At 64.7% G+C, this 225,051-nt stretch carries 206 protein-coding genes, 10 tRNA genes and 7 pseudogenes (2 of these 223 cut by a window edge); 77 read left to right on the top strand and 146 right to left on the bottom strand.

Annotated features, from left to right (window positions below; all coding sequences use genetic code 11):
* The 7 genes and pseudogenes from trbE to M5C96_RS09460 all read left to right on the top strand — a co-directional run.
* Nucleotides 1–1,921, top strand: partial view of a conjugal transfer protein TrbE gene (gene trbE, locus M5C96_RS09490; protein WP_272568747.1) — the 3' portion only. Its footprint begins 536 nt before the window's first position; only the last 1,921 of its 2,457 coding nucleotides appear in the window; its start codon lies off the left edge, out of view; its stop codon occupies nt 1,919–1,921.
* Nucleotides 1,918–2,646, top strand: a complete 729-nt coding sequence (gene trbJ, locus M5C96_RS09485) for a P-type conjugative transfer protein TrbJ (protein ID WP_272568746.1) — start codon at nt 1,918–1,920, stop codon at nt 2,644–2,646. The genes trbE and trbJ (M5C96_RS09485) overlap by 4 nt, the downstream gene beginning before the upstream one ends.
* A gap of 9 nt (nt 2,647–2,655) precedes the next feature.
* Nucleotides 2,656–4,044: a P-type conjugative transfer protein TrbL gene (trbL, locus tag M5C96_RS09480; protein ID WP_272568745.1), complete on the top strand. Its 1,389-nt coding sequence runs from the start codon at nt 2,656–2,658 to the stop codon at nt 4,042–4,044.
* Nucleotides 4,045–4,056: 12 nt separating this feature from the next.
* Nucleotides 4,057–4,760 (top strand): annotated as a pseudogene (trbF, locus tag M5C96_RS09475) (conjugal transfer protein TrbF).
* Nucleotides 4,757–5,767 carry a P-type conjugative transfer protein TrbG gene (trbG, locus tag M5C96_RS09470; protein ID WP_272568743.1) on the top strand — a complete coding sequence of 337 codons (1,011 nt, stop codon included), beginning with the start codon at nt 4,757–4,759 and terminating at the stop codon, nt 5,765–5,767. The pseudogene trbF and the gene trbG overlap by 4 nt, the downstream one beginning before the upstream one ends.
* Nucleotides 5,768–5,769: 2 nt before the next feature.
* The gene (locus M5C96_RS09465) at nt 5,770–7,062 is read left to right on the top strand and encodes a TrbI/VirB10 family protein (protein WP_272568742.1); all 1,293 of its coding nucleotides are present in this window, start codon (nt 5,770–5,772) and stop codon (nt 7,060–7,062) included.
* Nucleotides 7,059–7,349 carry a DUF2274 domain-containing protein gene (locus M5C96_RS09460; protein WP_272568741.1) on the top strand — a complete coding sequence of 97 codons (291 nt, stop codon included), beginning with the start codon at nt 7,059–7,061 and terminating at the stop codon, nt 7,347–7,349. Before M5C96_RS09465 ends, M5C96_RS09460 begins: the two co-directional genes overlap by 4 nt.
* Here the strand turns inward: M5C96_RS09460 and M5C96_RS09455 are convergent.
* The 5 genes from M5C96_RS09455 to M5C96_RS09435 all read right to left on the bottom strand — a co-directional run bounded on the left by M5C96_RS09455 (nt 7,261) and on the right by M5C96_RS09435 (nt 12,474).
* Nucleotides 7,261–7,833: a hypothetical protein gene (locus M5C96_RS09455; protein ID WP_272568740.1), complete on the bottom strand. Its 573-nt coding sequence runs from the start codon at nt 7,831–7,833 to the stop codon at nt 7,261–7,263. The genes M5C96_RS09460 and M5C96_RS09455 overlap by 89 nt on opposite strands.
* Nucleotides 7,834–7,969: 136 nt before the next feature.
* A complete protein-coding gene (locus M5C96_RS09450; RefSeq protein WP_272568738.1) occupies nt 7,970–9,178 on the bottom strand; it encodes a hypothetical protein in 1,209 nt (402 codons plus the stop codon).
* 56 nt (nt 9,179–9,234) lie between these two features.
* Entirely contained in the window at nt 9,235–9,630 is a 396-nt protein-coding gene (locus M5C96_RS09445; RefSeq protein WP_272568736.1) for a hypothetical protein, read from the bottom strand.
* Nucleotides 9,631–9,732: 102 nt separating this feature from the next.
* Entirely contained in the window at nt 9,733–10,668 is a 936-nt protein-coding gene (locus M5C96_RS09440; protein WP_272568734.1) for a DNA/RNA non-specific endonuclease, read from the bottom strand.
* A gap of 306 nt (nt 10,669–10,974) precedes the next feature.
* Nucleotides 10,975–12,474 carry a S8 family serine peptidase gene (locus tag M5C96_RS09435; RefSeq protein WP_272568733.1) on the bottom strand — a complete coding sequence of 500 codons (1,500 nt, stop codon included), beginning with the start codon at nt 12,472–12,474 and terminating at the stop codon, nt 10,975–10,977.
* Between the two features lie 335 nt (nt 12,475–12,809).
* Between M5C96_RS09435 and M5C96_RS09430 the strand changes: the two genes are divergently transcribed.
* On the top strand, nt 12,810–13,193 hold the full coding sequence (locus M5C96_RS09430; RefSeq protein ID WP_272568730.1) for a helix-turn-helix transcriptional regulator: 384 nt from the start codon (nt 12,810–12,812) through the stop codon (nt 13,191–13,193).
* On the opposite strand, the gene M5C96_RS09425 is transcribed toward M5C96_RS09430, so the two are convergent.
* From M5C96_RS09425 to guaB, 5 genes are all read right to left on the bottom strand, one after another.
* The gene (locus tag M5C96_RS09425; RefSeq protein WP_272568728.1) at nt 13,190–13,714 is read right to left on the bottom strand and encodes a helix-turn-helix transcriptional regulator; all 525 of its coding nucleotides are present in this window, start codon (nt 13,712–13,714) and stop codon (nt 13,190–13,192) included. The two genes, M5C96_RS09430 and M5C96_RS09425, sit on opposite strands and share 4 nt — an antisense overlap.
* A gap of 3 nt (nt 13,715–13,717) precedes the next feature.
* Nucleotides 13,718–13,993 (bottom strand): hypothetical protein, encoded by a 276-nt coding sequence (locus M5C96_RS09420; protein WP_272568726.1) that lies wholly within the window; start codon nt 13,991–13,993, stop codon nt 13,718–13,720.
* 61 nt (nt 13,994–14,054) lie between these two features.
* The gene (locus tag M5C96_RS09415) at nt 14,055–15,311 is read right to left on the bottom strand and encodes a tyrosine-type recombinase/integrase (RefSeq protein ID WP_272568725.1); all 1,257 of its coding nucleotides are present in this window, start codon (nt 15,309–15,311) and stop codon (nt 14,055–14,057) included.
* 299 nt (nt 15,312–15,610) lie between these two features.
* A complete protein-coding gene (gene guaA, locus M5C96_RS09410; protein WP_272568723.1) occupies nt 15,611–17,230 on the bottom strand; it encodes a glutamine-hydrolyzing GMP synthase in 1,620 nt (539 codons plus the stop codon).
* 75 nt (nt 17,231–17,305) lie between these two features.
* Nucleotides 17,306–18,781: an IMP dehydrogenase gene (guaB, locus tag M5C96_RS09405; RefSeq protein WP_272552260.1), complete on the bottom strand. Its 1,476-nt coding sequence runs from the start codon at nt 18,779–18,781 to the stop codon at nt 17,306–17,308.
* A gap of 105 nt (nt 18,782–18,886) precedes the next feature.
* On the opposite strand from guaB, the gene M5C96_RS09400 reads away from it, so the two are divergent.
* On the top strand, nt 18,887–19,402 hold the full coding sequence (locus M5C96_RS09400) for a DUF4124 domain-containing protein (RefSeq protein WP_272569670.1): 516 nt from the start codon (nt 18,887–18,889) through the stop codon (nt 19,400–19,402).
* A 72-nt stretch (nt 19,403–19,474) separates the two neighbouring features.
* Here the strand turns inward: M5C96_RS09400 and M5C96_RS09395 are convergent, their stop codons facing one another.
* Together M5C96_RS09395 and M5C96_RS09390 are read right to left on the bottom strand one after the other, a co-directional pair.
* Nucleotides 19,475–19,831 carry an RnfH family protein gene (locus M5C96_RS09395; RefSeq protein ID WP_272568722.1) on the bottom strand — a complete coding sequence of 119 codons (357 nt, stop codon included), beginning with the start codon at nt 19,829–19,831 and terminating at the stop codon, nt 19,475–19,477.
* Nucleotides 19,824–20,264 carry a type II toxin-antitoxin system RatA family toxin gene (locus tag M5C96_RS09390; protein ID WP_272568720.1) on the bottom strand — a complete coding sequence of 147 codons (441 nt, stop codon included), beginning with the start codon at nt 20,262–20,264 and terminating at the stop codon, nt 19,824–19,826. Before M5C96_RS09390 ends, M5C96_RS09395 begins: the two co-directional genes overlap by 8 nt.
* 140 nt (nt 20,265–20,404) lie before the next feature.
* On the opposite strand from M5C96_RS09390, the gene smpB reads away from it, so the two are divergent.
* From smpB to M5C96_RS09370, 4 genes are all read left to right on the top strand, one after another.
* Entirely contained in the window at nt 20,405–20,878 is a 474-nt protein-coding gene (gene smpB, locus M5C96_RS09385) for an SsrA-binding protein SmpB (protein ID WP_272568719.1), read from the top strand.
* A 100-nt stretch (nt 20,879–20,978) separates the two neighbouring features.
* A complete protein-coding gene (locus M5C96_RS09380; RefSeq protein ID WP_272568718.1) occupies nt 20,979–21,362 on the top strand; it encodes a COG4315 family predicted lipoprotein in 384 nt (127 codons plus the stop codon).
* Nucleotides 21,363–21,395: 33 nt separating this feature from the next.
* A complete protein-coding gene (locus M5C96_RS09375) occupies nt 21,396–21,911 on the top strand; it encodes a sigma-70 family RNA polymerase sigma factor (RefSeq protein WP_272569669.1) in 516 nt (171 codons plus the stop codon).
* A 7-nt stretch (nt 21,912–21,918) separates the two neighbouring features.
* The gene (locus M5C96_RS09370; RefSeq protein ID WP_272568717.1) at nt 21,919–22,743 is read left to right on the top strand and encodes an anti-sigma factor family protein; all 825 of its coding nucleotides are present in this window, start codon (nt 21,919–21,921) and stop codon (nt 22,741–22,743) included.
* Between the two features lie 9 nt (nt 22,744–22,752).
* Here the strand turns inward: M5C96_RS09370 and M5C96_RS09365 are convergent, their stop codons facing one another.
* Complete coding sequence (locus M5C96_RS09365) at nt 22,753–23,856, bottom strand: enoyl-CoA hydratase/isomerase family protein (protein WP_272568715.1); 1,104 nt, start codon at nt 23,854–23,856, stop codon at nt 22,753–22,755.
* Between the two features lie 239 nt (nt 23,857–24,095).
* Between M5C96_RS09365 and M5C96_RS09360 the strand changes: the two genes are divergently transcribed.
* Nucleotides 24,096–25,856, top strand: a complete 1,761-nt coding sequence (locus M5C96_RS09360; RefSeq protein WP_272568714.1) for an ABC transporter ATP-binding protein/permease — start codon at nt 24,096–24,098, stop codon at nt 25,854–25,856.
* Nucleotides 25,857–25,966: 110 nt separating this feature from the next.
* Here the strand turns inward: M5C96_RS09360 and typA are convergent, their stop codons facing one another.
* The 9 genes from typA to M5C96_RS09315 form a co-directional block, all read right to left on the bottom strand.
* A complete protein-coding gene (typA, locus tag M5C96_RS09355) occupies nt 25,967–27,787 on the bottom strand; it encodes a translational GTPase TypA (protein WP_272568713.1) in 1,821 nt (606 codons plus the stop codon).
* Nucleotides 27,784–28,773, bottom strand: a complete 990-nt coding sequence (truB, locus tag M5C96_RS09350; protein WP_272569668.1) for a tRNA pseudouridine(55) synthase TruB — start codon at nt 28,771–28,773, stop codon at nt 27,784–27,786. The genes typA and truB overlap by 4 nt, the downstream gene beginning before the upstream one ends.
* 89 nt (nt 28,774–28,862) lie before the next feature.
* Complete coding sequence (rbfA, locus tag M5C96_RS09345) at nt 28,863–29,234, bottom strand: 30S ribosome-binding factor RbfA (protein WP_272568711.1); 372 nt, start codon at nt 29,232–29,234, stop codon at nt 28,863–28,865.
* 15 nt (nt 29,235–29,249) lie between these two features.
* Complete coding sequence (gene infB / locus M5C96_RS09340; RefSeq protein ID WP_272568710.1) at nt 29,250–32,099, bottom strand: translation initiation factor IF-2; 2,850 nt, start codon at nt 32,097–32,099, stop codon at nt 29,250–29,252.
* A gap of 23 nt (nt 32,100–32,122) precedes the next feature.
* A complete protein-coding gene (gene nusA, locus M5C96_RS09335; RefSeq protein WP_272568708.1) occupies nt 32,123–33,607 on the bottom strand; it encodes a transcription termination factor NusA in 1,485 nt (494 codons plus the stop codon).
* A 76-nt stretch (nt 33,608–33,683) separates the two neighbouring features.
* Nucleotides 33,684–34,274 (bottom strand): ribosome maturation factor RimP, encoded by a 591-nt coding sequence (gene rimP, locus M5C96_RS09330; RefSeq protein WP_272568705.1) that lies wholly within the window; start codon nt 34,272–34,274, stop codon nt 33,684–33,686.
* Between the two features lie 252 nt (nt 34,275–34,526).
* A complete protein-coding gene (locus tag M5C96_RS09325; protein WP_272568703.1) occupies nt 34,527–34,907 on the bottom strand; it encodes a thioredoxin family protein in 381 nt (126 codons plus the stop codon).
* Nucleotides 34,908–34,924: 17 nt separating this feature from the next.
* Nucleotides 34,925–36,208, bottom strand: a complete 1,284-nt coding sequence (locus tag M5C96_RS09320; RefSeq protein WP_272568702.1) for a cytochrome c — start codon at nt 36,206–36,208, stop codon at nt 34,925–34,927.
* Nucleotides 36,205–36,972 (bottom strand): c-type cytochrome, encoded by a 768-nt coding sequence (locus M5C96_RS09315; protein ID WP_272568701.1) that lies wholly within the window; start codon nt 36,970–36,972, stop codon nt 36,205–36,207. The genes M5C96_RS09320 and M5C96_RS09315 overlap by 4 nt, the downstream gene beginning before the upstream one ends.
* Before the next feature lie 167 nt (nt 36,973–37,139).
* Here M5C96_RS09315 and M5C96_RS09310 point away from each other — a divergent pair, with 167 nt between their 5' ends.
* Nucleotides 37,140–38,600, top strand: coding sequence for an aminotransferase-like domain-containing protein (locus M5C96_RS09310; RefSeq protein WP_272568700.1), 1,461 nt, complete (start codon nt 37,140–37,142; stop codon nt 38,598–38,600).
* A 78-nt stretch (nt 38,601–38,678) separates the two neighbouring features.
* Here M5C96_RS09310 and M5C96_RS09305 read toward each other — a convergent pair.
* The 6 genes and pseudogenes from M5C96_RS09305 to M5C96_RS09280 all read right to left on the bottom strand — a co-directional run.
* Nucleotides 38,679–39,341, bottom strand: a pseudogene (locus M5C96_RS09305) (alpha/beta hydrolase domain-containing protein); the annotation flags it as partial.
* Between the two features lie 54 nt (nt 39,342–39,395).
* Nucleotides 39,396–40,346, bottom strand: a pseudogene (locus M5C96_RS09300) (IS5 family transposase).
* 49 nt (nt 40,347–40,395) lie between these two features.
* A pseudogene (locus M5C96_RS09295) lies at nt 40,396–41,832 on the bottom strand (alpha/beta hydrolase domain-containing protein); the annotation flags it as partial.
* 186 nt (nt 41,833–42,018) lie between these two features.
* On the bottom strand, nt 42,019–43,044 hold the full coding sequence (locus M5C96_RS09290) for a Bug family tripartite tricarboxylate transporter substrate binding protein (protein WP_272568699.1): 1,026 nt from the start codon (nt 43,042–43,044) through the stop codon (nt 42,019–42,021).
* An 80-nt stretch (nt 43,045–43,124) separates the two neighbouring features.
* Nucleotides 43,125–43,553 carry an AtuA-related protein gene (locus M5C96_RS09285; protein WP_272568698.1) on the bottom strand — a complete coding sequence of 143 codons (429 nt, stop codon included), beginning with the start codon at nt 43,551–43,553 and terminating at the stop codon, nt 43,125–43,127.
* A gap of 23 nt (nt 43,554–43,576) precedes the next feature.
* Nucleotides 43,577–44,929 (bottom strand): acyclic terpene utilization AtuA family protein, encoded by a 1,353-nt coding sequence (locus M5C96_RS09280; RefSeq protein WP_272568697.1) that lies wholly within the window; start codon nt 44,927–44,929, stop codon nt 43,577–43,579.
* Between the two features lie 81 nt (nt 44,930–45,010).
* Between M5C96_RS09280 and M5C96_RS09275 the strand changes: the two genes are divergently transcribed.
* On the top strand, nt 45,011–45,913 hold the full coding sequence (locus tag M5C96_RS09275) for a LysR family transcriptional regulator (protein ID WP_272568696.1): 903 nt from the start codon (nt 45,011–45,013) through the stop codon (nt 45,911–45,913).
* 106 nt (nt 45,914–46,019) lie between these two features.
* On the opposite strand, the gene M5C96_RS09270 is transcribed toward M5C96_RS09275, so the two are convergent.
* Together M5C96_RS09270 and M5C96_RS09265 are read right to left on the bottom strand one after the other, a co-directional pair.
* A complete protein-coding gene (locus M5C96_RS09270; protein ID WP_272568695.1) occupies nt 46,020–46,172 on the bottom strand; it encodes a hypothetical protein in 153 nt (50 codons plus the stop codon).
* 89 nt (nt 46,173–46,261) lie between these two features.
* Nucleotides 46,262–46,621 carry a hypothetical protein gene (locus M5C96_RS09265; protein ID WP_272568694.1) on the bottom strand — a complete coding sequence of 120 codons (360 nt, stop codon included), beginning with the start codon at nt 46,619–46,621 and terminating at the stop codon, nt 46,262–46,264.
* A 153-nt stretch (nt 46,622–46,774) separates the two neighbouring features.
* On the opposite strand from M5C96_RS09265, the gene M5C96_RS09260 reads away from it, so the two are divergent.
* The 3 genes from M5C96_RS09260 to M5C96_RS09250 all read left to right on the top strand — a co-directional run bounded on the left by M5C96_RS09260 (nt 46,775) and on the right by M5C96_RS09250 (nt 47,699).
* Entirely contained in the window at nt 46,775–47,086 is a 312-nt protein-coding gene (locus M5C96_RS09260) for a hypothetical protein (protein WP_272568691.1), read from the top strand.
* A gap of 43 nt (nt 47,087–47,129) precedes the next feature.
* On the top strand, nt 47,130–47,411 hold the full coding sequence (locus M5C96_RS09255) for a hypothetical protein (RefSeq protein ID WP_272568689.1): 282 nt from the start codon (nt 47,130–47,132) through the stop codon (nt 47,409–47,411).
* 111 nt (nt 47,412–47,522) lie between these two features.
* Complete coding sequence (locus M5C96_RS09250) at nt 47,523–47,699, top strand: DUF3606 domain-containing protein (RefSeq protein ID WP_272568688.1); 177 nt, start codon at nt 47,523–47,525, stop codon at nt 47,697–47,699.
* A gap of 150 nt (nt 47,700–47,849) precedes the next feature.
* Here the strand turns inward: M5C96_RS09250 and M5C96_RS09245 are convergent, their stop codons facing one another.
* The 11 genes from M5C96_RS09245 to tolB form a co-directional block, all read right to left on the bottom strand.
* The gene (locus M5C96_RS09245; RefSeq protein ID WP_272563685.1) at nt 47,850–48,095 is read right to left on the bottom strand and encodes a hypothetical protein; all 246 of its coding nucleotides are present in this window, start codon (nt 48,093–48,095) and stop codon (nt 47,850–47,852) included.
* Nucleotides 48,096–48,101: 6 nt separating this feature from the next.
* Complete coding sequence (locus M5C96_RS09240; RefSeq protein ID WP_272563684.1) at nt 48,102–48,683, bottom strand: plasmid pRiA4b ORF-3 family protein; 582 nt, start codon at nt 48,681–48,683, stop codon at nt 48,102–48,104.
* A 2-nt stretch (nt 48,684–48,685) separates the two neighbouring features.
* Entirely contained in the window at nt 48,686–50,251 is a 1,566-nt protein-coding gene (gene tnpC, locus M5C96_RS09235; protein WP_272564826.1) for an IS66 family transposase, read from the bottom strand.
* A 77-nt stretch (nt 50,252–50,328) separates the two neighbouring features.
* Nucleotides 50,329–50,676 carry an IS66 family insertion sequence element accessory protein TnpB gene (gene tnpB, locus M5C96_RS09230; protein ID WP_272563683.1) on the bottom strand — a complete coding sequence of 116 codons (348 nt, stop codon included), beginning with the start codon at nt 50,674–50,676 and terminating at the stop codon, nt 50,329–50,331.
* Nucleotides 50,673–51,074 (bottom strand): IS66-like element accessory protein TnpA, encoded by a 402-nt coding sequence (tnpA, locus tag M5C96_RS09225; protein ID WP_272563682.1) that lies wholly within the window; start codon nt 51,072–51,074, stop codon nt 50,673–50,675. The genes tnpB and tnpA overlap by 4 nt, the downstream gene beginning before the upstream one ends.
* A 629-nt stretch (nt 51,075–51,703) precedes the next feature.
* Nucleotides 51,704–52,321 (bottom strand): DUF4124 domain-containing protein, encoded by a 618-nt coding sequence (locus M5C96_RS09220; protein WP_272568687.1) that lies wholly within the window; start codon nt 52,319–52,321, stop codon nt 51,704–51,706.
* A gap of 221 nt (nt 52,322–52,542) precedes the next feature.
* A tRNA-Lys gene (locus M5C96_RS09215) sits at nt 52,543–52,618 on the bottom strand.
* 69 nt (nt 52,619–52,687) lie between these two features.
* A complete protein-coding gene (locus tag M5C96_RS09210; protein ID WP_272568685.1) occupies nt 52,688–53,467 on the bottom strand; it encodes a tRNA threonylcarbamoyladenosine dehydratase in 780 nt (259 codons plus the stop codon).
* Nucleotides 53,468–53,514: 47 nt separating this feature from the next.
* Nucleotides 53,515–54,309, bottom strand: a complete 795-nt coding sequence (gene ybgF / locus M5C96_RS09205; protein WP_284428093.1) for a tol-pal system protein YbgF — start codon at nt 54,307–54,309, stop codon at nt 53,515–53,517.
* On the bottom strand, nt 54,309–54,860 hold the full coding sequence (gene pal, locus M5C96_RS09200; RefSeq protein ID WP_272568683.1) for a peptidoglycan-associated lipoprotein Pal: 552 nt from the start codon (nt 54,858–54,860) through the stop codon (nt 54,309–54,311). The genes ybgF and pal overlap by 1 nt, the downstream gene beginning before the upstream one ends.
* 47 nt (nt 54,861–54,907) lie before the next feature.
* Nucleotides 54,908–56,227: a Tol-Pal system beta propeller repeat protein TolB gene (tolB, locus tag M5C96_RS09195; RefSeq protein ID WP_272569667.1), complete on the bottom strand. Its 1,320-nt coding sequence runs from the start codon at nt 56,225–56,227 to the stop codon at nt 54,908–54,910.
* 122 nt (nt 56,228–56,349) lie between these two features.
* Here tolB and msbA point away from each other — a divergent pair, with 122 nt between their 5' ends.
* A complete protein-coding gene (gene msbA / locus M5C96_RS09190; RefSeq protein ID WP_272568682.1) occupies nt 56,350–58,131 on the top strand; it encodes a lipid A export permease/ATP-binding protein MsbA in 1,782 nt (593 codons plus the stop codon).
* Nucleotides 58,132–58,179: 48 nt separating this feature from the next.
* Here the strand turns inward: msbA and M5C96_RS09185 are convergent, their stop codons facing one another.
* Genes M5C96_RS09185 through mltG form a run of 6 tightly spaced genes read right to left on the bottom strand, consistent with a single transcriptional unit; the run spans nt 58,180 to nt 62,824 of the window.
* Nucleotides 58,180–58,860 carry an ankyrin repeat domain-containing protein gene (locus tag M5C96_RS09185; protein WP_272568681.1) on the bottom strand — a complete coding sequence of 227 codons (681 nt, stop codon included), beginning with the start codon at nt 58,858–58,860 and terminating at the stop codon, nt 58,180–58,182.
* Nucleotides 58,857–59,669 carry a TatD family hydrolase gene (locus M5C96_RS09180; RefSeq protein WP_272568680.1) on the bottom strand — a complete coding sequence of 271 codons (813 nt, stop codon included), beginning with the start codon at nt 59,667–59,669 and terminating at the stop codon, nt 58,857–58,859. Before M5C96_RS09180 ends, M5C96_RS09185 begins: the two co-directional genes overlap by 4 nt.
* Nucleotides 59,670–59,729: 60 nt before the next feature.
* Nucleotides 59,730–60,089, bottom strand: a complete 360-nt coding sequence (locus M5C96_RS09175) for a PilZ domain-containing protein (protein WP_272568678.1) — start codon at nt 60,087–60,089, stop codon at nt 59,730–59,732.
* Nucleotides 60,090–60,108: 19 nt separating this feature from the next.
* The gene (locus M5C96_RS09170) at nt 60,109–61,116 is read right to left on the bottom strand and encodes a DNA polymerase III subunit delta' (RefSeq protein WP_272568677.1); all 1,008 of its coding nucleotides are present in this window, start codon (nt 61,114–61,116) and stop codon (nt 60,109–60,111) included.
* A complete protein-coding gene (gene tmk / locus M5C96_RS09165) occupies nt 61,113–61,793 on the bottom strand; it encodes a dTMP kinase (RefSeq protein ID WP_272569666.1) in 681 nt (226 codons plus the stop codon). Before tmk ends, M5C96_RS09170 begins: the two co-directional genes overlap by 4 nt.
* Nucleotides 61,794–61,822: 29 nt before the next feature.
* On the bottom strand, nt 61,823–62,824 hold the full coding sequence (mltG, locus tag M5C96_RS09160; protein WP_272568676.1) for an endolytic transglycosylase MltG: 1,002 nt from the start codon (nt 62,822–62,824) through the stop codon (nt 61,823–61,825).
* Between the two features lie 46 nt (nt 62,825–62,870).
* On the opposite strand from mltG, the gene ygfZ reads away from it, so the two are divergent.
* A complete protein-coding gene (gene ygfZ, locus M5C96_RS09155; protein ID WP_272568675.1) occupies nt 62,871–63,788 on the top strand; it encodes a CAF17-like 4Fe-4S cluster assembly/insertion protein YgfZ in 918 nt (305 codons plus the stop codon).
* 69 nt (nt 63,789–63,857) lie between these two features.
* Here ygfZ and M5C96_RS09150 read toward each other — a convergent pair whose 3' ends face one another.
* From M5C96_RS09150 to M5C96_RS09055, 20 genes are all read right to left on the bottom strand, one after another.
* On the bottom strand, nt 63,858–64,184 hold the full coding sequence (locus M5C96_RS09150; RefSeq protein WP_272568674.1) for a hypothetical protein: 327 nt from the start codon (nt 64,182–64,184) through the stop codon (nt 63,858–63,860).
* 95 nt (nt 64,185–64,279) lie between these two features.
* A tRNA-His gene (locus tag M5C96_RS09145) sits at nt 64,280–64,355 on the bottom strand.
* Between the two features lie 50 nt (nt 64,356–64,405).
* Nucleotides 64,406–66,328, bottom strand: a complete 1,923-nt coding sequence (locus M5C96_RS09140; protein WP_272568673.1) for a SurA N-terminal domain-containing protein — start codon at nt 66,326–66,328, stop codon at nt 64,406–64,408.
* Nucleotides 66,329–66,387: 59 nt separating this feature from the next.
* Nucleotides 66,388–66,463: transfer RNA gene (locus tag M5C96_RS09135), tRNA-Val, on the bottom strand.
* Nucleotides 66,464–66,481: 18 nt separating this feature from the next.
* Nucleotides 66,482–66,754: an HU family DNA-binding protein gene (locus tag M5C96_RS09130; protein ID WP_007858657.1), complete on the bottom strand. Its 273-nt coding sequence runs from the start codon at nt 66,752–66,754 to the stop codon at nt 66,482–66,484.
* Nucleotides 66,755–67,103: 349 nt separating this feature from the next.
* Complete coding sequence (gene pgsA, locus M5C96_RS09125; protein ID WP_272568672.1) at nt 67,104–67,673, bottom strand: CDP-diacylglycerol--glycerol-3-phosphate 3-phosphatidyltransferase; 570 nt, start codon at nt 67,671–67,673, stop codon at nt 67,104–67,106.
* A 54-nt stretch (nt 67,674–67,727) separates the two neighbouring features.
* A complete protein-coding gene (uvrC, locus tag M5C96_RS09120) occupies nt 67,728–69,776 on the bottom strand; it encodes an excinuclease ABC subunit UvrC (RefSeq protein WP_272568671.1) in 2,049 nt (682 codons plus the stop codon).
* Nucleotides 69,777–69,837: 61 nt separating this feature from the next.
* A complete protein-coding gene (locus M5C96_RS09115; RefSeq protein WP_272568669.1) occupies nt 69,838–70,605 on the bottom strand; it encodes an aspartate/glutamate racemase family protein in 768 nt (255 codons plus the stop codon).
* On the bottom strand, nt 70,602–71,420 hold the full coding sequence (locus tag M5C96_RS09110; RefSeq protein ID WP_272568668.1) for a M55 family metallopeptidase: 819 nt from the start codon (nt 71,418–71,420) through the stop codon (nt 70,602–70,604). The genes M5C96_RS09115 and M5C96_RS09110 overlap by 4 nt, the downstream gene beginning before the upstream one ends.
* 10 nt (nt 71,421–71,430) lie before the next feature.
* Nucleotides 71,431–72,519, bottom strand: a complete 1,089-nt coding sequence (locus M5C96_RS09105) for a P1 family peptidase (RefSeq protein ID WP_272568666.1) — start codon at nt 72,517–72,519, stop codon at nt 71,431–71,433.
* A complete protein-coding gene (gene gsiD / locus M5C96_RS09100) occupies nt 72,516–73,454 on the bottom strand; it encodes a glutathione ABC transporter permease GsiD (protein WP_272568665.1) in 939 nt (312 codons plus the stop codon). Before gsiD ends, M5C96_RS09105 begins: the two co-directional genes overlap by 4 nt.
* 43 nt (nt 73,455–73,497) lie before the next feature.
* Nucleotides 73,498–74,418, bottom strand: a complete 921-nt coding sequence (gene gsiC / locus M5C96_RS09095; RefSeq protein WP_272568664.1) for a glutathione ABC transporter permease GsiC — start codon at nt 74,416–74,418, stop codon at nt 73,498–73,500.
* Between the two features lie 91 nt (nt 74,419–74,509).
* Nucleotides 74,510–76,048: a glutathione ABC transporter substrate-binding protein GsiB gene (gsiB, locus tag M5C96_RS09090; protein WP_272568662.1), complete on the bottom strand. Its 1,539-nt coding sequence runs from the start codon at nt 76,046–76,048 to the stop codon at nt 74,510–74,512.
* A gap of 97 nt (nt 76,049–76,145) precedes the next feature.
* Entirely contained in the window at nt 76,146–78,029 is a 1,884-nt protein-coding gene (locus M5C96_RS09085) for a dipeptide ABC transporter ATP-binding protein (protein WP_272568660.1), read from the bottom strand.
* Between the two features lie 75 nt (nt 78,030–78,104).
* Nucleotides 78,105–79,112 (bottom strand): isoaspartyl peptidase/L-asparaginase family protein, encoded by a 1,008-nt coding sequence (locus M5C96_RS09080; RefSeq protein ID WP_272568657.1) that lies wholly within the window; start codon nt 79,110–79,112, stop codon nt 78,105–78,107.
* A gap of 93 nt (nt 79,113–79,205) precedes the next feature.
* The gene (locus M5C96_RS09075) at nt 79,206–80,162 is read right to left on the bottom strand and encodes a MurR/RpiR family transcriptional regulator (RefSeq protein WP_272568655.1); all 957 of its coding nucleotides are present in this window, start codon (nt 80,160–80,162) and stop codon (nt 79,206–79,208) included.
* A 241-nt stretch (nt 80,163–80,403) separates the two neighbouring features.
* The gene (locus M5C96_RS09070; protein ID WP_272568653.1) at nt 80,404–81,351 is read right to left on the bottom strand and encodes a Bug family tripartite tricarboxylate transporter substrate binding protein; all 948 of its coding nucleotides are present in this window, start codon (nt 81,349–81,351) and stop codon (nt 80,404–80,406) included.
* Nucleotides 81,352–81,530: 179 nt separating this feature from the next.
* Complete coding sequence (locus tag M5C96_RS09065) at nt 81,531–82,508, bottom strand: Bug family tripartite tricarboxylate transporter substrate binding protein (RefSeq protein ID WP_442867371.1); 978 nt, start codon at nt 82,506–82,508, stop codon at nt 81,531–81,533.
* Between the two features lie 87 nt (nt 82,509–82,595).
* Complete coding sequence (locus tag M5C96_RS09060) at nt 82,596–83,627, bottom strand: hydroxymethylglutaryl-CoA lyase (RefSeq protein ID WP_272568651.1); 1,032 nt, start codon at nt 83,625–83,627, stop codon at nt 82,596–82,598.
* Nucleotides 83,624–84,838 (bottom strand): CaiB/BaiF CoA transferase family protein, encoded by a 1,215-nt coding sequence (locus M5C96_RS09055; protein ID WP_272568649.1) that lies wholly within the window; start codon nt 84,836–84,838, stop codon nt 83,624–83,626. Before M5C96_RS09055 ends, M5C96_RS09060 begins: the two co-directional genes overlap by 4 nt.
* A 131-nt stretch (nt 84,839–84,969) precedes the next feature.
* Here M5C96_RS09055 and M5C96_RS09050 point away from each other — a divergent pair, with 131 nt between their 5' ends.
* From M5C96_RS09050 to efp, 3 genes are all read left to right on the top strand, one after another.
* Nucleotides 84,970–85,869 carry a LysR family transcriptional regulator gene (locus tag M5C96_RS09050; RefSeq protein ID WP_272568647.1) on the top strand — a complete coding sequence of 300 codons (900 nt, stop codon included), beginning with the start codon at nt 84,970–84,972 and terminating at the stop codon, nt 85,867–85,869.
* Between the two features lie 14 nt (nt 85,870–85,883).
* A complete protein-coding gene (gene earP, locus M5C96_RS09045) occupies nt 85,884–86,981 on the top strand; it encodes an elongation factor P maturation arginine rhamnosyltransferase EarP (RefSeq protein ID WP_272568645.1) in 1,098 nt (365 codons plus the stop codon).
* A gap of 170 nt (nt 86,982–87,151) precedes the next feature.
* Nucleotides 87,152–87,706, top strand: coding sequence for an elongation factor P (gene efp / locus M5C96_RS09040; protein ID WP_272552191.1), 555 nt, complete (start codon nt 87,152–87,154; stop codon nt 87,704–87,706).
* An 81-nt stretch (nt 87,707–87,787) separates the two neighbouring features.
* On the opposite strand, the gene M5C96_RS09035 is transcribed toward efp, so the two are convergent.
* Nucleotides 87,788–88,345 (bottom strand): helix-turn-helix domain-containing protein, encoded by a 558-nt coding sequence (locus M5C96_RS09035; RefSeq protein WP_272568643.1) that lies wholly within the window; start codon nt 88,343–88,345, stop codon nt 87,788–87,790.
* A 158-nt stretch (nt 88,346–88,503) separates the two neighbouring features.
* On the opposite strand from M5C96_RS09035, the gene M5C96_RS09030 reads away from it, so the two are divergent.
* A complete protein-coding gene (locus M5C96_RS09030) occupies nt 88,504–89,394 on the top strand; it encodes a DMT family transporter (protein ID WP_272568641.1) in 891 nt (296 codons plus the stop codon).
* A 224-nt stretch (nt 89,395–89,618) separates the two neighbouring features.
* Nucleotides 89,619–90,131 (top strand): hypothetical protein, encoded by a 513-nt coding sequence (locus tag M5C96_RS09025; RefSeq protein WP_272568639.1) that lies wholly within the window; start codon nt 89,619–89,621, stop codon nt 90,129–90,131.
* A 36-nt stretch (nt 90,132–90,167) separates the two neighbouring features.
* On the opposite strand, the gene M5C96_RS09020 is transcribed toward M5C96_RS09025, so the two are convergent.
* Nucleotides 90,168–91,484 carry an Nramp family divalent metal transporter gene (locus tag M5C96_RS09020; RefSeq protein ID WP_272569664.1) on the bottom strand — a complete coding sequence of 439 codons (1,317 nt, stop codon included), beginning with the start codon at nt 91,482–91,484 and terminating at the stop codon, nt 90,168–90,170.
* 227 nt (nt 91,485–91,711) lie between these two features.
* Complete coding sequence (gene rimO / locus M5C96_RS09015; RefSeq protein ID WP_272568636.1) at nt 91,712–93,124, bottom strand: 30S ribosomal protein S12 methylthiotransferase RimO; 1,413 nt, start codon at nt 93,122–93,124, stop codon at nt 91,712–91,714.
* A 20-nt stretch (nt 93,125–93,144) separates the two neighbouring features.
* Between rimO and M5C96_RS09010 the strand changes: the two genes are divergently transcribed.
* Nucleotides 93,145–94,779: a recombinase family protein gene (locus M5C96_RS09010; protein ID WP_272568634.1), complete on the top strand. Its 1,635-nt coding sequence runs from the start codon at nt 93,145–93,147 to the stop codon at nt 94,777–94,779.
* Nucleotides 94,780–94,813: 34 nt separating this feature from the next.
* Here the strand turns inward: M5C96_RS09010 and M5C96_RS09005 are convergent, their stop codons facing one another.
* The 16 genes and pseudogenes from M5C96_RS09005 to M5C96_RS08930 form a co-directional block, all read right to left on the bottom strand.
* Entirely contained in the window at nt 94,814–98,335 is a 3,522-nt protein-coding gene (locus tag M5C96_RS09005; RefSeq protein ID WP_272568631.1) for a DEAD/DEAH box helicase, read from the bottom strand.
* Nucleotides 98,336–98,347: 12 nt separating this feature from the next.
* Nucleotides 98,348–98,794 carry a hypothetical protein gene (locus M5C96_RS09000; protein WP_272568630.1) on the bottom strand — a complete coding sequence of 149 codons (447 nt, stop codon included), beginning with the start codon at nt 98,792–98,794 and terminating at the stop codon, nt 98,348–98,350.
* Between the two features lie 33 nt (nt 98,795–98,827).
* Nucleotides 98,828–99,370, bottom strand: coding sequence for a hypothetical protein (locus tag M5C96_RS08995; RefSeq protein ID WP_272568629.1), 543 nt, complete (start codon nt 99,368–99,370; stop codon nt 98,828–98,830).
* Nucleotides 99,367–100,449 carry a hypothetical protein gene (locus M5C96_RS08990; protein ID WP_272568627.1) on the bottom strand — a complete coding sequence of 361 codons (1,083 nt, stop codon included), beginning with the start codon at nt 100,447–100,449 and terminating at the stop codon, nt 99,367–99,369. The genes M5C96_RS08995 and M5C96_RS08990 overlap by 4 nt, the downstream gene beginning before the upstream one ends.
* 24 nt (nt 100,450–100,473) lie before the next feature.
* Complete coding sequence (locus tag M5C96_RS08985) at nt 100,474–102,570, bottom strand: DEAD/DEAH box helicase (RefSeq protein ID WP_272568625.1); 2,097 nt, start codon at nt 102,568–102,570, stop codon at nt 100,474–100,476.
* The gene (gene brxD, locus M5C96_RS08980) at nt 102,567–103,877 is read right to left on the bottom strand and encodes a BREX system ATP-binding protein BrxD (protein ID WP_272568624.1); all 1,311 of its coding nucleotides are present in this window, start codon (nt 103,875–103,877) and stop codon (nt 102,567–102,569) included. Before brxD ends, M5C96_RS08985 begins: the two co-directional genes overlap by 4 nt.
* On the bottom strand, nt 103,874–106,576 hold the full coding sequence (gene pglZ / locus M5C96_RS08975) for a BREX-2 system phosphatase PglZ (RefSeq protein WP_272568623.1): 2,703 nt from the start codon (nt 106,574–106,576) through the stop codon (nt 103,874–103,876). Before pglZ ends, brxD begins: the two co-directional genes overlap by 4 nt.
* On the bottom strand, nt 106,573–110,268 hold the full coding sequence (locus M5C96_RS08970; protein ID WP_272568621.1) for a phage resistance protein: 3,696 nt from the start codon (nt 110,266–110,268) through the stop codon (nt 106,573–106,575). Before M5C96_RS08970 ends, pglZ begins: the two co-directional genes overlap by 4 nt.
* 58 nt (nt 110,269–110,326) lie before the next feature.
* Nucleotides 110,327–111,070 (bottom strand): hypothetical protein, encoded by a 744-nt coding sequence (locus M5C96_RS08965; RefSeq protein WP_272568619.1) that lies wholly within the window; start codon nt 111,068–111,070, stop codon nt 110,327–110,329.
* Nucleotides 111,067–112,296 carry an AAA family ATPase gene (locus tag M5C96_RS08960; protein ID WP_272568618.1) on the bottom strand — a complete coding sequence of 410 codons (1,230 nt, stop codon included), beginning with the start codon at nt 112,294–112,296 and terminating at the stop codon, nt 111,067–111,069. Before M5C96_RS08960 ends, M5C96_RS08965 begins: the two co-directional genes overlap by 4 nt.
* Nucleotides 112,297–112,324: 28 nt before the next feature.
* Nucleotides 112,325–116,113: a BREX-2 system adenine-specific DNA-methyltransferase PglX gene (pglX, locus tag M5C96_RS08955; RefSeq protein ID WP_272568616.1), complete on the bottom strand. Its 3,789-nt coding sequence runs from the start codon at nt 116,111–116,113 to the stop codon at nt 112,325–112,327.
* 14 nt (nt 116,114–116,127) lie between these two features.
* The gene (gene pglW, locus M5C96_RS08950; protein ID WP_272568615.1) at nt 116,128–120,405 is read right to left on the bottom strand and encodes a BREX system serine/threonine kinase PglW; all 4,278 of its coding nucleotides are present in this window, start codon (nt 120,403–120,405) and stop codon (nt 116,128–116,130) included.
* Nucleotides 120,402–120,596, bottom strand: coding sequence for a helix-turn-helix domain-containing protein (locus M5C96_RS08945; RefSeq protein ID WP_272568612.1), 195 nt, complete (start codon nt 120,594–120,596; stop codon nt 120,402–120,404). Before M5C96_RS08945 ends, pglW begins: the two co-directional genes overlap by 4 nt.
* A 162-nt stretch (nt 120,597–120,758) precedes the next feature.
* A pseudogene (locus tag M5C96_RS08940) lies at nt 120,759–121,610 on the bottom strand (IS5 family transposase); the annotation flags it as partial.
* Entirely contained in the window at nt 121,607–122,701 is a 1,095-nt protein-coding gene (locus M5C96_RS08935) for an IS630 family transposase (RefSeq protein WP_272563777.1), read from the bottom strand. The pseudogene M5C96_RS08940 and the gene M5C96_RS08935, both read right to left, overlap by 4 nt.
* A gap of 67 nt (nt 122,702–122,768) precedes the next feature.
* Nucleotides 122,769–122,870, bottom strand: a pseudogene (locus M5C96_RS08930) (IS5/IS1182 family transposase); the annotation flags it as partial.
* A gap of 86 nt (nt 122,871–122,956) precedes the next feature.
* On the opposite strand from M5C96_RS08930, the gene M5C96_RS08925 reads away from it, so the two are divergent.
* Nucleotides 122,957–123,553 carry a hypothetical protein gene (locus tag M5C96_RS08925; RefSeq protein WP_272568611.1) on the top strand — a complete coding sequence of 199 codons (597 nt, stop codon included), beginning with the start codon at nt 122,957–122,959 and terminating at the stop codon, nt 123,551–123,553.
* On the opposite strand, the gene M5C96_RS08920 is transcribed toward M5C96_RS08925, so the two are convergent.
* Both M5C96_RS08920 and M5C96_RS08915 read right to left on the bottom strand, forming a co-directional pair.
* Nucleotides 123,521–124,615 carry an IS630 family transposase gene (locus tag M5C96_RS08920; protein WP_272563777.1) on the bottom strand — a complete coding sequence of 365 codons (1,095 nt, stop codon included), beginning with the start codon at nt 124,613–124,615 and terminating at the stop codon, nt 123,521–123,523. The two genes, M5C96_RS08925 and M5C96_RS08920, sit on opposite strands and share 33 nt — an antisense overlap.
* A gap of 67 nt (nt 124,616–124,682) precedes the next feature.
* Nucleotides 124,683–124,784: pseudogene (locus M5C96_RS08915) on the bottom strand (IS5/IS1182 family transposase); the annotation flags it as partial.
* Between the two features lie 86 nt (nt 124,785–124,870).
* Here M5C96_RS08915 and M5C96_RS08910 point away from each other — a divergent pair.
* A complete protein-coding gene (locus tag M5C96_RS08910; RefSeq protein ID WP_272568611.1) occupies nt 124,871–125,467 on the top strand; it encodes a hypothetical protein in 597 nt (198 codons plus the stop codon).
* Here M5C96_RS08910 and M5C96_RS08905 read toward each other — a convergent pair.
* Nucleotides 125,435–126,529: an IS630 family transposase gene (locus M5C96_RS08905; RefSeq protein WP_272563777.1), complete on the bottom strand. Its 1,095-nt coding sequence runs from the start codon at nt 126,527–126,529 to the stop codon at nt 125,435–125,437. The genes M5C96_RS08910 and M5C96_RS08905 overlap by 33 nt on opposite strands.
* A gap of 141 nt (nt 126,530–126,670) precedes the next feature.
* Between M5C96_RS08905 and M5C96_RS08900 the strand changes: the two genes are divergently transcribed.
* Nucleotides 126,671–127,165 (top strand): hypothetical protein, encoded by a 495-nt coding sequence (locus tag M5C96_RS08900; protein WP_272568610.1) that lies wholly within the window; start codon nt 126,671–126,673, stop codon nt 127,163–127,165.
* 68 nt (nt 127,166–127,233) lie between these two features.
* On the top strand, nt 127,234–127,902 hold the full coding sequence (locus M5C96_RS08895) for a hypothetical protein (RefSeq protein WP_272568608.1): 669 nt from the start codon (nt 127,234–127,236) through the stop codon (nt 127,900–127,902).
* Between the two features lie 30 nt (nt 127,903–127,932).
* Here the strand turns inward: M5C96_RS08895 and M5C96_RS08890 are convergent, their stop codons facing one another.
* Entirely contained in the window at nt 127,933–128,175 is a 243-nt protein-coding gene (locus M5C96_RS08890; protein ID WP_272568606.1) for a hypothetical protein, read from the bottom strand.
* A 60-nt stretch (nt 128,176–128,235) separates the two neighbouring features.
* Nucleotides 128,236–129,186 (bottom strand): IS5 family transposase, encoded by a 951-nt coding sequence (locus M5C96_RS08885; protein ID WP_272563652.1) that lies wholly within the window; start codon nt 129,184–129,186, stop codon nt 128,236–128,238.
* Nucleotides 129,187–129,426: 240 nt separating this feature from the next.
* On the opposite strand from M5C96_RS08885, the gene M5C96_RS08880 reads away from it, so the two are divergent.
* Nucleotides 129,427–129,756, top strand: a complete 330-nt coding sequence (locus M5C96_RS08880; RefSeq protein ID WP_272568604.1) for a hypothetical protein — start codon at nt 129,427–129,429, stop codon at nt 129,754–129,756.
* On the opposite strand, the gene tcmP is transcribed toward M5C96_RS08880, so the two are convergent.
* Genes tcmP through M5C96_RS08860 form a run of 4 tightly spaced genes read right to left on the bottom strand, consistent with a single transcriptional unit; the run spans nt 129,741 to nt 133,631 of the window.
* Nucleotides 129,741–130,934 (bottom strand): three-Cys-motif partner protein TcmP, encoded by a 1,194-nt coding sequence (tcmP, locus tag M5C96_RS08875; RefSeq protein ID WP_272568603.1) that lies wholly within the window; start codon nt 130,932–130,934, stop codon nt 129,741–129,743. The two genes, M5C96_RS08880 and tcmP, sit on opposite strands and share 16 nt — an antisense overlap.
* Nucleotides 130,935–130,972: 38 nt before the next feature.
* Nucleotides 130,973–132,247, bottom strand: a complete 1,275-nt coding sequence (locus M5C96_RS08870; protein WP_272568602.1) for a three-Cys-motif partner protein TcmP — start codon at nt 132,245–132,247, stop codon at nt 130,973–130,975.
* A gap of 8 nt (nt 132,248–132,255) precedes the next feature.
* Nucleotides 132,256–133,002: a DUF5131 family protein gene (locus M5C96_RS08865; protein ID WP_272568601.1), complete on the bottom strand. Its 747-nt coding sequence runs from the start codon at nt 133,000–133,002 to the stop codon at nt 132,256–132,258.
* A gap of 35 nt (nt 133,003–133,037) precedes the next feature.
* Entirely contained in the window at nt 133,038–133,631 is a 594-nt protein-coding gene (locus M5C96_RS08860) for a LexA family protein (RefSeq protein WP_272568600.1), read from the bottom strand.
* A 426-nt stretch (nt 133,632–134,057) separates the two neighbouring features.
* Between M5C96_RS08860 and M5C96_RS08855 the strand changes: the two genes are divergently transcribed.
* Nucleotides 134,058–134,765 carry a hypothetical protein gene (locus tag M5C96_RS08855; RefSeq protein WP_272568599.1) on the top strand — a complete coding sequence of 236 codons (708 nt, stop codon included), beginning with the start codon at nt 134,058–134,060 and terminating at the stop codon, nt 134,763–134,765.
* A 197-nt stretch (nt 134,766–134,962) separates the two neighbouring features.
* Complete coding sequence (locus M5C96_RS08850; RefSeq protein ID WP_272568598.1) at nt 134,963–135,937, top strand: restriction endonuclease; 975 nt, start codon at nt 134,963–134,965, stop codon at nt 135,935–135,937.
* Between the two features lie 720 nt (nt 135,938–136,657).
* Here the strand turns inward: M5C96_RS08850 and M5C96_RS08845 are convergent.
* From M5C96_RS08845 to M5C96_RS08820, 6 genes are all read right to left on the bottom strand, one after another.
* Nucleotides 136,658–137,362 carry an SDR family oxidoreductase gene (locus M5C96_RS08845; protein WP_272568597.1) on the bottom strand — a complete coding sequence of 235 codons (705 nt, stop codon included), beginning with the start codon at nt 137,360–137,362 and terminating at the stop codon, nt 136,658–136,660.
* A gap of 82 nt (nt 137,363–137,444) precedes the next feature.
* Entirely contained in the window at nt 137,445–138,245 is an 801-nt protein-coding gene (locus M5C96_RS08840) for an NADP-dependent oxidoreductase (protein WP_272568596.1), read from the bottom strand.
* 108 nt (nt 138,246–138,353) lie between these two features.
* Nucleotides 138,354–138,959, bottom strand: coding sequence for a TetR/AcrR family transcriptional regulator (locus M5C96_RS08835; protein ID WP_272568595.1), 606 nt, complete (start codon nt 138,957–138,959; stop codon nt 138,354–138,356).
* Nucleotides 138,960–139,013: 54 nt separating this feature from the next.
* Entirely contained in the window at nt 139,014–142,097 is a 3,084-nt protein-coding gene (gene ydiJ / locus M5C96_RS08830; protein ID WP_272569663.1) for a D-2-hydroxyglutarate dehydrogenase YdiJ, read from the bottom strand.
* Nucleotides 142,098–142,245: 148 nt separating this feature from the next.
* A complete protein-coding gene (locus tag M5C96_RS08825; protein ID WP_272568594.1) occupies nt 142,246–143,235 on the bottom strand; it encodes a Bug family tripartite tricarboxylate transporter substrate binding protein in 990 nt (329 codons plus the stop codon).
* Between the two features lie 23 nt (nt 143,236–143,258).
* Entirely contained in the window at nt 143,259–144,134 is an 876-nt protein-coding gene (locus M5C96_RS08820) for an amidohydrolase family protein (protein WP_272568593.1), read from the bottom strand.
* 86 nt (nt 144,135–144,220) lie between these two features.
* Between M5C96_RS08820 and M5C96_RS08815 the strand changes: the two genes are divergently transcribed.
* Nucleotides 144,221–145,186, top strand: a complete 966-nt coding sequence (locus M5C96_RS08815; RefSeq protein WP_272568592.1) for a LysR family transcriptional regulator — start codon at nt 144,221–144,223, stop codon at nt 145,184–145,186.
* A 102-nt stretch (nt 145,187–145,288) separates the two neighbouring features.
* Here M5C96_RS08815 and phaR read toward each other — a convergent pair whose 3' ends face one another.
* Nucleotides 145,289–145,828, bottom strand: coding sequence for a polyhydroxyalkanoate synthesis repressor PhaR (gene phaR / locus M5C96_RS08810; protein ID WP_272568591.1), 540 nt, complete (start codon nt 145,826–145,828; stop codon nt 145,289–145,291).
* Nucleotides 145,829–146,023: 195 nt separating this feature from the next.
* Between phaR and M5C96_RS08805 the strand changes: the two genes are divergently transcribed.
* A complete protein-coding gene (locus M5C96_RS08805) occupies nt 146,024–146,449 on the top strand; it encodes a surface-adhesin E family protein (RefSeq protein WP_272568590.1) in 426 nt (141 codons plus the stop codon).
* A gap of 20 nt (nt 146,450–146,469) precedes the next feature.
* On the opposite strand, the gene M5C96_RS08800 is transcribed toward M5C96_RS08805, so the two are convergent.
* Entirely contained in the window at nt 146,470–147,390 is a 921-nt protein-coding gene (locus M5C96_RS08800) for an alpha/beta hydrolase (RefSeq protein ID WP_272569662.1), read from the bottom strand.
* A 184-nt stretch (nt 147,391–147,574) separates the two neighbouring features.
* Nucleotides 147,575–148,444 (bottom strand): 2-keto-4-pentenoate hydratase, encoded by an 870-nt coding sequence (locus tag M5C96_RS08795; protein ID WP_272568589.1) that lies wholly within the window; start codon nt 148,442–148,444, stop codon nt 147,575–147,577.
* A gap of 77 nt (nt 148,445–148,521) precedes the next feature.
* Between M5C96_RS08795 and M5C96_RS08790 the strand changes: the two genes are divergently transcribed.
* Nucleotides 148,522–149,658 carry an iron-containing alcohol dehydrogenase gene (locus tag M5C96_RS08790; protein ID WP_272568587.1) on the top strand — a complete coding sequence of 379 codons (1,137 nt, stop codon included), beginning with the start codon at nt 148,522–148,524 and terminating at the stop codon, nt 149,656–149,658.
* 25 nt (nt 149,659–149,683) lie between these two features.
* Here the strand turns inward: M5C96_RS08790 and M5C96_RS08785 are convergent, their stop codons facing one another.
* The 3 genes from M5C96_RS08785 to M5C96_RS08775 are packed head-to-tail and all read right to left on the bottom strand — an operon-like array spanning nt 149,684 to nt 154,131.
* The gene (locus tag M5C96_RS08785) at nt 149,684–150,868 is read right to left on the bottom strand and encodes a phospholipase (protein ID WP_272569661.1); all 1,185 of its coding nucleotides are present in this window, start codon (nt 150,866–150,868) and stop codon (nt 149,684–149,686) included.
* Between the two features lie 28 nt (nt 150,869–150,896).
* Nucleotides 150,897–151,721, bottom strand: a complete 825-nt coding sequence (locus tag M5C96_RS08780) for an HDOD domain-containing protein (protein WP_272568586.1) — start codon at nt 151,719–151,721, stop codon at nt 150,897–150,899.
* A gap of 43 nt (nt 151,722–151,764) precedes the next feature.
* Nucleotides 151,765–154,131 carry a Tex family protein gene (locus tag M5C96_RS08775; RefSeq protein ID WP_272568585.1) on the bottom strand — a complete coding sequence of 789 codons (2,367 nt, stop codon included), beginning with the start codon at nt 154,129–154,131 and terminating at the stop codon, nt 151,765–151,767.
* Nucleotides 154,132–154,590: 459 nt separating this feature from the next.
* Between M5C96_RS08775 and M5C96_RS08770 the strand changes: the two genes are divergently transcribed.
* The 9 genes from M5C96_RS08770 to M5C96_RS08730 all read left to right on the top strand — a co-directional run bounded on the left by M5C96_RS08770 (nt 154,591) and on the right by M5C96_RS08730 (nt 163,541).
* The gene (locus tag M5C96_RS08770) at nt 154,591–155,802 is read left to right on the top strand and encodes an ABC transporter substrate-binding protein (protein ID WP_272568583.1); all 1,212 of its coding nucleotides are present in this window, start codon (nt 154,591–154,593) and stop codon (nt 155,800–155,802) included.
* Between the two features lie 184 nt (nt 155,803–155,986).
* Nucleotides 155,987–156,907, top strand: coding sequence for a branched-chain amino acid ABC transporter permease (locus M5C96_RS08765; protein ID WP_272568582.1), 921 nt, complete (start codon nt 155,987–155,989; stop codon nt 156,905–156,907).
* A 5-nt stretch (nt 156,908–156,912) separates the two neighbouring features.
* Entirely contained in the window at nt 156,913–157,908 is a 996-nt protein-coding gene (locus M5C96_RS08760; protein ID WP_272568581.1) for a branched-chain amino acid ABC transporter permease, read from the top strand.
* Entirely contained in the window at nt 157,905–158,663 is a 759-nt protein-coding gene (locus tag M5C96_RS08755) for an ABC transporter ATP-binding protein (protein ID WP_272568580.1), read from the top strand. Before M5C96_RS08760 ends, M5C96_RS08755 begins: the two co-directional genes overlap by 4 nt.
* Before the next feature lie 17 nt (nt 158,664–158,680).
* On the top strand, nt 158,681–159,415 hold the full coding sequence (locus M5C96_RS08750) for an ABC transporter ATP-binding protein (protein WP_442867386.1): 735 nt from the start codon (nt 158,681–158,683) through the stop codon (nt 159,413–159,415).
* A gap of 90 nt (nt 159,416–159,505) precedes the next feature.
* Nucleotides 159,506–160,648 (top strand): hypothetical protein, encoded by a 1,143-nt coding sequence (locus M5C96_RS08745; protein ID WP_272568578.1) that lies wholly within the window; start codon nt 159,506–159,508, stop codon nt 160,646–160,648.
* Between the two features lie 72 nt (nt 160,649–160,720).
* Complete coding sequence (locus tag M5C96_RS08740) at nt 160,721–161,125, top strand: hypothetical protein (protein WP_272568577.1); 405 nt, start codon at nt 160,721–160,723, stop codon at nt 161,123–161,125.
* Between the two features lie 163 nt (nt 161,126–161,288).
* Nucleotides 161,289–162,380 (top strand): DUF72 domain-containing protein, encoded by a 1,092-nt coding sequence (locus M5C96_RS08735; protein ID WP_272568576.1) that lies wholly within the window; start codon nt 161,289–161,291, stop codon nt 162,378–162,380.
* 66 nt (nt 162,381–162,446) lie between these two features.
* Nucleotides 162,447–163,541 (top strand): IS630 family transposase, encoded by a 1,095-nt coding sequence (locus M5C96_RS08730; protein ID WP_272563777.1) that lies wholly within the window; start codon nt 162,447–162,449, stop codon nt 163,539–163,541.
* Between the two features lie 108 nt (nt 163,542–163,649).
* Here the strand turns inward: M5C96_RS08730 and M5C96_RS08725 are convergent, their stop codons facing one another.
* The 3 genes from M5C96_RS08725 to M5C96_RS08715 all read right to left on the bottom strand — a co-directional run bounded on the left by M5C96_RS08725 (nt 163,650) and on the right by M5C96_RS08715 (nt 166,661).
* Nucleotides 163,650–165,002: an MFS transporter gene (locus M5C96_RS08725; RefSeq protein WP_272569660.1), complete on the bottom strand. Its 1,353-nt coding sequence runs from the start codon at nt 165,000–165,002 to the stop codon at nt 163,650–163,652.
* An 83-nt stretch (nt 165,003–165,085) separates the two neighbouring features.
* The gene (locus M5C96_RS08720) at nt 165,086–166,297 is read right to left on the bottom strand and encodes a multidrug effflux MFS transporter (protein ID WP_272568575.1); all 1,212 of its coding nucleotides are present in this window, start codon (nt 166,295–166,297) and stop codon (nt 165,086–165,088) included.
* 88 nt (nt 166,298–166,385) lie between these two features.
* Entirely contained in the window at nt 166,386–166,661 is a 276-nt protein-coding gene (locus M5C96_RS08715; protein ID WP_272568573.1) for a metal/formaldehyde-sensitive transcriptional repressor, read from the bottom strand.
* Between the two features lie 61 nt (nt 166,662–166,722).
* Between M5C96_RS08715 and dmeF the strand changes: the two genes are divergently transcribed.
* On the top strand, nt 166,723–167,718 hold the full coding sequence (dmeF, locus tag M5C96_RS08710; RefSeq protein WP_272568572.1) for a CDF family Co(II)/Ni(II) efflux transporter DmeF: 996 nt from the start codon (nt 166,723–166,725) through the stop codon (nt 167,716–167,718).
* 46 nt (nt 167,719–167,764) lie between these two features.
* On the opposite strand, the gene M5C96_RS08705 is transcribed toward dmeF, so the two are convergent.
* The 13 genes from M5C96_RS08705 to folC form a co-directional block, all read right to left on the bottom strand.
* Nucleotides 167,765–168,946, bottom strand: a complete 1,182-nt coding sequence (locus tag M5C96_RS08705; RefSeq protein WP_272568570.1) for a DUF1624 domain-containing protein — start codon at nt 168,944–168,946, stop codon at nt 167,765–167,767.
* A gap of 397 nt (nt 168,947–169,343) precedes the next feature.
* A tRNA-Asp gene (locus M5C96_RS08700) sits at nt 169,344–169,420 on the bottom strand.
* A 50-nt stretch (nt 169,421–169,470) separates the two neighbouring features.
* Nucleotides 169,471–169,546, bottom strand: a tRNA-Glu gene (locus tag M5C96_RS08695).
* 34 nt (nt 169,547–169,580) lie between these two features.
* A tRNA-Ala gene (locus M5C96_RS08690) sits at nt 169,581–169,656 on the bottom strand.
* Nucleotides 169,657–169,718: 62 nt separating this feature from the next.
* Nucleotides 169,719–169,795: transfer RNA gene (locus M5C96_RS08685), tRNA-Asp, on the bottom strand.
* Nucleotides 169,796–169,845: 50 nt separating this feature from the next.
* Nucleotides 169,846–169,921: transfer RNA gene (locus tag M5C96_RS08680), tRNA-Glu, on the bottom strand.
* Between the two features lie 34 nt (nt 169,922–169,955).
* A tRNA-Ala gene (locus tag M5C96_RS08675) sits at nt 169,956–170,031 on the bottom strand.
* 65 nt (nt 170,032–170,096) lie between these two features.
* A complete protein-coding gene (gltX, locus tag M5C96_RS08670; protein ID WP_272568568.1) occupies nt 170,097–171,512 on the bottom strand; it encodes a glutamate--tRNA ligase in 1,416 nt (471 codons plus the stop codon).
* A complete protein-coding gene (locus M5C96_RS08665) occupies nt 171,509–172,741 on the bottom strand; it encodes an O-succinylhomoserine sulfhydrylase (RefSeq protein WP_272568567.1) in 1,233 nt (410 codons plus the stop codon). The genes gltX and M5C96_RS08665 overlap by 4 nt, the downstream gene beginning before the upstream one ends.
* A gap of 26 nt (nt 172,742–172,767) precedes the next feature.
* Nucleotides 172,768–174,276 carry an amidophosphoribosyltransferase gene (gene purF, locus M5C96_RS08660; RefSeq protein WP_272568565.1) on the bottom strand — a complete coding sequence of 503 codons (1,509 nt, stop codon included), beginning with the start codon at nt 174,274–174,276 and terminating at the stop codon, nt 172,768–172,770.
* 78 nt (nt 174,277–174,354) lie between these two features.
* Nucleotides 174,355–174,843: a CvpA family protein gene (locus M5C96_RS08655; protein WP_272568564.1), complete on the bottom strand. Its 489-nt coding sequence runs from the start codon at nt 174,841–174,843 to the stop codon at nt 174,355–174,357.
* A gap of 24 nt (nt 174,844–174,867) precedes the next feature.
* Nucleotides 174,868–175,716, bottom strand: coding sequence for an SPOR domain-containing protein (locus tag M5C96_RS08650; RefSeq protein ID WP_272568563.1), 849 nt, complete (start codon nt 175,714–175,716; stop codon nt 174,868–174,870).
* A gap of 22 nt (nt 175,717–175,738) precedes the next feature.
* Nucleotides 175,739–177,064 carry a bifunctional tetrahydrofolate synthase/dihydrofolate synthase gene (gene folC / locus M5C96_RS08645; RefSeq protein WP_272568562.1) on the bottom strand — a complete coding sequence of 442 codons (1,326 nt, stop codon included), beginning with the start codon at nt 177,062–177,064 and terminating at the stop codon, nt 175,739–175,741.
* A gap of 47 nt (nt 177,065–177,111) precedes the next feature.
* Between folC and M5C96_RS08640 the strand changes: the two genes are divergently transcribed.
* The 8 genes from M5C96_RS08640 (at nt 177,112) to M5C96_RS08605 (ending at nt 182,936) form a co-directional block, all read left to right on the top strand.
* Nucleotides 177,112–177,525 carry an ArsC family reductase gene (locus M5C96_RS08640; RefSeq protein ID WP_272568548.1) on the top strand — a complete coding sequence of 138 codons (414 nt, stop codon included), beginning with the start codon at nt 177,112–177,114 and terminating at the stop codon, nt 177,523–177,525.
* Between the two features lie 112 nt (nt 177,526–177,637).
* On the top strand, nt 177,638–178,273 hold the full coding sequence (locus M5C96_RS08635) for a glycine zipper 2TM domain-containing protein (RefSeq protein WP_272568547.1): 636 nt from the start codon (nt 177,638–177,640) through the stop codon (nt 178,271–178,273).
* Between the two features lie 180 nt (nt 178,274–178,453).
* Complete coding sequence (gene ppnP, locus M5C96_RS08630; RefSeq protein WP_272568545.1) at nt 178,454–178,771, top strand: pyrimidine/purine nucleoside phosphorylase; 318 nt, start codon at nt 178,454–178,456, stop codon at nt 178,769–178,771.
* A gap of 17 nt (nt 178,772–178,788) precedes the next feature.
* Entirely contained in the window at nt 178,789–180,132 is a 1,344-nt protein-coding gene (gene argG, locus M5C96_RS08625) for an argininosuccinate synthase (protein ID WP_272568543.1), read from the top strand.
* Nucleotides 180,133–180,289: 157 nt separating this feature from the next.
* Complete coding sequence (gene sigJ, locus M5C96_RS08620) at nt 180,290–181,180, top strand: RNA polymerase sigma factor SigJ (protein WP_272568541.1); 891 nt, start codon at nt 180,290–180,292, stop codon at nt 181,178–181,180.
* Between the two features lie 136 nt (nt 181,181–181,316).
* Nucleotides 181,317–181,619 (top strand): carboxymuconolactone decarboxylase family protein, encoded by a 303-nt coding sequence (locus M5C96_RS08615; protein ID WP_336297887.1) that lies wholly within the window; start codon nt 181,317–181,319, stop codon nt 181,617–181,619.
* 34 nt (nt 181,620–181,653) lie between these two features.
* On the top strand, nt 181,654–182,748 hold the full coding sequence (locus M5C96_RS08610) for an IS630 family transposase (RefSeq protein ID WP_272563777.1): 1,095 nt from the start codon (nt 181,654–181,656) through the stop codon (nt 182,746–182,748).
* A 41-nt stretch (nt 182,749–182,789) separates the two neighbouring features.
* Nucleotides 182,790–182,936, top strand: a complete 147-nt coding sequence (locus M5C96_RS08605; RefSeq protein ID WP_272568539.1) for a hypothetical protein — start codon at nt 182,790–182,792, stop codon at nt 182,934–182,936.
* 148 nt (nt 182,937–183,084) lie between these two features.
* On the opposite strand, the gene murB is transcribed toward M5C96_RS08605, so the two are convergent.
* Nucleotides 183,085–184,167, bottom strand: a complete 1,083-nt coding sequence (gene murB, locus M5C96_RS08600) for a UDP-N-acetylmuramate dehydrogenase (protein WP_272568537.1) — start codon at nt 184,165–184,167, stop codon at nt 183,085–183,087.
* Nucleotides 184,168–184,234: 67 nt separating this feature from the next.
* Here murB and M5C96_RS08595 point away from each other — a divergent pair, with 67 nt between their 5' ends.
* Genes M5C96_RS08595 through M5C96_RS08585 form a run of 3 tightly spaced genes read left to right on the top strand, consistent with a single transcriptional unit; the run spans nt 184,235 to nt 186,454 of the window.
* On the top strand, nt 184,235–184,720 hold the full coding sequence (locus M5C96_RS08595; protein WP_272568536.1) for a YajQ family cyclic di-GMP-binding protein: 486 nt from the start codon (nt 184,235–184,237) through the stop codon (nt 184,718–184,720).
* A 56-nt stretch (nt 184,721–184,776) separates the two neighbouring features.
* On the top strand, nt 184,777–185,424 hold the full coding sequence (locus tag M5C96_RS08590; protein WP_272568535.1) for a retropepsin-like aspartic protease family protein: 648 nt from the start codon (nt 184,777–184,779) through the stop codon (nt 185,422–185,424).
* 10 nt (nt 185,425–185,434) lie between these two features.
* Nucleotides 185,435–186,454, top strand: a complete 1,020-nt coding sequence (locus tag M5C96_RS08585; RefSeq protein ID WP_272568533.1) for an HD-GYP domain-containing protein — start codon at nt 185,435–185,437, stop codon at nt 186,452–186,454.
* Between the two features lie 36 nt (nt 186,455–186,490).
* Here the strand turns inward: M5C96_RS08585 and plsY are convergent, their stop codons facing one another.
* The 3 genes from plsY to M5C96_RS08570 form a co-directional block, all read right to left on the bottom strand.
* On the bottom strand, nt 186,491–187,126 hold the full coding sequence (plsY, locus tag M5C96_RS08580; protein ID WP_272568532.1) for a glycerol-3-phosphate 1-O-acyltransferase PlsY: 636 nt from the start codon (nt 187,124–187,126) through the stop codon (nt 186,491–186,493).
* A gap of 84 nt (nt 187,127–187,210) precedes the next feature.
* Nucleotides 187,211–187,714 (bottom strand): aminoacyl-tRNA deacylase, encoded by a 504-nt coding sequence (locus M5C96_RS08575; protein ID WP_272568529.1) that lies wholly within the window; start codon nt 187,712–187,714, stop codon nt 187,211–187,213.
* Nucleotides 187,711–188,772: an aldo/keto reductase gene (locus M5C96_RS08570; RefSeq protein ID WP_272568528.1), complete on the bottom strand. Its 1,062-nt coding sequence runs from the start codon at nt 188,770–188,772 to the stop codon at nt 187,711–187,713. Before M5C96_RS08570 ends, M5C96_RS08575 begins: the two co-directional genes overlap by 4 nt.
* 174 nt (nt 188,773–188,946) lie before the next feature.
* On the opposite strand from M5C96_RS08570, the gene M5C96_RS08565 reads away from it, so the two are divergent.
* The 9 genes from M5C96_RS08565 (at nt 188,947) to M5C96_RS08525 (ending at nt 199,889) form a co-directional block, all read left to right on the top strand.
* Nucleotides 188,947–189,900 (top strand): alpha/beta fold hydrolase, encoded by a 954-nt coding sequence (locus tag M5C96_RS08565; RefSeq protein ID WP_272568526.1) that lies wholly within the window; start codon nt 188,947–188,949, stop codon nt 189,898–189,900.
* Between the two features lie 186 nt (nt 189,901–190,086).
* Nucleotides 190,087–191,191 (top strand): peptide chain release factor 2 gene (prfB, locus tag M5C96_RS08560; protein WP_272552141.1). Its coding sequence is split into 2 segments (ribosomal slippage): nt 190,087–190,167 and nt 190,169–191,191, totalling 1,104 coding nucleotides; the frame shifts between segments, so codons are not numbered across the junction.
* An 80-nt stretch (nt 191,192–191,271) separates the two neighbouring features.
* Entirely contained in the window at nt 191,272–192,414 is a 1,143-nt protein-coding gene (locus tag M5C96_RS08555) for an AAA family ATPase (protein ID WP_272568525.1), read from the top strand.
* The gene (locus M5C96_RS08550; RefSeq protein ID WP_272568524.1) at nt 192,411–193,001 is read left to right on the top strand and encodes a DUF4276 family protein; all 591 of its coding nucleotides are present in this window, start codon (nt 192,411–192,413) and stop codon (nt 192,999–193,001) included. Before M5C96_RS08555 ends, M5C96_RS08550 begins: the two co-directional genes overlap by 4 nt.
* A gap of 60 nt (nt 193,002–193,061) precedes the next feature.
* Nucleotides 193,062–195,782 carry an aminopeptidase N gene (gene pepN / locus M5C96_RS08545; protein WP_272568523.1) on the top strand — a complete coding sequence of 907 codons (2,721 nt, stop codon included), beginning with the start codon at nt 193,062–193,064 and terminating at the stop codon, nt 195,780–195,782.
* 29 nt (nt 195,783–195,811) lie between these two features.
* Entirely contained in the window at nt 195,812–196,819 is a 1,008-nt protein-coding gene (locus M5C96_RS08540) for a class 1 fructose-bisphosphatase (RefSeq protein ID WP_272568522.1), read from the top strand.
* Nucleotides 196,820–196,830: 11 nt separating this feature from the next.
* A tRNA-Thr gene (locus M5C96_RS08535) sits at nt 196,831–196,906 on the top strand.
* 883 nt (nt 196,907–197,789) lie between these two features.
* Nucleotides 197,790–199,028, top strand: a complete 1,239-nt coding sequence (locus tag M5C96_RS08530; protein ID WP_272568521.1) for a replication protein RepA — start codon at nt 197,790–197,792, stop codon at nt 199,026–199,028.
* 633 nt (nt 199,029–199,661) lie between these two features.
* Entirely contained in the window at nt 199,662–199,889 is a 228-nt protein-coding gene (locus M5C96_RS08525; protein WP_284428078.1) for a hypothetical protein, read from the top strand.
* Nucleotides 199,890–200,001: 112 nt separating this feature from the next.
* Here the strand turns inward: M5C96_RS08525 and M5C96_RS08520 are convergent, their stop codons facing one another.
* Nucleotides 200,002–200,766 (bottom strand): hypothetical protein, encoded by a 765-nt coding sequence (locus M5C96_RS08520; protein ID WP_272568519.1) that lies wholly within the window; start codon nt 200,764–200,766, stop codon nt 200,002–200,004.
* Between the two features lie 36 nt (nt 200,767–200,802).
* Between M5C96_RS08520 and M5C96_RS08515 the strand changes: the two genes are divergently transcribed.
* The 9 genes from M5C96_RS08515 (at nt 200,803) to M5C96_RS08475 (ending at nt 205,456) form a co-directional block, all read left to right on the top strand.
* Complete coding sequence (locus tag M5C96_RS08515; RefSeq protein WP_272568517.1) at nt 200,803–201,045, top strand: hypothetical protein; 243 nt, start codon at nt 200,803–200,805, stop codon at nt 201,043–201,045.
* Nucleotides 201,045–201,377 (top strand): TraK family protein, encoded by a 333-nt coding sequence (locus tag M5C96_RS08510; RefSeq protein ID WP_272568515.1) that lies wholly within the window; start codon nt 201,045–201,047, stop codon nt 201,375–201,377. The genes M5C96_RS08515 and M5C96_RS08510 overlap by 1 nt, the downstream gene beginning before the upstream one ends.
* Entirely contained in the window at nt 201,374–201,694 is a 321-nt protein-coding gene (locus M5C96_RS08505) for a hypothetical protein (protein WP_272568514.1), read from the top strand. Before M5C96_RS08510 ends, M5C96_RS08505 begins: the two co-directional genes overlap by 4 nt.
* Entirely contained in the window at nt 201,687–202,061 is a 375-nt protein-coding gene (traJ, locus tag M5C96_RS08500) for a conjugal transfer transcriptional regulator TraJ (protein ID WP_272552133.1), read from the top strand. Before M5C96_RS08505 ends, traJ begins: the two co-directional genes overlap by 8 nt.
* Nucleotides 202,062–202,091: 30 nt before the next feature.
* A complete protein-coding gene (trbJ, locus tag M5C96_RS08495) occupies nt 202,092–202,874 on the top strand; it encodes a P-type conjugative transfer protein TrbJ (protein WP_272552132.1) in 783 nt (260 codons plus the stop codon).
* 15 nt (nt 202,875–202,889) lie between these two features.
* On the top strand, nt 202,890–203,159 hold the full coding sequence (gene trbK, locus M5C96_RS08490; RefSeq protein WP_272568513.1) for an entry exclusion lipoprotein TrbK: 270 nt from the start codon (nt 202,890–202,892) through the stop codon (nt 203,157–203,159).
* On the top strand, nt 203,156–204,802 hold the full coding sequence (gene trbL, locus M5C96_RS08485; protein ID WP_272568512.1) for a P-type conjugative transfer protein TrbL: 1,647 nt from the start codon (nt 203,156–203,158) through the stop codon (nt 204,800–204,802). The genes trbK and trbL (M5C96_RS08485) overlap by 4 nt, the downstream gene beginning before the upstream one ends.
* 68 nt (nt 204,803–204,870) lie before the next feature.
* A complete protein-coding gene (locus M5C96_RS08480; RefSeq protein ID WP_272568511.1) occupies nt 204,871–205,107 on the top strand; it encodes a type I toxin-antitoxin system ptaRNA1 family toxin in 237 nt (78 codons plus the stop codon).
* Nucleotides 205,108–205,234: 127 nt separating this feature from the next.
* Nucleotides 205,235–205,456, top strand: coding sequence for a hypothetical protein (locus tag M5C96_RS08475; protein ID WP_272568510.1), 222 nt, complete (start codon nt 205,235–205,237; stop codon nt 205,454–205,456).
* A 140-nt stretch (nt 205,457–205,596) separates the two neighbouring features.
* Here M5C96_RS08475 and M5C96_RS08470 read toward each other — a convergent pair whose 3' ends face one another.
* From M5C96_RS08470 to M5C96_RS08455, 4 genes are all read right to left on the bottom strand, one after another.
* Nucleotides 205,597–206,331: a hypothetical protein gene (locus M5C96_RS08470; protein WP_272568509.1), complete on the bottom strand. Its 735-nt coding sequence runs from the start codon at nt 206,329–206,331 to the stop codon at nt 205,597–205,599.
* A complete protein-coding gene (locus tag M5C96_RS08465; RefSeq protein ID WP_272568508.1) occupies nt 206,331–209,420 on the bottom strand; it encodes an HsdM family class I SAM-dependent methyltransferase in 3,090 nt (1,029 codons plus the stop codon). The genes M5C96_RS08470 and M5C96_RS08465 overlap by 1 nt, the downstream gene beginning before the upstream one ends.
* Nucleotides 209,413–209,904, bottom strand: a complete 492-nt coding sequence (locus M5C96_RS08460; protein ID WP_272568507.1) for a hypothetical protein — start codon at nt 209,902–209,904, stop codon at nt 209,413–209,415. The genes M5C96_RS08465 and M5C96_RS08460 overlap by 8 nt, the downstream gene beginning before the upstream one ends.
* 144 nt (nt 209,905–210,048) lie before the next feature.
* A complete protein-coding gene (locus tag M5C96_RS08455) occupies nt 210,049–211,185 on the bottom strand; it encodes a site-specific integrase (protein ID WP_272568506.1) in 1,137 nt (378 codons plus the stop codon).
* Between the two features lie 429 nt (nt 211,186–211,614).
* Between M5C96_RS08455 and M5C96_RS08450 the strand changes: the two genes are divergently transcribed.
* Nucleotides 211,615–212,100: a hemerythrin domain-containing protein gene (locus M5C96_RS08450; RefSeq protein WP_272568505.1), complete on the top strand. Its 486-nt coding sequence runs from the start codon at nt 211,615–211,617 to the stop codon at nt 212,098–212,100.
* A gap of 140 nt (nt 212,101–212,240) precedes the next feature.
* Here M5C96_RS08450 and M5C96_RS08445 read toward each other — a convergent pair whose 3' ends face one another.
* The 14 genes in view from M5C96_RS08445 to pyrH are tightly spaced (at most 48 nt apart) and all read right to left on the bottom strand, a layout consistent with a single transcriptional unit that may run on beyond the window.
* Entirely contained in the window at nt 212,241–213,029 is a 789-nt protein-coding gene (locus tag M5C96_RS08445; protein ID WP_272568503.1) for a TrmH family RNA methyltransferase, read from the bottom strand.
* Nucleotides 213,026–213,748: a ribonuclease HII gene (gene rnhB, locus M5C96_RS08440; protein WP_272568502.1), complete on the bottom strand. Its 723-nt coding sequence runs from the start codon at nt 213,746–213,748 to the stop codon at nt 213,026–213,028. Before rnhB ends, M5C96_RS08445 begins: the two co-directional genes overlap by 4 nt.
* Nucleotides 213,720–214,889: a lipid-A-disaccharide synthase gene (gene lpxB, locus M5C96_RS08435; RefSeq protein ID WP_272568499.1), complete on the bottom strand. Its 1,170-nt coding sequence runs from the start codon at nt 214,887–214,889 to the stop codon at nt 213,720–213,722. Before lpxB ends, rnhB begins: the two co-directional genes overlap by 29 nt.
* Before the next feature lie 5 nt (nt 214,890–214,894).
* Nucleotides 214,895–215,686, bottom strand: coding sequence for an acyl-ACP--UDP-N-acetylglucosamine O-acyltransferase (gene lpxA / locus M5C96_RS08430; RefSeq protein ID WP_272568498.1), 792 nt, complete (start codon nt 215,684–215,686; stop codon nt 214,895–214,897).
* Nucleotides 215,687–215,708: 22 nt separating this feature from the next.
* Complete coding sequence (gene fabZ, locus M5C96_RS08425; protein ID WP_092744676.1) at nt 215,709–216,149, bottom strand: 3-hydroxyacyl-ACP dehydratase FabZ; 441 nt, start codon at nt 216,147–216,149, stop codon at nt 215,709–215,711.
* Nucleotides 216,150–216,162: 13 nt separating this feature from the next.
* A complete protein-coding gene (gene lpxD, locus M5C96_RS08420) occupies nt 216,163–217,143 on the bottom strand; it encodes a UDP-3-O-(3-hydroxymyristoyl)glucosamine N-acyltransferase (RefSeq protein ID WP_272568496.1) in 981 nt (326 codons plus the stop codon).
* Between the two features lie 27 nt (nt 217,144–217,170).
* The gene (locus M5C96_RS08415) at nt 217,171–217,698 is read right to left on the bottom strand and encodes an OmpH family outer membrane protein (RefSeq protein WP_272568495.1); all 528 of its coding nucleotides are present in this window, start codon (nt 217,696–217,698) and stop codon (nt 217,171–217,173) included.
* On the bottom strand, nt 217,698–219,995 hold the full coding sequence (gene bamA, locus M5C96_RS08410; RefSeq protein WP_272568493.1) for an outer membrane protein assembly factor BamA: 2,298 nt from the start codon (nt 219,993–219,995) through the stop codon (nt 217,698–217,700). Before bamA ends, M5C96_RS08415 begins: the two co-directional genes overlap by 1 nt.
* A 42-nt stretch (nt 219,996–220,037) precedes the next feature.
* On the bottom strand, nt 220,038–221,402 hold the full coding sequence (gene rseP, locus M5C96_RS08405) for an RIP metalloprotease RseP (protein WP_272568491.1): 1,365 nt from the start codon (nt 221,400–221,402) through the stop codon (nt 220,038–220,040).
* Between the two features lie 27 nt (nt 221,403–221,429).
* Nucleotides 221,430–222,608 carry a 1-deoxy-D-xylulose-5-phosphate reductoisomerase gene (gene ispC, locus M5C96_RS08400; protein WP_272568489.1) on the bottom strand — a complete coding sequence of 393 codons (1,179 nt, stop codon included), beginning with the start codon at nt 222,606–222,608 and terminating at the stop codon, nt 221,430–221,432.
* Nucleotides 222,605–223,459: a phosphatidate cytidylyltransferase gene (locus tag M5C96_RS08395; RefSeq protein WP_272568488.1), complete on the bottom strand. Its 855-nt coding sequence runs from the start codon at nt 223,457–223,459 to the stop codon at nt 222,605–222,607. Before M5C96_RS08395 ends, ispC begins: the two co-directional genes overlap by 4 nt.
* A gap of 12 nt (nt 223,460–223,471) precedes the next feature.
* Nucleotides 223,472–224,203, bottom strand: coding sequence for a polyprenyl diphosphate synthase (gene uppS / locus M5C96_RS08390; RefSeq protein ID WP_272568487.1), 732 nt, complete (start codon nt 224,201–224,203; stop codon nt 223,472–223,474).
* A gap of 32 nt (nt 224,204–224,235) precedes the next feature.
* Nucleotides 224,236–224,796 carry a ribosome recycling factor gene (gene frr / locus M5C96_RS08385; protein WP_272568485.1) on the bottom strand — a complete coding sequence of 187 codons (561 nt, stop codon included), beginning with the start codon at nt 224,794–224,796 and terminating at the stop codon, nt 224,236–224,238.
* A 48-nt stretch (nt 224,797–224,844) separates the two neighbouring features.
* Nucleotides 224,845–225,051, bottom strand: the 3' portion of a protein-coding gene (gene pyrH / locus M5C96_RS08380; RefSeq protein WP_272568484.1) for a UMP kinase. Its footprint extends 516 nt past the window's final position; only the last 207 of its 723 coding nucleotides appear in the window; its start codon lies off the right edge, out of view — the gene reads right to left on this strand; the stop codon is at nt 224,845–224,847.

The following is a 225,051-nucleotide window of genomic DNA, read 5'->3' as shown; positions in this document are numbered from 1 at the left end:
CGGCAGCCAGACCCTGACCTACCTGCACGCGACGGTCTCGACGCGGCGCTACTGCGTCAGGATGCCGGAGCACCCGTTCCACCTCGACGCCTTGCTGGTGGATTCGGCCTTGGTCGGCGGACTGGCACCCATGCTGGGCAACCAGCACCTGCGCGTGGTGTCGGTGCGCGGCTTCCCGACCTCTACCTGGCCGGGACTGCTGGACGATCTGAACCGGCTCGGTTTTGCGTATCGCTGGTCCACGCGCTTCATCTGCATGGACAAGGCCGAGGCCGAGAGAGAACTCGGCCGGCTGCGCCGCCAGTGGTTCGCCAAGCGCAAGAACGTGGTCGCGCTGCTGCGCGAAACCATCTTCCAGCAGGAGACTCCGCTTGTGGACACCGACGCCTCGAACAAAGCATCGGACGCCGATGCGGCGCTGCAGGAGTTGGGCAGCGACCAAGTGGCCTTCGGCTACGTCACCGCAACCGTGACGGTGCTCGACGCCGATGCCGGCGCGGCCGACGAGAAGCTGCGCCGGGTGGAGCGTGCGATCCAGGGACGTGGCTTCGTGACGATTCCGGAAACCCTCAATGCTGTGGATGCGTGGCTGTCGTCGATCCCCGGCAACGCCTACGCCAACCTGCGCCAGCCCATCATCTCGACGCTGAACCTGGCGCACCTGATGCCGGTGTCGGCTGTGTGGGCAGGCCCTGAGTGCAACGCCCATCTCGATGGCCCGCCGCTGATCGTGACGCGCACCGACGGTGCGACGCCGTTTCGGCTGGTGACGCACATCGGTGACGTGGGCCACACGCTGGTGGTCGGGCCGACCGGCATGGGCAAGTCGGTGTTGCTCGCAACGCTGGCGATGCAGTTCCGGCGCTACGCCGGCTCGCGTATCTTCGTCTTCGACATGGGGCGCTCGATGCGGGCCACGATCCTGGGGCTGGGCGGGGAGCACTACGACCTCGGTTCGGACGGAAGCATCGCTTTTCAACCACTCTCGCGCATCGACCAGGAGGGCGACCGCACCTGGGCCTCCGAATGGGTGGAAGGCCGGCTGCTGCAAGAAGGCATCACCGTCGGTCCCGACGAGAAGGCCGCGATCTGGTCGGCGCTGGGAAGCTTGGCCGGTGCCCCGGTGGAGCAGCGCACGCTGACCGGCCTGTCGGTGCTCTTGCAGAGCAACGCGCTGCGCCAGGCGCTCGCGCCTTACGTGCTCGGCGGTGCCCACGGCAAGCTGCTCGACGCGGATACGGACCGCCTGGGCACTGGCGCCATCCAATGCTTCGAGATGGAAGAGCTGATGCACAGCAAGGCCGCAGTGCTGGCCGTGCTGGGCTATCTGTTCGCGCGCTTCGACGAACGCTTCGATGGCGCACCGACGCTGTTGATCCTCGACGAGGCCTGGCTCTTCCTCGACGACCCGGTCTTCGCCGCGCGCATCCGCCAGTGGCTGAAGACGCTGCGCAAGAAGAACGTGAGCGTCATCTTCGCGACGCAGTCGCTGGCCGACATCCAGAACTCCAGCATTGCCCCGGCCATCGTGGAAAGCTGCGCGAGCCGCATCTTCCTGCCGAACCCGCAGGCGACGGAACCGCAGATCAAGGTGATCTACGAGGGTTTCGGCCTGAACCGCCGCCAGATCGACATCGTGGCGCAGGCCATCCCGAAGCGTGAGTACTACTACCAGTCGCGGTTGGGCAACCGGCTGTTCGATCTCGATCTGGGGCCGGTGACGCTGGCCTTTGCGGGGGCTTCGTCGCCGCAAGACCAGCGCGATATCGACGCCGTGTTGGCATCGGCGCCGTCGCACGACTTCTCTGCTGCCTGGCTGCGTCATCGCGGCCTCGACTGGGCGGCCGATCTCGTGTCGTCCTTCCTGCCCCCTCCGCCCCCTCCATCCACTTCACCCACTCCACAGGAGCACACGCCATGAAGAAGACCTTGCTCGCCCTTGCCGCCGCAGCGCTGATTGGCGGCATGCCAGTCGCGCACGCCCAATGGGTCGTGATCGACCCCACGAATCTCGCGCAGAACATCATGACTGCGGCCAACACGCTCGAGCAGATCAACAACCAGATCAAGCAGTTGCAGAACCAGTCGCAGTCGCTGATGAACCAGGCGAAGAATCTGACCAGCCTGGACTTCAGCGCCTTGAATGAACTGCGCGCCGCGCTGTCGGCCACCAACCAACTCATTCAGCAGGCGCAAGGCCTGGCCTTCAACGTCTCGCAGATGGAGGCCGAGTTCCAGCGGCTCTATCCTGAGTCGTACACGGCGGCGATCTCCGGCACGCAGATGGCGACCGATGCGCGCTCGCGCTGGCGCAACTCGCTCGAAGCACTGCGCACGGCCACCAAGGTGCAGTCGCAGGCGGTGCAGAACTTCGCCTCTGACGAATCCACGCTGACGGATCTGGTGAACCGCAGCCAGTCGGCTGTGGGTGCCTTGCAGGCCACGCAGGCGACGAACCAATTGCTGGCCCTGCAAGCCCGGCAGGCTATCCAGGCGCAGCAGCTGCAGATCACGCAGGACCGGGCCGCCGCGCTCGAACAGGCGCGCGTGATCGCGGTGCAGGAGCGTGCGCGAGAGGTGCGCCGCCGTTTCATCGGGACGGGCACTCCGTACACGCCGCAAGCCGTCGACTTCTACGGAAACTGAGGAACGGTCATGAACGACGTCGCCGTCATCGACCGCTTCCTCATCGTCTTCTCGACCTACATCGACTCCGGCTTCGGCCTGCTGCGGGGTGAGGTGGCGTTCCTCACAGCCACGCTGGTGGTGATCGACATGACGCTCGCCGGCCTATTCTGGGCCATGAACCATGCCAGTGGTGGCGGCGACGACGTCATGGGCAAGCTGATCAAGAAGGTGCTGTACGTGGGCGCCTTCGCCTACATCATCGGCAACTTCAACATGCTGGCCAGCATCGTGTTCCGGTCGTTCTCGGGACTGGGGCTGCTGGCCTCGGGTTCGGCCATTAACCAGGCCGAGTTCCTGCAGCCGGGCCGACTGGCCAAGGTCGGCATCGACGCCGGGGCGCCGATCCTGGCGCAGATCAGCGACATGGCGGGGTTTCCCGAGGTGTTAGCGAACATCGACGCCATCGTGGTGCTGTTCCTGGCCTGGCTGGTGTTGATCGTGAGTTTCTTCGTGCTGGCGGTGCAGCTCTTCGTCACGCTGATCGAGTTCAAGCTGACCACGCTCGCGGGCTTCGTGCTCGTTCCCTTCGCGCTGTGGAACAAGACCTCGTTCCTGGCAGAGAAGGTGCTGGGCAACGTCGTGTCTTCAGGCATCAAGGTGCTGGTGCTGGCCGTGATCGTGGGCATCGGTACAGGGCTCTTCGCAGAGTTCCGGGCGCCGCCCGGCACGGAACCTTCCATCGACCACGCGCTGGTCATCATGCTGGCGGCGCTGTCGATGCTGGGCCTGGGAATCTTCGGACCGGGGATCGCGACGGGGCTGGTGTCCGGTGCGCCACAACTCGGTGCCGGTGCGGTGGCGGGTACCGCCTTGGGTGCGGCCGGCTTGGCCGTTGCCGGCGGTGCGGCGGTGGCGGGTGCGGGCTCGGCCGTCGCGGCGGGTGCACGCATGGCACCCGGCGCTGCACGTGCGGCCATTGGCGGCGGCGCTGCTGCAGCGCGTTCGGCCAGTTCCATGGCGAGTGGTGCGAAGTCGGCCTACCAAGCAGGCGCTGCTGCCTCGGGCGAAAGCGGTGTCCGTGCAGCCGGGGCTGGCTTTGCCAACGTCGCCAAGAGCGGCGCCAATGCCGCCGGGAAACGCGTCACCTCGGGTGCCAAGGCAGTGAAGGACCGCGTGGCGAGTTTCGTGGGGGATGCGGCGGCGCCTTCGGGCGCCAGCAGTCCTTCTGCGGACGCCGCCTCGGCGGGTTCATCAGCTGCTCCCTCCAGCGCAACCGCCCAGCCCGGCTGGGCCAAACGGCTGCAGCGCAAACAGCAGATCAGCCACGCCGCGTCGACCGTCGCCCACACGCTGCGCGGCGGGGACGGCGGTGGCGCGGGCTCCGCGCCCAGCCTGCGCGATCCCGCGGATTCCTAAGGAGAACACTTCATGCGATTCAAACGACCTCAGGTGCGCTACGGGGACACGCCGCAGCCCGCCACCCCCTACCAATCCGCCGAACAGGTCTGGGACGACCGCATCGGCTCGTCCCGCGTGCAGGCGAAGAACTGGCGGCTGATGGCGTTCGGCTGCTTGGCGCTGGCCCTGCTGATGGCCGGCGGCCTGGTCTGGCGCTCGGCGCAGTCATCGTCACGCCCTACGTGGTGGAAGTGGACAACGCCGGCCAAGTGCGTGCGGTTGGCGAGGCCGCCACGCCGTACAAACCCACCGATGCGCAGACGGCCCATCAACTCGCGCGCTTCATCACGCTGGTGCGGTCCCTCTCCATCGACCCCATCGTCGTGCGGCAGAACTGGCTCGACGCCTACGACGTGACCACCGACCGCGGCGCGGCGGTGCTCAACGAGTACGCGCGCACCAACGACCCCTTCACCCGCGTCGGCAAGGAGTCGGTAACGGTGCAGGTCACCAGCGTCGTGCGGGCCAGCGACAACTCGTTCCAGGCGCGATGGACCGAGCGGCGCTACGTCAACGGCGCGGCCGCCGGGCTCGAGCGCTGGACGGCGGTGATCTCCATCGTCCTGCAGCCGCCGCGCACCGAAGAGAAGCTGCGCCGCAATCCCCTGGGCCTCTACGTCAACGGCTTGTCGTGGAGCCGTGAACTCGATTCTTCCGAAGGAACCAAGCCATGAAATCGTCTTTGTGCATTCACGTATGGCCATCTTTGATGATGGCTGCAGCCGTCACGCTCGCCGGCTGCGCCTCACAGGGCAAGCCACCTCCGACCATCACGCTGGACGAGCCGGTGGCGGCGCAGGCGATGCCTGAGCCGCCCACGCCCATCGAGGTGGTGGCCGTGCCGGAGCCGCTGGCACTGCCGGCGCAACTCAAGCCCGTGCCGCTGGAGCAGCAAGCCGTCGCCACGCCAGAGCCGGTGGATGAGAAAGTGCGTGTCTCCCGTGCCAACGAGGAGGCGCGCATGGCGCCGACGCGCGAGGGCTACGTCAATGCGATCCAGGTCTGGCCGTACACGGACGGTGCGCTGTACCAGGTCTATGCGAGCCCGGGCCGTGTGACGGTGGTGTCGCTCCAGCCCGGCGAGGAACTCGTGACGGTCGCCGCCGGAGATACGGTGCGCTGGATCGTTGGCGACACTTCCAGCGGCACGGGGGCCGATCTGCGCGTGAGCGTGCTGGTCAAACCCACGCGCAGCAACCTCAAGACCAATCTCGTCATCACCACCAGCCGGCGCACCTACCTGATCGAGCTGACCTCGACCGAGAAGGCGTGGATGGCGTCGGTGTCGTGGGACTATCCGAAGGATCGCATGCTGGCCTTGCAACGGCATGCGCAGGCGGCCAGCGCAGCCACGCCGGTCGATGCGGGCCTGTCGCTGGAGAAGATCCGCTTCCGCTACGCGATCTCGGGCAGCGAACCGTCGTGGAAGCCGCTGCGCGCCTTCGACGACGGCGAGAAGGTCTACATCCAGTTCCCCGGCGGCATCGCGCAGGGCGAGCTGCCGCCGCTGTTCGTGATCGGCGCGCAAGGGGATGGGCAGCTCGTGAACTACCGTTTCCGGTCGCCGTACTACATCGTGGACCGGCTGTTCGGCGCGGCCGAACTCCGCTTGGGCGCAGACAAGGGTGACGTGGTGCGCATCGAACGCACGGACGGGATCACCGGCGCGCGGAGGAACTGACCATGGACCAGGACATCACTGTAGAGGTTCCGGTGCCGGACACTCCGCCCAAGGTGGCGCCGGAGAACGTCACGCTGCGCGCCCAGCCGCGCGCGGTCACGCGCCTGAACCGACGCATGCTGGCGGCCCTGCTGGGTGGGCTGTCGGTGGCCGTGCTCGGGGCCTTGATGTGGTCGCTGCAGCCGCAGCGGCGCAATACAAGCGAACCGGCTGAGCTGTACAACGTGGACCGGGTGTCGCGCTCCGAAGGGCTGAATCAACTTCCGGCCGACTACTCGAAGCTGCCACCGGCGGTGCCGCAGTTGGGAGCACCGCTTCCGGGGGATCTGGGCGGGCCGATCCTAAGGGCCGAGCAGCAGGCCCAGGGGCCTGGCTACGCGCAGCCGGGGCACGATCCGGCCGAGGCAGCGCGTCTGGCGCGCTTGAAGGAGGCCGAAGAAGCAGCGGCTTCGTCGGTCTTCTTCCGTTCGTCGGGTGGGCCGAGGGTGGCTGCTGCGCCGTCGGTGCAGGCCGCGCCTATTGCGGGGCAAGCTGCGAACACCGCGTTCGATCCGATGGCAGCAGGCCCGGTCTCGACGGCTGCGCAGCCCACTGACCCGACGGTGGCGCAGAACCGGCAGGATCAGAAGGAGGCGTTTGTGTCCAAAGCCAGCTCCACACAAACGCGTAACTCCGGTTCTCTGAAGATGCCTGCTTCGCCGTACCAGGTGATGGCCGGAACGGTGATCGCGGCAGCGCTGGTCACCGGCATCAAGTCGGACCTGCCGGGCGACGTGATCGCCACGGTGACGGAGCCGGTCTACGACACGGCCACTGGCAAATTCCTGCTGATCCCGCAAGGTGCGCGGCTGATGGGTAGGTACAACAGCCAGGTGAGCTACGGGCAGAGCCGCACGCAAGTGGTGTGGAACCGGGTGATCCTGCCGGACACGTCTTCGTTCCAGCTCGACAACCTGGTGGGTTCAGACCCTGCCGGCTACGCCGGCTTGGAGGATGGAGTCGATTGGCACTGGGATCGCATCGTGGCCGGCGCTGCGCTGACGACGCTGCTGGGCGTTGGCGCCGAGTTGGCCGCCCCGGAGAACCGCACAGATGGCAACCGCATCCTCATAGCGGGGCGCGACAGCCTGCAGGACTCAGTCAACCAGACCGGGCAAGAGATGACCCGGCGCAACATGAACATCCAGCCGACGTTGACGAGCCGGCCTGGCTTGCCGGTGCGGATCATCGTGAATCGCGATTTGGTGTTGCGGGTTTACCAGCCGATGTTCTTCCAACTGAAAAGATCGCAATGAGCACGTCGACCAAGAAGTTGCGGCTAGGGCCGTTGCCGAAGACGGAGACCGTCAAGCTGGCCTTCGCGTGCGCCGTCAGTTTGAAGTCCGATCTCGACCGCTATGCGACGCTGTACACGCAGACCTATGGCGAGGCAGTAGATGTGGCGACGTTGATCCCGCACATGCTAGAGGCCTTCATGGCGGGGGATCGAGGGTTTAAGAAGGGGTCATCATCAACGACCGAATTGCCGCGTCATGCGCGCGCTTCAGCAGACGCCGCCGGATCAACCCGCTCGCCGGCCTGATCAACAACCAATAGGGCGTGAAGCTGCGCTTGGTCGCATCGTCGCCGCAGCAGACGCGGGTCCGGGTAGTCAGTCGGGTACCAGCCCCCTCAGCCTCCACCGTGAAGTTCATCACCAGCTTTGCGATGCCAGATGGGTTCAATGCAGAGAAGGCTGTCGCATCGGCCACCGCGACGAGTCCGTAGTCCGATTGCCAGAAGCGGCCAGCCAAGCAGTAGGCCAGTTCACGGTCGCCATCTCGCCCTAGGAAGGTGAAGTTGGCAAACCCGAACGATGGACGATGTTGGAGATTGGACGCAAAGCCCAGTCGACCAGCGAGGCGATTGGGCGCCTCGCGCAACGCAATCAGGCTGCGAGCGATCGGGTCGTCCACCACATCAGGCCGATCTACAACATCGAGTACACACGCTGGCGGGGCTGGAATGAATCGACTGTGTTCCTCTGCGAAGTGGTGGTCGGGCAGGTAGCGGTCGATCAGCTTCATGGAACTGATTCTAAGAATCCGTGGGCGTAATGGATGACTTGCAGAAAGTCTCCAGGCCCTGGTGGCCGTGCTCCATGCTTGTGACCTTCCGTTTTTCCGTTGGCATTGACTAGGGGCAGCGATATGACATGGGGAATTACAGGGGAATCGAGGCCTGGCGGACCGCAATGGGGACCACGATACGCCCGTAATCCAGCATCGCATTGCAATAGCGGACCATCCAGCGCATCAGCTTGTGCTGGGCCTGGACGCTGATCAGGGGCGTGTTGTCGCCGTGTTTCAAGGCGCTCGCGCAGATCGTCATGACGTGCTCCTGCCAAGCTCGCATCCTTAGCACGGTGCGTTGGTGCTGTGCGGCCGCCTGCGCGGTACGCGGGTCGTTGGCCCCGGCCGGCTCCCCGACGCAGCGTAGGAGGTTGCCGAACACCAGCAGACCGAAGTAGAAGGAAAGCCCACCCGCAAACCAGAGCGCTTCGAAACCCTGGCCGTGCCTCACCTCGCAATGGATGGCAAGACGGTGATTCCAAAGCGCCGACGCGGCCATGCTGTCGGCGTCTACTTCCGCATCTTCGATGCTCTGGAACACCATGCCCTGCCGCTTTCGGACGATGTGCGCAGCTTCATGCGCGATAGTGAAGACCTTGGCCAGGTGGGCCAACGTGTTGCCCAAATCTTGCCCCACCACCCCCTGCTGGTGCGCGATAAACGGCGACAAGACGGGAGCACTGGCGCACAGGGCTTCGACTTGGTTGGCTTCTTCGAGGTGGGGCACGCGCAGCCGCCCGAGCAGAGTGCGTGCAAACAGGCCATTCCACCTCGAATGTGCCCGGCTCCAGTCGGCGCCCTTCTCGTCGGCGCCCTCCAACGCTTGGCACAGTTCGCCCAGCGAGCGGCCACGGTCGAAACCCACGACATCCAGCAGACCTTCGAGGGACAATTGGAGCAGGTCGTCCCAGGCGAATGGAATCTGGATCCACCCGGTCTGGCTCTGCGCGATCTCCAGTGCCACCGGCTCGGCACGCCGGTTGCTGATGAGCCAGCCGTGGGGCTGGCGCACAACGATCCGCTCGAAGGCCTCCGGGCGGCGCAGGTTGTCCTCGCTGGCTTGCCACAGGCCGCACAACGTGCTGAGCAGCACATGCTGATAGAGCGATTCCGGAATAAAGTCGTAAGCCTGCCGGCACAGCGCCCATTCGTAGCGCACCAAAATCCCCAGCTCATGCAGGTCAGCCAGCCCCTGGCGGAGCCCCACAAGTTGGTCATCGAACGCCTTGTCGTCCCAACTGGCGCGCGCCAGGATTTCCCGCACGTCGGAATGCGCCACGTTGCCATCGAAGGAGTGCACGACGGCGTGCCATTGCGCACGCAGTTCCACAGCGAAAGCACAACCGTCGTGCGATCTCAAAGCTTGCCGGAGCAAATGGCGAACAGCCCCGCCTGGGCAATCAGTACGCCCAGTTGCACGACGTCCACGTCCTGGAACTTGGCACTGACCAGCTTGCCGGTGACCGCGAACGCCAAGCTCAGCGCAACACCGGTTGCGGGCGACGCCGCCACCTTAAGTAAACCGGCATCCGAGCACAGGTGGGCCTGAAGTTCAGAAAGCCGGTCTAGCACAGCATCCTTCACACGTGTAAGCGGGTCTCCGCCTGCGGCACCAGCACCATAGAGTTCGCCATAGAGAAGCCAGCGTTGCTCCAGCGTCAAACCCTCATCAACCAGCGTCTGGACACGACCGATTTGTTCGGGGGTCAGTGCATCAAAGTAAGGAATGTCAGCTTGCTTCATGTTCTGCATGGTGCAACACAACACCGATGCCGTCCAGCCTCCGCAATTGAGAACAGGATCTGACATCTTTCACAGCTGTCATATTGTCGACTTCAGCCGACCCGGCGGGCGTCATGCCAGCATGATGTCGCGAACATCGCGAAGCGATGCCGCAAAGGCCTCTCCTGCCTCAGCTAGGACGTCCCGCGCCGTAAGGGCGCCGAACGACAGTCCTGCCATCTTCTCAATGGCAGACAGTGGACGCTGCTGGTTCTCGAAGTCACCGAAGACGAACGTGGGTTTGAGCTCCGCCACGGCCTTGGCTTGCGAAGCCACATAGCCTGTGGCTGTGAGTTCGCCCGTCTCGTCGTGGAGAAAGGCCACGACCTTCCAAAACCGCACCGGAATCTTGATCCCCTTCACCACCGGATCGTTAGCGGCAAAGACCGGTCCCGTGAACACACTGACCCGCATCTTGTCGCTTTGCGTGTTGGCCAGAATGTAGTCTTCGATGCCACCCCATAGCCCCGCGTTGAAATGCTGCACTTGGGGCGCGGCATTCGTCGCGTGGAAGGTGTCGGCGTCCGCCAGCAAAGCCACAGCCTTGGAGCCCCAATCGGGATCCTTGCGCCGCGTCATGTGCCCACGGCTGAAGTAGCCATCACGCTCATTGCCGTACACCTCCTTGAGGATCTGGAATTCCTGGGGAATGCGTGGGTCGAATTTCCAGATATCACCCCGGTCCACCGTCTTGGCCTTGGCGCCATCGATGTTGCAGGCGCTGAAGATGGGCATGCGTCGCGATTTCGAGACCGCCGTGGAAAAGTGGGTGTAATCCAGTACGTGCGTCTTGGCCCCCTTCCACGTGAAGGACACCGCATCGCGTTTGGCTGCAGCGTCCAGGCGCGGCAGTTCGATGAGGATGGCCGGATCGATGAAATCCGGCGCGTAGCCGGTCCGGTCCTCGTAGCTCTCGACCGGATCCGGGGTCAGGCGCACCCGCTGTGCATCCAGCTCTTGGACCGGCGTGAACCGAAAACGGGGGGTGAGCTTCGCTTTTTTGACCATCTTGATGTCCTCCGCCCGTGAAAAAGCCCGGTTTCCCGGGCTTGTGGATCCAGCCTAAGCCGTCAATTTGACGCGTTTGTGCGGCGGGGAGACCCCTACGCTGCGCACCGGAGAGAATGTCCAGTTCTGACACTGTTGAACCACGGACGCCACTTCGGATTCGGGCCCCTCCACCAGAATAGAACCTGGCGTACGGTCAACTACTTTCGCCGTCTTCAGGGCGGACACGACCGAGCGCTCCTCCTGACGCGAAGGATCGCTGGTACCTTGGTAGAGAAGAACAAAACGGCTCATGGCAGAAACATACTACATCAAAAGGCCTGCGCCCTCAAATTTCGCACCGAAACCCATGAGTTGCGTGGCATTGAGCGCCAGTTTGACGATGGCATCCGAGCGCTTTTGATCACGATCCATCCCCAGTATCTTGGGGTTGCGCCCCAGGAGCCGGGCCAGCGCGCCGGACGTCACAGGACAGGCCATCGAAGTCCCATCCATGACAGCATAGCCACCAGGATAGGTCGACACCACGCCGACACCGGGTCCCACCAGGTCGACTTCGCTGCCGACGTTGCTGAACGACGCCACGAAATTCTTCTTGTCGGTTCCCAGGGGTTTAAGCACCTCGAGGTCCTGTGCCGCACCCGCCGGCCAGGTGCCCTTGCGGCCAAAGGCAGAGATGCCCATCACTGGGCTGTAGCGCGCAGGGTAGTTCACCGCGCTGCGGTAGTCGTTGCCGGCGGCGGCGATGCACAGCACTCCCATGGCTCGTGCCCGGTGGATTTCTCGGAGCACGTCCGGCACATCGGCCTCGCCACCCAACGACAGGTTGATGAGGTCGCAGCCGTCGTCCACGGCCTGCCGAATGCCTTTGGCGATGTTGAACGACAGCGCCTTCTCCTGCCCTTTGCCGAACACACGGTAGACGTGCAGATCGACCCCAGGTGCGACGCCGCGCACGCCCTTACCAGGCTGACCTCGCCCAGCAATGATCCCGGCCACATGAGTACCGTGGCCGAGAAGATCGGAGAAGTTCCTGGCAGGCTCGCCCTTGACGACATTGAGTCCCTTGGCAAAGCGCAGGTCCGGGTGCTTGCTAACGCCGGTATCGACCACACCGACCTTAACGCCCTGCCCGTCGGTATCCGCCCCTTCAAAGCCAAAATACCCACGCACATCCTGCACGGCCAGGTCGATGGGCGCACAGGACAAGGTGACGGCGCCATTCGACATCGCAACCCCCGTGGCTTGGCCGGGCCAGTAGCCCGAGGGCACAAAGGCCTCCACGGATTCCAGTACCGCGGTGCTGGCCGGGAACATGAGTTTGGCCACGCCCTTGCTGTTCGTCTTGTTGCTGGCGCCGATGCGGCCCGCGCGGTCGGTCAGCCCGACGACATCCACGTTAGGCAAGCCGGCACCGGTCGCCGCATCCGTCACCGTGACCTCCAAGACCACCTTGGGCCCTGCGGATACGCCCAGAACCGGGGCGAGCCTGAAGCGCTGAAGCCACAAAGGCTCCAGCTCTCCAACGGGCACGACACGCAATCCAGGGTGGGCACGCAGCAGATTCACCCGCTCGGGCTCCCCCATCGACACGAGCACCGTGTCGCTTGGAGCGACCTCATCGACCAGCGTGACATCCAGGTCGGTCTTACCAGGAGATAACGCGACAAAAGATCGCGTACTGGCGTGCAGTTGCCGACTGGCCGAGTGCAGAAATGTCTGCCCGTTCCCGGGGTTATCGGCGTTCCAGATATTCAGATTGGGAAGAATCACGAACAGTGATTTCCCCTGAGCCGCTTGTGCCATGGCTACCCCCTCTCTCAGGTTCGACATCATTTGAATGCTTGCACCATTGTCCGGCATGCTGCGTCACGAAACATGCACTTCTGCGATTGGGAGTCTTCTTCCGCGCAGGTACCCGAGTCGAAGCTGGCCGCTTTATCACTCTGACTCTGGTCTTCGGCATCATCAGTTCGACCTTCACCATCACACCCTGATGCTGGCCTCGGTCGCGGCGCAACGCCCGTTCAAAGGCGCGACGTGGATGGTGCCCTCCCCGCTTAGCCTCAGCGGGTTGTTTGGATCATTGTCAATAGCCACCATGGTTCCCTGTGGATATTGGGAAGCATCGATTGGACACTATGGAACACAGCTCTGAAAACAAGGTGCCGTCTCAGCCGGGGCACGCACCGCATCCAGGCACGGATGGCTACGAGCACCTGCCGCAGTTTGGTGCAAGGCTTCCATTGCCTTTCAGTCGAACAATCCGCCGCCAGGAACTGCACCAGATCGTTCCTCTGGCAGAGACGACGATCTACGAAATGGAGCAGCGCGGCGAATTTCCACGTCGGTTTAATCTCACCGCCCGCTGCGTCGTGTGGGATTTAGAGGAAGTCGAAGCCTGGATCGAGGCACGCAAGCAAGCCTCTCGATCCGGCGGCGTCGCCAAGTCGACCGGACCGGATGTCAGGCAGCGCAAGATCCGCCCGGTGCGCGACATGGCTGCTCGATCGCGAACTGCCTAGGCAATCAGCAGCTTCAGTTCGCGTGCCCCGGCGACAGGCAGTCGTTGCACTTCCTTGGTCAAATTCACCTCCAACGTCGCACGCGCCGTCTCCAGCATCGTCGGCTCAAGGGCGTAGCCGCCCTTCACTTCCAACCAGCCCAACACCTCGGCAAGATGCCAGATGGCGGCGCTGCCTTCATGCGCGGGCGCGGGGAAGGTGGCGGCATGGGAGAGCATCAGCTTACGCATCGCCTGGCGCGACACGCCGATCATTTCAGCGACATCGGTCAGACCGACGAAATCTGGTACCGCCTCCACCAGCTTCGCTGAGGGGACGGCACGCTTCACATCGGCAAGCGCACTGCGTACGGCGGCTTGCGCGCTTTCAGCTTTGCGGGTGAACTCCAACGCCAAGCGGCCCGGCTGCCCGAGGCCCACCAGGGCGTCGTCGCAACCGGCCTCCCCCAAACGCTCGACCAGTGCATCGGCATCGCTGTCCTGTTCGGCAAGCTGGTACTTCAAGGTGAATGTGTATTCCATGCGTCATTCCTCGGATGAAGAGCCAGCTTCGTCTTCTTGCTTGTGCCTCGTGCAGTTGTCCACGACTCGCCGCAGCGCTCGGGCATGGTTGCCGGGGTTCTTCGGCGTGCTCCACACGCTGGTGATGCAAAACTCGCCGCAGCGGCACTCGTCGTCGTTGTAGGGGCAGTAGATCCTGCCCCATGCGTGGCTGCCGCCAACCGTGACGCGCCAGCCTTGCGTTTCCGCATGCTTGAGCGCGTCTTCAACCTCCTTTTTCGGGTGAGAGGGACGGGCCATTCATGGTCTCCAGTATGGGGATCAATCGCGTGGTTGTCAACTGACAACCACGCAGACTTGCTCAAACCGATGCGCTCAGCATCGGCACGACCGTGTTGCTCGGTAACAGTGCCGGCGCATAGGCGCCGCCCTCCACCCAGGCATCGATCATGTTGGCCCACTCCTGCAGCATGTGGCGCCGCGGCTCGGCGTACTCGGCTTTGTTGTAGACCGCGCGCGAGGAGCGGCCGTCTTCATGGGCAAGGCATTTTTCGATCCAGTCGCCGTTGAAGCCGACTTCGTTCAGTAGCGTCGATCCCGTACGACGCAGGTCGTGGACGGTGAACGACTCCAGCGGCAGACCTGCAGCCTTGGCCCGCTGCGACACGATTTGGGTCACCCGATTGAGCGTCGCCTTCGACATGCAACGGTCCGGGTCGTAACGCGAAGGCAGGATGAACTTGGACCCCGCTGCGCAGGTGTGCAGCGCGACGAAGATATCCACGGCCTGGCGCGACAGATAGACGACGTGTGGATTGCGCCCCTTCATCCGCGACTTCGGGATCGTCCAGGTTGCGTTCTCGAAATCGATCTCGGCCCACGTCGCTTCGATGAGTTCGCTCTTGCGAACCAGCGTCAACAGAATCAGACGCAGCGCCAGCCGGATGGTCGGGTACGTGGCCACCGACTCCATCTGCCGACACATTAGCCGGATCTCCATCGGCGACAGCGAGCGATCCTTGGGCACGAAGGTCGCGATCGAAGCGGCCCCCACCCCATCGGACGGGTTGTCCACCTTTTCGCCGTGGAGGATAGCGAAGGCATAGACCTGCTTCACGATGTCGCGGACGTGGACGGCCGTAGCTGGTGCGCCGCGGGCCTTCACCTTGTTGCACAAGGCTCGCAGGTCGTCGGCACTGATTTCGACGAGAAGACGGTTCTTGAACGCCGGCAGGATGTCGCGATCAACGATGCTCTTGCGCATCGCGCGCGTGGTCTCGGCCATCCGCGCATCGACCAGCCATCGGCCTGTCATGTCGCCGAAGGTCTTCGCGGCGGTCAGGCGCCGCTTCTCGCGTTGTTTTTCGTGGGCGGGAGATTCGCCACGGGCGACGGCCCGTTTGGCGTCCAGCAGCTTTTCGCGCGCCATAGCGAGCGATATGCCGGCCGGGCCATACCGGCCCAGAGTGAGTGTCTCCCGGCGGCCATTGAGACGGTAGTCGTAACGGAAAGCGATGGTGCCTGCCGTCGATACCGTCACGTACATGCCGTCACGGTCAGAAGCCTTGTACGGCGCGGCTTTGGGCTTGAGGTTGCGTAGCGCAGTGTCGGTAAGCATCGAGGATTTACCTCCTGGTTATGACGGTTTTTACCGTCAGGGGTCAGGAGACCTGAAGATGCCTTGGAACCCGCATGAAACCTAGCTTTTCAGCGAGCTTTTTACCGTCCAGACCGAGAAAGACTGGATAGTAAACAAGCGGGTCTGAATCCGGGCTCGGTTCTTACCGTCAGCTTTACCGCCAAACCGTTTCGCTGGTCGGCGATAGCCACCGATAGCCTTCGAGACGTAAACCGTTTTAAATCAACGACTTACGAAGACTTTTCGATTGCTGGCGATAGTACCCGAAGGACCCGATTTCACTCCCACTCGATCGTCGCTGGCGGCTTGCTGGAGACGTCGTAGGTCACTCGATTGATCCCACGCACCTCATTGATGATCCGTCCGGACACTTTCTTGAGCAACGCGTAAGGCAGCTCTGCCCAATCCGCAGTCATGAAGTCACTGGTTTGCACGGCGCGCAGGGCCACCACGTAGTCGTACGTGCGCCCATCGCCCATGACACCTACGCTTTTCACGGGCAGAAATACCGTGAAAGCCTGGCTCGTCAGCTCGTACCAGCTTTTGCCAGTGCCTGGATCGATGAAATTGCGCAGTTCCTGAATGAAGATGTCGTCGGCGCGCCGCAGTAGATCGGCGTATTCCTTCTTCACTTCGCCAAGAATGCGCACGCCCAGGCCCGGCCCGGGGAATGGATGGCGGTACACCATTTCGGGCGGCAGCCCGAGGGCGACGCCCAGTTCGCGCACCTCATCCTTGAACAGATCGCGCAGCGGCTCCAGCAGCTTCAAGCCGAGTTGCTCAGGCAGACCGCCGACGTTGTGGTGGCTCTTGATGGTGACGGCCTTCTTGCTCTTCGCGCCACCTGACTCGATCACATCGGGATAGATCGTGCCTTGCGCGAGGAATGTGGCGCCCTTGTGGCCCTTGTCGCCCGCCTTCAGTTTGGCGGCCTCTTGCTTGAACACCGTCACGAACTCGCCGCCGATGATCTTGCGCTTGGCTTCCGGGTCGTTCACGCCTGCCAGCTTGCCCAAGAACAGATCGCTCGCATCGACGCGAATGACATTCGCATGCAGCTTGCCCTGGAACATCTCCATGACCAAGTCGCCTTCGTTCAGACGCAGCAGGCCGTGGTCCACGAAAACGCAGGTCAGCTGATCGCCGATGGAGCGGTGAATCAGCGCGGCGGCCACCGAGGAATCGACCCCGCCGGACAGCCCCAGGATGACTTCTTCGTCGCCCACCTGGTCTCGGATTTTCTGGACCGCTTCGGAGATGTAGTCCCCCATGATCCAGTCGGGACGCACGCCGCAGATGCCGAGCACGAAACGCTCCAGCAGCGCCTTGCCCTGCACGGTATGCGTGACTTCCGGGTGAAACTGCACCGCATAGAACTTGCGCTCTTCATCCGCCATCCCGGCGATGGGGCAGCTCTCGGTGCTGGCCATGAGCTTGAAGCCCGGGGGCAATTCCGTGACCTTGTCGCCATGGCTCATCCACACATTGAGCATGCCGTGGCCTTCTTCCGTGGTGAAGTCGGCAATGTCGCGCAGCAGCTCCGTGTGGCCCCGTGCGCGCACCGCCGCGAAACCGAACTCGCGCTTGTGCCCGCCCTCGACCTTGCCGCCCAGTTGATGGGCCATGGCCTGCATGCCGTAGCAGATGCCCAGGACGGGAACGCCCAGTTCGAACACGGCTTGCGGGGCCTTGTCGGTGGTGTCCTCGTACACGCTGGCATGGCTGCCGGAGAGGATCACCCCTTTGAGCGAGCCGTCCTTGGCATATTCGCGGATCCATTCATCCGTGACATCGCAGGGGTGCACTTCGCTGAGCACATGCGCCTCGCGCACTCGTCGCGCGATGAGTTGGGTGACCTGGGAGCCAAAATCGAGGATGAGGATTTTCTGGTGTTGCATGGCAGGCGGCAGGGAGAGGAAAAAACAAAGGCCCGAACACCGCAAGAAGGGTTCGGGCCTGTGGTGGCGACAAGATCAGTCGGCGCGGTAGTTGGGCGCTTCCTTCGTGATCTGCACATCGTGGACATGGCTTTCGCGGATGCCTGCGGTGGTGATCTCGACGAACTCGGCCTTGTTGTTCATTTCTTCGATCGTGGCGCAACCGCAGTAACCCATGGCGGCGCGTACGCCGCCCGCCATCTGGAACACGATGGAGACCATCGACCCCTTATAAGGCACACGGCCTTCGATGCCTTCCGGCACCAGTTTGTCCGCATTGGGGTTGCCCGTGCTGGATTCCTGGAAGTAACGGTCCGCACTGCCCTGCTGCATGGCGCCGATGCTGCCCATCCCGCGGTAGCTTTTATAACTGCGGCCCTGGAACAGGATGACCTCGCCCGGCGCTTCTTCGGTGCCGGCAAACATGCCGCCCATCATCACGGCGCTGGCGCCGGCCGCCAACGCCTTGGCGATATCGCCGGAGTAACGGATGCCGCCATCGGCGATGAGAGGAACGCCCGTGCCCCGGAGCGCCGTGGCCACGTTGTCGATGGCCATGATCTGCGGCACGCCCACACCCGCCACGATGCGGGTCGTACAGATGGAGCCTGGGCCGATACCGACCTTGACACCATCGGCGCCGGCTTCCACCAATGCCAGCGCAGCAGCGCCCGTGGCAATGTTGCCGCCGATCACGTCGATCTGCGGGTAGTTCTGCTTGACCCAGCGCACCCGGTCGATCACGCCCTTGCTGTGGCCGTGGGCCGTGTCCACCACGATGGCATCGACTCCGGCCTTCACCAGCGCTTCCACGCGCTCTTCCGTGCCCTCGCCCACGCCGACAGCCGCGCCGACGCGCAGGCGGCCAGCGGCATCCCGGGCGGCATTGGGAAAACTGGTTTGCTTGGTGATGTCCTTGACGGTGATCAGGCCCTTGAGCTCGAACGCGTCATTGACCACCAGCAGCCGCTCGAGCTTGTGCTTGTTGAGCAGGGCCTTGGCCGCAGCGGGAGAAGTGCCTTCCTTCTCGTTGACGGTGATGAGCTTGTCGCGCGGCGTCATGATTTCATGCACCTTGACGTCGTAGCGCGTTTCAAAGCGAAGGTCGCGCCCCGTCACGATGCCGACGACCTTGCCACCGTCGCAGACCGGAAAACCCGAGATGCCCAGTTGCTCCGACAGTTGCGACACCTGCAGCACGGTGTGCTCGGGCGTGATGACGACGGGATCGCGAACGACACCGGACTCGTACCGCTTGACCTTGGCCACGTGGGCGGCCTGCTCCTGCGGCGTGAGGTTTTTGTGCACGATCCCCATCCCGCCCTCTTGCGCGATGGCAATGGCCAGGCGCGCTTCGGTGACCGTGTCCATGGCGGCGGACACCAGCGGCAGGTTCAGGGAAATATTGCGGGAGAGTCGCGTCGCGAGGGACGTGTCCTTGGGGAGGACCTGGGAGTACGCTGGCACCAGCAACACATCGTCGAAGGTGAGCGCTTTTCCAAGAAGGCGCATGAGAAAGCTCCAAAAAAAGGATTGTACCTGCGGGCCGTGCGTGTGCTCGCGTTGTGGCTTGGCAACCATGGCGCCAAGGGGCTTCGGCCGCTAAACTTGCATCGCATGAAAACCCCCCAGCTTCTTTTGGCCGCCCTCGCCTGCACGTGGGCCATGGGCGCTGCGGCGCAATGGCAGTGGATCGACAAGGACGGCCGCAAGGTCTTCAGCGACCGGCCGCCGCCAACGGAGATTCCGCAAAAGAGCATTCTCAAGCAGCCCGGCGGCAATGCGATCTCGGCCCGCCCGGTTGCAGTGCCGCCTGCGGCGGATGGGGCGTCTGCCGCCATGGCGGCAGCCAGTGCGCCACGCCCCAGCGGGAAAGACAAGGAACTGGAAGAGCGCAAGGCCCAGGCCGACGCGGCAGAGGCCGCCAAGAAGAGGGCCGACGACGAGCGCCAAGCCAAGCTGCGGGCCGAAAACTGCGAGCGAGCGCGGCAATCCAAGGCAGCGATGACATCCGGCCAGTTGTTCAGCCAGACCAATGCACAGGGAGAGCGCGTGTTCATGGACGAATCCGCCAAGGCCGTGGAGGCCCGCCGCGCCGACAGTGTGATCGCGTCCGAGTGCGCGCCGCGCTGAGCCGGGCAAAACCCGGCACGGTCACTGGATGACCACCCGCAAGGGCCTCTCGCTCCGCGTGCCCGCCAGCCCTCAATAACCGGCCTTCGCACCCGGCCGGCGCTGCGCGAACAGGCCGGTGGACCGGGCCCCCTGGCGGGCGAAACGCTCGCGCCGCGCCACCTTGGGGTCCACCACCAAAGGCCGGTACAGCTCCACCCGGTCCCCGTCCTGCAAAACCTGATCGGGCGCCGCCGCCCTGCCCCATACGCCGCAGGCGCGGTCGCCCGCAGCCAGCCCGCAGGCCTTCAATGCATCGGCCAGGGTGGCCCCCCTGGGCAACGGCAAGACCCGCTCCACGGTCGATCGGGGTGCCGAGGAGTGCACCACCGTCACCGTCAGCCACTCCACCGCCGCCCCAGCAGCGGATGTGTCCGGCCTTTCAGCCATACACCTGCTCGGCACGCTGGATGAACGCGTCCACCATCGTGCCGGCAATGCGATCGAAAACCGGCCCGACCAAGGCCGCCAGCGCCACACTGTCGAAACCATAGTTCAGCGTCAGCTCGACCTTGCAGGCGCGCTGCGAGCCGTCTCCCACGGGATGGAAAACCCAGTCGCCGTCCAGTTGCGAAAATGGCCCCTTGACCAGGCGCATCTGAACGCGGCGCCCGGCCTCCTGCGTGTTGCGCGTGACGAATGTCTTGCGCAGCCCGCCCAGCGCGATGCCGACCTCGGCCGTCATGCCTTGCGCGTCCTGGTCCAGCACGGCCGCGTGGTCGCACCAGGGCAGAAACTCCGGGTACTTGGCCACATCGGTGACGAGGGCGAACATTTCCTCGGGGCTGTACCAGATCAGGACGGACTTGTTGACGTTTTTCATGGATGAAGCAAGGCGCCCAGGGCAAAGGGCCGGATGCCCTACGGAGGGCCTGGAGCGCGTGGGCCTAAAATCTTGGAAGCGAGACGACAACGATTGTAGGGAGGGCTTTCATCTCCCGGTTTGCGCCGCACCTATAACCCATGGCCAAAAAACCCGAAACACAGTCCCGCATCGCCGACAACAAAAAGGCAGCCTACAACTACTTCTTCGAGGAACGCTACGAAGCCGGCATGGTGCTGCACGGCTGGGAGGTCAAGGCACTGCGCGAAGGCAAGGTGCAACTGACCGACGGCTACGTCGTGATCCGCGAAGGCGAGCTGTTCCTGATCGGCTGCCAGATCAACGCACTCAAGACCGCCTCGACCCACGTCAGCCCCGAGGCGGCGCGCACCAAGAAACTGCTGCTGCACCGGCAGGAGATCGACCGCCTGATCAACAAGGTTGAGCAAAAGGGGTACACGCTGGTGCCGCTCAACCTGCATTGGAAGGATGGCCTGGTGAAGTGCGATTTCGCGCTGGCCAAGGGCAAGGCAGAGCACGACAAGCGCGACACCATCAAGGACCGTGAAGGCAAGCGCGAGGTCGAGCGCGCCATGAAAAGCCGCCACCGGTAATTTGTTCGGCGGCGCAGGGAATAAAAGCGCATCCTTCGGTGTTCATCCAGGTGCAGGGCCGCATTTCGCGTCGCCCGCACACGATCGACTGGAGACACCCATGATCCGTATCGCTTCCTCCGTGGCCACCGCCGCCTTTGCACTGGCGCTGGCCGGCTGCTCTTCCATGATGACGGCGCCGGCTGGCGTCCAGGCCAAGGACGGCGCACTGACCGGCCCCAACGGCATGACCCTCTACACCTTCGACCGCGATGCGACGGGCAGCGGCAAATCGGTCTGCAACGGCCCCTGCGCCACCAACTGGCCGCCGCTGATGGCCGGCAATGCCACCCCGACCGGCGACTACAGCGTGGTGCGCCGCGATGACGGCAGCAGCCAGCTGGCCTACAAGGGCAAGCCGCTGTACTACTGGGCCAAGGACGCCAAGCCAGGCGATCGCACCGGCGACGGCGTCAACCAGGTCTGGCACACCGCCAAGCCCTGATCCGGGACCGGCCCAGCGCCCGCCCCCATGGCCATGGACCGGATCGTCGAGCACCTGCCCAGCCTGCGCCGCTATGCGCGGGCCCTGACCGGCAATGCCTGGGCCGCGGACGATCTGGTGCAGGACACGCTGGAGCGCGCGTGCCGCAAGTGGCTGCTCTGGCGGTCGGGCAGCGATCTGCGGGCCTGGCTCTTCACCCTGATGCACCACCTGTACCTGAACCAGCAGCGCTCGGCTTCGGCCCTGCCGCTGCTGGACATCGAGGCCGTGCAGGACAGCCTCCAGGCCCCCGCACCCGCATCGGACGACGCCATCGACCTCGATCGCTGCCTGCAGCGCCTGCCCTCCGACCAGCGCGCGGTGCTGCTGCTGGTCACGCTCGAAGACATGGACTACGCGCAGACAGCCCGCGTGCTGCAGATCCCCGTCGGCACGGTGATGTCGCGCCTGTCCCGCGCCCGGGCACGGCTGCGCGAACTGATGCACGCGCCCGCCACAGCGCGCCCGGCGCCCGGTGACGCCCCGCCCGCGCTGCGCCGCATGAAGTGAGGACCCCATGGCCTCCCACGACGACACCCCCATTTCCGAGGACGCATTGCACGCCCTGACCGACGGGCGGCTTTCGGCCGCGCAGGCCGAGGCCTTGCGCGCCCGCCTCGCCCGCGATGCCGAGACCCAGGCCACCGCAGCGGCTTGGCAGGCCCAGCGCGCGCAATTGCAGGCCCTGCACGCTGCCTGGGATGCGGCCCCGGTGCCGGACAGCCTGCGGCGCGCGGCCGACCGCCTGGAGGCCGTGCGGGAGCGCGCTGCCCGCTGGTGGCGCCTGGGCGGCATGGCCGCCTCGCTGCTCCTCGCCTTCGGCCTGGGCTGGACCGTGCACGGGCAATGGCCCACCGACCACCGCGGCCAGGCCGCCGGCCGCATGGCCGATGCCGCACCCGCCGTCGCCCGCCGATTCGCACAACAGGCCTCCGTGGCGCACGCGGTGTACCAGCCGGAGCAGCGGCACCCCGTGGAGGTGGCCGCCGCCCAGCAGGAGCATCTGGTGCAGTGGCTGTCCAAGCGGCTCGGGCGGCCGCTCAGGATTCCCGTGCTGGCGGCCCAGGGGTACGAGCTGGTGGGCGGGCGGCTGCTGCCAGGTGACACGGGCGCACGGGCCCAGTTCATGTACCAGAACGCCGCCGGAGAGCGCGTCACCCTGTACCTCGGCGCCTTGGCGGCGGGCCAGCCCGGTGCGGCCGACACGGCCTTCCGCTTCGATGCGGACGGCCCGGTGCCCTGCTTTTACTGGACGGATGGTGGTTTCGGCTACGCGCTCAGCGGCGCCCTGCCGCGCGCCGCCCTGCTGGGGCTGGCGACGGCGGTGCATCCGCAGTTGTGATGGCCGCGCTCAGCGCAGCGCGGCCAGCGGGTGGGCATGGGCCGGCCACGGGCTCTGGAAGAACGGCGCCACCATCTCCGGCGTTACGTCCTCGATGCGCGCCGGGCTCCAGCGCGGCGTGTGGTCCTTGTCCACCGCCAGGGCCCGGATGCCTTCGACCGTTTCGCTCTGGCCGGGCCGCAGGAAAAAGCAGTGGCGCACCATGTCGCGCTCCATGCGCAGATCGGCCGCCAGATCCATGCCGCGGGCGCGGCGGATCTGCTCCAGCACCATGTGCAGCATGAGCGGCGAGCGCTTGCGCAAGGTGGCTGCCGTGGTGCGGGCCCAATCGGTGCCGGCGGCCTCCAGGGCCGCCATGATGGCCTGGACGCTGTCCAACGCGAAATATCGATCGATTTCGGCCGATGCCCTAGTACTCATTGCCTCTTGTGCTACAAATTTAGTAGCAATCGATGCCTGCACCGCCGCTGCGTCGGTGAAGGACTCCGTGCCCAGCGCATCCCAGACCGCCGCCTGCCGATCGGACGGCAGGCAGCCGTCGGCCAGGCCCAGCGCCACCGCATCGCCTGCGCCGATGGTGTCACCCGTCAGGCCCAGCCATTCGCCGGCGTGTCCCGGGCAACGCGACAGGAAATAGCCGCCCCCCACGTCCGGAAACAGGCCGATGGCCGTCTCGGGCATGGCCATCTTCGTGCGCTCGGTCACGATGCGCAGGCTGGCCCCCTGGCTGATGCCCATGCCGCCGCCCATCACGATGCCGTCCATGAACGCGATGTAGGGCTTGCCGTAGTGGTGGATCAGGTGGTTGAGCGCGTATTCCTCGGTGAAGAAATCCTCCAGCCTCGGATCGCCCTGGCTGCCCGCCTGGTGCAGAAAGCGGATGTCGCCGCCCGCGCAGAAGGCCCCGAACGGGCCTTCCTTGTTGCTGCCGCGAATGGCCACCGCCAGGATGCGCTCGTCGTCCTGCCATGCCAGCAGGGTCTCCATGAGCGCGCGCACCATGCCCAGCGACAGCGCATTCAGTGCCCGGGGGCGGTTGAGGGTGATGAACCCCACCTGCCCGCGCACCTGGGCCAAAACCTCTGCGGCCGCTGCCGTCGTCGTCTCCGTCATCGCTGTTCCTTTTTTCAATCGGTTCACTGCCTGAAAGACCCGCTCGCACGCTGGCGGCCGGCCTGGGCGGAATCTTAGGGCCTGTGGCGCTCAGCGAATGTCAGGCGGTGGACAGGTGCCGGCCCCACGCACGCCACAGCGCACGCAGCGATGCACGGGAGCGCGTTTAAGGCCCGGCTAAGCCAGCCGCCCGGCGCGCGCGGCACACTGGACATCCCCCCACGACGATCGCTCCCTCGATGCCCCATCCCCCGCTTGCCAAGACGTCCGCCTGGTCACTGATCCGCCCCTACTGGTTCTCGCAGGAGCGCTGGCCCGCGCGGGGCCTGCTGGCACTGATCGTGGCGATGAACCTGGGCATCGTGTACATCAACGTGCGCATCAACGCCTGGAGCGCGGACTTCTTCAACGCCCTGGAGGCGCGGGACACTGCCCGTTTCGGGCCCCTGCTGCTGCTGTTCACCGGGCTGGCGCTGGCCTACATCGTCCTGGCCGTGTATGCGCTGTACTTCAAGCAGATGCTCGGCTTTCGCTGGCGCCGGTGGCTCACGACCGACTACCTGCAGCGGTGGCTGCACGGCAACGCGTTCTACCGCATCGAGCGCGACCGGCTGGCCGACAACCCGGACCAGCGCATCGCCGATGACCTCAGCAGCCTGGCCACCACCACCCTCGCGCTGACGCTGGACCTGCTGTCCACGGTGGTCACCCTTGGTTCGTTCGTTGTGATCCTCTGGTCGGTGGGCGGGCCGCTGCTGGTGCATGTGGCAGGCTACAGCGCCACCATTCCAGGCTACATGGTCTGGGCCGCAGCGGCCTATGCCGTGGTGGGCTCGGTCGCCATGCAGGCCTTCGGCCACCGACTCGTGGCCGTGAACTACCGCCAGCAGCAGGTGGAGGCGCACTTCCGCTTCGGCCTGGTGCGGGTGCGCGAAAACGCGGAGCCCATTGCGCTGTACGACGGCGCACGGGCCGAAGCCGCCCACTCCGCCACCCTGTTCGGCCGCATCCAGGACAACTGGCGGATGGTGATGCGCTACACCAAGCGCCTCACGCTGGTGAACTCGCTGTACGCGCAGGTGGCCGTGGTGCTGCCGCTCGCGCTGGCAGCGCCACGCTACTTCGCGGGCGCCTACAGCTTCGGAGTGCTGATGCAGATCAGCCGGGCCTTCGACACGGTGAGCGGGGCGATGTCCTGGTTCATCAACAGCTACGGCACGCTGGCGGAATGGCGCGCCACGGTGAACCGGCTGGCCGAGCTGCGCGACGTGCTCGCCACCGTGCCTGCCACGCCGTCCGAAGGAATCCAGTGGCGAGCCGGGGACGGCTCCGTGCTGGCGACGCACGGCCTGCAACTGGCCCTGCCCAGCGGCGCCACGCTGCTTAGCGTGCCCGACCTGCGCATCGCGCCCGGCGAGCGCTGGCTGCTGCGGGGCCCCTCCGGAGCGGGAAAAAGCACCCTGCTGCGCGCGCTGGCCGGCCTGTGGGACTTCGGCAGCGGCACCATCGAGCGGCCGCGCGCGCGGATGCTCTTCGTGCCGCAGCGCAGCTACCTGCCGATGGGGAGCCTGGCCGATGCGCTCGCCTACCCGGACACGGCCGGCGAACACCCCGAAGCGCAGGTGCGCGAGGCACTGCAGGCGGTGGGGCTTGCGCCGTTCAGCGGCCTGCTCGGCGAGGTGGCGCCCTGGGCCCAGCGCCTGTCGCCCGGCGAGCAGCAGCGCCTGGCCTTCGCGCGCGTGCTGCTGCAGCAACCCGAATGGGTGCTGCTGGACGAGGCCACCAGCGCGCTGGACCCGGCGGCCGAGCGCATGCTCTACACGCTGCTGGCCGAGCGCCTGCCTGCCGCCACGGTCATCAGCGTGGGCCACCGGGACGCGCTGGCCGACTTCCATGCCCGCGAATGCGTGCTGGCACCGAGCCACGCACCGCAGGCGATCGCCACTTCCAACCTGCCCGGGCAGGGCGCCCCAGCCGGGGAGACCGCCCTGCCCGCCTGAGCGCCTGAACGCCGGAGCACCTCAGGAAGAGCACGGAAAAAGAAAAAGGCACCTCGCGGTGCCTTTCTCGAAGCCAGCGAAGGGGATCGAAACCCCCTCACACTCACCGATCAGCGGCCGGCGCGCTTGCGCTCGTTTTCCGTCAGGAAGCGCTTGCGCAGGCGCACGCTCTTGGGCGTGATCTCGACCAGTTCGTCGTCCTCGATGAACTCCACGCCGTATTCCAGCGTGAGGTCGATCGGGGGCGTGATCTTGATCGCGTCTTCCTTGCCGGAGACGCGGAAGTTGGTCAGCTGCTTGGTGCGCGTGGCGTTCACGATCAGGTCGTTGTCGCGGCTGTGGATGCCGACGATCATGCCTTCGTACACCGGGTCGTTCGCCTTCACGAACATGCGGCCGCGGTCGTCCAGCTTGCCCAGGGCGTAGGTGAAGATTTCACCGTCGTCCATGGAGATCAGCACGCCGTTCTTGCGGCCGCCGATGGCGCCCTTGTGCGGTTCGTAGCTGTCGAAGATGTTGGAGATCAGGCCCGAGCCGCGCGTCAGGTTCAGGAATTCGTTGGTGAAACCGATCAGGCCACGGGCCGGAATGCGGTACTCCAGGCGCACGCGGCCACGGCCGTCCGACTCCATGTTCACCAGTTCGCCCTTGCGCTCGCCCAGGGCCTGCATCACGCCGCCCTGGTGGGTTTCTTCGATGTCGGCCGTCACCAGCTCGATCGGCTCGTGCTTTTCGCCGTTGATGTCGCGGAACACCACGCGCGGCTTGGACACGGCCAGTTCATAGCCTTCGCGGCGCATGTTTTCCAGCAGGATGGTCAAGTGCAGTTCGCCACGACCCATCACCTCGAAGATGCCTTCTTCGTCGGTTTCCTTCACGCGCAGGGCCACGTTGTGCTGCAGTTCCTTTTGCAGGCGGTCCCAGATCTGGCGGCTGGTCACGAACTTGCCTTCGCGGCCGGCCAGGGGCGAGGTGTTCACGCAGAAGTTCATGGTCAGCGTGGGCTCGTCCACCTTGAGCATGGGCAGCGGTGCGGGGTTGGAGGGGTCGGTCACGGTCACGCCGATGCCGATGTCCTCGATGCCGTTGATCAGCACGATGTCGCCCGGGCCGGCCAGGGGCGTCTGCATGCGGTCCAGGCCCTGGAAGGTCAGCACCTGGTTGATGCGGCCCTTGACGCTCTTGCCCTCGGGGCCTTCCATCACCAGCACGTCCTGGCCGGGCTTCACAGTGCCCTGGCTGATGCGGCCCACGCCGATGCGGCCCACGAAGGTGGAGAAATCGAGCGCCGAGATCTGCAGTTGCAGCGGAGCGGTCGGATCACCCGAGTTCGGGGGCACGTGCTTGAGGATGGTGTTGAACAGGGCCGACATGTCGGGGCCCCACTGCTCGCCGGGAGCGCCTTCTTCCAGCGAGGACCAGCCATTGATGCCCGAGGCATACACCACGGGGAAGTCGAGCTGCTCGTCGGTCGCGCCCAGCTTGTCGAACAGGTCGAACGCGGCGTTCACCACCTTGTCGGGGTTGGCACCGGGCTTGTCCACCTTGTTCACGACCAGGATCGGGCGCAGGCCCAGGGCCAGGGCCTTCTTGGTCACGAAACGCGTCTGGGGCATGGGGCCCTCTTGCGCGTCGATCAGCAGCACCACGCTGTCCACCATGGACAGGGCACGTTCCACTTCGCCGCCGAAGTCCGCGTGGCCCGGGGTGTCGACGATGTTGATGTGCGTGCCTTCCCAGCTCACGGCGCAGTTCTTGGCCAGGATGGTGATGCCACGCTCTTTTTCGATGGCGTTGTTGTCCATCACGGTATCGACGACCTTTTCGTGGTCAGCGAAGGTGCCGGACTGGCGCAGCAGCTGGTCGACCATGGTGGTTTTGCCGTGGTCAACGTGCGCGATGATGGCGATATTGCGGATTTGTTTGCTCATAGTGCTTCCAATATGCCGCGCTCTACCTGCGGCGTGCTTTCTAGAATCTGTTGAATTTCCAAGGGGCTCAGGAGCCGGTCGGGCACCAGTTCACCCGCAGTGGTGTGGCCCACGCCCAGCAGGGCATGGGGATCGTCTCCGAAGACCGCGACCGCGGGCGCATCGGGCCAGGGGCCGCGGCGGCGCACGCCGGACAGGAACCGCCCGGCATTCTCGCTGTCCAGCGTGACACGCACATGCTGTGCCAGCAGGATCTCGGCGGGGTGCACGCAGGCCATGCGCTCACCCTCGTCCATCGCCTCCAGCGCGGCGAGCGTGACGCAGCGCTCCACGCCCAGCCCGCCGGTGTCGATGCGCCGCAGGAACGTGAGGTGCGCGCCGCAACCGAGCGCGGCACCGATGTCCTCGCCCAGCGTGCGGATGTAGGTGCCCTTGCTGCAGGTAACTATTATTTTGATAGCAGAACGCCCTAGTGTTTCTTGTACTGGAGCCAGTTTCAATGCATGGATGACCACGTCGCGCGCCTCGCGCTCCACGGCAATGCCGGCGCGTGCGTACTCGTACAGCGCCTTGCCGTCTTTCTTGAGCGCGCTGTGCATGGGCGGCACCTGGCGGATCGGTCCCGTGAACTGGCGTTGCACCTCGGCCAGGCGCTCGGGCGTGAGCTGCGCCGGATCGACCTCGCGCTGCGCCAGCACCTCGCCCTCCGCGTCGCCGGTGGTGGTCGTCGTCCCCAGCAGCGCGATGGCCTCGTAGGTCTTGGGGGCGTCCAGCTGCAACTGGCTGAACTTGGTCGCCGCGCCGAAGCACAGCGGGAGCACGCCCGTGGCGAGTGGATCGAGCGTGCCGGTGTGGCCCGCCTTCTCTGCCCGCAGCAGCCACTTGGCCTTCTGCAGGGCATCGTTGCTCGACAGGCCCAGTGGTTTGTCGAGCAGCAGCACGCCATGAACCGGACGCCGCTGGATGCGGGTGCGCGGCGCGCGCACCGCACCGCCACGCGGCCCGTTCGCTGCGTGCCAATCGCTGCCCCCCAAGGGGGCACTCGCTCCCTGGGGCGGCCCGTCGGTATGCATGCTCAGTCTTCTTGGGCGCGCGAAGAAACCGCCTTGGCGATCAAGGCGTTCATGTCGGCCGCACGCTCGGTGGTGCGGTCGAACACGAAGTGCAGCGTGGGCACGGTGTGGATGTGCAGGCGCTTGAACAGGCCGTTGCGCAGGAAGCCCGCGGCCTGGTTCAGCGCCACCTGCGTGGCTTCGGGGTCACCGATCAGCACGCTGAAGAAGACCTTGGCATGCGCGTAGTCGGGAGTCACCTCCACGGCCTGCAGCGTCACCATGCCCACGCGCGGATCTTTCAATTCGCGCGCGATCAACTCCGTCAGATCGCGCTGGATCTGATCGGCGACCTTGAAGCCGCGGTTGGGGGTGGAGGATTTCTTCGCAGCCATGTCGAGCCCCGGGCCTTACAGCGTCCGCGCGATTTCCTTGATGTCGAAGAACTCCAGCTGATCACCTTCTTTGATGTCGTTGTAGTTCTTGAGCTTGATACCGCACTCGAAGCCTTCCTTGACTTCCTTGACATCGTCCTTGAGGCGCTTGACCGAGTCGACTTCGCCCGTGTAGACCACCACGTTGTCGCGCAGCAGGCGGAAGCGTGCGTTGCGATGGACCATGCCCGAGGTGATGTACGAACCGGCAATCGTGCCGATCTTCGTGGCCACGAACACCGTGCGGATCTCGGCCGTGCCGATGACTTCCTCGCGCTGCTCGGGGGCCAGCATGCCGGACATGGCGACCTTCAACTCGTCCACGGCGTCATAGATGATGCTGTAGTAGTGCAGGTCGACACCGTTGCTCTCGGCCGTCTTGCGCGCGCCGGCATCGGCACGCACGTTGAAGCCGATCACGATGGCCTTGGAGGCGATCGCCAGGTTGATGTCGGACTCGCTGATACCGCCCACGCCCGCATACACGAGCTGGACCTTGATCTCGTCCGTGGACAGCTTGAGCAGCGACTGCGACAGCGCTTCCTGCGAACCCTGCACGTCGGCCTTGACGATGATGGGCAGGTACTTGACCTCGCCCGCCGTCATGTCGGCGAACATGTTTTCCAGCTTGGCGGCTTGCTGCTTGGCCAGCTTGGTGTTGCGGAACTTGCCGGCGCGGTAGGTGGCGATTTCGCGGGCCCGGCGTTCGTCGCCCAGCACCATGAATTCGTCGCCGGCCTGCGGCACTTCCGTCAGGCCCTGGATTTCCACCGGGATCGACGGACCGGCCGATTTGGCGACCTTGCCGTTTTCGTCCAGCATGGCGCGCACGCGGCCATAGGTCTGGCCTGCCAGCACCACATCGCCGACCTTCAGCGTACCGGACTGCACCAGCACCGTGGCCACGGGGCCGCGCCCCTTGTCCAGCTCGGCTTCGATCACGAGGCCCTTGGCCATCGCATCGACCGGGGCACGCAGTTCCAGCACTTCGGCCTGCAGCAGCACCTGCTCCAGCAGGTCGTCGATGCCCATGCCGGTCTTGGAGGACACGGGCACGAAAGGCGAATCGCCGCCGTACTCTTCGGGCACGACCTGCTCGGCCACCAGTTCCTGCTTGACGCGGTCGGGGTTGGCATCGGGCTTGTCGGACTTGGTGATCGCGACCACCATGGGCACACCGGCCGCCTTCGCGTGCTTGATGGCTTCCTTGGTCTGCGGCATGACGCCGTCGTCGGCCGCCACCACCAGGATGACGATGTCGGTGGCCTGCGCACCGCGGGCCCGCATGGCGGTGAATGCCTCGTGGCCCGGAGTGTCCAGGAACGAGATCATGCCGCGCGGCGTTTCCACGTGGTAGGCACCGATGTGCTGCGTGATGCCGCCGGCTTCGCCCGCGGCCACCTTGGCACGGCGGATGTAATCCAGCAGCGAGGTCTTGCCGTGGTCCACGTGGCCCATGACAGTGACCACCGGAGCGCGCCAGACCGATTCAGCCTGGGCACCCGCCACGTCGTCGTTGGTGAAGGCTTCCGGATCATCCAGCGCCGCCACCACGGCCTTGTGGCCCATTTCTTCCACCACGATCATGGCGGTGTCCTGGTCCAGCGGCTGGTTGATGGTGACCATCTGGCCCATCTTCATCAGCGCCTTGATGACTTCGGACGCCTTGATCGACATCTTGTGCGCGAGCTCGGACACCGTGATGGTTTCGGGCACGTGCACTTCGATGATGCGGGCTTCCACCGGAGCCGATTGCTGGTGATGGTGGTCATCGCGCTCGTTGCGGCGGCCACGGGGTCCCCCGCGCCAGTTGTTGCGACCCACGCCGCCACTGCTGTCGCCGCGCGTCTTGATTTCCTTCTTCTTGGCAGGATCGCCGGCCCAGCTGGACGACAGCTTGGCGGACTTGACCTCCTTGTTGCCTCCGGCGGGCGCGGCCGGTGCACGGGCACCCGGCGCAGCGGCAGGCTTGTGCAGCGTGCCCTTCTTGGCATCGGCACCGGCGGGCTTGGCGGCCGCGGGAGCCGGCTTGGGCTCCTCGGGCTTCTTGGCCACGAGCACCTTCTTGGGTGCGGCCATCATGGCGCGGATCGCCTCGGCTTCGGCCAGGGCCTTGCGGCGGCGTTCGTCCAGATCGACGGCGCGCGCGGTTTCCTCGGCCGCACGGGCCTTGGATTCCTCTTCGGCCTTGGCGCGGGCTTCAGCCTGGGCGGCCTGGCGTGCACTGGCTTCCGCCGCCTGCTCGCGTGAAGCCTCCTGCTTTTCCGCCTGCATCTGGGCCTTGCGGCTTTGCTCCTGCGCGGCGTAGGCAGCGGCACGCTCTTCGGCTTCGCGCTCGCGCTGTTCGCGGGCTTCCCGCTCGCGGCGCTTTTCGTTCAGCTCGGCTTCCTGGTGGCCGATCAGCTCGGCCTGGCGGCGCGCTTCCTCTTCGCGGCGCACGAGGTCCTGCGATTCCGGAGACATCACGGTTTCCGCGGCTTCGGCAGCCTCGTCGGAGCCGGCGTCGGAGGCGCCCTCGCCCCCTTCGTCGCGCTTGATGAAAGTGCGCTTCTTGCGCACTTCCACCTGGATCGTGCGCGCCTTGCCGGTGGCATCGGCCTGCTTGATCTCGCTGGTGGATTTTTTCGTCAAGGTGATCTTCTTGCGATCGGCCGAGGCGGTGCCGTGGCTGGCCTGCAGGAAGGCCAGCAGCTTTTGCTTGTCCGTTTCGGTCAAGGCATCGGTCGGGGCGGCCTTGGCCACCCCGGCAGACTTGAGCTGGTCGAGCAGGGTTTCTGGCGATTTCTTGAGTTCAGTGGCGAACTCGGCGACTGTGTTACTGGACATATTTGGTTCGTACCTCCCCTGACCTACTCTTGCCCCGCGAACCAATGTTCGCGCGCCTTCATGATCAAGGCTTTGGCATCTTCTTCAGACTGGCCGGTCAGGGCGGTCAGTTCGTCAAGGCCTAAGTCGGCCAGATCATCCCGGGTGTTCACGCCGCCTTCGGCGAGCTTGCCGATCAACTCGGGCGTGAGGCCCTCGAGATCGCGCAGGTTCTGCGAAACGCCGTCCACGCTTTCCTCTCGGGCAATTTCCATGGTGAGCAGCGCATCCTTGGCGCGGGCACGCAGCTCGTTCACGGTTTCTTCGTCGAAGCTTTCGATCTCCAGCATTTCCTGCAGCGGCACGTAGGCCACCTCTTCGAGGCTGGCGAAGCCTTCCTCGATCAGGATGTTGGCGATTTCCTCGTCCACATCGAGCTTTTCCATGAACAGCTTGCGGGCCGTGTCGGTCTCGTTGGCCTGCTTTTGCGCGCTTTCAGCCGCGTCCATGATGTTGATCTTCCAGCCCGTCAGGTCGGAAGCCAGGCGCACATTCTGGCCACCGCGGCCGATGGCGATGGCGAGATTTTCCTCGTCCACCACCACGTCCATGGCGTGTTTCTCTTCATCCACCACGATGGACGACACGTTGGCCGGCGCCAGCGCGCCGATCACGAACTGGGCGGGGTCCTCCGACCACAGCACGATGTCCACCCGCTCGCCAGCCAGCTCGTTGGTGACGGCGTTGACACGCGTGCCACGCACGCCCACGCAGGTGCCGATGGGATCGACGCGCTTGTCGTGCGACAGCACCGCGATCTTGGCGCGGCTGCCGGCATCGCGCGCGCAGCTCTTGATCTCCAGCAGGCCCTGCTCGATCTCGGGCACTTCGTTGCGAAACAGCTCGATCATGAACTCGGGCGCCGAGCGCGAGAGGATGATGGGCGCGCCGCGCAGCGTCAGGTCCACTTCCATGATCATGGCGCGCACGCGGTCGCCATTGCGAAGGTTTTCCTTGGGGATCATCTCGGAGCGGCGCAGGCGGCCTTCCACCCGGCCCGACTCGACGATGATGTCGCCCTTGTCCATGCGCTTGACGGTGCCGGTGAAGATCTTTTCGCCGCGCGACATGAAGTCGTTGAGCAGCATCTCGCGCTCGGCGTCGCGGATCTTCTGCAGGATGACCTGCTTGGCAGCCATGGCGCCGATGCGGCCGATCGGCACGGAATCGACGCCTTCTTCGATGAATTCACCCACTTCGATGTCGGCGATGCGCTCGCGGGCATCCATCAGCAGCTCTTCGGCTTCGGGGTTTTGCAGACCGGCGTCGTCGGGCACGACGAGCCAGCGACGGAAAGTCTCGTAGTTGCCGCTGTCACGGTCGATGGCGACACGGATGTCCACTTCGCCTTGGTACAGCTTCTTCGTGGCCTGGGCAAGGGCCAATTCGACGGCGCCAAAGACCACATCGCGTTCCACGTTCTTCTCACGCGAAATGGCTTCGACCAACATCAACAGTTCGCGATTCATGCGACGACTCTCCTATTTTTCAATCTCTTGAAGGCCGCCGCGCCGCGCGCGCCAACCTTTGTATTCGTTCGGTGTGTCAGGCCTGGACCGGCCCGTCTTTGGATCCCCGCCCCTTGAAATCGACGATGGACGCCAGGCGCGCATCGCGCAGTTCGTCCAGCGTGAAACCCAGCGCTTGCAGCGGCGCCGGTACCCGTTTCTTGCTGACCCGCTGGCCAGGCTTCACGGGCGGCTCCTCGCTCCAGACGACCTGCCATCCACCGGCTTCGGTACGCTCCAGCGTGCCGCGGAATTTCTTGCGGTTGGCATTGACCTGACCGCCGCCAGCCTCGCCGATGGGCGCCTTGAGCGTGAGGTCCACCATGTGCCCGGTGAAACGGATGAAATCCTGCTCGTGGCGCAGAGGGCGATCGATGCCGGGCGAGGAAATCTCCAGCCTCTTGTACTCGACGCCATCCACTTCCAGCGCGAACTGCAGTTGCCGCGTGACCTTTTCGCAGTCTTCCACGGTGACGAACTGCTCGGGCAGCACGGGCTCGCCCTCCACGGGCGCCTGCCAGGGCAAATCGATGGTGATGCGCAGCAGGCCGCCGGCGGAGCGCTCGATCTCCACCAGGTCATAGCCCAGCCCGGTCACGGTTTGTTCAACGATCTGCTGCAATGCCACGTGTTGTTCTGTTCAGTATCCAGAAGTACAAAAAACCCGATAACCACCTAGGACCTTCCAGGGCAGCTTCGAGCTCCAAAAGCGAACGGCCAAAAAAAACGGGCGGTAGGTACCCGCCCGTTTGGTCGTGAAGATGCAATTGTAGCCTGTCGCGCGCCGCTTTGCAAAGGCGGCGGCATGCAATTTGCATTGGCGCCACAGGCGTACCGGCCGCCCCTGCGGCGAGCGAGCGAAAAACCCGGCGGTTCTCCGCTATCCACGGGCTGCGCGCACCCGTTCGATCAGCGCCTGGGCCTGTGGATCCCGCCCTGCCGGAGGCTGGGATGCCAGGCTGTCGAGCAACCGCGAAAGCACCCCGGACTGGGGCAGCAGCGGACCGAGAAAGCGCGCGCCGGCCGGATCGGCGATGAGCAGGGTCGGGAAGGTTTCCACGTCCAGATCGCCGGCCAGGTCTTCCTCGTCTTCGATGTCCACCCACACGAAGCGGGCCTGTGGATGGGCTTGCGCCACGGTGTCGAACACCGCACGGTATTCGCGGCAGGCGCCGCACCAGCCGGCGCACAGGCAGACGACCCACCAGCCGGCGGTCGCGCTTGAGAGGGACATGTCGGGAGAGGCGGCCGGTGCGTGCATGGAAGAAAGGATGGGGCTCAGGGATGGCGCCCCTCGCGGGCGCGGTAGATGTCCATCGTACCCACACTGGCCGCCCGGTTGCCCCAGGCGTTGCGAACATAGGTCGATACCGCCGCCACGTCGTCGTCACCCAGCACGTGACGGAATGGCGGCATGCCGTAGGGACGCGGGTTGCCGGCCGTGGTGGGCGGGTAACCGCCCAGGAGCACCATGCGCACCAGATTGGTCGGATTTTCCATGGTCGCGGCGCGGTTTCCTGCCAGTGCGGGAAACGCCCCGGCCCGGCCCTCGCCGCGCTCTCCGTGGCATTGCGCGCATTGTTGCGAATACACGGCGGCACCCCGCTCCATGGCCGAAGCGAACGGGGGTGCCACCGCCGGTGCCGGGCGTTCGTGTGCGGGCAGCGCGCGCAGGTAGACCGCCATGGCGCCCAGGTCGGCATCGTTCAGGTACTGGGTGCTGCGGAACACCACCTCGGCCATGGGCCCGGTGACCGACCCGCGCGGTGCCACGCCGGTGCGCAGCAGCGCCACCACGTCTTCCTGCGGCCAGCCGGCCACACCCGCCTCGGCGGCGGCGTTGAGGGCCGGGGCATACCAGTTCTGTACCGGGATGAGCCCGCCGCGGAACGCCTGCGACTCGCTCGTCGCGCCGAAGGCGTTGCGCGGGCTGTGGCAGGCCGCGCAGTGGCCCAGGCCCTGCACGAGGTAGGCACCCCGGTTCCATTCGGCCGACTGCTGCGGATCGGGCGCCAGCGTGCCGGGCCGGAAGAACAGCGCGCGCCAGCCGGCCAGCGCGGCTTGCGTGCTGAACGGGAAAGCCAGCGCATGCGGCGTGTTGGTGCGCTGCACGGCCGGCAGGCTGCGCAGGTAGGCGTAGATCGCGTCGGAATCCTCGCGCGTGACGTGGGTGTAGTTGGGGTAGGGAAACGCGGGGTACAGCAGCCGGCCGTCCCGAGACCGGCCGTGGTGCATCGCGCGCCAGAACTCCGCCGCTGTCCAGCGCCCCAGGCCGGTTTCGGCGTCGGGCGTGAGGTTGCTGGCGAACACCACGCCGAACGGCGTCTCCACGCCCCGGCCTCCGGCAAACGGCGCCCCGCCCTGCGCGGTGTGGCACGACATGCAATTGCCCGCACGCGCCAGGTATTCGCCGCGCTGCACGGCCTGCGGCGCGGGCTGGGCCAGGGGCACGTCCTGCGGCGGCAAGGGCGCTTCGCCGCGCAGGTTCAGGTACACCACCACGGCGCACGCCAAGGCGCCCAGCAGCACCAGGCCGGCCAGCCCTTTCAGCGCGCGCTTCATCGCAAGCCCCCCAATGCGCCCGTGCCGGCAGCGGCCACGCCGCCGCAGGGCATCGGCAGCCGGCCGGGCAAGGCAGAAGCAGGCCGAGCATCGGCGGGCACGGCCTGTGCGGACAGCCAGGCAGTGACCGCGCTCACGTCTTCGGGTACGAGCTGGCGGGCCACATGGGCCATGCAATCGGGCGCCTGGGCGCGCCGCTGGCCGGTCTGCCAGGCGCCAATCTGGCTGTTGAGGTAGTCGCGCGGCAATCCGAGCAGGCCGGGAATGGCCGGTGCCACGCCGGTCATGGCGGCCCCATGGCACTGCACGCAGGCCGGAATGCCCAGCGCGGCATCCCCCTGGCGCACCAGCGTGCGCCCGCGCTCCAGGGCCGCAGGAGTCGCCTGGGTCGGCGGCGGCGGCGTGTAGGGCAGGTCCAGCGCGGCGAAATGCGCGGCGATCTCGCGCAGATAGTCGTCGGTCATGTGCTCCAGCAGGTAGGCCATTTGCGGATAGCTGCGGCGGCCGTCCCGGAAATTGAGCAGCTGGTGGTAGAGGTAGCCCGCCGGCTTGCCGGCGATGCGCGGAAAGTAGCCCTCCTGGGTGGCGCGCCCTTCCCGGCCGTGGCAGGCGGTGCAGGCCAGCACGCGGTCGCCCAGCCCGGGAGCAGCCGGCCCGTCGGCAGGGGCCGCCGCGGCGGCTGGCCCCGCAGTGGTCAGCAGCGCGAACAGCGACACAAGGGCCGACAAAGCCAGGCGCCCGGCCCGGCATGCGGTTTCATTCATGGGGGATCCGATCGGACGTGGGAATGCGGCAGGTCTGCCATGGTGCGACTCTACGCACCCCGGGCAAAACAGTACAGATTCAGTTTGCCGCTAAAAATACGGATCAGTTGCATGCCGTCCACGCCGCCACGGTCCATCCACCACCCCTCCCCGGTCCGCTCCCGTCCATGAAACGCTACGAACGCCACGCCGACGCCCTCGCCCAGTTGATCCACAGCGGCGCCCTGCGCGCGGGCGATCGCATGCCCTCGGTGCGGGAAACCAGCCGGGCCCGGGGCATCAGCCCATCGACCGTGTTCGCGGCCTACGACCTGCTGGAAGCGCAGGGACTGGTGCATGCGCGGCCGCGCTCGGGCTACTACGTGAGCCACCGGCAGCCGTCCGCCACGGACCGCGTCCCGGCCGAGCCCCAGCCTTCGGCGCCGCACGACGGCTCGCGCGGCGTGGAGATCAGCGACTTGGTGTTCGACGTGCTGGGATCGGCGCGCGACCCGCACCTGGTGCCGCTCGGGTCGGCGTTTCCGGGCCCTGAACTCTTTCCGCTGGCGCGGCTGGCGCGCTGCCTGTCCAGCGGCATGCGCCGGCTGGACCCGGCCGCCATCGTGCAGCACCTGGCGCCAGGCGATGAGCGGCTGCGCCAGCAGATCGCGCTGCGCTACGGCCTGCACGGCATGGCGGTGGATGCGGCCGAGATCGTGACCACCAACGGCGCGATGGAGGCGCTCAACCTGTGCCTGGAGGCCATCACGCAGCCGGGCGACATCGTGGTGCTGGAGTCGCCCACCTTCTACGCGGCGCTGCAGGCGCTGGAGCGGCTGCGGCTGCGCGCGGTGGAGATCACCACCCACCCGCGCGAAGGCATCGACCTGGGCGCCCTGGAACGCGCGCTGCACGCACACCCCGTCAAGGCCTGCTGGCTCATGCCCACGTTTCAGAACCCGCTGGGCAGCACCCTGCCCGAGGAGCGCAAGGAGGCGCTGGTGGCGCTGCTGGCCCGCCGCGGCGTGCCGCTGATCGAGGACGACGTGTATGGCGAACTGCACTTCGCCCCGCGCCGCCCACCGCCGGCCAAGGCCTTCGACACCGGGGGCCATGTGCTGCACTGCAGCTCGTTCAGCAAATGCCTGGCGCCCGGCTATCGCGTGGGCTGGGTGGCCGCGGGCCGCTTTGCCGGCGCGGTGCAGCGATTGAAGCTGATGACCACGCTCTCGACCGCCACGCCGTCGCAGCAGGCGCTGTCGGAATACCTGGACCAGGGCGGCTACGACCGGCACCTGCGCCAGCTGCGCGGCACGCTGGCGCGCCAGCAGGCGCGCGCACGGGCGCTGATCGCCGAGCACTTTCCGCCCGGCACGCGCGTGTCGCGGCCGGACGGCGGGTATTTCCTGTGGGTGGAGCTGCCCCAGTCCGTGGATGCCCTGGCTCTGCACCGCGCGGCGCTGGGCCAGGGCATCAGCCTGGCACCGGGGCACCTCTTTTCCACCGACCGGCGCTTCTCGCACCGCGTGCGCATCAACTGCGGCCACCCGGCCGCGGCGCGCTTCGACGAGGCCCTGCGCACCGTGGGCGCGCTGGCCGGCGGGCTGTGCCGGGGCGGGTCCTCGGACGCCGCCACCGATTGCTATTAAATTAATAGCAATGGAGGCAATGACGACTAGGGCATCGGCAGTTTTTCATTCAAACCACCGCCCCGCCACCCTTCCGCGTCAGGGAAGCACGGAAGACGCCCTGGCCTTGGCCACCAGCGCATCCGCATCGCGCCGCAGCAGCAGGCGCCCCGCCACCAGTGCATCGGCCGCCTGGGTGACCGCGGCCACGTACCCGGCCTGCGTGCCGTACAACTCCTCCAGCGAAGGCCGCGCATCGCCCGCCGCCAGCCGCGCGGCGCGCGTCTTGTGGAAGGGAATGAAGCTGCCGGTGAGGTTGGACAGATCGGTGATGCCCGGCGTGGCCACGTAGTTGAACTCGATGCTCGTGCCCAGCGGCGCACGCGCTTCCACGCTCTGGATGCCGGCGCGGGCCAGGCCGGTGGACGGGTCCACCTGCGGCACCAGGATGGCGTAGTCGCGGCCCACGTCGCGCGGCGGCTGCAGAGTGGCGATGCCGGACTCGTCCTGCGGCACGTACTGCGGCCCGAAGTCCAGCAGCGAGAAGCCGTTGTAGCGCGCCAGGTAGTCGAACGCCGGGATGGCGGTCGGCGTGCCGCCCACGCTCCAAGTCAATCCCCGCATGGCCGGATACACAAGCTTCGCGGGCGGCACCAGCGTGCCGTCGGCCACCTTGGGCACCTGGCTGGCTGGCGGCTCGGTGCCGCGCACCACCCAGTCTTCCAGCGCGATGAACAGCGCGCGGAAGGTGTCGGTGAAGTGGGCGCTGTTGCACAAATCGAATTGCAGACGGCATGACCCCAACCCCAGACGGACCTATGCCACAGCAGTCACCGACACGGTGTGAGGACGGCCGATCTGACTGAACCGATTGAGCAAGGCCACGCGGACATGCAGCTCCACAACCTGGCGGTCGAACGTGCGCGCGATCACCCGTTCGCCCAGTCGCTTGAAGCAGTGCATCTTCGTCTCCACAAGGCTGCGCCGGTGGTAGCCGCTCCACTTCTTCCAAATGCCGCGACCCAGGCGCTGGCACGCCCGAATGGCCTCATTACGATGCGCCGAGCCCGGACTCGACTTCTTCCAATGGCTGGCGTTCTTGCGGGGCGGGATCACCGCCATCGCGTGCCGCTCGGCAATGGCGTCCAGGCAGGCGCGCGTGTCGTAGGCGCCATCGGCACTGACGCTTTCGATGGATTCGTCAGTGGGAATCTGAGCCAGCAACCCGGGCAACATCGGCGCATCCCCAATGGCGTTGCTGGTCACCTCGATGGCGCGTATTTCCAGCGTCTGCGCGTCGATGCCCAGATGGACCTTGCGCCATTCGCGCCGGTATTCAGCACCATGCTTCTTGCGTTTTCACTCTCCTTCGCCCAGGAACTTGATGCCGGTGCTGTCCACCAGCAACTGCAGCGGCGAGTTGGTTCGCTGGTAGCTCAGTTCGACCTGCAAGGTCTTTTGGCGCCGGCAAACAGTGCTGAAGTCAGGTACCGGCCAGTCCAGCTTTGCCAGCCGCAGCAGGCTCTGCACCATGCCCAGCGCCTGTCGCAAGGGCTGGCCGAACAGGCACTTGATGCTCAGGCAGAACTGGATTGCTGCGTCCGAGAAGGTTCGGCTGCGTCCACGCCTGCCGGTCGGCGTGCCAAACCACTGCATGCCCTCATCTAGCCACATCGTCAACGAGCCTCGCGCTTTCAGCGCCGCGTTGTACGCCTTCCAGTTCGTCGTGCGGTACTTGCTCCGCTGCCTGTTCTTCGTCTCTGTCACGCAGTCAGTCTACGGGCATCAGCATCGCGATTTGTGCAACAAAGCCGGTGAAGTGCACCACCGTGCCGGCCGGATAGACATTGCGCGTGGGCGCGTAGCTGATGCTTTCGGTGCCGCCCGTGCCGCCGTGCTGCGTGCTGGCGTAGTAGTAGATGCGCGCATTGGCGGGCTGGGCGAGGTCGCGCAGGCCGTTGGCATCCGTCAGCACCGGCGAGCCCTGCAGCTGCCAGAACTCGGTGCCCGACAGGCCCAGGAAGAACTTCGGGCAGGTGTCGGTGGCCGCGCAGCGCTTCATCACGCCGCCCTGCCGGCCGCTCACCTCGTCGCTGTAGTCCTTGTCCAGCCCGCGCGGCGCCGTCTGGCCGAAGGCCGTGTGGTCGGTGCGCAGTCCACCTCCGCCGCCCGGCACGGCGAAGCGCGTGTTGATGTTGGTCTGGCGTGCGGCCACGTGGGCGAACATGCCGTCGAACACCTTGCCGCCGCGCAGCGACTGGTTGAAGCCCAGGTGCAGGAAGGTCTTCATCGCATTGCCCGACTGCGAGGTGCCCTGCCCCAGCGTGGACTGGATGCGGCCGGCGACCGGGTTGGCCCGGCCGTCGGCATCGGCGGCCGCGCTGCGGAAAAAGCTCACCGTGTCCCGCAGCGCCGCCAGGCCCACGCCCATGACCTTGGGGTCTTTCGCCACATAGACCAGCTCGTACAGGTACTGCGGATCGAAGCCGCCCTGCAGGCACACGCTGGCCGGGCTGGGCGTACCCGGGAACGGGTTGGCGGCCGCATCGCAGGTGGCGAACTTCCACTGGCCCGCGGGCACGGGCTCGCGCGCATCGGTTTCGTTGCGCCGGCGGGTGAGCGAATAGCCGGGCTGGGTGTTGTCCAGGCTGGCGGGCTCGTACGGGATCATGGTGCCGTTGAACACGCCGCCCGGCAGCGCCATGGCGGGCATGGCGGCCGTGGGCACGAGTTCGGTGCGGTACGGGCCGGTGATGGTGCTGCCGTCCTGGTTCCGGGCCACGGGCACCGTCACGGTCAGGCGTGCGGGCGTGCTCTTGGGCACGTCGCCCTGCCAGGCCGAATACAGCATCACGTAGCCCCGCTCGAAGTACACCGCATCGCCCGGCGTCGCGGCCGGGTTGGGCTGCGTGAGGATGTTGCCGCGGTTGGGCGCGTCGTAGCGCAGCACGCCGCTGGCGCGGGCCATGTCCTTGGGCTTGAGCATCACGAAGTCGGCGCTGTACTCCACCATGCCGCGCGCATTGACGGGGGCCAGCTGCAGGTCCTGGATCACCGCATTGCGCGGGTCGGCGGGATCGACCTCGCCGCGCAGGGTGCCGGTCAGTTTCTCGTAGGCGCCCACGCTGCCGTAGGTGCCCGCGACGTCCTCGGTGGCCGTGATGGACAGGCGCATCTGCGGGGCGGTGGCCGCGGGCGGGGAATCGCTGCCGCCGCAGGCGGCCAGCAGCGCCGCGGCCAGCACGGGCGCCATGGCGCGCAGCCGGGGGCGATCCAGCGGGGAAATCGCGAAGGACGGGAATGTCATGGTGTTGTCTCCGGAAGGTTCTTGGGTGTTGTCGTCGGTACAGGGCAAGGCTGCGCCCACCCCGCCGTGCGCTGCGGCGGGGACATGCGTGCCTTCAGGGCGCGGCCCGATGGGCCGTGAGGGGGCGAGAACCTATTCGGGCTGGATGCCCGCGGCCTTGATGACCTGGCCCCATTTCCGGGTTTCGGCGGCCTGGAACTTCGCGAGTTCGTCGGAGGTGGTGGTCCAGGCCTCGGAGCCCGCCATGTCGTAGAACGACTGGGCCGCCGCGCTCTTGGTGGCCTGCCCGAGCAGTTCGTTGAGCCGCGCCACCACGGGGGCCGGCGTGCCCGCCGGCACATAGGCGGCGAACCAGTAGCCCATGTCGTAGCCCTTCACGCCGGCCTCCTCGATGGTGGGCACGTCGGGCAGCTGCGCACCGCGCTTTTTCGTCGAATAGCCCAGCGCGCGCAGCTTGCCGGCCTTGATCTGCGGCACGCCCGTGGAGGTGTCGGTGATCATCAGATCGATCTGCCCGCCCAGCAGGTCGGTGATGGCCAGGGGGTTGCTCTTGTAGGGCACATGCAGGATGTCCACGCCGGCCAGTTGCTTGAGCATCTCCCCCGCGACGCGGCTGGACGAGCTGCCGCTGCCGAAGCTGAGCTTGCCCGGGCTCTTCTTGGCCGCCGCGATCAGCTCGCCCACGTTCTTGTAGGGTGCCGCGGCGTTCACCACCAGCACCTGGCCGCCCTTGCCCAGGCCGGTGACCGGCACGAAATCCTTCACCGGGTCATAGGACAGCTTTTTGTAGAGGTGTTCGTTGGCGGCGTGCGTGGTGTTGGTGGTGATGAGCACCGTGTAGCCGTCCGGCGCGGCCTTGGCCACGGCCTGCGCGGCGATCATGCCGCTGGCGCCGGCCTTGTTGTCCACCACCACCGCCTGCTTGGTGTCGGTGGTGACGGACTGGCCGATGGCGCGCGCGAGCTGGTCGGTGGCGCTGCCCGCCGCGAACGGCACGACGAAGGTGATGGGCTTGGACGGATAGGCCGGTGCCTGGGCAGCGGCCGGCCCGGCCACCGCCAGGCCCAGAACCGCCGCCACGGTGGCGGCGAGCGCATGGCGACGCGAGGCGCGCCGGTGCGGCTCGGGGCGAGGCTGGGGTTGGAAAAAGGGGTTCATGTCGTCTCCTGTGTGGTTATGGAAAAAGCGATGCAGGACCGCGGGCCCGACGCATGGCCGGGTGCGGCATTCGAAAGGTGTCACCCGGGCGGTCCCGCCAGGTGCGCGGCGAGCGCGGCGGGCACCTCGACGGGCAGGTCGAGCAGCAGGAACGACAGCGCCTTGCCATGGCTGTCGAGATTGAGCGCATCGTTCACGCCGCCGTCCAGCACGTCGTCGATGACGAAGTTCATGGCGTGCAGGTTCGGCAGCAGGTAGCGCGCGACGCGGCTGGGCCGGCGCAGCGCGAACTGGCGCGCCACAGCGGCCTCGGTGACCTGCGCGGTCAGCACCTCCCACAGCGCGGAATGCCAGGCGATCACGCTGATGTTGGAGCGGTTGCCTTTGTCGCCCGTGCGGCTGTGCGCGAGGCGGTACAGGGGCACGGTCAAGGGCGCGGCGGTGGCGGAGGTCGAAGCGGACGATGGCGCGGCAGCCGATGCGGGGATCGAAGGGGTGGCGGTGGTCATGGCGGGTTCCTGGGGGCTCGGCGTCAATCCAGCATCACGTGGCCCACGGCCACGGACTCGCGCGGCACCAGGCACGACACCGTGCCCAGGCGCGGTCGCATCGCGGTGCGCACGCCGCCGCCGCCCGCCGGGCCGCAGCAGTACAGGGCCGTCACCTCGCGCACCAGGCGCTGGGCGCTGGCGTGCTCCCGGTGCTGCAACGCCACGCGCAGGCGCACATCGCGGGCATCGCCGGCCGCAGCCGCGTCCCGCCAGTGCCCGGCGTCGTCGCCGAACACGCTGGTCACCCCGATCAGGTCGATGCGCAGCGGCGCGACGCCGGCCAGGCGCTCGCGCAGGACCTCGCCCGCCAGCCGCGCGCGCGCTTCGGCACGGGCGCCGGCATAGGAAATCTCGCCCTCGGCGAACCAGCCGGATTCGAAACACACATTCACCTTGAGCGACGGTGGCCGCGCATGGCCGCTCACCCCTTCCAGCCGCACACGGTCGGTGCCGGCTGGCAGCACGCGCGCGGTGGTGATGTCGGCCACCACATCGGGCGTGAGGTAGGCGGCCGGGTCGTGCAGCTCGTACAGCAACTGCTCCTTCACCGTGCGCTCGTCGATGCGCCCGCCCGTGCCCGCGGGCTTGGCGATGGTGCAGTGGCCATCGGCGTCGATCTCGGCGATGGGGTAGCCCAGTTGCGCCATGCCCGGCACGTCCTTGTAGCCCGGGTCGGCGAAATACCCGCCGGTGACCTGCGAGCCGCATTCCAGCAGATGCCCGGCCATGGTGGCGCGCGCCAGCCGGTCCCAGTCGTCCGGGGCCCAGCCGAAATGCGCGAGGGCCGGCCCCAGCACCAGCGAGGGGTCCGCCACGCGGCCGCACACCACGATGTCGGCGCCGGCGCGCAGCGCATCGGCGATCGGCTGCGCGCCGATGTACGCATTGGCGCTCACGATGGGATCGGTGGGCAGGGCCGCGCCCAGCGCCTGGGCCAGCACGGCACGGTACCCGTCCCCACTCAGGTCGTCGCCCTGCACCACGGCGATGCGGGGGCGGCGCGCGCCCAGCGCTTGGGCCAATTGCTGGATGCGGTGCGCAGCACCCAGCGGATTGGCCGCGCCGAAATTGCTCACGATGCGAATGCCGTGCTGCAGGCACTGCGCCAGCACGGGGCGCAGCAGGTCGTCGAGCAACGGCTCGTAGCCGGCGTCCGGATCGGCACGGCGCGCCAACTGGGCCAGGGCCAGGGTGCGCTCGGCCAGGGTTTCGAAAATCAGTACCGCGGGCTGGCCGCTGGCGATGAGGGTCTGCACCACGGGTGCGGCGGCATCGGTGCGATCGCCCGAGAAGCCGGCGGCGCAGCCGACCAGCAGGTTTTTTGGGGGGGCCATGGTTGTCTCCTGCCGGCCAATGTAGGCCCCGCGCGTTATTCTGTGAAATAGATAATCAGGATCAATTCATCCGAATCTTCAATGAATATCTCCACACGGCAGATCGATGCCTTTCTCGCCCTGGCCGGCCAGCGCAGCTTCACGCGGGCGGCTGCGCACTGTCACCTGTCGCAGCCCGCCTTCAGCGCCCTCATCCGCACGCTGGAAGATGCGATGGGACTGCGGTTGTTCGACCGCAGCACGCGCCATGTGGCCCTGACGGCGGAAGGTGAGGATTTTCTGGAGTCCGCGCGCCGCATCCGGGCCGAGGTCGACAACGCCTTCGCCGCAGTGCACGACACCGCTACGCTGCGCCGGGGGCGCGTGGCGATCGCCCTGCTGCCCTCGCTCGCGGCGGGCTGGCTGCCCGGAGTGCTGGCGGCGTACCGCGCGGCCCATCCCGGCATCGAACTGGACATCGCCGATGTGCTGTCGGAACCCTGCATCGAGCAGGTGGCCACGGGTAAGGCCGATTTCGCGTTGGCCGCCATCCGGGCCGATACGCCGGAACTGCAGGCCGAGCCGTTCAGCAGCGACGGCTTTCACCTGGTGTGCCGCGCCGACCATCCGCTCGCGCGTCGCCGGCGCCATGGCGGCAAGGTCGTTGCGCTGCAACCCGCCGACCTGGCAGCGTTCCCTTTCGTGCATCTGGCGCGAACCAGCAGCGTTCGCCAGTACCTGGAGGCAGCGCTGCACCCGCAGGCGATGAACACGCTCATGGAAGTGGAACAGCTCGCCACCGTGATGGGCATGGTGCGCGCGGGCCTGGGCATCAGCGTGGTGCCCACCCTCACGCTTTTCCACTTCGACCAACCCGGGCTGGTGACGCGGCCGCTGGCATTGCCAGGGCTGACACGCCAGATCTACCTGGTGCGGCGCCGGGACCGCAGCCTGTCGGTCGCAGCCCAGGCGATGTATTCCCTGGTCATGAAGCACCGGCCTTGAGCGCCATCAGGCGCTACTTTTTCATAGCAAATGATGGCGTGAATAAAGCGGTATAGGCCGATCAGGCTCAAGACCTGCACTCGGCTGCTGCCCTCGCCGTACCGGCTCAGTGGTGAGGCGGCGGCTCCTGCACGGGCGGCCCATCGCCCCCGGGCGGGTCTTCGACGGGGGGCACAGGCGTCCAGGCGGGCTGGGGCGGCGTGTCCAGCGGAGGCTGCGGGGTGGTCGGGGTCGGAATGGGGATGGAGGACGCGTGCATCGATGGCCTTTCAAGGGACGGTGAAAACGTGGGGGTCGGCGGGGCCGCTGCAGCGGGCGAAACAGGCGCCTGGCAGCATGCAGCAAGCCCTATTCCGTCTTCTTTCGGTCATCGAGCTCGCCGATCAGCGCCGCACCCTGGCGTGAGGACAACCGGGGTTCCTTGTGCGCATCGCCCCCGTAGTCAAGGCCCAGGCCGCGTGCCGAGCCGGAGGCATCGACGGCAGCGATCGGGCCGGTGGGATGCTCATGCACCGCGTCTTCCGGCGCGCGGTTGGCGTACGTGGATTCGTCACCACTGGCTCCGAAGCGCCGGGGGCCTTCGCCATCGCCGGGGTTCTCGCCGTCCACTTCGCCACGGCCGCGCGCATCGTCGCGCATTCCATAGAGGTTGAAATGGCCCTGATCGCGCTGGCGATCCTGCTCGGGCGTCAATTTGTCGTGTGCCATTTTTTTCGCTCCTGAAAAGGAAGCTGCCAGCCTATGCCGCGCATGGCCGGGCAGGTGTAGGACCAGCGCTTCCAACGGCCGGCACTAAAAACCCGGATGAAAGTTTCGCCAAAATACTGTAAATTCATACAGCATCAACCCAAGGAGCACGCCATGGAAACGGAAGAACTCACCTACACGGTCACCCTGCGCGACTATCCGGAAAACCTGCCCGAATGCAAGCGCACCAACGCAGAACGCCGCTATGCCAAAGCGATGGAAAAGGCCTTCGGCTCCGCCGCCCAGGTCGCCGCGGCACTGGACACGCTGCGCAGCCTGGAAGAGTCGCCGCCCGAAGTGGTGCCACCCGCCGATCTCGCCTTGCTGCGGCAATGGGGCAAAGCCAGTACCGCGGCGCGCCAAGCCGCGTTCCAGGGTTTGGGCGAGGCGGAAAGCGCGTACTTCGACGTTCATCTGGCGGGATAAACCGGCTTTGTTGCCCCTCCTGTCCCCAGCCATTCCCACACCCATGGGCTTCGACCAAATCGCCATCGCGTTGCTGGGTGCCGCCGCGGCGTGGCTCTCTCAATCGCGCCACGAGGAACGACGGCGCTGGGCCTGCATCTTCGGCATGCTGGGCCAGCCCTTCTGGTTCTATGCCAGCTGGACGGCGGGCCAATGGGGCATCTTCGCCGTCAGCGTCCTCTACATGGGGGCATGGCTTCGCGGCCTGTGGATCCACTGGCTGACCGCCCGCGAGGCACCGCAGGGCATCGGTACCATTCAACTGACCCCGCAACGCAGGCCTTGACCGCCGCCCATGGCCATCGCGGTCGATGGCCTTGTCCTGCCGCAATCGTCCTACGCGAAGCCCGGGAGCGGCAGACCTAGCATGGCGCTCTCATTCCATCAGGAGCCACCCATGTCGGACGACGCCATGAAAACTGCGCAAGACCGCAAGCTCATCAGCCTGGCCGAGGACTATGAGGTGCGCGACTGGGCCCGGTCTCTGAATTGCACCGAGAACGAGTTGCGCATCGCGGTAAAAGCCGTGGGCAATTCTGCGCAGGCGGTGCGTTCCTATCTGGCGAATCGGTAGGTGACCACCATGTGGGAAGAACCGGTTGGAAAATTGGCGGATCTCCGGCAAGTGTGCATGCCGGATGCACCGGATGATGTGCAAGGTGCCAATCCCGCGCTGCGTAAGCGCCGTCTCAGCCCCCCTCTTGACGCGGGATCGACGGAAGAACTACAGCAGGTCGCTCTCGCCGTCGTTGACCTCGTCAACGAACGTGTCGTTTGACCAAGCCAGGCCGATGGCCTTGTTCAAGCGTTTGAGCAGGACGTTGAGGCTCTCACCGTCGCGACGCACGAGCATGGCCAGGCAGTTGCTGCCATCGGCGGCCGTGGCGACGCACTCGTGCGGTGGCAGCGCACCGATCGTGATGTCGCCGCCGTCCTCGATCAGGGCCTTGATGTAGTTCGTCCGAGACATCGTCGCTCAGACCTTGATCGCGGCGAGCCGGTCGTTGATCTCGATGCTGTCGAAGGCCAACGGGTCCCAGGTATCGGCACCGATCCATTCGACCAGGTTGTCGTGCTCGGGATCGTCAGGGTTCGCCATGGCCCGCACGAACTCCGCATAGCCCGGTGCGCCTCCGCAATCCTCCGGCGGCGTTGCACAGGCACCGCCGGCACAGAACGGGAGCACGAACTGCGGCATCGGTGCGATCTTCTTCTCGACCTTGATGCGGTGGTCCCAGTAGTCCCCGAAGTCGTAGACGTAGCTCAGCGTCGACCGGTTCAGGGCAGTGGTCAGTCGCGTGCTTTCGCTGGTGATCGAGCCAGGCTCGTCGTGCATCGGGTCTGGCGTGCCATAGCGCTCGCCGTCGCCAGCGATGAACTCGTGCAGATGCGAGTGGCCCCAGCCGAAGGCAGCCTGGACCACAAGATGCAGCTTGGCCAGGGTGATCGTCTCTGGCACCAGGACGCGGCGCCAGACCTTGGGCTTGGTGCCGCGCAATTCAATGTGCAGTTGCAGGATCGCCGCTGGTGCCTTGATCCGTTGGACCTTGCTCGCCATGCTCAAGCTGCTTGTCGTTGGTCTTCGGCGTGTCGGCCGATGTTCCACGGCAGCAACTCGTCGATGCGATTGATCGGATGGTCCGCAATGCGCCCGAGCACATCGCGCAGGTAAGCCTCGGGGTCGAGCCCGTTCAGCTTGGCCGTCTCCACCAGGCTGTAGATGGCCGCGGCGCGCTCGCCCCCAGCGTCCGAGCCCATGAACATGAAGTTCTTGCGGCCCAGGCTCACGCCGCGCAGCGCGCGCTCGGCGGCGTTGTTGTCGATCTCGATGCGACCGTCGTCACGGTAGCGCGTCAACGACCGGAGCCGTGTGAGCGTGTAGCCGATGGCGCGTGCGAGTTCCGACTTGGCACACACCTGCCCGAGCATCCCTCGCAACCAGGCGAACAGTTCCTCGAGCAACGGCCCGGCTCGCGCCTGCCGCTCCCGGCAGCGCTCATCCGGTGGGCGGCCGCGGATGTCGGATTCGATCGCATACAGCGCACCGATGCGCCGAAGGGCCTGTTCTGCAACCGAGCCCTGCGCCCGCCCCTGGCTCTCGTGCAGATCCCAGAATGGTCTGCGCGCATGCGCCCAGCACGAAGCCTCGATGACGTTGCCGTTTGCATAGAGCTTGGCGAAGCCGGCATACGCATCGGCCTGCAACACGCCCTTGAAGTTCTTCAGGTGCGCCTGAGGATGTTCACCCTTGCGGTCGGGCGAGTAACGCAACCACGCCGCGGGCGCGTCTGCACTCGCAGATGACCGATCGTCACGCACGTAGACCCAGAGCCGCCCGGTCTTGGTCTTGCCCCGCCCGGGCGAGAGCACCGCCACTGGCGTGTCGTCGGCGTGGAGCTTGGAGCCCGCCAGCACGTAGCGCCCGAGCGCTGCGACCAGTGGGTGCAAGAGCTTCTCGCTCTGGCCGACCCAGCCAGCCATCGTGGAGCGCTCGATCAGGACGCCCTCGCGTGCGTAGATCCGGCTCTGGCGGTACAGCGGTTGGTGGTCGCAATACTTGGCGACCAGCACGTGGGCCAGCAGCCCGGGGCCGGCCACGCCGCGTGCGATGGGCCGGCTGGGCGCTGGCGCCTGGAAGATCGATTCGCACGCCATGCAGGCGAGCTTGGGGCGCACGTGGCGGATCACCTTGAAGCGCGAGGGCACGTACTCCAGTTGTTCCGAGACGTCCTGGCCGATCTGCCGCAGCCGACCACCACATGCGCTGCAGCCGCAGGCCTGGCCGGCGGCATCGCGCCGCGCATCCGATGTCTCGGGCCGGTACACATGGTTCTCCCGCGGCAGGTGTGTGGGCAGGCTGCGGTCGAAGCCTTCGCTGTTGGCCGCTTGCGCCTTCGGTGTCTTGCCGACCGGTGCGAGTTCATGCAGCGGCAGACCTTCGATCAATGCGATCTGCGGATCGTCCAACTGCTCGCTGGAGGCGCCGAAGCGGGCGCGGACCTGGCGCAGCAACTGCACCTTGAGCTTGTCGACGAGCAGTTTGAGCAGGGCGACTTCCGCGTCACGGGCCTGCACGACACGCAGCAGCGAGTCGACGGTGTGGGGTGCGTTGGCGGTGTTCGGCACGCCATCTACTATGCCATCGGACCTACCCGGAATCGACCGCGACCAGCGCGTTCAGAAGACGAATTCTTGAGCCCAGTTCAAGCTGCGAGCGCAGGCTGATCTGTGCGCATCGGCATGCGCCAGTCGATGCCTTCGAGCAGCATCGAGAGCTGTGCCGGCGTGAGCGAGACCTTGCCGCCTTGCGCCTGCGGCCAGACGAATCGGCCGCGCTCCAGGCGCTTGGCCAGCAGAAGCAATCCCTGGCCATCGAACCACAGCACCTTGAGCATGTCGCCGCGCCGGCCGCGGAAGACGAAGACGTGACCGCAGAAGGGGTTGGCCGCCAGCGCCGTCTGCACCATCGCAGACAGGCCGTTGAAGCCCTTCCTCATGTCGGTGTGGCCGGCAACGATCCAGACGCGGGTGCTCGTGGGAAGGCCGATCACGCCAGCGCCTTGAGCGTCTGCAGGACATGGCGCACGCTGGCTTCGTCGACTGCACCGCGCAATCGCACCCTCGCCCCGCCGACATCGATCTCGATGGTCCCGCCAGGCTGACGAGGCGCCGCCGCCGTGGGTGAAGGGCATGGCGCAACCGGAGCAGCTTCGATGGTGACGGGCAGCAACATCGGCGAGGGCTGCGGCGGCGCTGGCGTCTGGGGCTGCTCTTGCGTGCTCAGGTGCATCCGGCGCCATGCGAACAGCAGGTTCGAGTTGATGCCGGCCTGCAGCGCGACGGCGGCCACTGACGCGCCGGGCACCAGGCTTCGTGCGACCAGCTCGCGCTTGAACATCGGGCTGTGCTCGCGCCGACGGCGCTTGCTCGGGGTGTCTTGATCGTTCATTGATGTGCATTAGCGGTTCTTCATGCACACCATCGCAGCGTACATGGACCACCGAGCCTGCACATCAGCCCTCAGCAAAAACAGAGGGTACTGAGAAGACGCTTACCGCGCTGCTGCCGCAGCAGCAGGCACATCAGGTACACGAGGCCCGCGTGCAAATGAGCCATTCGGACGCGCCTTCGCGCCAGTTTTCTTGAGGGTTGGGCGTTTGCAGCAACGGGGCTGGCAAGGGTGGATCGACATTAGGCAAGCACTTGGCTGTTGCGCACCGCCCCCATGCGCCGTCGAGGTCAACCCGCCATTTTGCACCAATCCACCACTTTCCATGCAGTGGGACAACATGGGGGCCAACAGCGCCTAATATTGACCTGTCGACACTCCCTGTCGACACCTCCCTTTCTTGCTCTTGAGCAAGTTTCAGCCCGCCTTGTGCGGGCTGCCTTTTTTGTGCCGCCGCTTTCATTCGCACCGTGGTGGTTCGATACGCGAGCGATTCACTTCAAGGCCAAAGGAAAGCGCTGAATGCGATCGCACCCGCACTCATGCAGGGCATCGCAAACGCCGTGCAATGAATGGTCAAGCGGCGTGGCCGCCCCCCCCCCCGCTCCGTCAAACCGGACGACGCATCTTCATTGGCATGTCCAGGCCATGCCGGCCCCGGTACACGTCTGTCCATCCGGCGCCGTCAGCACACCGTTCCCGCTTCGGCCATAAGCGGCACCCCGATCGTCGTAGCAGAACTTGGTGTCGCAGTGCGTCATGACGATCTGCCGGATCACAGGGGGTGGTGGTTCCTGAATGAGCGGTGTCTGCGTACCGCATGAGGCATTCACTCCGCTGATCGCGGCGTTCATGCGTGAACGCTTTTCTGCACCAGACAGGGTGCGGATACTGGAGACGAACTCCAACTCCTTTTGCGCAGCACGGCACTCGGCGGTGGGCTGCGTTTGCGCCATGACAGTCGGCGCTGGTGAAGTCGTTGGAGTGGGACGGCGTTGCGCGTCCTGTTCGGCGCGCTGCTGTTGCGCCTTCAGTTGATGGGCCTGAGCCGCCTCTGCGCGTTCCTGCTGCAACACTTCCGCCGTTTTACGCTGTTCGATCTGTGCACCCGCCTGACCTGCCTGGCAGGGCTGATCGGAATACGTGAGCTTGCCTGTGGCATCTGCGCACCGATGAACCTGCGCTGTACTCGATAGCGTCCAGCCGCACAGCACCATGGCCACCATGGTGAGTCCCTTGGAATTCATATATGACCTCCGTGCCGAGACTCTAGCAGGCGAAACGCAGCAACGTCGCGCACTAAAGGCTGAGTTCAGCACGACATTGCAACAGCAGGTTCGAGCGCGAAACGCGCAGTTTCAGTAGCCGCGATAAAGCGCACTGGTCGCCCGCTGCAGAAGAAAGCCCATCACGGCCACACAAAGCAAAAAGCGCTGCAACTGGAACAGCTGCAGCGCTTCGCATGATCTGGTGGGACGTGCGGGGGTCGAACCCACGACAAACGGATTAAAAGTCCGCTGCTCTACCAACTGAGCTAACGTCCCAACCTTTGCCACATCGGCATAGAACCCATGCAGTAAAGCCTCGAATTATAGCGTCTTTTCCAGGCGGATCTACCGCTTTGGCACGGTTGCCAGCATGTCCAAGACCCATCCGGCAGCGCACTGGCCGAACGTGGCAGTCACCGCCACCACCGAGCCATAGCCATGGCAATTGAGTGAGCCGTCACCATCGCCCGCGATATCACAGGACGCATGGGGAGGTGCCACCGCTTCCCGGCTGAACACGCACTGGACACCGATGCGGCGCCCCTCTTTCGCAGCACCATAGTGCTTGCGTAGCCGGTAACGCATCTGGGCCAACAGCGGATCGTGCGTGGTGTTCGACAGATCGTCGATGTCCACCTTGTGCGCCAGCCGTTTACCGCCTGCAGCACCCACCGCCACCAGCCGATGCTTACCGCGAATCGCCCAGTCAGCGATCAGCGCCTTAGTCTTGACCTGGTCGCAGGCATCCACGACCGCATCGACTCCATGCGGCAACAAGGCCGGCCAGTTGTCGGCATCCGCAAACTCCTCGATGCACGTCACCTGGCACTCTGGATTGATCTGGCCAATGCGGTCTCGCATGGCTTCGACCTTGGCCTGGCCCACCGTGCTGGACAGGGCATGGATTTGGCGGTTGATATTGGACTCCGCCACCTGATCCAGGTCGATCAACGTGAGGTGCCCGATACCGCTGCGCGCCAGCGCTTCCGCAGTCCAGGAGCCCACGCCGCCAATGCCCACCACGGCCACATGCGCGTTGCGAATGCGCGCGGCGCCGTCCACGCCATACAGCCGCTCCAGGCCGCCGAAGCGGCGCTGAAGATCGGCAGTGCCGGCATCCTGCATCGCGTGGGCCAGCGAATGGGGTTTTGCAGAAGGCTCTACCGTGACTGTCACTTCAGGCGCGACAAGCGTTCTTTGGCCGCTCCAGCCGCTTCGGACTGGGGGTAGACGCGGATCAGGTCTTCCAGCGTCTTGCGGGCGGCGCGCGTGTCCTTCAACTCGATCTGGCAGTTGGCGATCGACAACGCAGCTTCCGGGGCACGCGCATGGTCAGGCGCAGCAGCCAGCAAGGCCTTGAAGTTGTTGATGGCTTCTTTGTAATCGCGCGTAGCGTATTGGGCATTGCCCAGCCAGAACCTGGCGGAAGGCGCATAGCCGCTGCGGGGGTACTGCTTCAGGAAATTTCCGAATGCGCTCACGGCATCCGGAAATTTTCCAGTGCGAAAGACCGCCAGTGCCGCATCGAAATCCCGCTTTTCGGCGGGATCGGCCTGGAACTCCTGACCATCCATCGTGACCTTGGCAGGTTCGAACTGGCGCAGCCGTTCGTCAACGCCTTGGGCGATGTCTTTCTGACGGCGCTGCAACTCCGAGACATCCCGCAGCAGCTGCTCGTTCTGCCCACGCAGATTGGCCTGCTCGGTCCGCAGGGTTTCGATCTGCGTTTGCAGATCGAGCAGGCTTCGGCGCATCTGGGAAGTCTCGTCGCCAGAGCGGCGAAGATCGTCACCCGCACGCTGGTTGGCCTGTTGCAGCGTGTCCACACGCTGGCGCAATTCCAGAATGGCGCGGCGTGCTTCTTCATCCTCGAACAGCGCGGCGTGGCTTGCCGGAGCGAAAGCCGCCGACAGGGCCAAGGCCAGCAGGGCAAGTGCCTTGCGGGGAACCACCATCTGCGCGCTCATCAACGGTAAGACAGCTCAACGCGGCGATTCTGGGCGTACACGTCTTCCGTGCTGCCCTGTGCCGCAGGCTTTTCTTTGCCGAAGCTCACAGCCTCCATTTGGGCTTCCGACACGCCGAGCAAGGCGAGCGAACGGCGCACCGCTTCTGCGCGCTTTTGGCCAAGGGCCAAGTTGTATTCGCGGCCACCACGCTCGTCGGTGTGCCCTTCGATCATGACCTTGCGGTTCTGGCCTGCCTTGATGAAACGGACGTGCTGCTCGATCAGCGACTGGAACTCCGGCTTGACCGCATAGCTGTCGTAGTCGAAGTACACGATGCGGCTCACGCCGACCGGGCCTGCGCCATCGCGCGCCGACTGGCTCAGGTCCACGGGAGCGACGCCGCTTTGCGAAGCGCCGTTGGGGTTGGCGCCGGCATTGCCTGGCATCGTCGACGTGGCGCCCTTATCTTCGACAGGCACGTCTTCCAGCTTCACGCCGGAGCTGCAGCCGGCCACGATGGCTGCAGCGATGAAGATGGCGGAAATGCGTTTGAAGGGAAAGCGGTTCATTGAAATACTCCTCAAGTCCAAATGATCAAAAAATCGAAAGATGACGGTCACTGTTTTTGGAACGGGCCCCAGTCGGGCTCGCGGATATCACCGCCCTGCCCGGCCAAGCGGGCCTTGATCTTGCCGTCCAGCGTGGTCGTCATGAGCGCTTCACGGCCTTGTTGCTGCGTCGCGTAGACGATCAGGCGGCTGTTGGGCGCAAAGCTGGGGTTTTCATCCGCAGTGGTGTCGGTCACGGCCGTGGCGGTACCCGTCGCCAGATCCATGACGTGCAGCTTGAACGCACCGCCGATGCGCGAGACGTAAGCCAACCACTTGCCGTCGGGGCTGATGCTGGGGGAAATATTGTAGGAACCAGTGAACGTCACACGCTCGGCATTGCCGCCCGAAGCGCCGACCTTATAGATCTGCGGTGCGCCGCCCCGATCGCTTACGAAGTAGATGCTCCGGCCATCGCTCGAGAACATGGGCTCGGTATCGATGCCGGTGCTCTGCATGAGCCGACGCGGCTCGCCGCCATTGGCATCGATGGTGTAAAGCTGCGAGCCACCGTCACGGCTCAGGGTCACGGCGAGCGTGCGGCCGTCGGGAGACCATGCAGGCGCACTGTTGGAGCCCCTGAAGTTGGCGATCAGGCGGCGCCGGCCTGAGGCCACATCGTGCACATAGACGACCGGCTTGCGCGACTCGAAAGACACATAGGCCAATTGCCCACCGCTGGGAGACCAGGCCGGCGAAATGATGGGTTCCGGGCTGGACAAGGCCGATTGCGCGTTCTCTCCGTCCGCATCGGCCACCCAGAGGCTGTAGCGCGGGCCGGACTTGGTGACATACGCGATGCGGGTCGAGAACACCCCGCGCTGGCCCGTGAGCTTTTCGTAGATGAAATCAGCGATGCGGTGGGCCACCAGACGCAGGTCGCCCTGCGTGACCACGAAGCTCTGGCCACCGAGGTCCTGACCGCGCACCACGTCCCACAGGCGAAAGCGGATGTCGAAGCGACCATCGGGCAAGCGCGTGATGCTGCCAGTCGTGAGCGATTCCGCCCCCTTTTGCTTCCACAGGGCGACGTCGGGGCGCGACGTTTCGTCGAGCGCCGGTCCGGAAGAATCCACCGCCCGGAACTGGCCACTGCGCTCCAGGTCGGCCTGGATGATGGCCGAGATCTTTTGCGGGGACTGCGCCTCGCCACGGAACGGCGAGATCGCAAAGGGAAGCTGGGTCAAACCCACGCCGGTGATCTCGACCCTGAATTGGGCCAGTGCGGGCAGTGCGGAGGAAGAAACCAGCGCGGTGATAGCGTGCCGGCGAGAGAGGTGCGGCAGAGCCGCAGCAAGAATGGAGGATGGATTTCGGTCAATAGTCATTGGCAGCCATCGGATACCGAGCAAATGCCGGTGGACAGACCGTGGATGTTACACACTGGTGGGATACCCCTGTGACAAACTGTGCGAGGTTTGGATGCGGTCCTACGTAGAATCCGCGCCTCATGCACGCCCCAGACCCCCGCCCCCTTCCGGCTTCCGAGCAAACTGCCTGCCTCACCCTGGCCGCGAGGCTCCGGCGGCTTTCCGTTTACTTCGGCAACCAGCGCTCCGCATGGACCCTCGCCGTGCTGGCCACGCTGGTCGGAGCGGTCACTGAGCCACTCATTCCCGCCCTGCTCAAGCCTTTGCTCGACCAGGGATTCACCGAAGGCTCCTTGAAACTCTGGATGGTCCCGCTGGCCATCATGGGTGTGTTTCTGGTGCGGGGACTGGCGCAGTTCGCGGGTCAATACGCCCTCGCCCGCATTGCCAACGAAGGCATGATGAAGCTGCGCGAGGCGCTCTTCGACCGCCTGCTCGCAGCCGAAATGGCCCTGTTCACGCGGCAGTCGGCCAGCACTCTGTCTAACACGGTGGTGTACGAAGTGCAGACCGGTGCCACGCTGCTAGTGCAGGCGCTGATGGGGCTGTCTCGCGACGGATTCACCCTGATTGCGCTGCTGGGTTACCTGCTCTACCTCAATTGGCAGCTCACGCTCATCGTCGCCATCGTGGTGCCGGGCGTGGCCTGGATCATGAAGACGCTGTCCCGGCGGCTCTATCGCATCACCAAAAGCAGCCAGGAAGCGACCGACCAGTTGGCCTATGTGGTGGAAGAAAACGTGCTGGCCCATCGCATGGTTCGGCTGCACGGGGCACAACCCAGCCAGTCGCGGCGCTTCGGTGTTCTGAGCCAGAGCCTGCGGCGACTGGCCATCAAGGCCACCATCGCCTCGGCGGCGATGACCCCCCTCACCCAGTTGCTCGCCGCCGCGGCCCTGTCGGGCGTTATTTGCGTGGCGCTCTGGCAAAGCCATGCCAGCGGCGACCGCGATGTGACCGTGGGTGGCTTTGCGGCATTCATCACCGCGATGCTCATGCTGATCGCACCGATCCGCCGCCTGGCGGACGTGGCCAATCCCGTGACCCGGGGAGTCGCGGCCCTCGAACGCGGATTGGCCCTGCTAGGGGACACCCGGGCAGAGGGCGGAGGCAACCACGCGCCCGCACGCACCTCGGGAGCCATTACCCTGGAAGGCGTCACCGTGGCGTTCGGCGAAGAGCAGGCCACGGCCCTGGACCGTGTGAACCTGACCGTGCACCCCGGAGAAACCGTGGCGCTCGTAGGCCCGTCCGGCGCCGGCAAAACCACTTTGGTAAACCTGTTGCCCCGCTTCATTGCGCCGAGCGCAGGCCAGGTCCTCCTGGATGGCCAGCCTGTATCGCAATGGAACCTGCAAGCCCTGCGGTCGCAATTTGCCATGGTCAGCCAGGACGTGGTGATGTTCAATGACACGGTGGCAGCCAACGTGGCGTTGGGCGGCGAAATCGATGAGCAGCGCGTGCAGGACTGTCTGGCGGCCGCGAACCTAGCCGAGCATGTGGCGGCGCTGCCTTCCGGCATGCACACCGTGGTGGGGCACAACGCGACGCAGCTGTCGGGCGGGCAGCGCCAGCGCCTGGCCATCGCTCGAGCGCTTTACAAGGATGCGCCGATCCTCATCCTGGACGAAGCCACATCGGCACTGGATACCGAATCAGAGCGTCTGGTGCAAGACGCACTGCAGCGCCTCATGCAGGGGCGCACCACGCTCGTGATCGCGCACCGCCTGTCCACCATCGAGCATGCCGACCGGGTGGTGGTGATGGAGCGGGGACGCATTGCCGAACAAGGCACGCACGCCGAATTGATCGCCCAAGGCGGCCTCTACGCCCGGCTCCAGGCCCGCCCTGGGGGGCACTGACTCTCCGCTGCGCTCAGGGCCTGACCGAAAGCGAAACGCTCCGCCGCCCTACCACTGTCCGCGGCGGGGTTGCCGCCGGCGCACGGCCTCTGCCACGAGTTCCTCCATGTCCTTGCGGTCGGCACGCCGCGCGAAGTCAGCGGCACCCAGACCGATCTGATTGCGCAGCGTGGGGTCCGCTCCTTCGTCCAGCAGCAGCTTGGCCACGTCGGCCGTGCCGTAGCTCACTGCCATCATCAAGGGCGTGGTGCCATTGGGCGACGCGGCGTCGATGTAGGCATGGTTTTCCAACAGCAGCGTGGTGATGGCCGCCTGCTGCGGCGTGGTGCCGGAGGCTGCATAGTGCAGAGGCGTCCACCCCGTCTTGTTGACATCGGCATCCTTGGCAATCAGCGCGCGCGCCGCCTCGACATTGCCCTTGATCGCGGCCAGCATCAGCGGGCTTTCATCCTTGACGTTCCGCTCTTCCACCTTGATGCCCTTGGCCGCCATCAGCGCCGCAAAGGCGCGCATGGAGCCTTCTTTCAACGCAAGCGTGAGCGCGACCTCACCCTTCGGATTGCGCGTATTCGGATCGAATCCCCGGCGTACCAATGAGTTGATGCCGGAGTCGTCGTCGCGCAATACGGCGGTAAAGAAATCCTCATACGCACCGGCGTGGGCACATGCGCCGCACAGCGCCGCGGCGGCCAAAGCGAGGGAAGCTAGCACTCGGCGACGGAACATCATGATGGGGTGGCTCCAGAAAAGAACAGTGTGTCGAAATTGCGGCTCGTGGCCAGCGCCACCTCCTGCACGGGCATCCCTTTGACGTCGGCCAACTGCTGCGCCACGAAGGGAACGTAGGACGGGTTGTTGGTCTTGCCACGGTAGGGCACCGGCGCAAGGTAGGGGCTGTCGGTTTCGATGAGCATCCGGTCCAGTGGCACGAAAGCCGCCACATCCCGCAAATGCTGAGCGCTCTTGAACGTCACGATGCCGGAAAACGAAATGTAGTAGCCCAGATCGAGGGCTGCGCGAGCCACTTCGGCGGTCTCGGTGAAACAGTGGAACACCCCGCCCGCACGGTTACCGACTCCGTTCTCGCCCTCTTCGCGCAGGATGGCCAGGGTGTCGTCCGAGGCGCTTCTCGTGTGGATGACCAAGGGCTTGCCGCACGCGCGGGCAGCACGGATGTGCGTGCGGAAACGATCACGCTGCCATTCCAGATCGGCGATGCTGCGCCCCCCCTTTCTGTCTTCCATGCCGTAGTAATCGAGGCCGGTCTCGCCGATGGCAATCACCCTCGGCAAGGCAGCACGATCGAGCAGATCCTGCTCGGAAGGTTCGGCAATGCCTTCGTTGTCGGGATGCACGCCCACGCTGCTCCAGAAGTTGTCGTAGGTCATGGCCAGCCCATGCACATCGGAGAACTCCTCCAGGGTGGTGCAGATGCAGAGCGCACGATCCACGCTGGCATCGGCCATGGCCTGGCGAATGGCTGGCAGTTGGGAGACCAAATCCGGAAAGGTGAGATGGCAGTGGGAATCTGTGAACATGCGCAATCCAAACAAAAATGCCGACCGGCAGTCGGTCGGCATGGCAACGGCGCCGGGCGCTCAGAGGGTCTGCGTCGGCCGATCCGATCCCAGGCTGGTCCCCAGCAACTCTTCGATCTTGAGCTTGAGAATGCGGGATTTTTCGTCCCTCGGAAACTGAATGCCGACTCCCTGTGTCCGATTCCCGGCCGCCCGAGCGGGGGTCACCCAGGCCACTCGCCCCGCGACAGGATAGCGCTGCGTGTCTTCCGGCAACGTCAGCAGCACGTAGACATCATCGCCCAGCTTGTATTCGCGCTGCGTCGGTACAAAGATGCCGCCTTCGGCGAACAAGGGGATGTAGGCCGCATACAGAGCCGCCTTCTCCTTGATAGCCAGCTGCATGACGCTGGGACGGGGCGCGGTAGAGGGGCTGCTCATGGTCTTGGGGACGTCTTCTTCAATGGCGCGAGTGTAGGGTGTTTCGCGCCTGGGCAACAAGCGCTTCCAGCATGAGCCCCGCATTGAAGGGGTGATCGGCGGTACGTGCCTCTTTTGCCAAAGCCTTCGCCCAACGGCTCAATGGCCCGAGGCCCGGCGGCGTCGGTAGGTCCGCCACTGCAAAGTAGCGTGGCGCCGCGCCGACCCTGCACGCCATCAGGTCATGGCAAAGTTTCTGCAACGCGTCCACCGCCTGGACAGGAGACGCATCGGCCAACACCGTGACATCACCCCTGGCGACCGCCTTGGGCAGTTGCGACCACGATTGCGGGCTGCGCCCGGCACGGGCCAAGCTCAGTGCGTCATCGGGACGACCACCACACGCCCGCAAAAATGCGCTGGCGGCTTCGGATTCCAAACCTTGATGAACCAGCCAATTCACCATGTCGGATTCGGTGGGCCATTGCATCGTGTGCCCCAGGCAGCGGCTTCGGATGGTGGGCAGCAATTGGTGCGCCGCCTCGGTGGCCAGCACAAATCGCACGTCGCCTGCCGGCTCCTCAAGCGTCTTGAGCAACGCATTGGCCGTGACGTTGTTCATCTGCTCAGCGGGGTACACGAGCACAGCCTTGCCACGCCCGCGGGCAGAAGTACGCTGCGCGAACTGCACGGCGTCCCGCATGGCATCCACTCGGATCTCGCGGCTGGCCTTGCGCTTCTTGTCGTCGATTTCAGACTGCGCCTTCTCCGGCAATGGCCAGCCGCGCTCCATCATCTGCGTCTCGGGCATGAGTACGCAAAGATCCGCATGCGTTCTCACCTCGACCGCATGGCAACTGCCGCAGTGACCACATGCGCCATCTTTTGTGGGCGTATCGCACAACCAGGCCCGTACCAATTCCATGGCCAACGCGTATTGACCTAGTCCGGAGGGGCCACTCAGCAGCCACGCATGACCCCGCTGCGCCAGCAGCGTCTGGCGTTGTGCGGCGATCCACGGGGCGGCGATCAATGAAGGATGGCTCATGGTGCACCCGCGACAACGTCTGAAGGGCCCGCCTGCAGCCAGCCTCGCTGAACAAGCGAGCCCGTCAATTGCGACCACACCACATCCCGGGGCTGTCCTGCGTCCAGGCGCACGAAGCGCTGCGGTGCCGCCAAGGCGCGCTCGGCATAACCCTGCCGCACCCGGCCAAAAAACTCAGCAGGCTGCGATTCGAAGCGATCAGGAGCACGTGCATCGGCCAGGCGTGCAGCAGCCATCTCCGGAGGAAGATCGAACCAGATCGTCAGATCAGGATTGCGCATTTTTTCAGGCTCCAGCGCAATACCTGATTGAGTGATGCGCTCTAAAATAGATAGCACCTTCGCATCGAAGCCGCGTCCGCCACCCTGATACGCGAAAGTGGCATCCGTAAAGCGATCGCACAGCACCACCTCGCCCCTTGCCAATGCAGGCTCGATCACGCAGCGCAGGTGGTCGCGGCGACCCGCGAACACCAGCAGCGACTCCGTGAGAGCGTCCATGGCGTCATTCAGTAAAAGCGCGCGAATCTTTTCCGCCAGCGGCGTGCCACCGGGTTCCCGGGTGACCGTGACGGTCTCGCCCTGGCGCCGAAAGGCCGCAGCCAAGGTGTCGATGTGCGATGACTTGCCCGCACCGTCGATGCCTTCGAATGTGATGAAACGGCCCGCGGGCTCCATGGTGGACTTTCTGCCGTGTTGGGGCATGGTCAAGGCTGCCCCCGCTGGTAGCGGTTGACGGCACGGTTGTGCTCATCGAGGGTCGGGCTGAACTGGCTGGTCCCGTCGCCTCGGGCAACGAAATACAAGGCTTTGGTCTTCTCGGGCTGGACTGCAGCGATGAGCGAGGCTTTGCCCGGCATCGCGATGGGCGTCGGGGGAAGGCCGGGACGGGTGTAGGTGTTCCAGGGCGTGTCCGCAAGCAGGTCACGTCGGCGCAGGTTGCCGTCGAATTTTTCACCCAGACCGTAAATCACGGTGGGATCGGTTTGAAGCAGCATGCCCGCCTTCAATCGGTTGCTGAAGACGCCCGCGATCTGTGCGCGGTCGGAAGAACGGCCCGTTTCCTTTTCCACGATGCTCGCCAGGGTGAGGGCTTCGTCGGCGCTTCGCAAAGGCGTGTCCGCCGCACGTTGCGCCCAAGCCGCCTCCAGGCGCCGGTCCATGGCATGCATCGCCCGGCGAAGCACGGACAAATCGCTGCTGCCTTTGGCATAGGTGTAGGTATCGGGGAAAAAGCGGCCCTCCGCCGGCACGCCGGGACGCTCAAGGCGCGCCATGATGGCGTCGTCAGCGAGGCCTTTGGTATCGGGCTTTAACTGGTCTTCCCGCGCCAGCGCCTGGCGGACCTGCCGAAAGGTCCATCCCTCTACCAAGGTGACGGCGCGCAGAGCCTCTTCCCCACGCACGAGTTTTTGCAGCAGCTCGCGTGGGGTGGTGCCTGGCGGAATTTCGTAGTTCCCGGCTTTGATCAGGCGATCCTGACCGGACAAGCGAAACCAGGAGTAGAGCAAACGTGGATCGGAGTCGACACCGGCAGCGACCACATCACGCGCGACACCGCGGGGCGTGGTGCCCGGCTCGATCGCCAACTCCAGCGGCTGCGCGGAGGACACGCCGCTGCGAACGGGCATGGGCTGGTGCAACCACCACACCGCTGCCGCAGTCGCGGAGCACACAATGACTAGCAACAACGCGAAAAAACGACGCACAACCTTGGCAGCCTGTAGGGAAGGAACCGGGCATCATAATTCAGCCATGACTTATCCCTTGAATGGCATAGCCCCCCTGCCCCACCTCGGCGTGATTCGCGTGGAAGGGGAAGATGCAGCGAAATTCCTTCATGGCCAGCTCACCCAGGATTTCGCGCTGCTGGGCATGGATCAGGCCCGATTGGCCGCATTCCTTTCCGCCAAGGGACGGGTGCAGGCCAGCTTCATCGGCTTCAATCGCAGCGCCACGGAAGTGCTGTTGATTTGCAGTGGCGACTTGCTCGCTCCTACGCTCAAACGGCTGTCCATGTTCGTGCTGCGTGCCAAGGCCCGGTTGAGCGATGCCACGGCAGATTTCGCCCTGTATGGCTTGGCAGGGGCTGCGGTGACCGCGCTGACAGCGGGTGAGCCACCCTTACCGTGGTCCAAAGCCGATCGGGACGTTGCCACTGTGGTGCATCTGTATCCGGCAGTGGGTCAGCCGCGCGCACTGTGGGTGGCACCGTCCATCGCTCCTGCGCCGGCCGGGAATTTTCTTGCGCCTGGCTTGTGGGAGTGGAGCGAAGTCCAGAGTGGAGTGGCAACCCTGACAGCGCCCCTCGTGGACTTGTTCGTGCCTCAAATGTTGAATTACGAATCCATCGGAGGCGTGAATTTCAAGAAGGGCTGCTACCCCGGCCAGGAGATCGTGGCTCGCAGTCAATTCCGTGGCACATTGAAACGACGCACCTATCTCGCCCACGCAGCCCAACCCATTGCGGTCGGATTGGAGGTGTTCGCCGCCAGCGACAGCGAACAACCTTGCGGTGTGGTGGTGCAAACAGCAGCGTCTCCAGATGGAGGCATGGATGCCCTGGTTTCCCTCCAAATCGCATCCACAGGCGAATCGCTGCGCGCAGGCGGCGCTGAGGGAGTGCCCCTCGCGTTAGGAACGCTGCCTTATGCATTGCTGGAAGACATCTGAGCTGAAGACCTGCATGAAGGTTTGTGCACGCCTCTTGCATGCTTGATTTCGCCCCTTCGGCGAGCTAAATCACTTCCTCGTAGCACTTTCCACTTGCGTTTCATCCGGCTTGCGCGCACCGGAAGCAAAATCGGAGAGTGCGACCATAGCTTCGTCGCGGTTAGGCCAATTGCCATCGGGTAGAGGCAAGTTATGGCCGTCTACCTGGATCTGTGCGAAGTAGTAACGCCCTGCCTTGCTCAGGCACAACTCGGCCGTGTAAGTGGCTCCGTCGGCCACCCCAAAAACTGTCTCTTGCGCGTGCTTCTCATGCATTTCCAGCCCTTTCAGAATTTCCCCATTCTGCTCAGGTGACCTCACTGTTCTTGTAGGCGGCTTGGCCTTGTACAAGGCCAAGACGTGAACAATTCATGATCTAACTGAAATGGGTAAACACCACGCGCATAAGAAAAAAGCGCTGCAATCTTTCGATTGCAGCGCTTTTGATGACTTGGGGTGGCTGATGGGGCTCGAACCCACGACAACAGGAATCACAATCCTGGACTCTACCAACTGAGCTACAGCCACCGCAGACTCAAATTATACCCACAAATCAATCGACCTCTGAGAAAAAGCCATCAATTTTCCAGAACAGGCGCAACCGCTGGGCGAGGTACCTTGAACTGCACCTTGAAGCGGTCTTTCAGCAATTCGTAATACGCCAACGCTTCCGCGGAACCTGCAGCCTGCGCATACTGCTGATGTTGTTGGCGGTTTGCCGCCTCATCAGGGGCAGGACGGGGCACCAAGCGGTTGACCTTCACCACAGCGTAGCCCTGGGCGCCCAGGCTCACGCCAGTCCATGAAGGCAAAGCATCCACATTGGACTGCAGCGCGGCATCGATCACAGGCCGAGGCAGATTCTGCGGCTGATCCCGAGAGACGGTGAGCGCAGGCGCGAGGCTTGTGGCCGATGCAGGTGCAGCCTTCCAGGCCGCAAGCTTGGCTTCACCTTCCTTGCGAGCCATTTCCGCGGACTTCTCAGCCACATACAAATCCTTCACGCGGGCACGAACATCTTGCAGCGGCAATGCACGCGCAGGCGTATACGACGTGATTCGCCCGGCCACCAGGGCGCTGGGCCCGGTTTCGATGGCTTCGGTGTTCCGCTTGTGCTCCAGCGAATCCGGGGAGAACAGAGCCTCCAGGAAGCGCTGATTGGCTAAAGGCCCCTGCGCCCCCGCAGCAGGCGTGCGCGTCACGCCATTGGCGGTCTGCACCTTGAGCTTGAGCTTCTCTGCGACGGATTGCAGACCGTCTGCCTGTTCGTACACCCCGTTGGTGAACGCTTCGGCCACTTCCGCAAACTTGCGTTGGGCCTGCTGCTGCTTCAGCTCTGTCTCTAGCGTGGGGCGCAATTGCTCGAAGCTGGGTTGCTTGGGCGCCTTGATGTCGGTCAACAAAATGATGTGATAGCCGAAGTCGGACTCCACCACGTTGCTGATCTCGCCCTTCTTCATGGAGAAGGCGGCATCCTCGAACGGTTTGACCATCGCACCGCGGGCGAAGAAATCCAGATCTCCGCCAGAGGCTGCGGAGCCAGTATCCTGCGAGTATTTCTTGGCCAATTCGGCGAACGTGCCAGGGGCCTTGCGAACCTGCTCCAGCAGTTCGGTCGCACGTGCCTTGGCTTTTTCGCGATCTGCAGCAGGGGCGTCCTTGCTCGCATTGATCAGGATATGGCTGGCGCGGCGCTCTTCCTTGCCAGCCAAGCGTTCCAGATTTTGCTTGTAGTAGGTGCGCAGGTCTTCTTCGTTCACGACGATGCTGGACTGCACTGCATTCGTGTCCAGCACCACATATTCGATGTTGGCCTGCTCGGACTGCTGGAACGACGCTGCATGCGACGTGTAATAAGCCTCCAGGTCGGCATCCGAAGGGGTGACCTTGGTGGCGAAGTCGGCGGCATTGAAGCGCGCGATCTGGATTTCGCGCCGCTGATACAACGCGTCCAGCGCCAGTTGAGATTGTGCGTTGCTGCTGAAGGCCGAACCCAGCACACCCGACATCACCTGATTCACGGAAATGTCGCGGCGCACATTGGCTTCAAAACCTTCCGGCGTCAGTCCCTGCGCTCCCACGATGGCGCGATAGGCCTCCGCATCCAGCGTTCCATCCGGGCGCCTGAGATTCGCGATGGCAGGAATGCCCTGCAAAGTGCGGGCCAGCTGCGCGTCGCTGGCGATGAGGTGCATCTTCTGCGCGGCGGTCTGCAAAACACGATCACGCACCATCCGCTCCAAGGTCGCATAGCGCGCCTGAGGCGTGTCGAGCAGCTTGGCATCCACCGTGGGAGATTGCGCGCGAATGCGGTCCGTTTCAGCGCGATGGGCGTTGTCCCATTCGTCCTGCGTGATGTCGTGGCCATCGACGCGTGCGACCACTGGACTCTTGCTGGAGAAGTAGCTGCGGTCGATGCCGACAAGGACAAAAGACGGAATGATCAGCAAGAACAGCAAGAACATCACGATCTTGGAGTGCTTGCGGATGGATTCGAACATGTGCGATCTTTCAGTGGCGACAAAAGAAAAGGCGAACTCGCGTTCGCCTTTTTGTTCAGTGGTGGGTGCTGACGGGGTCGAACCGCCGACCTACGCCTTGTAAGGGCGCCGCTCTACCAACTGAGCTAAGCACCCCACCTTAAACATAAACCATCAGTTCAGAGCATCCTTCAATGCCTTGCCTGGACGGAACTTCGGGACTTTAGCAGCCTTGATCTTAATCGTATCGCCCGTACGGGGATTACGGCCGGTGCGCGCAGCGCGCTTGCCCACGGCAAAAGTGCCAAAACCGACGAGAGACACCGTACCGCCCTTCTTCAGGGTCTTCTTGACCGCCTCGATCGTGGACTCCAGCGCTCGCGCTGCTGCAGCCTTGGAGATGTCGGCGTTGTTAGCAATGTGCTCAATCAGTTCGGTTTTATTCACAAGAAGCCTCTCGGGAAAAGAGTGGATGGAATGTCTTTTGCAAATCTGGCCCTCCGACACGCGCCGTACCGAGCCGCAACGAAGTGGCACATCAAGCAGGCGGGGAAGGGCTGACACTGGGGCAGATTCTGCTGTGTCAGATTAAAGCCATCGACTTTCCGGGTGTCAATACAGTGCGCCGTTTTACGGCAGCGTAGCAGCGAATTCTAGACGCATTTGTGAAGCGGGCCGGGGCTTCCAAGGGCTTTTTCTCGGTGGCGTTGCGCCCATAGGCACATCCCGTATTGACAATCTGCTGGACGGAATTTCCGTGCTCGCACCACCCGTCCATTCACGATGCAATGCACCGTCACTTCTTGACCCGCGCCCGAATTTCCGGAAGCGCCTTCTGAAGGTAATACACCATCGACCACACCGTGAGCACAGCGGCAATCCAGATCAGCCACGTGCCCCAGACGCCCGTGTCGACCACGCCGAACAGCTGTCCGTCGTACAGAAGAAAAGGGATCGCGATCATCTGCACCGTGGTCTTGACCTTGCCGAGCATGTGCACGGCCACGCTGCGCGACGCGCCGATTTGCGCCATCCACTCGCGAAGTGCCGAGATTGCGATTTCGCGCCCGATGATGATCATCGCAACGAAGACATCGGCCCGCTGCAGATGCACGAGCACGAGCAAGGAGGCACAGACCAGGAACTTGTCTGCCACCGGGTCGAGGAAGGCGCCGAACGACGAGGTCTGGTTGAGCTTGCGCGCCAGATAGCCATCCAGCCAGTCCGTCGCGGCGAAGATGACGAACATCACCGTCGCGATGAGATTGCGCGTGGTCGGCTCCAGTGGCGCGTAGAACACCCCCACGATCAAAGGTATCGCGACGATGCGCGTCCAGGTCATGATGGTGGGGATGGTCAGGAACATGCGGCGATTGTGTCATGCCCGTTCGCCCACCATCGCCGAACGAGGCCAATCCAGTCAACGCAGCGCGCGATAGATCTCCTCGGCCAGATCGCGCGAAATGCCCTCCACCGTGATCAGGTCCTCCACGCTGGCCGCTGCGACACCGCGCACGCCGCCGAACCGCTGCAGCAGCCGAGCCCGCTTCTTCGGCCCCACGCCCAGAATCTCTTCCAGTTGCCCCCCGCCCACACGCATCTTGGCCCGCGCCGCCCGCATGCCGGTAATCGCGAAGCGGTGCGCCTCGTCGCGGATCTGAGCGACCAGCATCAAGGCAGCAGAGTCCCGGCCCAGGTAGACCTTTTCACGCCCATCGGCAAACACCAATTCTTCCAGCCCCACCTTTCGGCCCTCGCCTTTCTCAACGCCGACGATGCGACTGAGGTCCAGGCCGAGTTCGGTGAACACCTCGCGCGCCATGCTCACCTGCCCCTTGCCGCCGTCCACCAGCACCAGGTCGGGCAGCCGGGCCTGGCCTGGCGCGGGCTCCGCGCCCCCGGCCTCGCGCTGCGCTTCCGCGACCTTGCTGTAGCGGCGCATGAGCACCTGCCGCATGGCTGCATAGTCGTCTCCGCCCGTGATGCCTTCGATCTTGAAGCGCCGATACTCGCTGCTCTGCATTTTGTGATGGTGGAACACCACGCAAGACGCCTGGGTGGACTCGCCCGCCGTGTGCGAAATGTCAAAGCACTCGATCGTGAGGGTATCGAGGTCCTCTTCGCTCAGGTCCAGCGCCTCGGCGAGGGCCCGGGTACGCGCCTGCTGCGAACCCTCTTCGGCCAGCAGGCGGGCCAGCTGGATGTCTGCATTTTTCTGAGCCATGTCCAGCCAGGCGCGGCGCTGCTCCCGCGGCTGGTGCACCGCCGTCACCCGCACGCCGGTCTGTTGGGACAGCGCATCGATCAATGCGCGATCGACCGGGTGGCTCACGATGAGCGCAGGGGGCACCGGCACGCCGATGTAATGCTGCGCGATGAAGGCCTCCAGCACCTGCGCCTCGACGGAACGCGCCGGTGCAGAACGCACGGACTGAGCCGACTTTCCTTCATCCACCGTGGCGCCAGCCAATTCACCGCCCTGCCCGCCTTCAATGGATGCGGCCTCACCCGTGGGCCCGGCGTCGTCCGCGGCCTCCTCTGCCTGGAATACGGCCGCAGCGTCTTCCACGTGCACGGGAAAGTACGCCCGGTCGCCCAGGTGCCGACCTCCCCGCACCATGGCCAGATTCACGCAGGCGCGCCCCCCCAGCACCTTCACTGCCAGAATGTCCACATCCTTGTCGGACACGGTTTCGATGGCCTGCTGGTGCAGCACGCGCGACAGCGCGGTGATCTGGTTGCGTACATCGGCTGCCTGCTCGAACTCGAGGCGGCCGGAATGCTCCATCATGCGGGCCTCCATCGATCGCAGCAGCTCTTGCGTCTCGCCCCGCAGCATGGCTTCCGCATGCGCGACATCGCTCGCGTAGGCCTGGGGCGAGATCAAATCCACGCAGGGACCCGTACAGCGCTTGATCTGATACAACAGGCAGGGCCGGGTGCGGTTGGCAAACACCGTGTCTTCGCAGGTGCGCAGGCGAAACACCTTCTGCAGCAGCAAGATGGTTTCCTTGACCGCCCAGGCCCCCGGGTAAGGACCGAAGTAGCGGTGCCGCTTGTCGATGGCGCCGCGGTAGTAGGCCATGCGCGGGAAGAGCTGGCTTGGCGCCTCGCCGGTGCCGTCCTTGCCGGCCACGCCGGTGATCTTGAGATACGGATAGCTCTTGTCGTCCCGAAACAGAATGTTGTATTTCGGATTCAGCGACTTGATGAGGTTGTTTTCCAGCAGCAGTGCCTCGGCCTCGGAGCGCACCACCGTGGTTTCCAGCCGGACGATCCGGCCCACCATGTGGCCGATCCGCGTACCGCCATGGGTCTTGGTGAAGTAGCTGGAGACGCGCTTCTTGAGGTTGCGTGCCTTGCCCACATAGAGCAAGGCGCCTTGCGCATCAAAGTAGCGGTAGACACCCGGCAGCGGCGGCAGCGCGGCCACTTGCGCGAGGAGTTCGGGGGAATGCACATCGGACATGGCGCTATTGTGGCCAGTCTCTGCGCCCCGTCGCATGCCGCAACGGCCAAGCCCTGCCGGATCAGTGCCCGGCGTGCCCTTCGTAGGCCTTGCGGGCCAGCGCCATGGCCAGGATTTCGGAAGGATCGATCAGTGTCCAGCCTTGCGCCTGCGGGGCCTGAGGCAAGGCCAGCGGGATTTCGGTGCAGGCCATAATCAAGGCGATGCCATCGCCATGGCGCCCACGCAACTGCCTGCCCACGCGCGTGAAACATGCCTGCGCCAACGCCAGGTTCCCGGCCTTGACCCCTTGGTAGATGCCCTGCATGAGTTCTTCACGCTCGGAGGGATCGGGAATCACGCATTCGATGCCATGGGCCGCCATGACGGTGTCGTACAGGCCCATGCCGTAGGTGCCTTGCGTGGCCAGCAGCGCCACTTGGCGGATGCCCCGCCGCTGCAATTCGGCGGCAGTCTCCCGCGCGATGTGCAGCAGGTCCACGGACGGCACTCGCTCCTGCAGCGCAGCGTGCCAGGCGTGCGCGGTATTGCACGAGATGGCCACGGCGCGGGCGCCCACGGCCGAGAGTTGCTGCAGCACCCGCGCCATTTCGTCCAATGGCTGCGGTGCGTTTGCATCGCTGAGCGCGCGGGACCGGTCCGCCACCGGGACCTGTGCCATCCAGTGCTCGGGGAATGCCTGGTCCTGAACCGCCAGGCCATGGTCCTGCAACCAGCGCTCGGACGCCTTGAGAAACAGGCGGGCGAAATCCACGCCTGCCGCCGGTCCCATGCCGGCCAGGATGCCGACCTTCGCGGGCGTGCCAAAGGAATGCGGTTCGCCGTTCATCGCAGCATGCTCGACATGGCCGACAGGCAATTGACCATTCGCACGGCGGACTCGGTGTCGGGGGCCTGAAAGCGCACGGCGTCGGAGGCCGCGCGCTCCAGCGTGGGCCACTGGCAGAACAGATCAGCCAGGGCAGGCGTCTGGGCCTGCACGTCCACCAGAATCTCGCCCTCGATGCGAAAAGGCGGCACGGCAGCGCAATCCCGCACGGCTGCCGCCACGCCCGCCCGGATGGCCGCGCAGGACTGCGCAGGCGACAGGCTGATACCGCTCGTCTGGCCCGTCGCCCGCTTGGTCTGCACGAACCGGGCCTGGGGAAACAGCGGCTGGGTTTCCGCGATGAACACGTCGTCACCCGACCCCATGATCACCGGCACCCCATAGGCGCCTGCCAGGGCGCCATAGATCCCCGCCTCGCCCAGTTCCTGCCCGTTGAAGGCGATGCGCGCGAAGGCGAAGCTGTTGATGGTGTGGGCCAGAATGCCGCGCCCCTGGGCTCGGGAGTGATAGCCGATGATGCATACGCCGTCCATACCCAGTTCCACGCCCGCCACCATGCTCAGGTAGCGGGGCTTGCCCTGGATGGCCTGCGCCCGTTCGTCCAGCAGGTCCGGCGGCATGTTCCGGAAACCACCGTGCGAATCGTTCACGTAGACCTCGGAGGCCCCGGCATCGAAGGCGCCTTCGATCGCCGCGTTGGCCTCGGCCGCCATCAGGCGCCGCGCGCGCTCGTATTCGGGATTGCCGGGCCGCACCTGCTCGGGGTGGTAGACGCCCGCGACGCCTTCGATATCGACGGAAATGAGAATTTTCATGGAGGGGTCTTCAGGAAATCGATGCGGGCAGACAGGGCAGCAACCCGCGCAATGCAGGGCGGCGGTGCCCATCCCGGCCGGTGACGGGCGTGGCATGCCACAGGGCATGGACGATGGCTTGTTCCACGCTGTCGGCCGCAGCCTGGAACAGGCCGTCCAGCAAGGTTTCGTGCAGCATCGGCGTGGCCGGCATGGGCTGGTCCGCCAGATGCGGCACGGTGTAGCCCGTGGAGAACGCCAGGGCGATGTCGCCGCTGCCATGGCCGTAGACCGAGCCGGTGCGTGCCAGCCCTGCGCCCGCGCGCAGGGCCAGACGATTCAGTTGGCGGGCATCCAGCGGCGCATCGGTGGCGAGCACCATGATGATGGAGCCGCGTTCGGTCTCCGCAGACTGCGCGCGCGCGCTGTCGTCCAGCAGGGTGGCCACTTCGGCACCGATGGCCTTGCCGCCCCATACCAGGTTCGGAAGCAGCCCGTAGTTGGCCAGCACCAGCGCTCCGACCGTGCAGATGCCCCCCTGGCGCAGCGGCACCCGGCGCGACGCCGTGCCGATGCCGCCTTTCAGCTGGAAACTCGACATACCCCGCCCCGAGCCCACCGAACCCTGTGCAAAGCGCGCGCCGGCGTTGCTGCACGCCGCCAGGTAGTCGCCCCCGTCCAGGGCCATGCGCTGGATGTCGTTCAAAAAACCGTCATTGCACTCCAGCACCAGCGGATTGACCGTGGGCAACGCCCTGCCCGTCTCCGGATTGGCCTCGATGCATTGGCGGATCTGCGCCTGGGCCATGGCACTGACGGAGAAGGTGTTGGTCAACGCGATAGGCGTCTCCAGTTGCCCCAATTCCGCCAACTGCACCAGGCCCACGCTCTTGCCGAAGCCATTGATCACCGCCGCACCGGCCGGCACCTTGTGGCGATAGGGGTCCAGCCCATGCGGATGGATCACGGTGACGCCGGTCTGCACCGGACCGTCATCGCGCGTCGCATGCCCCACGGTCACGCCCGCCACGTCGGTGATGGCATCGAGTGGCCCGGCCAGCAGGTTGCCGATGCGTGGCGGCACCAATGCCGCCGTGATGCCTGTCGAAGACGGCCTCATGACTGCCGGTCGATCTTCGGGTCGAGGGCATCGCGCAAGCCGTCCCCCAGCAAATTGAAGGCGAGCACGGTCAGGAAAATGGCCAGGCTGGGGAACAGCGCCACGTGCGGTGCGTTCACCATGTCCGCACGGGCCTCGTTGAGCATGGCGCCCCATTCCGGCGTGGGCGGCTGCGCGCCCATGCCCAGGAACGACAGGCTGGCCGCCGTGATGATCGAGGTGCCCACGCGCATCGTGAAGTACACGACGATCGAAGAGATCGTGCCCGGCAGGATGTGCCGTACGATGATGGTCCAGTCCGACGCACCGATGCTGCGCGCCGATTCGATGTAGGTCATCTGCTTGAGCACCAGCGTGTTGCCGCGCACCAGCCGCGCGAAGGCCGGCACGCTGAACACCGCCACGGCCACGATGACGTTCGTCATGTTGCTGCCCAGGATGGCTACCACGCCGAGCGCCAGCAAGATGCCGGGGAAGGCGAACAGCACGTCCGAGATGCGCATCACCACGCGGTCCCACCATCCCTCGTAGTACCCGGCCAGCAGACCGAGGGTCGTGCCGATCAGGCAGCCGATGAGCACCGACAGGAATCCCGCCGCCAGCGAGATTCGCGCGCCCATCAGGATGCGGCTGAAGATGTCGCGCCCCAGCGGGTCCACGCCGAACCAGTGGACGGCCGACGGCAGTTCGTTCAGCCTTTCGTAGTCGAAAAAGCCTTCGGGGTCGTAAGGCACCAGGACCGGTGCCAGCACGGCCACCAGCACCAGCAGCAGCACGAAAGCCAGCGCCACCATGGCCACGCGCTGCTTCTTGAACTTGCGCCAGAACTCGCGCCAGGGCGTGCGGACCGCGCCGGAACTGGCAGCGGCAGGCGCCACCGAGGCGGCCGCCAGTTGCGCGGCATCGGGGGGCGTGGGGATGGAGGGCGTGGTCATACCGTCTCTTCGTGTTCGTGGAATGGGATGCAGGCCGCCGTGGTCACTTGTAGCGGATGGTGGGATTGATGAAGCCGTAGAGCATGTCCACCACGAGATTGATGAGGATGAACTCCAGCGAGAACAGCAGCACCAGCGTCTGGATCACGGGGTAGTCCCGCATGGTCACGGCATCCACCAGCAGGCGACCCAGGCCCGGCCAGTTGAAGACGGCCTCCACCACGATGGAGCCGCCCAGCAGGAAGCCGAACTGCAGCCCCATCATGGTGATGACGGGAATGAGCGCATTGCGCAGGCAATGCTTCAAGATCACGAGGCGCTCGTTGAGCCCCTTGGCGCGCGCCGTGCGCACGAAGTCTTCCTGCACCACCTCGACGAACGAGGCTCGGGTGAAGCGCGCCATCACCGCGGCGACGGCGGCCCCCAGCGTGATGGAGGGCAGGATGTAGTGCTGCCAGCTTGTCGCACCCACCGTGGGCAGCCAGCCCAGGTTGACCGAGAACACCTGCATCAGCACCATGCCCAGCGCGAACGCGGGAAACGAGATGCCCGACACCGCCAGCGTCATGCCCAGCCGGTCGGGCCATTGATTGCGATACACGGCCGAGATGATGCCGATGCCCATGCCGAAGATCACCGCCCAGACCATGCTGGTGACCGTGAGCGCCAGCGTGGGCATGAAGCGCTCGCCGATCTCGGCCGCCACCGTGCGGCCGGTGCGGATGGACTTGCCGAAGTCGCCCTGAACCATGCGCGTGAAGAAGTGCACGAACTGCTCGGGCAGTGGCCTGTCCAGGCCCAGGTCGTGGCGCACTACCGCGACGGCGGCCTCGTCGGCGTCCTGGCCCGCCGCCAGGCGCGCGGGGTCGCCGGGCAGCATGTGGACGAACAGGAACACCAGCACAGCCACGATCAGCAGCGTGGGCAAGAGTCCCAGCAGTCGTTTGAGAAAGTAGTTCAGCATGGGTGCGGCGCTGCGGTCGCAGCGATGTGTTTTTTGATGAAAACAGGAGCAGCCCGCGCGCCAGATCAGCGCGCGGGGCGGTCTTGTCCTGTTATTTCAGGTCGATCTCGTCGCTGTTGATGTTGCCGTCGGGCATCACATGCACACCGGACAGGCGCTTGGCGTGGGCGTACAGCACGTCCTCCGTCACCAGCGGGATGCGCGGCAGGTCCTTGGCGAGCTGCTCCTGCGCGGTCTTGTAGAGCGCTTCGCGCTCGGCTCCGTTGGTGGTCAGCAGCGCCTTGGCGATGGACTCGTCCACCACGGGGTTGCTATAGAAGGCGTAGTTCGCCAGCTTCGGCGCCCAGGACTCCGTGGAGAACAGGGGGCGCAGCGCCCAGTCGGCCTCGCCGGTGGAGGAAGACCAGCCGATGTAATAAAGGCGCACCTTGGCGGTCTTGGGATCGGGCCATGAATCCACCTGCTCGGCGCGCTGGCCGGGCTCCAGCGCCTGCACCGACACCTTGATGCCGACCTGCTGCAACTGCTGCTGGATGAACTGGATCACCTTCTGGCTGGTGGTGTTGTTGTAGCCGCTCCACAGCACGGATTCGAAACCGTTGGGGTAGCCCGCTTCCTTCAGCAGTTCCTTGGCCTTGGCCACGTTGTAGGGAATGGGCTGCATCTTCACCGCGTATTCCACGCCCTGCGGCACGAAGCCCTGGGCCGGGAAGGCATGGCCGTTGAAGGCCACCTTGGCCAGCGCTTCCTTATTGATGGCGTAGCCGATGGCTTCGCGCACCTTGGGGTTGTCATACGGCTTTTGCAGCATGTTGAAGGTGAGGAAGCGCTGGATGATCGACGGCGCGGACACGACCGTGACCTTGTCGCTCTTCTTGAGCGTGGCGATCGGCTCATAGGGCAGCGTGAAGGCGAAGTCGGCTTCGCCCGTCTGCAGCATGGCGGCGCGGGTGTTGTTCTCGATCACAGGCTTCCAGGTGACCTGATCGACCTTGGGGTAGCCCTTCTTCCAGTATCCCGCGAACTTCTTGCCCACGATGGCCTCGGTCTGCTTCCATTCGACGAACTCGAACGGGCCGGTGCCCACGGGGTGGAAGGCGATGTCCTTGCTGCCCCACTTGGCCAGCGCGGCGGGCGAGATCATCGCGGCCGAAGCGTGGGCCAGCGCATTGATGAAGGGGCCGAAGGGCTCCTTGAGCGTGATGCGCAGCGTGGTCGGGTTTACGGCCTCGACCTTGGCGACGCGGTTGAACTGGTTGGCGCGCAGCAGGCGGTTCTCGGGGTTCATCACGCGGTCGAGGGTGGCCTTGGCCGCGGCGGCGTTGAAGTCGGTGCCGTCGTGGAACTTGACGCCCGAGCGCAGCTTGAAGGTATAGACGAGGCCGTCGTTCGACACTTCGTAGCTCTCGGCCAGCACGTTCTTGACCTTCATGTCCTTGTCGAACGCGAACAGGCCTTCGTAGAAACTCTTGGTCACGGCCGTGGTGATGGTCGTGTTGGTGTTGTAGGGGTCGAGCGTCTCGGGCTGCTGGTAGATGGCCAGCACGGCGTTGCCGGCGGCCAGTGCGGAGCCGGACATGGCCAGGGCCAGCAGGCTGAAGGCGATGCGGCGGGTGGAAGCTTTCTTCATGGTTGAACTCCGGTGTGGAAAAGATCAGGGGTTTTCAAAATGGATAGCTGCTTTCGCTTGCCAGGCAAGCGCTGAAGGTCGATTTGAGTTGGAAACATCACCCCCCTTGCGGCGCCACGAAATGGCCGGGTCCCACCTGCACCATCGGCAGCACCACGGGCTCGTCGCCCACCGCGCGGATGGGGCTGGGAATGTCCCCCTCCAGCAGCGTGCGCCTGAGGTGCCGGCGCGCCGGGTCGGCGACGGGCACGGCGGACATGAGCTTTTTGGTATAGGCGTGCTGCGGGTTCTCGAAGATCGCGCGGCGCGGCCCGATCTCCACGATCTGGCCGAGGAACATCACCGCCACGCGGTGGCTGATGCGCTCGACGACGGCCATGTCGTGCGAGATGAAAAGAAACGCCACCCCCAGCTCGCGCTGCAGGTCCAGCATCAGGTTGACGATCTGCGCCTGGATGGACACATCCAGTGCCGACACGGATTCGTCCGCCACCACCACCTTGGGGTTGAGGGCCAGCGCCCGTGCGATGGCGATGCGCTGGCGCTGGCCGCCCGAGAACTCGTGCGGGTAGCGCTGCGCGTAGTCGCGCGGCAGCCCCACCTTTTCCAGCAGCCAGTCCACGCGCTCCTGCGCCTGCCGGCCGCTGGCCACTTTGTGCACCAGCAGCGGCTCCATGATCGAAAAGCCGACGGTCAGGCGCGGGTCGAGGGAGGCGAACGGGTCCTGGAAAATGAACTGGATGTCGCGGCGCAGCGCCTGGACCTCGCTCGTGGGCAGGTCCAGGATGTTGCGTCCGCCGAACTCGATGGCACCGCTCTGGCTGTCCACCAGCCGCAGCAGCGAGCGGCCCGTGGTGGACTTGCCGCAGCCGGACTCGCCCACCAGCGCCAGCGTCTCGCCCGGATAGAGGTCGAAGCTCACCTTCTCCACCGCGTGCACGCGGCGCTTGACGCGGTTGAACAGCCCCGAGCGCAGGTCGAAACGCGTCACCAGGTCTTTCACGCGCAGGATGGGCTGGGCCCCTGCGGGGCGTGTATCCACCGGGGTGGATTGCAGGACCGGCGCCGTCGCGGCATCGCCGGAAGGTCGCAGCAGTTCGAAATGCCGCGGCAGGTCGGTGCCCTGCATGGCGCCCAGCTTGGGCACGGCCGACAGCAGCGCCTGCGTGTAGGCATGCTGCGGGGCGGCGAAGATCTGGGCGGAAGGGCCCTCTTCCACCTTGTCGCCGCGGTACATGACCAGCACGCGGTCGGCCACCTCGGCCACCACGCCCATGTCGTGGGTGATGAAGATCACGCCCATACGCATCTCCTCCTGCAGTTGGCGGATCAGCTGCAGGATCTGCGCCTGGATGGTCACGTCCAGCGCGGTGGTGGGCTCGTCGGCGATCAGCAGTTGCGGCTTGCACGACAGCGCCATGGCGATCATCACGCGCTGGCGCATGCCGCCGGACAGCTGGTGCGGAAACCGGTCGAGCACGTTGCGCGCCTCGGGAATGCGCACCAGCTCCAGCATGCGCAGGGCCTCGGCGCGCGCCGCCGCCCGGTCCTTGCCCTGGTGGTAGCGAATGGACTCCGCGATCTGCTCGCCCGCCGTGAAGACGGGGTTCAGCGAGGTCATGGGCTCCTGGAAGATCATGGCCACGTCGGCGCCACGCACCGACTGCAGCGTGGCGTTGCTGGCGCGGCGCATGTCCAGCACCTGCCCGCTGCTGCGGCGCAGTGCGATGGAGCCGCCCACGATCTTTCCGCCGCCATGCTCGACCAACCGCATCAGCGCCAGCGAAGTGACGGACTTGCCCGAGCCCGACTCGCCCACGATGGCCAGCGTTTCGCCCCGGTCCACGTGGAAGGACAGGTTGCGCACGGCGTCCACCGTGCGCTCGGAATTGGCAAAGCGGACCGTCATATCGTCCACGGCCAGCACGCGCTGCTCTGCAAGGGCCAGGGAGGTCGTCGCGCTCGAAGGGGTTGGGGTCATGGCAGGACAGGGATAGGAAATTCGGTCAGGCGATCAGGCAGCCAGTCGGTCGGTCGATGCATTGGCCCGTGGGCTTCATGCATCCGACGTGCGGAAGATGAAGGACTCGGCCGCGTGGCCGACGCGGGCCAGCCCGCGGTACATGCCCTCGGTGTTGAACGGCAGGCACACGTTGCCGTGGCGGTCCACCGCAATCAGGCCCCCGGTGCCGCCCACGGCAGGCAGCGCGCCATGCACCACGGCATCGACAGCCGCCTCCAGCGAGGCGCCGCCGTAGGCCATGCGCGCACAGATGTCGTGCGCCGCGCTCACGCGGATGAAGGCTTCGCCATGGCCCGTGCACGACACGGCGGCCGTGCGGTCGTCCGCATAGGTGCCCGCGCCGATGAGCGGGCTGTCGCCCACGCGGCCGGGACGCTTGTTGGTCATGCCGCCCGTGGAGGTGGCCGCTGCGAGGTGGCCCAGGGCATCCAGCGCCACCGCGCCCACGGTGCCCATCTTGCGGTCTTCGTCCAGCGCGCGGCCCGACAGGCCGGCCATTGCAGCGGCGCCGTCGTGGTCCAGCACGGCGCCCGACTGGCGGGCCTGCGCGGCCAGCAACTGGGCGCGCCGGGCTTCGGTCGAAAAGTAGTGGGGCTCGACCATGGCCAGCCCCGCATCGCGCGCCAGGCGCTCGGCGCCCTCGCCCGCCATGAGGACATGCTGCCCCTGGCGCAGCACCGCGCGGGCCGCCAGGATGGGGTTGCGCACGTGGCGCACGCCGGCCACCGCGCCGGCCGCCAGCGTGGCGCCCTCCATCAGCGCGGCATCCAGTTCATGGGTCGCGTCGGCGGTGAACACCGCGCCATGCCCGGCGTTGAAAAGTGGGCAATCTTCCAACAATTGCACGGCCGTGCACACCGCATCGGCGGCGGACCCGCCCTGCTCCAGCACCGCCTGTCCGGCGCGCAGCACGTCCTGCAGCACACCGTGGTAGGCCCGCTCCTGCCGGGCGTCGATCTGCGCGCGGCTCAGCGTGCCGGCACCGCCGTGGATGGCGATCACCGGAACGGGACGGCCGGAAGGAGACGGAAAAACGGTCATGGAAGAAGCGGCGAAACCGGTCAGCGAAGTGGATGGGAACGAATCAATCGGCCAGGCGAAAGACGATCGGGGAGCGATGGATGCGGCCGCCGTTCAGGCGCGGCCACTGCCCTTGGCAGCGGGCTTCCTGGCGGTGGTGTCGGCCGAGCGTGGCGCCAGCCGGGTGCGCGAGCTGTCGTGCAGCCAGGGCAGCACCGCCTCGGTCATGCGCGCCGCGGTCTTCACCGACTCCTTGGCCTGGTGCGCCACGGCACTGGTGAGCGCCTCGATCATGGCCAGCGCCGAAGATTCGGAATTGGCCGCGTACTGGTTTTCGGTCTGCGCGAACAGGCAGCCATGGGCAAACGGCACCAGGGGCGACTGCAGCCCGTCGGTCAATGCCAGCACGCGCACACCGCGCTCGAAGGCGCCCTGCGCCAGCACGACGGTGTCGGTCAGGTAGCGGGGGTAGCTGATGGCGATGAAAAGGTCTTCCTCGCCCATGCGCGGCAGTAGCCGCGCGCCGTAGGACGCACCCGCCACCCCGGCCAGCAGGTGCACGCCGTCGCAATGCGCATCCAGCCCGCGCTGCAGCAGCCCGGCGAGCCAGCCGCTGGCGCCGAAGCCGGCCAGGTAGATGCGCCGCGCCCCCACGATGGCCTGCACCGCAGCCTCGCACGCGGCTGGGTCCAGGGCCTCACGCGTGGCGGCGATGTTGCGCTGGCTTTCCTCCAGCGCGGCGGCGAACACGTCGCCGATGCTGCTGGGCTTTTCCAGCTTGATACGCATCTTCTCGATGGGCGCCAGCATGGCTTCGAAACCGCGCACCAGCTCGGCCCGCAGCATGGGGTAGCCGTCCAGGCCGATGGCCCGGGCGAAGCGGTTGGCCGTTGCGATGGAAACGCCCACCGCCGCCGCGAGTTCGTCGATGGGCATGGTGGCCGCCTGCAGCGGGTGGGCCAGCACGTAGTCCGCCATCTGCTGGTGCGACCGGGTGAGCGTGGGACGCACCCGGCCGATGCGGATGGCGATCGTCGGGGCTTCGGTGCTCGGGTCGGGAACAGCGGACATGGGAGAGGTGTCGGGTGGAAAAGCGTTCAACCGCTTTTGATAAAAAATTTACAACACCGTCATATTAAAGAAAAAATTCAATCATTCAAAGAATTTTTACAAGCGCATGACGCGCCCGTGCACGGCGACCCTCCCGTTGTCTCGGCGCACCGCGAAGCGCACAAAGCAAAAAGCCCTGCGCGCTGCGCAGGGCTTCGATGGCTGGGGGGCCTCAGAGGGTGGCCCGAGGGGCGAGGAACGATCAGTCCGCCTCGATCTTGGAAGCCTTGACCACCTGTGCCCAGTTGGCCAGATCGGCCTTCACCCGCTCGGCGAGCGGTTGCGGTCCCTGGTAGTCGGCGGTGGCGCCCTGCTCCAGGGCCTTTTGCTGGAATGCGGGGTTTTGCACCACGGTGCGCACATCGGCCACCAGCTTGTCCACCACCGCCTTCGGCACATGGGCCGGGGCGAACAGCGCGAACCACGACGTGGCATCCACCTTGGGGTAGCCCGCCTCGGCGGTGGTGGGCACGTCCGGCAGGCTGGCCAGGCGCTGCTTTCCGGTGACCGCCAGCACGCGCAGCTTGCCGGCCTGGATGTGGGGCATGAACGGTGGCGCGGTGCCGAAGGTCAGGTCCACCTGCCCGCCCAGCAGGTCCTGCAGCGCCGGGCCGGTGCCTTTGTACGGCACGTGCACCATCTTCACGCCGCCCTGCTGCTCCAGCATGGCACCGGTGACGTGCTGCAGCGAGCCGTTGCCGGACGAGGCGTAGTTGAGCTTGCCGGGATGCGCCTTGGCGTAGGCGATCAGATCGGCCAGCGTCTTCACGGGCAGGCCGTCGCGCACGACGATGATCTGCGGCGCCGACAGCACGTTCGCAATGGGTTGGAAATCGCCCGGCTCCCATTGCTTTTGCCGGGTGAGCAGTGGCGAGATCACGTGATAGCCCGAGTACTGCATGAGCAGCGTGTACCCATCGGGCTCGGCCCGTTTGACGGCGCCGGCGGCGATGTTGCCGTTGCCGCCGCCCTTGTTGTCCACCACCACCGACTGGCCCAGCACCGGGCCCAGGGCCTGCGCGAGCATGCGTGCGGACAGATCCGTGGTGCCGCCCGCGGCGGTGGGCACGACCAGGGTGACCGGCTTGTTCGGATAGCCGCCCTGCGCCCAGGCGGGGAAGGCGAAGGCCGCAGCCAGCACGATGGCCATCGCCGCCCTGCGACGGGATGCGCAAGGGGTGGTCGGGGTGACCGTTGTCGCTGTCGCTGTCGTTTTCGCTCTCGTTCTCATGTCATGTCTCCTTGGTTTTTTGAAATTCAAAAGAAAGACGGCCCTGCGGCGGCGGGTCGCGCACCGCCCTCGGTCCGCACGGGCCGGTCGGCCTGCCGTCAATCCAGCTTGGCACCGGTGTCCTTCACCGCCCGGCCCCAGCGCGCGAGGTCGTCCCGCACCAACGCCGCCAGCTGGGCCGAGTTGCCCTTGTAGGGCTCGCACCCCACGGCGGCGAGCCGCTCGGCCACGTCTTTCTGCTCCAGCGCCTTGGCCACCTCGGCCTGCAGCCGCGCGACCACGGCGGGCGGGGTGCCGGCCGGCGCGAAAAGCCCGTACCACGGTGTCTGGCCGAAACCCGCCAGCGTCTCGCCGATGGTGGGCACGTCCGGCAAGGCCGCCACGCGCCGCGTGTTCACCACGCCCAACACCTTGAGCTTGCCGGCCTTGATGAAGGCGATGGAGGACGGCAGGCTCTGCACCGACAGCGGCACCTGCCCACCCACCACGTCCGTGGCCGCTGCGGCGGAGCCCTTGTAGGGCACGTGCTGCAGCGTGATGCCCGCGGTCTTTTGCAGCATCTCGCCGATCAGGTGGTTGAGCGTGCCATTGCCCGCCGAGGCGATGGCGTACTGGCCCGGATGCGCCTTGGCCAGCGCCACCAGCTCGGCCACGTTGGACGCGGGAAACGCCGGGTTCGCCACCAGAACATAGCCCGCCGTGGCCAGCGGCGCCACCGGCTCGAAATCCTTCACCGGATCGAACCCGGTGTGCTGGTAGAGCCGGGGGTTGATGACCTGCGCGCTGTCCGCCGTGAGCAGCAGGGTGTAGCCATCCGGCCGGGCCTTGGCCGCCGCAGCCGTGCCCACGTTGCCGCCTGCGCCGGGGCGGTTGTCCACCACCACCGGCTGGCCCAGTTGTTCCGACAGCTTTTGCGCCACCACGCGGGCGATCGCGTCGTTGGCGCCGCCGGCCTGCTGCGGCACCACGAGGGTGATCGCACGCTGGGGGTAGGCCGCCTGCGCCAGGGCCGTGCTCGCCATGCCGCACAGCAGCGTGCCCAGCGCCGCGCGGCGCGAGAGTGAATGCGTGTCCATCCTTTTTGTCTCCTTGGTTTTTGATCGATGCATCGCGCCGCGCCGGCCTGCGGGCCTTCCCGCAGGAAAGCCGTTGCCGCCCGGCGTTCAGGCGGCTTCGCGCGCCCGTGCCCTTTCGCGGATCGCCTCGAAGCCGTCCGGCACCGGGTGCAGGTCCAGCCGCCGCCCCGCCTTCACGATCTGGCTGGGAATGTCGTGGCCGATCAGCCCGGGCAACCGGGCCGCCGCGGCGATCAGCTGTGAAAGATCCACGCCCGTGTCGTAGCCCATCCATTGCAGCGCGTGCGCGATCTCCTCGCTGCACACGTTGCCCGACGCACCCGGCGCATAGGGGCAGCCACCCAGGCCGCCGAGCGACGCATCGAAACGGTCCGCCCCCGCATCGATGGCGGCGAGCACGTTCGCCAACCCCATGCCGCGCGTGTTGTGAAAGTGCAGCGTGAAATCCACCCCCGGCCAGCGCGCCCGGGCGGCAGCGGTGAGATGCGCCACCTGGGTCGGATACGCCATGCCGGTCGTGTCGCACAGGGTGATGCCGCGCACGCCCAGGTCGGCGAAGCGCTCCACCCAGCCGAACACCTGCGCCTGCGCCACATCGCCTTCCATGGGGCAGCCGAACACGCACGACAGGGACACGTTCACCGCCACGCCCGCGGCCTGGGCGGTGGCCACCACCTGCGACAGCGCCGCGAACGATTGCGCGCGCGCCATGCGCAGGTTGGCCAGGTTGTGCGTCTCGCTGGCCGACATGACCAGGTTCAGCTCGTCGGTGAGCGCCTCGATGGCGCGCTCGGCGCCGCGCACGTTGGGCACCAGCGCGCTGTACACCGTGCCGGGGCGCCGCACGATCTCGCGCATCACGATCTCGGCATCGCGCAGCGCCGGTATCGCCGTGGGCGAGACGAACGCCGTCACCTCGATCTTCGACAGGCCCGCCGCCGACAGCGCATCGACCAGCGCGATCTTGTCTTCCGTGGGCACGAAGGCCTGCTCCATCTGCAGGCCGTCGCGCGTTCCCACTTCCTGCAGGTGGATGCGGCGGCCATTGCCGTTCCACACGCCGGCCCGGGCTTCGCGCGTTTCATCCGCCCCGTTCGACGGGTTCCGAGTCGCGGTCATTGGATCACCCCCTTGCTGCGCAGCAGCGCGATCTGTTCGGCGGTCAGTCCCGCCTCGGCCAGCACCGCATCGGTGTCGTCGCCCAGGTGCGGCGCACTGGAGCGGATCGTTCCCGGCGTGCCCGACAGCTTGGGCACGATGCCCGGCACCTCGACCACATAGCCGTCGCGCGTGGTCTGCGGCAGCAGCATGTCGCGGGCGCGGTAGTGCGGGTCTTCGGCGATGTCCTGCGCCGTGTACACCTTGCCGGCGGGCACGCGGGCAGCGCCCAGGCCCTCCAGCACCGCCTGCACGGTGCGCCCGGCCGTCCATTCGCCGATGGCCGCGTCGATCTCCGCCACCCGGGCCACCCGCCCGGCATTGCTCCCCAGGTCGGGCGCCGCCGCCAGGTCGGGCCGGCCGATGGCCTCCATCAGCCGCTTGAAGATGCTGTCGCCATTGCCTGCCACCAGCACCCAGCCATCGGTGCACGGATACGCGTTGGACGGCGCGATGCCCGGCAGCGCGCTGCCGGCTGCGTCGCGCACGGCACCGAAGGCGCTGTACTCGGGAATGAGGCTCTCCATCACGTTGAATACGGCTTCGTGCAGCGCCACGTCGATCACCTGGCCTTTGCCGCCGTTCACCTTGCGGTGGTAGAGCGCCGTCAGCACGCCCACGGTGCCGTGCAGCGCCGCCAGCGTGTCGCCGATGGAGACACCCACGCGCACCGGCACGCGGCCGGGCTCGCCCGTCAGGTGGCGCAGGCCACCCATCGCCTCGCCGATCATTCCGAAGCCCGGCAGGTCGCGGTAGGGGCCGGTCTGCCCGTAGCCCGAGATGCGCAGGATCACCAGCCCGGGGTTGAGCGCATGCAGCGCCTCGGGCGACATGCCCCAGTCCTCCAGCGTGCCGGGGCGAAAGTTCTCGATCAGCACATCGGCCTCGGCGATGAGCCGGCGTGCGATGTCCTGCCCTTCCGGCTGGCGCAGGTCCAGCGCCAGCGAACGCTTGTTGCGCGACTGCACCTGCCACCACACCGAGGTGCCTTCCTTGATCAGCCGCCAGTTGCGCAGCGGATCGCCCGCGCCGGGCGCCTCAATCTTCACCACATCGGCCCCGAACTCGCCCAGCGTCTTGCCGCAAAACGGCCCGGCGATCAACTGGCCCATCTCGATCACCCGCACCCCGGCCAGGGCGGCGGGGGCTGCTGTCGTATCCGTCGTCGTCATTCCTGTCGCGTCCCTTCGTTCGAATGGCGCGGATCATGCCGTGGCCCCCGCCCACCGCAAAACCCCGATGCGCGACGCCGCCATCGCAAACCGGCATGGCCGGCTGCCCGGCGGCAGTACCATCGGCGCCCATGAAGCTCGACCCGGTTTCCCTGCGCCTGTTCGTGGCGGTGATGGAAGAAAACGCCATCGCCCGCGCCGCGGCGCGCGAGCACATCGCCCCGTCGGCCGCCAGTCGGCGCCTGGCCGAGCTGGAGGGCACCCTGCAGGTGGAGCTTTTCAGCCGCAGCAACCGGGGTACCGAGCCCACCGACGCGGCCTATGCGCTGCTGAACATGGCGCGTGGCGTGCTCAACGAACTCGATGGCATCGCCCTGCAGATGCGCGACTTTCGCGCCGGGGTGCGGGGCCACGTGCGCGTGGTGGCCAACATCTCGGCCATCACCCAGTTCCTGCCGGCCGAGCTGCCGGCCTTCATGGCCGCGCACCCGCAGGTCCAGGTGCGGCTGCAGGAGCAGATCAGCAGCGCCATCGCCCATTCGGTGGCCGAGAACGCCGCGGACGTGGGCATCCTCAACCACGGCAGCTACGGCGAGCGCGTCGCCCTGCTGCCCTACCGCACCGACGAGCTGGTGCTGATCGCCCCCGCCGGCCATCCGCTGGCCCGGCGGCGCTCGGTGCGGCTGGCCGATGCGCTGCCGTTCGACTTCGTGGGCGTGCACCCGGGCAGCGCCATCAACAACCAGCTCACCCGCGCGGCGGCCGAAGCCGGCCTGCCGCTCAAGCTGCGCATCCAGGTGACCAGCTACGACGCGCTTTGCCTCATGGTGTCCGCGGGCCTGGGCGTGGGCGTGCTGCCCCGCGGCAGCGCCCAGCTGTACCGCGCGACCCTGGCCCTGCGGCCCATCACCCTGGCCGAGCCGTGGGCGCACCGGCAGCTGTCGCTGTGCGTGCGGTCCGGGGAGCCGCTGTCGCGCGTGGCGCAGCTGCTGGTGGAGCATCTGAGGGCGCCGGCCGGGGGCGGCGCATGAGCCCTGCGCACCCCATGGCCTCCCCCCTGCGCTGGGACCTGTTCTGCCAGGTCATCGACAACTACGGCGACATCGGCGTGTGCTGGCGCCTCGCAGCCGACCTGGCCGGGCGGGGCCACGCCGTGCGCCTGTGGACGGACGACGCCACCGCGCTGGGCTGGATGGCCCCTGCCGGCGCACCGGGCGTGCAGGTCCTGCCCTGGCCTGCGCAGGCCCCGCCCGACGGCGCGGGCGACGTGGTCATCGAGGCGTTCGGTTGCGAGATTGCTCCTGATTTCATAGCATCCATGGCATATTCCACTAGGGCATCAGGCCAAAAATGCCTTTGGATCAACCTGGAGTACCTCAGCGCCGAAAGCTATGTGGAGCGCAGCCACCGCCTGCCCTCCCTGCTGATGTCGGGCCCCGGCGCGGGCTGCACGCGCTGGTTCTTCTACCCCGGGTTCACCCGCCGCACGGGCGGGCTGTTGCGCGAACCGGGGTTGATGGACCGCCAGGCCGCCTTCGACCGCGCCGGCTGGCGTGCCCGCCATGGCGTGGCGGCCGGGGCCTTCGCCGTTTCGCTGTTTTGCTACGAGCCACCCGCCTTGCCTTCGCTGCTCGACCGGTTGCGGCAGCATGCCGGCGCCCATTTGCTCGTCACCCCCGGCCGCGCAACGGCAGCCGTCCAGGCGCTGGACAATCAGGACCGAATTGGCCTCCAGCGCAATCAAGACGCCGGCAGCCTGCTATCGATTTCATACCTCGCTCCCTGCCCCCAGCCGGCGTTCGACGAGATGCTGTGGGCCTGCGATTTCAACTGCGTGCGCGGCGAGGACTCACTGGTGCGCGCCCTGTGGGCCGGCCAGCCCTTCGTGTGGCACATCTATCCCCAGGACGACCAGGCCCACCACGCCAAGCTGCACGCGTTCCTGGACTGGCTCCAGGCGCCGCCTTCGCTGCGGCGTTTCCACGCGCTGTGGAACGGACTCGAACAGGACAGCCCCCTGCCCGCCCTGGACGCCGCCACGCTGCAGAAATGGCGCGCGACCGTGCAGGCAGCCCGCGCACGGCTGCTCGCGCAGGACGATCTGTTGACCCAACTGCTGGGGTTCGTTGCCGAAAAAAGCTAAAATCCACGGTTTTGCGCCAACCCAAGGCGGCACTTTCTGACGAAGTGACCGGCCGGCGCATCCCGCCGCGGAACATGCGCTGGCGCTCGGACCTTGCGCTGCACCTCTCAGGCAGCGCCCGCAGCGCCCCGGCGCGTAGAGCGGCTTCAACCCCAGCCCAGCAATCTGCTATGAAAATCGCTCAAGAAATCCGCGCCGGCAATGTGATCATGCACGGCAAGGACCCGATGGTCGTCCTGAAGACCGAATACGCACGCGGCGGCCGCGGCGCCGCCACGGTCCGCATGAAGCTCAAGAGCCTGATCGGCAACTTCGGCACCGAAAACGTGTTCAAGGCCGACGACAAGATCGACAACGTCATCCTGGACAAGAAGGAGTGCACCTACTCCTACTTCGCCGACCCGATGTACGTCTGCATGGACACCGAGTTCAACCAGTACGAAGTCGAAGCCGAGAACATGGGCGACGCACTGAACTACCTGGAAGACGGCATGACCGTCGAAGTGGTGTTCTACGACGGCAAGGCCATCTCGGTCGAACTGCCCACCAGCGTGGAACGCGAAGTCACCTGGACGGAACCCGCCGTCAAGGGCGACACGTCCGGCAAGGTGCTCAAGCCCGCCAAGATCGCCACCGGCTTCGAAGTGCCCGTGCCGCTGTTCGTGAGCCAGGGCGACAAGATCGAAATCGACACCCGCACGGGCGAATACCGCAAGCGCGTCTGATCGATCCGGATCGAACTTCGATCCCCAAAGGGCACCCGCTTCGGCCGGTGCCCTTTTTCATTTCCGGTGGGCCAGGCCATGTCATGTGTGCTCGATCAGCATGACCGCCGTCGTCTGGGGTTCGAGCGCTTCGAACACATGCGTTTCATCCGCCGAGTAGCTGGCATAGTCCCCCGGGCCGAGTTCCACCAGATGGCCGACCGGCCCCAGACGGGCGCGTCCACTGCACAGGACGACGTGCTCCACCGTGCCCGGCAAATGGCGCTCGGAAGTCCTAGGTGCGCCGGGCTGGACCGTCAGGCGATAGAGATCGCGCTGCACGCCGGCAGGGCACACCGCCAGCAGGGTCGCAGCGTAATTCGCCTGCTCCGAAGCCAGCGCCACCCCCTCATGGGCCCGGATGACCTGCACATGGGTTCTGGGCTGGGCGATCAATTGCGTCACCTGCACATCCAGCGCGGTGGCAAGCGCCCAGAGCGTTTCCAGGCTCGGATTGCCGACGCCCGCCTCCAGTTGGGAGAGCGTCGATTTGGCGATGGCCGCCCGTTTGGCGAGTTCGGACACGGACAGGCCGAGGCGCTCGCGCTCGCGGCGCACGGCCGCGGCCAACAGGCGGATGGGTGAAGGACTGGTGGTCAAGAGATGGTCATTTTATCTCGTCAAAAAGAACAATCGTTCGACTTGACGAACGAATGAAGCAAGTTCATCATACCGCTCGTTCGTTCTTTTTAAAGAACGAACCGCATCATTCCGACCCCTTGCCCAGGCGACTTGGCATGCACCACAGGCAACGATCCATGAATGCGAAAACGGCAGGCACGCTGGAGATGACCACCGCCATGGTCATCGCCGGCACGGTGGGCTGGCTGGTGCTGCAAACCGGAATGCCCGCCGCTTCGGTGGTCTTCTGGCGCTGCGCTTTCGGTGCCGCGGCGCTGCTGATGCTCTGTCTCCTTCGGGGCCAGCCGGCGCGATGGAACATCGGCCGCAGGCAAGCCGGCATGGCCGCACTCGGCGGCATCGCCCTGGCGGCCAGCTGGGGCCTGCTGTTTGCCGCCTACTCGCACGCATCCATCGCGATTGCCACGGTGACCTACCATACCCAGCCCTTCATGCTCGTGGCGCTGGGGGCGCTGTTCTTCGGAGAAAAGCGGACCGCGTCGCAAGCGGGTTGGCTGGGCATCGCGTTCGGCGGCCTCGTGCTCATCGTCGTCGGCGGTGGACAGTGGGGCGTGCCGCCCTCCGGCTACCTGGAAGGCGTCGGACTGGCACTGGCCGCCGCGTTCTTCTATGCCATGGCGGCCGCGATCACCAAAAGGCTGAGCGGCGTGCCGCCCCGCCTGATCGTCCTGATCCAGCTGATCGTCGGCACCCTGCTTTTGCTGCCGTTCGCCCAGGCCCCGACGGGCGAAGCGACGCTACCCACCTGGGGTTTGCTGCTGGCGATCGGGTTCATTCACACGGGCCTGATGTCCACGCTCCTGTACAGCGCCATCCAGAAGCTATCGACGTCGATGGTGGGCGTTCTGTCGTTCATCTATCCCATCGTGGCCATCGGGGTCGATGCGTGGGCCTTCGGCCATCGGCTGAGCCCCATGCAGGTCGGTGGGGCCGTCGCCATCCTCATGGCCGTGGCAGGGATGAACTTCGGATGGCCCATGGCTGCACGCCGCCCAGCGCCGCGATAGCCACGCGCACCAAGCGTGCGCTGCCGTGCTTCAGCCCATTTCAGGAGGATTCACGCAATCTTCAGAGCGCCGCAAGGGGAGTCTTTCCAGAATGGAGCCACCGGAAGACCGACAGGCGCACACCCCTTGCCAGCATCCAGGCCCGCCATGGCACAGGGGCTTCGGGTGGGCAATTGCAAGGCCTTCCGGTGACGATTGCCTTACATAACACCCAGGGAGCCCGCATGCATTCGATCCGCTTTTTTTCGTCCACCACCCCCTTGGCGCTGTCCGCCATGGCCGCGCTGCTCATGGCCCCGGGCCTCAGCCGCAATGCCCACGCCGTGGAATGCCGCGCCATCGCGACCGTGCAGCACAGCGCCGTCTCGGCTAACAACAACGCCGATGGCGGCCACCTCAACCAGCACGTCTTCGGCGCGACACCGCCCCAGGGCTCCAGCCAGCAGGACAAGACGCTGTTCTCCAGCGTGGGAGACTACAGCGCCTTCTGGAACAGCTACCAGGACCCGAAGAAATACAAAGGAAATGCCGTCAAGTGCTCCGGCACGCATGCACGACAAAAGGTGACGGTCTACAGCGTGCTGAAGCAAGACCTGATCGGCGGCTTCAACTGCACCGCGGCCAACGCCAACGGCGAATGCACCACCAAGACCAAATCGCAGTTCTCCAACGTTCAGCTCGACTTCGAAAGGGTCGGCAGCAAATGGATTCTGCTGACGGCCTATCCGACCAATTGAGCTGAACGCGGCGGTGGCCTGCGGTAGCCGCCTCTCTCAACCGAACACCGCTGCCACCAGCCAGAGATTCGCCAGCGAGATCACGGCAAACAGCCCCCAGGCCGCTAGCCGGAGGGTCCGTCCGGTGGCAAAGCGGCCCATCACCTCGGGGCTGCTGCTGAACCGGATCAGCGGCCACATCGCGAAGGGCAGTTGAAAGCTCAGCACCACCTGGCTGAGCACCAGCATCTTGCCCACACCCGCATCGCCCAGCCACCACACGCCCATGAAAGCCGGCACCAGCGCCAGCCCCCGCGTGATGAGGCGCCGCTGCCAGCAGGGAATCTTGAGATCCAGGAACCCTTCCATCACGATCTGTCCGGCGATGGTGCCCGTGAAGGTCGAGCTCTGGCCCGAGGCCAGCAGCGCGATGCCGAAGAGCGCGGCCGCGAGGGCGCTGCCCACCAGGGGTTCGATGAGGTGGTACGCGTCGGCGATGTCGGCCACGTCGCGGTGGCCGCTATGGTGGAAGGCACTGGCGGCCAGCACCATGATGGCCGCGTTCACCAGCAGCGCGAGCGACAGCGACACCACGGCATCCCAGGTGCAGAAACGAATGGCCTCGCGCCGCGCCGCATCGGTGTCGGCCACCAGCCGGGTCTGCACGATGGACGAATGCAGGTACAGGTTATGCGGCATGACCGTGGCGCCCACGATGCCGATGGCCAGGTACAGCGCCCCGGGCTGCTGCAGCCGCTCCAGACTGGGCACGAAGCCCATCGCCACCTGCGACCAGATCGGCTGCGAGAACGCCAGCTCCACCGCAAAGCATGCGGCGATGGTGGCCACCAGCGCCAGCACGATGGCCTCCACCCGCCGGAACCCCGCGCCCTGCAAGCCCAGCACCAGCACGGTGTCAAAGGCCGTGATGGCGATGCCCACCGGAATCGACACACCGAACAGCAGGTGCAGCGCCAGCGCGCTGCCCAGCACCTCGGCCAGGTCGCAGGCCACGATGGCCAGTTCCGCCCCCAGCCAGAGGCACCGGTTCACGGCAGGGGAATAGCGCTCGCGGCACAGTTGGGCCAGGTCCCGGCGCGCCACCAGCCCCAGGCGCACGCAAAGGGTCTGCAGCAGCATGGCGGCGAGGCTCGCCAGCAGCACGACGAAGAGCAGCCCGTAGCCGAAGCGCGAGCCGGCCTCGATGTCCGTCGCCCAATTGCCCGGGTCCATGTAGCCCACCGAGACCAGCAGGCCCGGCCCTGCGTAGCGCAGCAGCTTTTTGGAAAACGGGAGGCCGGGGTCCACTTGGACGCTGCCCTTGACTTCGGACGGGCAAAAAGGCGCGGTGGCGGTGCGCGGCAAGGGGAACATGGGCATGGGAAGTCGATGATACGTAGCCCGGCCCGGCAGCAGGCCCGCGACGGGATGGCGCCGCGCCTATTGCGCAGATAGACGGCGTGGGGTTGCCAGGGCGGCGCGCTCGGGCTATGCGGCGAGCGATCAATCGCCGCCATGGGCACGGCGCGGTGGGCGGTATCTGCCGTCAGACCTGCGCCCGCCTCGGCGACCCGCCCGCGCGGGCCCCGCGCCACCTCCGGTCAGATCGGCAGTGCGACCAGATCATGTCCCTGCGTGCCGACGATGCGGGCTCGGGTGAACTCGCCCACCTTCATCGTCTTGCTGATCTTCTCAGGCGGCAGCAGGTGCACCACGCCGTCGATCTCGGGCGCATCGGCATAGGTGCGGCCAGTGCCGCCCTTTCTGCCCAGCGCGGGGGCGGAGTCGACCAGCACCTGCATGGTGGCGCCCACGCGGCTGCGCAGCTTGGCGGCGGACACTTCCTCGGCCACGGCCATGAAGCGCGCGCGGCGCTCTTCGCGCAATTCCATCGGCAGCATGCCGGGCAGTTCATTGGCCACCGCGCCGTTCACGTCGCTGTAGGCAAAGCAGCCTGCACGATCGATCTGCGCCTCGCGCACGAAGTCCAGGAGGTGCTGGAACTCTTCTTCGGTCTCGCCCGGAAAGCCGGCGATGAAGGTGCTGCGAATGACGATTTCGGGACAGGTCTCGCGCCAGCGCTGGATGCGCTCCAGATTGCGCTCGCCGCTGGCGGGGCGCTTCATGCGCTTGAGCACGTCCGGGTGGCTGTGCTGGAACGGCACGTCCAGGTACGGCAGCACCTTGCCCGTGGCCATGAGGGGAATGACCTCATCCACGCTCGGGTAGGGGTACACGTAGTGCAGGCGCACCCAGGCGCCGTAGGGTTCGGCGATCTCGCCCAGGGTCTGCACCAGTTCCAGCATGCGGGTCTTGACGGGCTTGCCGTCCCAGAAACCCGTGCGGTACTTCACATCGACGCCGAACGCCGAGGTGTCCTGGCTGATGACCAGCAGTTCCTTCACGCCGCCTTCGAACAAAGCCTTGGCCTCGCTCAGCACATCGCCGATGGGACGCGAGACGAGGTCGCCGCGCATGGAGGGGATGATGCAGAAGGTGCAGCGGTGGTTGCAGCCTTCGCTGATCTTGAGGTATGCGTAGTGCTTGGGCGTGAGCTTGATGCCCGCCACGCCGAAGCTGCCCGGCACCAGGTCGATGAACGGGTCGTGCGGCTTGGGCAGGTTGAGGTGAACGGCATCCATCACCTCCTGCGTGGCATGGGGGCCGGTGACGGCCAGCACGCTGGGGTGCATTTGCCGCACCAGGTTCCCGCCACCGTCGCCGGACCGTGCACCCAGGCAGCCGGTGACGATGACCTTGCCGTTCTCGGCCAGCGCCTCGCCGATGGTGTCCAGGCTTTCCTTGACCGCATCGTCGATGAAGCCGCAGGTGTTGACGATGACGAGATCGGCACCTTCGAAAGTCTTGGAGGTCTGGTAGCCCTCGGCGCTCAGCTGCGTGAGGATCAGTTCGGAGTCGGTCAGAGCTTTGGGGCAGCCCAGTGATACCATACCTATACTCGGAACCTTGCGCTTCTGGGTCAAGTCGAGCGCAGCTTCGGTTGTCGTGGTCATAGTTCTTCTCTATCTAAAATATGTCTGGTCTCGTCTACAGCTACACCCGCTTCTCAGATCCACGCCAGGCCAGTGGCCACAGCGTTCAACGACAGACCGATTTCGCCGAAAAATGGGCGAAGGACAACGGACTTCGTCTGGATAGCGAGTTGACGATGCGTGACGAGGGTTTGAGCGCCTTCCACCAGAAGCACGTCACCAAGGGAGCCTTGGGAACCTTCTTGGCTGCCGTCGAGGCTGGGAAGGTACCCCCAGGATCCGTGCTCATCGTCGAGGCGCTCGATCGGCTGTCGCGCGCCAATCCGATGGACGCGCAGGCGCAGTTGACCTCTATTGTAAATGCGGGGCTCACCGTGGTCACCGCGTCGGATAAACAGGTGTATAGCCGCGAGTCGCTGAAGAAGGACTCCATCAAGCTCGTCATCAGCGTGCTCTACATGATCAAAGCGCACGAGGAGTCGGCTCACAAGAGCGAGCGGGTCGCTTCCGCCATCGTCGGTAAGTGCAAGGACTGGGAGCTAGGCAAGTTCCGCGGGAAGCTCCGGCAAGGAAAAGACCCCCAGTGGCTCCGGGAAACGCCCGACGGCTGGGAGCTCATTCCTGAGCGCGTCGACGCTTTGAGAAAGGCCGTCGCGCTCTACCTCGCAGGCCAATCGGGACAAGACATCGCGGCGAAGCTGGCTGCCGAAGGTGTCAGCCCGTTTAACGGCCTTCTGAGCAGCGCGCACTTCTACAAGGTCGTTAAGAACCCGAATCTCATCGGCGTCAAAACGGTGGTGGTCGAGACGGAGGATGTCCGGGGCGAATTTGCGCTCAAGGAGTATTACCCAGCTGTGCTATCCGCAACGGAATGGGATGACCTTCAAGCCGTCAACGGGCAAAGGGGCCGACGCGGTGCCAAATCAACTATTCCGCACATCATCACTGGCCTGGGCATCACGTACTGCGGCTACTGCGGATGCGCCATGTCTGGCCAGCATCTGTTCGGGAAAATCAAAAATCACGGAGACAAGCTCAAAGACGGGTACAGGCGTTTGCTCTGTGCAGCCAAGCAATACGGAAAGGCATGCCCTCACCCGGTTTCCCGTTCCGTTGCACCGGTTGAACGCGCAATCATGAACTACTGTTCAGACATCCTGAACCTCCGAGCCCTTTACGGCGGTGATCGATCTGCCCCGCTTCGCGAACAACTCAAAGCCCAACGCCAAAGAGCGGGGGAGATTGCAGAACAATCCGGCAACCTGATGAACGCAATCCTCTCGGCATCATCCGGCGTTGCTCCTTCGATGCTCGTGGAGAAGATGTCCGAACTCGAGACGGAAAAGCGTACCCTTGAGCGAGCCATGGCTCATACCGAGGCGCAAATCAGCGCTCTGGCTCGTAACGACGTCAATGGTGTTCAAGCGAAGTGGGCAGAGCTTGCCAAAGGTGTCCAGGAACTCGATTACGACGCCAGGCTTCAGGCAAAACAGCTGGTGGCAGACACGTTCGAGAGGATCGTCGTCTACTCGACTGGGGTTCGGCCTGACGACGAGAATCGGTTCACGGACGTCGTACTGCTTGCAAAGGGTGGCGCCTCTCGGATGCTGCGCGTGGACAAATCAGGTGTATGGCAAGCGCTCGAGGATGTTCAACAAGAGGTGATGGTGGCGTAGTGCCAGGCTGGCTTTACACAGACTTGCGCTGCGCTCAAACTCCGCCCTCCACATAGGGTCCAGACTGTGCCCCGTGTTTGCTCAAGGTGATCTCATTGTGAATTCGACGAGTTCGCCCGAGATCCTTGGAAGGCCTTGTTGTGCCGCCACTCTGCCGAACAGCACTTGAGCTGATCTTGGCGCGCTCAATAATCCGACTGAACAGGAACAGACCGCTTCGAGTTTCACGCTCTCTAAGAAACCTAGCAGAGCCGAAAAACACAAGATTCTCTCGAGCCCGTGAGCAGGCAACGTTTAGTCGCTGTCGGTCCAACAGAAAGCTAATGTTGCCGTGCGTTCGGACCGTTGAATACAGAACGATATCGGCTTCACTGCCCTGGAAACCATCCACGGTGTCTACTTCGATATCCAGAACTTTGGCGATTTGGCCGCCATCGGCCGCAATGCGATCCAGCAAGCGGTCAATCAGGCGCTTCTGCGCCCCATACGGTGTGATGATGGCTACAGTTTTCTTCAGTGCATCTTCGCCCCGGCACCCTCGATCTGCTAATAGCGCATTTGCTGCCACCGTCAGGTAATGACAGATCGCCTCTGCCTCTTCCACGTTCACTAGGCTCGGACCCGCTCCGTTCTCTTTCTCTTGTAGACCAAGTTGAACGTCATGCCAGCGGAGGGGATGCTGGGGATCCAGAAATTTGGTGCGATCATGCGTCTTGCCATTGAACAGGCCACGCTCGCCCTGATTGGTATAGAACAGGTCAGCGACCAGATCGCCGATTGGCTCGACCATCCGAAACTGTTCCTGCAATCGACCCCGGCACGCTGGTGGCAGGTTTTCGTAGAGTTGCTCGAAAAAGCTAGTCTTCAGAAATGTCTCCTCTAGAAATGGTAGGGCTTCCTTAGCATCGGCCTCACGAAGCCGGCTGGCAACACTCGGCGGCAGCTGGAAGTGATCACCGATGATGATGGCCTTGCGACTGCGCATCAGCGGAATCAACAACTCTGGTACGGTAGAGCGACCACCTTCATCGACAATGCAAACATCAAAAACCAACCGGTCCATACCGTGCCTACGCGAGGCTAACCCTACGCAGGTTGCACCAATCAGCTTGTAATCCCCCACGAGTAACTCGGTCAGTTCGTCGTCAAACTGCGGCCTCCCATTTGAACCATCCCGGTAGACGCTTTCGATCCAGTCCTGGATCCAAGCTGCACAGGCAGACTGCCCCAGCCCAGCAGCACGGCTATATTCCTGCTGGCGCCCGACTAGGTAGTTGCTCAGAATCGTCTCAGTCACCTGCGGATGAAGCTCGGTGTGTACCTTGGTGGCATCGCTGCTGATCCGAAGCAAATCTTTAGCATAGTCTGGATAGCGTTTCAAAAACCGAGTCAGCGCGTTGTCCACGGCTGTGTTTTGCTGAGAGACCACCAGCACTCGGGCGGCAGGATTAGCTGCATAAATCTGATAGAGCAGTTCGACGATGCATGTCGTCTTTCCCGTGCCCGGCGGCCCTTGCATCAAGTACAAATTTGATTCGGTGAGCGCGGCTTCTATGATTCTCTTGGTATCTCTGGCCGAGGCAGGATCTATCCAGTTTGGGTCCTGCCAGGACAAGCCTGCTTTCACACGCTGACCCCAAAAAGGATCGGGCTGAGCGGCATAGCGACTAGGCATCAGCAGAATCTGCTGCAACGCTCGATTTAGCAGTCGGCCGCTCATGAAAGCTTGCAGGGCGCGCTTCTGGCGCCCCAGATTGGCAAGTTCTCCACCATCCGGAATTCGCAAACGCAACTGGGCCGGCTTAGCGGGCCAGAACCCCTGTTCCGCTCCCGGCCTGCGGATGCCGGAGTGCGGCAGACGGAAAACGCCGCCCTGCAAAGCCTCGGGCACACCTTTCAGCTCCCCGATCTGCAGCCACCGCTCCCCCGCGTTATTGATGTTGAGTTCTTCGATATGCAGACGCACCGGGAATCGCGCGTTATCAGTCAGACGCTGAATTCCATCTTTCAGTTTTTGCTCACAAGCAAAGTCCCACTCGCGATCTTGCGGCTCAGCCATCGGCGACAAATGGAAGGTCTGGTATGCGCTCTCCTCCAGCAGATAGTCGGTCACTTGACTCCATCGCTCGAAAAATTGACCAGACATCCGGCGTGCGTCTTCATCGTCGCCAAACAATGCCTGTTGGCGACAGAACTGCGTGAACTCCTGGAATCGGAGCAGATCGCAGTAGACGCTATCACTGAACTTTTCCTCTATCAGTCGCAACGAGAATGGCAACTGATCCAATAGCACACTGTCGACACCGGAACGGTTCAACGCTGTGACGCGCAACTGGCTGCCACCAAGCTCTGCCTCCGTCTCGATCTGCCAAGCACCAAGTTGCAGGGTGATGCTCAGCGCTTGCGGCTCCTCGCGACAGGCACGCAACTGCCAAGTGGCGCCTGCGGCCGCTTCCTGTAGCACCGGGTAGAGGTCGTACTGCCGGCCATCTGCATAGAGGAAGACCGGTGCGGAGCTTCCACCGCCAAGCGCCAGCGATTCGCGCTGCTGAGTTACTGTCAGGTCACTGCTTTTCAGCAGCAGATCGTGGTGGTGCAAAAAAACCTCGATCTTCTCGCCGGGCAGATAGCGCTTGCCGGGAAAGCTCGACTCCGAGCAAGGGAGAAAGGCCCGCACGCCACTTTCCTGCCCCTGCCTGCTGTCTACCGCGCAGAAGCCAGGGAAGCACCGAACCTCGTAACCGTCACCAAGTCTAGCGTTGCGCCTGAATTGGGAAACGATAGCTAGGCAAGGCAGCTTTTCGAGAATGTGTTCCACATACAAAGCTCCCCGAAGGATGCATGCCTTGAAGTAGCGAGGGTTCTTGCCAGCCCGTAGCTGTACCGGAATTGCATCCTGATCGGGATACTGCAGCATAAGCGCGCGCTGGAAGGCATCGCTGTAGTGGTCACCTTGCCTGTCCGTCTGCAGGCTCAGTTGCTGACCATAGTCATTGTATTGGTCACTCAATTCCACGACGGAGGCCAGACCGACCTTACCGTCGTAATACCACTCCTCCGGCAAGCGAGATGCGGGATCTGGAAACTCGATCAGATCCTCAAAACGCTTTCGATCGGCCAACCAATCTTGTTGGTTCAGGTACCAGTCGCAATAGTGGAGAAAGGCCGCCAGCCGGTTGCTTGTGTCTTCGATGCGCCCTTGCAGCAGGCGCAACGCATTCCGTCGATAGGGGCTGATTGACGAATCCGACAGATCAGCGCGCAAACTGGCGGTCAGTACAGCAAACTCCTGCATTGGGACGTTAACCCGCAGTTGGAATCCACGACAGGCCTCGGCGCGATTGCGCGCCAGTCCCCGGGCCAGTTGGGCACGACGGCCAGCCAGTTCTCGAGCTTGGTCGCGATGTGCGGAGTCGAATTGCCCGCGTAGGTTGTCGTTGCGACGTCGGAGTGCTTTGTGCTGCTCCCGCTCCTCTTCCGTTTCTCTATCGAGCAAAAAGGCCAGCGCCGTCGCCCCCAACGATACGGCTGCTGCAGCCACAAAGAATGGCACCATGACCGAATTGCCTTACTGCTGATCGCCGTTAGGTAGCAGCACGCGCAGGCTGTCCGCCAATTGAGGCGTCTCGTCTCCAGGGTTGTCCAGCAGCTTGTCCAGAACACGGTCGCGCTGGCGAATCAGTGCCGCATCGTTGGTCGCTTGGTTATTCAATCGCTGCATCTCACGCTCGTGCTCCATCCGATCTTTGAAATGACTGCGATGAATGTCAGCGATCTGACGGTCAGCGTTGATGCGCGTTTGCTCTGTCTTTTCTACAGCCTGTGTGATCTGGACAGTTGCTTTTATCTCTATCTGCTTGGTTCGCTGGACCTCTTTACCCAAATCGGCGAGGCTTTCGATGGAGGACATACCCTGCTTTGCAACGTCCAACACCTTGCCGACGGTTTTGTCATTCCACGGGGTACTGGCTTCTCCCTTTTTCTTCGGATCGTGCTTCGGCACAGGTTTCTTCATGACGTATCTCTCCTAAAACTTTTCTGGGTTGAATCACTCTTTTACGAAATTCATCGCTGCCTGCAACTGACTATCTACCAGATGGTAATAAGTCTTCTCCAATTGCAAGAGGGTCACACAGTTTGGCGGTGCATTCAGACGCTGCTTGGCAACTACTTGCCCCAGCGCCTTGACTTGCCTACAGAGCGCAATGAACTGCGCTTCACTAATCTCAATAGTCAGCTCCTGTTGCTGTAAGCGCCGATGCAAAGCTTTCAACCTACTTTCGGATTGTTGATCAGCCACCAGAAGCTCGATCCGCAACTGCTTGTGCAATTCCGCCAACATCTGGCGCAACGTGTTGCACTCCACTTCCAGCTGGAGGGTCACTTCCTGGGCCTGACGGTAACGAGCATAGGCTCCGATCGCATCCAGCACTGCTAGCGCTGCTTCGACGAAAATCACCGGTCCGGCCGCAGTTGCACCGCCCCTGGCCATTTTGTAAAGCGCCTTGCTCGCATCTGCCACTCGATGTCCGCGCGCACGATCCCTGTCGTCCCATCCGTAGAGGTCGGCAAAGACATCCACCGCGATCATGCAAAGGCCTCCGCTTTAGCTGATCGGTGCTGAGAAGAGAGGACCTGAACACCCTTCTGTGCGTGCAATTGGTATTGGAAGGCCGCCTGGTCGATATGGCACGGAACCTGAAAGTGCCGGACACCGAGTTTGGCGGATAGGCCAGGTGGCAACTGCGTGATGCCTATTTGTTCGGGCTGCCCGTCCTCTAGAGAGGCTGGCAGGACGATAGCCTCGCCAGAAAACACTGCCTCAGCCACCGGGTGCTCTGCGAGCCCCGGCACCGCGCAGAGGCTGACCATTTCGATAACCTTCCGGACGGGTGCCGGCACCGTGACCTGCCAGGGAAAGCCTTCCACGCGGCTAAAGCGCGTCGTCAGATCGAGCAAGGGCAGCAGGACCGTAGGCAACGAAGCGTTCTGCGGGTCCGCGCGGCTATCGAGGGCTAGCGTGCCCTGCTCGAAAGTAATGGACAGATAGTCCAGGCCCTGGCTTCCTTGCCGGCCAAGGACGTATTCCCAGTGATCGATCTCTTCGGTGATTAGATCGCTGGCATCGGGCCAAAAGGCCACTAACAGCTCAGCCAACACGTCCGTACTCAGCAGCGTGCGCAGTCGGCCGACTTCATCGAAGGCATGGTAACTGCGTGCCCGGACTGGCACAACTGCCACTGTGTACGGACTAAAGTCTCGGCCGGCGGGATCTGGCAGCAGATGCTCAGGGTCGGGGCTTGCCATCAGGTGGACGGCGTGGCGCTTCAGAGTAAAGGCGTCCAGCCAGATGGACTGCTCTCCTCGTTGCAGCAGCCGCTCTACCTCGATCATCCGACGACCTCGCTCGCTCAGCTTCGCCGTGGCTTGTAGATCGTCAGGGTCGATCTGCACGAAATGGTGTTGCGCGAGGAAATTCAACTGTTGCACCAGAGTGGTGTCAGACAGGCCTGTGACCTCGGCGAGTTGGCCCATCGTTAAGCCTGCCTCCAGCGCCCTCAGCATAAAGCGCGACACGCCGCCAAGACTTGTAAGTAGGCGATGCGATAGACGCAGAGGATAGCGCCGGAAGGGCAGCATTAGAGTAACGGTTTTCTGGAGTCGAATCATGGACCCTCGTTTCACGCTGACTTTTCAAGGCGAATCATCATCTTTGCCAATTGCACATCCAATCATCACTCGCGAACTGCGCAACTTGTAATTCAGCGCAGGCTCGCCGAAGAGCACAAACATGCGAGCAACAATCGTTCTGCAAAGTAACGCAGACGGGACGCACGATGCGAACTTGACTCCCTCGGCAAACGCCGCCAATTCTTCATCGGTTAGTTGGACATCCATGTCACCATCCCCCTCGGGCAACAACGCTGCCGCCGGAGCCTGAACGCTCAGCGCATCAAACTTGATGCGCCCCCCTCCATTGGCGGCGGCTCGCGCATATGTCCGGTTCTGCTTCGTGCCGGCAAAAGTCCACGTGCGCATCAGGCTGCCCTCGGTCCTGGACATGAAGTGCGTATCAGGGGACAAGGCCAGCTCTTCCTGCAAGGCGGCCAGCTCAATCTTTCCGCGCTGCGAAAGATGGACTGCAGTCGGTGCACCTCCCACCAGCGCAGCTCGAATACCCTGGCAGACCTGGCGACTCAGGCTGCGTGCGCCGCCCATCCATCTGGCCTTGCCGCCCTCTTTCGCAGGCTCCAGCCAAACGACTTTCTTGCCCCATTCGATCTCCTTCACCAGCCAACTACGGCCGGCCAGAAGCAGAAGCCGCTGCGGCTCGTCGCCCGTCAGAACCGTCGGGTCGATGTACCCCACCTCGGCGCTGCCGCACCGACCCGTCAGGAGTTGAGCGCCGCTGAAGGAAGCCAGCAGATCACGGTAATGGCCACGGCCGAACTCGCGCTCCGTCTCCGGGCCGACACGCACCAGGCCTTCATCCATGTCCAGGTAGCCTTGCTGAACCATGTGGTTCACCATCGACCTGAAGCCCTCGACGGGTAGTTCGGGGAAGCAGCGGGCTAAGAGTGACACGACCTCGCTCGCCGGCCATTCGCCACGCTCCAGCGTGGCGACGAGAATCTGTTGCCCTACGATTGGCCAGGGCTCCTCGGGTGGGCGGGCTGCTTCCACCCAGGCCTGCGACCACAGGTGTGTGACGCCCAGAGCCAACATAAAAGCATCTTGGTTCGTCGTCAGGAACAGGCAATTCCGCAAGCTACCCGACCGCCGACCCGTACGTCCCATGCGCTGCAGAAACGACGATACGGTGGATGGTGAGTCGATCTGAAGCACGCGGTCCAGATCCCCGACATCGATGCCCAGCTCGAGCGTCGACGTCGCGACGATCACGCAATCCTTCTCCTCACCAAAGGCCGCCTCTGCTTGCCGACGCTCGGACGCGCTCAATGACGCATGGCTCACGAAGGTCCGCACGTCCTTGGCGCGCAGCATGCTGCTCAACTGCTCCGCGCTGCTGCGCGAGTCGCAAAACACCAGCCGCTTCTCACCGCGGTGAAGGCGCGAGATCACCGTCGCTGCGTTTTCGAGGCTGCCGACGTGATCGATGGTGACATCGGCTTCGGTGCCTACGGCGGCGCTGCCCACCACCTGTCGCGCTCCGACCGGAGCAAACCATTCCAGCAGCTCTTGCGGGTTGCTCACCGTCGCAGAAAGACCGATGCGCTGAATCGGTTGCGGCAGATAGTGCTCCAGCCGCTGAAGCACTGACCTCATGTGCCAGCCACGGTCATCTGCGGCGAAGGCATGCAATTCGTCCACGACGACGGCGCGCAGATTGCCGAACCAGGTAGGGCGGTCCACGCGGACGGAGATCAGCATCGCTTCGATCGATTCCGGAGTCGTCAAAAGAATGTCGGGCGCTTCTTTCAGTGCCTTCTTCTTGCGGGACTGCGACACGTCACCGTGCCAGACGTCCACCGTACGTCCGACGAGCCCAGCGTAGTGAGTCAGCCGGTGCTCAAGGTTGTTCAGCAGCGCTTTGATGGGGCAGATGTACAGGACACTGGTTCCTGGCCAGGACTCCTTCAGCATTCTGGACAGAATAGGAATAGCTGCAGCCTCGGTCTTCCCCCCTGCGGTAGGTGCCAACAGCAGGCAGTGCTCCCCAGCATGAATCGGCGGAATTGCCGCCAACTGCGTGGGGCGCAGCGTGCTCCAGCCCAAAGTGTTGACCACGTGGTATTGAAGCGAGGGGTGCAGCTGCTCGAATTCGGTCACAGCTCGATGTCGTCCACGGAGTTCGCGCTAGCCGCAGCCCGCTCAGAAGCAGACATCTCGGTTTCGGCAATCGTCAAGGAATAGTGCTGACGCGGATCGAAGTCCGCGTGCAAGTCCACGCGATCCAGGACGTCTGCGACCAGCTTCTTCAGGAACAAGCGAGGCGCCACACCCACCTTGCCCCCCAGACCACCAGCCACGGCTCGGGCCAAGGTGTCCAAATAGCCGTCGTCGACAACAGACCGCAGGCGCTGCTCGTGATCTCGGCCGTCTGCGTAGATGTCTCGCACACGACGCCCCACCGAAAGCAGCGCGCTGTGGTCAAACGGCGCCAAGCGGATCTGGACAGCACGAGGGTTGTCGAAACGCCGGTCTGTCCCAAAGTCCACATGGAGCCGTTGGGCCAACGGCGCCAACCGTTGCACACCTTGCGGGCCGTCAAAGAATGCTGGCGTACCCGTGACGACCAGATACAGCCCGGGATACCGGCCCGCGTCGATCTCATCGATCCACTGCCGCAGGGCGTTGAGCCCCTTCTCGCGCGTGTCGGTGCGCATGCGCTGCAAGGTCTCCACCTCATCCAGCACCATCACGAGACCGGGGAACCCGCTGTCACGCAAGATCGTAAGCAGGCCGACCAGAAAGTTGCTGGCCCCGAAGTGATCCAGATCCCCCTTGATCCCGGCGGCACGCTTCACGCTGGCCGCCACGTTGGGCTGGCCGGCCAGCCAACTGATCAGGCCCTCGGCCAGCATGCCATCGTTGTTGGCAAGGGCCTGCCGATAGGTGCGCAGCACCGCCGAGAACGCCGGCGCCGTCTTGCTGATGACGCTGAGGCGTGCCTCCATGAGCGCATCCGCTCTCTGCAGCAGTCCTTGCGCATCGTCAGGGTCTACCGAAGGATCGGCCAACACATCCTGCTCCAACGCGTAGAACCAGCCGTCGATCACACTCCTGAATGCGCCGCTGGCCATGTCAGCCGTGCCCAGGTGCTCAACAAGCCGCCTGTAGACCGTCTCCAATCGGTGTAACGGGGTCTCGGTCTCGTTGATCTGGACCTCGGTCGCGGCAAAGCCCTTGGAGCGCGCACGCTCCTGCAGCCATCGCCCGAAGAAGGTCTTTCCGGTGCCGTACTCACCACGGACAGCCTTGAAGCCACCACGGCCGGATGCCACCGCATCCAACTCTTCACTGAGTGTGGGCGCAAAGGTCTCAATGCCGACTGCCAGCGCATCCAGGCCACTGCTTGGAACAGTGCCCCTGCGCAGCGCGCTGACGATGTCTTCTCTGCGGGCTGGACTGATCATCGCGAGCCTCCTTGCTTGGGCAACTTGAACTGCTGTTGCAGCAAGGTGATGTTGAGGTCAACCGATCCAGCCGCCTCATCGACGGTCAGAACCGCTGCTTGGTCCACGTTCAGCATTCGGCGCACTGCGCTCAGCAATCCGCCCATGCGGACCTCGGCCAGAGCCAGCCTGTTCGCCAGAGCCGTCCGAGACAACTTCCCGCCACGCTCAGCCAGCGCCTCCAGCAGCAGCCTCATCTTGTCGTCCGGCAAAGCGACGCGCGCCGCCAATTGGCGCTGAGACGCATAGATTGGACTGGTCAGCAGGCCGCCAATCCAATCCTGCGTCACCGCATCAACAACAGGAGCCGGCAAATCGACGGGAGCGAAGAGGCCCGGCTGTGCCTCGGTCAGGACCGGCTTCTTACGGGCGGGTTTGGTTTGTGGTGACGCTGCTGCGACCGCCGGCTTCTTGGACTGCAGAATCGGTGGCAGCTCCCACCACTCCGGCTGGTTCGGCGGCGCTGGACTCCAGCCCGCCAAGCTGGTACCCAGCGGGGCAAAAATGCTCAGTGGCACGGTCAGCTCTTGGGGTGACAGGCCGCCGTGGTACCCGTTCTTGCGGCCTGCATATCGGCTGCTTTCACCCCACAGACAAACCACCGTATTGGAGCCATCACTGGTGACTACGCGACCACCGCTGATCACCAACTCTTGCGGCGATGCGGCAGTGCGGCCCAATCGCCAACGATCACTTTCGCCGCCGGGAATCTGCGTAGTCCCATCCTCCAGCAGATGACCATGGTCAGCCGTGATGATCACCACGCGCCGGGCTTCGCGAGCCTCGCGCAACAAGGGCAGAAGCAGGCGCAGATCCTCCAGCGACCAACGCTGGTTGAGTTGATCCGGCCCGCTGAGATGATCGTCCACGGCGTTGTAGACCACGCCTACAACCTGCTGCTTCTGGTTGGCGATCGCTGCGCGTACTTCCGGAGCCAGACTCCCTGCATCGGCCAAGTCGCCCTTGTGGAAGAGTTTGGGCGCGTGCTCTGCTCGGCTGGTTGCCATCAACGCCGCGTGCGTTGCAAAGCCCGGCCTCTCTTGCGCTTGCGCGCCCGTGGTCAGTCGCCCGCATAGCAAGCTCGTCCGGCTCACCTCGGTGATCGTGGGTACTGCGGCGAGGCCGACAAAGGGCTTGCCCTGCGACGTGGGCACGAGCTCGGCCCATCCATAACTGGCAGCCCGCGCGAACAGCTCACGGAAGATGCTGTTGCTCAATCCATCCATCACCAACAACAGCACGGGCTGCGCCGTTGCAATCGGAGCCACCACGCGATCCAACACCTGCTCAAGCGGGACAACTCGCCCTGGACTCGCAGAGGCCTGCGCGTTCCATTGCACCAGGGCCTGGGCAAAAGGCTTGGCAAAACTGTCGCGGCGCGCAATGGCAGCCCGGCGGCACGCCGCATATGCATCCGACAACTCGGTCAGCTCATCGCCGCCGATCAGCCGGAAGCGAGCCCAATCAACGTAGGCTCCCTGATCAGCTTGCCACTCCACTGAATCGGGCAGCGAGGCCCCGGAGACCATTGGGCTGAGCAGCCAGCGTGCCAAACGTCGTGCCATCTCGACACGTTCCATCCGCGGCCGCTGATCATTCATCAGTGTGTGCTTCAGCGCACGATCGGCTTGCAGCTCCACCTGCTGGAGGTTGGCTTCGTTCGGCTCTGTCGCATGGGCACTCAGCGCCAAGGCGAAATCAGTAAGCCGCTGATCCAGCGCCGACGGCAGCACATCGCTCAACTGCGCAAACTCCGAAATACGGAGATCCCGCAACAAGGCGTCAGCTCGGTCCAAGGCGGCTCGGCAAGCTTCCAAGCCCAAGCTACGAACCACCTGCTCTGCAGCAGCGGCCCATTCGCGGCCTTCCTTCACGCCCACATGCCTGTCGTTTACAAACCGTTCCAGGCGGATCGCGGCCTGGCCCAGCGCGGACTGCCCTTCACCATCAGCGGCGAAGATCACGCCGCTGACTAGGCCCAAGGGCAAGGCGTCGCCTGTGCGGCCAGCCTCGACGCAACCCAGCGCCATGGCGCCAGCCACACCAGCGCTCTCGGCCAGCCAGGCCAAGATGGCCGAGCGCATTGCCGCTGGCAAAGGCCCCAATCGAGGGTCAGCATCCGGCGACATCGACCAAGCCAGCAGCGTCATCGCGTCTGGCCGGGCGACTTCGATCCCGACAAACCGCGTCAGCACTTCGCGCCAGGCGGTTTCCAGATCCAAAAAGCCATTGGCCACGGGCTGGTAGTCGCCCTGCGCCGCACCGTCGATCAATGCCTGTGGCATCCAGGCGAAGCGGCTCAAGCGCGCATCGACATCCTTGCCCTGGAACATCAAGCGGACGATGTCCCAGCCTTCTGGCTGGAACACCCGAGCGCGGGCCAGTCTGGCTGCGATGTCCTCCGCCACTTCGTGCGTCGCCAAAGGTGTGATCACCACCATGCCAGACGTCAAAGGGTCGAACTGTTCCAGTTCGCACAGGGCCTCCCGGATGGCCAGCGACGACTCGCACCACCGTAGCGAAAACTGCTTCCCGTGAGGGCTGACCGTCTCCGGCCAGACCTGCTTCGCCGTGGCGCGGATGGCAACGGCTTGCGCGGTCGGGTCGCTGTCCAGCACACGCTCCAGCTGCGCCTTGATCTGCGGCGTCGACAAGCTCATACCTGGGTGCCCTTGCGCTGCAAACGCCAGCTCAGCGTCAGCTCCAGGTCACGCTCGCTGGTCATGCGGGCCTTCAGTTCTTCCAGTGCCGCCACAGCCTCGGCGCCACTCAGATGCAATTGCTGCTTCTCAGCCACTACCTCAGGTGCCAGATTGGCCGGCACCGGCGGCATCGTCACGGGCGGGGGCGTTGGTGTGCCCGGCGCCGGAACAGGAGCCGGCCCGGGACCAGGCATTGGTGCCGGCGCGGCCTCAGCCAGCAAAGCCATCGCGTCACGATGCAATTCATCCAGCCGGCCCTTCAATGCCAGCACATGCTCGTCACTGGTCAATCCCTCAGCCAGGCGCCGCCCGATCACCTGGGCAGCACCGGCCCGGTGGTCGCTCAGCTTCAGCACCACATCGAACAGCTGCCAGTAGCCGCCCAGCTCCAGCGCATCGGCACAGGCCTTCGCCTGGCCCAAAGCACGCCCAACTGCAGCCTCCGAGGTCTGAAGATCGGACCCAGCCAGCGCCGCGACAAGTTCTGAATCGGCTGCCGATGCCACTGCGGCCAACAGGGACTGCGCAGACTCTGCCGTTTGCTGGCGAGCGCCTGCGGATCCGGCTGCATATCGACCAGCACGATCCCGCACTTGCACCACAAGCCGCGTCACCGCGTCGCGCTTCTCCGCGACCTTCTGCTTGATCTCATCAACCAGCTTGCCCACGTTGGCGGCGTTGAGTGTCTGACCCAAGGTCAGGCCGAACAGGCTGGATGCGCGCTGCAACGCGAGCTGCCAGTCGCCCGCACTGGGGAGCGACTGCTCCCGCAGCTCCAACTCATCCGGCATGCTGTCCACTGACGGCTCGAAAGGCCCGCCACGCATGGTGAAGCGGCGGCTGGTAGACGCAGCAAACGCCAAGATGATTAGGTTTTGCAGCTCCAGCGGCAGCCCCATAGGTGCAGGCATGTCGATCCACTGGCGCAATTTGGCAACCGTGATCGGGCCGCCACCGTCGCGCGCATGGCTCTGGGAGAAGCGCGATTGCCAGTGCGGCTCAATTAGCAGGTGCGTTTCCGCCATCTGACCCAACTGACAAGGGTTGACCACGGAGCGCACCAGCTTGCGAAGGCCGGTGTCCTGCACCAGCCCGCGCTGCCCCGGAGCCTCGATGGCCTTCTGCACTTCGGGCCAGATCTTGCGAATCACGGCCGGCTTGATCTCGGTGTCGAACTCAGGGTGTGCTGGGTACTGATGGGCGAACAATTGGCCCAGCAGGCTTTCGAAAGCCGACTTGAAGTCGGCGCCCACGGGCGGCCGCGGTGACAAGGTGGGGTCCAGCGAGCGGAACTGCTGGTCGGCCGTCAGCGGACTGCTAACCGCATCTCTTGGCTCGGTGCTGATGCCGTAAGCCACTTCCAGCTGCGACCGCAACTTGATGCGCAGTTGATCCAGTTGGTTGCGGGCCAGCGCCTTCGCCTGCACGCGGTCCACAAACGAGAGGTGGCCCGCATAGGTCTCGAAGCGCTCGCCCTGCAGGATGTAGTCCAGCACCACCAGCCGGCCCAAGTCTGCCAAGGCCTTGTTGCTCAGGAACGAGGGAATCCACACCAAAGTCTTGGTGTCTCCGGCGCGGTAGGCCGTCAGTCGTGCCAAGTCATCGGCTGGCCCGAAATTGGCATCGTCAAACGGGAAGTCCAGCACCACCGTCCACGTGCCGGAACGGCCACGCAGACGGTCATCCGTCATCTCGCGCACGTTCTCATACAGCAGCTCTACTTCGCGGCGCGTACCGCGCCAGTTGAACGCGTAGGTGTTGAACAGGTCGCCCGTGTCCACGATCTCGAGCTCTTTGAACAAGGCCTCACGGATCCGCTTGCGGCGGTTGCCGGGGTTGTCGTTGGCCTCTGCCGCACGCAGGATGGGTTCGATGTCGACGCCCGTCACCTGGATAGAGATGATCGGGTTCTGGTCTTCGGTGATCTTGATCTCGCCGATCTCGCTGGCCCAATCGCGGCACTTGCGCAGCACGTCTTGCGCCTCGCGCCCTGGGATGGGCGAGCGGAAGGTGCCGTGATTCAGCGCTGCCAGGCGCTGCGCGCTCAAGGCCTTGAGCGATTCCACCTCAGGCACCAGCGCGCCCAGCAGCAGCGTCTTCAACAGGCGGGCATCGTTACGCAGGTTCTTGGCCGCCGCCGCATCGGCCTGGCCCAGCTTGATCGCCTCCCAGGTCACGTTGTGCTGCCGCTCCAACATGGGCAGCAGGCGCTGGCTGTACAGGCGCTTAGCGTTCTCGAAATGCAGGCGCATGCCCTCGCTGAAGGGCTCGTCACCCTCCGCGATGGCGTCGTACAAATCGCCTACAGGAATCAGCTGGCCTAACTCCAGATCTGCACGCCGGTCCACCAGCAACTGCAACATCAGCTTGAGCGCCGTGCGTTCGCGCTGCAACGCCGCCGACACAGCAATCAAGGTCTGCACCAGCGCCGGCGAGAACGGATACACCTTGCGGAACATGTCACGGTCGGCCGTGGTGGTCAGCAGCGTGTCCAACACATCTTTGCGCATCTTCAGCAGATCGTCGAAGGTGCTTTGCAGTGTCTGCCGCGCGGCCTCGTCGACCGGACGCAGCACGCGCTTCTCCGCAATAGCGGGCAAGTTCCGGTCTTCCAGGGTGATGCGGTGGAAGCGCGCCTCCCAGTGCTTCAGCACATCGCTGAACTGCACCTGCACCGAGCCGGCCAGGTTTTCGCCCACCAGATCCCGCAGGTCGCGCTGCCGGGCCACGAAGCTGATCAGCGGAATGGGCCGATCGGCGTTGGTGGCCTCCACCAGTTTGACCAGCTTTGTGCCCTCCCGGCTGACGAAGTTGACGTCGGCAGCATGACTGGCCAGCCAAAGCACCAATTCGTCCAAAAACAGGATGACGGCGTCATAGCCGAGCGCCTTGGCGTGCCGGCTCATGATGCTCAGGCCATCGTCAAGCGAAACAAACGATTCGCCGCTGCCCGCCAGAGTCCGATAGGCCGAGAAGAACTGCGTGATCAGGTCGCCCACCAGGCGTGAGCGCTCTTCGCCATTGGGCGCTTCCAGCATCGCGGCCTCGAAAGCCACAGCATCCCAGCCGCTTTCGAAGGCTCCCCAGCCACCCTCGCCTCCGCCACTGGCACCCTCGTTGAGCTTGGCAAAGAAGGCTTCATCGCCCATGCGATCGCGCAGGTCGCGCGCATCTTTGAACATGCCTTCGGCCAGGTAGAAACCGGGCACTGGAGCATCCGGATGCTTCTTGCGCACGAACTCGGCGTACTGCCCGAGGATGGCCGACTCCATGTCTCGCGAGCCGATCATGTGGTACGGCACCAGCAAAAACTTGCGTCCATCGGTCCAGCCGTGGCGGGCCACCACATCAGCCAGCTCAGGCGTCGCCCGGGCTTGGGTGTTGCCCGCCAGCAGCAGGTTCAGCACCGCCATGAAGTGGCTCTTACCGGAGCCGAAACTGCCGTGCAGGTAAGCCGCCTTGCTGCCCCCCGTCTGCACCGCTTGCTGGATGAAGCCCAGCGCGTTGGCAAAGGCATCCACCAACTGCGGCGTGACCACGTAGTCGCGCAGTGTCTGCTCAGGCTCGGTCACGCCCTTGGACAGCTGCAACACGAAGTCGCCCTGGTGCACCCGTTCCGGGATGGTGATGAGGTCTTTCAGTAGTGTCATGTTTGTTCTCTTCCCTCAATCCTTGGATACTTGCAGCCCTGAGACAGCTTGATCGTTTTCATGGCAGCAGTGGCAATCCGGCGTTCTGGGCCGCCGTGTGGAGTGACTGCTTGAAGGCGTTGAAGCTCGGCATGTCGATGCGCATGGGGTCAACGACCCCAGTCCTGACCCACTCCGCCTGTTCATCGGCCGACGGATCCTGTCCGCCGCACAGCGCCGCCAGCTGCTTCTTCAGCGAGTTGGGGCTGGCATCGTTGCCGGACGCATCTTCGAGTGGCGTGCAGTTTGCATAGCCAGGAGCTCGCCGCGCACACAGCAACCATGCTTCGGATTTGGGTCGCGGCACCATCGGAATACCGGTGTTGCACTCCACCATCGCAAAGCCCCGGTGCATCGAGTCCACCTTGTCCTGCCACTCCCCCGCAGGCGTAGCGCGAACGCCGTCTCCATCCCGGAACAGCACTGCCAGCACGGACTGCCCTTCTTCCGCAGCGACCTGATTCGCCCACAGGCCCAATACCTGCGCATTGCGCGTGAAGAAAGCGGTGCCCTTGCCAAACTTCACTCCAGGGAACAGCGTTGAACCACGCTTGCCCATGGCCGCCAGCTCAGTCTCGTGAACATGCGTGACACAGTCGCCGCCGGCCAGATGGACGTCCAGCATGCTGTACTGGGTGTAATGCCGCTCCAAAACCTTGTCCACCACCCAAGCCATCGGCCCAGGCACGAACTCCATCCCGCCTTCACTTGGCTTCTGATGGCCCAAATCGGTTGGCCCTTCGCCTGACAGAAGCAATCTCATGACGCTGGAGAGATCAGATCCAGCAGCATCGCTTCGGCCGGAAGCGCTTCCAGATTCGTATCGACAAATACCTCGCCCGGACCCAGCAAAGCAAGCTTCTTCTGCGTGCTGGGCAGGTCGAAGAGCCGCGTCACCTTCGTGTGCCCCGCGTTGTTGCGGTACACAAGCAACACGGCCTCCTTCGCAACCTCGTCAGGCAAATAGTTCAACACCAAGGGGCTGTGGGTGGTCACGATCACTTGGCGCTCGGCGCCAAGTAACAGCTCCACCAACTTCTGCATCAGTTCTGGATTGATGCCGTTCTCGATCTCATCGAATAGCACACAGCTCTGCCCCAGGCCATTGGGCTGGACTGCGTGACCAGAGCCATCCGAAACGCTCACCTGCGAAAGCACCGCTAGCACCCGCAACAAGCCATCGTTCACTTGGCGGGCGTCCGATTCCAACCGGGACAGCGACGCGCTCTCGTACTGTTCCACTACACGCAGGTCCTTCCATCCAGCGCGCAGCGCAGTGGTAGAAAGCTCAGCAACCTTCGGATAGAACTTCTTCAGCGCCTCGGTCAATGCCGTTTTTTCTTTGAGGGGCAGACCATGGATGAAGGCGCCCAACCGTTCGCCACCGTAGCCAATATCGGTCCCCTCCTTGGCTCGCCGACGCATTGATTGGGGCGACAGCAAGTCCAAGGAACGCAGGTTCGCTGCCACGTGCTTCAGCACCCCCAGGGCCGGGTGAACATCGCGCACGTCGATGAATGAAAGGGTGGAGCCCTCGTACTTCATGGACCTGATGGGGTACTGAACCGAGGGTTTGCTGTCCGTACCAGACACCAAGAGCTGACCATCTTTGATGTGCAGCACCTGCTCGTCGCCCTCGCTGTTGACGACCACTGTTTCAGCCGTACACCGCATTTCCGTCGTATTGAACGATCCGCTCCAAACGATGAGCGTTCCGTCGGGTACGGTGACCTCCAACTCAAACTGAATCAGCTTTTTCTTGAGGAACCGACTGGTCAGGTCGGATGCCTTCCATTCGCGCTGCTTGAGCCATGTCCCGACCTGACCATTGGCCAAGTGACCCACAAAGTCAAAGGCTTGCAGCACGGTGGATTTGCCCGCGCCATTGAGACCTACTAGGCAGGTAAACGAGCCAAGTTGGTGAGGCTTCGGAGGTAGGCGGAAGTCGACCAGCGACTTGAAGTTGTCGATGTAGAAGCCCTTGATCATGGCCGTTCCTTCATTTCTGTTGTGCCGTTCATAACGTCACCTTCTTCTTGCGCCCGCGCTTTGCTGCAGTGGTCTCGGGCTTCCACGCCCTCAGATCGTCCAGCGTGAAGCCCAGCGCACGCGCTTCTTCGGTGACGAAGCCGCGGTAGTAGTCGCCCATGTGTTCGCCGAAAACGGGGTCCAGTTCGTTGTGCCACTGCTCCAGCCAGGGCAACAGCTCCAGCAGACTGGCCAGCAAGGGCTGCAGGCGCGCGGGCTCCCAGCCTTCGCTGTCCTTCATGTCCATGTAGTAGCCGGCCAGAGCCGTAGCCTGCTGCAGGTGATTCCAGCCTGCCCAGGCGATGACCAAGCTGCCGTCCGAGCCGCGTTCGCAACCGGGGTAGCTGATCCAGCGCTCCTTGGGCACGTCCAAGCCACCACGCAGGCGCCAGAAGTCGGCCCTCAAGAAATCCTTGCTCTGGTATTTGGGCGGCACAGGAATGGTGCCGATCTCTCTGGTCTTGCGCTCCTTGCGCAGCGGCGTGAACTCCTGGGTCAAGGTTTCCTCTACCCACTTCAAGGCCTCGGCATCTAGCGCTACACCGTTGGAGACCTTGGTTGCAGCCTGCATCAACTCTTCACGTCGAACTTTTGCGCATGCGTCCACGGTGGCATCTATGGCGTCTTCTTGTCGCTGCAATGCCCAGGTCTCCTGCCACTGGGCGCGCTTTCGGAGGCCGGATTCGGCGTAGCGCTGCACGGGTAAAGCCGGTACTGATTCGCCGGCAACCAGCTCGGCCACCAACTGCGGCAGGTCGAAATCGCTGTGATCTGTGTACAGGGCTGCGATCTGCATGAACTCAGAGTCACTCAAAACCGACTCCGCCAAGCGGCTGGTGCTGCTGAGTTGAGGCGGCTGTTCGGAACTGGCGGGCCACAGGGCTGCGGTTTCCAAGCGAGCCAGCAACCAGTGGCGCAAGGCATCTTTCTCAAGGTGTTCCCAACGAGGCGAATTCCAGCGACGCTTGAATTCCGGGCGCTCAATCAGGCCGATGGTCTTGTCATGCTCAATGAGCTGAATACGACGCGCCACTACACGGCGAAAGGCCTCGGGCCAGCGCGAGGGAATCTCTGTGGTGGGTGCGAACCCATGGCGCTCAAACCAGGTGGTTTTTTCCTCGCCAGCTGCCAGGCGGCGCGCCAGCACGATCTCGAACGCTCGCTCGCCCAGAGCTACTTCCACTGGGGCTTGAAACTCCAATTCGTCTGCGCTCACGCCCACAGGCAACAGGCTGTAGAGGCGATAGCAGCGCCAATCCAGCTCCTCTTGAGTGGCGATCATTTGGCGACGCAGTGAATCGACTTGATCTCTGGCTGCGTTGAGCACACTACGGTTCAGCACTGCGCCAAAGGTACTGTTCGGCGCGAGGCCACCCAATGCTGTCGGGAGCTTTGAAGCTACATCAGTGGCAAGCGCGTCGATCTTCTTGGCCAATTCAACGGGACGAGACTCCACAAGCGGGAGCTTCCCAACCATTGATGCACCGTACTCATATGTATCGAATGCAGGGTCGCCAGTGGTTCGAGCACCGCGTGCATCCGTCGAATCGCCCTTGTTGAAGGAGACCTGCTTCAGCCAGAAGCAGGTGACGGAAGAATTTAGTATGCCGAGCAAACCCAAGTAAGCAGCCTCGCTTGAGCCTGCGGGAAGCTTGATTACCTGGGCGTGTCGATTGAACACCTTCCCGCCTCGATCGAGAACGAAATGATTGTGAGTGGCGACGAAAGCGAACGCTATTGAGAATGGCTCGCGCAATTTGCTCGCGGTGAGGCGACCGTACTCCCACCATTTCAGGCCAGCCTCAACCTTAGTTTGCTTTCCAAACATCTTGTTGTTGGACAGGCTCGTTCGGAAGCGCCACAGCCAACGATATGCACCCTGGTGACTGGGTAGATCAACAGCCCGGAAGTCCACGGCATATGGGAAGAGCGCGACATTCTCAGGTGAGCTATTCCAGTCTCTAAGCTCTTCACCAGTAAGGAAAATGCGAAGCAGGCTTTGATCGACCCCCGCTCGTTTGACAACCTCGCTGGAATTGACGAACGCTTCATCTTCAAGTGTGAAGGATGTGATTCCGATTGATTGCACTGCCTGAGCCAAGAGTCCCCGGTCTAACTCGATTTTCTCTTTCACATCACTTGCGCCACCGCCACCGATGCTCCAAGGATATTTAGCAAGCGTCGTTCGCGACGTATCGACCACGCTTATGAAATCGCTCTCACTGCCGGCCCGGTCGATCTGACCAACAATGGCGCCCCATACCAGACCCTGTGCTGGATCGGCGGGGGTGCTGGGTTCTCCTTTGATGCCCATGACGGTACGCACCACTTCACTCACCGCCGAGCGATGGCGGCCGAATAGGATGACCGTAGGGGTGCCATGGCCAGGGATATAAGCGCCGGACGTATCAACCACGTGCGTCAAGTCCAGCCGGGGTAGTACCTGCTCGATAAGCTTGCTGCCGAACTCTCGCTTCATGAAGGAGTTGGCAGTGATCAGACCGACGTAGCCAGCATTCGACCCGGCCGCAGCCGTTACTGCCAGTTCGAAGAAGCGCTCAGTGAACGGTGCACCCAGCGAATACTTCATGTGGCAACTGGCGTATTTGCGTCTGTAAGCAACGTTAAGCGCCGCGTCCTTGACCACGATGTAGGGCGGATTGCCCACTACTGCGTGGTACTGCCGACCCAGGATGCGCTGCACCTCCGTCAAGTCTTCGCTGGCGTAGGCATGGGCCAACCCGGTGTCGGCATGGCTCTCGGCTGCATCGAACAGGTCTTGGCTTTGCGTCAGGCCAAAGCGGGTGCCGTGCAGCAGGCTGTCGCCAATGGCCACGGACACCTTGAAGTCGTGCGCATTCGCCAGCCGCTGCACGCCCGAGGCTTGCAACGCGGCCACGAACAGGCGGAAGCGCGAGATGGCCACGGCAAAGGGATTGAGGTCCACCCCGGCCACTGCGTCCAACGCCTTCTGGGCCATGTCCACCGGGTTACGGCCAGGCTCGTTGCGCTGCCACTCGGCCAGCAGTCGATGAAAGCCGCCGAGCAAAAAGTGGCCTGAGCCGCAGGTCGGGTCTATGAGCCGCGCCTCGCGATAACCGAACTCGCGAATGGCCGGCGTGAGGGTGCGGTCGAGGATGAATTCTTCAACGAACTCAGGCGTCTGCAGTAGCGCATACCGCTTGCGAGTGGCCTCAGAAAGGTCTTGGTACAGGTCACCTAGGAAACGGGTGTTCCAGGCCAGGTCAGTGAAGTCGTGCTTCAGCGCACCCGTGTCGGCATCCACCTCCCACCAGAATTTCATCAGCGCCATGGCGGCATCGCCGCTGATGCCCAGGCGGAAGGCGGGGTTGTGAGCTTCGTCAAAGAAAGTGCGCAGGCCGGGCAGCGCTCCGGCCTCACGAAAAGCAGCCAACAGATAGTCGCGGTCGTTCTGCAACGGGTTGGCCTGGAAGTAGGCATCGTGCCGATCGCGCACCAGGGCCAGCCGGCCCGAATCGGGCGTACCGCCCAGCCAGGGGCGGTCCACCAGTTGGTTGTCTTCGATGAAGCGCAGGAAAACGCAACTCAGCAGCCAGTGCACGCCGGCCTGGGTAATGACCTGATCGGCCCAGGTCTCGAAGGTTTCGGCACAGCGGTCGGCATCGCGCGCAGCCTGCCATTCGGCCTGTAGGCTCGTCTTGAGCTCGGGCACTTCTTCGATGCGTTGCAGCAAATCGCCTTCCAGGCGTTTGAGCAGCCGGGTCAGGTCAGAGAGCAGTTGGGGGGCGTTGATCACGTCGGGTACTTTCTTCAGGCGGCGGACGAACTGGCATGACTGCCTGCAGATTGCCCAACTTTTGCCCGGTGTTTGTTTTCCACCCAGGCCTGTGGCAAAGCCAGAGCTCGGGTGTTGTTGATGTTGTTGACCAGCGGCACGGCTACGCCGTCAATGACGGGCAGGCCCTGGTGGCTAGTCGGCAGCAGCACCCAAGCGCTGGGTGTGCGGCCCGGCCGGCCGGCGTGTTCTTCCAGCTCGGTGACCAGGCTCATCAACTCGTAGCGGGCCAATAGCCCTACGCACACCAAAAGAATGGGGGACGGGCTGTTGAGCAAGGCTGCACGCACAGCGGGCACAGCGCGCTGCACTAGTCGCTGCAAGTTCACCCAGTGGCGGCTGCCCCGGTCTGCAGCGTCGGCCTGAAGCACAACGTTCCAGTCCACCTTCATCGCCTGCGCTTGCTCGCGCAGCGCAGCCAGCAACAGCGCGTCGACATTGATGCGTTTGATGGCAGACGACGATGGCACTGCGGAGATGCTGAACCGATGCAGCAGCTCGGCTTCGGCATGGCGAGCGATGCGCGGGTGCACTGTTAGCACCAACAGACCGCCTTGCTCGAGCGAGCGCACCAGACGCTCCTCCACCACGGCAGCCTGGGCGGCGTCGCCCTCCCCCATCACATAGGAGGCCTGAATGGTGGCAAGGCGGGAGAACTGAGTGGTTGTGCCTGCTGTCTGGCCGCGGCCAAGGGTGGCCAGGCGATAGGCGCCCCGGCCATCGGCGGCGGTGATGTCCCAGGTCAGCGGCGCGCCTGCCTCTTCGAGCAAGCGATCAAGGCTGGGGCGATCAGGGAGGGCCGAAGCCTCGGGGTAGCGGCCACGAACACGGTCTTGGATGTCTTTGACCCGGAGTTCCGGGGCCCCGACCAGAGCGCCCAATGACTGGCGCAGCGCCTGGATGGGCGGCATGCCACGGGCGTACATCTCCTGCCGGCTGGAAACGGCAGCCTTGCGCGATGCCGACGCGGCCAGGCGCAGCAGGCGTGTGGGCGTGAGCGGTGAAGGCGTAACGCCACCCAATTGCTCTGGCGATGGCAGAGCGACGCCTTCCAGCATTTCTAGCACGCGGGCCGGTGGCAGCAGGGGGTCTGCCAGCGCGCAGGCATCTGCCGCTGCGCCCAACTGGCGCGCATAGTCGGCCCATAGCGCGGCGCTGGCGATCAACAGATGCGGTTGGTGGTCGTAGGCTTCAAAACGGGGCTGATCGAGATGCGCCTCGGCTTCCAACGCGCCGCGCAACACGGCCGTGGCCTGGCGCATGCGCTCGGCATCGTCTTGCGAGGCGCAACCACGCAGGGCCAACAGTGCCAGTGCGCCCTCTTCCGCGCTCATGACGTTGCCCTGACTGCGTACCAGGGTGTCGATCTGGTGGCGCAGCTCGGTAAAGGCGGGGTTTTTAAGCCAGCGCTCGCGGGCCTTGATCAGCGTTGCGGTCAACGTGGCGCGATCCACCTCGCTCGCCTGCGCTGCATCGCCCAGACTGGGCCAGGCACCCGCCTTCACAACATCGTCCAGGCCGAGGTAGTGCGCCAGGGCAGCCTCTTCTGGTCGGTCGTCGCCGGCCGGCCGGCGTGGCAGTAGCTGGGCGGCCAGTTCATTGATGCTGACGGCGCCTTCGACTTCTTCGTCGGCGTCGTGGGCAACGCTGCGCCCCTGGGTCAGGTCGGGCCGCAGACGGGCCAGTTCCTTGGCAGTGAGCCGAATCTCCTTGCGGATCTTGTCGCCCACGCCCTTGAGGTAGCGGAAGCGCACGCGGTCCACGGCCAGAAGCTCGCGGGCGTTGTGCACGCCCATGCGCTCCAGAACGTCCTGGGCCTCCAGGCTGTAACCCAGTTCGGCCATGGTGGTGAGCGTAGTAGCCGTAGGCGCAATTGCAGCCAAGCCGCTGGCGGCCGGCCCATCGCTGGGGTGAACCGTGCGGCGCGCGGTGAAGATGGCCCGCCAGTCGCGGAGCATGTCTTCGGCGTTGTCGAAGCGCTCGCGGAAGTCGCGTTTCAGCGCCTTCTCGAAGAAGTTGGCAAAACCTTCCCGCGTGACCGGGTCAAAGACATCACGCTCGATGGAGGCTTCGACATCAAGCATGGCCGGCGAGGTCTGGCCATCACCCCAAACCGGCGGCTGGCCCACAGCCATCTCATAGAGCGTGATGGCGAGCGCAAAGCGCTCGGCGTACAGGTCCCAGCGCGGCGGTTTGCGCAGCGACAGGAAAGGGTCGAGGTAGGGATGGGTGCCGGCGGTGATGTTTTCAGCGGGTGTGCGGCACAGCGAGAAGTCGAACAGCACCAACTGCAGCTTGCCGATGCGGTTCTCGGCGATGCCGATGTTCTCGGGCTTGATGTCCCGGTGCGCAACACCTTCGGATTCGAGGTGGTTCACGGCCTCGATCAGCTCTTCGCCGAAGCGCTGAAGCATGTCCAGCGACAGGCGCCCTTCTTCCTTGAGCTTCTCGGCCAGGGTCTTGGCGCCTGCGCTCTTGAGTAGCAGCGCGGTGCGGCCCGATACGCTCAGGGTCTCGCGGTGGGCAACGATGTTTTGATGGTGCAGACGGGACAACACGTCGCCCTCGGCCACCAGTCGGTCGTTGTGGGCGATGTCGCAGGCCACTTTGAGGATGGATTCGTCGTCACTGCCATCGCGACGCACCAACAAGGCATCGCTGGATGAACCACGGCCCATGCGCTTGATCACCGTGAAGCCGCCATCCAGCCGATCGCCAGCGCTGGCGATGCTCGGATCGACGGTGACCTCGGGGTCGGGCGTGGTCAGTTCGTCTTCGACGCCGTCCAGATCATCCAAGAAGCCTTGGATCGTGTCGTAGCGTGCCAGTAGATCGGGGGCGGTGGCGAACTGAATCAGGTCTTGCTGCTTGGCGCCGCAGCCATCCATGGTGTCGGATAGGCGCAGGCCCTGCCCCACACGCAGCTTCTCGGACAGCTCCAGCGTGGATTCAGCCGGCGGCTGGCCGGTGAAGATGTAGAAGGCGATGCAGCCGAGCGAGAACACATCCAGGCTGGCGCCTTGGGCAGGATCGGCGCGGGTGGTTTCAGGCGCCAGATACAGCAGGCCGAGGTCTTCGACGTAGTCCTCAACATGGCGTGTCCCGGTCGTGCGGTGCACGGTGTTGGGAGCGCTGGAGCCGCCCACGTTGCGCGAGGCCGTCTGCCAGTTCATCAGGCGCAACTGCATGGCGCCTGTGTCCAGGCCATGGACCACGATGCTCTGCGGCCCCAAGGCGCGGTGGTACAGCCGCTTGGCATGGGCGTACTTCAGCGTCTCTGCGATGTCACGCACCATCTGCAAACGCTGCGTGACAGTCAGCGACTTGCCCCGCTCGCGCAGCAGATGATCCAGCCGCACCGCCTTGGGGTCGTGATCAAAGATCAGCGCCGGGCCGAGCTCGGTTTCCTTCAGGTCGTTGACGCGCAAGATGCCTGGGTGGTCGATGCCTTCGAGCACCTCGAACTCACGGCGCGCCTGACGGAGCCTGGCAGCACGTGCCTCTGGGGTTGAGGCCGACGCCACGGTGTAGATGCGCACACGCCGCTGGATGGTGTCCACGCTGACGTGACCAGCCTCCCAGTCTTGAAAGCCATCGCCTTCAGCGGCCAGCTTGTTGAGCTTGTAGTCGCCAACCTGACGGTGTTTATTGGACGGACGAATGCCCGCCTCGATCACGCCCCGACCTATGGCGCGCGCCTGCGTGGCATCCACAGGCGTTGCGGATCGTGTCGTGATGCCATTCCCGAGGGCACCAACAATGCCAGAGTCGTCCAGAGAACCTGGCCGGCCGTGCTGGTATGTCGCGGTCTTTGCCAGGCCCTCCAGCTGGCAAGCCAGGCTGGAAGACGACAGGAAGATGGCTGGCTCAACAAAAGGCAGGCGAACCTTGGCCTTCATGATGGCCGGCTGGCGACGCAACAAGCTGGCCAAGCGCTTGGCCTTGCGGTTGGCCAGGATCAGCGGGTTGTCGTAGGTGAAGCTGCGTCCATCGGTGGTCCAAGTCCAACTGTGGGCGTCGCCACGCAACACGCCTGGCCGGCTCTTGATCTCGACCAGAAACAGGCCGGCCGGCGAGAGTACCAGGGCATCAACCTCGTTGACCTTGCCCTCGTCGTCGATGAACTCGAAGTTGGTCCAGACGTGCCATGAATCCCGGTCGGGCAAGTGAGCGCGCAACCATTCCAGCGCCTCACGTTCCCATGCAAAGTTGGATTCGGCGATGACATGCCATCGGTTTGCGCTGAGCGTCACGCAAGGCTCCCGTCGGCGTCGGGCACGTGCTCGAACAGTTCGCCGACCGAGCAGCGGAACAGATTGCAGAGGGCGTCGATAGCAGCCACATCCACGCGCGTCACCGTCTCCTTGTACAGGGACGTGACCGTGCTGCGATTCAGGCCGGTGAGGCGTGAAACGTCAGAGATGCGAAGCTTGTCGCGACCCATGAGGGTCGACAGATGACAGCGGACCATGGTGAACCTGCAGTGACGGGGTGATGCGCAGCATAGCAAAACGTTGATTTGCGCACAACCCCGGCATCAACAATCCGGAAGGGCGCTGTTGCACAAATCGAATTGCAGACGGCATGACCCCAACCCCAGACGGACCTATGCCACAGCAGTCACCGACACGGTGTGAGGACGGCCGATCTGACTGAACCGATTGAGCAAGGCCACGCGGACATGCAGCTCCACAACCTGGCGGTCGAACGTGCGCGCGATCACCCGTTCGCCCAGTCGCTTGAAGCAGTGCATCTTCGTCTCCACAAGGCTGCGCCGGTGGTAGCCGCTCCACTTCTTCCAAATGCCGCGACCCAGGCGCTGGCACGCCCGAATGGCCTCATTACGATGCGCCGAGCCCGGACTCGACTTCTTCCAATGGCTGGCGTTCTTGCGGGGCGGGATCACCGCCATCGCGTGCCGCTCGGCAATGGCGTCCAGGCAGGCGCGCGTGTCGTAGGCGCCATCGGCACTGACGCTTTCGATGGATTCGTCAGTGGGAATCTGAGCCAGCAACCCGGGCAACATCGGCGCATCCCCAATGGCGTTGCTGGTCACCTCGATGGCGCGTATTTCCAGCGTCTGCGCGTCGATGCCCAGATGGACCTTGCGCCATTCGCGCCGGTATTCAGCACCATGCTTCTTGCGTTTCCACTCTCCTTCGCCCAGGAACTTGATGCCGGTGCTGTCCACCAGCAACTGCAGCGGCGAGTTGGTTCGCTGGTAGCTCAGTTCGACCTGCAAGGTCTTTTGGCGCCGGCAAACAGTGCTGAAGTCAGGTACCGGCCAGTCCAGCTTTGCCAGCCGCAGCAGGCTCTGCACCATGCCCAGCGCCTGTCGCAAGGGCTGGCCGAACAGGCACTTGATGCTCAGGCAGAACTGGATTGCTGCGTCCGAGAAGGTTCGGCTGCGTCCACGCCTGCCGGTCGGCGTGCCAAACCACTGCATGCCCTCATCTAGTGTCCTGTCCCGTTAATTCGCCCGCATAGTCTGGCGAGTTTTTCGAGGATGGAGTCTGCTGTAGCTGTCCAAGTAAACGGCTGGCAGGACTGGTTGTAATTCGCGATGAATGTGTCGATCTTGTTGATCAGATCCTTCACGCTGGTGAACGAGCCACGGCGGATTGCCCGCGTGGTGATGATCGAGAAGAAGCGCTCGACCTGATTGAGCCAGCTTGAATAGGTCGGAACGAAGTGCATGTGCCAGCGAGGCCGCTCGGCCAACCAAGCGCGCACCTTTGGATGCTTGTGGCTGGCGTAGTTATCAGCTATGCAGTGCACATCCAGTTCGTCGGGCACTGCCTTGTCGATGGCGCGCAGGAAGGCAAGGAACTCTTGATGACGATGCCGGGGCCGGCACTGCGCGATCACTTGGCCATTCATCACGTTCAGGGCCGCGAACAAGGTGGTGGTGCCGTGGCGCACGTAGTCGTGCGTGACACCTTCGACATAGCCAAACCCCATTGGCAGCATCGGCTGCGTACGCTCCAAAGCTTGGCATTGGCTCTTCTCGTCCACGCACAGCACCAGCGCGTTGTCAGGTGGGTTCAGGTACAGCCCCACAACGTCGCGCAGCTTCTCGATGAACAGCGGATCGGTCGACAGCTTGAAGCTGTCGGCCCGGTGCGGCTTGAGGTTGAAGGTCTGCAGATAGCGCGCCACCGTGCTCTTGCTGATGCCCGTATCGGCGGCCAGCGTGCGGGTGCTCCAGTGGGTACCCCCATCAGCAGGCTTGGTGTGCAACGTCTTGGTAATCAACTCAGCAACACGCTCGTCATCTACCGTGCGGGGGCGACCCGGGCGCAACTCGTCGTAAAGCCCTGCAATGCGATGGCGCGCATAGCGCCCGCGCCACTTGGTGACAGTGCTACGACTGATCCCCAGAGCCTGCGCAACCGCGGTGCTGGCTTTATCTGTGCCTTCGCAAGTCAGCACGATGCGCGCCCTGAGCGACAACGCCGCTGGCAGCGAACGTGATCGCGCCATGGACGTCAGTTCCGCGCGCTCCACTTCACTAAGCGCAATTTCTGTTCGGGTCGTTGCATTGGGCATGGCGGCACCTCAAGGATGGCCCGAAACCATGCAGCTATCGTGCCTGCGAATTAACGGGACAGGACACTAGCCACATCGTCAACGAGCCTCGCGCTTTCAGCGCCGCGTTGTACGCCTTCCAGTTCGTCGTGCGGTACTTGCTCCGCTGCCTGTTCTTCGTCTCTGTCACGCAGTCAGTCTACGGGCATCAGCATCGCGATTTGTGCAACAAAGCCACGCCGCGTCATTCAAGAGGCCAGCGATCATGCGGCGGTGGTGTACATCGCCATGGCAGCCGGCGTTGACCATCGCAACAAAAAATTCGAGCGTGGCTGCACCCATGGGGCCATGGCTATTCAGCTTCGTACTGGGCTCACTCGCGACAACGTGATCCCAAAGGCGACTGATGAGTTGCTGAAGATCGGCGCCATCGTTGCGGCCATCGACCCGGAGGACCCTACCCCAGCCAAGAACAGGCCGCACAACGCGGTGAAGTATCTGGTCGATCCGACTCGCACGGACGACTTGGTCGCCATAGACCAACGATTCTTGAATCCGTCCCATGCCCGCCGGAAGCCTGGCGAAAGAAAGAAGGCTTTCATCAAGGAGTCCGACCTCAAGCGGATCGTGATGAGCTCCGAAATGTCGCGGCAGTCGATGCCCTACACCGACGCCCTACTGCTGTTGGTTGCGCTGCTATCGCGCCTGGACTACTCCGCTTATGGCGCGGTAGATCCGTGCGCGGCCAGTACCCGGTTCGTGCCGCCCCGGCCAAACGAGCCGTTCGACGATGCATCGGCGGGAATGCTGGTACCGGGCAATCCTGATCTCAGGTTGATCCTAGTGTCCTGTCCCGTTAATTCGCCCGCATAGTCTGGCGAGTTTTTCGAGGATGGAGTCTGCTGTAGCTGTCCAAGTAAACGGCTGGCAGGACTGGTTGTAATTCGCGATGAATGTGTCGATCTTGTTGATCAGATCCTTCACGCTGGTGAACGAGCCACGGCGGATTGCCCGCGTGGTGATGATCGAGAAGAAGCGCTCGACCTGATTGAGCCAGCTTGAATAGGTCGGAACGAAGTGCATGTGCCAGCGAGGCCGCTCGGCCAACCAAGCGCGCACCTTTGGATGCTTGTGGCTGGCGTAGTTATCAGCTATGCAGTGCACATCCAGTTCGTCGGGCACTGCCTTGTCGATGGCGCGCAGGAAGGCAAGGAACTCTTGATGACGATGCCGGGGCCGGCACTGCGCGATCACTTGGCCATTCATCACGTTCAGGGCCGCGAACAAGGTGGTGGTGCCGTGGCGCACGTAGTCGTGCGTGACACCTTCGACATAGCCAAACCCCATTGGCAGCATCGGCTGCGTACGCTCCAAAGCTTGGCATTGGCTCTTCTCGTCCACGCACAGCACCAGCGCGTTGTCAGGTGGGTTCAGGTACAGCCCCACAACGTCGCGCAGCTTCTCGATGAACAGCGGATCGGTCGACAGCTTGAAGCTGTCGGCCCGGTGCGGCTTGAGGTTGAAGGTCTGCAGATAGCGCGCCACCGTGCTCTTGCTGATGCCCGTATCGGCGGCCAGCGTGCGGGTGCTCCAGTGGGTACCCCCATCAGCAGGCTTGGTGTGCAACGTCTTGGTAATCAACTCAGCAACACGCTCGTCATCTACCGTGCGGGGGCGACCCGGGCGCAACTCGTCGTAAAGCCCTGCAATGCGATGGCGCGCATAGCGCCCGCGCCACTTGGTGACAGTGCTACGACTGATCCCCAGAGCCTGCGCAACCGCGGTGCTGGCTTTATCTGTGCCTTCGCAAGTCAGCACGATGCGCGCCCTGAGCGACAACGCCGCTGGCAGCGAACGTGATCGCGCCATGGACGTCAGTTCCGCGCGCTCCACTTCACTAAGCGCAATTTCTGTTCGGGTCGTTGCATTGGGCATGGCGGCACCTCAAGGATGGCCCGAAACCATGCAGCTATCGTGCCTGCGAATTAACGGGACAGGACACTAGCCACATCGTCAACGAGCCTCGCGCTTTCAGCGCCGCGTTGTACGCCTTCCAGTTCGTCGTGCGGTACTTGCTCCGCTGCCTGTTCTTCGTCTCTGTCACGCAGTCAGTCTACGGGCATCAGCATCGCGATTTGTGCAACAAAGCCACGCCGCGTCATTCAAGAGGCCAGCGATCATGCGGCGGTGGTGTACATCGCCATGGCAGCCGGCGTTGACCATCGCAACAAAAAATTCGAGCGTGGCTGCACCCATGGGGCCATGGCTATTCAGCTTCGTACTGGGCTCACTCGCGACAACGTGATCCCAAAGGCGACTGATGAGTTGCTGAAGATCGGCGCCATCGTTGCGGCCATCGACCCGGAGGACCCTACCCCAGCCAAGAACAGGCCGCACAACGCGGTGAAGTATCTGGTCGATCCGACTCGCACGGACGACTTGGTCGCCATAGACCAACGATTCTTGAATCCGTCCCATGCCCGCCGGAAGCCTGGCGAAAGAAAGAAGGCTTTCATCAAGGAGTCCGACCTCAAGCGGATCGTGATGAGCTCCGAAATGTCGCGGCAGTCGATGCCCTACACCGACGCCCTACTGCTGTTGGTTGCGCTGCTATCGCGCCTGGACTACTCCGCTTATGGCGCGGTAGATCCGTGCGCGGCCAGTACCCGGTTCGTGCCGCCCCGGCCAAACGAGCCGTTCGACGATGCATCGGCGGGAATGCTGGTACCGGGCAATCCTGATCTCAGGTTGATCCTAGTGTCCTGTCCCGTTAATTCGCCCGCATAGTCTGGCGAGTTTTTCGAGGATGGAGTCTGCTGTAGCTGTCCAAGTAAACGGCTGGCAGGACTGGTTGTAATTCGCGATGAATGTGTCGATCTTGTTGATCAGATCCTTCACGCTGGTGAACGAGCCACGGCGGATTGCCCGCGTGGTGATGATCGAGAAGAAGCGCTCGACCTGATTGAGCCAGCTTGAATAGGTCGGAACGAAGTGCATGTGCCAGCGAGGCCGCTCGGCCAACCAAGCGCGCACCTTTGGATGCTTGTGGCTGGCGTAGTTATCAGCTATGCAGTGCACATCCAGTTCGTCGGGCACTGCCTTGTCGATGGCGCGCAGGAAGGCAAGGAACTCTTGATGACGATGCCGGGGCCGGCACTGCGCGATCACTTGGCCATTCATCACGTTCAGGGCCGCGAACAAGGTGGTGGTGCCGTGGCGCACGTAGTCGTGCGTGACACCTTCGACATAGCCAAACCCCATTGGCAGCATCGGCTGCGTACGCTCCAAAGCTTGGCATTGGCTCTTCTCGTCCACGCACAGCACCAGCGCGTTGTCAGGTGGGTTCAGGTACAGCCCCACAACGTCGCGCAGCTTCTCGATGAACAGCGGATCGGTCGACAGCTTGAAGCTGTCGGCCCGGTGCGGCTTGAGGTTGAAGGTCTGCAGATAGCGCGCCACCGTGCTCTTGCTGATGCCCGTATCGGCGGCCAGCGTGCGGGTGCTCCAGTGGGTACCCCCATCAGCAGGCTTGGTGTGCAACGTCTTGGTAATCAACTCAGCAACACGCTCGTCATCTACCGTGCGGGGGCGACCCGGGCGCAACTCGTCGTAAAGCCCTGCAATGCGATGGCGCGCATAGCGCCCGCGCCACTTGGTGACAGTGCTACGACTGATCCCCAGAGCCTGCGCAACCGCGGTGCTGGCTTTATCTGTGCCTTCGCAAGTCAGCACGATGCGCGCCCTGAGCGACAACGCCGCTGGCAGCGAACGTGATCGCGCCATGGACGTCAGTTCCGCGCGCTCCACTTCACTAAGCGCAATTTCTGTTCGGGTCGTTGCATTGGGCATGGCGGCACCTCAAGGATGGCCCGAAACCATGCAGCTATCGTGCCTGCGAATTAACGGGACAGGACACTAGCCAAAGATGACGGATTCCCGCTGATTCAAAAACAGTTCGCTGATCAGCTGTTCGATGGATTGGAAGAGGGCATGGAGCCATTGTCGAGAGCGCAGGCGGCGCTGAAACTGTTACTCAACCTCGGCATGGTCGGGTCAGTGCACATCGTTTGGAATCGAGATCCGTTGTCTCAGCTCACTGCACCAACACGCGTTTCGGCAAGGCCAGCCGCGACGCTGTACGTGACTGGCGGCGACGATTTCAGAGGAGTGACGCCGTTTCTTCAGTATGCAATTGACGCTGCAATCAAACGCGTGGACGCTATTTCCGGTCGGGAACTGTATCCAAGAGATGAGCACGGCCAAGTCCAGCCGGTGTTCAAGAACACTGGCATCTACCGCTACTTCGTCCATCAGCGGCAGCTTGGATCCGTCGTCGCCTTGACTCAGCTTCGCGTGAAATGGTGGGCGCACTCAGATTCACATCTGGCAGGCCTTGAGGCCGACCGCATCCGCCACGAGAGCAACGTTGAATCGTTGTTGCGGATGTCCGTTGAAGGCGGATGGCCAAATTCCAGTCGCCATTAGAGCGGTGCAGAAAAGCTGCCGTCGCACTTTGTCAATTCGCCACACCACACATTTCCGAAAGAAAGACCATGACCACAGCATTCAACGAACTCTTCAAGCAATACAGCGGGCGCGCCAAATACTATGGCGGCAAAAATGCAAAAACAGACAAATCGGCATGCAACCGCACCGCAACCAGCGTCGAAACGGCCATTCGGAACTTCTCCCTCACGCTGAGCGACGCGGAGCTTCTGTCACTCAAAGCCGCAGTCACCACACTGCGTCGCCTTTCAGGCGATCTGGACAAGATCGCGCCTCTCGCAGATGCCATCCACCGCAACGAACTCGCTAGAGCGGCCAAAGAAAGGGCAGACCGGCTCGAGCCCATTGCCGCAGAGCGGTGGCCCACCACCGATGCACTGACACAAGAAGCCGCCGCACTGTTCGCATTCACGAGGGATCCGTCGGCGAAAGCTTTCATCAAGGCCCGACACAAGGCCACGTGGGTGAGTTTCCCAAATGGTGCAACGCGTCACGATGAGATGCTCCACCGTGGGGCAGCACCTGGTGACAAGCGATTCCCAGAGTTTCGGCTTGTCGTCGCCGAATGCATTGAGCATCTGACCAACGTAATGAAAGAGCCTTCACGAGTTCTCCGCTACTCGACCACCGATGCAGGTTGGACCGCCGGGCTGGATGACTATGAGGCGTGGAAGGAATCACGCGAAAAGACAGAGGACGCAGAGCTCGGATCTTGATCACCTCTTGGACTGCCCCAGGGGGCTACGTTAGCGTTTCCGCCCCGCTTTGAAGGTTGACTGCACAGCCGAGACCTCTGACCGGTTGATGACCGCAGTCAACGTCCGAATTTCTTTGCCATATGCGGCAAGCAGTTGTCGCAATTGCGCCTTTTGAACAACGCGAAAAGCCGGCAGCAGCTGAATTTTTGACTCTATTTCCGCACAGCGTGAAATCAGATATTCCATGCGGCGCCGTGCTTGGCTGCGACTGAACAACGCGGGCTGGTTCATTGACAGGGCGCTGTTGCACAAATCGAATTGCAGACGGCATGACCCCAACCCCAGACGGACCTATGCCACAGCAGTCACCGACACGGTGTGAGGACGGCCGATCTGACTGAACCGATTGAGCAAGGCCACGCGGACATGCAGCTCCACAACCTGGCGGTCGAACGTGCGCGCGATCACCCGTTCGCCCAGTCGCTTGAAGCAGTGCATCTTCGTCTCCACAAGGCTGCGCCGGTGGTAGCCGCTCCACTTCTTCCAAATGCCGCGACCCAGGCGCTGGCACGCCCGAATGGCCTCATTACGATGCGCCGAGCCCGGACTCGACTTCTTCCAATGGCTGGCGTTCTTGCGGGGCGGGATCACCGCCATCGCGTGCCGCTCGGCAATGGCGTCCAGGCAGGCGCGCGTGTCGTAGGCGCCATCGGCACTGACGCTTTCGATGGATTCGTCAGTGGGAATCTGAGCCAGCAACCCGGGCAACATCGGCGCATCCCCAATGGCGTTGCTGGTCACCTCGATGGCGCGTATTTCCAGCGTCTGCGCGTCGATGCCCAGATGGACCTTGCGCCATTCGCGCCGGTATTCAGCACCATGCTTCTTGCGTTTCCACTCTCCTTCGCCCAGGAACTTGATGCCGGTGCTGTCCACCAGCAACTGCAGCGGCGAGTTGGTTCGCTGGTAGCTCAGTTCGACCTGCAAGGTCTTTTGGCGCCGGCAAACAGTGCTGAAGTCAGGTACCGGCCAGTCCAGCTTTGCCAGCCGCAGCAGGCTCTGCACCATGCCCAGCGCCTGTCGCAAGGGCTGGCCGAACAGGCACTTGATGCTCAGGCAGAACTGGATTGCTGCGTCCGAGAAGGTTCGGCTGCGTCCACGCCTGCCGGTCGGCGTGCCAAACCACTGCATGCCCTCATCTAGCCACATCGTCAACGAGCCTCGCGCTTTCAGCGCCGCGTTGTACGCCTTCCAGTTCGTCGTGCGGTACTTGCTCCGCTGCCTGTTCTTCGTCTCTGTCACGCAGTCAGTCTACGGGCATCAGCATCGCGATTTGTGCAACAAAGCCGATCGCGGCGGAGGACATAAAGACCAAAGACCTTCTGCGCGATGCTGTGTCTGTCCTCGAAAGCGCGCACAGGTCAAGGAGCGTGGCGGCGAGGTCCCTACTTTCGAATTCCATCACCATTGGAGTAAGCAGTAAGTCATGAACGTACGAGCTCAAGAGATGACTTAATCATCCCCAACAAGAAGCTAGCGCGCTTGGCGTTCAGCTACCAGCGATCACCCAAAGATGGGAGCCTCAGCATCGAATTCGAAGATTGGCTTTTCACCGACGATCACAAGACGATTCGTTTCGAAGGGCTGACGCGCATTCATCTGCTTGAGATGGCGGACACCCTACTGCTATGCGCCATGCCCAGCGTCGATGATTTCTTGACCGTCTCAAGCATCATCATGGAGAACCGCGCGCGGCTCTGCAACCAGCTGAAGCGGCGTCCGCCAATCAACCATAGTGCGAGTAAGCGTGATGCGGCAAACGTGCTCCGGGATGGAATCGCAACGAAAGTCTGCGATTATTCGACCACCTGAGCAAGTTGAAGTCGCTCCGCCTTTTCGAAGTGCAGGGGCTTCGAGCGCCTCTTGGAGGCGTCAGCGTCGAGGTTTCGAACCTTGCCAGCCTTCACGAGGCGTACCAGTGAGCTTTGCAAATCTCCCGGAAGCCAGTTTGTGGTTTCAAGGATGTCGGCGAATTCGGCGGTACCGATGCGGCGCTCACCGGCTGCAAGGTTTCTTCGCCAGAAGGCATCGACAACATCTGGACTGCAGCGGCCGTCCACCGGTTCGGCTTGTGACTCAATACCAAACATGTCCATGACGCCGGTCTTCTGCTGACGGACATCGATTTGCTTGGCAGCACGAACCCGTCTTTGAACCAAGTCTGCTTTCTCAGACATATCCATGAACTCGACGATTCCCATCGGATGGCACGTCAGATAGACGAGGTGGTACTTTGTTCGCTGATGCAGTGGGTCGAGTACCGTGACATAGGCAGATCGCGGCCGGTACTCCGGGCGGCTGCTCGGAACACACGCCTTGAGGCTTGATCGGTAGGCATTGACCAAGGCCTCTTCGCGCTCGGTGGACTGAAGTCCGTCGAGATTCACCGATAAACCAAGCAGCTTTACCATCGCGTCCTGCCAGGCTGCCATGGAAGCCGTGCGGTTGATGAAGTTATAGGCGAAATTGATCAGGAACTCCGACCGAGGGCGCTGAAGCAGCGGCCTCATGATCTCGATCCCGATGTCCTTCCACCCTTTTGGATCGACGAAGAAGAATGTGAACGCGTCGGTCCCGCACCACTTCAGGATGTCCCCTCGCAAGTCAACGAAGTCGCCTTGCAGACAGGCCTGGGCAACTGTTGGAGGGGCCTTCGAACCGAGAAATGCCGAGAGTCGCTCGAACGCACTCTTGTCCTTTTCAATGTATAGAGCCCGCATCGTGACGTCGACGCCAAGCTTCGCAAGCGTCTCTTTACAGGCAGCAAGCGTTTTCAGTGACAGCGAAATCGACGTGCCTTCGAGGTCGTCGTTCAGCGCGCCCCATGGTCCCGCAAAGCAATCCACGAAACAGATCTCTGCACGTCGGACTTTCTTGGCGCCCATGCCGATGATCAGCACCAGCTTTTCGAGGTAGCTCTTGAGGAGCGCATGCTTCACCAGGGCTTGCTCGCGCCCCTCATAGGCCTCTGGAATGATCGATGAAGTCAAGTTCTGCTACCTCCCGATGTTGTGGTCCGAAGCGCGTCTCACCCGATCAGGAATAGCGTTTTCTGCGGGGGAGACATGATCTGGTCCGTGTCCTTGATCTGGGCCGACGATCTGCGTTTAGTACCGTCGGCGCCAACGATCTCGACTACCCGTTCATCGAGCAGCGTGCCGATCGACTCCCGGTAGATTTGCGCCGAAGCCGGCGAGCTGTTGCAGGTGGTGGCGAACAGCTCACCGAAGCTAATGCCGGCGTCATCGGCGTACACGCGGCGTGGGATGTGCTCGTTAAGCGCCGCGATGCTCGCGCGGCGTGCCACATCGTCGAACTCAAAGCCCAGGGGCGACTGCCCGAGGTAGGTCGAATCATGTGCGGGGTCGTAACCGACCATCTGGAACATGTCGAGGCCGGCTCCGCCGTAGTGGATGAAGTAGTTGTTGTTCGCCCAGTGCACCTCGGTCATGACGTCGCGAGCCCGATGGTGCTGTGACATGTGAATTAACCAGTAGTCACCATGCCCAACTCGATTGCGGATGAAGAACGGAGTGAAGTGGCGTGCGCCGCAGTTCTCGACGAGGCGGCGATACACGGTACTCTGCAATAGCAGGCGCCAGTCGCGGTCGGAATTCTTGATTTCATCTACCGAACGGCCACCGAAGATGTCTGGTAGGCCGAGGCTCCCCAATAGATCCTTCATTTGGTCGCCATCATTGGCGAAGTTCATGAGTGAGTCGACGTTGAACGTGAGGATGATCTCTGCTCTCGGTAGCGCCTCAAAAATCTGGCGCATCAGCTGCGTGGGCACGTCCTTGTAGCCGTACTGATCCAAGGCGAAGATCGATCGCCCGTTTTTCGGGCTCTTCTTCTTGATGAAGGCGATGATCGCGTCGGCCCGGTCCTGGAAGCGAGCGTGGTCAAGAAATATGCTTTTGCCGATCTTCTCACCGTAGCCTTCTTCGCGCAGCACCTTGTCGAGGTGCATATAGGCATGTCGGTCGGCCTCGGTAAAAAAGTAGTCGACCTGCAATTGGACTGGTTTGCGTCGGTCTTTATTGATCAGGAAGTCTGCTTCGCGGGTGGCTTCGAGGAAGATGAAGGGTGAGCCCTTGACCGGTTCGCGCGTGTCATTGTGGATGTACAAGCCACCGCCGGCAAAGCCGTCGACTAGGGTCAGCTTCAGGACATCCTGATTCGGTGAACTGACGAGCGTTCGGAAATAGGCAGCGAGGTACGCCTGAAGAATGCGGTGTTTCGCGACGCTGTGCTGCTGGATGAGGTCTGGGCCGTTCTTCCAGTTGTATTGTTTCAGCGTCATGTGTTCTTTCAGATGTGGGCGGAAAGTGCTGGCATGTCGTCCCAGGTCCTGCCCCCAAGCAAGCGGCCGTTGGCTTTCTTGGAACGACGCTTGCCGTCTGCTCCCCAGCCGCCCCATTGCTTAAAGAAGAACTGGACTCCCTGATCTTCACATTGTTGACGGATATTCTCGACCCATTCCAGCTTCATCGGTCGTGCCTTGGGGCCGGACTCGCCACCGACGATCACCCAATGGATGCCACTTAGATTGAGCTCACCGACATTTTCGAGCAACGGTTCGACAGACAGAAAGCGAATACGGGCGTCGACCTTGCGCAGGCCTTCGATTCGAGGCACGCCATATTTGCGATCCTCGACGGAAACGCCTATCCAGGCGTTCGTTGGCACGTCGTGTGTCCGGAAGAAACTGGCCATGCGATCGGCGCGTTTGGTCAGCACCTGGAAGGTGTGCTGCGGGCAACGACGGATCACATCGAAGACCTGAGCAATGTAGTTGTCATCCACACCTTTGTGAAAGAGATCGGACATCGAATTGACGAAGTACACCGTCGGCTTCTTGCGTGCCAGCGGTTCTGCTAGGCGCTCAGGAAGTATGGTGAGCTTGAACCCGTTTTCGTAGCCAGGCGTGCCCATGGCCTGCAGCCGTTTCGCCATGGCCTCGGCGTAGCAGTTCTTGCAGCCCGGCGAAATCTTGGTGCATCCGACCGTAGGGTTCCATGTCGCCTCGGTCCATTCGATCCTGCTTGCTTGAGACATGAGGTTCTCCTATTTCTTGAATTGGGTGCAGGCGGCTAGACCACACGCAGCACGCGCGTGACGACGCCCCAGATGTTCAGTTCGCTCTTGTCGCTGATCGGGATGTCGGCGAAATCTGGATTGCTTGCCTGAAGCAGCCAGCCTTTGTCCGTGCGCTTCAAGCGCTTCACAGTCCATTCACCAGCGATATCCGCGATGACGATGCGACCGTCTTCAGCGGCTACGTCACGATCGACGACCAACTCGTCGCCGTCGGCAATGCCTGCATCTCGCATTGACCAGCCGTAGACCTTTATGACAAAGGTGCTGCTCGGGTCTCGCACCAAGTGCTTGCCAAGATCGACGGCGTCAGCCTGATAGTCATCACCTGAGGTGGGCATACCAGCGCGAACACGACGCCCAAGGGAGGGCACCATGGTGGCATTGCGGGTGGCTGCGATCGGCCTAAGGTCCCGCCTATCACCGCCGGTCGTTTGCGGCGCGCGCTTCAGATCATCCAGATAGCCCACCACCACTGGAACGAGGCTCTGCGGCACACGGACCGTTTTGGTGGGTTCTCCATAGGCGGCCTTGCGCCCGGCACCCTGTCGGGTGCCGCCGTGGCTTGGCTTTGTTGACTGCGTTTTCATGATTTTGTGACAAAATCAAGTTTAGCACGCGATGTTCGTCGCTAGTAGTCGGTCCTCGTAGAGGCAGACGTCTACGGGGGTAAACAATCCATCAAGCCGCAGAGATCGATGCTTGTTTACCCCACCGATTTCTAAATAGGATTGAGATTGCCATGCTTGGAAGCAACTGGAGGCTAAGGGACCGGCCAGAACTCGGCGCAATGAATGTCGTCAGCGCGCTAATGAAATCCATTGACCTTGCAGATCGGTTTGCACTGCCGGACTTCGGTCATGCGCGTACTTTGTTGATTGGCTCTGACTACAGGGCAGCACTCCACGTCCGACTTCGAGGCTCTCGGATTCGTGATTGCTGACTCAGATCGACTCCAGCCATGGCTCGATGCAAGGCATACCCTGCGAAGGACCAACTTGCCGAACGGCAGAAGGATGGCCTTCAAGAACCTTGGTGACAAGAAGCGCGCGGCTGCATTGCCCGGCTTCATAGACGCTGCCGAGAAAATTCAAGGTCTTCTCTTAGTAGTGCTCGTGGACAAGAGAATCAAAAGTCTCTTTCAGCAGACCGGTGATGATAAGCGGGTAAACGGCGACGGAGATATTCTTTCCAATTGGCTACCAAAGGTGGAAGGGAAGTTGCTGCGCATATGCCATGTCGCCGCCTTGCTCGTCGCTGGCCTATCGCGCCCGGGGCAAAACATCGTCTGGATTAGCGACCAAGACGAGATCGCGGCCAACGATCAGCGATTGCGACAACTTACCGAAGCATCCGGTCGGATCATGAGCGCGTATCTCGAGCACGCGCTCGGCCACCTGCGAGTCGGGACGACTGCTTCCGACAGTGGCACTCGGGACGTCGAGGATTTCGTGGCTATTGCCGATCTTGCTGCAGGTGCTCTATGTGAAGTCCTAAACGCGCACCGTCGTGCAGGCGTTGATTTTCCACTGGGCATATTCGTTCCGAATCAGAAGGGGATGGCGTCCAAAATTGACCCGCTGACGTGGTGGTTGTCGAGCAAACGAAGTCAACTCAAGAAGATCGCGCTTTCACTTGAGCCGATAGCAAACTCGTCCAAAGTCAACGTAAGGCACTACGATTTTTCTGCGCACGGGCTACCCGATTGCGGCAAATCTCTTTGACGTCTGGTAATGACGCTGGATTTGCAAGCGAACGCTGCAGAATCTATTCAAACGAACGGGGCCAGCTCTAAGCCCAGAGAGAGGTGCGACGAGAAGGACTGCTGCCGCTGCGGTGCAGCGGGTGCAGTCATCCGGTTTTCGCCGTCGAAGGCGTACTATCGGCTTCAGTAGTTAAGCTCAGCAGTCCAATCTTAGTCATGTCGACATCAAAGCCCAAAAGCTCCAAACTCATCTTCACGGGCACGGTTCACCCCATCCACTTCAAAAATTTGTCGGGCCGCGACTTCGAGCGCATGGTCTTCGCAACGCTTATGCGCATGCGGGCATGGCGCTCGCTGAACTGGTACGGGCAAACCGGCGGCGACAAGGGGCGCGACATCATCGGCGTCTGCGAGGATGAACTTGGCAACGCGGCCACTGTCGTGGTCGCGTGCGCGAACTGGCAGAAGTTCACGCTGGCCAAAGCCAAGAAAGACATCGACCGACTTACGAACACCCAAGCCACGCCGCCCCACGAGGTCATCGTGATAGCCGGGGGGGACGTGAGTGCCGATACCAAAGACGAGTGCAAGGCCCACGCGGACTCCAAGAAGATCAAGATTTGCCAAGTGTGGTCTGGCCCGGATTTCGAGGAGCACCTGCGCTTTCACGCGCCGTCAGTCCTTAACCGCTTCTTCCACAACGACCCGTTACCCGATGACGAGGCGGCGCTTCGCAAGTTCATGCTGGAGCTCGATCCTGCGACCGAGAAAGAGGCTGGTTTGCTTGTCGCGCGGCTGTTCAACCGGCCTGCTTTCCAAACGCCAATCCACTGCGAAAGCTCAATGCCGGCATTCAGGCAGGCCATCGCGGACACCATTGGGGCACTTAACACCGGCATTTGGCGCGACCGCGAGGGGGCGATCATTTCACGCGTGCCGCCAAGCCACGTATTCCCGAACGCGCGCGTCTCTGCGGGGCTCACGAGTTGCTCGAAAATGCTCAACACGCTGCGCATAACGCTCGACGAAGGCATCAGAGCGAAAGCCATCCGGCGCTGTCAATGCAACGACCCGCTTTGCAAGGCCCACGTGATCGACCCGCCTTACCCCCAGCGGCTCGAGCAGGAGCGATCCGATGCGCTTCGGCAGGCCGCTGACGCTCTCGCCCTGCTGGACGTTCAACTACCCTGACCAAGCGCTTGCGTTGCAAGGTCGAAGAGGCCGAACGCGTTGGCGCCGCTGGCGCTCCTGTGCATTGGCGGGACAACTGCTATCAGGACCAAGGACCCTCGGCGCCAAATCAATCCCGCTTAGGCCGTCAGCCTGCTGACTTCGGCGCCATGGTTGCGGTTGCGATTTGGCCGCCTTCCAACGCGACCGCCATAGCTCCGATCGCCTGCTTCAATAGTAACTTGCTAGCCTTGACCGGCTTCGCGTATCGCTTTGCATCCCACCGTCGGGGGCGGTCCTCCGTCGACCGACCGCATCCGCTGCAAAGCAGCCATCGCCAAATGAAAAAGCCCTGAACTGAGAGCTTTTGAAAAGTATATTTACAGACGCCTATGGGCAGCCAAGACTGACGAAGCCTACCTTGGGGACCTTCATCGTCTCTGGCGTCGCGATTTCATCGTAAGTATCTGATTTCATTTGGGTTTCGCAGGACGGCCCGGCGGGCAAGATAACCGGACATTGTAAATGAGGTCAGGAATTGACCTCAGCCGCGCTGCATCTCCACCCTTGAAATCATGGGTTCCGAGGCCCTGTCTGGCATCGACTCGGCCATCTGCGCACCGGGCATGCGATTCTCCAAAGCCCCCGCATCCCACCCCGGGCGCCGTGATCACGCGCTGGCGCCACGCTTTAAGGCAGGGGCAGGGAGTGTGTCGAGTGGCATGCCGGTGTGCCCGGGGCTCAAAGGGCCTGGGGCAGGTAGACCGGGCGCGGCGCTGTCAGGCCCTGCCTCACCTGCTGCGTGAGCACGTCGGCCAGTACCTCATCGGCGCCTGCCTCCAGTCCGTCGAGTGCACGCTGCACGATCTCCTCGGCGCTGCTTTTCGGGACCTCGAAACCCCTGGTGAGGTCGGTGTCCACATACGCCATGTGCAGGCCCAGCACCTGGGTCTTCTGCCCGGCCAACTCATGGCGCAGTGCGTTGGTCAACGACCACGCCGCCGACTTGCTGGCCGAATAAGCGGCCAGATCTCCACCATTGACCCACGACGCCACCGACAGAACGTTGAGCAGTGCGCCACCGCCATTCGCCTGGAGCACGGGCGCAAACGCTTTGCTCACGTTCAGCACACCAAAAAAGTTCGTTTCAAAAATGCGGCGCGCCACCGCGTCGCTGTCCTGATCCAGAAAACCACCCGGCTGGGCAATGCCCGCGTTGTTGATCACCAGGTTCACGTCGGCGGCCTGCTGGGCCGCAGCAGCGACCTCCTCGGGCTTGGTGACGTCGAGCCGCAGGGCCTGCACGCCGGGCAAGGTGACGGTGGCGGCGTCGCGCGCGGCGGCGTAAACCTTGCGAGCACCTCGCGCAAGCAGTTCGCGCGCGAAGGCAAGGCCGATGCCGCGGTTGGCGCCCGTGACGAGGACGACGGAGTTTTCAAGGTGCATGGGGAGCTCCAAAGGGTTGGATTGAGATTTCAAATGACGATCGTCATATTCACGGACGTGCGATGTGGTTCGATGGAACGGTTCATCGAACCTTGATGACCACATTGCCTTTGGCTCGGCCGCTTTCGACGTAGGCCAGGGCATCGTTGGTGGATTCGAAGGGGAAGACCTGGTCGATCACCGGGCGGATGGCGCCCGACTCGATCAGCGGCGTGATCTGCCGCAACTGGCCCTTGCCATCCTGGCTGTTCAGCACCACGTCGTAGCCGCTCAGGTGGTCTTCAAAGGCTTCGTTCTTGTAGTCGATGACGACATCCGCGCCCAGGCGCTTCACCAGAGCGACGTTACCGGTGCTGGTGGTGGTGGCAACCGTCGCGCCCAGGTGCTTGGCTAATTGGATGGCAAACGTGCCCACGCCCCCGGAGCCTGCCTGGATGAAAACCTTCTGCCCCTTCTTGAGCTTTGCCTTTTCGACCAGCGCCTGCCAAGCCGTCAAGCCCACCAAGGGGATGGATGCAGCCTCTTCCATGGTGATGTTCCTGGGCTTCATCGCCACCGAGTCTTCCTTCACGGCCACGAATTCGGCGAACGTGCCGATGCGCAAGTCATCGGGCCTGGCGTACACCTCGTCGCCCACCTTGAACTGGTGGACACGCGGTCCGACACGCACCACCACGCCGGCCACATCGTGGCCCAGGATGAAGGGGGTGCGATACGGCAGGATGAGCTTAAACTCGCCACTGCGGATCTTGGCATCCAGCAGGTTCACGGCGGTCGCGTGAACCTGGATCAGCACCTCGTCGTCACGCAAGTCCGGCGCAGGCACATCGGCGGCGCGCAAGCGCTCGGTCTTTCCGTAGCGGTTCAGGACGAAAGCTTTCATGGGATTTCCTTTTTCCAGGCAGTGCAAATGACGAACCCGACAGCATTGGCTGACAGGCCTTTTGAAATGATGACCATCATATTTATGAGCAAAAAAAGCCCGGTGAGCTCACGCACCGGACGGGGCCAGGCTCTTCAACGCGGCGCTGCACAGCGAGTCCGACAACGCCGCATCATCAACGGCACGGGCCAGCACCAACGTGCCCACCATGGTGGCCACGGTCACCAACGCGCGCTCGTGGGCGCCAGGCTGTCCCCAATCGGGCGACTGACGGGCCACCAGATCGATCATCTCCTTGATGCGAAGCGTGGCCGCGCGACGCACTTCGGGCGATTGGCGCGGCATCTCGGAGCCCAGGGCGGAAACCGGGCAGCCTGTCTCGATAGCCGCCAGATGCTCTTTGGACAGATAGACCTGCATCAGCGCTTGCAAGGACTGCTCTGGCGGCACGGCTGCGACGATGCGCGCAGCGGCGGCGTTGGCGTCGGCTCCGGCACGGTCTGCCGCTTCGGCCAGCATGGCTTCGCGAGACTCGAAATGGGCATAGAACGCACCGTGCGTCAAACCCGCCTCTTTCATGATGTCGGCCACGCCGGTGCCGTCATAGCCGCTGCGCCGGATGGCGCGCGCAGCAGCCTGCACGATGCGTTCGTGCGAGGCCTCTTTGGCAGCGGTCCGGGCATTGTTCTTCCCTTTTCGCATGACGCTCATCATACCTTTATTTGCCAATTGTGCACTGGCAGGTGAAAAGCGGCCGGATGCACGCGCTCAGCAACCCGTGCCGACAGGAGCGGAAGTTTCCCGCTGTGCATAGAACTGAAGCAGGACTTCCACGGGATGCCGCAAACGCCGGTCGTCCATCCGCTTGGCCTGGCTGCGGCAGGAATAGCCGGTGGCCAGGAACTCCGTCTGTCGCGCCGGCTCGGCGTTCAATATCGGCCCCCACGATTGAGAGTAGATGAGGCGCGAGGTCTGCACGTTCAGGCTTTCGTGTCCGTAGGTTCCCGACATGCCGCAGCAGCCACTGGCCCGCGGACTGAGCTTCAAACCGGCACGGGCGAAGACCTGGGGCCACAGCGCTGCGGCGGCAGGGGCGGTCGTTTTTTCGGTGCAGTGGTTCAGTAGCTGAAAGTCTCCCGAAGGAGATCCGGACGCCCGCACGGGCAGGGCTTGCAGCAGCCATTCCTGCGCAAGCAGGACGCCCGGCGGCTTTTGCAAAGACGGCAGCTTCGCGTATTCCTGGCGGTACACGAGCGTCATGGCAGGATCGAGGCCGACCAGCGGCACGCCATGCGATGCCAGAGCGCCAAGCATCTCCGCGTTTTTGGACGCCGTTCGATCGAAGGCCTGCAGAAAGCCCAGCACATGAAGCGGCTTGCCGTTGGGCATGAATGGGGCCAGCCAGACCGTGTACCCCAGCCGGGACGCCAACTCGATGAACGCGGAAAACACGGGCGTTTCGAAATAGCGCGTGAAAGCGTCCTGCACCAGGATCACGGACCGGGCGCGTTGCGCGTCCGTCAGCGCGGCCAGCAACGATGGCGTGGCGCGGCGCACGCCCCAGCGGCTCAACGCGGCCTGGAAGTCGAAGCGGCTCAACAGCGGGCTGTCCACCATGCCTGCATGGCGCTCCAGCATCCGGCGCACCAGCGCATTGGACATGGCACCGTTGTAGAGCCATGGAATGCGTGCCAGATAGGGAACGCTGAATTCGAGCGAGCCGATGAGGTAGTCCTTCAACGGCCTTCCATACCGCGTGTGATACAGCGCCAGAAAGCGCGCACGGAAGTCCGGAACGTTGACCTTGACAGGGCATTGCCCCGCGCACGACTTGCACGCCAGGCAACCAGACATCGCCTCGTACACCTCGTGGGAAAAGTCGTTGGAACGGTCCATTCCATTAGCAGCGCGTTCGCGGCTGTTGCGCCAGCGCCTGGCCAATCCGGCCAGGAACGAGGGTTGCCGCGCAGCCACCGCCAGAACATCCACCCCCGCCTGGCCCTGCAGGCGCAGCCACTCGCGCAGCAGCGAAGCACGCCCTTTCGGGGAGTGCCTGCGTTCGCGCGTGGCCTTCCATGACGGGCACATCGCGTCGTCCTGATCGAAGTTGTAGCAAGCGCCATTGCCGTTGCAATGGACGGCGCTGGCATAGCTCTGCCACACCCGCTCATCGATCTGTCGATCGGCGTCGGCACGCAACGGCACCTCATCGATGCGCAGCAGCCGGGCACTCTGGCCTGCGGGCGTGGCGATCTTTCCCGGATTGAGCTGGTTGTGCGGATCGAATGCCGCCTTGAGCGCCTGCAGTGCCGCATACAGGGGACCGAAATACTTCGGCGCGTATTCGGAACGGACTCCCTTGCCGTGCTCGCCCCAGAGTACACCACCGTATTTCAGGGTCAGCCCGGCGACCTCGTCGGAAATGGTTCGGATCAGCGCCGCATGGGCGGGGTTCTTCAGGTCCAGGGCGGGCCGGACGTGCAGCACACCCGCATCCACGTGGCCGAACATGCCATAGCTCAGCCCATGGCGGTCCAGCAATGCCCTGAACTCTTCGATGTAGTCGGCGAGCTTCTCTGGCGGCACGGCCGTGTCTTCGACGAAAGGCTGGGGCCGGGCCTCACCCTGCACGTTGCCCAGCAAGCCGACGGCGCGCTTGCGCATGGCATAGACCTTGTCGACGGCCGTGCGGCCCGATGCAATGGTGTGACCGATGCGGCTCACGGTGGGGTTGCGGGCGAGGTGCCCCGTGAAGGCCGCCACGCGAGTGCGCACCTCGTCCTCCGAGTCCGCGCAGAATTCGACCAGGTTGATGCCACGCGTCGGCGCCGGGTCGGCCTGGGCAGGGAAGTATTCCGCCACGTCCTGCCAGACGATGTCCTCCATCGCTAGCATCAAGACCCGCGAATCGACCGTCTCGATCGACAACGGGCGGTGCTCCATCAACACCCGCGCATCGCGCAGCGCATCCATGAAGCTGGCGTAACGCACATTGACCAGCATGGAATGGCGGGGGATGGGCAGCAGGCCGATTTCCGCCTCGACGACGAAGCCCAGCGAGCCTTCCGCCCCACACAAAACGCTGTTGAGGTTGAAGCAACCGCCGGGCTCTTTCAGGTGCGCCAGGTCATAGCCGGTCAGGCAGCGATTGAGCTTGGGAAAGCGCGCCTCGATCAGCTCGGCATGCTCCGTGGCGATCCGGTGCGCGCAGCGCCAGACGTCGCCCACCAGGCCACTTTCCTTCAATCGCAACGGCAGTTCCCCGGTATCGACCGACCGGCTGGCAAACCGCACGCCCCCCAGCAGGACCATGTCCAGCACCTGCACGTGGTCGCGGGTCTTGCCGTAGGTGCAACTGCCCTGGCCGCTGGCGTCGGTGTTGATCATGCCGCCGATCGTGGCGCGGTTGGACGTGGACAGTTCGGGGGCAAAGAACAATCCATGCGCTTTCAGCGCCGCATTCAACTGGTCCTTGACGACGCCGGCCTGCACCCGGGCCACCCTGCGCACGGGATCGATCCACAGGATCTGGTTGAGATGCCGGGAAAGATCCACGGCGATGCCATCGGTCAGGGATTGCCCGTTGGTGCCCGTGCCGCCGCCCCGCGGAGAAACCACCACCCGCCGGTGCTCCGGCCTGGCGAGCAGCTTCGCGAGGGTTTCGACGTCCGCGGCATCCCGCGGTAAGACCACGGCCTGGGGCAGCCGCTGATAGATCGAGTTGTCTGTCGCCAGCACGGTGCGGTCCGCGTATTGCGATGTGATTTCGCCCCGGAAACCCTCGGCGGCCAATGCCTGTAGAAAACGCGGGTAGTCGCCGTCCAGCGGCGCCGGGGCTGGAATGATTGCAATCAATTTCAGGGTCCTGCGATGACGAAAAGAAGCGCCCTGCGCCGCGTGGCCCCGTCAAGGGCCGAGCGCGGCGCATCGAAAGGGCGGGGGGCGATGGCCTCGGCAGGCTGGGTGTGGCCGGGCCTCACGCCAAAGCCCACGTGACGGCTCAGTCGGCTTTGAGCCGTCCTTGCTTGACCATTCGCGTGGCCAGGGCGACTTCGCCACTCACCAGCCGTTGCAGCGCGGCCCCGCCCTCCCCCACCGGCTCGCTGCCCAGATCCCGGATCACGTTGGTGAACTCCGGCTGGGCCACCGATTTGGTGATCCATTCATGCAGGCTGGCAACGTTGGCGGCAGGCGTCGCCTTGGGCGCGAAGACCCCGACGAAGGTGGTCGCATCGAACACCGGCAAGCCCAGTTGGGCCTGCGTCGGCACGCTCGCGAGCAGCCCGCCCGCCTGCGGTCCCAGCACCATCAGTGCGCGGAGCGCGCCACCTTTGATGTGCGGGGTGGAGCTGGTGATCTGATCGATCACCGCGTCGATCTGGCCGCCCATCAGGTCCACCAAAGCCGGCCCCGATCCTTTGTAGGGCACCGCATTGACCTGGGCCTGGGCGGAATCCTCGAACTGGAGCAACGCCAGGTGATTGGGAGAGCCCGGCCCCGCGTGGCCGACCGCCACGCCCTGGCTCGTGGACTTCACGGCCTTGATGAAATCGGCCGCGGTCTTGAACCGCGGGTCGTTGGCACGCACGACCACGACGACCGGTGTGCGGCTGAGCACCGCCACCGGCACCAGGCTGTCGGCCTTGTAAGGCGTTTTGATGATCTCCGGAAGGGTGCCCAACTGCCCGGGCGTTGCCACCAGCAAGGTGTGCCCGTCAGCCTCGGCCCGCGCTACCGTGCTCGTTCCGACGGCGCCCCCGCCGCCCGCACGGTTGTCCACGATCACGGACTGCCCGACCCACTTGGTCAGCGGCACGCCCAGCGAGCGCGCGACGATATCCACATTCCCGCCGGGCGCGAAGGGCACCACCAGCGTGATCGGTTTCCAGGGAAAGCGGTTCTGGGCCCCGGACGGGACCGTCATGGAACATGCCGCGAGCGATGCGGCGCCTTGCAAGAAGCCTCTGCGGCTGGATGGTGCATTGAACATGCCATGTCTCCTTTTTAGAAAAATCAGTCTTCCCAATAAAGCCGGGTCGGGTTGTCGACCAGCGCCTTGCGCCTGATTTCTTCGGGAAACCAGTGGGTGATGAGGCTTGCCAGTTCCGCGCTGGCGATGGATGTGGCGTCGATGCCGGGGTGGGGCCAGTCCGATCCCCAGACGATGCGGTGGGGATTGGCCTGCACCAGGCTGTGCGCCAGCGGCAGCACGGCAGGGTCCACGCCGGATGCCGCCGCAGAGATCCGGTAGGCGCCCGAGAACTTGACCCAGGCGCACCCTTCCCGCATCAGGCTCCGCAGGCTCCGGATGCCCCGGCTGTCGATGTCGCTGCAGTCCGAGGGATGGCCGAAGTGGTCCACCACCACGGTCATGCCCTTCTCTGCGAGGCCCTGAACGAGGCGGATGTCCTCATCGATATTGACGAGCAGTTGAACGTGCCAACCCAGCCCCTTCACCCGATCGGCAATCGACTGCACGCTGGCGATCGAAACGCCCCCGCTGAACAGCGCATTGCATCGCGCCCCCCGCACGCCCAGCCGGTGAAGTTCCTCAATCTCGGTGTCCGGCGTGTCCTCGAAGATCACGGCCACGCCGCGCATGCTGCCCGCGGCCGCGTCGCCCAATGTCCGCTTCAAGAGCGAGTGGTCGCGCCCATACACGCTGGGCTGCACCAGAACGCACCGGTCCATTCCCAAAGGGCGGTAGGCAGACCAGTACTGCTCGATCGTGGCAGGTGGCGGGGTGTAGGCGCGCTCGGCGATGAACGGAAATTCGCCGGGGGATCCGAAGACGTGAAGGTGCGTGTCGCACGCCCCTTGCGGAAAGACTCTTTCTGTTTCACCAGGCGGCGCCTGATGGGTCGCGCCGTGGCGGTCTGTGATGGGCATGGATTCCAAACGGTCGGGTTGAACTGCTGACCGGATTGTTTTTGCCGCAGGGGTGGTTAGTCAAATTCATTACCATCATCATCAAGATGAACAAAATTCACCTCCCTGCCCAGCAGGACCGCACGGTCGTCAACCTTCGCAAAATCGATCTGAACCTGCTGGTGATGTTCGAGGCGCTGGTGGAGGAGCGCAGCGTGGCCAAGGCGGCGGCCCGGCTCAACCTGACCTCTTCCGCCGTCAGCCACGCACTGCGACGCCTGCGCGAGCAGTTCAATGACCCGCTGATGTTGCGCACGGCAGAGGGCATGGTTCCGACCCCGGAAGCCGTTCGCCTGGCGACGCGTTTCCGCAAGGCTTTCAGCGAAATCGAGAACGCCATCGGCGTGGCCGGCGCGTTCGATCCCGGCACGGCGCGCAGAACGTTTCTTCTGCGCGTGTCCGACTACGTGGGGGTCCTTTTGCTGCCGCGCCTGTGCACGGAGCTGTGTTCCGTGGCGCCCGGCATCAGCCTGTCGGTGCAGTCATTCGAGATGCGCCAGCCGTCGGACCGCGTCGAGTACGAAGGGGTGGAAATCAGGCTCTCGGTGTCGCGGGGGCACTCCGTTCTCTCGGCCTCGCGGCGCATTCTGGATGACCGCTGGATGGTGCTGATGCGAAAGGGCCACCCTGCCGCCTCCACCCCGCTCACGCTGGAAAAGTACCTCGAACTGGGGCACCTCAAGGTGTCAGGGGTGGGCAGCAACATCCTGGACGAACTGCTGGCCGAACGCGGCCTGGCACGCCGGGTCATGGTGCAGGTGCCCACGTGGCAGGGCATGGTGCCGGTGATCGAATCCACCGACCTGATCGCGGTCATGCCGGCGCACTGGATGGACAGCGTGCTTTCCGGATCGAATTGCGTTGCCTTTCCCATGCCGTTGCCGGAGCTGGCGCTGTCCATCGACGCCGTCTGGCATCCCCGCAACGACCACGATCCGGGGCACAAGTGGTTCAGGGAACTGATCCACCGGATCTTCCAGGACGCCCACCGGAAATCCCACGTGCAGGACTGATGGCGCGCCGCTGCGCTGGGCGAAGTCCGTCCATGGCCTACGCCGCCGCACGGGCCCAGGGCTACGGCTCCCAGGCCCTTCCCCGGGCTCTGGGGCCTGCCTTCAGCGCTTGATGCCGAAGGCGCCGAGCATCTGCTCGGTCTGCTTTTGCATCTGCTCCTGCATCTGCGTGAAGATGGCCTGCGACTGGTCCACGTAGCTGCCCATGATGCCCTTGAACATGGGCGACTGCAGGTTCATGAACTGCGACCACATCTCGGGCGTGATGCCCTTGGACTGCTCGGCCATCTTGGCCTGGATGTCGGTGAACACCTGCACGTTCTTTTCCAGGTAGGCGCCCATGAAGCCCTGCATGGCGTGGCCGTAGAAACGGATGATGTTGGCCAGTACGGCCTCGGTGAACATGGGCGCGCCGCCGGCTTCCTCTTCCAGAATGATCTGCAGCAGGATGCTGCGCGTGAGGTCTTCGCTGGTCTTGGCATCGCGCACCACGACCTGCTCGCCCGCCATCACGAGTTGCTTGACCTCGGCCAGGGTGATGTAGGTGGAGGTGGAGGTGTCGTACAGCCGGCGGTTGGGGTACTTCTTGATGATCCTCTGCTGTGCGGTCGAGGGGGTTGGGGGGGACGTGGTTTCTGGCACAGCGGGCTCCTGGGGTGCGGGGCACCCATGATTTTGATCGTTTGCAGTGCAACCGATTTTAGGGAGCGCAGCAGCGCGCCCCTTCGCAGGATTACCCTGATGCGGCTTTGCCGCCTTGATCCACGTCAATGCGAGGCGGCGCAGATCGCATAAGATTCGCCGCTGCACCATTTGCACCCCATCCTTGGAGGCCCCGTGTCCCCCCTTCGCCCTGCTCTGTTAGCGGCCCTGCTCCTGACAGCACAGGCACACGCGCAAACCGACGAACAATGGCTCACGATCCAGGGCTTTCCGGAAGACAAGACGGGTGACCTGGTGCAGATCAACCCCACGCAGATTCCCTGGCAGAACCAGTTCACCATGGAAGTGCGCGTGTCGCGCAGCACCCAGCGCTCCAGCTACCGCAAACACCCCTACCGCTCGTTCAAGGGCGTGGCCGTGATCGACTGCGGCACGCAAAAGGGGTGGTACCTGGCCCTGAACTACTACGCCGAGCCCGTGTGGCAGGGCCCCGTGACCGCGCGCGAGGAATTCAAGGAAGACGAGGCGCCGGTGTCCTTCGCCGGCATCCCCGGCGAGCCGGCGCGCAAGCTGATCACCGCCTCCTGCAGGAAGCGCTGAGCCGGCACGGCCAGCCCCGCTCAGGCCAGCCTGAACGCCGTGCGCAGCGCCCGCGCCGCATCCGCATGCGCCTGGCGGGCTTCCGGGATCGCGCGGCCCATCTTGATGAACTCGTGCGTCACGCCTCGGTAGATCTCCAGATCGACCGCCACGCCGGCGGCGCGCAGCTTGTCGGCATACGCCACGCCTTCGTCCACCAGCGGATCGCATTCGGCCAGCCCGATCCAGGCCGGCGCCACGCCGTCGACGTCGGGCGCGTTCAGCGGGGCGAAGCGCCAGTCGTCGCGGTCCGCGGGCCCGCGCACGTAGTGGCCGAAGAACCAGGTGATGGCGGGCTCCTCCAGCACCAGGCCGTGGGCGAACGCGGCGTGCGAGGGCGTGTCCTGGTGCGCGGTGCACCCGGGGTAGAACAGCAGCTGCAGCGCAAGCGGCAGGCCGGCATCGCGCGCCAGGATGGCATTGACGGCGGACAGCGTGCCGCCCGCGCTGTCGCCCCCGACGGCGATGCGCGCCGGGTCGGCGCCCAGCGCGTGGGCCTGGGCCGCGAGCCAGGCCAGCGCATCCCACGCATCGTTGGAGGCCGTGGGAAACCGGTGCTCCGGTGCCAGCCGGTAGTCCAGCGACACCACCATGCAGCCCGACAGGCGCGAAAGCTCCCGGCACAGCACGTCGTGCGTGGCCACGCTGCCGATGGTGAAGCCGCCACCGTGCAGGTACAGCAGCGCCGGCAACGGCGCACCGCGCGTGGGAGCGTACAGGCGGGCCGGCAAGGCGTGGCCGTCGCGGGCGGGGATGTGCAGGTCTTCCACGCGTTCGAGGGCTGCCTTGGGCACTTCGAGCACGCCGGCGCCGGCCTCGTAGGCGGCGCGGGCCTCGGCCGGGGGCAGCGTGTGCAGGGGCGGCCTGCCGGCGCGCTCCATGCGGTCGATGACGCTGCGCATCTGCGGGGTGAGCCGGGCGGGGGACGGGGCGGAAGGTGTCACGGTCGCGGGCCACCCCGCGGGGTGGCAAAGAAGGGGCCAAAAGGACAAGCGCCCGATCATCCCGCAACTTGGCCTTGGCCCATGCCGGGCCGGGTTATTCACCCCCCGTCAGCGTTCCCGGCGCTCGCTCAACGGCAGCGCATCACCGGAACGTCACGTGCACCGGCGCTGCACCCGGCAACCCGTCGAACGTAGCGGTGACCTCCAGCCCCGGCCGCGGCGGCAGCAGCGCGGAAAACGACCCCAGGCTCACGAGATCGCCCGGCTGCAGGATGATGTCCTCCTTGGCCAGCGCCTCGGCCAGCCAGACGACGGCGTTGAGCGGGTGGCCCAGGATGTCGCTGCCCCTGCCGCCGCCCAGCCGCGCGCCCTGGCCATCGGTGAGCGTCACCGCCATGTTCTGGAGAGCGTCCACCATCGCATAGCGCTCCGCGCGCAGGCGCGGCACGGCGATGGGGGCGCCAGCCACGCCCAGCCGCGCCCCCACGTTGATGGCCGCCACACCGGCCCCGTTGAGTTGGGGCGGCGCCTGCACCAGCAGGTCGGGCAGCTCGATGAAGGGGATGACCTGATCGATGTGCTCCAGCACCTCCATCGGCGTGCGCGCATGGTTGATGGCGGCGCTCTTCACGCGCACCAGCATGTCGGCCTCGAATAGCGGGCGGGCGCCGAACGCCGCATCCACCAAGGCGCCGTCGCGCAGCACCATGCCTTCGTACAGCTTGCCCCACACCGGCTTGTCGGTGCCGAAGCGCTTTTGCACCGCAGGGTTGGTCAGCCCCGCCTTGTAGCCCACCACCCGGCCCAGGCGGTGCGCCAGCAAGGCATTGAACTTGGCGCGCGTGCAGGCGGCATCGGCATCGCTCAGGGGCGGCAGGTTGGCGGCGGGCGTCCTGCCCGAGTAATGGGCGGCCAGTTCGGCCACCTGGACGTCGCTCAGGCATTCGGCCTGGGCGGTTGTCGCACAGGCGACCGCCAGCACGGCGGCGATGAGGGTTTGCTGCATGGCCATGGAAGGCTCCCGGTTGTAGATTGGCTGGCCGGCATGCTAACCACAACCGCGCCTTGGGCGCATCCTCGCAATCCACCATGGCCTTCATCTACTACGTCACCCAGATCCAGTTCGAATTCGGCGCCATCCAGCTCCTGAAACAGGAGTGCGACCGCGTGGGCATCACGCGCCCGCTCGTGGTGACCGACCCCGGCGTGAAAGCCGCCGGCGTGCTGCAGCACGCGCTGGATGCACTGGCCGGCGTGCCCGTGGCCGTGTTCGACCAGACGCCCTCCAACCCCACCGAAGCGGCCGTGCGCGCCGCCGTGCAGGTGTACCGCGACCACGGTTGCGACGGCCTCATCGCGGTGGGCGGCGGCTCGGCCATCGACTGCGCCAAGGGCATCGCCATCGCGGCCACGCACGAAGGGCCGCTCACGCACTACGCCACCATCGAGGGCGGCTCGCCGCGCATCACCGAGCGCGCCGTGCCGCTGATTGCCGTGCCCACCACCGCCGGCACCGGCAGCGAGTTGGCGCGCGGCGCGATCATCATCGTGGACGACCACCGCAAGCTGGGCTTCCACTCGTGGCACCTGGTGCCCAAGACGGCCATCTGCGACCCGGGCCTGACCCTGGGCCTGCCGCCCGCGCTGACGGCCGCCACCGGCATGGATGCGATCGCGCACTGCATGGAGACCTTCATGTCCTCGGCCTTCAACCCACCGGCCGACGGCATCGCGCTGGAAGGCCTCACGCGCGGCTGGGCCCACATCGAACGCGCCACGCGCGACGGCAGCGACCGCGAGGCCCGCCTGAACATGATGAGCGCGAGCATGCAGGGCGCGATGGCGTTCCAGAAAGGGCTGGGCTGCGTGCATTCGCTGAGCCACAGCCTGGGCGGCGTGAACCCGCGGCTGCACCACGGCACGCTGAACGCGGTGTTCCTGCCCGCCGTGGTGCGCTTCAACGCGCAGGACCCCGCCGTGCAGAAAGACCGGCGCCTGGAGCGCATGGCCCACGCCATGGGGCTGGCGTCCGCGGGCGACATCCCCGAGGCCATCCGCGACATGAGCGCGCGACTGGGACTGCCCACGGGCCTGGCCGCGATGGGCGTGACCGAGGCGCTGTTCGGCGACGTGATCGAAGGCGCCATGGCCGACCACTGCCACAAGACCAACCCGCGCGAGGCCAGCGTGGACGACTACCGGGCGATGCTCGCCGAATCGATGTGAGCGTTGCGGCCGCGGCGGCCCGCCCTCAAAGCGGCAGGACCGCCGCCGGGTCGGGCCAACGCAGCCATTCGGCGAACTCGTCGGCCAGCTGGCGGCTGGCCGAAGTGGCCGCGCTCCAGGCGCGCACGCGGGCGGCCAGGTCGCTGCCGTAGTGCAGAAAATCGTTGCGATCGGGCAGCTTGGCGTTCGGCAGCGTGCGCACCCAGTCGGGGTGCGGCGACAGCACCAGCATGCGGTCCAGCGCGGGCGTGGCTAGGTGGCGCCAGCGCAGGCCCTTGTCCAGCCAGCCGGGCACCACGCTCTGCTGGAAGTGCGGGTACAGCACCAGGGCGCCAGGGGGATCTGAACGTTTTTGGCCTCCAGCACAATCAACACTAGGGCATATCGCTATATTTTTTATAGCATCCATTCGCTCGATGTCCGCCAGCGGCCGGTAGCGCAGATGCAGGTGGTAGTCGGTCAGGCCCCCGTCCCAGTAGGCACCGGCCGGCGCGCCCGGAATGTCGTGCACCGCCTGCAGCACGAAGGGGATGGAGCAACTGGCCTGCAGCGCCGGCAGGAAGTTGGCCCCGGTCAGCGCCACCTGCCGCGTGGGGTAGTCGGTGGTGGCGAACGGCAGCGGCGCCATGGCGGCCCCGGGGGCATCGCCGGCCGGGCCGGAGAACACCACCCGCTCCAGCCACCACCCCAGCGCGCGGCGGTGCACCGCGTTGGCGGCGAACGCGCCCAGGTAGCCGAGCGGTGTGGCCAGCCGGCGTTCGCGCGAAAGCAGGTGCCGCCCCCGCGACGTCACGATGTGCAGCCGCCAGCGCGGGTGCGCGAGCAACGGCCCCACCTGCGCACCGTAGAAGTCGCGCAGCCCCTGCCCGAACTGCGCGCTCACCTGCGCGGCCGTGGGGCGCTGGCGGCCGGGTGGCGGTGCGTAGTGCTGGTGGATGTAGGCGTGCTCCAGCCGCTCCATCGCGGCCACGGGCGAGTCCAGGCAGGCAGTGGCCATGCGCCAGGCGCCGATGGAGGCGCCCACCAGATGCACCGGCTGGGTGGAGCCTTGCAACCAGTGCCCGAACACGAAGCGGTCCAGCGGCCCGAGCACCAGCCCCTTGGGTCCGCCAGCCGCGGCCGGGATCACGCCGATGTCGGCGGGCTGCAGGCCGTGCCGGGCGATGTGCGCCCGCGCCAGCGGCCCCGCGTGGATGCGCAGCGCCTTCATCGGCCGGGGCATCGGTGCGCCGCGGCGTTCACACGTAGTCGCCCGGGTCGGGGCGCACGGTCCAGTCGATCGGGTCCTGCTGCAGCACCATGTCGATATCGAGCCCCAGCGCCAGTCCGACCTCGCCGGGAAAGGACACTGCCAGCTCCTTCTCGCCCAGCGCCGCCTCGCGGGCCCGCACGCGCCAGGCGGCCAGGTGCAGCACGCCGGCCAGGGGCTCGTACACGCTGTTCTCGAACGGCGCGCTCTGGTACTGCAGGGCATCCACCACCACCTGCGGCAACTGCCAGCGGCGCGCCATGCCGGCGCTCACCTGCGAATAGCAGTAGCCCAGCAGCCGCTGCTCCAGCTTGGAGCGGCGCGGATCGAAGGGGCCGACCAGCCGGTTGATGGCCTGCACGCGGTCCGGGTTGCCCAGGTGCAGCAGCAACTCGCCCACGCCGTGGAGCAGGCCTGCGGTGTATGCCGCGATCTGGTTGTGGTGCACGCTGCCGGCCAGCGACCGCGCCAGCTTGGCCGTGTGCAGGCTGTAGCGCCAGAACTGCTGCAGGTTGACGCCCGGCACCGACCGCGAGGTCGTGCCCAGCGGCGCGGACGCCACCAGCGTGCGCAGCTGCTGCACACCCAGCAGCGACAGCGCCTCGGGAATGCCGCTGATTTGCTGCTGGGCCTGGAACGTGGGGGAGTTGGCCTCTTCCAGCAGCCGCGCGGCCATGGCCGGGTCGGTGCCGAAGAGCTGGGTGACGCGGCGCAGGTTGGGCTCGGGCGCCGCCAGCTCGTTCATCAGCAGCGCCACCGCGCGCGGCACGCTCGGCAGCGCGACGGGAATCCCCAGCAGGGCGATGAGCTCCATGGAACGGCCGGAAGTAAGGGTCCGGCGATTATCCACGCAACTTTTACCGCTTATTACCTTGCAGCTTGGCGAAGGCCGAGGCCATGGCCGACGGGGGCGCGGGCTCGTTGCTGCGGCGCGGTGCCGCATGCTGGCCCCGCCCCGCTCCTTCGAACCGGTTGTCGCGGGGCGCACCCCGGTCGCCGCCGCTGCGCGGGGGCGCTGCATCGAGCTTCATGGACAGGCCGATGCGCTTGCGCTCCACATCCACCTCCATGACCTTCACCTTCACGATGTCGCCGGTCTTGACCACCTCGCGCGCATCGTTGACGAACTTGTGGCTCAGCTGGCTCACGTGGACCAGGCCGTCCTGGTGCACGCCCAGGTCGATGAACGCGCCGAACTGCGCCACGTTGCTCACCGTGCCCTCCAGGACCATGCCTTCCTTGAGGTCCTTGATGTCCTCCACGCCGTCGTTGAAGCGCGCCACCTTGAAGTCCGGGCGTGGGTCGCGGCCGGGCTTCTCCAGCTCGCCCAGGATGTCCTTGACCGTGATGACGCCGAACTTCTCGTTGGCGAACAGCTCGGGCTTGAGCGTCTTGAGCATGTCGACGCGGCCCATGATCTCGGCCACCGGCTTGCCGGTCTTTTGCATGATCTGCTCGACCACGGGGTACGTCTCGGGGTGCACGCCCGTCATGTCCAGCGGGTTCTCGCCGCCGCGGATGCGCAGGAAGCCCGCGCTCTGCTCGAAGGTCTTGGCGCCCAGGCCCGACACCTCCATGAGCTGGCGACGGCTCTTGAACGCGCCGTTGGCCTCGCGCCAGCGCACCACGGCCTTGGCCACGCTGCCCGACAGGCCCGACACGCGGCTGAGCAGGGGCACGCTGGCCGTGTTCAGGTCCACGCCCACCGAGTTCACGCAGTCCTCCACCACCGTGCCCAGGGTGCGGGCCAGCTCGCTCTGGTTCACGTCGTGCTGGTACTGGCCCACGCCGATGCTCTTGGGGTCGATCTTGACCAGCTCGGCCAGCGGGTCCTGCAGGCGCCGCGCGATGGAGGCGGCGCCGCGCAGGCTCACGTCCACATCGGGCATCTCCTGCGAGGCGTATTCGCTGGCGGAATAGACGGAGGCGCCGGCCTCGCTCACCACCACCTTCTCGATGGCGCGCTCGGCCTTGGCGGCCAGCTTGATGAGGTCGGCGGCCAGCTTGTCGGTTTCGCGGCTGGCGGTGCCGTTGCCGATGGCGATCAGGTTCACGCCGTGCTTTTCGACCAGCTTGGCCAGCGTGTGCAGCGAGCCTTCCCAGTCGCGGCGCGGCTCGTGTGGGAACACGGTGGCGGTCTCCACCAGCTTGCCGGTCGCATCCACTACCGCCACCTTCACGCCGGTGCGGATGCCTGGGTCCAGCCCCATCACCACGCGCGGGCCGGCGGGCGCGGCCAGCAGCAGGTCGCGCAGGTTGTCGGCGAAGACCTTGATGGCGACCTTCTCGGCCTCGTCGCGCAGGCGGGCGAACAGGTCGCGCTCGGTGGAAAGGCTCAGCTTCACGCGCCAGGCCCAGCCCACGCATTTGCGCAGCAGGTCGTCGGCCGCGCGGCCGGCATGGCTCCACCCCAGGTGCAGGGCGATCTTGCCCTCGGCGATGCTGGGCTTTCCGGGCTCTGGCTCGACGGGCAGGATCAGCTTGGCCTCCAGGATTTCGAGCGCCCGGCCGCGGAACACGGCCAGCGCGCGGTGCGAGGGCACGCGGCCGATGGGCTCGTCGTACTCGAAGTAGTCGCGGAACTTGGAGACCTCGGGATCGGCCTCGTTCTTGCCCTCGACCTTCTTGCTGCGCAGCAGACCCTCGGCCCACAGCCATTCGCGCAGCGACTGCACCAGCACGGCGTCTTCGGCCCAGCGCTCGGAGAGGATGTCGCGCACGCCGTCGAGCACGGCCGGCACGGTGGAAAAGTCGGCACCCGGCTTGCCATCGTCCAGCACCTCGGGGGGGCGGGTGAACGCGGCGGCCTCGGCGGCCGGGTCCAGCGTGGGGTCGGCGAAGAGCTTGTCGGCCAGCGGCTCGATGCCGAACTCGCGGGCGATCTGGCCCTTGGTGCGGCGCTTTTGCTTGAAGGGCAGGTAGAGGTCTTCCAGCTCCTGCTTGGTCGGTGCGCCCGCGATGGCGGCGCGCAGCGCATCGGTCAGCTTGCCCTGCTCGTCGATGGCCTTGAGCACCGCGGCGCGGCGGTCTTCCAGCTCGCGCAGGTACGACAGGCGGGCCTCCAGCTCGCGCAGCTGGATGTCGTCCAGCCCACCGGTCACTTCCTTGCGGTAGCGCGCGATGAAGGGCACCGTGGCGCCCCCATCGAGCAACTCGACGGCGGAGGCCACCTGCTGCTCGGTGACCCGGATTTCTGCGGCAATCTGCCGGATGATCTTCTGCATGCTGAAAACGCGCCCGAGGGCTCGGCTTTGGAAAAGCGGGCGAGTGTGCCACAGGCCTTCCCGGCCCTTGTTTCAGTCCGCACCGCCCCCCTGCCCCGTGCCTTGCGTGGCGGCCCGGCCGGCACCGGGCGACGTTCCATCCCAGGGAAGACCTGTAGGCGCGGCAGCCCGGTGCGCTTGTACGATCCCCAGGCACTCCCATCGCCCGCCCAGGACCGGGCGGCGATGGCGACCACCGCTGCATGGAATGCCCCTTGCATCAGGACAGCCCGGGCATCCGCTTTCCGTGCCTGCAAGGCGCCTTCGCACCCAGCGATGCGCACGTTCCCGGTGCATGGCACGGCAACGCGGGCCGAAGTGGGGCTGCAGGGCCCCGCGACGGCCAGGCGATGCACGGCACGGCCTGCAGCGGCCCCGGCTGGTTTTCCCCTTGGTTGATCGACGATTGAAGGACTGACGATGGCACGAATTTCCCGCACTTCCCTTCGCACCCGGCTCGGCGCCACCGCCCTGGCGGTCCTGGGCGCCTGCGCCGGCCTGCCGGCAGCGGCCCAGCAGCCGGCCACCCCCATCAAGGTGGGCATCGCACTGGACATCTCCGGCCCGTTCGCCGCCCTGGGGGCCGAGGCGCGGGACGGCTTCGCGCTGGGCATCAAGCAGCTGGGCGGCAAGTTGGGCGGCCAGCCCGTGCAGTTCGTGCAGACCGACATGGCCGGCAGCCCCGACCAGGCCAAGCAGCTGGTGGACCGCTTCGTGCAACGCGAGAAGATCGACCTGTTCACCGGCCCCATCGCCTCCAACGTGGCGCTGGCCGTGACGCCCACGCTGTTCGCCGCCAAGGTGCCCTACCTGTCGAACAACGCGGGCCCCAGCCAACTGGCAGGCGCGCAGTGCAACCCCTACTTCTTCGGCACCGCCTACCAGAACGACCAGTACCACGAGGCCGCCGGCCAGTTCGCGGCCGACCGGGGCTTCAAGCGCATGGTGCTGATCGCCCCCAACTACCCCGCCGGCAAGGACGGGATCAACGGCTTCAAGCGCAAGTTCAAGGGCACGGTGGTGGACGAGATGTACACCAAGCTCGGCCAGATCGACTACGCGACCGAACTGGCGCAACTGCGCGCCGCCAAGCCCGAGGCCGTGTACTTCTTCCTGCCCGGCGCCATGGGCATCAACTTCATCAAGCAGTTCGTGGGCGCGGGCCTGTCCAAGGACATCACGCTGGTGACCAGCGGCTTCTCGGCCGACGAAGACGTCATCAGCACCGTGGGCGAACCCATGCTGGGGCTGTTCAACACCTCGCACTGGGCGCACGACCTGGACAACCCGGCCAACAAGGCCTTCGTGGCCGCGTTCCGCAAGGAGTACGGCGGGCGCTACCCGTCCATCTACGCCGCGCAGGCCTTCGACGTGATCACCGCCATGGACTCGGCCGTCAAGGCCGTGGGCGGCAAGGTGTCCGACCGCGATGCATTGATCAAGGCGCTGGCCAAGGCGCAGTTTCCTTCGGTGCGCGGCAACTTCCGCTACGCCAACAACCACTACCCGGTGCAGAACTTCTACCTGCGCACCATCGGCAAGGATGCCGAAGGCCGCGTGACCAACAAGACCATCAAGACGGTGCTGGAAAACTATGGGGATGCGTTCTCTGCCCAGTGCGGTATGAAATAAGCACCCCCCTGAGTCGCTTCGCGCCTTCCCCCCGGAGGGGGGACGCCGCCAGCGCGGCGGGGCGGCCCTTGCGCGGCGGCTACTGGCTTGGGGCCGCGCCCGTTTTGAAAGGCAGCGCGCGTCGCTTGCGGACATGGAACCCTGAAATGACATCGAACCCCTCCTCATCCACTGGGGCTGCGCCATGAATCCGATCCTCGTCTTCGAACAACTGCTCAACGGCGCGGGCTACGGGCTCATGCTTTTCCTGATCGCGGCGGGGCTCACCCTGGTCTTCGGGATCATGGACGTGATGAACCTCTCCCACGGCTCGCTGTTCATGGTGGGCGCCTATGTGGCGGCCACGGTGCATGTGCAGAGCGGCTCGTTCGCCGTCGCGGTGCTGGTGGCCGTGGCCGTGACCGTGGCGGTGGCGGCGCTGCTGGAGGTGACGCTGATGCGCCGCCTCTACGGGCGCGACCACCTGGCCCAGGTGCTGGCCACCTTCGGCGTGATCCTCGTGGCGGACGATGCCGTGAAGATGGTGTGGGGCCCCTCCCCCGTCATGGCGCCCACGCCGGCCTGGCTCTCGGGGCCGGTGGAACTGTTCGCCGGCCTGCCCTACCCGTCGTACCGCCTGGTGGTGCTGGGCGCGGGCGTGCTGGTGGCGGGTCTGCTGTACCTGCTGGTCAACCACAGCCGCGTGGGCATGCTGGTGCGCGCGGGTGCGTCGGACCGCTGGATGGCCGAGCTGATGGGTGTGCGCGTGCGGCGCGTGTTCTGTGGCATCTTCGTGCTGGGTGCCGCCCTGGCGGCCCTCGCGGGCGCCCTCATGGGGCCGCTGATGGCGGTGCAGGTCGGCATGGGCGAATCCATCCTGATCCCCGCGCTGGTGGTGATCGTCATCGGCGGCATCGGCTCGGTGCGCGGCGCCTTCGTAGCGGCCCTGCTGGTGGGCCTGGTGGACACCATCGGCCGCGCGTTCCTGCCGCTGCTGCTGCGCGCCGCCCTGCCGCCCGCCGTGGCCGCCGACTTAGGCCCGCTGTGCGCCGAGGTGGCCATGTACGCCCTGATGGCGGCGGTTCTGAGCTTTCGCCCCGCGGGGCTGTTTTCTGCCAAGGCCTGAGCGACATGTCTGCTGCATCCCTGACTTCCTCTTCCCCGCCTCAGCGCCCTGCCGCCCCGCGCTGGCGCGGCGCGCTGCTGCCGCTGGCCCTGCTGGCGGCGCTGGCGGTGTTTCCGCTGGTGGCATCGGCCCTGGGGCTGGATTTTTACATCGGCTTCGTGCGCCGGGTGCTGGTCGTGGCCCTGGCCGCCGCCAGCCTGAACTTCATCATGGGCTTTGGCGGCATGGTGGCGCTGGGGCATGCGGGCTTCATGGGCGTGGGCGCCTACACGGTGGTGGTTCTCAGCGACGCGGGCGCCACCTCGGCCTGGGTGGTGTGGGGCGCCGCCATGGTGCTGGCCGCGCTGGCCGCAACACTAGTGGGCGCCATCTCGCTGCGCACCCAGGGCGTGTACTTCATCATGATCACGCTGGCCTTCGCGCAGATGCTGTACTTCGTGTTCGTCTCGCTGCGCAGCTACGGCGGGGACGACGGCTACACCCTGCCCATGCGGCCCGTGCTCGGCCTGGGCCTGGACGCCATGCACGAGCCCACCCTGTACTGGGTGGTGCTGGCGCTGGTGGCGCTGGTGCTGTGGTGGCTGGACCGTGCCACGGCCTCGCGCTTCGGCGCGGCGCTGGCGGGCATCCGCGACAACGCGACGCGCATGCGCGCGCTGGGTTATCCGGTGTACCTGCTGCAGCTGGCCGCCTTCACCCTGGCCGGCGCGGTGGCGGGCCTGGCGGGCGCGCTGCTGGCCACCGGCAACAGCTTCGTGAGCCCGGCCATGATGCACTGGACGCAATCGGCCACGCTCATCGTGATGGTCGTCATCGGCGGCCTGGGCCGGCGCTGGGGCGGGCCGCTGGGCGCGGCCGTGTGGATGGCGCTGGAAGAGGCGCTCAAGCTCCACACCGACCACTGGCACATGCCGCTGGGCCTGCTGCTGATCGCCACCACGCTGTACGCGCCCAGGGGCCTGGCCGCGCTGGCGGACCTGCGCGCAAGGAGCGCGCAATGAGCCTGTTCCAAGTGCAGGGCCTGGTCAAACGCTTCGGTGGCCTGCTGGCCACCGACCACGTGGACCTGACCGTGGCGCACGGCGAGGTCCACGCCCTCATCGGCCCCAACGGCGCGGGCAAGACTACGCTGGTCCACCAGATCTCGGGCCTGCTGGCGCCCGACGCAGGCCGCGTGCTGCTCGACGGTGACGACATCACCGCCCTGCCCATGCACCGCCGCGTGGCCAAAGGGTTGTCGCGCTGCTTTCAGGTGACGCGCATCTTCCCGGCCCAGACCGTGCGCGACAACCTGCTGCTGGCCGTGCAGGCGCACAGCGGATCGAGCTTTCGCTTTCTGCAGCCGCGCTCACAGGCGCGCGGGCTGTACGAGGCCGCCGACCGGCTGGCCGAGCGCGTGGGGCTGCAAGACCGCATGGACGGCATCGCCGGCGCCCTGCCCCATGGCGCCCAGCGCACGCTGGACGTGGCCCTCGCCCTGGCCTGCGCGCCGAAGCTGCTGCTGCTCGACGAACCCATGGCCGGCATGGGGCCGGAGGAATCGCAGCAGATGGTGCAGCTGATCGACAGCCTGCGCCAGGACATGGCCGTGCTGCTGATCGAGCACGACATGGAGGCCGTCTTCCGCCTGGCCGACCGCATCTCGGTGCTGGTGTACGGCCGGGTGCTCACGACCGGCACGCCCCATGAGATCCGCAGCAACGCCGAAGTGCAGGCCGTGTACCTGGGCACCGAAACCCTGGAGGCCACCCCATGAGCGCGCCCACGCCTTCGATGCACAAAGGGCCCGCGCCCTTGGCCGAGCCCCTGCTGAGCTGCCAGGGCCTGGAGGCCGGCTACGGCGTGAGCCAGGTGCTGTTCGGCATCCACCTCGACATCGCCGCGGGCGAAGTGGTGTCTCTGCTGGGCCGCAACGGCATGGGCAAGAGCACCACCATCAAGACCCTGGTGGGCGCACTGCGCCCCACGGCCGGCGCCATCCGCTTCGCGGGCCAGGCCATCGGGGCGATGAAGAGCGACGCCATTGCCCGCATGGGCCTGGCCATCGTGCCCGAGGGCCGCCACGTGTTCCCCAACCTCAGCGTGCGCGAACACCTGCTGGCCTTCGCCAGCAACCGCAGCGGCCTGGGCGAGCCCTGGGACCTGAAGCGCATCTACGGCGTGTTCCCGCGCCTGCAGGAACGCGAGCACCACCTGGGCCACCAGCTGTCGGGCGGCGAGCAGCAGATGCTGGCCATCGGCCGCGCGCTGTCCACCAACCCGCGCCTGCTGATCCTGGACGAAGCCACCGAAGGCCTGGCCCCGGTGATCCGCGAGGAAATCTGGCGGTGCCTGGCCACGCTCAAGGCCGCGGGGCAGACCATCCTGGTGGTGGACAAGTACGTGCACCGCCTCACGGGCCTGGCCGATCGGCACGTGATCCTGGAGCGCGGGCGCGTGGTATGGCAGGGGGATTCCGAGGCGCTCAATGCGGATCGGGGGCTGTGGGCGCGGTACCTGAGCGTGTAGGCTCGGAGCAAGGCCGGTCCAGGCGATCGCGCGGGGCAGGCCCGCTCGACAGTTACCTTGCACCGCAACCGTGCCTGCACGTTGATTTCCATGACGCCCTTCCTCGTCGCTGGCCGGCCCCCGGCACCCCTGGCCGTGATCTGCGCACTCCTGCTGCCTGGTGCTTGCTCGGCCGGGCAAGCCACACCCGGCGATCCGCAGACATCCAGGGCGCAAGCCGTTTCGGCGGCGGTACCTGCTGGCAAAGGCCACGCAGCCAATCCCCGGTTTCTCTACGTCATCTACTGCAACGGCACCGTGGATCGACTCGATCTGGCACAGCCCGCCAAAGTCTCGTCGTTCGCGCTCAGCGAGCGCAGCGGCACGCCGCCGGCCGTCGCTGCGGCGCCGTCTCCGGGCGTCAAGCCCGACAGTTGCCTGGCCCGCCCCGCCACCACGGATGGCGCAGGTGGCGCAGCAGAGCGCCAGGTGCAGTTGGTCGCGACGCCCCAGTTCTACCGCAGCGATGCCGATGGACAGAAAGCCTATCGACTGCTGACGTTCTCGCTGCCCGACTGGACGCTGCGCCAGCAGGCGGACCTGGGAATGTTCGACGTGCTCAACGGCACGCCGCCGCGCATGGTGCGTGGTCCGCAGGCCGGCCAGTGGGTGCCCCGCCCATCCGAGGGGGCGCCTGATGCCACGGCCGAGTTGGCCGGGTATGCGAGCGGCCAGGGCCTGGCCTTTGCACGCTTCACCCAATGGTCGGGCGATGTGTCCTTGGTGGAGTTCGCGGGTCCCGGCCCGTCCCAAGGCACGCCGCAGGCCCAGGCGGGCTTTGCGGATCGCGCCGCGCATCGCTTCGTGCGGCTGGCCGGCCCCCCCGATGCGGACAGCGGCCCCTTGCGGCTGGCGCCGGGAGGGCGGTTTGCCGTGCGCGAGGTCCAGCGGCCGCAGGCCCCCGCCCCCTCCGCCCAAGGCGCTGCCGACACCGCCCCTTTGCGAAACACCGGCGAACTGCGCGTGTACCGCACCGCCGATGGGCAGCAGGTGGCCAGCGTGGCGGACGCGCGCATCGGCGGCGCCTGGCATGGCATTGCCATCACGCCCAGCGGCTGGGCCGTTTACACCGACCGCCGGGGCGCGTACCGCTTCGTGGCATTGGGGCGCGCCTTCGGCACGGAGCCGGTGCAGGACGAAGAGACCGACGACCTCGACGGGACGCGCCCCGGGCTGGTGTACAGCGCGCAGTGAGCGCGGGGGGCGTCCCTAAAATGCGCAGACCACCGCCACGCCACCACAACCAACGCCTGCGCCTTTAAGACCATGACGCCCTTCCCCTATCCGGTCCGCACCGAATGCCCGCCGGGCGCGTGCGTGTGCGACCGCGATGCGCTGCTGCAGGCGCCGAGCGGCGACTTGCGCGTGCTGCGCCTCACGCGGGAGGAGGAAAAGCGGCTCATCGACCGGCTGGAGAACCTGGGCAGCCTGGGCGAGCTTCGCCGCATGCAGGAACGGCTGGAAGCGCAACTGGGCATCCGCCTGAGCATCACCACCAGCCCCAACGAGGTCCGCAGCCTGCGCGGCATCGCCATCCTGGTGCTGGAGCAGCGGGGGCTGTGCCGCAAGACCCGGCAGGCCATTCCCGCCGCGATCAAGAAGAGCATGGACCGGCGCCCCGACATCGCCTATGAGTTGCTCAACGAAGGCGGGCTGTTTTCGGACGAGTGACGGCGGCGGCGCCCCGCTGACGCCGCTTGGGCGCCGAAACGAAAGGAAACCGTCCAGCGCTGGAAGAACACGCCACCGCCCCCCACATCGACACCGTGCAGGGCACGCATTCCTGACTTGCATCCTGCCTTCCGCACGCCCGCTCATCGACTCCCTGCCCTCCATGCAAGACGATCTTTTCGGCGACCTGCCCGTTCCCCCCGAGCCGCCCGCTGCGGCGCCCGCCAGACGCCCTGCCCCATCGGCCGAGCCCACCGAGGCCAAGGCCCCTGCCGTGCGCCGCAGCGGCACGGTGCAACCGGCGGCCTGGGACGACGACCTGCGCGCACTGGCCGACCGGCTGCCGTCCCGCTTGCGCATGGGCACCTCGTCGTGGACCTACCCCGGCTGGAAGGGCTTGCTGTGGGAAGGCGAGCATTCGGAGCAGACGCTCTCCAAGAACGGCCTGCCGGTGTATGCCCAGCACCCGCTGATGCGCACGGTGAGCATCGACCGCAGCTTCTACCGGCCGCTCACGGTGAGCCAGTACGAGCGCTACGCCTCGCAGGTGCCGCATGACTTCCGCTTCGTGGTGAAGGCGCCCAGCCTGGTGACCGATGCGCTGGTGCGCGGCGAGGACGGGCGCGGGCGCCAGGCCAACCCGGCGTTCCTGGATGCCGCGCTGGCCACGCAGGAGTTCGTGGCGCCCGCGCTCGAAGGCCTGGGCGCCAAGGTGGGTGCGCTGGTGTTCCAGTTGAGCCCCCTGCCGCTGGCGCAGCTCGACCGGCTGCCGCAGGTGCTGGAGCGCCTGCGCACGATGCTGCTCGCGCAGCCGCCACTGGCGCCCACCGCGCCGGACGGCGTGCTGGCCGTGGAGGTGCGCGACCCCGAGTGGCTGTCGCCCGAGTTCATGCCGCACTTTGCCGCCGTGCTGCGCGAAGCCGGCGCCACCTACTGCGTGGGGCTGCACGCCAAGATGCCGCCGCTGGCGGAGCAACTGCGCCTGCTGCGCCGGCTGTGGCCCGGACCGCTGGTGTGCCGCTGGAACCTGAACCCGGTGCACGGCGCCTATGGGTACGAAGACGCCGAAAAGCTCTACGCCCCCTACGACCGCATCCTGCACCCGGCCCCCGAGGTGCACGACGTGCTGGCGCGCACGATCGCGGGGGTGACCGGCGCAGGCCAGAACGCCTTCGTCACGGTCAGCAACCATGCCGAAGGGTGCGCGCCCCTCACCCTGCGCACGCTGGCGGAGCGGGTGGCGTCCCTGGACTAGTGTCCTGTCCCGTTAATTCGCAGGCACGATAGCTGCATGGTTTCGGGCCATCCTTGAGGTGCCGCCATGCCCAATGCAACGACCCGAACAGAAATTGCGCTTAGTGAAGTGGAGCGCGCGGAACTGACGTCCATGGCGCGATCACGTTCGCTGCCAGCGGCGTTGTCGCTCAGGGCGCGCATCGTGCTGACTTGCGAAGGCACAGATAAAGCCAGCACCGCGGTTGCGCAGGCTCTGGGGATCAGTCGTAGCACTGTCACCAAGTGGCGCGGGCGCTATGCGCGCCATCGCATTGCAGGGCTTTACGACGAGTTGCGCCCGGGTCGCCCCCGCACGGTAGATGACGAGCGTGTTGCTGAGTTGATTACCAAGACGTTGCACACCAAGCCTGCTGATGGGGGTACCCACTGGAGCACCCGCACGCTGGCCGCCGATACGGGCATCAGCAAGAGCACGGTGGCGCGCTATCTGCAGACCTTCAACCTCAAGCCGCACCGGGCCGACAGCTTCAAGCTGTCGACCGATCCGCTGTTCATCGAGAAGCTGCGCGACGTTGTGGGGCTGTACCTGAACCCACCTGACAACGCGCTGGTGCTGTGCGTGGACGAGAAGAGCCAATGCCAAGCTTTGGAGCGTACGCAGCCGATGCTGCCAATGGGGTTTGGCTATGTCGAAGGTGTCACGCACGACTACGTGCGCCACGGCACCACCACCTTGTTCGCGGCCCTGAACGTGATGAATGGCCAAGTGATCGCGCAGTGCCGGCCCCGGCATCGTCATCAAGAGTTCCTTGCCTTCCTGCGCGCCATCGACAAGGCAGTGCCCGACGAACTGGATGTGCACTGCATAGCTGATAACTACGCCAGCCACAAGCATCCAAAGGTGCGCGCTTGGTTGGCCGAGCGGCCTCGCTGGCACATGCACTTCGTTCCGACCTATTCAAGCTGGCTCAATCAGGTCGAGCGCTTCTTCTCGATCATCACCACGCGGGCAATCCGCCGTGGCTCGTTCACCAGCGTGAAGGATCTGATCAACAAGATCGACACATTCATCGCGAATTACAACCAGTCCTGCCAGCCGTTTACTTGGACAGCTACAGCAGACTCCATCCTCGAAAAACTCGCCAGACTATGCGGGCGAATTAACGGGACAGGACACTAGCGCGACGGCCTCACGCGACCGCACATGCCCCAGTCAGATTGCTACTAATTTAATAGCACAATGCCCTAGTATCAATTGCGCTGGCGGCCTAAAAGGCCAAAACCCGATTCAGGCATGCACGGTGGCACCGTGCCGCAGCCGCATCACGCTGCACACGCCCGCCAACACTGCGCAGCCGGCCGCCGCCATCAGCGCCACCGATTCGCCCTGCCCGTCGTGCTGGCCCCAGACCGCGAAGATGCCCGCCAGCAGCACGGCGCCCAGGGTCTGCCCCGTCAGGCGCGCGGTGCCCAGCATGCCGCTGGCCGCGCCCGAACGGTGCAACGGCGCCGAGGCGACGATGGTGTGGTTGTTGGGCGACTGGAACAGCCCAAAGCCCGCCCCGCACAGCAGCATGCGCCACGCCACGTCGAACACGCCCGGCTGCGGCGGCAGCACGGCCAGCGCGACCAGCCCGCAGGCGAACACCGCCATGCCGACGCCGCCCAGCAGGCCGTCCGCGAAGCGGCCGATGAGCCGTCCCGCGAACGGCGCCACCACCACGATGGCCAGCGGCCAGGCGGTGATGAGCAGGCCCGCCTCGAAATGCGACCGGCCCTGCGCCTCCAGCAGCAGGAACGGCAGCGACAGAAAGGCCAGCATCTGCGCGCAGAAGGCCCCGACCGACGCGCCCATCGACAGCGCAAAAACGGGGATGCGCAGCAGGTCCACCGGAAACAGCGGCACGGCCACGCGCCTTTGCCGCCGCAGGTACACCCAGCCCACCGCGACGCCGGCCAGCAGCAGCGCCCAGCCCAGCGGGGCCGCCGCACGCGAGGCCTCGCCCCGCACGCCGAGCTGCTCGCCACCGATGAAGATCAGCGCGAACATGAGGATGTTGAGCGTGACGTCCAGCACCGTCAGCCGCGCGCCGGTGTGCGTGCTGGGCGGATTGAACGGCAGCGCGCGCCGCCCCAGCCACAGCGTGAACAGTCCCAGCGGCAGGTTCAGCGCGAACAGCCAGGGCCACGATGCGAACGACAAGATGGCCGCCGCCACCGAAGGCCCGGCCATCGACGAGGTGGCCACGACCAGCGAGTTGATGGCCATGCCCCGGCCCAGGTGTGCGCGCGGATAGGTCAGGCGCACCAGCGCGGCATTCACGCTCATGATGCCCGCCGCACCCAGGCCCTGCACCGCGCGCGCCACCACCAGCGCGGGGAGTGATGTGGCCAGCATGGCCCCGAGCGACGACACGGCGAACAGCGCCATGCCCAGCAGGTACACGCGCCGGTAGCCGATGCGCTCGCCCAGCGAGGCGAGCGGCAGCAGCATGACCAGCGTGGCGATCTGGTAGGCGTTGACGACCCAGATGGCCTGCGCCGCGCCCGCGTTCAGTTCGCGCGCGATGCCGGGCAGCGCGAGGTTGACGATGCTGCCGTCCAGCACCGCCACGGTCAGCCCGAGGATGATGACCAGCATGGCCCGCGCGCGGTCGCGCGGAGGCAGCCCGTCGGAGGCGGCGGGCGCGCCCTGCCCCACGGCGGCGGCGCCCGGACCGGGGCTCAAACCCGCGCCTCCACCGGTCCGGCGGCATGCGGGCCCGCCAGCGTGATCCAGGTCAGCGCCACGCCAACCAGCGCGCCTGCGGCCATGCCGATCACCATGGGCAAGGGCTGTCCGTTGGCGAACAGGCCCACGATGCCCATGGCCGCCGCACCCGTCAGCATCTGCAGCGTGCCCAGCAGGGCCGAGGCGGTGCCGGCGATGGCGCCGTGCTGCTCCAGAGCCAGCACCGAGGTGGTGGGAATCACCAGCCCCATGAAGGCGCTGGACACGAAATACAGCGCGATCAGCACCGCCAGCTGGTCGCCGCCCAGCAGGTAGTAGGCCAGCAACAGCACCATGACCACGCCGGCCGCGCTGGCCGCCACCTTGACGAGCGGCACCAAGCCGAACCGTTGGCCGAGCAGGCCGGTGAACTGGGACGAGCCGATGAAGGCCGCCGCGTTCAGCGAGAACGCCAAGCTGTACTGCGTGGGCGTGAGCCCGTAGTGGTTGATGAGCACGAACGGCGAGCCCGCCAGGTACACGAAGAACCCCGACATGGCGCAGCCGCCGATGAAGACCAGGCCCAGGTAGTGGCGATCGCGCAGCAGCAGCCCGTAAGCCCGCAGGGCGCCGCCCAGGCTGCTTTCCACCCGGTCGGCGGCCGGACGTGTCTCGCGCAGCGCGCCGTAGACGAGCGCCAGCCCCGCGATGGCGGCCACCGCCACCACCCAGAACACGCCGCGCCAACCGGTGAGTGCGATGACCCCGCTGCCCGCGAGCGGCGCGAGGATGGGCGACACGCTGAACACCAGCATCAGCAGCGCCATCAGGCGCGCGGCATCGGTGCCGGTGTGCAGATCGCGCACCACGGCGCGCGGAATGGCCATCCCGGCGGCGGCGCCCAGGCCCTGCAGGAAGCGCAGCGCCACCAGCGTCTCGATCTCGGTCGCCAGGGCGCAGCCCACGCTCGCCACGGTGAACAGCAGCAGCCCGAAATACAGCGGCGGCTTGCGCCCCACCATGTCGGACACCGGGCCGTAGAACAGCTGCCCCGCCCCCAGCGCCAGGAAGAACGCGGTCAGGCTCCACTGCACGGCGCCGACCTGCGCGCCCAGGCTGCGCCCGATGTCGGGAAGCGCCGGCAGGTACATGTCGATGGCAAAGGGGCCAATGGCCGAAAGAAGGCCCAGAACGAGGGCAGCGCGAAGGAAGGGCGAAGGAAACATGGGCCCGATTGTCGCCAACGGCGGCATCCGCCGCTCGGGCGCCCGATTGGCCGGCGGCCGAGCGCGGTCTTGCCCCGGCGCACCAAGCCTATTTGAGGTAGGAGCGCAGCGCCGAGGCCACCGCCGCCACGTCCTGCGCGCGCTGCTGTGCGGGGGTAGCAGGGTCGCCCAGGTGCTGAACGATGTGGCCTTCCAGCACCTGCGCCATCAGGCCATTCACCGCGCCGCGAACAGCCGCGATCTGCTGCAGCACCGCCATGCAGTCAGCCTCCTGTTCCAGCGCCCGCTCGAGGGCCGCGGCCTGGCCCTGGATGCGCCGCACGCGGGCCAGGAGCTTCTTTTTTCCGTGGATGGTATGGGCCATGACCGGATTGTACGAAGGGCTGAAAATATACTGGGGTACAGTATCTTTTACCATGACTGTCATGACCGAAAACCCTTCCGCCAACGCCCCCCTCGCAGCCGGCTGGCAGCACCCCCATGTCTTCAGCCACGGCAATCCCTTGGCCGAGCGCAACACCCGCTGGGCGGTGGCACTGACGGTCGCCATGATGGTGGCGGAGATCGTCGGCGGCTGGGCCTTCGGCTCGATGGCATTGCTGGCGGACGGCTGGCACATGGGCTCGCATGCCCTGGCGCTCGGGCTATCCGCCGTGGCGTATGCCGCGGCCCGGCGCCACGCGAGCGACGGCCGCTTCGCCTTCGGCACCTGGAAGATCGAGGTGCTGGGCGGCTACACCAGCGCCATCCTGCTGCTGCTCGTGGCCGGGCTCATGGTCTACCAGTCGGTGCAGCGGCTCGTGGCCCCAGCGCCCATCCAGTATGAGCAGGCCGTCTTCACGGCCGCGCTGGGACTGGCGGTCAACCTGGCGTGCGCCTGGCTGCTGCGGGGCGGGCATGTGCATCAGGCACACCACTCGCACCACGAACACCCTGCGCATGAAGGCCACGGCCACAGCCATGGGATGACGCCAGCCGATCTCAACCTGCGGTCGGCCTACCTGCACGTGGTGGCCGACGCTGCCACGTCGGTGCTGGCCATCGCCGCGCTGTGCGGGGGGCTGCTGTGGGGCGCCGACTGGCTCGACCCGGCCGTGGGCCTGCTGGGCGCGGCCCTGGTCGCGGGCTGGGCCTGGGGGTTGTTGCGCGATACCGGGCGGGTGCTGCTGGACGCGGAAATGGACGCGCCCGTGGTGCAGGAAATCCGCGATGCGATCGCCGCCAGCCCCATTCCCGCCAGCGTGTGCGACCTTCACGTGTGGCGTGTTGGCACGGGCCTGTACGCCTGCATCCTGTCGCTGTCCACGGCCCATCCGTCCGTGGCGCCCGACTTCTTCAAGCGCCTGCTGAGCGTGCACGAGGAACTGGTGCACGTCTCCGTCGAGGTGAACCGGGCAGACACCTCCGGCCGGCCCCACTGACCCGGCTGCGCACCAACGCGGGCACCCGCGACGGCACCGCCCACGCTCAAAGGTACTTGAGCCAGGCGATGTCGCGCCGCCGCGCCTTGAAGGCCCCAAAGGCTTTCACCGCGGGGTACAGCGCCATGGCCAGGACGGCCGTGCACAGCCAGACGGCCCACATGGCGTCGAACCCGAAATACGTGTCCTGGGTCTTGCCCCACACGGCCACCGCCGCGAGGTAAAGCAGCTTGAGCACGTACAGGTGCAGCAGGTAAAAGAACATGGGCGCGGCACCGAACCCCGCCAGCACCCCCAGCCCGGCCCCGGGCCGCGCGCGCTCGAACGCCCGCAGCACCAGCAGGCCGATGCCCAGCGTGAGCGCGATGAACAGCAGCGAAGGCGGGTATTTGGTCACGTTGAGAAACGACATCGCGGTGGCCAGGGCCGTTTCACCCGGCACCCAGGGCTTGTCGCCGTACACGTTCCACCAGCGCAACACGACAAACCCGGCCAGCAGCCCCGTGCCCCAGGCCAGCAGGCGGCGCTGCCGCGCGCCCGCATCCGTGGACGCCAGGAACCAGGGTCCGGCCGCATAGCCCAGCGCGATCACGCCGATCCAGGGCAGCAGCGGATAGGAAGTGCGCAGGCGCAGCGATTCGCCCACTTCGATCCAGCCGCGGTCGTGCAGCACCGCCCAGGGAATGTGCAGCGCATGACCGACCGGAAAATGCAGCCCGTCGAGCAGGTTGTGCCCGGCCACGATCGCCACGCCCAGGGCGATCAACACGGTGCGCGGCAGCCACAGCAGCGCCGCCAGGGCCAGCATGCTCAGGCCGATCACCCAGATCACCTGCAGGTACACCACCTGGGGCGGCCACTGGAAGGTCCAGGCAAAGTTCACCAGTGTGAGTTCCAGCGCGACCAGGAAGCACCCACGCTGGAGCAGGAACACCGAGGCCGCCCCCCGGCCTCCGCCCTGCCGCGAACCATACAGGCAGGCGGACAGCCCCGTGAGGAACACGAACACCGGCGCACACACGTGGGCCAGCAGCCGGCTTGCGAACAGGTCGGGCGAGGTGGCCGCGACGACCATGGGGTCGCTGACCTGGTGGTGCAGGAAAAAAGTTTCGCGCACGTGGTCCAGCAGCATGAACAGGATGACGAGCCCGCGCAGCGCGTCGATGGACTGCAGCCGGGCAGACGCGGGGCCAGCGTTGGGGGAAGGCAGGGAGCGGTCGATGGGCATGGAAGGGGTGGTGCGATGCCGGTATGGCCCTGGACTGCCGAGCGGTGGCGCTGTGGCGGCAAGAGCGATCCTTTGACGGCAAGTGGGCGAAAAGGCGCGATTGTGCCCGTTCGGAACAGGCCCGATGCGATGCGCCTTCCCTCGAGTCCAAAACAAAGGTGCGTTCTGTGGGCTCATCTACGGGGCCCATCCGGCGGCAGTGCGATGTGCACCCGGATCGCCAACATGTAAAGCCCTTATTCAGACCAGGCCATCCGCTGGCATTGCAGCATTCTTATGAAGAGCCACTATTGATTGATCCGGAACGGGTGGACACATCCCACGCAGCGAAGCCGCCTCTCGCCACCAAAAACCAAAGAAAAAGCCCTCGCAAGCATTGCTTGCGAGGGCTTCCATATGGCGGAGTGGACGGGACTCGAACCCGCGACCCCCGGCGTGACAGGCCGGTATTCTAACCAACTGAACTACCACTCCTGGCAGGCAGCGTTTGCTTGTGAAAAGACACAAGCCAAGTGCTACAAACTTGGCGACCCTACGGGGATTCGAACCCCGGTACTCACCGTGAAAGGGTGATGTCCTAGGCCTCTAGACGATAGGGTCAAAACCTGGGAACTAACCGTTCTCTAACTTTCAGTGGTGGAGGTAAACGGGATCGAACCGATGACCTCTTGCATGCCATGCAAGCGCTCTCCCAGCTGAGCTATACCCCCACTTTCTTCGGCATTCACCAAAGAAAAACCCTTGCACATCCAAGACCTGCAAGGGCTTTGACTGGCGGAGTGGACGGGACTCGAACCCGCGACCCCCGGCGTGACAGGCCGGTATTCTAACCAACTGAACTACCACTCCTGGCAGGCAGCGTTTGCTTGTGAAAAGACACAAGCCAAGTGCTACAAACTTGGCGACCCTACGGGGATTCGAACCCCGGTACTCACCGTGAAAGGGTGATGTCCTAGGCCTCTAGACGATAGGGTCAAAACCTGGGAACTAACCGTTCTCTAACTTTCAGTGGTGGAGGTAAACGGGATCGAACCGATGACCTCTTGCATGCCATGCAAGCGCTCTCCCAGCTGAGCTATACCCCCACTGAATGACCACATTCACACTGTGACTGTCATCATTTCCTGAGCCTTGAATTATAGACAGGTTTTTAAGGCTTCAGCAATCTCGCTGCGATTTTTTCGCGGCCTACGAGTTCGAGCACCGCATCGACCGATGGCGTGTGGGCCGTTCCCACGGTCAGCACGCGCACTGGCATGGCCAGCTGCGGCATCTTGAGCGAATGGGCGGCCAGCACTTCCTTGAAGGCGGCAGCGATCGCCGCCTTGTCCCACGCGCAGGTGGCCAGGGCCTGCGCCAACGCGCCGATAGCCGGCCACACGGCTTCGGTCACGTGCTTGGCGTACTCCTCGGGATTGGGCGCCACATCGCCGTAGAAGACGAAAGCCCAGTCCGCCAATGCCAAGGTCGTGTCGCAACGGTCCTTGAAAAGCGCGCAGATGCGCGGCAGGCGGCCATCGGCCAGCTCTGCCGCAGAAATACCCCGCTGTTCCAGCCGCGGCGCCACGAGGGCGGCCAGGGCGTCGTCCGCCATGGCTTTGAGATGCTGCGCGTTCACCCACCGCAGCTTGGCTTCGTCAAACTGGGCGGCACTGCGCCCCAGATGGTCGAGATTGAACCACTGCAAGAATTGCTCGCGGCTGAAGATCTCGTCGTCGCCGTGGCTCCAGCCCAGGCGGGCCAGGTAGTTCACCATGGCTTCGGGCAGGTAGCCTTCGTCCCGGTACTGGGTCACAGGCTTGGCACCATTGCGCTTGCTCATCTTCTCGCCCTGCTCGTTGAGCACGGTGGGCAGGTGGGCATACACCGGAGGCTGCTTTCCGAGGGCCTCGAAGATATTGATCTGGCGCGGTGTGTTGTTGACGTGGTCGTCCCCACGGATCACGTGGGTGATCGCCATGTCGATGTCATCGACCACCACGCAGAAGTTGTACGTAGGCGTGCCATCGGGCCGCGCGATCACCAGATCGTCGAGCTCGTCGTTGCGGATCTCGATGCGCCCCTTGACCTTGTCGTCCCAGACGACGGAGCCGCCCAGCGGATTGCGAAAACGCAGCACCGGCTGCACGCCCTGCGGCACGTCCGGCAGGGTCTTGCCGGGCTCGGGGCGCCACGTGCCGTCGTAGCGCGGCTTTTCCTTGGCCTGCATCTGCCGTTCGCGCAGCGCGTCGAGTTCCTGCACGCTCATGTAGCAGGGATAGACATGGCCGGCCTCCTGCAGCTGGGCCAGCACTTCCTTGTAGCGGTCCATGCGCTGCATCTGGTAGAACGGGCCTTCGTCGGGCTGCATGCCGAGCCATTCCATGCCTTCCAGAATCACGTCCACGGCGGCCTGGCTGGACCGCTCCAGGTCGGTGTCCTCGATGCGCAGGATGAAGTCGCCACCCGTCGCGCGGGCGAACGCCCAGGGGTACAGGGCGGAGCGAATGTTCCCCAGATGGATGAACCCTGTGGGCGAGGGAGCGAAACGCGTGCGAACGCGCTGGGTCAGGTTGGCTTCGGTCATTGCAGGGTATCCAGGCCGCGCGCGAGGTCGGCCTTCAAATCTTCGATGTGTTCCAGCCCGACCGCCACGCGGATCAGGCCTTGCCCCAGGCCGGCAGCCTGGCGCTGCTCTTCGGTCAGGCGGCCATGCGAGGTGCTGGCGGGATGGGTGATGGTGGTCTTGGTGTCGCCGAGATTGGCCGTGATGCTGCACACCCGCGTGCTGTCGATCACATGGAATGCCTGTGCACGGGCCGAGGCCGGATCGCCCTCTTTCACCTTGACGTCGAACGACAGCACGGCGCCGCCGAGGCCGGATTGCTGGCGCATGGCCAGCGCATGCTGGGGATGGGACGCCAGCCCCGGGTAGTACACGCGCGCCACATGTGGATGCGATTCGAGCCAGTTGGCCAGCTGCAGCGCGTTGGCACTCTGCGCCTTCATGCGGATGGACAAGGTTTCCATGCCCTTCAGAACCACCCATGCATTGAAGGGCGACAGGTTCATGCCCGCGCTGCGGATCATGGGCGCGAGCTTGTCGTCGATGAGCGCGCGGGGTCCGCACACGGCCCCCGCCATCACCCTGCCTTGTCCGTCGAGGAACTTGGTGCCGGAGTGCAGGACCAGATCCGCCCCCCATTTGGCGGGCTGCTGCAAGGCGGGAGAGGCAAAGCAGTTGTCCACAGCAAGCAGCACGCCGGCTTCATGGGCGATGTCGGCCAGCGCCTGGATATCGCACAGATCGGTCAGCGGATTGGTGGGGGTTTCCGCAAACATGAGCCGCGTTTCTGGGCGCAGCGCGGCCTTCCATGCGGCCGCATCGGTCTGCGGCACGAACGTGGTCTGCACGCCGAAACGCGACAGCTCTCCGCCGATGAGCTTGATGGTCGAGCCGAACACCGACCGGGAGCAGATCACATGGTCGCCGGTCTTGAGCAGTGCCAGGCACATGAGCAGGATGGCCGACATGCCGGTGGCGGTGCCGATCGCGGATTCGGTGCCTTCCAGGGCGGCCAGGCGCCGCTCGAAGCTCGTGACCGTGGGATTGCCGGTCCGGGTGTAGGTGTAGCCCTCTTCCTCGCCGGCAAACCGGCGCGCCGCCGTCGCCGCGTCGGGCTGCACGAAGCTGCTGCTCAGGTACAGCGCCTCGGAATGCTCGCCGTACACGCTGCGGGGAATGGCTTCGCGCACCGCCAGCGTGTCGGGGTGCAGGCCTTCGGGAAGGGTTCGGGCATTCAAGGGGGAGTTCATGGCGTGAAGATCCAAGCGAATAGCGGTCAGGCGTCCTGCGCGTTGGGCAGGGCCAGGCGGGAGGTGTCTTCCTCCTGCGGCTCTTCCGCGCCTACACGCCCTTCGTTCAGCCGCGCGATGTCCTGCGCGGTGATGTCGCCCGTGACGTACACGCCGTCGAAGCACGAGGCGTCGAAGCCTTCGATGCGCCCGTTCAGGGCGCCGACCGCCTTCTTCATGCCGTTGACGTCTTGATAGATCAAGGCATCGCAGCCGATGGACTGCCGCACTTCTTCGACCGTGCGGCCATGGGCCACCAGTTCATTGCTCGTGGGCATGTCGATGCCGTACACGTTGGGATAGCGCACCGGCGGCGCGGCGCTGGCCAGGTAGACCTTGCGGGCGCCCGCGTCGCGCGCCATCTGCACGATCTCGCGCGAGGTGGTGCCACGCACGATGGAATCGTCCACCAGCAGCACGTTGCGGCCCTTGAACTCGCTGGCGATGACGTTGAGCTTTTGCCGCACGGACTTCTTGCGAACGCCCTGCCCCGGCATGATGAAGGTGCGCCCAACGTAGCGGTTCTTCACGAAGCCCTCGCGGTACGGAATGCCCAGCAGATGCGCCAGTTGCGTGGCGCTCGGGCGGCTCGATTCCGGAATGGGAATGATCACGTCGATCTCGCTGGGCGGCACCGTGGAGACCACGCGCTTGGCCAATGCCTCGCCCAGGTTCAGGCGGGCCTGATACACCGAGATGCCGTCCAGCACCGAATCCGGACGCGCCAGATAGACGAACTCGAAGATGCAGGGGTTGAGCTGCGGCGCATCGGCGCACTGCTGCGCATGCACCGTGCCGTCGTCCGTGATGAACACAGCCTCGCCCGGCTGGATATCGCGCTCGAACAAGTGGTTGGTGCCTTCCAGGGCCACCGACTCGCTGCCGACCATCACGGTGCCTTCCGGGCTGCGGCCCATGCACAGCGGGCGGATGCCGTGGGGATCGCGGAAGGCGACCAGCCCGTGGCCGGCGATCAGCGCGATCACGGCGTAGGAGCCCTTGACGCGGCGGTGCACGGCACGCACGGCCGCGAACACGTCTTCGGTCTGCAGCGGCACACCGCGGGTGGCGCGCTCCAGCTCATGCGCGAACACGTTGAGCAGCACTTCGGAGTCGCTCTCGGTGTTGGTGTGGCGGTGATCGGTCGAAAACAGTTCGGCGCGCAGCGATTGCGCATTGGTCAGGTTGCCGTTGTGCACCAGCACCAAGCCGAAGGGGGCGTTCACGTAGAACGGCTGGGCCTCTTCCTCGCTGTAGGCATTGCCCGCCGTGGGGTAGCGCACCTGCCCCAGGCCGACCGTGCCCGGCAGTGCACGCATGTTGCGCGTGCGAAACACGTCGCGCACCATGCCCTTGGCCTTGTGCATGAAGAACTTGCGCCCCTGCTGGGTGACGATACCCGCCGCATCCTGGCCCCGGTGCTGCAGGAGCAGCAGAGCGTCATAGACCAGTTGGTTGACAGGAGCCGTGCTGACCACGCCGACGATTCCACACATATTCGCGTTCCATCCAAAGGCGGGCGATCCCGCAATAAAAAATCAGTGCAGCGCCACCGGGGTGGCGCCGCGTCCCTGTCATGAAGGCAGATGCCTTCCCAGCGCTGGCGGCAAAGCCGGCTTCAAAACTTCCAGCACACCCGTCAATATGGGGGCGGCCTGCGACTCTTTCCACCACAGCCCCTCCTGCAAGGGAGTCCACAGCACCACGAGCGATGCCGCCAGCAGCAGCACCATGCCCCGCAGGGCCCCGAACGCGGCCCCGAGCGTGCGGTCCACAGGGCGCAGCCCCACCGCCTCGATCAATTTTTTGGCCAGCCAGGCCAGGAATCCACAGGCAAACAGCGTGCCGATGAACGCCAGCGCAAAGCCCGCCGCATGCCGCACGGACTCGGCCGAATCGGAAATCGGCAGCCACCGCCCCACGTCCTCGGCCCACCACTGGGCCATGAAAAAGGCCATGACCCAGCCTGCCAGCGACAACACTTCATAAATCAGCCCGCGCCAGGCCCCCAGCACCAGGGACCCCAGCAGCACCGCCAAGAAAATCCAGTCCAGCGATGCCATGCACGCACGCGAGCCGTCGGCCGGCTACAGCGCCAGGACCGAAGCCGACAGGCCCAGGCCCTTCACACGCGCAGCCGCCTTGTCCGCTTCGGCGCGGGAGGCATAGGGGCCGACCCGCACACGGGTGCGTTTACCGTCCTTGGTGTCTACCACCTGGGTGTAGGTCTTGAGGCCGGCGCGCTCCAGCGACTGGCGCACTTCGCGGGCCTTGTCGGCATCTGCAAAGGCGCCCACCTGCACGATCAGCCGGCCCTCTTCGCTTTTGGAGGCGGCCGCAGCCGGAGCCGGGGTATCGCGCCCTTCGAGCAAGGCCCGCGCACGCGCCGCGTCTTCCGAGCGCTGCGGTTTGGCCTCGGGCTTGGGTTCGGGTTTGGGTTCCGGTTTCGCTTCGTGGACCTGCGGCTTCGGCTCCGGCCGGGGGGCCGGCTTGGGCTCGGCCCGCACCTCAGGCTTGGACGCCGCCGCAAGCGCGGGCGCAGGGGCATGCACCGGCGCAGACCCCGCCGGCTTGGGCGCGTTGCGGCTGGACGGCACGACCTCTTCGCCTTCGGCCAGGCCCCCGGCCAACGCCATGGCCGGCGCCGACGCTGCCGGACGGGCCGGCGCAGCCTCGGGCACCACCAGGGGAGCCACCTTGTTGCGATCGGGAATGTCGATGGGAATATCGACTGGGATGGGACGCGGCTGGGTGTCGAACAGGATGGGGAAACCCACCACCCCCAGCAACACCAGCACCGCTGCGCCGATCAGCCGGTGCCGTGCGCGCCGACGCATGGCCTCGATGCTCTCGGCCTGGGCATTGCGCGAACGCTTGCCCGCGGGTTTATCGGGTTGCTCCTTGCTGCCGGGCCACCGAAACTTGAAAAATGCCATGGAGTGCAGAATCGTGCGGACCTTATGCGCCCAGATGCTTGGCCTGCAGGCGAGGCGTCCCGTTGGTCAGAACGCCGCCCACCGTGTAGAACGAGCCAAAGACCACGATTCTATCAGCCGGCTCCGCGGCATCGACGGCCGCCTGCAGTGCCTGCTGAGGGTCCGCGTGCAGGCTGGTGGGCACGGTGCGGCGCCCCCCGGCCACGATCTGCAGGGCATTCCATTTCTGCTGCAGGCCCGCGGCGCTCTCGGCGCGGGGCGTGGGCAGATCGGTGAAATACCAGCGGTCCACCAGCGGGCCGATCTTGGCCAGCATGGGGCCGAGGTCCTTGTCGACCATGGCGCCCAGCACGGCATGCGTGGTGGGGAAGAACCCCATCGCGTCCAGGTTGGCGGTCAGCGCCGCCACCGAATGGGGGTTGTGCGCCACATCCAGCACCAGGGTCGGCTGGCCGGGAACGATCTGGAAGCGCCCGGGCAGCTCCACCATGGCCAGCCCGTTGCGCACCGCCTGCGCGGTGACCGGAAGCCGGTCGCGCAGGGCCTCGAGCGCTGCCAGGGCACCGGAGGCATTGACGAGCTGGTTGGCGCCCCGCAAGGAGGGGTAGGCCATGCCGGCGTAGCGGCGGCCCCGCCCGGCCCAGCTCCACTGCTGCTTGTCGCCTGAAAAGTTGAAGTCATGGCCGAACCGCCACAGGTCGGCGCCGATTTCCAGCGCATGGTCGAGCACGCTCTGCGGCGCCATGGGATCGCTCACCACCACGGGGCGGCCCGTGCGCATGATGCCGGCCTTCTCGCGCCCGATGGTTTCGCGGTCGGGCCCCAGGAATTCGGTGTGGTCGATGTCGATGCTGGTGATGACGGCGCAGTCCGTGTCGATCACGTTGGTGGCATCGAGCCGCCCGCCCAGGCCGACCTCGAGGATGGCCACATCCAGCCGCGACAGGCTCATGAGCCGCAGAATCGCCAGGGTGGTGAACTCGAAGTACGACAGCGAGATGTCCTCGCCGTCCAGGGTCCTGGCGCTTTCCACGGCGGCGAAGTGCGCGATCAAATCCGATGCGGCGACGATCTCGCCGTGGATGCGGCACCGCTCCTCGAAGTGCACCAGGTGCGGCGACGTGTACACCCCGGTGCGATAGCCCGACTGCAGCGCCACCGCTTCGAGCATGGCGCAGGTGGAGCCCTTGCCGTTGGTGCCGGCCACGGTGATGACCGGGCAGTCGAACCGCAGATCCATGCGCCGGGCCACGGCACGCACGCGGTCCAGGCCCATGTCGATGTTCTTCGGGTGCAGGCGCTCGCAATGGCCGAGCCAGCCTTCCAGGGTGTCGAAATTGGTGTGCATACGGGGCCGGATTGTCGCCGAGCGCGGCTTGCACGATGATCGGCGCCATGAGTACCCCCACCCGTACCCCCGCCCACGCCGCCGCCCGCCCGGACACCACCGTGCTCTACGGCATTCCCAACTGCGACACCGTCAAGAAGGCCCGCGCCTGGCTTGCCGCCCAGGGCGTTGCGCACCAGTTCCACGACTTCAAGAAGCAGGGCGTGCCGGCCGATCGCCTGCCGCACTGGGCCGATGCGGTGGGCTGGGAAAAGCTGCTGAACCGCCAGGGAACGACCTGGCGCAAGCTGGATGCGGACACCCAGGCCGCCGTGCACGACGCGGGCAGCGCCGCCGAGGTGATGAGGGCGCAGCCCAGCGTCATCAAGCGCCCGGTCGTGGAATGGGCGGACGGCCGCATCACCGTGGATTTCAACGAAGCCGATTGGAACGAAGCCGCCACCGCGCGCTCCAAGCCCTGAAACGGCACAAATCTTTACCCAGATTTACGGCCCCCGGCTGCAGGCTTGACACGGCGACCCTAAACTTTTTCTCAGCCTGATGCGTTGTACACCGACCGAAAGGAGCTTCTCCATGAAGAAAATCATCTTGTTGACCGCGCTGGCTGCCGTTGCAGCTGGTGCCAGCGCCCAGGAACAGGGCCGCGTCCTCTCCGCCACCCCCATCACCGAGCAGGTGGCCATCCCCCAGCAGGTTTGCGGTAACGAAACCATCTACGGCGAATCGCGGCCGACCGGCGCTGGGGCGGTGCTGGGTGCCATCGCCGGCGGGGCCACCGGCAACGCGATCGGCAAAGGCAGCGGACGCGCCGCCGCCACCGCCATCGGGCTGATCGGCGGGGCCGTGCTGGGCAACAACATCGAGGGCACCCGGCCCGAGTACCAGAACGTGCAGCGCTGCTCGACCCAGACGTATTACGAGAACCGCACCATGGGCTACAACGTGCTCTACGAGTACGCGGGCCGCCAGTACACCACCCGCACGCAGCACGACCCGGGCGCCTGGATTCCCGTGAGCGTGCAGCCCATCGCCAGCGCGCCGCCGGCCCCCGCCTACTCCGGCGGCTACGCCCAGCCGGGCGTGGTGGTCTCCACCTACCCTGGCCCGCCCGCCTACGTGACGCCCCCGTCCACCACGGTCATCGAATACCACGACAGCTACGGCCGCCCCTACTACCCGCCCCGCCCGCGCGATCCCTACTGGCGCTGAAGGGACCACCGGCCGGACGGCCAACGCATCCAGCAGGGAGCCTTCGGGCTCCCTTTTTCGTGGGGCGCGCCTTCGGCCCGGCGTTTTGGGGCGCCGCCTCGCACGGGGAACGGAGGGCGGCCGCAGCGTTCAACCTAGAATCTTCGGTTTTCCCCCTTCCTCTTCCTTTCAAGCGCATCCATGACCACCGAAACCATCGACGGCGTGTCCGTCACCACCCAAGCCAACGTGTATTTCGACGGCAAATGCGTGAGCCACAACATCACGTTTCCGGACGGCACGAAGAAATCGGTGGGCGTGATCCTGCCCGCCACGCTGACCTTCAACACCGGCGCGCCCGAGATCATGGAATGCGTGGGCGGCGCGTGCGAGTACAAGCTCGACGGCACCGACGCCTGGGTGAAGTCCGGCGCGGGCGAGAAATTCAGCGTGCCCGGCCAGTCGAAGTTCGAGATCCGCGTCGCCAGCGCCTACCACTACATCTGCCACTTCGGCTGAACCGCAAGGCACCGCACATGGCCACCATCCTCCAGAACCTGCCCCTGAACCAGAAGGTCGGCATCGCCTTCTCCGGCGGTCTCGACACCAGCGCCGCGCTGCGCTGGATGAAGAACAAGGGCGCCCTGCCCTACGCCTACACGGCCAACCTGGGCCAGCCCGACGAGCCGGACTACGACGCCATCCCCGCCAAGGCGATGGAATACGGCGCCGAAAAGGCCCGCCTGGTGGACTGCCGCACGCAGCTCGCCCATGAAGGCATCGCCGCGCTGCAGGCCGGCGCCTTCCACATCAGCACGGCCGGCATCACCTACTTCAACACCACGCCGCTGGGCCGCGCCGTCACCGGCACCATGCTGGTGGCGGCCATGAAGGAAGACGACGTCCACATCTGGGGCGACGGCTCGACCTTCAAGGGCAACGACATCGAGCGCTTTTACCGCTACGGCCTGCTCACCAACCCCTCGCTCAAGATCTACAAGCCCTGGCTGGACCAGCTGTTCATCGACGAACTGGGCGGCCGCGCCGAAATGTCGGCCTTCATGACGAAGGAAGGCTTCGGCTACAAGATGAGCGCCGAAAAGGCCTACAGCACCGACAGCAACATGCTGGGCGCAACGCACGAAGCCAAGGACCTGGAGTTCCTGAACAGCGGCATCCGCATCGTGAACCCCATCATGGGCGTGGCGTTCTGGAAGGACGATGTTCAGGTCAAGTCCGAGGAAGTGTCCGTGCGCTTCGAGGAAGGCCAGCCCGTCGCCCTGAACGGCGTCGAGTACAACGACCCCGTGGCGCTGATCCTGGAAGCCAACCGCATCGGCGGCCGCCACGGCCTGGGGATGAGCGACCAGATCGAGAACCGCATCATCGAAGCCAAGAGCCGCGGCATCTACGAAGCCCCGGGCCTGGCGCTGCTGCACATCGCCTACGAGCGCCTGGTGACCGGCATCCACAACGAAGACACCATCGAGCAGTACCGCATGAACGGCCTGAAGCTGGGCCGCCTGCTGTACCAGGGCCGCTGGTTCGACCCTCAGGCCATCATGCTGCGCGAGACAGCCCAGCGCTGGGTGGCGCGCGCCGTGACCGGCACGGTGACGCTGGAGCTGCGCCGCGGCAACGACTACTCGCTGCTCAACACCGAATCGCCCAACCTGACCTACGCGCCCGAGCGCCTGTCGATGGAAAAGGTGGAAGACGCGCCGTTCAGCCCCGCCGACCGCATCGGCCAGCTGACCATGCGCAACCTGGACATCATCGACACGCGCCACAAGCTGGGCGTCTACGCCCAGTCCGGTCTGCTGTCGCTGGGCGGCAATGCCGCGCTGGCGCAGTTGGGCGACGGCAGCGAGAAAAAGTAACGCCAGGCATCGAAAAGGCCTCCAGCGCTACCGCGACATGCGCTGGAAGCTATGAAAACAAGAGCAACCGCCCCACCACCCGGCCGGGCGGTTTTCTTTTTTTGGCAGGCGGCGCGGATTCCCGTCACAAACCGGCCCAGCCACCCGTCTTGAAGGTATGAACGCCGACATTCCCCTCGTCCCGGACCCGTACACCGCCACGTTCTTTCAGCACCGCCCGCGCCTCATGGGCGTGGCCTACCGCATGCTGGGCAGCCGCGCCGATGCGCAGGACGTGCTGCAGGACGCCTGGCTGCGCTGGCAGTCCACGCAGGCCGAGCGCGTGCAGACGGCCGAAGCCTGGCTGGTGACCACCGTCACCCGCCTGTGCGTGGACCGGCTGCGCGCCACCCGCACCGAGCGCGAGGCGTACAGCGGCCCGTGGCTGCCCGAGCCCTGGCTGGACCGCGACGCCACCGCGCCGGCGGCCGATGCGCGTGCCGAACTGGCATCAGATCTGTCCATCGCGCTGCTGGTGGTGCTGGAGCGCCTGTCGCCCGACGAGCGCGCTGCCTTCCTGCTGCACGACGTGTTCGACAGCGACTACGCCGAGATCGCCACCGTGCTGGACCGCAGCGAGGCGGCCTGCCGCCAGCTGGTGCACCGCGCCCGCACCCAGGTGCGCCGGGAGAAGGTGCGCTTTTCGGCCACGCCGGACGCCGCGCGGGCCCTGCTGCACCGCTTCATGGACGCGATGCGCGCCCAGGACCACGGCGCCCTGCTCGCCCTCTTCGCGCCGGACGCCACCTGGACGCCCGATGCCGGCGGCAAGGTCCAGGCCGCCACCAAGGTGGTGCGCGGCCCCCGGGCCCTGGCCCGGCTGGCGGCGGGCCTGTGGCGCGTGTACCTGCGCCACCTCACCGTGCAAGAGGTGCAGATCAACGGCACGCCGGGCCTGGTGCTGCGCGAGGGCAGCACGCCGCGCGTGGCGCTGGCCTTGCAGACCGACGGCACGCACATCCACGGCATCTACGCCGTGCTGAACCCGGACAAGCTGCGCGGGCTGTAGGCCCCGCCGTCGCCCGGTCCCCTTTTCGCAGCGTTCCCGATGGCATGGCACCCGCGCCGGGTGCGGGCCACGCCATGGGCCACGGTTTTTCCACCCGCTCCTTCCTTCAACCACCCACTGCCACGAAAGGCTTCCCATGTCCCCAGCCCGCATCGACCTCATGAAAGACCACCCCGCCACCGCGAACGCCATGATGGCGCTGGAGAACCAGCTGCGCGCCGGCGCGCTGCCCCTTGCCCTCAAGGAGCTGGTGAAAATGCGCGTGTCGCAGATCAACGGCTGCGCGTTCTGCATCGACCTGCACGTGGGCGTGGCCCGCCGGCATGGCGAGACCGACCGGCGCCTGCACCTGCTGGCCGCCTGGCGCGAGGCCGGCCTGTTCGATGCCCGCGAACGCGCAGCGCTAGTGTCCTGTCCCGTTAATTCGCAGGCACGATAGCTGCATGGTTTCGGGCCATCCTTGAGGTGCCGCCATGCCCAATGCAACGACCCGAACAGAAATTGCGCTTAGTGAAGTGGAGCGCGCGGAACTGACGTCCATGGCGCGATCACGTTCGCTGCCAGCGGCGTTGTCGCTCAGGGCGCGCATCGTGCTGACTTGCGAAGGCACAGATAAAGCCAGCACCGCGGTTGCGCAGGCTCTGGGGATCAGTCGTAGCACTGTCACCAAGTGGCGCGGGCGCTATGCGCGCCATCGCATTGCAGGGCTTTACGACGAGTTGCGCCCGGGTCGCCCCCGCACGGTAGATGACGAGCGTGTTGCTGAGTTGATTACCAAGACGTTGCACACCAAGCCTGCTGATGGGGGTACCCACTGGAGCACCCGCACGCTGGCCGCCGATACGGGCATCAGCAAGAGCACGGTGGCGCGCTATCTGCAGACCTTCAACCTCAAGCCGCACCGGGCCGACAGCTTCAAGCTGTCGACCGATCCGCTGTTCATCGAGAAGCTGCGCGACGTTGTGGGGCTGTACCTGAACCCACCTGACAACGCGCTGGTGCTGTGCGTGGACGAGAAGAGCCAATGCCAAGCTTTGGAGCGTACGCAGCCGATGCTGCCAATGGGGTTTGGCTATGTCGAAGGTGTCACGCACGACTACGTGCGCCACGGCACCACCACCTTGTTCGCGGCCCTGAACGTGATGAATGGCCAAGTGATCGCGCAGTGCCGGCCCCGGCATCGTCATCAAGAGTTCCTTGCCTTCCTGCGCGCCATCGACAAGGCAGTGCCCGACGAACTGGATGTGCACTGCATAGCTGATAACTACGCCAGCCACAAGCATCCAAAGGTGCGCGCTTGGTTGGCCGAGCGGCCTCGCTGGCACATGCACTTCGTTCCGACCTATTCAAGCTGGCTCAATCAGGTCGAGCGCTTCTTCTCGATCATCACCACGCGGGCAATCCGCCGTGGCTCGTTCACCAGCGTGAAGGATCTGATCAACAAGATCGACACATTCATCGCGAATTACAACCAGTCCTGCCAGCCGTTTACTTGGACAGCTACAGCAGACTCCATCCTCGAAAAACTCGCCAGACTATGCGGGCGAATTAACGGGACAGGACACTAGCCTGGGCCGAATCGCTGACCCGCCTGGCCGCCACGCAGGACGTGCCGGACGCGGTCTATGACCTGGTGGCGGCGCAGTTCTCGGAGGCGGAGATCGTCGAGCTGTCGCTGGCCGTCGTCGCCATCAACGGCTGGAACCGGTTCCAGGTCGCCTTCCGCGCGCCACCGGCGGGCGGCGCCGGCGCCTGAGCGCCCCGTTGAGGCCTCCGCACCGGAAATCAGAGCCAAATCGGCCCGATGCCCTAGTCAAACATGCCATTAATGCTATTAATAAGATAGCAATATCCGCGATGGCTTTGCAGCCACTTCGCGACAGAACCGGCTGCAAGCGCCGGGCCTAGACCACCACCGGCTCCGGCTCCAGCCGGATGCCGAAGCGCTCGTACACGCTGGTCTGGATGGCCTTGGCCAGCGTCATCACCTCGCCGCCGGTCACGCTGTCGGCGCCCCGGCCTCGGTTGACCAGCACCAGCGCCTGCTTTTCGTACACGCCGGCCTTGCCCACGCTCTTGCCCTTCCATCCGCAGGCATCGATCAGCCAGCCCGCCGCCAGCTTGATGGAGCCGTCGGGCATGGGGTAGTGCACGATGCGCGGCTCGCGGGCGATGATGTCCGAGCACTGGTCGGGCGTGACCGTGGGGTTCTTGAAGAAGCTGCCGGCGTTGCCCACCACCGCCGGGTCGGGCAGCTTGGCGCGGCGCACCTCGCACACCCACTCGAAGATCTGCTGCGCCGTGGGCTCGGCCACGCCGGCCTCTGCCCGCTTGCGCTCCAGGTCCAGGTAGCCCAGCTCGGGCTTCCAGGGCTTGGGCAGGCGAAAGCGCACGTGCGTGATGGCCGCGCGCCCCGCCAGGCCCATGCCGCGCGGCGCGCTGCCCTCGGCGGCGCCCGCGGGGGCGACGGGGGCCTGGTGCTTGAAGACGGAATCGCGGTAGCCGAACGCGCACTGGGCGGCATCGAGCGTGAACGGCTGGCCCGTCGCCAGGTCGATGGCGTCCAGGGAATCGAAGCGGTCCTGCAGCTCGACGCCGTAGGCGCCGATGTTCTGCACGGGCGCCGCGCCCACCGTGCCGGGGATGAGCGCCAGGTTTTCCAGGCCGGGAAAGCCGTGCGCCAGGGTCCAGGCAACGGCGTCGTGCCAGGACTCGCCGGCACCGGCCTCCACGATGAAGGCCTGGGGGGTTTCCTGCACCAGCCGCAGGCCCTTGATCTCCATCTTGAGGACCACGGGCTTGACGTCGCCGGTGAGGACGATGTTGCTGCCGCCGCCCAGCACGAAGACGGGCGAGCCCGCCAGCTGCGGGTCGGACACCAGGGCGCGCACGTCCTCGACCGCGCGGGCGCGCACCAGCGTGTGGGCGCGGGCCACGATGCCGAAGGTATTGCAGTGCTGCAGGGGAGCGTTTTTCTCGACTAACATCGACCGGATTGTCGCACCCGGCCCCTTTTCGCGGCCGGGTTCTCCCCCAGTTCCCGAGAGTGATGCCATGCCTTCTTTTGACACCGTTTGTGAAGCCAACCTCGTAGAAGTGAAGAACGCGGTCGAAAACACCGCCAAGGAAATCGGCACGCGCTTCGACTTCAAGGGCACGTCCGCCGCCATCGAGATCAAGGACAAGGAGATCACGCTGTTCGGCGATGCCGACTTCCAGCTCACCCAGGTGGAAGACATCCTGCGCAACAAGCTCACCAAGCGCAACGTGGACGTGCGCTTTCTCGACATGGAAAAGCCGCAGAAGGTCGGCGGCGACAAGGTCAAGCAGGTCGTGAAGGTGCGCAACGGCATCGAGAGCGAGCTGGCCAAGAAGATCCAGAAGCTCCTCAAGGAAAGCAAGCTCAAGGTGCAGGCCGCCATCCAGGAAGAGAAAGTGCGCGTGACCGGCGCCAAACGCGACGACCTGCAGGCCGCCATGGCGCTGCTGCGCAAGGAAGTGGTGGACATTCCGCTGTCGTTCGACAACTTCCGCGACTGACACCGATCTCCCCGCCGCCTGCCGAATCACCACCCTCCCCTCCAGGCTGCCCCTCCATGCTCCTGCGCGCCCTCCCCCTCGCTGCCGCCCTGGTGCTCGCGCCATGGCAGGCGCATGCCCAGGCGGTGGCGCTGTCCGGCATCCTGGGCGGCAAGGCGCTGCTGGTCGTCAACGGCGGCGCGCCGCGCGGCGTGGGCCCGGGTGAAAGCCACCAGGGCGTGAAGGTGGTCTCGGTAGGCCGCGACGAGGCGGTGGTCGAACTGGCCGGCGCGCGGCGCACGTTGATCCTGGGCGAGGCCCCGGTCAGCGTGGGCAGCCGCGGCGCCACCGGCACGGGCCGGCGCGTGGTGCTCACCGCCGACAGCCGCGGGCATTTCGTGAACAGCGGCACCATCAACGGCCGGCCGATGCAGTACCTGGTGGACACCGGCGCCAGTACCGTGGCCATCGGCCAGCCCGAGGCGGAGCGCATGGGCCTGGCCTACCGCAGCGGGCAGCCCGTGGTGCTCGGCACGGCCAACGGCACGGCCCAGGGCTGGCGGATCAAGCTCGATTCGGTGCGAATCGGCGACGTCGAGGTGCTCGGCGTGGACGCCGTCGTCACGCCCCAGGCCATGCCCTTCGTGCTGCTGGGCAACAGTTTCCTGAACGAGTTCCAGATGAGCCGCATCAACGACCAGATGGTGCTGGAAAAGCGCCAGTAGCCTGCGCCCCATGCCCCACAGCCCCCCCAGCGCCGGCGAGCCGTCCGACAGCGAATACGAAGACCTGCTCGGACTGTGGTCGGACCTGGAATCCGCCCTGGCGGTGATCCTGTCTCGGCCCCTGCAGGTGCACGACTTTCCCGCCAAGGTGCGCCAGTGCGACCGGTGGCTGCAGGAACTGGTGGCGCACGACATCGACGCGGCGCTGTACCTGATGTTCCAGCTGGCGTCCACCTCCACGGTGGGCTACAGCACCTCGCACGCCCTGGTGTGCGGCACGCTGTGCCACATCCTCGCGCACGAACTGCAGTTGCCCTCCCTGGAGCGTGACAGCCTGGTGCGGGCCGCGATCACCATGAACATCGGCATGACCGCGCTGCAGGACGAGCTGGCCAGCCAGCGCGAGCGGCCCAGCCCCGCGCAGCAGGAGGCCATCGAGGCCCACCCGCTGCGCAGCATGACCCTGCTGGAGCAGTTGGACGTGAAGGACCCGCTGTGGCTGGACGTCGTGGGCCAGCACCATGCGCCGCTGGCCGAGACGCAGCCGCTGGCGGGCATGCCCGCCGAGGACCGGCTCAGCCGCATCCTGGGCACGATCGACCGCTACGCCGCGATGATCAGCCCGCGCAAGTCGCGTGCGGGCCGCAGCGCCACGGACTCGGTGCGCGCCATCGTGGGCCAGGACGTGGACCGGCGCGATGAAGTCACCTATGCGCTCGTGCGCGCCGTCGGGCTGTGCCCGCCCGGCACCTTCGTGCGGCTGGACAACGGCGAGACCGCCCTGGTGCTGCGCCGCAGCGAGAAGGTCAACTCCCCCCTGGTGGCCAGCCTGCTCGACCGCGACGGCGAGCACCTGGCCCAGCCCCGGCTGCACCAGACGGCCAGCGGCCGGCCGCGCATCCAGTCGGCGCTGGCCCGGCCCGCGGTGAAGGTGGAGATCAACCACCGCACGCTGGTGCGCCTGGGCCACTACGCGGCCCAGCACAGCAGCGGGCTGATGGGGTTGGTGAGCACGGCGGGCCGGCCCTGACCGGGCGGCTACCCCGCCCGGCTCCGTGCCCCTCGATCAGGGCTTTTTCTTCTTCTGGCCCAGCCGGGATTCGGTGCCGGCCATGAGGCGGCGGATGTTTTCGCGGTGCCGCCACACCAGCAGCGCCGACATGGCGGCGATGGCCACGCCGATGGTCGCGTCGGTGTACCAGAGCACGCCGCCGAACATCACGTAATACAGCGGCGCGAACACCGCCGCCGCGAGCGACGCGCCCGACGAGTAGCGAAAGAAGAACGCGATGATGACCCAGGTCAGCAGCGTGGCCAGTCCCAGCCATGGGCTGATGCCGACCAGCACGCCCAGCGCCGTGGCCACGCCCTTGCCGCCCTCGAAGCGAAAGAACACGGGCCACAGATGCCCGAGGAATGCCGCCAGGCCCACCAGCGCCACGGTGCCGTCCTCCAGGCCATAGGGCTTGCCGAAGGCCTGCACCAGCACCACGGGCAGCCAGCCCTTGACCGCATCGAGCAGCAGCGTGATCACGGCCGCGGCCTTGGAGCCGGAGCGCAGCACGTTGGTGGCGCCGGGGTTCTTGCTGCCATAGGTGCGGGGATCGTTCAGGCCCATGGTGCGACTCACGATGACGGCGAACGACAGGGAGCCCAGCAGGTAGGCGGCCACGGTGGCCAGGAGGCAATAGACGGTGGTCAAGGTAGGAATTCCTTCAGGATGCGGGCGCTACGAGAAGCCGGTGGCCGGCGCCCCGAAGGCGCGGCCCCGGTTCGGCGGGGCGGCCTATTCTGCCAGCGCGCACTGCACCGGTTTCGCACCGAGCTGCTGCACGCACACCTGCGGATCGATCTGCACCAGAAAGCCCCGGCGGCCGCCGTTGATGGCGATGCGCGGCAGCGCGAGGATGCCTTCCTCGATGTACACCGGCAAGTCGCGCCGCGTGCCGAACGGCGAGGTGCCGCCCACCAGGTACCCGCTGTGGCGGTTGGCCACCTCGGGCTGGCAGGGCTCGACTGACTTGGCGCCGATCTGGCGGGCCAGGTTCTTGGTGGACACCTTGCGGTCGCCATGCATGAGCACGATGAGGGGTTTCGCATCCTGGTCCTGCATCACCAGCGTCTTGACGACGACGTGCTCGTCCAGCCCCAGGCTGGCCGCGCTGTGCGCGGTGCCGCCGTGCTCCACGTAGTCGTAGGGGTGCTCGGTGAAGGCCACGCCCTGGCGCCGCAGCCACTGGGTGGCCGGGGTTTCGCTCACATGGGCGGCCTTGGCGGCCTTCTTGCTCACAGTGCCGGGTCTCGCAGTTCCCAGCGGATCGCGTCGATGGCCACGAGCAGTTCGGGCGAGAGCACCGTGCCCCAGGCATCGAGGTCTTCGTCCAGCTGGGCCAGCGAGGTCACGCCGATGATGGTGCTGGCCACCTGCCACTTGGTGTAGCAGAACGCCAGCGCCATCTGCGTGGGCGTGAGGCCGTGCTCGCGCGCCAGCGCGTTGTAGCGGCGCGAGGCCTCCAGCGCCTCGGGCCGGCCCCATCGCTGCTTGCGCACCGATTCGTAGCTGGCGATGCGTGCGCCCTTCGGCGCACCGGCGCCGGTCGTGCCGCTGGCGTCGTACTTGCCCGTCAGCAGCCCGAAGCCCAGGGGCGAATACGCCAGCAGCGACACGCCCAGGCGGTGGCAGGACTCGTCCATGCCGTTTTCCCAGGTGCGGTTGATGAGGCAGTACGGGTTCTGCACCGTGGCCACGCGCGGCAGGCCGTGCTGCTCGGCCAGCCGCACGAACTCGTGCACGCCGTAAGGCGTTTCGTTGGACAGGCCGATGGCGCGCACCTTGCCGGCCTGCACCAGCCCGGCCAGCGCCTGCAGCTGGTCGTGGATGGGCGTGGCCGAGGTTTCCTTGGCGGGGTCGTAGTACACCGTGCCGAACGCGGGCACGTGGCGCTCGGGCCAGTGGATCTGGTAGAGGTCGATCACGTCGGTCTGCAGGCGGCGCAGGCTGGCGTCGCACGAGGCCACGATGTCGGCCGGGGTCATTCCCTTGCCTTCGCGCACCCAGGGCATGCCGCGCGAGGGGCCCGCCACCTTGGTGGCCAGCACCGTCTTTTCGCGGGCGCCGGGGCGGCTGGCGAACCAGCGGCCGATGATGGTCTCGGTGGCGCCGTAGGTCTCGGCGCGCGCCGGCACGGCGTACATCTCGGCGGTGTCGATGAAGTTCACGCCCCGCTCCAGCGAGCGGTCGAGAATGGCATGGGCCGTGGCTTCGTCCACCTGTTCGCCGAACGTCATGGTGCCCAGGCAGATGGGCGTGACCTGGAGCGCGCTGGCGCCCAATGGGATTTTTTGCATGGGGAGAGGACCTACAAGCTGCGGATGGGCTGGGCAGAATAATGGATTTTTCCCGTTCCCGCAGCGAGCGCACCGCATGCCCGAAGGCCCCGCAGCAGGGGCCCCGAACGAGCGGGCCGCCCGCTTGTCCCAGCCTTGACTGACGCCACCGCGCCCTGCGCGAATAATCGCCCGATGTACCAGCCCGCCCGCGCCTCCCAGAGCGAATTCGTCCCCGTCCGCACCCTGCAGTACCACGTTCGCCGCTGGAACGCCGAGGCATCGCCCGCCTCCGCTTCCCCGTCTTCCCCTTCACGGCCCCCGCTGGTGCTGATGCATGGCTGGATGGACGTGGGCGCCTCCTACCAGTTCGTGGTGGACGCGCTGTCGCAGGCGTTCTTCGCCGGCCGCACGGTCATCGCGCCCGACTGGCGGGGCTTCGGCCTAAGCCGCCTGCCGGCGCTCTGCGACCACTACGTGTTCGCCGACTACCTGGCCGATCTGGACCACCTGCTGGACCACTACGCGCCCGGCCAGCCGGTCGATCTGGTGGGCCACAGCATGGGCGGCAACGTGTGCATGGCCTATGCCGGCGTGCGGCCCGCGCGCATCCGCCGGCTGGTGAACCTGGAAGGCTTCGGCCTGCCGGCCACCACGCCCGACCAGGCCCCCCGGCGCTACGCGCAGTGGATGGACGAGATCCGGGCGCTGGAGCGCGGCGAGAAATCGCTCAAGGCCTACGACAGCGCCGACGGCGTGGCCCAGCGCCTCATCAAGACCAATCCGCGCCTGTCCGCCGACAAGGCCGCCTGGCTGGCCCGCCAGTGGGCCGCGCCCGACGCGCAGGGCCGCTGGCGCATCCTGGGCGATGCGGCGCACAAGATCACCAGCTCGCAGATCTACCGCGTGGAGGAAGCGCTGGCCCTGTACGACGGCATCACCGCGCCCACCCTCGCGGTGGAGGCCAGCGACGACAGCATGGGCCTGTGGTGGAAGGACCGCTACGACCTGCCCGAATACCACGCCCGCCTGCGCCACGTGCGCGATTGCCGCACCGCCGTGGTCCAGGACGCCGGGCACATGCTGCACCACGACCAGCCCGGCGCGGTGGCGGCGCTGATCGAGTCGTTCCTGAGCACCCCTGAATGAAACAGGCCGCCAGCGCATATTCCACTAGGGCATCTTGCTATCATTTTTGAAATAACGGCCCGTTTTGCGCCCCGGCAACGGGGCCGGCCGGCAGCGCCCTGCGCCCCGTGGAAGGGCATTGGGGGCGTGCGGCGCATCGCGTGAGAAAATCGCCGGTTATTCCACCGAACACTCAGGACACGCACCATGGACGCAGAACGCATCAACCTCATCGGCAACACCCTCTCCGACCTGACCGTGCGCACGCAAGAGTTACGGAGGTATCTTTGACTTCGATGCCAAATTCGAACGCCTGCGCACGGTAAACGCCTCGCTGGAAGACCCCACGGTCTGGAACGACCCCAAAAAGGCCCAGGAACTGGGCAAGGAAAAGAAGAGCCTGGACGGCGTGGTGCTCACGCTGGAGCGGCTCACGCGCGAGCTGGCCGACAACACCGAGCTCTTCGACATGAGCAAGGAAGAAGGCGACGACGACGGCCTGATGACCATCGAGGCCGAGACCGCCAAGCTCAAGCCCGAGATCGAGATGCTCGAGTTCCGCCGCATGTTCAGCAACGAGGCCGATCCGCTCAACTGCTTCGTGGACATCCAGGCCGGCGCCGGCGGCACCGAGGCCTGCGACTGGGCGGGCATGCTGCTGCGCCAGTACCTCAAGTACGCCGAACGCAAGGGCTTCAAGACCACGGTGGAAGACGAAACCCCAGGCGACGTGGCCGGCATCAAGAGCGCCACGATCAAGATCGAGGGCGAATACGCCTACGGCCTGCTGCGCACCGAGACCGGCGTGCACCGGCTGGTGCGCAAGAGCCCGTTCGACTCGTCCGGCGGGCGCCACACCAGCTTCGCCAGCCTGTTCGTCTATCCGGAGATCGACGACTCGATCCAGATCGACATCAACCCGGCCGATGTGCGCACCGACACCTTCCGCGCCAGCGGCGCCGGCGGCCAGCACATCAACAAGACCGATTCGGCCGTGCGTTTGACGCACATTCCAACCGGCATCGTCGTTCAGTGCCAGGATGGCCGCAGCCAGCACAGCAACCGCGACGTGGCATGGCAGCGCCTGCGCTCGCGCCTGTACGACTTCGAGATGCGCAAGCGCCAGGAAGAGCAGCAAAAGCTGGAAGACACCAAGACCGATGTCGGCTGGGGCCACCAGATCCGCAGCTACGTGCTGGACAACAGCCGCATCAAGGACCTGCGCACCAACGTCGAAATCTCCGCTACCCAGAAAGTGCTGGACGGCGATCTCGACGCCTTCATCGAAGCCTCCCTCAAGCAGGGCGTGTGAGGTATGCAGTGAGACTTACCAATGCGCTCATTCGCCACTACAGAAGCGTTTCGGACGTCAGTCTAGACATGCACAGTCAAGTGACTGTGCTTGTGGGACCAAATGCCGCAGGGAAAAGCAATTTTGTGGATTCGCTCAGGTTTTTACGGGATGCTGCACGCGACGGTCTAGATCACGCCATCGTGGCGCGTGGCGGCATTGCACGCATACGCCAAAACTCTTCGGGAAGGCCCTATCACCTCGGCCTAACTGTTAACACGCTTCAAAACTGGGGCGAGGATGATCCCTTGCCCGGCAGCTACTCCCTTGAAATCGGAAGTACATCAGGTGGGAACTATCGCGTAGAGCGGGAAGAAGCTTCCTGCCATAGGAGAGATTTTTATCCTCCCAGCGAAGATGACAATGGAATGGAAGAAGTGATGATTCCGGAAGGATTTACCCGAGATCGGGCAGGAAGAATCACGGAAAAGAATTCCATTCCTACCCGCATCTACTCACTGGACGACCACGACCGTCTCGCTTTGGGAACATTGGTGGGGGAATATGCATTTCACGGCTTAGGCGAATCCTTACAAGATTACATTCGCAGTTGGAAGTTTTCTGCGCTTTATCCCAATACTCTGCGACAGCTAAACACGCCAGATACGGAATCCGAACTACGAGAAGACGGCAGCAATTGGGCATCTGTAATACGCGCATCAAAACGGACGACCAAGGGCAAAAAAATGCTGGAGCGCATTTACGAAATGATGCGCGTGGTACTACCAGATTTCTTGGATGTATCTGTTTCAACAGCAGGCAGCTATTTAGTGCCAAATTTTCGTTTTGGAACAAGCGACAAGAACACAAGACAGTTCGATCCAGTGCAACTTTCCGATGGCACATTACGCATTTTCGGCATTCTGCTCTCGCTTTATCAGACGCCTGCGCCATCCCTCATCGTGATTGAAGAGCCCGAGCAAACTGTCCACCCAGCGGTTCTATCTATGCTCGCTGAGGCATTCAAAGAAGTGGCGGAACTCACCCAGATCATCGTCACAACGCACAGCCCGCAACTCATCGAACACTTCGAGCCCAGCAACATCCGCATCGTCACTATGCAGGATGGCGTGACTCAGATTGCCCCCATCAAGGATTCTCAAAGGGAGGCCGTTCAACGAGGGCTTATGACTCTTGGTGAGTTCATGGCGGCTGAAGGTTTGCAACCGGAAGAACCCCGATGACCAACCGCCAGCGTCTGCTTGCCATCGTAGAGGGAGAAGGGGACGAGCGCGCAGTGCCTGTATTGCTGCGGCAGATTCTTGAACACCACGGCCACTATGGTGTTCAGGTGCTAAAGCCCCAGCGCCGAGGCGAACTGCCCAAGGTGAAATCCAATTTCGCCCGGTTTTTCGAGGCTGCCATGCTCGAAAATGCAGCGGTCCTATGCGTACTGGACTTCGATTGCGAATGGTGTCTCGATGCCGCGCAGGAGGAGCAGAACCTCATGGCCATGGCCCGTAGCATCAGGACCGATTACCCCTTTGAAGCCTGCTTCATTGTGAAGGAGTTTGAATCTTTATTTTTGTGCGACGCGGCGACTACGAGGTCTGCTCTACCCGCGATCTCGCCGGACACTGTCTTCCCCGACCACCCGGAAAGCATCAGGGATGCTAAGGGATGGCTTTCCAGCGCACAACCCAAGGGCATGGCTTACAAACCCACCACGCATCAGGCAAGAATTGCGTCACAGTTGGATCTGCCACACCTAGAAAAGCATTCCCCGAGCTTCCAGCGCCTCACGCGTGCTGTTCTGAACCTCGTCCAATGATTCTTATGCTAAAGGCAACCGCCATCGGTTCGCCTGCACTTAACTTGGAGATTTCCTACCATGCGTGAAGGACAAGCCACGGCCATCCACCGTGCCGACTACACCGCCCCCGCGTTCTGGATCGACACGGTGGACCTCACGTTCGACCTGGACCCGGCCAAGACCCGGGTGCTCAACAAGATGCGGCTGCGCCGCAACGCGGACGTGCCCGCGGGCGCGCTGCGTCTCGATGGCGACGAGCTGAACCTGGCGCGCGTGCTGGTCAACGGCGCGGGCACCTCGTTCAAGATGGAAGGCGGCCAGCTGGTGCTGGAGAACCTGCCGGAGGGCCACGAGCCCTTCGACCTGGAGATCTTCACCACCTGCGCGCCCGACAAGAACACGCAGCTGTCGGGCCTGTACGTGAGCCAGGGCACCTTCTTCACCCAGTGCGAGGCCGAGGGCTTTCGGCGCATCACCTACTTCCTGGACCGGCCGGACGTGATGGCCAGCTTCACCGTGCTGCTGCGCGCCGACAAGGCCGCCTACCCGGTGCTGCTGTCCAACGGCAACCTGATCGACCACGGCCCCCTGGACGACGGCCCCAACGGCGCGCGCCATTTCGCCAAGTGGCAGGACCCGCACAAGAAGCCCTGCTACCTGTTCGCGCTGGTGGCCGGCAAGCTCGTGGCGCGCGAGCAGCGCATCCGCTCGCGCTCCGGCGCCGACCACCTGCTGCAGGTTTACGTGCGCCCGGGCGACCTGGAGAAGACCGAGCACGCCATGAACTCCCTCATGGCCAGCGTGGCCTGGGACGAGGCGCGCTTCGGCCTGCCGCTGGATCTTGAGCGCTTCATGATCGTCGCCACCAGCGACTTCAACATGGGCGCGATGGAGAACAAGGGCCTGAACATCTTCAACACGAAGTACGTGCTGGCCAGCCAGGCCACGGCGACCGATGTGGATTTCGGCAACATCGAAAGCGTGGTGGGCCACGAGTACTTCCACAACTGGACCGGCAACCGCGTCACCTGCCGCGACTGGTTCCAGCTGTCGCTCAAGGAAGGCCTCACAGTCTTTCGGGACCAGGAGTTCAGCCAGGACCTGTCGGGCAGCCCGTCGGCTCGCGCCGTCAAGCGCATCGAGGACGTGCGCGTGCTGCGCACCGCGCAGTTCCCCGAAGACGCCGGCCCCATGGCGCACCCGGTGCGGCCCGACAGCTACGTCGAGATCAACAACTTCTACACCGTCACCATCTACGAAAAGGGTGCCGAGGTCGTGCGCATGATGCACACGCTGGTGGGCCGCGAAGGCTTCGCACGCGGCATGAAGCTGTACTTCGAGCGCCACGACGGGCAGGCGGTCACCTGCGACGATTTCGCGCAGGCCATTGCCGATGCTAACCCGGACAGCGATCTGGCCCGCCTGCTGCCGCAGTTCAAGCGCTGGTATTCGCAGGCCGGCACGCCGCGCTTGCAGGCCATGGGCGTGTACGACGCCGCCGCGCGCACCTACACGCTCACGCTGTCGCAAAGCCTCGCGCCCACGCCCGGCCAGCCGCTCAAGGAGCCCTCCGTGATCCCGGTCGCCCTGGGCCTGCTGGGCGCGGACGGCAACGCCCTGCCGCTGCAACTGGAGGGCGAGGCCGCCGCGGGCGGCGCGGACCGCACCGTGGTGCTGACCGAGGCCACCCATGCGTTCACCTTCGTGAACGTGGGCTCCCAGCCCGTGCCGTCGCTGCTGCGCGGGTTCAGCGCCCCCGTGGTGCTGGACATCGACTACAGCGATGCCGAGCTTCTCGCCCTGCTGGCGCACGACACCGACGCCTTCAACCGCTGGGAGGCCGGCCAGCGCCTGGCCCTGCGAATCGCTATTAAAACGATAGCAGACGAGGCAATCAATCCGCCGGCAGGCGCGCCCATCGAGCAAGCGATCGTGCCCGACAGCTTCGTCGAAGCCATGCGCGGCGTGCTGCGCCACCCCGCGCTGGACGCGGCCTTCAAGGAGCTGGTGCTCAGCCTGCCCTCCGAGGGCTACATCGCCGAGCACCTGGACGTGGTGGACCCGCAGCGCGTGCACGCCGTGCGCGAAGCGATGCGCGCGCAACTCGCCGTCGCGCTGCAGCCGGAGTGGGAAGCCATCTGGGCGCAGCACCACGACACGGGCGCTTACCGCCCCGATGCGATCTCGGCCGGCCGCCGCGCGCTGTCGGGCCTGGCGCTGTCCATGCTGTGCCTGGCGGCCCGCACCACGGGCGACAGCGTGTGGCCGGGCAAGGCGTACCAGCGCTTCAAGGATGCGGGCAACATGACCGACCGCTTCAACGCCCTCACGGCGCTGGTGTACAGCGGCCATGCCCTGGCCGAGCCGGCACTCGCGCGCTTTCACGCCCTGTTCAAGGACGAGGCCCTGGTGCTGGACAAATGGTTCTCGCTGCAGGCGGGCGCGCCCGACCGCGGCGGGCAGGTGCTGGCCGCCGTGCAGCAGCTCATGAAGCACGCGGACTTCAGCCTCAAGAACCCGAACCGCGCGCGCAGCGTGATCTTCAGCTATTGCAGCGCCAACCCCGGGGGCTTTCACCGCCTGGACGGCGCGGGCTACCAGTTCTGGGCCGACCGGGTGCTGGAGCTGGACACGCTCAACCCGCAGGTGGCGGCACGCCTGGCCCGGGCGCTCGACCGCTGGAAGAAGCTGGCCGACCCCCACCGCGGCGCGGCGCGCGACGCCATCGCCCGCGTGGCGGCCAAACCCGACCTGTCCAACGACGTGCGCGAGGTGGTCACCCGCGCGCTGGCCGACTGATCACGTCCAAAAAATAGGAAACCCCCTCCATGGCAAAAACCATCAGCCTCACCCGCTACCTCGTCGAACAGCAGCGGGTGGACGGCCTCATCCCCTCGCAGCTGCGCCTGTTGCTCGAAGTGGTCGCCCGTGCCTGCAAGAGCATCAGCCACGCCGTGAACAAGGGCGCGCTGGGCGGCGTGCTGGGCACGGCCGCCAGCGAGAACGTGCAGGGCGAGATCCAGAAGAAGCTGGACATCATCGCCAACGAAGTGCTCATCGAAGCCAACGAATGGGGCGGCCACCTCGCGGCCATGGCATCCGAAGAGATGGACAGCATCTACGTGGTGCCCAACCGCTATCCGCAGGGCGAGTACCTGCTGCTGTTCGATCCGCTCGACGGCTCCTCCAACATCGACGTGAACGTGAGCATCGGCACCATCTTCAGCGTGCTGAAAAAGCCCGAAGGCCACCCCGGCGTCATGACCGAGGACTTCCTGCAGGCCGGCACCCAGCAAGTGGCCGCGGGCTACTGCATCTACGGCCCCCAGACCACGCTGGTGCTGACCGTGGGCGACGGCGTCGCCATGTTCACGCTGGACCGCGAGCAGGGCTCGTTCGTGCTGGTGGAAGAGAACGTGCGCATTCCCGAGGACACCAAGGAATTCGCCATCAACATGAGCAACATGCGCCACTGGGACACCCCGGTCAAGCGCTACATCGACGAATGCCTGGCCGGCACCGAAGGCCCGCGCGGCAAGGACTTCAACATGCGCTGGATCGCCAGCATGGTGGCCGACGTGCACCGCATCCTCACGCGCGGCGGCGTGTTCCTGTACCCCTGGGACAAGCGCGAACCCAACAAGCCCGGCAAGCTGCGCCTGATGTACGAGGCCAATCCCATGAGCTGGCTCGTCGAGCAGGCGGGCGGCGCCGCGACCAACGGCAAGCAGCGCATCTTGGACATCCAGCCCACGCAGCTGCATGAGCGCGTCAGCGTCGTGCTGGGTTCAAAAAATGAAGTGGAACGCGTGACGCGCTACCATTCCGATATATAATTCGAGTCTTCGCCGGTGTAGCTCAGTCGGTAGAGCAGCTCATTCGTAATGAGAAGGTCGGGTGTTCGATTCATCTCTCCGGCACCATTTTTGGTAATAAAAACAACGCACTAACCCTTGCAGGTTAGTGCGTTGTTTTGCTTTTATGGGCACGTTTTTGCACACTGCGTGTGCCAGATTTGTGCCAAGCCCAGCTCCCCCGCCAGCGCTTCATAGAGCACGCCATTGCGGCGTTTTGCAGCTATCATTCCCTCATCTCGCGCTGAGGGCGTTGAAAACGGCTTCGAGAAAAAAGCAACTGGTATGGATCGCTTGCAAGCCATCCATACCGCATAAGCGAAAGCCACGCACCGTTCAGCAGTCCTCCCCCATAAGCGGATTGGGGGAAGGCAGGAAAAGATGCTTCGAGCAATCGCCAGTACGCGCTGCCGCCGGTCAGGATGAGGCCGGAAGCAAGGTGCGGTGCGCCATTGGAGAGCGAGTTACCCATGGGGGACGACCCCACCGTAAGCTGTTTATCGCAAATTTGATCGAGTCGCCCTAGGCATAAATTCTCGGATCATCTGAACAGCGGACGGGGCCGCGGACTCATCCGAACCCGACCGGTCACCATTGACCGGTCGGGAACGGAATGGTCTCGCCCATGAACAATCTACTCAACGTAGAACAGCTTTCCGCCTGCCTGCATAAGTCCGTCGCCAGCATTCGCAGCGATGCGACACGCAACCCGAAGTCTCTCCCTCCAATGTGCCGGCTACCTGGCACAAAACGCCTTCTCTGGCGTACGGAGGACGTTGAGCGGTGGCTTGCTCAACATGTCACGCTTTCGCCGCGGAACCCAACGCCTGCAGTCCTGGATTGCCCGCCGCAACGACGCGGGCGGCCGACGAAGGCCGAGCAGGTGGCGAAACAGCGGCGCGTCCAGTCCTCTGTAACCGGGCAAGCCTCTGCTCCTGCGAGGAGCTGAGCAATGGCTTTTCCTATTGGTCCCGACGCTGTTCGGTCGGTGCGGGAACGTACGCCAACAACTGCCGAACACTTCAACGCGACGGCATACCGCGACAAGCTGATCGCAGGCGGCATCGACCCGACATCAGCGGCCGAGGTGGCAGCAAAAACCGCAGCAGCGCGCGCAACCACGTTCACGCGTTCAGTGAAGTTAGGGCCGCAAGGCAGTAATCTATTCGACCAGGCGACACAGGTCGAAGCACTGACACAACAGGGCGCAGACAAGAAGGTCGGCACCGCGCCGCTGATCTACTCGCCGGCACGCGACCTCGTATCGTCCAAGGCGGCACGCCCGAAGCGCGACGGCAAGGTAATCGATGTCGCCGCGAAAATTGCCGACGAACGACCAAGCGGCGAAGACATGGCATTCATGCATGCCATCATGTGCCAAGTTGGATTGCCTCGCTCGAAAGTCGGTCACAAGACAGCAGATGGCAAATGGGTCGATGCCCTTGAGTTCGAGCGTCAATGCGGCGGTGCTGGACTGAACGTCGCCGCTGGCAAGCTGTGGGACGGAAAGCAATTTGTGCAGCAGATCGTCCCCTACGGGGCTTCACCGCGCCTCATGCTCGCTTGGATGAACACGTACGCCGTGCGTCATAAGACGCCCGAAATCCCAGTCGGACACAGCGCCGCTGAGTTCTTGCGAGTTTTGGGCAAGGACACGAGCGGCGGCAGAAAAGGCGGCTACACGGTGGTTCGCATACAGATGCAGGCGCTCTCCGCATGCTGCATGACGCTTGGTTTCAATGCTGCCGGAAAGGCGTATACCTACGAAGGTAAGCCCATCAAAAAGTTTGAGGCATGGCTGAACACTCACGACAGTCAATCCACTTTGTGGCCAGGCGTTGTGACGTTCTCGGATGAATATTTTCGGACCTTGATAAACCATGCCGTGCCCCTCGACGTGAGAGCCTTGTCAGCACTCCGGGGATCGGCACTGGCAATGGATGTCTACACGATGCTCGCTGATAGACTGCACCGCATCACCGGACGCCCGGTACGGCTGTACTGGGCCAATCTGCGCGACCAGTTTGGCCAGGAGTATCAAGGCAAAGAGCCAGGCAAGGACTTCAAGAAGAAGTTCCTGCCGGCTTTGCGTGACGCGCTGGCCGTCTACCCGCAAGCCAGGGTGAAACAGGTCACTGGGGGCCTTTTGTTAATGCCATCGCCTCCTCCTATTCCGTACAAGCCAACCTGAGCACCTTCACTTAGCCCGGCCTGCGGAGGGCAGTCATCGCGCGCTCTTTCCGCACCATGAAGGGCCGCGCAGTGCTGGGCACGACCGCACGCGGAATCGGACCCCGCAACCCGACGCTTCGCGCTGCCTTTTATCCACTGCTGACAGGCCACCGATGTAACGAACGTAACACCGGTGGGCAAGTCTGTGGATCGGGGAAGTTATCCACGCGGAACTCGACCCCCTTCTGCGCGGAATCCGACCCCGGCACCGCAGTTAAAACGCGCGGAATCGGACCCCAAAAGCTCGCGGAATCGGACCTCCCCTAAACCTGTAAGGTTTTTGCCTTTAGCTTTCCCTATATCTATTGCTTGTAATAGGGCGGCTTCGCGCTGTGAATATCTTTAGGGGCGAACCCGGCGCAACAGCTTCATGGCCAGACGCCTGCAGGTTTTACTCCAAGGGGATATGCCCCTGATTTTGCCGATCCATAAGACGCGCAATCACACCTCGCCGCAATAGCGGTGATAATAATATTCTTATTATTACCGCCATGGATTCAAACAACCTCACGCCGATGAGCAAGCACCTAGGAACCTGTGGTCGCCCCTCATGTCTCAACCAAACAGATATTTTTAGCCGCTAAAATCAGCCATGGTTCACCAACGCGTATCTGCAGTCGAACAATGGGAACGTCGCGCCACGATCCGCAGCAATCTTGCGAGCCAACGCATGGAAGGACATGAGCCAGACGCTCAGGCATTACAAGACTGCGAAAAATGGGTGCGCGGAGAAACTACGATTAAAGAGATCGTAGAGAGCTACAAGTCGCGTCTTCGAACTATGCTTGCGGCGGACGGCCCCAATCCTCACAATGGGTAGCCAAGCCGCAGGGCCGTCAGATCTACTTTTTCATTGACACTTGGGGGGCGGTAGAACTTTAGCCGCTAAAATTTTTGAAGGGGGCACACCTCTGCCGTCCCCTTCTTGGCGTTCAACTGACCCAATCCAGCCGTGCTGCAACGGCCTCCCATCGAGCAGCCACAGTTAAAGAGGTGAATTCGTAATTGGCTCCAGTTCTGTGAAACTTCGCCAACTCCTCATTGACCATTTGCCTGACTCCCAGGCGCTCCATCTCCGCTTGTAAGACCTCATTGCACAAGCATTGTGCGACACCACCGCTTACGCCGGCATCACTCAACCCGAGAATTTCGTATTGCAATCGATAAAGTGCAATTGCCTTCGCAAGATGCACAAGGGTCAGCGGTGCGCGATATTCGTGGGCCAGCAGTAACTCTCCCTCGAATTCAGCGACAACTTGATCGAAACTTCGACATTCGTTTAGCTCGTCCGCAATGACAAGGCGGAGCTGGTCGGGCGGCCCCCACATCGCCCTCCAAAGATTCTCAGGGCCATTCTCATAGAGGGTGGTTGCATCTGACCACGCTTCTACGGCAGAAAGCGCACGCAGCCTGGCTGCGGATAACGGCCGCACGCCCTTAAATAACGCCTGCCATCCATTTTTCCCGTGATAGCGAGTCAAGTGCACGGGCGCCGCCAACGCATCGTATTTCACTGCAAACCCGTAAATTGATGTGATTCCTTCACGCTCGCACAGCATGCGAAGTAACGCTGTGGTACGTGCGATATGCCGGCGTATCTCTGCGGTCGACTTCATGATGATTAGGGCAAATTGCCCGGGTAGTAAATTTCGCCTGCCATTACCTGGAAATATAACGTAAACCAGCACAAAATTCATCGAAATTAACTTCGATTAACTATCACAGGTGAGAATTTGGCGACCACCCCTCTCGATTTTCTTCTTCAGAAGTACGGACCAACAATGACCTTAGAGGAACTTGCGGTTGCTCTGAAACGCAAGCCTGGAGGAGTTCGTGTGGTCCTGGCCATGCGAACAGAGGAATGGGCCATAAGCTTGAATAGCCGGAAGATTTACATTGGACGAAGAGTTCATTTTCCAACGGATGCGGTTGCCGAATTACTCACCGGCGATCTAATCAGAAAAGGAACTGAGTGATGGGAAATTATCCAAACGATCTAGCCGAATGGTTAAGTGAGCGCAAAGGAAATAAATCGACACATGCTACGACCTTGGCGTCTTTCCTTGCAGTTTCTGAAAATGTCCGCGAAGCAATAGATGCCGGCTTCGAGCTGAAAACCATATGGGAACATTTGCGAGAAAGAAAGAGAGTTTCATTCCGCTATGAAACGTTCCTCAAATACGTTCATCGCCATATCAAGAAAAGCACAAGTACAAAAAAGACGAGAAACCAAAGCCAATCAAAAACAGCGAATGCATCCACTTCGTTCTCATTCAGTCCAAACCCAAAGAGGGACGAACTGCTGTGACGAATCGCTTTTTCTACTCAGTCAATGCACTATCAATGCGCTGCCTGAATGCTACTGGCACAACACTTTCGATCAGTCAGCGCTATTTTCGCGCTGCAGGCCAGCTGCATTCGTTAAGCAGCGTGATCGAGGCGATGAAGTTGACGCGGCGACAGCGTACTTCATGGCGCGAAAGTACGGGCAGGATGGGCGAAGTACATGTACCGGCAAGCCGGTTCATGTTCTTCGCCATCCCCTTATTCGCACTTCGTGCTCAACGGGGAGTCCCGCTCTGCGAGGCAATCGGCTACCGCCGAAATGCAACCAGCCATGCCTGAGCGAAAATCCGCTGCCACCAGAAAAGGGCACACACCCATTAATGTTTGGGTGACGCCAGATGAGAAATACGAAATCACATCGCTGGCTAAAGCAACTGGACTCAGCACTTCCACATTTCTACGGAATTTAGGAATGGGATATCAGGTGAAATCTATTGTCGACAACAAACGCGTTGAAGAACTGGCTCGCATAAATGGTGATTTAGGGCGGCTAGGTGGACTGCTAAAGCTTTGGCTTACAGACGACGTACGGACTCGCCGATTCGGTGAATCGACTATTCGCGCACTGCTTTCAAAAATAGATCAAAACCAAAATCAAATGTATGAGGCCATGCGCGAAGTCGTTATGCCTCGCTCCAAACGATGACCCAATTTCTTTTCAACAGGAGAGTTCAGCATGAAGACGAAAAATTTAGCGGCTAAAGTTGCCATGGTGGTTGCCCTCGCCGCTCCCGGCGTTACAACCCCAGTGCTTGCAGGCATTCCCGTGATCGACGGGGCCAACCTGACACAGACCGTCATGTCGGCCGTCGAGAACGTGGCGCAGACGCTCAAGCAGATCGAGCAGTACCGCACTCAGCTCCAGCAGTACGAGAACATGATCCAGAACACGGTCGCGCCGGCCGCGTATATCTGGGATCAGGCGCAGTCAACGATCAGTGGATTGATGAACGCCGTCAACACGCTTGACTACTACAAGAACCAGCTCGGCAGCCTGGACAGCTACATCGGCAAGTTCCAGGACGTGAGCTACTACAAATCTTCGCCCTGCTTCTCGGCCAGCGGATGCAGCGACGCGGAGCGCGCAGCGATGGAACAGAACCGGCGTCTGGCGAGCGAGAGCCAGAAGAAGGCCAATGATGCGCTGTTCAAGGGCTTGGAACAGCAGCAGAGAAACCTCGCCTCGGACTCGCGCACGCTGGAACGGCTTCAGTCGGCGGCACAGGGCGCAAGCGGCCAGATGCAGGCCATCGGGTTTGCAAACCAGCTTGCCAGCAACCAGGCCAACCAGCTCCTGCAGATTCGCGGCCTGTTGATCGCACAGCAAAACGCGGTCACGACCAGGATGCAAGCCGAGGCCGATCTTGAAGCCCGACAGCAGGCGACGCACGCCACTTCGACGGAGTCCCGTATTGGCAAGACGAGCAGTCCCAAAAACTGGCTCGAACTGACCCGCTGACCAGAGAGGCGCACCATGAGAAAAACGATGCTGCTCGTCGGCCTCACAGCGGCGCTACTGGCCGGCTGCGACAACAAGCCGGCCACCATGCCCATGCCCGAGGTCAACGACACCAACTGTCAGATCGAGACGATCAGGAAGATCGAGGACAAGGCGGCACGCGAAACCTTCGCCGGGTTGTGCTCGCGGCGATCCCCGACTGGCGGCGGCATTGCGCCGACCGAGAAGCCCATGAACTGGCTTGAGCTGGCCGACCCGAAAGATCAGAAGGGAGCGAGGCCATGAAAACACTGCACAAGCCGGCGCTGCTGATCGGTGCCTTCCTAGCGCTCTTCTGCACAGCCGCATCTGCCCAGCTCACCAACCAGGGGATGCTTGACCAGGTGGTGACGGAGTTCGCCACGCGCGCCACGGCCTGGCAAACCGTGGTCATGAACGCTGCGATGTTCCTGTTCTGGACGTTGGGCACGATATCGATGGTGGTCACGTTCGGCTTCATGGCGCTGCGGAAGGCCGACATTGGCGAGTTCTTTGCCGAGTTCATCAAATTCATTTTGTTCTTCGGCTTTTTCCTTTGGCTCCTACGTAACGGCCCGAACTTCGCAACCTCGATCATCCAGTCACTGGCGAGGATCGGGGAGCAGGCTTCCGGCTTCTCATCGATCACGCCGTCCAGCATCGTCGATGTGGGCTTCATGATCTGGAAGCAGGCGATCCGCAACCTGTCGGCGTGGTCGCCCATCGACAGCTTCATTGGCGCGGTCCTGAGCGCAGGCATCCTGCTGCTGCTGGCCGTGATCGCCGTGAACATGCTGCTGCTCCTGGTATCGGGCTGGCTGCTGTCGTACGCAGGGATCTTCTTCCTGGGGTTTGGTGGATCGCGGTGGACCTCGGACATGGCGATCAACTACTACAAGACCGTATTGGGCGTGGCCGTGCAGATCATGACGATGGTGCTGCTGGTTGGCATCGGAAACGACCTGCTGTCCAGTTTCTACGCCAGGATGAACACGGGCACCCTGAATTTTGAAGAGCTGGGTGTGATGCTGGTTTTCTGTCTGGCGTTGCTGATGCTGGTCAATCGCGTGCCGCCACTGGTCGCCGGCGTCATCACAGGTTCAAGTGTTGGCGGTGCGGGCGGCATTGGTAACTTCGGTGCCGGTGCCGCCATGGGTGCCGTGATGGGCGCGGCGACCATGGCCGCAGGCGCAGCAAGCGTGGCTGGTTCGGCTGTGCTGGGTGGCGCGGCCTCGGCCGCTGGCGGCGCATCGGCGATCAAGGCCGCCTACAGCAAAGCCTCTGCGGCCTCCAGCGAGAGCGGCGGCGGCGGTGGCATGGGGGGCACGATGGGCGGCGTTGCCATGGCCGCTGCAGGCCCTAGCGACGGCAGCTCTGGCAGTGGCAGCGTCTTCGCGGGCATGGACACCGGCAGCAGCTCGGGCGGTGGCTTCGGTGGTGGTGCATCCGAGGGCGACAGCGCGGGCGGCAAGAGCAGCGCGCCGGCCGGCGAGGGCAAGGACTCGGGCGGTGGCGCGGCACCTGGTGCCGCCGAAGGCAAGGCCGACGCAGGCGGCAAGGCCGCAGGTTCTGACGCCAAGGGAGGGGGGCAGGGCACCGGCCTGGCACCTGGCGAGCAACGCACCACCGGCAGCATGTTGGGCGGAGCGGCGGCCATCGCTGCGGGCACTGCCGGCAACCTGGCGCAAGGCTCCTGGGACGTGGCGAAGGCCAAGGCCGCGAGCATGCGCGGTTCGGCTCTTGATCGCATCAGCGAAACCACGGGCGGGAAGATTGCTTCCGCGATCCGGGCAAGTCGAGATCAAGAAGGTGCGTCACACGATGACCCCGCGTTCGACAGCAACAGTCTTGGCAAGGCTCCCATCGCTGACGACGAGGTTGCAGCGTTCGTCAGCCGGCGCCCTCAGTAAGAGCAAATCGCACCGGCCGGGTGCAACCGGCCGGCACTTCCACTTAACACCTGATGGAGAGGTGAATCATGGCAACTCGGAATAGTACAGAAGCAACGAAGGCAGTTCAGCAAGCCGCTACGCAGCTCGCAGCAATCGACTTCGATTTATTGAACCAAGAGATGGCACTGCATGTTTCGCCGCTGATCGAGGCGGTGGTCAACATGCTGATGATCGTCTACTACCAGGCCGAAACCGGGCATGCCACAAAACACGATTTCCTTGCGGCCAAGGTCGGCCTACGGCAATCGCTGCAGGCCCACTAGGACTCAAACGCCAAATACCGAACCGCGGCCATTGGCCGCCTTTTACGCCACCGGTTGCCATGCGTCATGGCAATTGATCTAACCACCCTCGCCGCCGATAATCGGTTCGACGCCAAGAGGCCAAGACATGAATAATCAATCGGAAGGTGAACCGTTTTTCATCACGGAGGAAGTCGAGGCCGACATGCGGGCTGCTGGGTATGTTTTCGAGCCGCCGAAGCATGTTTCAACAGTTCGGCTGCGTGAAGTTCTGGCCAGCCTCTCCGCCAATGATCTGACTGCATGGCCAAGTGAAATTGCGGAACAAGGTGGCTCCCGCCGTGGCAGTGATTCGGGCGCAAATTTTTAGCCGCTAAAGCTGTCAGTAGACTTCTGCCTCGGTATGAGCGCAGCGATGCTCGCCTACGCCCCTGCGTCTAGATTGCGGTTTACGGCTTGAGCCTTTCGTAAGCCGCCTTCAACACGTCCGTAGCACCCACGCCGTCCTCTTCAAGCCGGGTCACACAACCACAGATGCCGCAAACGGATGAGATTGTCGCGGCCTGGCAGTACCGGCGCCGATCTTAGGTGTTCGGTCTGGATGACCGGGCGGGTGCACGCGCAGCCTGCCGGTAACACCTCTATGGGGCCATCCCTCAGCGCCAAGCGCTGCCCATTGGTCTGGCGAGGCGGCCCCGCGCGCTGACGCGTGAAATGGCCTTTGAGCGCCGACGCGGGGTGGCGGTCGGTGGCAGAGAACACGTACGCCACCATGTGAGCATGCGGCATGCGCCACGCGTAGCGGCCGTCCAGGAATCGCTGGATACCCTCGTCGCCATACTGCGTCAGCCGGCGGTTGCCGTGCAGCACTTTGCACTCAAGGAACAGCGCGTCGTGTCGACCCTCGCTAATGCCTTGGCGCGGCCGCGCGGGATAGACCGTGATGTCGGGGGTTTTGTCGATCGACACGCCCTGCCAGTCCGGCAGCTTGGCATCGCGAACTGGCAGGCCAAATAGATCGGCCGTGAAACCCGGCACCGCACCACTCTTGCGCAAGTCAACGAGGATGTCCAGCAGACGGTCCGTGATGCGGTCCTCGTCGCGCGTGGCGAGCACGGCTTGGTGGTCCAGCAGCAGCGCGCGCCAAGCCTGGCGGATCGCCTGCTCCACGACGACGATCACGCCGGCGCTCCACGGCGGATAGGCGTCGTATCGGGCAGGTGCCCGTCCCAGGCTGGTGAACATCACGCAGGCGAGACCCTGGTCTGATCGCCCGTGGGCGCAACGCGCACCTCCGCCATCGGCTCCGACTGCAGCCAGTCCATCGCCAAGCTGCGGGCTTCGGTGAGCGTCCAGTAGCGCTGGTGGTCGAGCAGCCCGAGGACGGTGCGGTCGTTGAGCCTGACCGTCACGCGGGTGCTCCAGTAGCTCTCCGCAAAGCTCACCAGATTGGCAAGGTCCGGATCCGGCAGTACATGTCGTCGCGCTTCGGGCGCACCGATCTCGATGAAGACCCAACCATCGATTGGCCGGCCGGGCAGTTCTCGCACGCCCGCCTGAGCAGGATCCACGAAGGGACCGATGAGTCTTGCCAGCGTGTCGATAAACTGCTGGCGCATGACGGAATCGGTGCGCGAGCTGGCCTGCTTGGACACGTCCGTAAACGGTAGCTCCGTTGCCAGCGTGTCGCGCACGAGTTGCCGGTCTGCCGTCGTCAGGCCATGCAGGTCATACACCAACTCGTCGAGCTTATGCCAGTTCACTTGGCGCTGCTGCAGTTGCACAACCACTCCGCGCACCTTGCGTGTTTGCTCCGAGGTCAGCACTTCTTCCTTGATCAACGGGAAGGCCATCAGATCCTTCTGCAGCGAGGAGTCACGCTCAACACCAAACTTCGGGCTGGTGAGAAGCTGGTGATACAGGAACAGGTCGCTATAGGAGACGACGTAGATCAAATCCAGGAGCCGCGCCAGTTCCGGCTTGCCTTGGGCTGAGAGTCCTATGAAGCTCTCCCGGTATGCCACGTCGGTGTCCGAGTAGAGTGCACCTCGCAGATGGCGCTCGGCGCGCGGCGATTCACGCAGCAGCAGCAGCGGTCCCCGGTAGATCTGCGGAGCACGTGCCCACTGCACCTTGGGCAATTCAAAGTACAGGTCCGGCTCGCCTTGCGGTCTTGCTCCTGGCGCGGCGACGAAGGCCATGTCCAGCTGGGCATCCAGCAGCCCCAACAGATGGCTGGCATCGTCATCGCGCTTGTGCCCCTTGCCGGTCTGGTAGCCGCTGTTGAACTTCACACCGTGTTTGGCTACCTGCTGGCCCAGCGGCAACGTCGCATCACCGTGCAGGCGGTGCAGTAAATCCAACCCCAAGCGTCCACCCTTGTAGAGCGCCTTAAAGGCATGCGGATCGGTGCATGCGTCATGCAGCGCCACCGGGATCGCCGCACCAGGATCGATGCGAAAGACCCCGGCCTGGGACAACTGAGGCTCGTGGCGCGGGCTGATGAAGTAGAAACTATCCAGCGGATCGGGCCGCTCATTGGCGGCGACCATCAGCGCGAACTGAGCGTCGTTTTTTGGCCAGATCTTCTCGTCCTGGCGCAACGCCGCAAAGTTCATGATGCCGGTGACACGCAGGTTCTCGAAGACATGCCGGCGCAGCGCGAACGAATCTTCTTGGAAGAAGAACCGCCCATGCACGGCAAAACCGATCGCCCCCGCCGGCTTGGCCCAGCGCGACGCGGCAAGTACAAATGCGATGTCGGGCGAGCCATAGCGCGCCACCACGGCGGCCGCAGGCGGCGACGACCGCTGCTTGGGCTTCGCAAGCAGATCACGCAAGGTACAGTTCAGCGCGCCGGCCCGCTCGTCCTTAAAGGCGTTCCAGGGCGGATTGCCAATCACGATGTCGTACTGGGACGCATGCCGGGCGAGCACTTGATTGGACAGGCTGCCGAGCAGCCGGTCATGCGGAGAATCTTGGGGCACGGTAGCTGACTCAAGAGCGGCAGCATCGACGGGATGAAGGATCGAACCGATCAGCTTCTCGAACTTGAGGTCCGACAGCGGGCTGGGATGCGGGTCGAGCTCGAGCGCACACAGGTACAGACTCAAGGCCGTCACGTTCAACGCATCCCGGTTGACGTCCAGTCCGGTGAGCTGCAGCATCAAGATCCGCCGGATCTCTTTACGGTCGGGGCGCTCGCCCGACGCCCGCCAATGCTCGGCGATGAGCCGCTTGAACGCCAGCACCAGAAATACTCCGCCACCAACAGCCGGATCCAGCACGCGGACCCGGTCGGGCGTGGAACTGCGTACAGCGCTGAACGCACCATCGACCACGATCTCTGCCAGCTTGCGTGGCGTGAAGTGGATGCTGGTTTCCCGGGCCAGTTCGGGGATGAACTGATGGGCAAAGTCTTCGTAGACTTGGCTCAGCACGTCCACGGGCACGTGCTTGAAGTAGATTCCGCCCCATTGCAGCGGCAACTGGCCCCTGACGGCTTTGCACTGGATGTTGGTCAGATGCCAGCAAACCGTGTCGGCGCCCTCCCCCAGCAACTGCCGCAGGTCCCCATATCTGTCGAGATCGTCGTGCGCCCCCCCAAGGCTGAGCAGATCCCCGTTGAAGGTTTTGTCCAGCCAGGAGCACGTCTGCAGCAGCGCATCGAGGTTGCCAAACACCAGGCTCAGGTTGTCCACGCGGCTGATGCGGCCGAGATCGGCCTCCCCAACGATGCGCCGGTCAACGAGGAACCTAAAGAAGAGCGCGCGCCCCACCAGCGCCAACACCTGCTGTACGGTCAGCGACGGTGCGGCTGCGTGGATCGCACGTGCAGCGTCGGTCAGCAACTGGAACAGCAGCCCGTCCAGCCACTGAACTTCGGCTTTGCGGGACTTTCGGGCAGACACGTTGGGCGATGCATCCACCGCGCTACCGCTCAGCATTCCGCGAAACCGAGCGTACTGGCCTGCCTCGGTGTCCGACAACGCTGGGGCGGGCAACGCCGCGTCCATCCGGATTGGATACACCACCACCTGACCGGGCTCGAAGACCGCCAGATAGCGCGCGTCGGCCCGGCAGGCCAGCACGCGGACCAAACGCGCGAGCGCAGCGGTGTCGGCAGGTGAACTGCCCAAAGTGTCGCGCCGGACCACGTAGGCGAGCGGTACGCCGCCCGACTCCACAACCGCGTCGGGCAGCAACTCATCACTTTCCCGACTGCCCAGTAGGTCGAGATAGCGCACGTGGCGTGGGCTCGCGACGGCTCCGAAATCGACCGTGCTCTGCGCAGTGACACCCGCTTTTTCGAGACAATCGCGCAAGCTATCCATGGCTGCGCCCTCGCGTTGTCTTCACTGCCTGAGATACGGCAACACTGGTAGGGCCGAAGTCCAGGTCGCGCTGTTGCTCGCGGTCTCCCTCCAGACCGCTGCAGTGGCTATCCACTACGCTCAGCGCCCGTTCCAGATCGACAACGACACCTGCGCCCGGGAAGAACTGACGATCAACCAACGAAGCCTTGTGAGGGTCGCTGGTGAGGAATAGCTGCAGGCCATCGATCAAGCGGGGCCCATGCAAGGCCTGCTGGATGGGGGCCATCCACTTAGCGATGGCTTCCTTGCGAAAGCCCATGCGATCGAGGTCGCACAACACTGCCACGACCGTAAGATCGTGGAGGGTGTACTCGCTGGCCACGCGCTCGCTGGCAGGCCGCTGCGCGAACTCCGGAAGGTCTTTCAGGAGGTTACGCAGACGATGCCTATCCACACGGCCAACGGCCGCCAGATCGGCAAACGTGATACGGCGCGACAGCATCTGCGCATCATAAGCGCAGCGCTGCGTAAAACCTGCGCAGCGCTGCGCTTAATCTTTTCACGGCTGCGTGGAATTTACGCAGAAACCCCTACAGATTCCTATTTTTGAGTCGGCATAAGCGGCCAGGCGGCAATCCGAATGTTTTCACGCCAGCCGTTTCGCCAGATCCTCGGCGCGCGGGTGGTAGTACCGCATCAACATACGCGGATCCTTGTGCCCTGTGATCTTGGTGAGTTCATGCAGCGGAAAAATCTCAGCCAGGCGCGAAGTGGCCTCGTGTCGCAGGTCATGGAAGCGCAGATCGGTGAGGTACCGCGCATCGGGCTTCTGGCGCTTTTCCTTGCACTCCTGCAGGTAGCCCTTGCGTGCACGCGCTGCAGCGCGTTCAAAGGCCCTTGTAACGGCATCGCTGCGGATACCGAACACTGCCCCGTCGTCGGAGCCTGATTCGCCCGGCTCTTCCCCGTCTTCCTTGGCGTCGATCTGGTCGTCTTTCAAAGCGGCGAGAACTTGGATTGCACGGGAAGACAACGGCACGTCGCGTGAACTGCCATTCTTGGTTGCTGGCAGATGTGCCACCCGACGATCTAGATCAATGTGCTCCCATCGCAACCCCACGATCTCACTGCGTCGCATAGCCGTTTCAACGGCCAGCGTGATGACCGCAGGCAGCAACACCGAACCGCTCGCCGCAACGATGCGCTCCAGTTCCCCTTCGCTGGCGTTGCGCTGCGCCGGCTCTTCAATCGGCAGATGACTGTCAGCCTTCGGCACTTCGACGGCGATGCGGCGGGTCCGGGCATTGTCCGGCTGTGGCTTTCGCACCAGTTCCACCGGATTGGACAAGCTCTCCATGCCCCATTCCTTGCGCGCGATGGTGAAGACGTGGGACAACACAGCGAGGCGCCGGAGCACCGTGGCCGGCTGGTACTCCTTCAGCCACACATCGCGCAGCTTAGCCACGTCCGCACTGCGGATCGACGCCAGCGGCCGCTTGGCCATCGTGGTGGCCCGCCAGATGCGCAAGAACGACTTCTCGCCGGCCGCGCTCTTCTTTCCTGGCGTCACCTCTTCCTCGTAGCGCTCCAGCGCTTCGTGAAGGGTCGTGGCCTCGGCCTCGCCCCTGCTGACCCAGACGCCACGCGCCATTTCCGACTCGTTCATCTTCGCCCAGGCCTCGGCTTCGGCCTTGGTGGTGAAGGTCTTGCTCAGAGGGGGAAAGCCATGCCTACGGATCTGCGCACGCCACTGGTACGGGCCACGCTTGTTGATTGCTGCCATTGAAAACGCCACTCGCTGCTGACTGTGCCAGAAATGTGCCAATAAAGGCATCATATACAAAAATCACCAGCAAAATAAGGCCACACCTTTCCATTCGTAATGAGAAGGTCGGGTGTTCGATTCATCTCTCCGGCACCAAATGGAAACCCCTGATTCGCAAGAGTCAGGGGTTTTTCTTTTGGAGCCTTTATTGCATGTGCCGGCGCTGCACAGCAGCCCTGCATCGAGCGGCTGAACGGCGGCGACCAACGCGCGTTGCCAGCACCATCCGCAGCCAATCCAATGATCGATGGGCCCCGTGGCCCTGCCCCAGCGGCGTGTCGGCCGAAGGCCAACCCGCGCACGGCCGTGGCTTGGCGTCCTACGGCAGGGGGTAGACCACCCGTGCAGCATGGCCTTCCCCACACACACCATCGACAAGGAAATCCCATGACCACCCGTGCACCCCGAGACGCCTGCTCCCTGCTCGATGCGGACCATCGCGCCGTCAAGAAAATGTTCAAGGAATACGAATCGCTGATGGAGTCCCGCTCCAAGGCGGCCGCCACCCAGCGGTTCGAACTGGCGCGCCAGATCTGCCGCGAGTTGGCCGTGCATGCGCAGATCGAAGAAGAGATCTTCTATCCCGCCCTGCGCGATGCCATCAAGGACACCGACCTCCTCGCCGAAGCCGAAGTGGAGCACGCCAGCGCCAAGGACCTGATCGCGCAGATCGAGGCGGCCAGCGCCGCCGATGAAATGTTCGATGCCAAGGTGACCGTGTTGGGCGAGTACATCGACCACCACGTGAAGGAAGAGCGCAACGAGATCTTTCCCAAGGCGCGTGCCGCCCGCAAGCTCGACCTCGTGGCCATGCGCGAAGCGCTCGAAGCCCGAAAGGAAGAGCTGATGGCGGATGAAGAAGCGATGGCCTGACGCTCTTGGTGGGCCGCCCTTCCTCAGGGCGGCCGTACCGCAACCCGCGGGGGGGGGCGTCGCTGCGAGGCGCTCACCGCCCTCTCTGACCGCTCTGACCAAGGTCTGCCCGCATCGCTGAAAGCCTGCGGGCCAGGCCGTCAGGTGCGCCCCGTCTCCGCCGCCGCAGCGCTCGCATGCAGGCAGATCGCGGCGGCCGCACCCACATTCAACGATTCCTCCCCGCCCGGCTGGGCAATGCGGATCAGGCGGCTCGCGCGCTCCTGCAGCGCCGGTGACACGCCCTGCCCTTCATGCCCCATGACCCAGCCGCAAGGCCAGGGCAGTTGCGCCCGGTGCAGGAACTCCCCGCCGTGCGAACTGGTCGCCAGCAGGGGTAGACCGAGCGCATCGATGTCCGTCGCATCGAGCCCCTCCACCAGCCGCAGGCCGAAATGGGCCCCCATGCCGGCCCGCAGCACCTTGGCGCTCCACAGCGCCGCCGTGCCCTTGATGGCCGCGATCTGTCCGAAACCGAATGCCGATGCACTGCGCAAGATGGACCCCACGTTGCCGGCGTCCTGCAAGCGGTCGAGCACCACGGTGGACACGCCCGGCACCAACGCCGCGGCTGCCGGCATCTCCAGCACGAAGCCCATGCGTGCCGGCGATTCGAGGCCGCTGACGTCCGCCCAGAGGGGATCGGCAATCACTATGTTTTTAATAGCAGCATGCCGGTAGTTTTCTTGCGCTGCAGGCCAAAAAGACTCCGCATACACGGCCACCGCAGGCTGCAGCCCCCGGGCCAGCGCCGCACGGCACAGGTGGTCGCCTTCCAGCCACACACGGCCCTGCTTGCGGTAGGCGCTGCTGTCCTGCGCCAGGCGCCGCAGGTCCTTGACGAACGCGTTGTCGCGCGACTGAACGAAGGTGACGTTGTCCGAGGTCATGCCGGCTGCCATTCCACCTGCACCAGGCCCTGCGGCGCCGGCAACGCGTGCCCTCCATTCACGGTAGGCACCGAAGGCAGCGGGAGCACCGCCGCGTGGCCCTGGACGAGGGCCGCAGCCACGGGTGAAAACGAGCGGCGGTGGTGTGGGCAAGCGCCATGCTGCTGCAGCGCCGCCATGTGCTCGGCCGTCCCATATCCCTTGTGGCCGGCAAAGCCATATTGGGGATATTCCAGGTGCAATTGCGCGCACCAGCGGTCGCGCGTGACCTTGGCCAGGATCGACGCCGCAGAAATGGCCTGCACCAGCGCATCGCCCTTGACGATGGCGTCCGCGGGCACTTCCAGCACGGGCAGCCGGTTGCCGTCCACCAGCACGCGCACGGGCTTCAGGCGCAGCCCCTGTACCGCGCGCTGCATGGCCAGCATGGTCGCCTGCAGGATGTTGATGGTGTCGATCTCTTCCACGCTGGCCTCGGCCACCGCGCAGCACAGGGCCTTGGCGCGGATCTCGTCGTACAGCGCTTCGCGGCGCGCGGCGGTCAATGTCTTGGAATCGGCCAACCCGGCGATCGGATTCTGATCGTCGAGGATCACGGCGGCAGCCACCACCGGGCCGGCCAGCGGACCGCGCCCGGCTTCGTCCACCCCGGCCACCAGGCCCGGGGGGTGCCACGGCAGGGCCGCCTGCTCAGGCGGCAAGGATTTTCTGGATCGCATAGGCGGCCAATCGGGGGGTGTCGCGGCGCAGGGTTTCGTGCAGCGCGGTGAAGCGCTGCTCCAGAGCCGCCAGCGTGCCGGGGGATTGCGTGGGCGCGTCGAGCCACTGCGTCACGGCCGCGGCCAGCGCCTCCGGAGTGGCGGCGTCCTGGATCAGCTCGGGCACGACGAACTCACCGCAAAGGATGTTGGGCAGCCCCACCCACGGCTGCAGTTGCTTGCGCCGCATGAGGCGCCAGCTGATGGGGTGCATGTGGTAGCCGATCACCATGGGCCGCTTGAACAGGGCTGCCTCCAGCGTGGCCGTGCCGCTGGCGATCAGCGTGCAGTCGCAGGCCGCCAGCACGGTGTGCGACTGGCCTTCGACGACCTGCACGGCCTCGGCCATGCCGCATTCGCGCACCACCTGCTCGATGCGCTCACGCAGCGCCGGCACAGCCGGAATGACCATGCGCAACGCGGGGCGCGCCTGGCGCAGCAAGGCCGCCGCCCGCAGGAACGGCGCGGCGATGTAGTCCACCTCGGCCGAACGGCTACCTGGCAGGATGGCCAACACCTCGTCGCCGCGGGCCAACCCAAGCCGGGCACGCGCCGCCTCGCGGTCCGGCTGCATGGGAATCACATTCGCCAGCGGATGGCCGACATAAGTGGCCGCAATGCCGTGGTGGGCCAGGAGCGCGGGCTCGAACGGGAAGATGCACAGCACGTGGTCGGCGCTGCGCTTGATTTTGTCGATGCGCTCCGCACGCCAGGCCCAGATCGAAGGGCACACGAAGTGCACCGTCTTGATGCCAGCCGCACGTAGGTCGGATTCGAGCCCCAGGTTGAAATCGGGCGCATCCACGCCGACGAAGACCTGCGGCGGGGCCGCGAGCAGCCGCCGCCGCAATTGCTTGCGGATCTGCACGATGCCCCAGAGCCGGCGCAGCAGCTCGACGCTGTAGCCATGCACGGCCAGGCGCTCGCTCGGCCACCAGGCTGTGAAGCCCCGCCGCTGCATCTGCGGCCCGCCAATGCCCTGCCCGGTCACGCCCGGCCACTGCGCCTGCAGGCCGTCGAGCAGTAGGCCCGCCAGCAGATCGCCGGAGGTTTCGCCTGCCACCATCGCGATGCGCGGTGCCGGTTGGAGGGAGGGCGCCATCGCGGTCAGCGCGCGATGCCGCGCGAAGAGTTGGCGATGAAATCCAGCAGCAGCGCGATGTCGGGCGCGGCCTCGCCGTGGACCAACGGCAACTCGGCAATCGCCTGCCGCGCCGCGTCCAGCGTGAGGCCCTGGCGATACAGCAGGCGGTGCGCCTGCTTGATCGCGGCGAGCCGGTCGGCCGAGAACCCGCGCCGGCGCAGGCCTTCAAGGTTCAACCCGCGCACGGACAGCGGATTGCCGTCCACCATCATGAAGGGGGGCACGTCCTGCGAGATGTGGCTGGCGAACCCGGCCATGACGTGCGCGCCCACCTTGGTGAACTGGTGCACGCCCGTGAGGCCGCCGATGATGGCGTGGTCACCCACGTGCACATGGCCGGCCAGCGTGGCGTTGTTGGCCAGCACGGTGTGGTGGCCGACCACGCAGTCGTGGGCGATGTGCACATAGGCCATCACCCAGTTGTCGTTGCCGATCGTGGTCACGCCCCGGTCCTGCGCCGTGCCGGTGTTGAACGTGCAGAACTCGCGGATCGTGTTGCGGTCGCCGATGCGCAGCTCGGTGGGCTCGCCGGCGTACTTCTTGTCCTGCGGCGCGGCGCCCAGCGAGGCGAACTGGAATATCCGGTTGTCTTCGCCGATCGTGGTGCGCCCTTCGATGACGCAGTGCGCACCCACCGAGGTGCGCGCACCGATCGTCACGTGCGGGCCGATCACCGCATAGGGGCCAATGGCCGCGGAGGCGTCGATCCGCGCTGCGGGGTCGACGATGGCTGTGGAGTGGATGCTGCTGGTCACGTGCCGCCCTGCCCTCGCAGCGTCAGCCCACGGTGCGCATGGTGCACATGATCTCGGCCTCGCAGGCCACGCTGTCGCCCACGCGTGCCAGGCCCTTGAACTTGTAGATGCCGCCCTTGATGCGGTCCAGATCCACTTCCAGGATGAGCTGGTCGCCCGGCTCCACGGGGCGCTTGAAGCGCGCGCCGTCGATGCCGACGAAATAGAACACCTTGTCGTCGCCGGGCGCCTCGCCCATCATGTCGAACGACAGCAGGCCCGCGGCCTGCGCCAGGGCCTCGAGCATGAGCACGCCGGGCATCACGGGCCGGCTCGGGAAATGCCCCGTGAAGAAAGGCTCGTTGATCGTGACGTTCTTGAGCGCCTGGATGCGCTTGCCCCTTTCGAGTTCGACCACGCGGTCCACCAGCAGAAACGGATAGCGGTGCGGCAAGAGCTTGAGAATTTGGTGGATATCCATCATTGGAAGATGCGGTCTAACCGTCTTTTCGAGTTTGTTCGAGGGCCTTGATCCGTTCGCGCAGGCTGTGAAGCTGCTTGAGCGTGGCCGCGTTTTTTTCCCACTTCGCATTTTCGTCGATGGGGAACATGCCGGTGTATTGACCCGGCCGGGTCAGCGATCGCGTGACCACCGTGGCCGCCGACACGTGCACGTGGTCGGCCAGTTCGAGATGCCCCAGCACGATGCCTCCGCCCCCCACCGTGCAATGCGCGCCGATGGTCGCGCTGCCCGCCACCCCCACGCACCCCGCCATGGCGGAATGCCGGCCGATGCGCACGTTGTGGCCGATCTGGATGAGGTTGTCGAGCTTCACGCCATCTTCGATGACCGTGTTTTCCAGTGCGCCGCGGTCGATGCAGGTGTTGGCGCCGATCTCGACGTCGTTGCCGATGTGCACGGCCCCCAACTGTTCGATCTTGACCCACTCGCCGCCCTGCGGCGCAAAGCCGAAGCCGTCGGCCCCGATCACCACGCCGGCATGCACGATGCAGCGCTCGCCGATGTGGCAGTCCTCGCCTAACGTCACCCGCGATTTGAGCACCGTGCCCGCGCCCACGTGCGCGCCGCGCTCCACCACGCACAGCGGGCCGATGACGGCCGTGGGATGCACCGTGGCGTCGGGGTCCACCACCGCGCTGGGATGGATGCCCTGCGCCACCGCCACGGCATGCGCGCGCTTCCACAGCTGCGTGGCACGCGCGAAATACACGTACGGCTCGTCCGCGACGATGCACGCCCCCCGGGCCAGCCCGGCCTCGCGCATCGATGGCGCCACAATGACACAGGCCGCCCGGGAGGCGGCCAGTTGCTGCTGGTAGCGCGGATGGCTTAAAAAAGCCAGGTCACCGGGACCTGCAGACTCCAGGGGAGCGATGCGGCGGATTTCTCCGTCCCTCTCGCCCCCCTCCAGCGTGCCGCCCAGCGCATCGACGATCTGCCCCAGAGAGAGGCTCACGCCGCGCGCCCCGTCAGCCGACGGCCATCACTTGGCGGGCGTGGCAGCAGCGGCATTCAGTGCCTTGATCACTTTGTCGGTGATGTCGTGCTTGGGGTTGATGTAGACGGCTTCCTGAAGGATCACGTCGTACTTCTCGGCCTCGGCGACCTGCTTGACGACCTTGTTGGCGCGCTCGAGCACTTGGCCCAGCTCTTCGTTCTTGCGGGCGCCCAGGTCTTCCTGGAATTCGCGGCGCTTGCGCTGGAAGTCGCGGTCCTGGTCGACCAGCTGGCGCTGGCGGGCCGTGCGCTGGCTCTCGGCCATCGTGGGCGCTTCGCGCTCGAACTTCTCGGTGGCGGACTTCAGGCTGTTGCCCTGCTCCACGAGGTCCTTCTCACGACGGGAGAACTCCTGCTCCAGCTTGGCCTGGGCCGCCTTGGCGGTGCTGGCTTCGCGGAAGATGCGGTCGGTGTTGACGAAGCCGGCCTTGAACTCCTGCGCCTGTGCAGGCACGGCTGCACCGAGCGTGCCCAGCAAGAGAACGAGGGGAATATGGCGGGAGAGAGATTTCATTAGAAAGACGTTCCGATCTGGAATTGCAGTTTCTGGATTCTATCGCCGGCGAACTTGCGCACCGGTTGCGCAAAAGCGAGGCGAAGCGGACCGAGCGGAGAAATCCAGCTCAGGCCCAGGCCGGCAGAGACACGCATGTCGCTGAGGGTGACCTTTTCATCTTCGCCGTACACGTTGCCCGCATCCACGAAGGTGAACACGCGCAGCGTGCGGTCGTTGCCCGCACCTGGGAACGGTGCGATCAACTCGGCATTGAGCGTGACCTTCTTCGGTCCGCCCAGCGACGCACCCGTCACGTCGCGAGGACCCAGCGTGCCCTGGTCGAAACCGCGCACGGAGCCCAGGCCGCCCGAGTAGTAGTTCTTGAACACCGGGAACGGCCGGCCGTTCATGCCCTTGCCCCAGCCGAACTCGCTGTTGAATGCCATGGTGAACTTCTTGTTCAGCGGCACATACTGCTGGAACTGGTAATTGCCACGCACATAGCGCGCATCGCCGGCCACCGACCATTCGGTGTTCAGGCGCTGGTAGCGGCCCGAATTGGGCGCCAAGGCGCTGTCTCGGTCATCGCGCGACCAGCCGATCGTGAGCGGAATCGCGGTGCTGCTGGAGCCGTAGGTCGTGGCATACGACAGGTACGCGGCGGGAATGTTGGTGCCCAGCTTGATCCGCGTCTGTTCGAGGCCGCCCCCGAAGAACACGGTATCGGTTTCGCTGAAGGGGATGCCGAAGCGCACGCTGGTACCAGCGGTGATCAGCTCGTAGTTGCCACCCTGGTCCTCGTACGGCTTGTCGGTGCGGTAGTACAGATCGAGCGTGCGCGAGATGCCGTCCCGCGTGAAATACGGGTTGGTGGTGCTGAACACCAGCGTGCGGCGGTACTTGCTGGTGTTGACGTCCACCCCGAGGTAGTTGCCCGAACCGAACACGTTCTCCTGCTTGATGCTGAACGACAGCGAGACCTTTTCCGCGCTCGAGAAGCCCGCGCCCAGCTGCAGCGATCCGGTGGGCTTTTCGGCCACGTTCACCACCAGGTCCACCTGATCGGCCGAGCCCGGCACTTCCTGCGTTTCCACATTGACTTCGGTGAAGAAGCCCAGGCGGTCCACGCGGTCACGGGACAGCTTGATCTTGTCGCCGTCGTACCAGGAGGCTTCGTACTGGCGGAACTCGCGGCGGATCACTTCGTCGCGCGTGCGGTTGTTGCCGCTCACGTTGATGCGGCGCACGTAGGCACGGCGGGCCGGCTCGGCGCGCAGTACCAGGGCCACGCGGTTGTTCTCGCGGTCCACTTCGGGCACCGCTTCGACGCGCGCGAACGCGAAGCCGAAATTGCCGAAGTAGTCGGTGAATGCCTTGGTGGTTTCGGCCACCTTGTCGGCGTTGTAGGGCTCGCCGGGCTGGATGGTGATCAGCGACTTGAACTCGTCGTCGCGGTCCAGGTAATTGCCTTCGATCTTCACGCCGGAGACCACGTAGCGCTGGCCCTCGGTCACGTTGACGGTGATCGTGATGTCCTGCTTGTCCGGGGAGATCGCCACTTGCGTGGAATCGATGCGGAACTCGAGGTAGCCGCGTGCCAGATAGTAGGAACGCAGGGTTTCCAGGTCGGCGTTCAGCTTGGTGCGGGAATAGCGGTCCGACTTGGTGTACCAGCTGAGCCAGCCGCCCGTGTCCTGGTCGAACAGCCCTTTGAGCGTCGATTCGCTGAAGGCCTTGTTGCCCACCAGGTGGATTTCCTTGATGCGCGCGGGCTCGCCTTCGGTCACGGTGAAGGTGAGGTTGACGCGGTTGCGCTCGATGGGGGTGACCGTGGTCACGACCTCGGCGCCGTACAGGCTCTTGTTGATGTACTGGCGCTTGAGCTCCTGCTCCGCGCGGTCGGCCAGGGCCTTGTCGAAAGGCCGGCCTTCGGTCAGGCCCACATCGCGCATGGCTTTCTTGAGCGTGTCCTTGTCGAATTCGCGGGCACCGGCGAAGTCCACGTCGGCGATGGTCGGCCGCTCTTCCACGACCACCACGAGCACGTTGCCGCTGGCCTCCAGGCGCACATCCTTGAACAAGCCCAGCGCGAACAGCGCACGGATCGCCGCAGCGCCCTTCTCGTCGTTGTAGTCGTCACCCACCCGCAGCGGCATCGACGCGAAGATCGTGCCCGGCTCGACGCGCTGCAAACCCTCCACCCGGATATCCTGCACCTTGAACGGCTCCAGGGCCCATGCCGCATTGGCAGCAAAAACCATGGCGGCCACGGCACATGCCTTGCGCACGCCCAAGCGATTGAATTGTTTTTTCATGAGTGAACTGGTACCGCACGGTGAACGCGCACGGCAAAAAGGTTAGCCAAAAAGCCGGGTGATATCGTTGAACAGGGCGATGGACATCATCAGGAGGAGCACCGCCACGCCGCCGCGCTGCAATCGCTCCATCCAGGCGTCGGACACGCCCTTGCCAGTCACGCCTTCCCAAAGATAATACATCAGGTGTCCACCGTCCAAAACCGGCAGCGGAAGCAGGTTCAGCACGCCCAGGCTCACGCTGATGAGGGCCAGAAACACCAGGTACTGGGTCAGCCCCATGCTGGCCGAACGACCCGCGTAATCGGCGATGGTGAGCGGGCCGCTGAGGTTCTTGAGCGAGGCCTCGCCGATCACCATGCGCCCCATCATGCGCAGGGTCAGTGCCGACACCTCCCAGGTGCGGACCACCCCATTCCAGAGTCCTTCAAGCGGCCCGTGCCGCACGGTCACGAACTCCGGCTGGGCGCCCACGAAGGCCCCCACGCGGCCGACCGGGCCCGAATGCTCGCTGTGCAAGTCCGGCAGTACATCCAGCGTCAAGGTCTGGCCGCCGCGTTCGATGCGCCACGGCTGAGATACAGCCACCCCGCCACTGACCGATGCACGGATGAGCTCCCGCAGCTGCTGGCCATCCACCACATTGGTCGCACCCAGCCTGACGATCAGGTCCCCCTGCCGCAATCCAGCGCGTTGCGCCGGGCCACCCTGGACCACCTCGCCAAGCACGGGCCGCGTCCACGGACCCACGATGCCGATCTTGCGAAAGAGCTGCGCATCCGCCTCCCGCGCATCGAATTGCGCGAGTTCCAGCACCATCTGGCGCTGCGGCGCCCCGGGCGACGGCTGCACCTGCAGGCGGACGTCGGTGCCGTCGAGCGCGCCGCGGGTCAGGAGCCAGCGCAGGTCTTCGAAGGATCGCACTGGCTCGGATTCTTCGTTGCCGAGGGCCGCTTCCAGCACGAGCTCGCCGCCTTGCAAGCCGGCTTTCTGGGCCACGGACCCGGGCACGGGGCTGGCGAGAACCGCCTTCGGCTCCTCCACGCCCATCCAGTTCACTGCCGCGTACAGCAGCACGGCGAGCAGCAGATTGGCCGCCGGACCCGCTGCCACAATCGCAGCGCGGGAGCGCAACGGCTTGGCATTGAACGACAGGTGGCGCTCATGGGCATCGACGGGGGCCTCGCGCTCGTCCAGCATGCGCACGTACCCGCCCAAGGGAAACGCGCCGATGACGAACTCCGTGGGCGATCCCTTGGGTTGCCAGCGCAGCAGGGGTTTGCCGAAACCCACCGAAAAACGAAGGACCTTCACGCCGCAGGCGATCGCTACGCGGTAGTGGCCGTATTCATGGACGGCGATGAGCACGCCCAGCGCGACGATGAAGGCAATGACGGTCAGCAACATGGTGTCTTTCTGCCCAGAGGCGATCGCTCAGGCGGCCAGCCGCTGCGCACTGCGCAGAGCGACGGACCGCGCTTCGGCATCCAGCGCCAGCAGGGCCCCGAGCGATTCGGGGTTGGAGGGCGTCACCGCCTCCAGAGTTGCAAGGTTCAGCCGATGAATCTGATCGAAACGGATGCGGCGCTCCAGGAACGAGGCTACGGCCACCTCGTTGGCGGCATTGAGCACCGCCGTGGTGCCGCTTTGCGCGCGCAGCGCCTGCCAGGACAGGTGCAGCCCCGGGAAGCGGGTGGCATCGGCTTCCTCGAAGGTGAGCGAGGACAGGGTGGAAAAATCCAGCCGCGGCGTTCCGCTCTCGATGCGCTCCGGCCAAGCCAGCCCGCAGGCGATCGGAACACGCATGTCCGGCGTTCCCAGTTGCGCCAGCACCGACGCATCCACGAACTGGACCATGGAATGGATGATCTGCTGCGGATGGATCACCACCTTGATCTGCTCCGGCGCCAGATCGAAGAGCCAGCGCGCCTCGATGACCTCCAGGGCCTTGTTCATCATGGTGGCCGAATCGACCGAGATCTTTCGCCCCATCGAGAAATTGGGATGGGCGCAGGCCTGCTCCGGCGTGACATCGCGCAGCGTGGCCGGCGCCCGGGTGCGAAACGGCCCACCGGATGCGGTCAGCAGAATGTGGTCCACGCGGCGCGCCCAAGTCTGCGGGTCTTCCGGCAGGCACTGGAAGATGGCCGAATGCTCGCTGTCGATCGGCAGCAGCGTGGCCCCGCCCTCCTGGACGGCGGACATGAAGACCTCGCCGCCCACCACCAGCGCTTCCTTGTTGGCGAGCAGCAAGCGCTTGCCGGCCCGGGCCGCCGCAAGGCAGGGGCCCAGGCCCGCAGCGCCGACGATGGCCGCCATCACCACGTCCACCTCTTCGTGGGAGGCAATGGTGTCCAGCGCGTCCAGGTCCTGCAAGACCCGCGTTGCCAGGCCATGCGCCGCGAGCCGCTCCTCGAGCAGCCGCGCATGCGGCGCGCTGGCCATCACGGCGAAGCGGGGCTGGAAACGGACACACTGCGCCAGCAGGGCGTCGACCTGCGTGGCAGCGCTCAGGGCAAACACCTCGTAGCGCTCGGGATGGCGTGCCACCACATCCAGGGTGTTGGTACCGATGGACCCCGTGGATCCCAGGACCGTGATGCGTTGTTTCATGCGGAAGCGAAGTGGGTCAACATCATGGCCAGCGGCAAGGTGGGCAGCAGCGCATCCACGCGATCGAGCACGCCGCCGTGGCCCGGAAGCAAACCGCTGCTGTCCTTGGCGCCGATGCTGCGCTTGACAAGGGACTCGGTCAGGTCGCCCACCACGCTCATGGCCGCCATGAACACGGCACCCAGCAACAGCAGCCACCAGCCGCGCGCGAACAGGTGGGTATAGAAACTCGCGACCGATGCACCGGCGGACGCGTCGGCGACCACCCAGCCCACCGCCAGAACCACCACACTGGCCATGCCGCCCCACACGCCTTCCCAGCTCTTGCCGGGGCTGATCGAGGGGGCCAGTTTGTTCTTGGTGAAGCGCAGGCCGAATGCCCGGCCTGCAAAGTACGCAAAGATGTCGGCCACCCAGACAAGAACCAGGATCGACATCAGAAAATTGATGCCCGCCATGCGCGCCTGCACCGCGGCCAGCCACGCCAGCCACAGCACGAACACGCCGCCGACCAGCCGCACGGCCTTGGGAACCTGGGGCCAGCCCTGGACACCCGCGCGCAGCATCCACGCACCGACAAGCACCCACGCGGCGCCACCCAGGGTCCACAGCCAGGCCAGCGGTTGCTGCAACCAGCCCAGTGACCAGCTCGCCGCGCAAAGCGCGACGCAAGCGGCCCCCACCCCCACGGCCGCGCCAGAGCCCAGCCCTTGAAGCCGACCCCACTCCCAAGCACCCGCGGCCATCAAGACCAGGATGACCGTGGCAAAGGGCCACGGAGACGGGTAAAAAAGCGCCGGCAGCAAAATGGCCAGCAGGACGATGGCAGTGATGACGCGCTGTCGAAGCATGGGAAAGCCCTTTCAGACCTGCAGCGAGGCAGGTGACGACGCCAGTATTTGCTCGGATGTCTTGCCGAAACGGCGCTCTCGGGCATTGAAGGCGGCGATGGCCTCATCCAGGGCCTTGCCGTCGAAGTCCGGCCAGAGCCGGTCACTGAAGTAGAACTCGGAATAGGCCGACTGCCACAGCAGGAAATTGCTGATGCGCATTTCGCCACCCGTGCGGATCACCAGGTCCGGATCCGGCACGTGCGCCAGGCCCATGGCCGCATGCAGGCTGGCCTCGGTGATGGGCTCGCCCCGCGCCGCGACGGCCGCAGCGGCCTGCGCGATGTCCCAACGGCCGCCGTAGTTGAAGCAGACGTTCAGGACCAGGCGGGTATTGTGCGCGGTGTCCAGCTCGGCCTGGCGCAGGCCCGCACGCACCTTCTCGGACAACCCAGTCTTCTCACCGACGAAATGCAGGCGCACTCCGTCCTTTTGCAACTGGGGGACTTCCCGGGACAGCGCCTTGACCAGCAAGTCCATGAGGCCCGACACTTCATCGGCAGGCCGGTTCCAGTTTTCCGAAGAGAAAGCGAACACCGTCAGCACGGCCACGCCCCGCTCCACGCAGGCCTGCGCGCAGCGTTTGAGAGACTCCACGCCCTGCTTGTGCCCTGCCAGCCGCGGCAGGAAACGGCGCGTGGCCCAGCGGCCATTGCCATCCATGACGATGGCAACGTGGTGCGGAATGGCCGAAGAGGCGGACATGCAGGGCAACGATCGATTCCCGGAACCGGGGATCAGACCGCCATGATTTCCTGTTCCTTACCGGACACCAGCGCATCGACTTCAGCGATGTGCTTGTCGGTGACTTTCTGGATCTCGGTTTCCGAACGCTTCTGGTCGTCTTCGGAGGCCAGCTTGTCTTTGACCAGCTTCTTGACGGCTTCGTTGGCGTCACGGCGCAGATTGCGCACGGCGATCTTGGCGCTCTCGCCTTCGTTGCGCGCGAGCTTGGTCATTTCCTTGCGGCGCTCTTCGCTCATGGGAGGCATGGGCACGCGGATCAGGTCGCCCATGGAAGCGGGATTCAGGCCCAGATCGCTTTCGCGGATGGCTTTCTCGATCTTGGCGCCCATGCCCTTTTCCCAGGGCTGGACGCTGATGGTGCGCGAGTCGATCAGGGCCACGTTCGCCACTTGCGACAACGGCACGAACGAGCCGTAGTACTCGACCTGCACGGAATCGAGCAGCGCTGGATTGGCGCGGCCGGTGCGGATCTTGGACAGATTGTTCTTGAACGCCACGATGGACTGGTCCATCTTGGTTTCTGCATTCTTCTTGATATCGGCAATGGTCATGTTTTTCTCCTCAGCATGAAGCCGGGCACGCCGGGGCGCGCCCAACGCTCAAGCGTACACCAGCGTGCCTTCGTCCTCACCCATGACCACGCGCTTGAGCGCGCCGTGCTTGATGATGGAAAACACGCGGATCGGCAACTTCTGGTCACGGCACAGGGCAAACGCCGTCGCATCCAGAATCCCCAGATTGCGCGACATGGCCTCGTCGAACGTGAGCTTGGTGTAGCGGGTCGCCGTCGGGTCCTTCTTGGGATC

Origin of the sequence: Acidovorax sp. GBBC 1281, from assembly GCF_028473645.1 — a bacterium.
In the GTDB taxonomy this organism is placed as follows: Bacteria; Pseudomonadota; Gammaproteobacteria; order Burkholderiales; family Burkholderiaceae_C; genus Paracidovorax.
Note: the sequence above shows the minus strand (reverse complement) of the source record. Positions and strands in the feature narration are given on the sequence as shown.

What these genes read in the sequence shown, in the direction of transcription:
- trbJ (WP_272568746.1), top strand. Translation starts at nt 1,918, where the DNA reads ATGAAGAAGACCTTGCTCGCCCTTGCCGCCGCAGCGCTGATTGGCGGC.
- trbL (WP_272568745.1), top strand. Translation starts at nt 2,656, where the DNA reads ATGAACGACGTCGCCGTCATCGACCGCTTCCTCATCGTCTTCTCGACC.
- trbG (WP_272568743.1), top strand. Translation starts at nt 4,757, where the DNA reads ATGAAATCGTCTTTGTGCATTCACGTATGGCCATCTTTGATGATGGCT.
- M5C96_RS09465 (WP_272568742.1), top strand. Translation starts at nt 5,770, where the DNA reads ATGGACCAGGACATCACTGTAGAGGTTCCGGTGCCGGACACTCCGCCC.
- M5C96_RS09460 (WP_272568741.1), top strand. Translation starts at nt 7,059, where the DNA reads ATGAGCACGTCGACCAAGAAGTTGCGGCTAGGGCCGTTGCCGAAGACG.
- M5C96_RS09455 (WP_272568740.1), bottom strand. Translation starts at nt 7,833, where the DNA reads ATGAAGCTGATCGACCGCTACCTGCCCGACCACCACTTCGCAGAGGAA.
- M5C96_RS09445 (WP_272568736.1), bottom strand. Translation starts at nt 9,630, where the DNA reads ATGCAGAACATGAAGCAAGCTGACATTCCTTACTTTGATGCACTGACC.
- M5C96_RS09440 (WP_272568734.1), bottom strand. Translation starts at nt 10,668, where the DNA reads ATGGTCAAAAAAGCGAAGCTCACCCCCCGTTTTCGGTTCACGCCGGTC.
- M5C96_RS09435 (WP_272568733.1), bottom strand. Translation starts at nt 12,474, where the DNA reads ATGGCACAAGCGGCTCAGGGGAAATCACTGTTCGTGATTCTTCCCAAT.
- M5C96_RS09430 (WP_272568730.1), top strand. Translation starts at nt 12,810, where the DNA reads ATGGAACACAGCTCTGAAAACAAGGTGCCGTCTCAGCCGGGGCACGCA.
- M5C96_RS09425 (WP_272568728.1), bottom strand. Translation starts at nt 13,714, where the DNA reads ATGGAATACACATTCACCTTGAAGTACCAGCTTGCCGAACAGGACAGC.
- M5C96_RS09420 (WP_272568726.1), bottom strand. Translation starts at nt 13,993, where the DNA reads ATGGCCCGTCCCTCTCACCCGAAAAAGGAGGTTGAAGACGCGCTCAAG.
- M5C96_RS09415 (WP_272568725.1), bottom strand. Translation starts at nt 15,311, where the DNA reads ATGCTTACCGACACTGCGCTACGCAACCTCAAGCCCAAAGCCGCGCCG.
- guaA (WP_272568723.1), bottom strand. Translation starts at nt 17,230, where the DNA reads ATGCAACACCAGAAAATCCTCATCCTCGATTTTGGCTCCCAGGTCACC.
- guaB (WP_272552260.1), bottom strand. Translation starts at nt 18,781, where the DNA reads ATGCGCCTTCTTGGAAAAGCGCTCACCTTCGACGATGTGTTGCTGGTG.
- M5C96_RS09400 (WP_272569670.1), top strand. Translation starts at nt 18,887, where the DNA reads ATGAAAACCCCCCAGCTTCTTTTGGCCGCCCTCGCCTGCACGTGGGCC.
- M5C96_RS09395 (WP_272568722.1), bottom strand. Translation starts at nt 19,831, where the DNA reads ATGGCTGAAAGGCCGGACACATCCGCTGCTGGGGCGGCGGTGGAGTGG.
- M5C96_RS09390 (WP_272568720.1), bottom strand. Translation starts at nt 20,264, where the DNA reads ATGAAAAACGTCAACAAGTCCGTCCTGATCTGGTACAGCCCCGAGGAA.
- smpB (WP_272568719.1), top strand. Translation starts at nt 20,405, where the DNA reads ATGGCCAAAAAACCCGAAACACAGTCCCGCATCGCCGACAACAAAAAG.
- M5C96_RS09380 (WP_272568718.1), top strand. Translation starts at nt 20,979, where the DNA reads ATGATCCGTATCGCTTCCTCCGTGGCCACCGCCGCCTTTGCACTGGCG.
- M5C96_RS09375 (WP_272569669.1), top strand. Translation starts at nt 21,396, where the DNA reads ATGGACCGGATCGTCGAGCACCTGCCCAGCCTGCGCCGCTATGCGCGG.
- M5C96_RS09370 (WP_272568717.1), top strand. Translation starts at nt 21,919, where the DNA reads ATGGCCTCCCACGACGACACCCCCATTTCCGAGGACGCATTGCACGCC.
- M5C96_RS09365 (WP_272568715.1), bottom strand. Translation starts at nt 23,856, where the DNA reads ATGACGGAGACGACGACGGCAGCGGCCGCAGAGGTTTTGGCCCAGGTG.
- M5C96_RS09360 (WP_272568714.1), top strand. Translation starts at nt 24,096, where the DNA reads ATGCCCCATCCCCCGCTTGCCAAGACGTCCGCCTGGTCACTGATCCGC.
- typA (WP_272568713.1), bottom strand. Translation starts at nt 27,787, where the DNA reads ATGAGCAAACAAATCCGCAATATCGCCATCATCGCGCACGTTGACCAC.
- rbfA (WP_272568711.1), bottom strand. Translation starts at nt 29,234, where the DNA reads ATGGCTGCGAAGAAATCCTCCACCCCCAACCGCGGCTTCAAGGTCGCC.
- infB (WP_272568710.1), bottom strand. Translation starts at nt 32,099, where the DNA reads ATGTCCAGTAACACAGTCGCCGAGTTCGCCACTGAACTCAAGAAATCG.
- nusA (WP_272568708.1), bottom strand. Translation starts at nt 33,607, where the DNA reads ATGAATCGCGAACTGTTGATGTTGGTCGAAGCCATTTCGCGTGAGAAG.
- M5C96_RS09325 (WP_272568703.1), bottom strand. Translation starts at nt 34,907, where the DNA reads ATGCACGCACCGGCCGCCTCTCCCGACATGTCCCTCTCAAGCGCGACC.
- M5C96_RS09320 (WP_272568702.1), bottom strand. Translation starts at nt 36,208, where the DNA reads ATGAAGCGCGCGCTGAAAGGGCTGGCCGGCCTGGTGCTGCTGGGCGCC.
- M5C96_RS09315 (WP_272568701.1), bottom strand. Translation starts at nt 36,972, where the DNA reads ATGAATGAAACCGCATGCCGGGCCGGGCGCCTGGCTTTGTCGGCCCTT.
- M5C96_RS09310 (WP_272568700.1), top strand. Translation starts at nt 37,140, where the DNA reads ATGAAACGCTACGAACGCCACGCCGACGCCCTCGCCCAGTTGATCCAC.
- M5C96_RS09290 (WP_272568699.1), bottom strand. Translation starts at nt 43,044, where the DNA reads ATGAACCCCTTTTTCCAACCCCAGCCTCGCCCCGAGCCGCACCGGCGC.
- M5C96_RS09285 (WP_272568698.1), bottom strand. Translation starts at nt 43,553, where the DNA reads ATGACCACCGCCACCCCTTCGATCCCCGCATCGGCTGCCGCGCCATCG.
- M5C96_RS09280 (WP_272568697.1), bottom strand. Translation starts at nt 44,929, where the DNA reads ATGGCCCCCCCAAAAAACCTGCTGGTCGGCTGCGCCGCCGGCTTCTCG.
- M5C96_RS09275 (WP_272568696.1), top strand. Translation starts at nt 45,011, where the DNA reads ATGAATATCTCCACACGGCAGATCGATGCCTTTCTCGCCCTGGCCGGC.
- M5C96_RS09270 (WP_272568695.1), bottom strand. Translation starts at nt 46,172, where the DNA reads ATGCACGCGTCCTCCATCCCCATTCCGACCCCGACCACCCCGCAGCCT.
- M5C96_RS09265 (WP_272568694.1), bottom strand. Translation starts at nt 46,621, where the DNA reads ATGGCACACGACAAATTGACGCCCGAGCAGGATCGCCAGCGCGATCAG.
- M5C96_RS09260 (WP_272568691.1), top strand. Translation starts at nt 46,775, where the DNA reads ATGGAAACGGAAGAACTCACCTACACGGTCACCCTGCGCGACTATCCG.
- M5C96_RS09255 (WP_272568689.1), top strand. Translation starts at nt 47,130, where the DNA reads ATGGGCTTCGACCAAATCGCCATCGCGTTGCTGGGTGCCGCCGCGGCG.
- M5C96_RS09250 (WP_272568688.1), top strand. Translation starts at nt 47,523, where the DNA reads ATGTCGGACGACGCCATGAAAACTGCGCAAGACCGCAAGCTCATCAGC.
- M5C96_RS09245 (WP_272563685.1), bottom strand. Translation starts at nt 48,095, where the DNA reads ATGTCTCGGACGAACTACATCAAGGCCCTGATCGAGGACGGCGGCGAC.
- M5C96_RS09240 (WP_272563684.1), bottom strand. Translation starts at nt 48,683, where the DNA reads ATGGCGAGCAAGGTCCAACGGATCAAGGCACCAGCGGCGATCCTGCAA.
- tnpA (WP_272563682.1), bottom strand. Translation starts at nt 51,074, where the DNA reads ATGAACGATCAAGACACCCCGAGCAAGCGCCGTCGGCGCGAGCACAGC.
- M5C96_RS09220 (WP_272568687.1), bottom strand. Translation starts at nt 52,321, where the DNA reads ATGAATTCCAAGGGACTCACCATGGTGGCCATGGTGCTGTGCGGCTGG.
- M5C96_RS09210 (WP_272568685.1), bottom strand. Translation starts at nt 53,467, where the DNA reads ATGCAGGATGCCGGCACTGCCGATCTTCAGCGCCGCTTCGGCGGCCTG.
- ybgF (WP_284428093.1), bottom strand. Translation starts at nt 54,309, where the DNA reads ATGAGCGCGCAGATGGTGGTTCCCCGCAAGGCACTTGCCCTGCTGGCC.
- pal (WP_272568683.1), bottom strand. Translation starts at nt 54,860, where the DNA reads ATGAACCGCTTTCCCTTCAAACGCATTTCCGCCATCTTCATCGCTGCA.
- tolB (WP_272569667.1), bottom strand. Translation starts at nt 56,227, where the DNA reads ATGACTATTGACCGAAATCCATCCTCCATTCTTGCTGCGGCTCTGCCG.
- msbA (WP_272568682.1), top strand. Translation starts at nt 56,350, where the DNA reads ATGCACGCCCCAGACCCCCGCCCCCTTCCGGCTTCCGAGCAAACTGCC.
- M5C96_RS09185 (WP_272568681.1), bottom strand. Translation starts at nt 58,860, where the DNA reads ATGATGTTCCGTCGCCGAGTGCTAGCTTCCCTCGCTTTGGCCGCCGCG.
- M5C96_RS09180 (WP_272568680.1), bottom strand. Translation starts at nt 59,669, where the DNA reads ATGTTCACAGATTCCCACTGCCATCTCACCTTTCCGGATTTGGTCTCC.
- M5C96_RS09175 (WP_272568678.1), bottom strand. Translation starts at nt 60,089, where the DNA reads ATGAGCAGCCCCTCTACCGCGCCCCGTCCCAGCGTCATGCAGCTGGCT.
- M5C96_RS09170 (WP_272568677.1), bottom strand. Translation starts at nt 61,116, where the DNA reads ATGAGCCATCCTTCATTGATCGCCGCCCCGTGGATCGCCGCACAACGC.
- tmk (WP_272569666.1), bottom strand. Translation starts at nt 61,793, where the DNA reads ATGGAGCCCGCGGGCCGTTTCATCACATTCGAAGGCATCGACGGTGCG.
- ygfZ (WP_272568675.1), top strand. Translation starts at nt 62,871, where the DNA reads ATGACTTATCCCTTGAATGGCATAGCCCCCCTGCCCCACCTCGGCGTG.
- M5C96_RS09140 (WP_272568673.1), bottom strand. Translation starts at nt 66,328, where the DNA reads ATGTTCGAATCCATCCGCAAGCACTCCAAGATCGTGATGTTCTTGCTG.
- pgsA (WP_272568672.1), bottom strand. Translation starts at nt 67,673, where the DNA reads ATGTTCCTGACCATCCCCACCATCATGACCTGGACGCGCATCGTCGCG.
- uvrC (WP_272568671.1), bottom strand. Translation starts at nt 69,776, where the DNA reads ATGTCCGATGTGCATTCCCCCGAACTCCTCGCGCAAGTGGCCGCGCTG.
- M5C96_RS09115 (WP_272568669.1), bottom strand. Translation starts at nt 70,605, where the DNA reads ATGAACGGCGAACCGCATTCCTTTGGCACGCCCGCGAAGGTCGGCATC.
- M5C96_RS09110 (WP_272568668.1), bottom strand. Translation starts at nt 71,420, where the DNA reads ATGAAAATTCTCATTTCCGTCGATATCGAAGGCGTCGCGGGCGTCTAC.
- M5C96_RS09105 (WP_272568666.1), bottom strand. Translation starts at nt 72,519, where the DNA reads ATGAGGCCGTCTTCGACAGGCATCACGGCGGCATTGGTGCCGCCACGC.
- gsiD (WP_272568665.1), bottom strand. Translation starts at nt 73,454, where the DNA reads ATGACCACGCCCTCCATCCCCACGCCCCCCGATGCCGCGCAACTGGCG.
- gsiC (WP_272568664.1), bottom strand. Translation starts at nt 74,418, where the DNA reads ATGCTGAACTACTTTCTCAAACGACTGCTGGGACTCTTGCCCACGCTG.
- gsiB (WP_272568662.1), bottom strand. Translation starts at nt 76,048, where the DNA reads ATGAAGAAAGCTTCCACCCGCCGCATCGCCTTCAGCCTGCTGGCCCTG.
- M5C96_RS09085 (WP_272568660.1), bottom strand. Translation starts at nt 78,029, where the DNA reads ATGACCCCAACCCCTTCGAGCGCGACGACCTCCCTGGCCCTTGCAGAG.
- M5C96_RS09080 (WP_272568657.1), bottom strand. Translation starts at nt 79,112, where the DNA reads ATGACCGTTTTTCCGTCTCCTTCCGGCCGTCCCGTTCCGGTGATCGCC.
- M5C96_RS09075 (WP_272568655.1), bottom strand. Translation starts at nt 80,162, where the DNA reads ATGTCCGCTGTTCCCGACCCGAGCACCGAAGCCCCGACGATCGCCATC.
- M5C96_RS09070 (WP_272568653.1), bottom strand. Translation starts at nt 81,351, where the DNA reads ATGGCCATCGTGCTGGCTGCGGCCTTCGCCTTCCCCGCCTGGGCGCAG.
- M5C96_RS09065 (WP_442867371.1), bottom strand. Translation starts at nt 82,508, where the DNA reads ATGGACACGCATTCACTCTCGCGCCGCGCGGCGCTGGGCACGCTGCTG.
- M5C96_RS09060 (WP_272568651.1), bottom strand. Translation starts at nt 83,627, where the DNA reads ATGACCGCGACTCGGAACCCGTCGAACGGGGCGGATGAAACGCGCGAA.
- M5C96_RS09055 (WP_272568649.1), bottom strand. Translation starts at nt 84,838, where the DNA reads ATGACGACGACGGATACGACAGCAGCCCCCGCCGCCCTGGCCGGGGTG.
- M5C96_RS09050 (WP_272568647.1), top strand. Translation starts at nt 84,970, where the DNA reads ATGAAGCTCGACCCGGTTTCCCTGCGCCTGTTCGTGGCGGTGATGGAA.
- earP (WP_272568645.1), top strand. Translation starts at nt 85,884, where the DNA reads ATGGCCTCCCCCCTGCGCTGGGACCTGTTCTGCCAGGTCATCGACAAC.
- efp (WP_272552191.1), top strand. Translation starts at nt 87,152, where the DNA reads ATGAAAATCGCTCAAGAAATCCGCGCCGGCAATGTGATCATGCACGGC.
- M5C96_RS09030 (WP_272568641.1), top strand. Translation starts at nt 88,504, where the DNA reads ATGAATGCGAAAACGGCAGGCACGCTGGAGATGACCACCGCCATGGTC.
- M5C96_RS09025 (WP_272568639.1), top strand. Translation starts at nt 89,619, where the DNA reads ATGCATTCGATCCGCTTTTTTTCGTCCACCACCCCCTTGGCGCTGTCC.
- M5C96_RS09020 (WP_272569664.1), bottom strand. Translation starts at nt 91,484, where the DNA reads ATGTTCCCCTTGCCGCGCACCGCCACCGCGCCTTTTTGCCCGTCCGAA.
- rimO (WP_272568636.1), bottom strand. Translation starts at nt 93,124, where the DNA reads ATGACCACGACAACCGAAGCTGCGCTCGACTTGACCCAGAAGCGCAAG.
- M5C96_RS09010 (WP_272568634.1), top strand. Translation starts at nt 93,145, where the DNA reads ATGTCTGGTCTCGTCTACAGCTACACCCGCTTCTCAGATCCACGCCAG.
- M5C96_RS09005 (WP_272568631.1), bottom strand. Translation starts at nt 98,335, where the DNA reads ATGGTGCCATTCTTTGTGGCTGCAGCAGCCGTATCGTTGGGGGCGACG.
- M5C96_RS09000 (WP_272568630.1), bottom strand. Translation starts at nt 98,794, where the DNA reads ATGAAGAAACCTGTGCCGAAGCACGATCCGAAGAAAAAGGGAGAAGCC.
- M5C96_RS08995 (WP_272568629.1), bottom strand. Translation starts at nt 99,370, where the DNA reads ATGATCGCGGTGGATGTCTTTGCCGACCTCTACGGATGGGACGACAGG.
- M5C96_RS08990 (WP_272568627.1), bottom strand. Translation starts at nt 100,449, where the DNA reads ATGATTCGACTCCAGAAAACCGTTACTCTAATGCTGCCCTTCCGGCGC.
- brxD (WP_272568624.1), bottom strand. Translation starts at nt 103,877, where the DNA reads ATGATCAGTCCAGCCCGCAGAGAAGACATCGTCAGCGCGCTGCGCAGG.
- pglZ (WP_272568623.1), bottom strand. Translation starts at nt 106,576, where the DNA reads ATGAGCTTGTCGACGCCGCAGATCAAGGCGCAGCTGGAGCGTGTGCTG.
- M5C96_RS08970 (WP_272568621.1), bottom strand. Translation starts at nt 110,268, where the DNA reads ATGACACTACTGAAAGACCTCATCACCATCCCGGAACGGGTGCACCAG.
- M5C96_RS08965 (WP_272568619.1), bottom strand. Translation starts at nt 111,070, where the DNA reads ATGAGATTGCTTCTGTCAGGCGAAGGGCCAACCGATTTGGGCCATCAG.
- M5C96_RS08960 (WP_272568618.1), bottom strand. Translation starts at nt 112,296, where the DNA reads ATGATCAAGGGCTTCTACATCGACAACTTCAAGTCGCTGGTCGACTTC.
- M5C96_RS08945 (WP_272568612.1), bottom strand. Translation starts at nt 120,596, where the DNA reads ATGGGTCGCGACAAGCTTCGCATCTCTGACGTTTCACGCCTCACCGGC.
- M5C96_RS08935 (WP_272563777.1), bottom strand. Translation starts at nt 122,701, where the DNA reads ATGCCCAATGCAACGACCCGAACAGAAATTGCGCTTAGTGAAGTGGAG.
- M5C96_RS08920 (WP_272563777.1), bottom strand. Translation starts at nt 124,615, where the DNA reads ATGCCCAATGCAACGACCCGAACAGAAATTGCGCTTAGTGAAGTGGAG.
- M5C96_RS08905 (WP_272563777.1), bottom strand. Translation starts at nt 126,529, where the DNA reads ATGCCCAATGCAACGACCCGAACAGAAATTGCGCTTAGTGAAGTGGAG.
- M5C96_RS08900 (WP_272568610.1), top strand. Translation starts at nt 126,671, where the DNA reads ATGGAGCCATTGTCGAGAGCGCAGGCGGCGCTGAAACTGTTACTCAAC.
- M5C96_RS08895 (WP_272568608.1), top strand. Translation starts at nt 127,234, where the DNA reads ATGACCACAGCATTCAACGAACTCTTCAAGCAATACAGCGGGCGCGCC.
- M5C96_RS08890 (WP_272568606.1), bottom strand. Translation starts at nt 128,175, where the DNA reads ATGAACCAGCCCGCGTTGTTCAGTCGCAGCCAAGCACGGCGCCGCATG.
- M5C96_RS08870 (WP_272568602.1), bottom strand. Translation starts at nt 132,247, where the DNA reads ATGACGCTGAAACAATACAACTGGAAGAACGGCCCAGACCTCATCCAG.
- M5C96_RS08865 (WP_272568601.1), bottom strand. Translation starts at nt 133,002, where the DNA reads ATGTCTCAAGCAAGCAGGATCGAATGGACCGAGGCGACATGGAACCCT.
- M5C96_RS08860 (WP_272568600.1), bottom strand. Translation starts at nt 133,631, where the DNA reads ATGAAAACGCAGTCAACAAAGCCAAGCCACGGCGGCACCCGACAGGGT.
- M5C96_RS08855 (WP_272568599.1), top strand. Translation starts at nt 134,058, where the DNA reads ATGGCCTTCAAGAACCTTGGTGACAAGAAGCGCGCGGCTGCATTGCCC.
- M5C96_RS08850 (WP_272568598.1), top strand. Translation starts at nt 134,963, where the DNA reads ATGTCGACATCAAAGCCCAAAAGCTCCAAACTCATCTTCACGGGCACG.
- M5C96_RS08845 (WP_272568597.1), bottom strand. Translation starts at nt 137,362, where the DNA reads ATGCACCTTGAAAACTCCGTCGTCCTCGTCACGGGCGCCAACCGCGGC.
- M5C96_RS08840 (WP_272568596.1), bottom strand. Translation starts at nt 138,245, where the DNA reads ATGAAAGCTTTCGTCCTGAACCGCTACGGAAAGACCGAGCGCTTGCGC.
- M5C96_RS08835 (WP_272568595.1), bottom strand. Translation starts at nt 138,959, where the DNA reads ATGATGAGCGTCATGCGAAAAGGGAAGAACAATGCCCGGACCGCTGCC.
- M5C96_RS08825 (WP_272568594.1), bottom strand. Translation starts at nt 143,235, where the DNA reads ATGTTCAATGCACCATCCAGCCGCAGAGGCTTCTTGCAAGGCGCCGCA.
- M5C96_RS08820 (WP_272568593.1), bottom strand. Translation starts at nt 144,134, where the DNA reads ATGCCCATCACAGACCGCCACGGCGCGACCCATCAGGCGCCGCCTGGT.
- M5C96_RS08815 (WP_272568592.1), top strand. Translation starts at nt 144,221, where the DNA reads ATGAACAAAATTCACCTCCCTGCCCAGCAGGACCGCACGGTCGTCAAC.
- M5C96_RS08800 (WP_272569662.1), bottom strand. Translation starts at nt 147,390, where the DNA reads ATGCGCAGCGTCATCGACCGCATGGAGCGCGCCGGCAGGCCGCCCCTG.
- M5C96_RS08795 (WP_272568589.1), bottom strand. Translation starts at nt 148,444, where the DNA reads ATGGCCATGCAGCAAACCCTCATCGCCGCCGTGCTGGCGGTCGCCTGT.
- M5C96_RS08790 (WP_272568587.1), top strand. Translation starts at nt 148,522, where the DNA reads ATGGCCTTCATCTACTACGTCACCCAGATCCAGTTCGAATTCGGCGCC.
- M5C96_RS08785 (WP_272569661.1), bottom strand. Translation starts at nt 150,868, where the DNA reads ATGAAGGCGCTGCGCATCCACGCGGGGCCGCTGGCGCGGGCGCACATC.
- M5C96_RS08780 (WP_272568586.1), bottom strand. Translation starts at nt 151,721, where the DNA reads ATGGAGCTCATCGCCCTGCTGGGGATTCCCGTCGCGCTGCCGAGCGTG.
- M5C96_RS08775 (WP_272568585.1), bottom strand. Translation starts at nt 154,131, where the DNA reads ATGCAGAAGATCATCCGGCAGATTGCCGCAGAAATCCGGGTCACCGAG.
- M5C96_RS08770 (WP_272568583.1), top strand. Translation starts at nt 154,591, where the DNA reads ATGGCACGAATTTCCCGCACTTCCCTTCGCACCCGGCTCGGCGCCACC.
- M5C96_RS08765 (WP_272568582.1), top strand. Translation starts at nt 155,987, where the DNA reads ATGAATCCGATCCTCGTCTTCGAACAACTGCTCAACGGCGCGGGCTAC.
- M5C96_RS08760 (WP_272568581.1), top strand. Translation starts at nt 156,913, where the DNA reads ATGTCTGCTGCATCCCTGACTTCCTCTTCCCCGCCTCAGCGCCCTGCC.
- M5C96_RS08755 (WP_272568580.1), top strand. Translation starts at nt 157,905, where the DNA reads ATGAGCCTGTTCCAAGTGCAGGGCCTGGTCAAACGCTTCGGTGGCCTG.
- M5C96_RS08750 (WP_442867386.1), top strand. Translation starts at nt 158,681, where the DNA reads ATGCACAAAGGGCCCGCGCCCTTGGCCGAGCCCCTGCTGAGCTGCCAG.
- M5C96_RS08745 (WP_272568578.1), top strand. Translation starts at nt 159,506, where the DNA reads ATGACGCCCTTCCTCGTCGCTGGCCGGCCCCCGGCACCCCTGGCCGTG.
- M5C96_RS08740 (WP_272568577.1), top strand. Translation starts at nt 160,721, where the DNA reads ATGACGCCCTTCCCCTATCCGGTCCGCACCGAATGCCCGCCGGGCGCG.
- M5C96_RS08735 (WP_272568576.1), top strand. Translation starts at nt 161,289, where the DNA reads ATGCAAGACGATCTTTTCGGCGACCTGCCCGTTCCCCCCGAGCCGCCC.
- M5C96_RS08730 (WP_272563777.1), top strand. Translation starts at nt 162,447, where the DNA reads ATGCCCAATGCAACGACCCGAACAGAAATTGCGCTTAGTGAAGTGGAG.
- M5C96_RS08725 (WP_272569660.1), bottom strand. Translation starts at nt 165,002, where the DNA reads ATGCTGGTCATCATCCTCGGGCTGACCGTGGCGGTGCTGGACGGCAGC.
- M5C96_RS08720 (WP_272568575.1), bottom strand. Translation starts at nt 166,297, where the DNA reads ATGTTTCCTTCGCCCTTCCTTCGCGCTGCCCTCGTTCTGGGCCTTCTT.
- M5C96_RS08715 (WP_272568573.1), bottom strand. Translation starts at nt 166,661, where the DNA reads ATGGCCCATACCATCCACGGAAAAAAGAAGCTCCTGGCCCGCGTGCGG.
- dmeF (WP_272568572.1), top strand. Translation starts at nt 166,723, where the DNA reads ATGACCGAAAACCCTTCCGCCAACGCCCCCCTCGCAGCCGGCTGGCAG.
- M5C96_RS08705 (WP_272568570.1), bottom strand. Translation starts at nt 168,946, where the DNA reads ATGCCCATCGACCGCTCCCTGCCTTCCCCCAACGCTGGCCCCGCGTCT.
- gltX (WP_272568568.1), bottom strand. Translation starts at nt 171,512, where the DNA reads ATGACCGAAGCCAACCTGACCCAGCGCGTTCGCACGCGTTTCGCTCCC.
- M5C96_RS08665 (WP_272568567.1), bottom strand. Translation starts at nt 172,741, where the DNA reads ATGAACTCCCCCTTGAATGCCCGAACCCTTCCCGAAGGCCTGCACCCC.
- purF (WP_272568565.1), bottom strand. Translation starts at nt 174,276, where the DNA reads ATGTGTGGAATCGTCGGCGTGGTCAGCACGGCTCCTGTCAACCAACTG.
- M5C96_RS08655 (WP_272568564.1), bottom strand. Translation starts at nt 174,843, where the DNA reads ATGGCATCGCTGGACTGGATTTTCTTGGCGGTGCTGCTGGGGTCCCTG.
- M5C96_RS08650 (WP_272568563.1), bottom strand. Translation starts at nt 175,716, where the DNA reads ATGGCATTTTTCAAGTTTCGGTGGCCCGGCAGCAAGGAGCAACCCGAT.
- folC (WP_272568562.1), bottom strand. Translation starts at nt 177,064, where the DNA reads ATGCACACCAATTTCGACACCCTGGAAGGCTGGCTCGGCCATTGCGAG.
- M5C96_RS08640 (WP_272568548.1), top strand. Translation starts at nt 177,112, where the DNA reads ATGAGTACCCCCACCCGTACCCCCGCCCACGCCGCCGCCCGCCCGGAC.
- M5C96_RS08635 (WP_272568547.1), top strand. Translation starts at nt 177,638, where the DNA reads ATGAAGAAAATCATCTTGTTGACCGCGCTGGCTGCCGTTGCAGCTGGT.
- ppnP (WP_272568545.1), top strand. Translation starts at nt 178,454, where the DNA reads ATGACCACCGAAACCATCGACGGCGTGTCCGTCACCACCCAAGCCAAC.
- argG (WP_272568543.1), top strand. Translation starts at nt 178,789, where the DNA reads ATGGCCACCATCCTCCAGAACCTGCCCCTGAACCAGAAGGTCGGCATC.
- sigJ (WP_272568541.1), top strand. Translation starts at nt 180,290, where the DNA reads ATGAACGCCGACATTCCCCTCGTCCCGGACCCGTACACCGCCACGTTC.
- M5C96_RS08615 (WP_336297887.1), top strand. Translation starts at nt 181,317, where the DNA reads ATGTCCCCAGCCCGCATCGACCTCATGAAAGACCACCCCGCCACCGCG.
- M5C96_RS08610 (WP_272563777.1), top strand. Translation starts at nt 181,654, where the DNA reads ATGCCCAATGCAACGACCCGAACAGAAATTGCGCTTAGTGAAGTGGAG.
- murB (WP_272568537.1), bottom strand. Translation starts at nt 184,167, where the DNA reads ATGTTAGTCGAGAAAAACGCTCCCCTGCAGCACTGCAATACCTTCGGC.
- M5C96_RS08595 (WP_272568536.1), top strand. Translation starts at nt 184,235, where the DNA reads ATGCCTTCTTTTGACACCGTTTGTGAAGCCAACCTCGTAGAAGTGAAG.
- M5C96_RS08590 (WP_272568535.1), top strand. Translation starts at nt 184,777, where the DNA reads ATGCTCCTGCGCGCCCTCCCCCTCGCTGCCGCCCTGGTGCTCGCGCCA.
- M5C96_RS08585 (WP_272568533.1), top strand. Translation starts at nt 185,435, where the DNA reads ATGCCCCACAGCCCCCCCAGCGCCGGCGAGCCGTCCGACAGCGAATAC.
- M5C96_RS08570 (WP_272568528.1), bottom strand. Translation starts at nt 188,772, where the DNA reads ATGCAAAAAATCCCATTGGGCGCCAGCGCGCTCCAGGTCACGCCCATC.
- M5C96_RS08565 (WP_272568526.1), top strand. Translation starts at nt 188,947, where the DNA reads ATGTACCAGCCCGCCCGCGCCTCCCAGAGCGAATTCGTCCCCGTCCGC.
- M5C96_RS08550 (WP_272568524.1), top strand. Translation starts at nt 192,411, where the DNA reads ATGACCAACCGCCAGCGTCTGCTTGCCATCGTAGAGGGAGAAGGGGAC.
- pepN (WP_272568523.1), top strand. Translation starts at nt 193,062, where the DNA reads ATGCGTGAAGGACAAGCCACGGCCATCCACCGTGCCGACTACACCGCC.
- M5C96_RS08540 (WP_272568522.1), top strand. Translation starts at nt 195,812, where the DNA reads ATGGCAAAAACCATCAGCCTCACCCGCTACCTCGTCGAACAGCAGCGG.
- M5C96_RS08530 (WP_272568521.1), top strand. Translation starts at nt 197,790, where the DNA reads ATGGCTTTTCCTATTGGTCCCGACGCTGTTCGGTCGGTGCGGGAACGT.
- M5C96_RS08525 (WP_284428078.1), top strand. Translation starts at nt 199,662, where the DNA reads ATGGTTCACCAACGCGTATCTGCAGTCGAACAATGGGAACGTCGCGCC.
- M5C96_RS08520 (WP_272568519.1), bottom strand. Translation starts at nt 200,766, where the DNA reads ATGAATTTTGTGCTGGTTTACGTTATATTTCCAGGTAATGGCAGGCGA.
- M5C96_RS08510 (WP_272568515.1), top strand. Translation starts at nt 201,045, where the DNA reads ATGGGAAATTATCCAAACGATCTAGCCGAATGGTTAAGTGAGCGCAAA.
- traJ (WP_272552133.1), top strand. Translation starts at nt 201,687, where the DNA reads ATGCCTGAGCGAAAATCCGCTGCCACCAGAAAAGGGCACACACCCATT.
- trbJ (WP_272552132.1), top strand. Translation starts at nt 202,092, where the DNA reads ATGAAGACGAAAAATTTAGCGGCTAAAGTTGCCATGGTGGTTGCCCTC.
- trbK (WP_272568513.1), top strand. Translation starts at nt 202,890, where the DNA reads ATGAGAAAAACGATGCTGCTCGTCGGCCTCACAGCGGCGCTACTGGCC.
- trbL (WP_272568512.1), top strand. Translation starts at nt 203,156, where the DNA reads ATGAAAACACTGCACAAGCCGGCGCTGCTGATCGGTGCCTTCCTAGCG.
- M5C96_RS08480 (WP_272568511.1), top strand. Translation starts at nt 204,871, where the DNA reads ATGGCAACTCGGAATAGTACAGAAGCAACGAAGGCAGTTCAGCAAGCC.
- M5C96_RS08475 (WP_272568510.1), top strand. Translation starts at nt 205,235, where the DNA reads ATGAATAATCAATCGGAAGGTGAACCGTTTTTCATCACGGAGGAAGTC.
- M5C96_RS08470 (WP_272568509.1), bottom strand. Translation starts at nt 206,331, where the DNA reads ATGTTCACCAGCCTGGGACGGGCACCTGCCCGATACGACGCCTATCCG.
- M5C96_RS08465 (WP_272568508.1), bottom strand. Translation starts at nt 209,420, where the DNA reads ATGGATAGCTTGCGCGATTGTCTCGAAAAAGCGGGTGTCACTGCGCAG.
- M5C96_RS08460 (WP_272568507.1), bottom strand. Translation starts at nt 209,904, where the DNA reads ATGCTGTCGCGCCGTATCACGTTTGCCGATCTGGCGGCCGTTGGCCGT.
- M5C96_RS08455 (WP_272568506.1), bottom strand. Translation starts at nt 211,185, where the DNA reads ATGGCAGCAATCAACAAGCGTGGCCCGTACCAGTGGCGTGCGCAGATC.
- M5C96_RS08450 (WP_272568505.1), top strand. Translation starts at nt 211,615, where the DNA reads ATGACCACCCGTGCACCCCGAGACGCCTGCTCCCTGCTCGATGCGGAC.
- M5C96_RS08445 (WP_272568503.1), bottom strand. Translation starts at nt 213,029, where the DNA reads ATGACCTCGGACAACGTCACCTTCGTTCAGTCGCGCGACAACGCGTTC.
- rnhB (WP_272568502.1), bottom strand. Translation starts at nt 213,748, where the DNA reads ATGCGATCCAGAAAATCCTTGCCGCCTGAGCAGGCGGCCCTGCCGTGG.
- lpxB (WP_272568499.1), bottom strand. Translation starts at nt 214,889, where the DNA reads ATGGCGCCCTCCCTCCAACCGGCACCGCGCATCGCGATGGTGGCAGGC.
- fabZ (WP_092744676.1), bottom strand. Translation starts at nt 216,149, where the DNA reads ATGATGGATATCCACCAAATTCTCAAGCTCTTGCCGCACCGCTATCCG.
- M5C96_RS08415 (WP_272568495.1), bottom strand. Translation starts at nt 217,698, where the DNA reads ATGAAATCTCTCTCCCGCCATATTCCCCTCGTTCTCTTGCTGGGCACG.
- bamA (WP_272568493.1), bottom strand. Translation starts at nt 219,995, where the DNA reads ATGAAAAAACAATTCAATCGCTTGGGCGTGCGCAAGGCATGTGCCGTG.
- rseP (WP_272568491.1), bottom strand. Translation starts at nt 221,402, where the DNA reads ATGTTGCTGACCGTCATTGCCTTCATCGTCGCGCTGGGCGTGCTCATC.
- ispC (WP_272568489.1), bottom strand. Translation starts at nt 222,608, where the DNA reads ATGAAACAACGCATCACGGTCCTGGGATCCACGGGGTCCATCGGTACC.
- M5C96_RS08395 (WP_272568488.1), bottom strand. Translation starts at nt 223,459, where the DNA reads ATGCTTCGACAGCGCGTCATCACTGCCATCGTCCTGCTGGCCATTTTG.
- uppS (WP_272568487.1), bottom strand. Translation starts at nt 224,203, where the DNA reads ATGTCCGCCTCTTCGGCCATTCCGCACCACGTTGCCATCGTCATGGAT.
- frr (WP_272568485.1), bottom strand. Translation starts at nt 224,796, where the DNA reads ATGACCATTGCCGATATCAAGAAGAATGCAGAAACCAAGATGGACCAG.